At 72.0% G+C, this 172450-nt stretch carries 156 protein-coding genes, 3 tRNA genes and 1 pseudogene (1 of these 160 only partly in view); 65 read left to right on the forward strand and 95 right to left on the reverse strand.

The features are described from left to right. The 6 genes from pknB to Bequi_RS03670 all read left to right on the forward strand — a co-directional run. On the forward strand, positions 1 to 1452 hold the 3' portion of the coding sequence (gene pknB / locus Bequi_RS03645; RefSeq protein WP_249736584.1) for a Stk1 family PASTA domain-containing Ser/Thr kinase. Its footprint begins 627 nt before the window's first position; 1452 of the gene's 2079 nt are visible here — the last part of the coding sequence; its start codon lies off the left edge, out of view; the stop codon is at positions 1450 to 1452. After that, positions 1439 to 2143, forward strand: a complete 705-nt coding sequence (locus Bequi_RS03650) for an anthranilate synthase component II (RefSeq protein ID WP_249736585.1) — start codon at positions 1439 to 1441, stop codon at positions 2141 to 2143. Before pknB ends, Bequi_RS03650 begins: the two co-directional genes overlap by 14 nt. 44 nt (positions 2144 to 2187) lie before the next feature. Beyond that, the gene (locus Bequi_RS03655; RefSeq protein WP_249736586.1) at positions 2188 to 2526 is read left to right on the forward strand and encodes a cell division protein CrgA; all 339 of its coding nucleotides are present in this window, start codon (positions 2188 to 2190) and stop codon (positions 2524 to 2526) included. 7 nt (positions 2527 to 2533) lie between these two features. After that, positions 2534 to 3382 carry an SGNH/GDSL hydrolase family protein gene (locus Bequi_RS03660; protein ID WP_249736587.1) on the forward strand — a complete coding sequence of 283 codons (849 nt, stop codon included), beginning with the start codon at positions 2534 to 2536 and terminating at the stop codon, positions 3380 to 3382. Between the two features lie 134 nt (positions 3383 to 3516). Next, positions 3517 to 3589 (forward strand) — tRNA-Arg (locus Bequi_RS03665). A 137-nt stretch (positions 3590 to 3726) separates the two neighbouring features. Further along, positions 3727 to 4191, forward strand: a complete 465-nt coding sequence (locus Bequi_RS03670; RefSeq protein ID WP_249736588.1) for a hypothetical protein — start codon at positions 3727 to 3729, stop codon at positions 4189 to 4191. Here Bequi_RS03670 and Bequi_RS03675 read toward each other — a convergent pair. The 6 genes from Bequi_RS03675 to Bequi_RS03700 all read right to left on the reverse strand — a co-directional run bounded on the left by Bequi_RS03675 (position 4188) and on the right by Bequi_RS03700 (position 9903). Next, the gene (locus Bequi_RS03675; RefSeq protein ID WP_249736589.1) at positions 4188 to 5231 is read right to left on the reverse strand and encodes an alpha/beta hydrolase; all 1044 of its coding nucleotides are present in this window, start codon (positions 5229 to 5231) and stop codon (positions 4188 to 4190) included. The two genes, Bequi_RS03670 and Bequi_RS03675, sit on opposite strands and share 4 nt — an antisense overlap. 137 nt (positions 5232 to 5368) lie before the next feature. Next, complete coding sequence (locus Bequi_RS03680) at positions 5369 to 6001, reverse strand: GNAT family N-acetyltransferase (RefSeq protein WP_249736590.1); 633 nt, start codon at positions 5999 to 6001, stop codon at positions 5369 to 5371. After that, the gene (locus tag Bequi_RS03685; protein ID WP_249736591.1) at positions 5998 to 6402 is read right to left on the reverse strand and encodes a cytochrome c biogenesis protein ResB; all 405 of its coding nucleotides are present in this window, start codon (positions 6400 to 6402) and stop codon (positions 5998 to 6000) included. Before Bequi_RS03685 ends, Bequi_RS03680 begins: the two co-directional genes overlap by 4 nt. A gap of 46 nt (positions 6403 to 6448) precedes the next feature. Beyond that, positions 6449 to 8158: an FAD-binding oxidoreductase gene (locus Bequi_RS03690; protein ID WP_249736592.1), complete on the reverse strand. Its 1710-nt coding sequence runs from the start codon at positions 8156 to 8158 to the stop codon at positions 6449 to 6451. Then, complete coding sequence (locus Bequi_RS03695; protein WP_249736593.1) at positions 8155 to 9123, reverse strand: lysophospholipid acyltransferase family protein; 969 nt, start codon at positions 9121 to 9123, stop codon at positions 8155 to 8157. Before Bequi_RS03695 ends, Bequi_RS03690 begins: the two co-directional genes overlap by 4 nt. Positions 9124 to 9126: 3 nt before the next feature. Continuing rightward, positions 9127 to 9903, reverse strand: coding sequence for an SDR family NAD(P)-dependent oxidoreductase (locus tag Bequi_RS03700; RefSeq protein ID WP_249736594.1), 777 nt, complete (start codon positions 9901 to 9903; stop codon positions 9127 to 9129). A 138-nt stretch (positions 9904 to 10041) separates the two neighbouring features. On the opposite strand from Bequi_RS03700, the gene Bequi_RS03705 reads away from it, so the two are divergent. Both Bequi_RS03705 and Bequi_RS03710 read left to right on the forward strand, forming a co-directional pair. Next, positions 10042 to 12288 (forward strand): HAD-IB family hydrolase, encoded by a 2247-nt coding sequence (locus Bequi_RS03705; protein WP_249736595.1) that lies wholly within the window; start codon positions 10042 to 10044, stop codon positions 12286 to 12288. A gap of 966 nt (positions 12289 to 13254) precedes the next feature. Continuing rightward, positions 13255 to 13863 carry a hypothetical protein gene (locus Bequi_RS03710; protein WP_249736596.1) on the forward strand — a complete coding sequence of 203 codons (609 nt, stop codon included), beginning with the start codon at positions 13255 to 13257 and terminating at the stop codon, positions 13861 to 13863. A gap of 357 nt (positions 13864 to 14220) precedes the next feature. On the opposite strand, the gene ppc is transcribed toward Bequi_RS03710, so the two are convergent. The 9 genes from ppc to Bequi_RS03755 all read right to left on the reverse strand — a co-directional run bounded on the left by ppc (position 14221) and on the right by Bequi_RS03755 (position 24658). Next, positions 14221 to 17046 carry a phosphoenolpyruvate carboxylase gene (gene ppc, locus Bequi_RS03715; protein ID WP_249736597.1) on the reverse strand — a complete coding sequence of 942 codons (2826 nt, stop codon included), beginning with the start codon at positions 17044 to 17046 and terminating at the stop codon, positions 14221 to 14223. Positions 17047 to 17284: 238 nt separating this feature from the next. Further along, positions 17285 to 19351: a hypothetical protein gene (locus Bequi_RS03720; RefSeq protein WP_249736598.1), complete on the reverse strand. Its 2067-nt coding sequence runs from the start codon at positions 19349 to 19351 to the stop codon at positions 17285 to 17287. Beyond that, entirely contained in the window at positions 19348 to 21198 is a 1851-nt protein-coding gene (locus tag Bequi_RS03725; RefSeq protein ID WP_249736599.1) for an HSP90 family protein, read from the reverse strand. Before Bequi_RS03725 ends, Bequi_RS03720 begins: the two co-directional genes overlap by 4 nt. Continuing rightward, positions 21195 to 21668, reverse strand: a complete 474-nt coding sequence (locus tag Bequi_RS03730; RefSeq protein ID WP_249736600.1) for a type III secretion system chaperone family protein — start codon at positions 21666 to 21668, stop codon at positions 21195 to 21197. Before Bequi_RS03730 ends, Bequi_RS03725 begins: the two co-directional genes overlap by 4 nt. Before the next feature lie 71 nt (positions 21669 to 21739). Next, positions 21740 to 22219 (reverse strand): aminoacyl-tRNA deacylase, encoded by a 480-nt coding sequence (locus Bequi_RS03735; RefSeq protein ID WP_249736601.1) that lies wholly within the window; start codon positions 22217 to 22219, stop codon positions 21740 to 21742. A gap of 17 nt (positions 22220 to 22236) precedes the next feature. After that, positions 22237 to 23001 carry a class I SAM-dependent methyltransferase gene (locus Bequi_RS03740; RefSeq protein WP_249736602.1) on the reverse strand — a complete coding sequence of 255 codons (765 nt, stop codon included), beginning with the start codon at positions 22999 to 23001 and terminating at the stop codon, positions 22237 to 22239. Between the two features lie 89 nt (positions 23002 to 23090). After that, positions 23091 to 23179: transfer RNA gene (locus Bequi_RS03745), tRNA-Ser, on the reverse strand. A 215-nt stretch (positions 23180 to 23394) separates the two neighbouring features. Continuing rightward, the gene (locus Bequi_RS03750; protein ID WP_249736603.1) at positions 23395 to 23895 is read right to left on the reverse strand and encodes a peroxiredoxin; all 501 of its coding nucleotides are present in this window, start codon (positions 23893 to 23895) and stop codon (positions 23395 to 23397) included. Between the two features lie 37 nt (positions 23896 to 23932). Next, positions 23933 to 24658 (reverse strand): M50 family metallopeptidase, encoded by a 726-nt coding sequence (locus Bequi_RS03755; RefSeq protein ID WP_249736604.1) that lies wholly within the window; start codon positions 24656 to 24658, stop codon positions 23933 to 23935. Positions 24659 to 24768: 110 nt separating this feature from the next. Here Bequi_RS03755 and Bequi_RS03760 point away from each other — a divergent pair, with 110 nt between their 5' ends. Together Bequi_RS03760 and Bequi_RS03765 are read left to right on the forward strand one after the other, a co-directional pair. Next, entirely contained in the window at positions 24769 to 27414 is a 2646-nt protein-coding gene (locus Bequi_RS03760) for a glycoside hydrolase family 31 protein (protein ID WP_249736605.1), read from the forward strand. Between the two features lie 196 nt (positions 27415 to 27610). Beyond that, entirely contained in the window at positions 27611 to 29194 is a 1584-nt protein-coding gene (locus Bequi_RS03765) for a SulP family inorganic anion transporter (RefSeq protein WP_430623085.1), read from the forward strand. 15 nt (positions 29195 to 29209) lie between these two features. On the opposite strand, the gene Bequi_RS03770 is transcribed toward Bequi_RS03765, so the two are convergent. Next, positions 29210 to 30052 (reverse strand): Cof-type HAD-IIB family hydrolase, encoded by an 843-nt coding sequence (locus tag Bequi_RS03770; RefSeq protein WP_249736606.1) that lies wholly within the window; start codon positions 30050 to 30052, stop codon positions 29210 to 29212. 180 nt (positions 30053 to 30232) lie between these two features. Here Bequi_RS03770 and Bequi_RS03775 point away from each other — a divergent pair, with 180 nt between their 5' ends. Then, positions 30233 to 31120, forward strand: a complete 888-nt coding sequence (locus Bequi_RS03775; protein ID WP_249736607.1) for a phytoene/squalene synthase family protein — start codon at positions 30233 to 30235, stop codon at positions 31118 to 31120. Beyond that, on the forward strand, positions 31117 to 32727 hold the full coding sequence (crtI, locus tag Bequi_RS03780; protein WP_249736608.1) for a phytoene desaturase family protein: 1611 nt from the start codon (positions 31117 to 31119) through the stop codon (positions 32725 to 32727). The genes Bequi_RS03775 and crtI overlap by 4 nt, the downstream gene beginning before the upstream one ends. A 10-nt stretch (positions 32728 to 32737) precedes the next feature. Here the strand turns inward: crtI and Bequi_RS03785 are convergent, their stop codons facing one another. From Bequi_RS03785 to Bequi_RS03795, 3 genes are read right to left on the reverse strand one after another with little or no spacing between them, the layout of a single operon-like run. Then, the gene (locus tag Bequi_RS03785; protein WP_249736609.1) at positions 32738 to 34291 is read right to left on the reverse strand and encodes an FAD-dependent oxidoreductase; all 1554 of its coding nucleotides are present in this window, start codon (positions 34289 to 34291) and stop codon (positions 32738 to 32740) included. Next, positions 34288 to 34614 carry a lycopene cyclase domain-containing protein gene (locus Bequi_RS03790; RefSeq protein ID WP_249736610.1) on the reverse strand — a complete coding sequence of 109 codons (327 nt, stop codon included), beginning with the start codon at positions 34612 to 34614 and terminating at the stop codon, positions 34288 to 34290. Before Bequi_RS03790 ends, Bequi_RS03785 begins: the two co-directional genes overlap by 4 nt. Then, positions 34607 to 35047: a lycopene cyclase domain-containing protein gene (locus tag Bequi_RS03795; RefSeq protein WP_249736611.1), complete on the reverse strand. Its 441-nt coding sequence runs from the start codon at positions 35045 to 35047 to the stop codon at positions 34607 to 34609. Before Bequi_RS03795 ends, Bequi_RS03790 begins: the two co-directional genes overlap by 8 nt. 162 nt (positions 35048 to 35209) lie before the next feature. Here Bequi_RS03795 and Bequi_RS03800 point away from each other — a divergent pair, with 162 nt between their 5' ends. Then, positions 35210 to 36358 carry a polyprenyl synthetase family protein gene (locus Bequi_RS03800; RefSeq protein ID WP_249736612.1) on the forward strand — a complete coding sequence of 383 codons (1149 nt, stop codon included), beginning with the start codon at positions 35210 to 35212 and terminating at the stop codon, positions 36356 to 36358. Continuing rightward, the gene (locus Bequi_RS03805) at positions 36355 to 37620 is read left to right on the forward strand and encodes a cytochrome P450 (protein ID WP_249736613.1); all 1266 of its coding nucleotides are present in this window, start codon (positions 36355 to 36357) and stop codon (positions 37618 to 37620) included. Before Bequi_RS03800 ends, Bequi_RS03805 begins: the two co-directional genes overlap by 4 nt. 9 nt (positions 37621 to 37629) lie before the next feature. Here the strand turns inward: Bequi_RS03805 and Bequi_RS03810 are convergent, their stop codons facing one another. Both Bequi_RS03810 and Bequi_RS03815 read right to left on the reverse strand, forming a co-directional pair. Further along, complete coding sequence (locus Bequi_RS03810) at positions 37630 to 39135, reverse strand: SDR family oxidoreductase (protein ID WP_249736614.1); 1506 nt, start codon at positions 39133 to 39135, stop codon at positions 37630 to 37632. Beyond that, complete coding sequence (locus Bequi_RS03815) at positions 39135 to 39617, reverse strand: pyridoxamine 5'-phosphate oxidase family protein (protein ID WP_249736615.1); 483 nt, start codon at positions 39615 to 39617, stop codon at positions 39135 to 39137. Before Bequi_RS03815 ends, Bequi_RS03810 begins: the two co-directional genes overlap by 1 nt. Before the next feature lie 132 nt (positions 39618 to 39749). Between Bequi_RS03815 and Bequi_RS03820 the strand changes: the two genes are divergently transcribed. Together Bequi_RS03820 and Bequi_RS03825 are read left to right on the forward strand one after the other, a co-directional pair. Then, complete coding sequence (locus Bequi_RS03820) at positions 39750 to 40547, forward strand: GNAT family N-acetyltransferase (RefSeq protein ID WP_249736616.1); 798 nt, start codon at positions 39750 to 39752, stop codon at positions 40545 to 40547. A gap of 49 nt (positions 40548 to 40596) precedes the next feature. Beyond that, positions 40597 to 41604, forward strand: coding sequence for an MDR family oxidoreductase (locus Bequi_RS03825; protein ID WP_249736617.1), 1008 nt, complete (start codon positions 40597 to 40599; stop codon positions 41602 to 41604). A gap of 20 nt (positions 41605 to 41624) precedes the next feature. Here Bequi_RS03825 and Bequi_RS03830 read toward each other — a convergent pair whose 3' ends face one another. The 3 genes from Bequi_RS03830 to Bequi_RS03840 form a co-directional block, all read right to left on the reverse strand. Then, a complete protein-coding gene (locus tag Bequi_RS03830) occupies positions 41625 to 42011 on the reverse strand; it encodes a hypothetical protein (protein ID WP_249736618.1) in 387 nt (128 codons plus the stop codon). A 231-nt stretch (positions 42012 to 42242) separates the two neighbouring features. Continuing rightward, positions 42243 to 42476 (reverse strand): hypothetical protein, encoded by a 234-nt coding sequence (locus Bequi_RS03835; protein WP_249736619.1) that lies wholly within the window; start codon positions 42474 to 42476, stop codon positions 42243 to 42245. Then, positions 42473 to 43033, reverse strand: a complete 561-nt coding sequence (locus Bequi_RS03840; protein WP_249736620.1) for a P-loop nucleotide/nucleoside kinase family protein — start codon at positions 43031 to 43033, stop codon at positions 42473 to 42475. Before Bequi_RS03840 ends, Bequi_RS03835 begins: the two co-directional genes overlap by 4 nt. A gap of 231 nt (positions 43034 to 43264) precedes the next feature. Between Bequi_RS03840 and Bequi_RS03845 the strand changes: the two genes are divergently transcribed. Then, positions 43265 to 44902 (forward strand): HNH endonuclease, encoded by a 1638-nt coding sequence (locus Bequi_RS03845; RefSeq protein WP_249736621.1) that lies wholly within the window; start codon positions 43265 to 43267, stop codon positions 44900 to 44902. Between the two features lie 85 nt (positions 44903 to 44987). On the opposite strand, the gene Bequi_RS03850 is transcribed toward Bequi_RS03845, so the two are convergent. The 4 genes from Bequi_RS03850 to Bequi_RS03865 all read right to left on the reverse strand — a co-directional run bounded on the left by Bequi_RS03850 (position 44988) and on the right by Bequi_RS03865 (position 47474). Continuing rightward, the gene (locus Bequi_RS03850) at positions 44988 to 45674 is read right to left on the reverse strand and encodes a VOC family protein (protein ID WP_249736622.1); all 687 of its coding nucleotides are present in this window, start codon (positions 45672 to 45674) and stop codon (positions 44988 to 44990) included. Continuing rightward, complete coding sequence (locus Bequi_RS03855) at positions 45671 to 45868, reverse strand: ribbon-helix-helix domain-containing protein (protein ID WP_249736623.1); 198 nt, start codon at positions 45866 to 45868, stop codon at positions 45671 to 45673. The genes Bequi_RS03850 and Bequi_RS03855 overlap by 4 nt, the downstream gene beginning before the upstream one ends. 144 nt (positions 45869 to 46012) lie before the next feature. Beyond that, positions 46013 to 46999: an IS481 family transposase gene (locus tag Bequi_RS03860; RefSeq protein ID WP_249736624.1), complete on the reverse strand. Its 987-nt coding sequence runs from the start codon at positions 46997 to 46999 to the stop codon at positions 46013 to 46015. 79 nt (positions 47000 to 47078) lie between these two features. After that, positions 47079 to 47474, reverse strand: coding sequence for a RidA family protein (locus Bequi_RS03865; protein WP_249736625.1), 396 nt, complete (start codon positions 47472 to 47474; stop codon positions 47079 to 47081). A gap of 124 nt (positions 47475 to 47598) precedes the next feature. Here Bequi_RS03865 and Bequi_RS03870 point away from each other — a divergent pair, with 124 nt between their 5' ends. Further along, a complete protein-coding gene (locus tag Bequi_RS03870; protein ID WP_249736626.1) occupies positions 47599 to 48603 on the forward strand; it encodes a helix-turn-helix transcriptional regulator in 1005 nt (334 codons plus the stop codon). Between the two features lie 3 nt (positions 48604 to 48606). Here Bequi_RS03870 and Bequi_RS03875 read toward each other — a convergent pair whose 3' ends face one another. The 7 genes from Bequi_RS03875 to Bequi_RS03905 all read right to left on the reverse strand — a co-directional run bounded on the left by Bequi_RS03875 (position 48607) and on the right by Bequi_RS03905 (position 55404). Continuing rightward, entirely contained in the window at positions 48607 to 49941 is a 1335-nt protein-coding gene (locus Bequi_RS03875; protein WP_249736627.1) for a GHMP family kinase ATP-binding protein, read from the reverse strand. Continuing rightward, complete coding sequence (locus Bequi_RS03880) at positions 49938 to 50771, reverse strand: sugar phosphate nucleotidyltransferase (protein WP_249736628.1); 834 nt, start codon at positions 50769 to 50771, stop codon at positions 49938 to 49940. Before Bequi_RS03880 ends, Bequi_RS03875 begins: the two co-directional genes overlap by 4 nt. 79 nt (positions 50772 to 50850) lie before the next feature. Continuing rightward, positions 50851 to 52587 carry a DUF2075 domain-containing protein gene (locus Bequi_RS03885; protein WP_249736629.1) on the reverse strand — a complete coding sequence of 579 codons (1737 nt, stop codon included), beginning with the start codon at positions 52585 to 52587 and terminating at the stop codon, positions 50851 to 50853. Then, a complete protein-coding gene (locus Bequi_RS03890) occupies positions 52574 to 52897 on the reverse strand; it encodes a nucleotide pyrophosphohydrolase (RefSeq protein WP_249736630.1) in 324 nt (107 codons plus the stop codon). Before Bequi_RS03890 ends, Bequi_RS03885 begins: the two co-directional genes overlap by 14 nt. A 22-nt stretch (positions 52898 to 52919) precedes the next feature. Further along, entirely contained in the window at positions 52920 to 53807 is an 888-nt protein-coding gene (locus tag Bequi_RS03895) for a hypothetical protein (RefSeq protein WP_249736631.1), read from the reverse strand. 133 nt (positions 53808 to 53940) lie between these two features. After that, positions 53941 to 54028 (reverse strand) — tRNA-Ser (locus Bequi_RS03900). A gap of 47 nt (positions 54029 to 54075) precedes the next feature. Further along, a complete protein-coding gene (locus Bequi_RS03905) occupies positions 54076 to 55404 on the reverse strand; it encodes an ABC transporter permease (RefSeq protein ID WP_249736632.1) in 1329 nt (442 codons plus the stop codon). 120 nt (positions 55405 to 55524) lie between these two features. On the opposite strand from Bequi_RS03905, the gene Bequi_RS03910 reads away from it, so the two are divergent. Further along, entirely contained in the window at positions 55525 to 56139 is a 615-nt protein-coding gene (locus tag Bequi_RS03910; RefSeq protein WP_249736633.1) for a TetR/AcrR family transcriptional regulator, read from the forward strand. Here the strand turns inward: Bequi_RS03910 and Bequi_RS03915 are convergent. From Bequi_RS03915 to Bequi_RS03925, 3 genes are all read right to left on the reverse strand, one after another. Next, on the reverse strand, positions 56096 to 58864 hold the full coding sequence (locus Bequi_RS03915; protein WP_249736634.1) for an HAD-IC family P-type ATPase: 2769 nt from the start codon (positions 58862 to 58864) through the stop codon (positions 56096 to 56098). The two genes, Bequi_RS03910 and Bequi_RS03915, sit on opposite strands and share 44 nt — an antisense overlap. A gap of 140 nt (positions 58865 to 59004) precedes the next feature. Further along, positions 59005 to 59658 carry a nucleoside/nucleotide kinase family protein gene (locus Bequi_RS03920; protein WP_249736635.1) on the reverse strand — a complete coding sequence of 218 codons (654 nt, stop codon included), beginning with the start codon at positions 59656 to 59658 and terminating at the stop codon, positions 59005 to 59007. Continuing rightward, a complete protein-coding gene (locus tag Bequi_RS03925) occupies positions 59652 to 60623 on the reverse strand; it encodes a PfkB family carbohydrate kinase (RefSeq protein ID WP_249736636.1) in 972 nt (323 codons plus the stop codon). Before Bequi_RS03925 ends, Bequi_RS03920 begins: the two co-directional genes overlap by 7 nt. 30 nt (positions 60624 to 60653) lie before the next feature. Here Bequi_RS03925 and Bequi_RS03930 point away from each other — a divergent pair, with 30 nt between their 5' ends. Then, positions 60654 to 61643, forward strand: coding sequence for an NAD(P)H-quinone oxidoreductase (locus Bequi_RS03930; RefSeq protein ID WP_249736637.1), 990 nt, complete (start codon positions 60654 to 60656; stop codon positions 61641 to 61643). A gap of 4 nt (positions 61644 to 61647) precedes the next feature. On the opposite strand, the gene Bequi_RS03935 is transcribed toward Bequi_RS03930, so the two are convergent. Together Bequi_RS03935 and serS are read right to left on the reverse strand one after the other, a co-directional pair. After that, a complete protein-coding gene (locus Bequi_RS03935; protein ID WP_249736638.1) occupies positions 61648 to 62556 on the reverse strand; it encodes an HAD family hydrolase in 909 nt (302 codons plus the stop codon). A 112-nt stretch (positions 62557 to 62668) separates the two neighbouring features. After that, positions 62669 to 63931 carry a serine--tRNA ligase gene (gene serS, locus Bequi_RS03940; protein WP_249736639.1) on the reverse strand — a complete coding sequence of 421 codons (1263 nt, stop codon included), beginning with the start codon at positions 63929 to 63931 and terminating at the stop codon, positions 62669 to 62671. A gap of 121 nt (positions 63932 to 64052) precedes the next feature. Between serS and Bequi_RS03945 the strand changes: the two genes are divergently transcribed. Then, positions 64053 to 65276, forward strand: a complete 1224-nt coding sequence (locus Bequi_RS03945) for a diacylglycerol/lipid kinase family protein (RefSeq protein WP_249736640.1) — start codon at positions 64053 to 64055, stop codon at positions 65274 to 65276. 71 nt (positions 65277 to 65347) lie between these two features. Here the strand turns inward: Bequi_RS03945 and pheA are convergent, their stop codons facing one another. Next, positions 65348 to 66304: a prephenate dehydratase gene (gene pheA, locus Bequi_RS03950; protein ID WP_249736641.1), complete on the reverse strand. Its 957-nt coding sequence runs from the start codon at positions 66302 to 66304 to the stop codon at positions 65348 to 65350. A 184-nt stretch (positions 66305 to 66488) separates the two neighbouring features. On the opposite strand from pheA, the gene Bequi_RS03955 reads away from it, so the two are divergent. Both Bequi_RS03955 and Bequi_RS03960 read left to right on the forward strand, forming a co-directional pair. Continuing rightward, complete coding sequence (locus tag Bequi_RS03955) at positions 66489 to 67109, forward strand: DUF6318 family protein (protein ID WP_249736642.1); 621 nt, start codon at positions 66489 to 66491, stop codon at positions 67107 to 67109. Between the two features lie 431 nt (positions 67110 to 67540). After that, positions 67541 to 68146 (forward strand): PKD domain-containing protein, encoded by a 606-nt coding sequence (locus tag Bequi_RS03960; RefSeq protein ID WP_249736643.1) that lies wholly within the window; start codon positions 67541 to 67543, stop codon positions 68144 to 68146. Positions 68147 to 68184: 38 nt separating this feature from the next. Here the strand turns inward: Bequi_RS03960 and Bequi_RS03965 are convergent, their stop codons facing one another. From Bequi_RS03965 to Bequi_RS03975, 3 genes are read right to left on the reverse strand one after another with little or no spacing between them, the layout of a single operon-like run. Next, a complete protein-coding gene (locus Bequi_RS03965; protein WP_249736644.1) occupies positions 68185 to 68712 on the reverse strand; it encodes a GNAT family N-acetyltransferase in 528 nt (175 codons plus the stop codon). Next, on the reverse strand, positions 68709 to 69113 hold the full coding sequence (locus Bequi_RS03970) for a GntR family transcriptional regulator (protein WP_249736645.1): 405 nt from the start codon (positions 69111 to 69113) through the stop codon (positions 68709 to 68711). The genes Bequi_RS03965 and Bequi_RS03970 overlap by 4 nt, the downstream gene beginning before the upstream one ends. Next, the gene (locus tag Bequi_RS03975; protein ID WP_249736646.1) at positions 69110 to 70075 is read right to left on the reverse strand and encodes a hypothetical protein; all 966 of its coding nucleotides are present in this window, start codon (positions 70073 to 70075) and stop codon (positions 69110 to 69112) included. The genes Bequi_RS03970 and Bequi_RS03975 overlap by 4 nt, the downstream gene beginning before the upstream one ends. 141 nt (positions 70076 to 70216) lie before the next feature. On the opposite strand from Bequi_RS03975, the gene Bequi_RS03980 reads away from it, so the two are divergent. Then, positions 70217 to 72313, forward strand: a complete 2097-nt coding sequence (locus Bequi_RS03980) for a hypothetical protein (RefSeq protein ID WP_249736647.1) — start codon at positions 70217 to 70219, stop codon at positions 72311 to 72313. A 21-nt stretch (positions 72314 to 72334) separates the two neighbouring features. On the opposite strand, the gene Bequi_RS03985 is transcribed toward Bequi_RS03980, so the two are convergent. Both Bequi_RS03985 and Bequi_RS03990 read right to left on the reverse strand, forming a co-directional pair. After that, a complete protein-coding gene (locus Bequi_RS03985; RefSeq protein ID WP_249736648.1) occupies positions 72335 to 73648 on the reverse strand; it encodes a glycosyltransferase family 2 protein in 1314 nt (437 codons plus the stop codon). Further along, positions 73645 to 74475, reverse strand: coding sequence for a DUF5926 family protein (locus tag Bequi_RS03990; protein WP_249736649.1), 831 nt, complete (start codon positions 74473 to 74475; stop codon positions 73645 to 73647). The genes Bequi_RS03985 and Bequi_RS03990 overlap by 4 nt, the downstream gene beginning before the upstream one ends. Before the next feature lie 76 nt (positions 74476 to 74551). Between Bequi_RS03990 and Bequi_RS03995 the strand changes: the two genes are divergently transcribed. Further along, positions 74552 to 75256, forward strand: a complete 705-nt coding sequence (locus Bequi_RS03995) for a GAP family protein (RefSeq protein ID WP_249736650.1) — start codon at positions 74552 to 74554, stop codon at positions 75254 to 75256. Between the two features lie 206 nt (positions 75257 to 75462). On the opposite strand, the gene Bequi_RS04000 is transcribed toward Bequi_RS03995, so the two are convergent. Continuing rightward, on the reverse strand, positions 75463 to 76164 hold the full coding sequence (locus Bequi_RS04000; RefSeq protein ID WP_249736651.1) for a PepSY domain-containing protein: 702 nt from the start codon (positions 76162 to 76164) through the stop codon (positions 75463 to 75465). Positions 76165 to 76427: 263 nt separating this feature from the next. Here Bequi_RS04000 and Bequi_RS04005 point away from each other — a divergent pair, with 263 nt between their 5' ends. Continuing rightward, on the forward strand, positions 76428 to 78332 hold the full coding sequence (locus Bequi_RS04005) for an FAD-binding and (Fe-S)-binding domain-containing protein (protein ID WP_249736652.1): 1905 nt from the start codon (positions 76428 to 76430) through the stop codon (positions 78330 to 78332). A gap of 7 nt (positions 78333 to 78339) precedes the next feature. Here Bequi_RS04005 and Bequi_RS04010 read toward each other — a convergent pair whose 3' ends face one another. Then, complete coding sequence (locus Bequi_RS04010) at positions 78340 to 78960, reverse strand: DinB family protein (protein WP_249736653.1); 621 nt, start codon at positions 78958 to 78960, stop codon at positions 78340 to 78342. A gap of 79 nt (positions 78961 to 79039) precedes the next feature. Here Bequi_RS04010 and Bequi_RS04015 point away from each other — a divergent pair, with 79 nt between their 5' ends. Continuing rightward, positions 79040 to 79630, forward strand: coding sequence for a GNAT family N-acetyltransferase (locus Bequi_RS04015; protein WP_249736654.1), 591 nt, complete (start codon positions 79040 to 79042; stop codon positions 79628 to 79630). A 40-nt stretch (positions 79631 to 79670) separates the two neighbouring features. On the opposite strand, the gene Bequi_RS04020 is transcribed toward Bequi_RS04015, so the two are convergent. The 7 genes from Bequi_RS04020 to Bequi_RS04050 all read right to left on the reverse strand — a co-directional run bounded on the left by Bequi_RS04020 (position 79671) and on the right by Bequi_RS04050 (position 84218). Then, on the reverse strand, positions 79671 to 80387 hold the full coding sequence (locus tag Bequi_RS04020; protein ID WP_249736655.1) for a GNAT family N-acetyltransferase: 717 nt from the start codon (positions 80385 to 80387) through the stop codon (positions 79671 to 79673). 178 nt (positions 80388 to 80565) lie between these two features. Then, complete coding sequence (locus tag Bequi_RS04025; protein ID WP_249736656.1) at positions 80566 to 81849, reverse strand: uracil-xanthine permease family protein; 1284 nt, start codon at positions 81847 to 81849, stop codon at positions 80566 to 80568. Positions 81850 to 81988: 139 nt separating this feature from the next. Continuing rightward, a complete protein-coding gene (locus Bequi_RS04030; protein ID WP_249736657.1) occupies positions 81989 to 82777 on the reverse strand; it encodes a phosphotransferase in 789 nt (262 codons plus the stop codon). Continuing rightward, positions 82774 to 83214: a class I SAM-dependent methyltransferase gene (locus Bequi_RS04035; RefSeq protein WP_249736658.1), complete on the reverse strand. Its 441-nt coding sequence runs from the start codon at positions 83212 to 83214 to the stop codon at positions 82774 to 82776. The genes Bequi_RS04030 and Bequi_RS04035 overlap by 4 nt, the downstream gene beginning before the upstream one ends. Positions 83215 to 83216: 2 nt before the next feature. Beyond that, a complete protein-coding gene (locus Bequi_RS04040; RefSeq protein ID WP_249736659.1) occupies positions 83217 to 83540 on the reverse strand; it encodes a class I SAM-dependent methyltransferase in 324 nt (107 codons plus the stop codon). A gap of 49 nt (positions 83541 to 83589) precedes the next feature. Then, positions 83590 to 83970 (reverse strand): type II toxin-antitoxin system VapC family toxin, encoded by a 381-nt coding sequence (locus tag Bequi_RS04045; protein ID WP_249736766.1) that lies wholly within the window; start codon positions 83968 to 83970, stop codon positions 83590 to 83592. Between the two features lie 5 nt (positions 83971 to 83975). Further along, the gene (locus Bequi_RS04050) at positions 83976 to 84218 is read right to left on the reverse strand and encodes a type II toxin-antitoxin system VapB family antitoxin (protein WP_249736660.1); all 243 of its coding nucleotides are present in this window, start codon (positions 84216 to 84218) and stop codon (positions 83976 to 83978) included. 146 nt (positions 84219 to 84364) lie between these two features. Between Bequi_RS04050 and Bequi_RS04055 the strand changes: the two genes are divergently transcribed. Beyond that, complete coding sequence (locus Bequi_RS04055) at positions 84365 to 85891, forward strand: MFS transporter (protein WP_249736661.1); 1527 nt, start codon at positions 84365 to 84367, stop codon at positions 85889 to 85891. Here the strand turns inward: Bequi_RS04055 and Bequi_RS04060 are convergent, their stop codons facing one another. The 3 genes from Bequi_RS04060 to Bequi_RS04070 all read right to left on the reverse strand — a co-directional run bounded on the left by Bequi_RS04060 (position 85892) and on the right by Bequi_RS04070 (position 90729). Then, positions 85892 to 87769: a DUF7937 domain-containing protein gene (locus Bequi_RS04060; RefSeq protein WP_249736662.1), complete on the reverse strand. Its 1878-nt coding sequence runs from the start codon at positions 87767 to 87769 to the stop codon at positions 85892 to 85894. 76 nt (positions 87770 to 87845) lie between these two features. Continuing rightward, positions 87846 to 88745 (reverse strand): FadR/GntR family transcriptional regulator, encoded by a 900-nt coding sequence (locus tag Bequi_RS04065; RefSeq protein WP_249736663.1) that lies wholly within the window; start codon positions 88743 to 88745, stop codon positions 87846 to 87848. Positions 88746 to 88839: 94 nt separating this feature from the next. Next, a complete protein-coding gene (locus Bequi_RS04070; protein ID WP_249736664.1) occupies positions 88840 to 90729 on the reverse strand; it encodes a sialidase family protein in 1890 nt (629 codons plus the stop codon). Positions 90730 to 90913: 184 nt separating this feature from the next. Here Bequi_RS04070 and Bequi_RS04075 point away from each other — a divergent pair, with 184 nt between their 5' ends. The 9 genes from Bequi_RS04075 (at position 90914) to Bequi_RS04115 (ending at position 101912) form a co-directional block, all read left to right on the forward strand. Next, complete coding sequence (locus Bequi_RS04075) at positions 90914 to 92539, forward strand: ABC transporter substrate-binding protein (protein WP_249736665.1); 1626 nt, start codon at positions 90914 to 90916, stop codon at positions 92537 to 92539. Between the two features lie 93 nt (positions 92540 to 92632). After that, entirely contained in the window at positions 92633 to 93598 is a 966-nt protein-coding gene (locus Bequi_RS04080; RefSeq protein WP_249736666.1) for an ABC transporter permease, read from the forward strand. 1 nt (position 93599) lies between these two features. After that, a complete protein-coding gene (locus Bequi_RS04085; RefSeq protein WP_249736667.1) occupies positions 93600 to 95747 on the forward strand; it encodes a dipeptide/oligopeptide/nickel ABC transporter permease/ATP-binding protein in 2148 nt (715 codons plus the stop codon). Then, positions 95744 to 96553 (forward strand): ABC transporter ATP-binding protein, encoded by an 810-nt coding sequence (locus tag Bequi_RS04090; protein ID WP_249736668.1) that lies wholly within the window; start codon positions 95744 to 95746, stop codon positions 96551 to 96553. The genes Bequi_RS04085 and Bequi_RS04090 overlap by 4 nt, the downstream gene beginning before the upstream one ends. A gap of 20 nt (positions 96554 to 96573) precedes the next feature. Beyond that, entirely contained in the window at positions 96574 to 97509 is a 936-nt protein-coding gene (locus Bequi_RS04095; protein ID WP_249736669.1) for a dihydrodipicolinate synthase family protein, read from the forward strand. A 25-nt stretch (positions 97510 to 97534) separates the two neighbouring features. After that, on the forward strand, positions 97535 to 98494 hold the full coding sequence (locus tag Bequi_RS04100; RefSeq protein WP_249736670.1) for an ROK family protein: 960 nt from the start codon (positions 97535 to 97537) through the stop codon (positions 98492 to 98494). A gap of 75 nt (positions 98495 to 98569) precedes the next feature. Next, positions 98570 to 99259, forward strand: a complete 690-nt coding sequence (locus Bequi_RS04105; protein ID WP_249736671.1) for an N-acetylmannosamine-6-phosphate 2-epimerase — start codon at positions 98570 to 98572, stop codon at positions 99257 to 99259. Positions 99260 to 99324: 65 nt separating this feature from the next. Then, a complete protein-coding gene (gene argS / locus Bequi_RS04110; protein ID WP_249736672.1) occupies positions 99325 to 101085 on the forward strand; it encodes an arginine--tRNA ligase in 1761 nt (586 codons plus the stop codon). A 95-nt stretch (positions 101086 to 101180) separates the two neighbouring features. Continuing rightward, positions 101181 to 101912, forward strand: a complete 732-nt coding sequence (locus Bequi_RS04115) for a lysoplasmalogenase family protein (protein WP_249736673.1) — start codon at positions 101181 to 101183, stop codon at positions 101910 to 101912. 65 nt (positions 101913 to 101977) lie between these two features. On the opposite strand, the gene Bequi_RS04120 is transcribed toward Bequi_RS04115, so the two are convergent. Then, positions 101978 to 102886: an alpha/beta hydrolase fold domain-containing protein gene (locus Bequi_RS04120; RefSeq protein ID WP_249736674.1), complete on the reverse strand. Its 909-nt coding sequence runs from the start codon at positions 102884 to 102886 to the stop codon at positions 101978 to 101980. A gap of 95 nt (positions 102887 to 102981) precedes the next feature. Between Bequi_RS04120 and mtnN the strand changes: the two genes are divergently transcribed. Further along, the gene (mtnN, locus tag Bequi_RS04125; RefSeq protein ID WP_249736675.1) at positions 102982 to 103716 is read left to right on the forward strand and encodes a 5'-methylthioadenosine/S-adenosylhomocysteine nucleosidase; all 735 of its coding nucleotides are present in this window, start codon (positions 102982 to 102984) and stop codon (positions 103714 to 103716) included. A 167-nt stretch (positions 103717 to 103883) separates the two neighbouring features. Further along, the gene (locus tag Bequi_RS04130; RefSeq protein WP_249736676.1) at positions 103884 to 105611 is read left to right on the forward strand and encodes a BCCT family transporter; all 1728 of its coding nucleotides are present in this window, start codon (positions 103884 to 103886) and stop codon (positions 105609 to 105611) included. Between the two features lie 231 nt (positions 105612 to 105842). Here the strand turns inward: Bequi_RS04130 and Bequi_RS04135 are convergent, their stop codons facing one another. Continuing rightward, on the reverse strand, positions 105843 to 106781 hold the full coding sequence (locus tag Bequi_RS04135; protein WP_249736677.1) for a phosphoglycerate dehydrogenase: 939 nt from the start codon (positions 106779 to 106781) through the stop codon (positions 105843 to 105845). A 145-nt stretch (positions 106782 to 106926) separates the two neighbouring features. Between Bequi_RS04135 and Bequi_RS04140 the strand changes: the two genes are divergently transcribed. After that, on the forward strand, positions 106927 to 108693 hold the full coding sequence (locus Bequi_RS04140) for an alpha/beta-hydrolase family protein (protein ID WP_249736678.1): 1767 nt from the start codon (positions 106927 to 106929) through the stop codon (positions 108691 to 108693). 36 nt (positions 108694 to 108729) lie between these two features. On the opposite strand, the gene Bequi_RS04145 is transcribed toward Bequi_RS04140, so the two are convergent. The 7 genes and pseudogenes from Bequi_RS04145 to Bequi_RS04175 form a co-directional block, all read right to left on the reverse strand. Further along, on the reverse strand, positions 108730 to 109638 hold the full coding sequence (locus Bequi_RS04145) for a sulfurtransferase (protein WP_249736679.1): 909 nt from the start codon (positions 109636 to 109638) through the stop codon (positions 108730 to 108732). 77 nt (positions 109639 to 109715) lie between these two features. After that, positions 109716 to 111406, reverse strand: a pseudogene (locus Bequi_RS04150) (FAD-binding dehydrogenase). Further along, complete coding sequence (locus Bequi_RS04155; protein ID WP_249736680.1) at positions 111403 to 111705, reverse strand: hypothetical protein; 303 nt, start codon at positions 111703 to 111705, stop codon at positions 111403 to 111405. Before Bequi_RS04155 ends, Bequi_RS04150 begins: the two are co-directional and overlap by 4 nt. A 30-nt stretch (positions 111706 to 111735) precedes the next feature. Then, a complete protein-coding gene (locus Bequi_RS04160) occupies positions 111736 to 113031 on the reverse strand; it encodes a TFIIB-type zinc ribbon-containing protein (RefSeq protein WP_249736681.1) in 1296 nt (431 codons plus the stop codon). Between the two features lie 293 nt (positions 113032 to 113324). Next, a complete protein-coding gene (locus tag Bequi_RS04165; protein ID WP_249736682.1) occupies positions 113325 to 114551 on the reverse strand; it encodes an SPFH domain-containing protein in 1227 nt (408 codons plus the stop codon). Between the two features lie 144 nt (positions 114552 to 114695). Continuing rightward, positions 114696 to 115262 (reverse strand): cysteine hydrolase family protein, encoded by a 567-nt coding sequence (locus Bequi_RS04170; RefSeq protein WP_249736683.1) that lies wholly within the window; start codon positions 115260 to 115262, stop codon positions 114696 to 114698. Positions 115263 to 115329: 67 nt separating this feature from the next. Continuing rightward, on the reverse strand, positions 115330 to 116205 hold the full coding sequence (locus tag Bequi_RS04175) for an SDR family NAD(P)-dependent oxidoreductase (RefSeq protein ID WP_347271964.1): 876 nt from the start codon (positions 116203 to 116205) through the stop codon (positions 115330 to 115332). Between Bequi_RS04175 and Bequi_RS04180 the strand changes: the two genes are divergently transcribed. Continuing rightward, complete coding sequence (locus Bequi_RS04180; RefSeq protein WP_249736685.1) at positions 116143 to 116760, forward strand: TetR/AcrR family transcriptional regulator; 618 nt, start codon at positions 116143 to 116145, stop codon at positions 116758 to 116760. The genes Bequi_RS04175 and Bequi_RS04180 overlap by 63 nt on opposite strands. 66 nt (positions 116761 to 116826) lie before the next feature. On the opposite strand, the gene Bequi_RS04185 is transcribed toward Bequi_RS04180, so the two are convergent. From Bequi_RS04185 to Bequi_RS04210, 6 genes are all read right to left on the reverse strand, one after another. Continuing rightward, the gene (locus tag Bequi_RS04185; RefSeq protein WP_249736686.1) at positions 116827 to 118152 is read right to left on the reverse strand and encodes an ISL3-like element ISPfr2 family transposase; all 1326 of its coding nucleotides are present in this window, start codon (positions 118150 to 118152) and stop codon (positions 116827 to 116829) included. A 169-nt stretch (positions 118153 to 118321) separates the two neighbouring features. Continuing rightward, positions 118322 to 118765, reverse strand: a complete 444-nt coding sequence (locus Bequi_RS04190) for an SMI1/KNR4 family protein (protein WP_249736687.1) — start codon at positions 118763 to 118765, stop codon at positions 118322 to 118324. A gap of 127 nt (positions 118766 to 118892) precedes the next feature. Further along, a complete protein-coding gene (locus tag Bequi_RS04195; protein WP_249736688.1) occupies positions 118893 to 119333 on the reverse strand; it encodes a hypothetical protein in 441 nt (146 codons plus the stop codon). A 145-nt stretch (positions 119334 to 119478) separates the two neighbouring features. Next, the gene (locus Bequi_RS04200; RefSeq protein WP_249736689.1) at positions 119479 to 119655 is read right to left on the reverse strand and encodes a hypothetical protein; all 177 of its coding nucleotides are present in this window, start codon (positions 119653 to 119655) and stop codon (positions 119479 to 119481) included. Then, a complete protein-coding gene (locus tag Bequi_RS04205) occupies positions 119655 to 120092 on the reverse strand; it encodes a hypothetical protein (RefSeq protein ID WP_249736690.1) in 438 nt (145 codons plus the stop codon). The genes Bequi_RS04200 and Bequi_RS04205 overlap by 1 nt, the downstream gene beginning before the upstream one ends. A gap of 29 nt (positions 120093 to 120121) precedes the next feature. Continuing rightward, positions 120122 to 122020, reverse strand: a complete 1899-nt coding sequence (locus Bequi_RS04210; RefSeq protein ID WP_249736691.1) for an ABC transporter ATP-binding protein — start codon at positions 122018 to 122020, stop codon at positions 120122 to 120124. Positions 122021 to 122152: 132 nt separating this feature from the next. Here Bequi_RS04210 and Bequi_RS04215 point away from each other — a divergent pair, with 132 nt between their 5' ends. Continuing rightward, on the forward strand, positions 122153 to 122356 hold the full coding sequence (locus Bequi_RS04215; protein WP_249736692.1) for a CopG family transcriptional regulator: 204 nt from the start codon (positions 122153 to 122155) through the stop codon (positions 122354 to 122356). A 25-nt stretch (positions 122357 to 122381) separates the two neighbouring features. Continuing rightward, entirely contained in the window at positions 122382 to 122801 is a 420-nt protein-coding gene (locus Bequi_RS04220) for a hypothetical protein (RefSeq protein WP_249736693.1), read from the forward strand. Between the two features lie 29 nt (positions 122802 to 122830). Here the strand turns inward: Bequi_RS04220 and Bequi_RS04225 are convergent, their stop codons facing one another. The 3 genes from Bequi_RS04225 to Bequi_RS04235 form a co-directional block, all read right to left on the reverse strand. Then, positions 122831 to 123394: a hypothetical protein gene (locus Bequi_RS04225; RefSeq protein ID WP_249736694.1), complete on the reverse strand. Its 564-nt coding sequence runs from the start codon at positions 123392 to 123394 to the stop codon at positions 122831 to 122833. A gap of 12 nt (positions 123395 to 123406) precedes the next feature. Next, entirely contained in the window at positions 123407 to 123931 is a 525-nt protein-coding gene (locus tag Bequi_RS04230; protein ID WP_249736695.1) for a GNAT family N-acetyltransferase, read from the reverse strand. A gap of 127 nt (positions 123932 to 124058) precedes the next feature. After that, on the reverse strand, positions 124059 to 124688 hold the full coding sequence (locus tag Bequi_RS04235; protein ID WP_249736696.1) for a DUF2268 domain-containing putative Zn-dependent protease: 630 nt from the start codon (positions 124686 to 124688) through the stop codon (positions 124059 to 124061). 179 nt (positions 124689 to 124867) lie between these two features. Here Bequi_RS04235 and Bequi_RS04240 point away from each other — a divergent pair, with 179 nt between their 5' ends. Next, positions 124868 to 125650 carry a hypothetical protein gene (locus tag Bequi_RS04240; protein WP_249736697.1) on the forward strand — a complete coding sequence of 261 codons (783 nt, stop codon included), beginning with the start codon at positions 124868 to 124870 and terminating at the stop codon, positions 125648 to 125650. Here Bequi_RS04240 and Bequi_RS04245 read toward each other — a convergent pair. Both Bequi_RS04245 and Bequi_RS04250 read right to left on the reverse strand, forming a co-directional pair. Then, positions 125625 to 126986: an acyltransferase family protein gene (locus Bequi_RS04245; RefSeq protein ID WP_249736698.1), complete on the reverse strand. Its 1362-nt coding sequence runs from the start codon at positions 126984 to 126986 to the stop codon at positions 125625 to 125627. The two genes, Bequi_RS04240 and Bequi_RS04245, sit on opposite strands and share 26 nt — an antisense overlap. Then, positions 126983 to 127480, reverse strand: a complete 498-nt coding sequence (locus tag Bequi_RS04250; RefSeq protein ID WP_249736699.1) for an SRPBCC family protein — start codon at positions 127478 to 127480, stop codon at positions 126983 to 126985. The genes Bequi_RS04245 and Bequi_RS04250 overlap by 4 nt, the downstream gene beginning before the upstream one ends. Before the next feature lie 115 nt (positions 127481 to 127595). On the opposite strand from Bequi_RS04250, the gene Bequi_RS04255 reads away from it, so the two are divergent. Next, positions 127596 to 129116, forward strand: a complete 1521-nt coding sequence (locus Bequi_RS04255) for an amidohydrolase (RefSeq protein WP_249736700.1) — start codon at positions 127596 to 127598, stop codon at positions 129114 to 129116. 96 nt (positions 129117 to 129212) lie between these two features. On the opposite strand, the gene Bequi_RS04260 is transcribed toward Bequi_RS04255, so the two are convergent. The 9 genes from Bequi_RS04260 to Bequi_RS04300 all read right to left on the reverse strand — a co-directional run bounded on the left by Bequi_RS04260 (position 129213) and on the right by Bequi_RS04300 (position 137444). Beyond that, positions 129213 to 129914: an SIMPL domain-containing protein gene (locus tag Bequi_RS04260; protein ID WP_249736701.1), complete on the reverse strand. Its 702-nt coding sequence runs from the start codon at positions 129912 to 129914 to the stop codon at positions 129213 to 129215. A 53-nt stretch (positions 129915 to 129967) separates the two neighbouring features. After that, positions 129968 to 130324, reverse strand: coding sequence for a DoxX family protein (locus Bequi_RS04265; protein WP_249736702.1), 357 nt, complete (start codon positions 130322 to 130324; stop codon positions 129968 to 129970). Between the two features lie 298 nt (positions 130325 to 130622). Beyond that, positions 130623 to 131141, reverse strand: coding sequence for a DnaJ family domain-containing protein (locus Bequi_RS04270; protein WP_249736703.1), 519 nt, complete (start codon positions 131139 to 131141; stop codon positions 130623 to 130625). Between the two features lie 47 nt (positions 131142 to 131188). Then, positions 131189 to 131908 (reverse strand): YdcF family protein, encoded by a 720-nt coding sequence (locus Bequi_RS04275; protein ID WP_249736704.1) that lies wholly within the window; start codon positions 131906 to 131908, stop codon positions 131189 to 131191. A 21-nt stretch (positions 131909 to 131929) separates the two neighbouring features. Further along, entirely contained in the window at positions 131930 to 133435 is a 1506-nt protein-coding gene (locus tag Bequi_RS04280; protein WP_249736705.1) for a tripartite tricarboxylate transporter permease, read from the reverse strand. Position 133436: 1 nt separating this feature from the next. Continuing rightward, positions 133437 to 134009 (reverse strand): tripartite tricarboxylate transporter TctB family protein, encoded by a 573-nt coding sequence (locus Bequi_RS04285; RefSeq protein ID WP_249736706.1) that lies wholly within the window; start codon positions 134007 to 134009, stop codon positions 133437 to 133439. Then, positions 134006 to 135055: a tripartite tricarboxylate transporter substrate binding protein gene (locus Bequi_RS04290; RefSeq protein WP_347271965.1), complete on the reverse strand. Its 1050-nt coding sequence runs from the start codon at positions 135053 to 135055 to the stop codon at positions 134006 to 134008. The genes Bequi_RS04285 and Bequi_RS04290 overlap by 4 nt, the downstream gene beginning before the upstream one ends. 171 nt (positions 135056 to 135226) lie before the next feature. Then, positions 135227 to 136024 (reverse strand): GNAT family N-acetyltransferase, encoded by a 798-nt coding sequence (locus Bequi_RS04295; protein ID WP_249736707.1) that lies wholly within the window; start codon positions 136022 to 136024, stop codon positions 135227 to 135229. Between the two features lie 52 nt (positions 136025 to 136076). Further along, entirely contained in the window at positions 136077 to 137444 is a 1368-nt protein-coding gene (locus Bequi_RS04300) for an ISL3 family transposase (protein WP_430623086.1), read from the reverse strand. A 392-nt stretch (positions 137445 to 137836) separates the two neighbouring features. On the opposite strand from Bequi_RS04300, the gene dld reads away from it, so the two are divergent. Further along, positions 137837 to 139552: a D-lactate dehydrogenase gene (gene dld, locus Bequi_RS04305; RefSeq protein WP_249736709.1), complete on the forward strand. Its 1716-nt coding sequence runs from the start codon at positions 137837 to 137839 to the stop codon at positions 139550 to 139552. 222 nt (positions 139553 to 139774) lie between these two features. On the opposite strand, the gene Bequi_RS04310 is transcribed toward dld, so the two are convergent. Then, positions 139775 to 140785, reverse strand: coding sequence for an NADP-dependent oxidoreductase (locus tag Bequi_RS04310; RefSeq protein ID WP_249736710.1), 1011 nt, complete (start codon positions 140783 to 140785; stop codon positions 139775 to 139777). A 71-nt stretch (positions 140786 to 140856) separates the two neighbouring features. On the opposite strand from Bequi_RS04310, the gene Bequi_RS04315 reads away from it, so the two are divergent. Next, a complete protein-coding gene (locus Bequi_RS04315) occupies positions 140857 to 141615 on the forward strand; it encodes a phosphatase PAP2 family protein (protein WP_249736711.1) in 759 nt (252 codons plus the stop codon). Positions 141616 to 141638: 23 nt separating this feature from the next. On the opposite strand, the gene Bequi_RS04320 is transcribed toward Bequi_RS04315, so the two are convergent. Continuing rightward, a complete protein-coding gene (locus tag Bequi_RS04320) occupies positions 141639 to 142178 on the reverse strand; it encodes a hypothetical protein (protein ID WP_249736712.1) in 540 nt (179 codons plus the stop codon). A gap of 42 nt (positions 142179 to 142220) precedes the next feature. Between Bequi_RS04320 and Bequi_RS04325 the strand changes: the two genes are divergently transcribed. Continuing rightward, positions 142221 to 142469, forward strand: coding sequence for a hypothetical protein (locus tag Bequi_RS04325; RefSeq protein ID WP_249736713.1), 249 nt, complete (start codon positions 142221 to 142223; stop codon positions 142467 to 142469). Between the two features lie 121 nt (positions 142470 to 142590). Here the strand turns inward: Bequi_RS04325 and Bequi_RS04330 are convergent, their stop codons facing one another. After that, a complete protein-coding gene (locus Bequi_RS04330; protein ID WP_249736714.1) occupies positions 142591 to 143163 on the reverse strand; it encodes a GNAT family N-acetyltransferase in 573 nt (190 codons plus the stop codon). Between the two features lie 72 nt (positions 143164 to 143235). Here Bequi_RS04330 and Bequi_RS04335 point away from each other — a divergent pair, with 72 nt between their 5' ends. The 5 genes from Bequi_RS04335 (at position 143236) to Bequi_RS04355 (ending at position 147256) form a co-directional block, all read left to right on the forward strand. Next, on the forward strand, positions 143236 to 143769 hold the full coding sequence (locus Bequi_RS04335; RefSeq protein ID WP_249736715.1) for a DUF1697 domain-containing protein: 534 nt from the start codon (positions 143236 to 143238) through the stop codon (positions 143767 to 143769). A 21-nt stretch (positions 143770 to 143790) separates the two neighbouring features. Further along, the gene (locus tag Bequi_RS04340) at positions 143791 to 144879 is read left to right on the forward strand and encodes a squalene cyclase (RefSeq protein ID WP_249736716.1); all 1089 of its coding nucleotides are present in this window, start codon (positions 143791 to 143793) and stop codon (positions 144877 to 144879) included. Positions 144880 to 144951: 72 nt separating this feature from the next. After that, entirely contained in the window at positions 144952 to 145326 is a 375-nt protein-coding gene (locus Bequi_RS04345) for a DUF1304 domain-containing protein (RefSeq protein ID WP_347271969.1), read from the forward strand. 67 nt (positions 145327 to 145393) lie between these two features. Beyond that, positions 145394 to 146809, forward strand: coding sequence for an ATP-binding protein (locus tag Bequi_RS04350; protein ID WP_249736717.1), 1416 nt, complete (start codon positions 145394 to 145396; stop codon positions 146807 to 146809). Positions 146810 to 146836: 27 nt separating this feature from the next. Continuing rightward, the gene (locus tag Bequi_RS04355; RefSeq protein ID WP_249736718.1) at positions 146837 to 147256 is read left to right on the forward strand and encodes a VOC family protein; all 420 of its coding nucleotides are present in this window, start codon (positions 146837 to 146839) and stop codon (positions 147254 to 147256) included. Here the strand turns inward: Bequi_RS04355 and Bequi_RS04360 are convergent. The 4 genes from Bequi_RS04360 to Bequi_RS04375 form a co-directional block, all read right to left on the reverse strand. Beyond that, positions 147220 to 148071, reverse strand: coding sequence for an HAD family hydrolase (locus tag Bequi_RS04360; RefSeq protein WP_249736719.1), 852 nt, complete (start codon positions 148069 to 148071; stop codon positions 147220 to 147222). The genes Bequi_RS04355 and Bequi_RS04360 overlap by 37 nt on opposite strands. Before the next feature lie 110 nt (positions 148072 to 148181). Further along, complete coding sequence (locus Bequi_RS04365) at positions 148182 to 150095, reverse strand: PTS transporter subunit EIIC (protein WP_249736720.1); 1914 nt, start codon at positions 150093 to 150095, stop codon at positions 148182 to 148184. Between the two features lie 49 nt (positions 150096 to 150144). Continuing rightward, complete coding sequence (gene ptsP / locus Bequi_RS04370; protein ID WP_249736721.1) at positions 150145 to 152886, reverse strand: phosphoenolpyruvate--protein phosphotransferase; 2742 nt, start codon at positions 152884 to 152886, stop codon at positions 150145 to 150147. Between the two features lie 102 nt (positions 152887 to 152988). Next, positions 152989 to 154059 carry a GNAT family N-acetyltransferase gene (locus Bequi_RS04375; RefSeq protein ID WP_249736722.1) on the reverse strand — a complete coding sequence of 357 codons (1071 nt, stop codon included), beginning with the start codon at positions 154057 to 154059 and terminating at the stop codon, positions 152989 to 152991. A gap of 77 nt (positions 154060 to 154136) precedes the next feature. Here Bequi_RS04375 and Bequi_RS04380 point away from each other — a divergent pair, with 77 nt between their 5' ends. From Bequi_RS04380 to Bequi_RS04435, 12 genes are all read left to right on the forward strand, one after another. Beyond that, a complete protein-coding gene (locus Bequi_RS04380; protein WP_249736723.1) occupies positions 154137 to 156152 on the forward strand; it encodes an NADPH-dependent 2,4-dienoyl-CoA reductase in 2016 nt (671 codons plus the stop codon). Positions 156153 to 156238: 86 nt separating this feature from the next. Then, positions 156239 to 157039: a hypothetical protein gene (locus Bequi_RS04385; RefSeq protein ID WP_249736724.1), complete on the forward strand. Its 801-nt coding sequence runs from the start codon at positions 156239 to 156241 to the stop codon at positions 157037 to 157039. A gap of 14 nt (positions 157040 to 157053) precedes the next feature. Continuing rightward, the gene (locus Bequi_RS04390; RefSeq protein WP_249736725.1) at positions 157054 to 157872 is read left to right on the forward strand and encodes an HAD hydrolase family protein; all 819 of its coding nucleotides are present in this window, start codon (positions 157054 to 157056) and stop codon (positions 157870 to 157872) included. A gap of 31 nt (positions 157873 to 157903) precedes the next feature. Beyond that, the gene (locus Bequi_RS04395; RefSeq protein ID WP_249736726.1) at positions 157904 to 158713 is read left to right on the forward strand and encodes an SDR family NAD(P)-dependent oxidoreductase; all 810 of its coding nucleotides are present in this window, start codon (positions 157904 to 157906) and stop codon (positions 158711 to 158713) included. An 89-nt stretch (positions 158714 to 158802) separates the two neighbouring features. Next, positions 158803 to 159738, forward strand: coding sequence for a PfkB family carbohydrate kinase (locus tag Bequi_RS04400; RefSeq protein WP_249736727.1), 936 nt, complete (start codon positions 158803 to 158805; stop codon positions 159736 to 159738). Beyond that, positions 159735 to 161108: a glycoside hydrolase family 32 protein gene (locus Bequi_RS04405; RefSeq protein ID WP_249736728.1), complete on the forward strand. Its 1374-nt coding sequence runs from the start codon at positions 159735 to 159737 to the stop codon at positions 161106 to 161108. The genes Bequi_RS04400 and Bequi_RS04405 overlap by 4 nt, the downstream gene beginning before the upstream one ends. 59 nt (positions 161109 to 161167) lie before the next feature. Continuing rightward, positions 161168 to 161758 carry a glutathione peroxidase gene (locus tag Bequi_RS04410; RefSeq protein ID WP_249736729.1) on the forward strand — a complete coding sequence of 197 codons (591 nt, stop codon included), beginning with the start codon at positions 161168 to 161170 and terminating at the stop codon, positions 161756 to 161758. Positions 161759 to 161778: 20 nt separating this feature from the next. Further along, positions 161779 to 162783, forward strand: coding sequence for an SPFH domain-containing protein (locus Bequi_RS04415; protein WP_249736730.1), 1005 nt, complete (start codon positions 161779 to 161781; stop codon positions 162781 to 162783). Positions 162784 to 162790: 7 nt separating this feature from the next. Next, the gene (locus Bequi_RS04420) at positions 162791 to 163336 is read left to right on the forward strand and encodes a hypothetical protein (protein ID WP_249736731.1); all 546 of its coding nucleotides are present in this window, start codon (positions 162791 to 162793) and stop codon (positions 163334 to 163336) included. Further along, positions 163333 to 163887, forward strand: a complete 555-nt coding sequence (locus Bequi_RS04425) for a hypothetical protein (protein ID WP_249736732.1) — start codon at positions 163333 to 163335, stop codon at positions 163885 to 163887. Before Bequi_RS04420 ends, Bequi_RS04425 begins: the two co-directional genes overlap by 4 nt. A 67-nt stretch (positions 163888 to 163954) precedes the next feature. Then, complete coding sequence (locus tag Bequi_RS04430; protein ID WP_249736733.1) at positions 163955 to 166768, forward strand: PD-(D/E)XK nuclease family protein; 2814 nt, start codon at positions 163955 to 163957, stop codon at positions 166766 to 166768. Further along, positions 166765 to 170136, forward strand: coding sequence for a UvrD-helicase domain-containing protein (locus tag Bequi_RS04435; protein ID WP_249736734.1), 3372 nt, complete (start codon positions 166765 to 166767; stop codon positions 170134 to 170136). Before Bequi_RS04430 ends, Bequi_RS04435 begins: the two co-directional genes overlap by 4 nt. Positions 170137 to 170496: 360 nt before the next feature. Here Bequi_RS04435 and Bequi_RS04440 read toward each other — a convergent pair whose 3' ends face one another. Continuing rightward, positions 170497 to 172308: an HNH endonuclease gene (locus Bequi_RS04440; RefSeq protein WP_249736735.1), complete on the reverse strand. Its 1812-nt coding sequence runs from the start codon at positions 172306 to 172308 to the stop codon at positions 170497 to 170499. Between the last annotated feature and the right edge of the window lie 142 nt (positions 172309 to 172450).

Here is a 172450-nt window from a genome sequence, read left to right on the forward strand (position 1 = left end):
GTCTACTACGAGATGCTCACGGGCCGACCGCCCTTCACCGGGGACAGCCCCGTCTCGATCGCCTACCAGCATGTGCGCGAGACGCCCGTGGCGCCCTCGACGTTCAACGCTCGCATCAACGAGGACCTCGACGCCGTCATCCTCACCGGTCTCGCGAAGGACCGCGAGGCCCGCTACGCCTCCGCGGCCGCGTTCGCGCGGGACATCGCCGCGGTGATGAGCGGTCGCTCCCCGGAGCTCGGCGAGGGAGACCCCCAGCCGCGCGACGACGCCGAGGCGACCACCGTGCTCGGCGCAGTCGACGCCGACCGCACGGAGTTCCTGCCCGCGACGGCCGCCGCAGCCGGCGCCGCCTCCGCGGGCCGCCACGCCGCGCGGCCGACAGGCACCCTGGGGACGGCTCCCGCCGCTCCCGTCGTCCCCGCGCCCGCCGAGGAGGAGGAGCCCAAGAAGCCGGTCTGGCTGTACATCCTGCTGGGGATCGCGGCGCTCGCCGTGCTCGGCGCCGCCCTGTTCTTCCTCTGGCCGCGCGACAGCGCGCCGGCCACCGTCGCGGTTCCGGACGTCGTGAACATGACCCAGGAGCAGGCGCGCACGACACTCGAGGGCGAGGGGCTGACGCCCCAGTTCACCCCGGCTCCCAGCACCGATGTCGAGGCCGACCACGTCATCTCGACCGATCCCGGTGCGGGGTCGCAGGTGGCGCAGGGCAGCACGGTCGCCGTGTCCGTCTCCTCGGGCCCGGCCGACTCCCAGATCCCCGATCTCACGGGCATGCAGCGCAGCGCCGCCGAGGCGGCTCTGGCCGAGCACGGGCTGACGCTCGCGGTCGGGGAGACGGTGGACTCCAAGGAGGCCGCCGGCACCGTCATCAGCCAGAACCCCGCCCCCGGCGGCACCGGCAAGGCCGGGGACACGATCACTGTGACCCTCGCCAGCGGCTCCAACGAGATCCCCGATCTCTCCGGCCTCAGCCGCGAGGAGGCCCAGAAGGCCCTGGACGACGCCGGGTTCAAGGCGACGTTCCGCGAGCAGGAGGACCCTGCCGCGACCGCGGGCACCGTCATCGGCCAGGATCCGGCGGGCGGCTCCGGCAAGGTCGGCGGCAGCGTCACGGTCACGCTCGCGAAGTCCCCCGGGCAGGTCGCCCTGGACAACGTCGTCGGCATGACCGAGGCGGAGGCGAACGCGACGCTCACGGGCGCCGGTTTCGGAGCGAACCCCACGCGCGAGGCCTCCGACACCGTCGCGGCCGGTCGCGTGATCCGCACCGATCCGGAGGGCGGCAGCCTCGTGGATCCGAAGATCACGGTCACGATCGTGGTCTCCTCGGGCCCCGCGACGCCCACCCCCGCGTCGACGACCCCCGCCCCCAGCACCACGGCGCCCGCGCCGACGACCACCCCCGCACCGAGCGACCCCGCAGGAGGCGACGGCGATGACCAGGGATGAGACGAGCTCCGCGCACGCTCCCGCGACCGCGGACGCAGGTTCGGGCGCGGGCGCGCGGATCCTCGTGATCGACAACTACGACAGCTTCGTCTTCACGATCGTCGGGTACCTCGAGCAGATGGGCGCGCAGTGCACGGTCGTGCGCAACGATGCCGTGCCGAGCACCGATGAGGGGCTGGTGGACCTCGAGGGCTTCGACGGCGTGCTCGTCTCCCCCGGCCCCGGCAACCCCGGCACGGCCGGACGCTCCCTCGAGGTGATCGGGCGCTGCGCTGAGCTCGGCGTGCCGATGCTCGGGGTGTGCCTCGGCCACCAGGCTCTCGGCGAGCACTTCGGCGCCACGGTCGCGCACGCGCCCCAGCTCATGCACGGGCGCACGAGCGTCCTCACCCATGACGGCGCGAGCGTCTTCACCGGCGTGCCGAGCCCGCTCACCGCGACCCGGTACCACTCGCTCGCGGTGGTCCCCGAGACGGTGCCCGCCGAGCTCGTGGTCACTGCACGCACGGAGGACGGCGCGATCATGGGCCTCGCCCACCGGGAGCTGCCCCTGCACGGGGTGCAGTTCCACCCGGAGTCGGTGCTGACCGAGCACGGGCACCTGATGTTCGCGCGCTTCCTCGAGCTGTGCGACGGCATCGACGGAGCCGATCGCGCGCGCGGACTCGCGCCGCTGCTCAGCGCGAGCTGAACCCCCACCTACGACGACCCCCGGCCCGAACGGAGCACACAGCCATGGCGGCGAAGAAGCAGACCACCCGCGCGGCGGCGAGCCGCAGCACCGCGACGGATCCCGCGCGCGAGAAGGCCAAGGACGCCGACGTCGCCCGCCGCGCCGCAGAGGCCGAGCGGGAGAGCGCGCGCACTCCGGGTCGGCGCCGCTCGGCCGCGAGCACGGAGAGCCCCTCGTGGCTCGCCCCGCTCGCGGTCACGCTGCTGATCATCGGCCTGATCTACCTGATGGTCTACTACCTCTCGACCGGCCAGCTGCCCGTGCCGATCGGGAACTGGAACCTGCTCGTGGGCTTCGGGATCATGGCGATCGGCGGCATCACCCTGATGTTCTGGAAGTAGGCCCCGCATGTCGCACCCTGTCATGGACGGCCCGTCGGCCGACGCCCCGCAGCCGTGGCGGCGCTTCGTCGCCATCGGCGACTCCTTCACCGAGGGCATCGGCGATCCCGATCCCGACTCCCCCGGCGGGAACCGCGGCTGGGCCGATCTGGTCGCGCAGGAGCTGGGCCGCGGCGTGGACGGCTTCGAGTACGCGAATCTCGCGATCCGCGGCCGGCTGCACCGCCAGATCCTCGATGAGCAGCTGGAGCCTGCGCTCGCCCTGCGCCCCGATCTGCTGAGCATCTGCGCGGGCGGCAACGACGTGATCCGCGGGCGCGATCCCGACGAGATCGCCGCGGCGCTGGACGAGGCCGTCGGCTCGATCGCCGACGCCGGGGCGACGGTCCTGCTGTGGACCGGTCCCGATCCCGGTCATGCGGCGATGGCCCACCTGATCCGCGGGCGCGTGGCGATCTTCAACGAGAACCTGCGCGTCGTCGCCCAGCGCCACGATGCGGCGCTCGTGGACCTGTGGGCGCTGCGGTCCCTCACGAACCCGGCGATGTGGGCCGAGGACCGTCTGCACTTCTCTCCCGAGGGGCACCTCGCGATCGCCGCCCACGTGCTCGACACCCTCGGCGTGGAGAGCACCCTGGAGCCCCATCCCCTGGAGGACCCGGAGTCGCGGCCCTGGCGCGAAGCCCGGCAGCAGGACCTGCACTGGGCGCGCGTGCACTTCGGCCCGTGGGTGCTGCGGCGCCTGCGCGGGCAGTCCTCCGGCGACGGCCTCGCTCCGAAGCGGCCGCTCGCCGCTCCCGTCTTCGGCAAGCCCATGCCCCTGGGCGTCTCCGCGACGGAGCCCGAGGACAGCTGAGGCGCGCGGGTGCCAGAGCGTCCGGGTGCGCGAGTGCCGGAGCGTCCGCCCAGCGTGTGAGCCGGTTCATGCCTCCAGGATTGGCGCCCCGGCCGCGGCATCGCTAGTATTGTTCAGGTCGGCATGGCCGATGGGCGCCCGTAGCTTAACGGATAGAGCATCTGACTACGGATCAGAAGGTTGGGGGTTCGAATCCCTCCGGGCGCACCGAGTGACCTGAGCCGCGGCATCGTCGAGAGACGTGCCGCGGCTCAGGTCTTCTCTGCGTGCAGGCGCGGTGAAGGCTCTGCGCAGGAGCTGCGAAGCGCCTCCCGGGCCCGGCCCCCGTCGACGATGCTCAGGGCATGAACCGCACTCACCTCCTCGCGCTGCGCGCAGTCCTCCTCGCGGCCCTGCTCGGCTGCATCGTCCTGCAGCTCCGCCTGCCGCAGCTCTCCGAGACGATCGGGGGCGGCTACGAGGAGACCCGTGCTCTCGTCGGGCCCTACGCCGTCGCGGGGATCCTCGCCCTGCTGCTCCTCGAGGCGGCGATCGTCCTCGCGTGGTGCGGGATCGAGGCGCGCGAGCGCGGGTCGCTGACCCGGCGCGCCGCCTCCCGCGTCGGCACCGCCTCCCGCCTCCTCCTCGGCTGCGCCGGGCTCGTCGCGCTCATCCCCCCGGCGCATCTGCTCGTCGGCGTCGGCGTCGGAGGGCCGGGGATCCTGCTCGCGGCGGGGGCACTGGCCCTGATGACGCTCATCGTCCTCGCCTCCGCGGTGCCGCGGGATCCCTGGGCGGGCACGGCTCCCCCCCAGCCGTCCCGCTGCTAGCCGTTCAGCGTCTCGAGCATCCCCGGGAGGTCCTCGACGAGGCATCGCTGCCAGAACGGCCACTCATGGCTGACACCCGGATCCACCCGGTAGTCGTGCGCGATGCCCTTGCGGGTGAGCGTCCCGCTGAGGGCGTCGAGGGTGTCCCGCACCACCAGCTCGATCGTGTTCCCGTACAGCTTCGTGAGGTCGGGGAGGATGCCGTCGCCCGTGCGCAGGAAGAGGCGCTTGCCGCGGTAGCGCTCGGCCTGCCGAATGGGATCGGCGTCGAAGCGCCGCGCGCTGTAGGGCCAGTTCCCCCAGATCGCCCCGGGAAGGTTCGTGCGCGCCCCGGGGACGAACTTCCAGTCCAGCGAGGGGCAGGCCCACATCGCGAGCTCCACGCCGGGGTTGTCGACGCGCCCGGGTCCGGAGTAGCTCGAGATGGAGCGGAACAGCTCCGCGTGCTTCTGGCCGAGGGTGAGCGCGCCGAAGCCGCCCATGGAGAGCCCCGCGATCGCCATGCGCGAGGGGTCCGTGCGGAAGTTCGCGTGCACGAACGGGAGGATCTGCCCGATCACGTAGTCGTCCCAGCGGTAGCGCGAGACGCGGTCGTACTGGGCGTTGACGTAGAAGCTGCTGCCGCCGTCGGGCATCACGACGATGACGTCCTTGCCTGCGGTCGCGGCCTGCACTCCGCCGGCATCCGTCCAGTCCTTGAAGTTGCCGCCGAAGCCGTGCAGGAGCACGAGCACCGGGTAGGTGCGGGTGGAGGTCGCGTAGCCCTCGGGCACCATCACCCGCAGGGACGGAGGGTAGGTGCCGACGGCGGTGCTGGTGAAGCGGAAGTCGAAGCTGCGCAGCTCCGGCAGCTCCACGATGAGCCGGCCCGTCGGATCCTTGACGAACGCGAGGCCCTCGACCATCGTCCAGCGCGCGGGGTCCGCCGCGAGAGCGGCCGGGGCCCCCGCGACGGCGCCGGCGCCGATCGCGAGCGCAGGTGCAGCGGCCGCCGCGGTGAGCAGAGAGCGGCGGGAGACCGCGAGGTCGGGAGCGGGCATGGCGCACATCCTTGTGTCGGGTCGGCCTGCCGGAGGGCAGCGCCTCATCATGCACCATGCAGGCCTCAGCGAGGGTCGAATCGGACGCGTCGGACACCGGGCCGACGGCGCACCGCGCGGCTCGTCCCCTCGCCGGCTCAGCGGCGGATCATCGCGCAGCGCAGGGCGGCATCGAGCCCCGGCGACGTGGCCTCGTGGTCCATCGTCCGGGTGAGCTCGGGGCCGATCTCCTCTGGGCCCATCACCTCGAAGCCGAGGCGCGCGTAGTACGGGGCGTTCCACGGCACCGAGCGGAAGGTGGTGAGAGTCGTCGCTCGGCAGCCGTGCACCCTCCCCCACTGCTCCACGTGCGCGATCAGCGCAGCGCCGTATCCGTGGCCGGCGTGAACCGGATCCACCGTCACCTGCGCGATGTGGGCGCACCCGTCGAGGATCTCGGCGGCCGCGTACCCGGCCGTCTCCCAGCGGGTCCCCTCCCCGCCCTGCCCTCGGCCCTCCTGCGCGGCCGGCGTCCACGCCTCCAGAACCCAGAGCCGCCCTTCCTCGGCCGTGCGGATCAGCCCGCTCTCATCAGGGACGTCGGCGGCGACCTCCACCATGCCGATCTCCGCGAACGCGCGCCCGCCCGCGATCTCGATCTCCGCGGCGCGCGGGGCATCGGCCGCGCGGGCGGGCCGGATGCGCACCGCTCCGGCCGAACCGCTCATGCCCACGCCCAGAGCGGGCGCCGGCCCTCCGCTGCCGTCTGCGCCGACCGGTCGCGCGCTCATCGCGCCCCGGCGAGCACGCCCCGCTGCGAGAACTCGCGCTCCAGGGCGGCGACGGCCTCATGGGCGGCAACCCGCGCATGCTGGATGCCCAGCATTCCGCCCAGGGCCCAGCCGACGTGCTCCCCGACACGGAGCTCGACCACGCTGCCGGCGCCGGCCGCCCTGTTCTTCACGGACAGCGCGTGCACCACGAGCCGCACGTGGAACCGCTTCCCGGCGAGCGCCCCGAGCAGCAGCGTGCGCCGCAGCGAGCCGCGCTCATAGACCACGGCGCCGTCGGCCCGGCGCTTCCCGCGCCAGCCCTGCTCCCGCAGGCACGCGTCCGTCAGAGCACGGGCCGTCGGGCCGTCGCAGGTCAGCAGGAGGCGCACCGCACCGAACTGCGCGCCGACCCCCACCATCACTGCGCCTCGATCATCAGTGCGCCTCGTTACTCAGCGCGATCGCTCAGGGCGAGACGATCTTGCCGGGGTTGAGGTTCCGGCCCGGGTCGCTGCCCTCGAAGAGGCCCTGGATCAGCGCGACGCCGCCCTCGCCGATGTCCTCGGTGATCCACGGCTGATGCTCGGTGCCGACGGCGTGGTGGTGCGAGACGGTCGAGCCGAGGTCCACGAAGGCCTGCTGCACGGCGTCCTTGCAGGCCTGGTACTCCTCGAGCGCCTTCTCGGTGGCCGAGTAGGGCACGGCGAAGGTGAAGTAGAGGCAGGCGCCCGAGTGGTAGCTGTGCGACATGTGGCAGAACATGAAGCCGTCCAGCCCCAGCTCCTCGAGCTTCGCGTAGTACGCCTCGTACACGCGGGCGTGGACCTCGTTGATCTTCGACCAGGTCGCGCCCGTATCGCACACGTCCCCGAAGACGTCGTAGCTCATCAGGAAGTCGCGCAGGTACGGGGTGTCGAACTTCTTCTGGTCGTAGATCGCGCCCGGGCCCGCGCCGAGGGTGATGCCGCCGTTCGCCTTCACGATCTTCTTCACGATCGTTTTCTGCGCGTCGACCGCCTCCTTCGAGCCCTCGAAGCAGACGTACGAGATCGACATCTCGCCGCTGGTGTCCCAGCCCTGCGAGCGCAGGTACGCGAACAGCCCGTCCTGCACCTTCGCGGCGACCTTGCCCTTCGTGGAGGTCGGCTCCTTCACCATCGTCAGGCTGAACTCGGTCTCGGGACCGTCGGAGAGGCGCGTGAACGTCGGCGAGACGTCGGTGGAGCGGGCGATCGCGTGCATGCCGCGGATGCCGTGCTCCCAGTCCGGGTACATGTACGCGATGACCTGGCGCACGGGCGCGATGCGGTGCACCTGCACGGTGCACTCCGTGATCACGCCGAGGCGGCCCTCGGATCCGAGGATCATCTCGTGCACGCTCGGGCCCGAGTCGCGGCCCGGGATGGGCTTGGTGACGACGGTGCCGCGGGGGTGCACGACCCGCATGCCGCGCACGATGTCCTCGATGTCGCCGTACTTGTCGGACTGCATTCCCGAGGAGCGCGTCGCCGCCCAGCCGCCGAGGGTCGAGTACGTGAAGGAGTCGGGGAAGTGGCCGAGCGTCCAGCCGCGCGCGGTGAGCTGCTCCTCGAGGTCCGGGCCGTAGGCGCCGGCCTCGATGCGGGCGAGGCCCGCGGTCTCGTCGATGTCGAGCACCTCGCGCATGCGACCGATGTTCACGGTGAGGATCGGGCGCTCCTCGGAGACGTCGGGCGTGACGGAGCCGGAGATGCAGGAGCCGCCGCCGTAGGGGATCAGCACGAGGTCCTTCTCGAGGACCAGGCGCAGCACCGCCGCGACCTCCTCCTCGCTGCCCGGGTAGACGACCGCGTCGACCAGACGGGCGAAGTCGCCGCTGCGCACGCGGAAGAGGTCGGCCAGCGAGCGGCCGAAGGAGTGGACGACCCGGTACTCGTCGTCGACGCGCAGGTTCTCCTGGCCGACGATCCCTGCGAGCGCCTCGCGCACATCCTCGGGGAGGCGGCTCGCGGGCACGTCGAAGTCGGTCAGCTCCGGGTCCGGGCCCGGATCCTTCGCGGTGAGGTCCACGCCCACGCGGTTCTTCGCGAAGGGCGCGAAGGCGGGCTTGTTGTCCCAGCGGAACCGGCTGTCGTCCAGACCCCAGCCCCACCACTTGTGGCGCTTGACGTCCGCGGCGGTGAGGGTCGAGGTCATGGAGTGCTCCTTCGTGCGGGGGATGCGGAGAGGATCTGCGGGCGGTGCGTCTCGAGCAGCGCGAGGACCGCGTCGTGGACGCGATCCATGTACTCCGTGACGGTCTCGCCCTCGCGGGCCATCATCGGATCGCCGAAGACGACGCCGACGGGCGGCTTGCCGGGCACCGGCCAGTTCCGGCCCTTGGGCATCGCCTCGTGGGCGCCGATGATCGCCGCCGGGATGATCGGCACGCCGATGCTGGAGGCGAGCGCGGCGGCGCCGGGCTTGAACGCGGCGGTCACGCCCGACTGCTGGCGGCCGCCCTCGGGGAAGACGATGATCGGCACGCCGCTGCGCAGCAGGCGCTTGGAGAAGCCTGCGTTCTGGCGCGACCCGTCGCGATCGATCGGGAACGCGTTGAACAGCGCGCGCACGAAGATGCGGCGGTACCAGACGTCGAAGAAGTAGTCGCGGGCCACGCCCGTGGAGATGAAGCGCGCCTGCGCCCACGGCAGGCTCTGCGCGAGCAGCGGGGCGTCGAGGTGGCTGGTGTGGTTGGAGACCAGCACGTACGGCCCGCGCACGCTCTTCACGCGCCGCGGCACGTGGACGGTCTGGGTGACCAGGGAGCGCACGAGGCCCTTGAAGAGCACGCGCTGGAGCACGAAGCGGAGGTTCGCGCGCCACTGCGAGCGGTACTTCTTCAGGTCCGGGCCCGGCTCCTCCCAGCCCTCGGCGCGCATCCGCGAGGAGAGGGACTGCAGGCGGCGCGGGATGGGCCCGTCGGACAGGCGCTTGCTCGCCGCGGAGGCGGCCGAGGACGCCGCTGCCGAGGCGGCGGAGGCGGCAGCCGAGGCGCGAGCGCCCATGCTCAGTGGCGTCTCGCTCTGGGGCGGCTCGGAAGGCTGAGCGCCCCGATGCTGCGGGTCGGCCTGCGCCTCCGGCTGCAGGTCGTCCTGAGGCCCCTGGGGCGTTCTCGTCACCGCTCAGCGCTCCTTCGCGCGGCGGGAGGTGAGGATCTGGCTGAGGCGGTGGATGACCGGCCGCGGCGTCGTGCGCAGCACCGCCGTGATCAGCCGCCAGCGGCCGCCGGGGATGCTGACGGGCTTGCCGCGCGCGACGTCGCGCAGGCATTCCTCCACCAGCTCCTCCGCGTCCAGCCACAGGAAATCGGGGATCGAGGAGCCCTTGATGCCGGCGCGCGAGTGGAACTCGGTGCGCACCCACCCCGGATAGAGCGTGGTGACCAGGACTCCCGAGGAGCCGAGCTGCACGTTCAGCGACTCCGAGTAGTTCGAGACCCACGCCTTGATCGCCGAGTAGTTGTTCTGCGTGACGAAGGCGCTGACGGAGGCGATGTTGATGATCCAGCCTTCCCGCCGCTGCGCCATCGCACGACCGGCCGCTCCGCCGAGCTTCAGCACGGCGCGCTGCATCACCTCGAAACCGCGATCGTGCTCCGACAGATCGGGATCCAGCAGGGAGGCGCGCACGGAGAACCCGGCGTTGTTCACGAGGATGTCGACCGCCGGCTCCTCGTGCTCGAGGCGGTCGGCGATGCGCTGCTGGTCCTCGCGATCGGCGAGATCCGCGCGGATCGTCTCGACGCGCACGCCGTACTCCTCGCGCATCTGCGCGGAGAACTCAGCCAGGCGCGCGTCGTCACGGGCCACGAGCACCAGATCCACGCCCCGCCGGGCGAACGCCCTGGCGAATGCGGCTCCGATGCCAGCGGTCCCACCAGTGATCAGGGCCGTATGCATGCGGGCCAGCCTATATCAGCGCACGTCGCCCTCCTGGGCACGGCGCCTGCCCCGCAGGGGCCTCATGCGCTACCGTCAGGGGTTGACCCCGACCCGTCCTGGCGTCGGCCCCGAACCGTCACGCAAGGGATGCAGCGCATGTCGAACCCCACCCCGTCAGCCCCCCGCGGCGGCGCCACCCGCGAGATCCTGCTGACCGGCGTCACCGGCTTCCTCGGGCAGGCCGTGCTGCAGAGCCTCCTGGAGACGACCGACGACGTCCGCGTCACCGCGATCGTGCGCCCGAAGGGATCCGTCGGCGGGAAGAAGCGCCTCGAGGGCCTCCTGCGCAAGCCCGTGTTCACCTCCTGGGCCGACCGCATCGGCAAGGACGCGGTGAAGGAGGCGTTCGATCGCCGCGTCGAGGTGCTCGAGGGTGACCTCACCGACATGCCCGCGATGGACAAGACGTACGACGTCGTCATCCACTCCGCCTCCTCCGTCTCCTTCGATCCGCCGATCGACGAGGCCTTCCGCACGAACGTCGGCGGCGCCGCGAACCTGTACGAGGCGCTGCGCGCCTCCGGGCAGGATCCGCACGTCATCCACGTCTCCACCGCCTACGTCGGCGGCATCTCCAAGGGTCTGCGCCAGGAGGGGAGCCTCGTCCACGACGTGCAGTGGCGCACCGAGTTCGATGCCGCCCTCGCCGCGCGCATCGAGGTCGAAGCCGAGAGCCGCACCCCCGAGAAGCTGCGCGAGCGCATGCGCGCCGCCCGCCTGCGCGATGGCCGCATCGGCCCCAAGGCCGTCGCCGCCGCCGCCGAGGAGGCGCGCGTGGCCTGGGTGAACGAGCGCCTGGTGGACTTCGGGCGCACGCGCGCGCAGTCCGTCGGCTGGACCGACATCTACACGTTCACCAAGGCGATGGCCGAGCGCGTGGCCGAGGAGATGTGGGCCGGCAGCGGCCACCGCGTCTCCTTCGTGCGCCCCTCGATCATCGAGTCGGCGCTGCAGCGCCCCTACCCGGGCTGGATCGACGGCTACAAGGTCGCCGATCCCCTGATCATGGCCTACGGCCGCGGCGTGCTGCAGGAGTTCCCCGGAGTCGCCGATTCGATCCTCGACGTCATCCCCGTGGACTTCGTGGTGAACGTGATCGTCGCGCTCGCCACCCAGGACGTCTCCCGCCGCGGCGACGACGCCTACTACCAGGTCGTCTCGGGCGCCTCGAACCCGCTGGCCCTGCACGCGATGTTCCAGGCGGTGCGCGAGTACTTCCTCGAGCACCCCCTGCAGGACGACAAGGGCAAGGACATCGTCGTCCCGAACTGGACCTTCCCCGCCTTCGAGATGGTCGAGCCCAAGTTCCGGGCGAAGGAGATCGCCACGAAGGTCGGCCAGGGCGTCGTGTCCGTGCTGCCCGCGACGCGCCGCACCCGCGAGTGGACCACCACCCTGCACCGCAACGCCTCCGGGCTCACGACCCTGCGCAAGTACATCGAGCTGTACCGCATGTACACGCGCACCGAGATGGTCTTCGACGACGCGAACACCCGCGCCCTGCGCGGCGAGCTGCCGGCGCAGTTCCTCGAGGGGCATGACTTCGACGTCACCGCGATCGACTGGAAGGACTACTTCCAGCAGCTGCACCTGCCCGCGGTCACCGAGCTCACCAAGGCCTACTCGCGCGGGCGCGCCGCCCAGCAGAAGCGCGCGAACCGCCCGCCGGCCCCCCTCGCCGCCGCTGAGGGCGCGATCGCGGTCTTCGACCTCGACGGCACCGTGGTCTCCGCCAACATCGTCCAGCAGTACTTCAGCGTCGTGCGCGCCACGAAGCCGCGCCGCACCTGGCCGCGCGAGATCGCCTCGCTGCTGCAGTCGGTGCCGATGTACCTGCGCGCCGACCAGCGCAACCGCTCCGAGCTGATCCGCCTCGTGGACCGCCGTTACGCCGGCTACTCCCGCGCCGAGCTCGAGAAGCTCATGGCCGGCCCGCTCGGGAAGAGCGTGCGCGCCTCGATCCGCCCCGAGGCGCTCGAGGTCATCGAGCGCCATCGCGCCGCCGGGCACCGCACCGTGCTGGTCACGGGCGCACTCGACGTGCTGGTCGCGCCGCTCGCGGACCTCTTCGACGACATCGTCGCCACCCGCATGCACGAGTCCGAGGACGGCGTGCTCACCGGCTACCTCGCCACTCCCCCGCTCGTGGACGAGGCCCGTGCGAACTGGCTGCGCAAGTTCGCGGTCGAGAACGGCTCGGACCTCTCGAAGTCCTACGGCTACGGCGACTCCATGGCCGACGCCGCCTGGCTCGACCTCGTCGGCACCCCGACGGCGGTTTCGCCCGATCTGGGCCTGTACTCGGTCGCGAAGAAGAAGCGCTGGGCCATCGTCGAGTGGTGATGGGCGGGGGCTGGGGCGGGCTGGGCTGAGCGGGCCCCGCGGGCCCCGGCCCGTCGGCCCCGGCCCACCCGTCCCTTCGGCCCCCGTCGGCCCCGGCCCGGCGGCCCCGGCCCGCTGAGGTACCTTTCGCGCGCCGGAAGGGTACGTGAGCGGGTCGTGAGCGCCGGGGTACAGCTGGCCCCTCCTGCATCTGCCCCCGCCCCCGTCTCCCTGCTCCCCCCTCTGCCTGCTCCCCCTGCTCCCCGTGCCCGCGGGCGTACCATTCGCGCGCCAGAAAGGTACGTGAGCGGGCCGCGGGCACTGCTCGGGTGCGCATCCCCCTCACGCTGCGCCTCCGCCCCGTCCCCGCCCCGCCCCGCCCCGCCGAGTCCTCCCCACTTCGCATCTCTCCACAGTCTCCACGCGCCATCGGCCACCGGGTCGGAACGTCCCTAGCCTCCACACATGCCCCGACGTTCCGTTCCCCTCCCTCCCGGTGCCCTGTTGACCCGAGCGCAATGGCTCGGTCTCGGGATGTCGGCCCGTCGTCTCGCGGGACCCGAACTGGTGCGCGTGCTTCCGGGCTACTGGACGCCCGCCGCCGCACCCGCAAGCTTGGATGCGCTGTGCTACCGCTTGCAGCGGACGGTGCTCCCTGGCGCTGTCATCAGCGATGCGACGGCGGCGGCACTCATGGGATGGCCGCTTCCGTGGTGGTGGGAACGGGGCATCGGACTCCTCGCCGAGCAGGAGATCATGACACCGTTCGGGCCGATCACACCCAGCGCGGCGCCGGTTCCGCTGCGCCCCCTCGGAGCAAGCGCAGGTCCCGCAGCATTCGCGGAGCGCAGAACGCGCGAGATCCCGATCTGGCTCCCGCCGCCTCTGCACTGCACCCTCCCGCGCGAGGGACCGCATCGGGCTGGGCCGAACGTCACGGTCCACCGGCGCCTGCATCCCGGGGAGGCCTTCCTGTGGAGGGGCATCATGCTCTCCCACCCGGTCGAGGTCCTCTGCCAGATCGCAGGCTCGCTCCCGCACGACGACCTGGTCGTCGTGCTCGATCATCTGCTCGGCCCGAACTGTCGGCACAAAGGCCTCACCTGCGATGAGATCCTCGCGGCTCTCGATGCTCGAGCCGGTCACCGGGGCACCAGCGCGGTGAAAGCCGCCCTGACCGATGCGAGGAGCGGCGTGGAGTCTGCCGGCGAGACCCGCCTGCGGCTCCTGCTCGGGCGGGCGGGATTCCCTGAGCCGGTGGTGAACCTCGCCGTTCCAGATCCCGACCGCCCCGGCTCATCTCGTCGCATCGACCTCGGGTATCCGGAGGAGAAGATCGGGGCCGAGAACCAGGGCGACTACCACCGCACTCGGCGCGACCAGTGGCGGGCCGACGAGGGGCGCCGGGACTCGCTCGCATCAGTCGGCTGGCAACTTCGCGAAGCGACCGCCGACGACATCACCGCTCCCGCGCGCTTCCTGAACGGGATGCGGCGGGCGTTCCTAGCCGCGGGGGCCGAGGCCCCGCCTGCCTCGAACTGGCTCGGCGATGCAAGGGCGAGCCTCGCCCGACGGTCTGCTCCGCCTCGACGCTGAGCATTCGGCCCGTTCTCGTACCTTTCGGGCGCGCGAACGGTACGTGGCCGGGTCCCCGTTGCCTGATCAGCCGGGCCCCGTAGCAGCACGCCTCCACCACGAGATTCGGCCCGCCTGGGTACCTTTCGCTGACGGGAAAGGTACCCAGGCGGTCCGAAACTGGGGCGGTCACCGCTCGGCCAGCGGCACGCCGCTCACCGACCCGGCCAGCGCCGAGCCGGCTGTCGCCCCGCCAGCGTCGGACCGGCTGTCGCCCGGCCGCAGCACGGGGGCCGACCTGGGTGCCGGGGCGCCGGGGTGCCGGGAACACCCCCGCGCCGCGCCCCGGGCCCGCCCCCCGCCCGGGCCCGCCCCGCCTCAGCCGGTGTTCTTGAGGCCGGCTGCGACGCCGTTGATCGTGGTCAGGAGCGCGCGCTGGAGGTTCACGCTCGGCTGCTCGCCGCTCGCGGTGACCGCGCGGAAGCGCTGCAGCATCGCGACCTGCATGTACGAGATCGGGTCGAGGTACCGGTCGCGCACGGCGAGGGTGCGCTTGAGGATCGGCTGGCCGTCGAGGAGGTCCAGCACGCCCGTGAGGCGCTCCACCTCGGCGACGGACAGCTCGTACTCGGCCTTGATGACGTCGAACAGGTGCCACAGGTGCTCCGGCACGAGCGAGTGCACGTAGTGAGCGGCGATGTCCATGTCGGTCTTCGCGAGCGTCATCTCGACGTTGCTGATGACCGTGCGGAAGAAGTGCCAGTTCTGCAGCATCTCGTGCAGGTCGTCCTCGAGGCCGGCCTCGCGGGCGGCCTTCAGGCCGGAGCCCACGCCGAACCAGCCCGGCACGATCTGGCGGGACTGGGTCCAGCCGAACACCCACGGGATGGCGCGCAGTCCGTCCAGTCCCTTCTCCGAGGTGGTGCGCTTCGCCGGGCGCGAGCCGATGTTCAGGTCGCCGAGCTGCTCGACCGGGGTCGAGGTCACGAAGTACTCGGGCAGATCGGGATCGTCGGCGAGCGTCCGGTAGCGCGAGAATGCGGCGTCCGAGACGGTCCCCATCACGTCGCCGAAGCGCTCGAGCTGCTCCGGAGTGACGCGGGGACCGGTGTGCAGGGCGGTCGCCTCGAGCACCGCGGCGAGGGTGAGATCGAGGTTCTCCCGGGCGAGCACGGGGAGCGTGTACTTGTCAGAGATGACCTCGCCCTGCTCGGTGAACTTGATCGCGCCCTCGAGCACGCCGTAGGGCTGCGCGAGGATCGCGTCGTACGTCGGGCCTCCACCGCGGCCGACCGACCCGCCGCGGCCGTGGAACAGGTTCAGCCGCACGCCGTGTCGGGCGGCCACGTCGCGCAGTCGGCGCTGCGCCTGGTGGATCTCCCACTGCGAGGTGATCACGCCGGACTCCTTGTTGGAGTCGGAGTAGCCCAGCATGATCTCCTGCCGGTCGCCGCGCAGGCGCACGATCTCGCGGTAGGCGGGGTCCGACAGGAGCCCATCGAGGATCTCGCCGGCGGCGCGCAGCTCCCCGACCTCTTCGAGCAGGGGCGCGAAGTCGAGGTCGGCGCGCTTCTCGCTGCCGGCCAGGTCGATGATCCCGGCCTCGCGGGCGAGCAGCGCGACGGCGAGGATGTCGTCGACCCCGTGGGTCATCGAGACGATGTACGTGGAGATGACGTCGGTGCCGTAGCGCTTGTGCGCGCGGCGGATCTCGGTGAACACCGAGTACGTGGTGCGGGTGCCCTCGTCCAGCAGCGACTCGTCCTCCGCGAGGGAGGCGCCGAACATCGGCCGACGGCTCGCGAGCTCGCGCGCCAGGACGGGCGTGCGCTCCTCCCGGCTGAGCTCCGCGTACGGGCGATCGAGCTCCCCGAGCCGGTCGAACAGGCGCGCGAGGACCTCGTGGTGCTTCTCGGAATGCTCGCGCACATCGAGCGTCGCGAGCGAGAAGCGGATCCCGGCGAGCTGGTGCATCGCGAGCGCCACGGAGCCGTCGGCCACGCGATTGCCCTGCTGGCGGCGCAGGGCGTCCTGCACGACGGCGAGATCCGCGAGGAGCTCGTCCACCGCGAGGTAGTCATAGCCGTGTCGGTGCGCGTCGCCGGTGCGCATCCGCTCCCGGGTGTGCTCGAGCTTCGAGCGGATCGCCCCGAGCTTCAGGCGGAACGGTTCGGTGGCGTACAGCTCGCGCTGGCGCTCGGAGACGGAGTCCGGCTGCGCGAAGTCCTCCTCGAGAGAGGCCCGCAGCTGCGCATCCTCGCCCATGAGGGCGCTGGACTCGGACATGTCCTGGATCAGGCCGGTGATGACGCCGATGGCGAGGTCCATCGCGGCTTCGGCCTGCAGGGCGAGCACCTCGCGGGTGACCTCGGCGGTGACGTACGGGTTGCCGTCGCGATCCCCTCCCATCCAGGAGCCGAACCGGAGGGGCACGGCTCCCGGGCGCAGATCCGCGCCGTGAGCCCGCAGCTCCTCGCGCAGGTCGTCGACCAGGTGCAGCATCGTGTGCTGGTAGATCCCGCGCAGGTAGTACAGGGCGTTGCGCGCCTCGTCCTGCGGGGTGGGGCGGGTGCCGCGCAGCTCGTCGGTCTGCCACAGCGCCTCGATGACCTCGGCGAGGTGGCGGTCCTGGCGGCGGCGCTCGGGAGTGCCCTCCGCGGTCTCCTGGGCCAGGAGGTCCGAGAGGCGGCGCAGCTTCGTGAGGACCGCGCGGCGCGAGGCCTCGGTGGGGTGGGCGGTGAAGACGAGCTCGATGTCGAGGGCGTCGACGGCATCCTGCAGCCCCTCGGGGCCGACGGCCTCGGCGACCTGCGCGACCGTGCGGGGGATCCACGACTCGGCCGAGGGGTTCTCCTCGATGGCGCGCACGCGGTAGACCTGCTCGGCGGCGTTGGCCAGCAGGAAGTACTCGGTGAACGCGCGGGTCAGCGCGGTGGCCTGCGCGTTCGGGAGCTCCGCGAGGCGGTTCTGGATCGCGCGCGCCTTCTCGGCGTCCCCGGAGGCCTTGGCCTCCTTCGCCTGGCGGCGGACGTCCTCCACCAGCTCCAGCAGCTCGGGCCCGTGCTGGTCGGCCAGGGTGCGGCCGAGGAGTGTGGACAGGCGCCGCACGGTCGCGCGCAGCGGGGCATCGATGTGCGGGTCATCGCTCACGACGGGGAACTCGCTGGTGAGCGTGGGAATGCGGATGGCTCCGGCGTCAGTCACGTGGCCTCCTCGGGTAGTCCTCGGCGGGCGGCCGCCGAGAAGGATCGAGGCCGCGTCGACTCTGATCGGGTGCGCTCAGCGTACAGGGACGCCCGGATCGTCCCGACGGCGTCTCAGCCCGCGCGCCGTCGGCCGGGTCGACGGGGTCGGCCCGACGGGGGCCGGGTCGACGGGGTCGGCCCGACGGGGGCCGGGTCGCGCGCCCGGCCCTGGGCGCTGCGGCGGGCCGACGGGCGCCTCAGCGCAGGCGCTCGCCGAGGCTCCTGGCGACCTCGTCCGCCGCGAGGCTCTCGCCGAGGTCGCGCAGGTGGGCGATCAGCTCCCCCGCAGCTTCCGCACGGTTCTCCCGCTCCCGCAGGGAGCCGAACGCGGCGAGGACGGTCCGATAGCTCGCGGTCGCCTCGGCAGCGAGACCCTCGTCCCTTTGTAGCCGCGCGAGCAGCCAGCCGGCGTGGGCGGCGAGGTCGAGCGAGCCTGCCGTCTCGAACGCGCCGGCGGCTTCCTCTGCGAGCGCGATCGCGGTGGAGCGGTCCAGGCCCTGCTGCGCGGTGGCCTCGGGGGCCGAGGCGATCAGCCGCGCGAGGGCGTCGGCGAGCCGGGCACGCTCGAGCGGGTCCTCGGCCTGGCCCATGCGCTCCTGGAGGATCTCGAGGATCGCGGAGAGGCTGCCCTCGAGCACCGCGATCGGCGCCCAGGCGCTGATGACCTGCGCGACCATTCCGCTCGGGGCGTCGCCGGCGATGAGCAGCCGCACCCCGCGCTCGAAGGCACGGTGGGCGCGCGCTTCCTGCTCGGCGAACACGGCGGCCTGCGCATGCTCCGCGTAGGCGAGGCCCGCATCATCCAGCAGGCCGGCGCTCTCGGCGGCGCGAGCGGCCGCGAGGTAGGCGGCGGGGCGCTCGGGATCATCGATGCGCAGCGATTCTGCGTACTGCCAGAGGGCCTGGGGATCGTCCTGGTCCGCGACGGCGGCCGATGGGCCCGCTGCACTGGCGACCGAGGGGGCCTCGGCCCCCGGGGCCGACGGGCTCGCTTCCGCCGCGGACGCCGCTGGCGCGGCCCGGGCGTCCAGGGGCGCGTCCGCCGCATCCCCCGCGGCCGACGTCCCGATGCTCCCGCCCGCTTCAGCAGGCCCCGCGTCGGCGCCAGCGCCAGCGCCGTCGGCCCAGGCGCCCCCGGCCCCGTCGGCCACGCCGCTCTCGCCGGCGCCCTCACGCAGCTCCGCCGGCGATGCCCCTGCGATCGCCGTCGCGGCGAGCGCCTCGGCCAGTCGCTCGGACTGGTGCGCGGTGCCGTTGCGGCGATCGAACTGCGCGGCGAGATCGGCGGCGCGCCGCCGCACCAGCTCCAGCAGGTCCCCCAGCGTCGCCGCGCCCTCGGCGCCGGGCAGGGACGGCGCGGGATCGCCGAGCCGCTCCGGGTTCGCGGCGAGGCCTGCGCACAGGCCGCGCAGGAACCCCAGGGTGTCCAGCGGGTCCTCGCCCGCGAGATCCGCGGCCGAGAGGCCCGCGGCGAGCCGCCGCAGCCCCAGGTCGAGATCACCGGTGCGGGCGAGCACCTCGAACTCCAGGCCGCGCCATGCTCCGCAGCTGTCGACGTCCTCCCGCTTCACCTCGCGGCGCGCCTGCTGCACAGCCTCGCGCGCTGCACGGGCATCGCCGCGCTGCAGCTCGATCTCGGCGAGCGCGAAGAACGTCCCGGCGGGCTCGCGATTGCAGCGGCCGATCTGAGTGTGCGCGAGCTGCGCCCCCTCCTCGAGCTCCCCGAGAGTGAGGTGTGCGCGCACGCGGGTGGAGAGGTCGCAGGCAGCGCAGTCGGTCGAGCCGTCCCTCGCGGCCGTCAGCCAGTGCTGCAGCGCCTCGCGGGGGTCCTCGCCGGTGTGCAGGCGCCAGCCGAGCCGGATCTTCTCCACGGCCGCGAGGGAGTATCCGGCGAGCCGGTAGCGGCGCTCCATGTCATCCAGGAGCGCGTCGGCCTGCGCGCGGTAGATCTGCGGGAAGGAGCGGGTCGCGTCGGCCACCCATTTGAAGGCCCAGAACAGCGTGAGGGCGTCCTGCTCGTCGAACAGCTCGGGTGCCTCGTCCCACAGCCGCAGGGCGCGGGAGAACGGAGCGAAGGCGAGGTCCTCGCCGCCGGAGAAGGTGTGCGCGGCGACGAGGCTGAGCAGCGCCTCGAACAGGATCTCCCGCGGCCCGTGCTCCTCGACCTCGCGGACGATCAGCTCGGTGGCCGCCGCGCGAGCGGGACCGTAGGGCAGGGAGTCGATGCGGCGCAGGCGCTCGAGCGCGGAGGCGGAACTGCTCATGGGGCTTCCTTCGGCGGGGCGGCGGGAGGGGCCTCGGTCGAGCCGAGGCCGTGGGAGAGGAGCACGGTGAGAGCGCTGTTGAGCGCAGTGCTCTCGGAGCGCCGCAGGGGCTCCCCGGAGCTGAGGATCGCGGTCGCGTAGACCGCGCTGACTCCGGCGGTGAACACCTCGGGGTCCCCGCCGGAGGCGCCGGCGAGGAGCGCCTGGATCACGGGAGAGGTGTCGTTCAGGGCGAGGGTGCGCGTGCGGGCGCTGCCGCCGTCGGCCAGGGAATCGAGCAGTCCGCCCCAGAGGTCGGGGGCGGCCTCGCGCTCTCGATCGAGATCGCGGCGCCGCTCCCCGTCGGCGTCGCGCAGCAGCACGGCGGGGCAGGACGCGGGGGTGAATCGGCGCAGGATGACGTCGCAGTCCGCCGGCTCCAGGATGCTGCGCGCGCGGGCGATGGCGGGTGCCGTGCGGAGCTCGCGCTCCGCGTCGGGCAGGTCCATGGTCTCGCTGAGGGAGGAGACGTCGAAGGGGCGCGTGCTGATACCGTCCACGCCGTCGAGGGCGGCCAGGAGCTCCGCGTCGTATGCGTAGCCCGCGTTCACGACGGCGATCCCCTGCGCCCGGGCGACGGCCTCGACGCTGCGGTACGCCTCGGTCGTGGCGGTATAGGCGAGCGGGCCGTCCTGCGCGAGCTCCGCGAGCGTGAGGTGCCCGGCGGTGGTCTCGAAGGGGAGGCTGCGCGCCACCAGGCGCAGGATGTCCCTGTTCTCCACGGCGATCGCACGCAGAGCCAAGTGGTGGGTCAGCAGGAAGCGCCTCCCCACGGGGGATTCCGCGCCGACCTGCGCGAGGATCCACGCGAGGAGCTGCTCGCCGAGCACGTCCCGGGCGGCGGCGAGGAGCTCGTCCTCGCGCAGCTGCTCGCGGGAGGCCGACGGGGCGAGGCCGTCGGCATCGAGCACCGCGCGCACGAAGAACGCCCAGGGCGGGAGCACGGAGGGCACCTGCGTGCCGAGCAGCATCCGCTTGAGGGAGACGCGGCTCTGGCCGACGCCGGGGGCGACCGCCGCCGGCAGGATGTAGGCGACGCCGGTGAGGCCGACGGCGGGCGCGGAGAGGTCGATCGCGGCGAGCGGCTCGAAGCCGAGCAGGTCGCGGCAGTGCTCCTCCAGCGCCGCTGTGCGCGCGGCGGCGCTCGGGAATGCTCGCTGCCACACGGGCGCGGGCTCTATGAGGCGCCGACGGCGCGGGCCGACGCCCGGGACCTCGACCTCCATGGAGATGTCCACCGGGAGCAGGCTCCCGTACTCGCGCACTAGCGCGAGCACGGTCTCGTGCTCGAGCCAGTGCCCGCTGCCCGGGCGGGCGACGAGCCGGAGACGGGTGCCGATCTCGGGCAGCGCGCCCTCGGGCAGCTCCTCGACGGTGAACGTGCCGTCGGCGCGACCGACCCAGCGCACGGGAGTCGCGCCCGGGGCGGCTGCGAGCGAGAGGATCTCGACCTCTTCGGCCACCATGAACGCGGAGAGCAGGCCGATGCCGAACTGCCCCATGAACTCGGCGCGCCCGCCGCCCAGCAGCGCGTCGCGCTTGGAGGAGGAGGCGATGGTGGACAGGAGTTCCTTCGCCTCGTTCGCTCCGAGGCCGACGCCGGTGTCGGTGATGGTCAGCGCGGTGCCGTCGGCCTCGAGACGCACCTGGGCAGGCGCGGCGGGGTCGAGGAGGCGGCGCGCGGCGATCGCGTCGACCGCGTTCTGCAGCAGCTCGCGCACATAGACCGACGGGCCCGAGTAGAGATGCGTGGAGAGCAGATCTACGAGGCCGCCCAGGTCGACCTGGAAGCGCTCCGGAGAGCTCACTCCTCCTCGTACTCTGCGGCGGCCTCGGGGAAGCGCTCCTTGAGCGCCTCGAAGAAGCCCTCACTGGTGCCGATGGCGCAGCGGATGTGCTGCTCGATCTGGTCGTCGCTCACACCCGGCTGGTAGTCGACGGTGTAGCCCGTGACCAGGAAGACGTCCTGCAGGTCGGTGAGGTCGGCGAAGGTCTTCGGCCAGATGCGCTCGCGGTTCCACTCGTGCGCCGCCTGCATCGCCTCGGCGTGCATGCTTCCCGGAAGAATGCTGCGCCACTGACCGCGCACGGAGAGGATCCCTTCCTCCTCGTCGACGAAGATCCAGTACACGCCATCCTCGAAGCCGGTGGCGATGTCACCGTCCTCGTCGACGTCGTACTCGAAGTCGAGGCTCTTGAGCACAGCCTCCACGCGGTCGCGAGTGAGGGGCTGCAGGCCGGGGGGCTGTGCGGACGGTGTGTTCGTGAAGAATCCCACGGCCAGATGCTACGACTGGGCGCGGACATTCGGGGGCGGAGTTCAGATCGCGCAGGCCGGGACCGCTCGTCTCAGCTCCCGACCAGCTCCGTGACGCCGGCGATCTGCGCGTCGAGCCGCTCCAGCGCCAGCTCCGCAGGGACCACCGCCCCCGCCCCGTGCACGCCGGCGCCGAAGGACACTCGCCTCTGCGGGTCCCCGACGAGGGAGGCGTCGGCGATGACCGGCCACGCGGTGCTCGAGCCGAACGGCGTGATCGTGCCGCGCTCGTAGCCGGTCGCCTCCCGGGCGACGTCCTTGTCGGGCATCGAGAGGCGGCTGACCCCGAGCAGCGCGCGCAGCTTCGGCCAGGAGATCTCGCGGTCCCCGGGCACCAGCACGAGGAGGAAGTCGCCCTCCCCGCGGCGCACGACGAGGGTCTTCACGATGTCGCGGGGCTCGACGCCGAGGGCCGACGCCGCCTCGGCCAGGGAGCCGACGCGTCCGTAGCGGACGATCTCATGCGGGAGGCCGAGGGCCTGCAGGGCTGCGGTGACGCGCTGCTCGCTCATGGGTCGAGGGTAGGCGTTCAACGCTGCGCGACCGCCAGCACCGCCACCGCGGAGAAGCGGAGATTGCCGTCCTGCACGTCTCGTTCTGCGCGGCGCCAGAACTGCTGCTCGACCCGGGCCTGCACCTCGGGGGTCTGGGCGACGAAGGTCTGTCCCGGGGTGGCCACTCCCCCCGCGATACCGGTCCAGAGATCCTCGGGGCGCACGCTCCAGGTCCAGCGGATCTCACGAGATTCCAGCACGTCCAACCCGGCGGCTGTCAGCAAGCCGGCGAACCCGTCGACCGAGCGCGGAAAGTCCTTCTCCGGCGGGAGAGCGCCGCCCTGAAGAGGCACCACTTCGCTCGCCTTGAACACAGGGCCGATGAACGCGGCCCAGCCTCCTCCGCCCGACGGCCGGATCGTCCCTGCGAATCGGCCTCCCGGGACCAGGATCCGCCGGATTTCCTCGGCTGACGCCGACGGTTCCGGAACGTGATTCAGGACGAAGTTCGCCGAGGCCGATTCGATGCTCGCCGATGGCAGATCGAGCGACGGCAGCTCGCCCGCACACACCGCGCCTCGCACACGTTCGCGAGCGAACGCGACCATGTCGGGGTCGCTGTCGACTCCATAGGCATGCTTTCCTGAAGCCTCTGCGCGCGCCATGAGGGTGCCGTCACCGCATCCGATATCCATGAGCTCACCCGCCGGGAGCCCCTCCAGCACCGCATCGACTGTCCCTGCACACAGAGTCGCGAACGATCGGGCGTACGCATCGGCGACGTTCTTCCATCGGTCCATGGCCCGAGGCTATACAGCAGGGCGGCCAGCGCACACGAAAAGGGCCGCCTCCCCAGTGAAACACTAGGTCAGCGGCCCTTTTCCTTCGGCGGAGACGAGAGGATTTGAACCTCCGAGACGATTTTGGTCGTCTACTCCCTTAGCAGGGGAGCGCATTCGGCCGCTCTGCCACGTCTCCTCGCGTCAGGCGCGGTGCCGAGGCACTCGCGCAGGGCGCGTCGGTGCCGGAGCACCGCTGAGAGCGTACCGGAGCCGAGCGCCGACCTCCAAGCCGGGGCCGACGCGAGGGTCGGAGGTCACGCCGCGCGGTGCCCCGTTGCAGCAGGCCCCACCGAAGGCCGCACTCGCCGGCGACAGGCACCGCACGGCCCGAGGGCGACCAAGCCCCCTCCCCTACAGCCCCAGCTTCGCCTGCAGCTGCGCGATCTGCTTCGGGGTGCCGACGCGGTACTTCACGTAGGTGAGGACGCCGCCCTCATCGATGGCGAACGTCGAGCGGATGACGCCCTGCACGATCTTCCCGTACATGTTCTTCTCGCCGAACGCCCCGTAGGCCCGCATCGTCTCGCGGCTCTCGTCGGAGGCGAGGTCGTAGGGCAGGGACTGCTCGGCGATGAAGCGCTCGAGCTCAGGCAGCGGATCGGGCGAGATGCCGAGGATCCGGTACCCCTGGGCCTCGAATATCGAAGCGTTGTCGCGCAGGTCGCAGGCCTCGCGCGTGCACAGGGTCGTGTTCGCCTGCGGGTAGAACCAGATCAGCGCGGGCGCGCCGCGCAGGCTCTCCAGGCTCACGCGACCGCCGCCCGCGAGGGGCAGGTCGAAGTCCGGGGCGGCGTCTCCGACCTGGAGCGGGGCGGGGGCGGAGGCCGGCTGGGCGGAATCGTCAGCAGTCATCCCGCGAGTCTCCCACTCCCGCCCCCGCATCTCGCCCTCACCAGAGCCACTCGAGCAGTCCTCCATCCGCGATCGCCCGCCACGCCCGCCAGCTCGCCCCCGCGATGACCACGGCGAACGTCAGGTTCCAGAGCCACGCGGGCAGCCCCGTCAGCTCCGCGAGCTGCTGCGGATCATCCTTCCGGCGCCCGCCCCGCGTCACGGCCCCGAGGTGCCGCCACGCACCCAGCAGGAGCAGCACCCCAGCGCCGAGGCACAGCGTCGCCGCGCCCGTCGGCCCGGCGAACCACCACACCGCGCCGAGCACGGCGAGGGCGCCCGCGACGACCGCGAGCGTGTGCCCGGAGCGGACGAACGGCAGGCTGAGGGCCAGCACCACCAGCCCTGCCGCGAGCGCGGTCCCCGCCCAGCCCGAGGAGGAGACCTGCACCAGCGCTGCCCCCAGCACCGCAGGTGCCGGATACCCGGCCCAGGCGGAGACGGCCCGGCCGAAGCCCCGCCGCTTCCCGACGGTGACCGCGTGGCCCGACATGTCGCCGTTCACGACGAACCCGGTGAAGCGCCTCCCGACGAGGATGCCGATGACTGCGTGGCCGAGCTCGTGCACGACCGTGATCGCGAGGCGCGCGACCCTCCACAGGGGCGGCACCGCGACGAGCATCGCTCCGCCGAGGAGGATCAGCAGCGCCCAGGCGCCGAGGTCGGGCGGCGCGGCGGGCCAGCTCCGCTCGCGCACGGCCTGCCAGATGCTCTCGAGGTCCATCCGCGGCATGGTGCCAGAGGGTCCTGACGTTCCGCGCGCCTCCGCCCGCGCAGTGGTGCCCCATCCCACCCTCACCTGCGCGACCGCCCGGGGCCTGGGACAATGGGCCGATGCGCGAGAACACTCCTGACAGCCCTGTCGATACCACCGCAGATCTCGCGGCCGCGAGCCCCGAGCACCCCGAAGCGCTGGCCGAGCAGGCCCCGTCGGCCGCGGAAGCCGTTCCCAGCCAGGATCCGCGCCTCGTCGGCGAGAACTGGCGGATCACGCCGCTGACCAGCCGCGTCGTGCGCCTGGAGTGGTCCCCGGAGGGACGCTTCGAGGACCGCCCCTCGACCTTCGCCCTGCACCGCGACCTGCCGCGCCCCGACTACGAGGTCGGCGAGAGCGGCGATCGCCTGACCGTCACCACCGAGCACTTCCACCTCGAGTACGACCGCGGGCCCTTCTCCACGAACGGCCTGCGACTGGACGTGCGCGGCGGCGTCTCGAACTGGCACTCCGTGTGGCGCTTCGAGCAGGACCTCGACGTGCCCGCGAACGTGCAGGCGCGCCGCCGCGGCGAGCCGCTCGGCTGGGACAGCGACAACCTCGGCGGCTCCGCCCGCACCCTCGACGTCGCGGACGGCGCGATCCCGCTGGAGGACGGCGTCAACGGCCGCACCGGCTACGCGATGATCGACGATTCCGGGTCGATGGTCGTGGACCCCGAGACCGGGCGTCTCACCGCCCGCGGCGCGGTCGAGGGCAGCCATGATCTGTACGTGGTCGCCGGGGGCCTCGACCATGTGGCGACGATCCGCGACTTCTTCGCGATCTCCGGCCCGCAGCCGATCATCCCGCGCTGGGCGCTCGGGAACTGGTGGTCCCGCTACCACGCCTATTCGGCCGACGAGTACCTCCAGCTCATGGACCGCTTCGCCGCCGAGGACCTCCCCTTCTCGGTCTCCGTGATCGACATGGACTGGCACGTGACGGAGGTGGATCCGAAGTACGGATCGGGCTGGACGGGCTACACCTGGAACCGCGACCTGTTCCCCGATCCCGAGGCGTTCCAGCAGGCGCTGCATGATCGCGGGCTGCACGTGACGCTGAACCTGCACCCCTTCGACGGTGTGCGCGCCTTCGAGGAGCCCTACGCGAGGATGGCGAAGGCTCTGGGGCGCGAGGCCGACGGCTCCCCGCTCGAGTTCGACGTCACCGATCCGCAGTACATGGACGCCTACTTCGCCATGCTCCACGATCTCGAGGATGAGGGCACGGACTTCTGGTGGGTGGACTGGCAGCAGGGGCCGTACTCGCGCGTGCCCGGCATGGATCCGCTGTGGGTGCAGAACCACGAGCACTTCCTCGACTCCGAGCGGCGCCGCGGCGAGGGCCAGGGCCTCACCTTCTCCCGGTACGCGGGCCCCGGCTCGCACCGTTACCCCGTGGGCTTCAGCGGCGACACGATGATCTCGTGGGCCTCCCTCGCCTTCCAGCCGCGATTCACCGCGGCGGGCGCGAACATCGGCTACGGCTGGTGGAGCCACGACATCGGCGGCCACATGCTGGGCCGCCGCGATGACGAGCTCGCCGCCCGCTGGGTGCAGTTCGGGGTGCTCTCGCCGATCATGCGCCTGCACTCCTCGAACTCCCCGTTCGCGGGCAAGGAGCCGTGGCGCTTCGGCGAACGGGCCGAGACGGTGATGGGCGCGCATCTGCGCCTGCGTCACCGCCTCGTGCCGTACCTGCACGCCATGAACCGCCGCGCGCACACCGAGGGACGCAGCCTGGTGGAGCCCCTGTACTTCGCCGAGCAGACTCCGGACGCCTACCGCTTCCTCGACGCCTATCTCTTCGGCTCCGAGCTGCTGGTCGCCCCCGTGATCCGCCCCGCCGCGCCCGACACGCTGCGCGGTGCGGCCGACGTCTACCTGCCCGCGGGGACCTGGATCGACCTGTTCACCGGGCAGGTCTACGAGGGCGGGCGCGCCCTGCAGCTGCACCGCGATCTCGGAACCGTGCCTGTGCTCGTGCGCGCGGGCGGCGTCGTGCCGCTCGTCGCCGAGGGCGAGGATCTCGACGCCGCGCTGACGCCGGAGCACCTGGAGGTCGTGGTCGCGGCCGGTGCGAGCGGCGCGTTCGACCTGTGGGAGGAGGCGAACGCCGATGCGCCGGGAAGCGGGGCCGACCGGGCCGACGGCTGGACCTGCACCCGCTTCGCCCTCGACGCCGGGGCGGGCGAGCTGACGATCGCGCTGCCCGGCGCCGCGCCCGTCGCCGGCGAGCGCACGTTCACCCTCTCGCTGCTCGGCTTCGACGCTGCCGCGTTCTCGGATCTCGAGGCCGACGGCGCCGACGCCGCAGTCATCGCTCCCCCGGTGCGCACGGCGGCCGACGGGCCCCGTCGGCCGAGCGCCGACGCCCCCGCGCCCGATGCCCTGCGCATCGAGCTGACGGCTGTCACAGGCACCAGCACCGGCACCGGCACCGCGATCCGACTGCGCTCCCGCGGCTTCACGACCCTGGTGACCCGGACGGATTCCCACGCGGCCACTCGCCTGCAGCGCATCGAGGACCTGCTGAACGACGCCCAGATCGGCAACGACGCGAAGGACACGATCTTCCGCCTCGTCTCCGAGCAGGGCGAGGGCGCGCTGGCCGCGCTGTCGGGCGTCGGCGTCGCGCCCCTGGCGTTCGAGGGGATCGCGCACGAGTTCAACCGCCCCTCCCCCGCGCTCATCGCCGCGATGACGGAGATCCTGCAGAGCTGAGGGGAGAGCGCCTCGCTCCCGGCCTGCAGGGCCCGGCCAGGCCCTGCGCGCCCCGCCCGGCCCGCCCCGAGTTGGCGCACTCACGTTCCACCCGTGGAACGTGAGTGCGCCAGGTCCAGGCTCTACGGACCGACAGGCCGCCCGCCCCGCCTGCTCCTCCTCCACACCCCTACCCAGACCCGAGGTCTCCTCCCCCATGAGCACCACTGCCTCCTCCCCCACCTCCGGGGAGTCCCGCGACCTTGCGGCGGTCCCCGGCCCGCCCCTCCTGCACTCCCAGGGCTGCCCGATGCGGGTGCGCGATGCCCTGCGCAGCCCCCGCCGCCTCACCACCGAGGTCCTCGCGGGGCTCGTCGTGGCCCTCGCCCTGATCCCGGAGGCGATCAGCTTCTCGATCCTCGCGGGCGTGGATCCGCGGGTGGGCCTGTGGGCTTCGGTGACGATGGCGATCACGATCGCGATCGTCGGCGGGCGCCCGGCGATGATCAGCGCGGCGACCGGCGCCGTGGCACTGGTGATCGCGCCTGTCATGCGGAACTACGGGATGGACTACTTCATCGCGACGGTGCTGCTCGCGGGCGTGCTGCAGATCGTGCTCGCCCTGCTGGGCGTGGCGCGGCTGATGCGGTTCATCCCGCGCAGCGTGATGACGGGCTTCGTGAACGCGCTCGCGATCCTGATCTTCCTCGCGCAGCTGCCGCACCTCGTCGGGCCGGGCATTCCCTGGCTCGTCTACCCGCTGGTGGCCCTCTCCCTCGCGATCCTCGTCGGCCTGCCGCGGCTGACGACGGCCGTCCCCGCCCCCCTCGCGACGATCATCGTGCTCACCGCTCTCGTGCTCGCGACCGGCTGGCAGGTGCCGAACGTGCGCGACCAGGGCGAGCTGCCCTCGACCCTGCCGAGCCTGCTCCTGCCGGACGTCCCCCTCACGCTGGAGACCCTGCGGATCATCGGCCCGTACGCCCTCGGGATGGCGCTCGTCGGCCTCATGGAGTCGCTGATGACCGCGAAGCTCGTGGACGACATCACCGACACCCGCTCGAGCAAGACCCGCGAGAGCTGGGGGCAGGGGGTCGCGAACATCGTGACGGGCCTGTTCGGCGGGATGGGCGGCTGCGCGATGATCGGTCAGACGATGATCAACGTGAAGCAGTCCGGCGCCCGCACCCGGATCTCGACGTTCCTGGCCGGGGCGTTCCTGATGGTGCTCATGCTGGCCCTCGGCGACGTGGTCGGCCTGATCCCGATGGCGGCGCTGGTCGCGATCATGGTGATGGTGTGCGTGGGCACGTTCGACTGGCGCAGCATCGCCCCCTCGACCCTGCGCCGCATGCCGCGCTCGGAGACTCTGGTGATGCTGGTGACCGTCATCGCCACCGTCGCGACCGGCAATCTCGCGATCGGCGTGGTGCTCGGAGTGCTCGCGGCCTCCGTGCTGTTCGCGCGCCGCGTCGCGCACCTGGTCGAGTTAGAGCCCGTGTGGGAGAGCGATCTGGATGGCGACGGCGCCGTGGACGTGCGCCGCTACCGCGTGCGCGGCCAGCTCTTCTTCGCGTCCTCGAACGACCTCGTCTACCGCTTCGACTACGCGGGGGACCCCGAGCTCGTGATCATCGACCTCTCGGCGGCCGACGTCTGGGACGCCTCGAGCGTCGCAGCGCTCGACGCCGTGGTCGCGAAGTACGCCCAGCGCGGCAAGGAGGCGCGAGTCGTCGGCCTCGAGGGCGCGAGCGCGCAGCGGATGTCGGCGCTCTCCGGGAGCCTCGGCGACGTGGCGTGAGGGAGGCGTGTCGGGTCAGTCCCGCTCCCCCAGGAGGCGCTCGAGCACCTGCACGACGCCGTGCTCGGTGTTGCTCGGGGCGAGGTAGGCGGCGGCGTCCTTGATGTCCTCGTGGGCGTTCTCCATGGCGAAGGAGAGCTCCGAATGCTCGTACATCTGCAGGTCGTTGAGGTAGTCGCCGAAGACGACCGTCTGCGCGGGGCTCGCCCCGGCCGCCTGCTGCAGCGCCCGCACGCCGAGGCCCTTGCCGGCGTCCTTCGGCATGAGGTCGATCCAGTGCTGCCCCGAGATGACCACCTGCAGGTCGTCCTCGAATCCGGCGAACACCTCGGGTGCGGTCGCCTCGGCGTCATCGAAGTCGTACACCGCGACCTTGAGGACGTCATCCTCTACCGCCGTCAGATCCTTGACGGTCTCGAGCCGGTGGTAGTACTTCCGGGCCTCGGCGAGGAACGCGTCATCGGTGCGCTCGATGTAGGCGCTCTGGACCCCGCACAGCACCGCGCCGAGGTTCCGCTCGGGCATCGCGCCGCGCACCGCGCGCACCGCGTCGTCGGCGCGCTCGCGATCGAGCGTGGTCGTCGAGACGATCTCGCCGTCGAGCACCACCATGGTGCCGTTCTCGGCGATGAAGCTCGTGACGCCGCCCTGTTCGCTGAACTCGTCGAAGAGAGTCTGGTACTGCCGCCCGCTCGCCGGGACGAACGTGGCTCCGCTCTCGCGGATCCTCTCCAGCAGCGGCCAGAAGCCCTCCGGCACCGAGCCGTCGCCGTCCAGGAGGGTGCCGTCCATGTCCGTGATGACGAGGCGGACGTCCACCTCGCCGGGATCGATGTCGGTCCAGGCCTGTGGGGTCATGGGGTCTCCTCGGAGGGTGCAGGCAAGGGAGGGCGAGGCATGTGCGCAGGGCGGATCGCCGACGAGCTCCACGGGGCGTCTTCGCTCAGCACGTCACCCGTCCCCCACCCTACGCACCCGCATCCGCGCATCCCAGGTCGCGGGTCTAAGGTGATGATTCCCCGGCTGCGAGGAGGAGCGATGGCATCACCCCTCGATCACCGTAACGCGCGCGACTACGACCTGGCGGCGTCCGCCGCCTCGTCCGTCGTCATCTCGCGGTATTCGACCTCGTTCGCCCTGTCCACCCGCCTGCTCCGGGGCGTCGTGCGTCCCCGCGTGCGCAGCATCTATGCGCTGGTGCGTGTGGCCGACGAAGTCGTCGACGGTGCCGCCCGAGGCCACGGGCTGACGGACGAGCAGACCCGCGCGGCGCTGGTGGACCTGGAACGGCGGACGGAGCTCGCCATGGGCACGGGCTTCAGCAGCGATCTGGTCGTGCACGCCTTCGCCCGCGCAGCCCGCGCCACGGGCATCACGCCGGAGATGACGCGCCCGTTCTTCGCCTCCATGCGCACGGATCTCGAGCTGAGCACCCACGATGAGGCCTCTTTCGCCGAGTACGTCGACGGCTCCGCGGAAGCGGTCGGGCTGATGTGCCTGCAGGTGTTCGCCACGGACGCCGCCCCCCACCCCGTCGCGCCCGATCCGAGCCTCGTGCACGGCGCCCGCCGGCTCGGGGCGGCATTCCAGAAGGTCAACTTCCTGCGCGACCTGCAGGCCGACGCGGATTCTCGCGGCCGCGCCTACTTCCCGGAGATCGATCCGCACGCGCTGACGGAGCGCCAGAAGCACAGCCTCCTGGATGACATCGACGCGGATCTGGCCGTCTCCCGGGCCGCGATCGGCCGTCTCCCCGCCTCCAGCCGCACCGCGGTCCTGCTCGCCCATGACCTGTTCGCCGAGCTGGCGCGAGGGCTGCGAGCAGCTCCGGCCGAGACGCTGCGCACCTCGCGGATCCGCGTCGCCGACCACCGCAAGGCCGCACTGCTGGCCCGCGCCCTGACCCCTCTGCGGGGCCGGGGGTGACGGCCGGGCAGTCCCTGCGCATCGGCATCATCGGAGCGGGTGTGGCAGGACTGGCGAGCGCCGCGCTCCTCGCGCGCGAGGGCCACCGCGTCACCGTCCTCGAACGCGCGGATGCGGTGGGCGGCCGTGCCGGGACCTGGCGCGAAGGCGGCTTCACCTTCGACACCGGTCCGTCCTGGTGGCTCATGCCGGAATGCTTCGAGCACTTCTTCGCACTGCTCGGCGAACGCCTGGAGGACCACCTCGAGCTCGTGCCGCTGGATCCCGCGTACAGAGTCTTCGGCGAAGGCGCCGACGAGCCGCTCGACGTGCGCAGCGGGCGCGAGCGCGCGATCGCCCTGTTCGATTCCGTGGAGCCCGGCGCCGGGGCGCGACTGGCCGACTACCTGGACTCCGCCGCCCAAACCTACGACATGGCGACCCGACGCTTCCTCTACACGACCTTCTCGCGCATCCCTCCGGCGGCCCTCGTGGAGCTCCTGCCGCAGGTGCCGCGCCTGGCGCGCCTCCTGCTGGAATCTCTCCACGGGAAGGCCGCGCGCACGGTGCAGGACCGGCGCCTGCAGCAGATCCTCGGTTATCCGGCGGTCTTCCTCGCCGCGACCCCGCGCACCGCCCCCAGCCTCTACCACCTCATGAGCGCGATGGATCTCGCCGATGCGGTCCGCTACCCCCTGGGAGGTTTCACGCGGTTCGTCGAGGTGCTCGCCCGCCTGGCGCAGGAGCAGGGAGCGCGGCTCCGCACCGGCGTCGAGGTCACGCGCATCCGCACGGCTTCTCGCGGGCCGCTGCGCCGCCCCCTGGTCACCGGTCTGGAGCTGCGGCGGGCCGACGGCACCGAGGAGCAGCTGGACCTGGATCTGGTCGTCTCCGCAGCCGATCTCCACCATACGGAGACCGTCCTGCTCCCGCCGGAGCTTCGCGGCGGGGCCGAGAGGCGATGGGCGGCCACGACCTCCGGCCCGGGGGCCGTGCTCGCGCTCCTCGGCGTCGAAAGTCCCCTCCCCCAGCTCGCGCACCACTCGCTCTTCTTCACGGAGGACTGGGACCGCACGTTCTCCGAGATCTTCGACGGGGCGCCGGCCGTCCCCGATCCCGCGAGCCTCTACGTCTGCCGTCCCTCCGCCACCGATCCCGGCACCGCTCCCCGGGGCATGGAGAACCTCTTCATCCTGATCCCCGTCTCGCCGGACGCTCCCGCGCAGGTGGGCGCACCTCCCGAGGAGCAGGCGAGCATCGGGGCGGGGGGCGTCGACGGCGCCGGGGACGCACGGGTCGAAGCGGCGGTGGATCGCGCGATCGCGCAGATCTCCGACTGGGCTCAGATCCCCGACCTCTCCTCGCGCATCCGCGTGCGCCGCACGATCGGGCCGGCCGATTTCGCGCGGGACTTCCACGCCTGGCGCGGCAATGCTCTGGGCCCGGCGCACACCCGGGGCCAGTCCGCGTTCCTGCGGGGCAGCAACCGCAGCCGGAGGGCTGACGGGCTGCTGTTCGCCGGCGCGACGAGCGTGCCGGGGGTCGGCGTGCCGATGTGCCTGATCAGCGCCGAGAACGTGCTGAAGCGCGTGCGCGGCGACCGCAGCGACGGGCCCCTGCCCGCCTAGGCGATCGCGCTCAGCCCGCGGTGCGCGTCCACGGGCTTGTGAGGACTCCTCGCATCGGGACGGTCCAGGTGTCCTCGCCGCTCGAGCCCCATCCGTCCAGCAGCGCGTTCGCCGCACGCACACCCGTGAGTGCGGCGCGCTCCATGAGCGCGACGGGCTCGTCGGTCCGCAGCCAGTCGCCGGCCAGGACGAGCCGGGGGTCGGGGGTCGGCACCGTCGGGCGCTCGGCCCACGGCGCGAGCCCGATCAGGGGGCAGTCATCGTGCACCAGCCATTCCTCGTGCAGGGCGCGCGCACCGCGCAGCTCCGGGTGCAGGCGGTGGAGCTGGCGCACCAGCTCGGCCTTCAGCGCCGCCGGATCGCCTGCGGGGTCGATCGCGTAGGCGTGGAGCTCCACGACGCTGCCGCCGTGCTGCGCGCTCCAGTCGCGGGCGGTCTGCTCGAAGCGTTCCACGAAGGAGACGTTGTCCAGCGGCCCGAATCCGCTGGTGCCGAGGAACGCGGGCGCGGCGGCGCTGGCGTGGCGATCGAGCCACAGCCGCAGCACCGCGAACGGCGGGGCGTTGCGCTGGGCCGCGACGCGACCGCGGAAAGCCTCCCACTGCGCTCCTTCCGGGTGCACGGCGCCGGCGACCAGCCGGCGGGCGGAGCGCGGGTCGGCCGCGAGGACCACGGCGTCCACTCTGACGGCATCGCCGCCACGGCGTGCGCCAGTACCTGCACCGGCGCCCAGATCCACGGCGACCTCGCCGTCGGAGCCGTCGAACCGCAGCTCTTCGACATCTGCTCCCGTCGTGACGACCCCGCCGAGCCGCGCGATGCGTGCGGCCAGGGGGTCCCAGAGCGCAGGAGAGTAGGAGTCGGCGGGGACGTCGAAGATCAGGCCCTCCGCGGAGCCCATGAAGTAGGCGTGGAACATCGCCACCAGCTCACCGGCCGAGAACTCCCGGGGGTCGGCGAAGAACGAGCGGGCGAAGACCTCGAGCGCGAGGTGCCGGGCGTCGTCGGGGAAGCGCAGGGAATCCAGGAGCTCCTGCGCGCTGCGCCCGTCGAGCGCGGAGAAGGTGCCCGGGAAGCGCGTCTGCAGGAGGCCCAGGGCTGCGGGGATGTCCACGCGCGCGAGCTGGCGCAGCGGGAAGCTGCGGCTGCGCAGCGCGAAGGCCGCGACGCTGAAGGGAGGGGTGCGCGGGATCCCGGTGAAGGTGTCCCGCGGCCCGTCGGCCAGCTGCAGCGGGTAGTCGCCGATGCTGCGCAGTCCGCTCAGCGAGGGATCGGCGCGGCGCAGCAGGCCGCGCAGCGTGTAGTACTGGCGGAAGAACGCGTGGAAGCCGCGGCTCATCGACCGTCCGCCCGGCAGCTCCCACGAGCGGGCGCGGCCGCCCCAGGTCTCCTCGCGCTCGAGGACGCGCACGTGCGCGCCGTGCTCGGCGAGCACCGTCGCCGCGGAGAGCCCGGCGATGCCCCCTCCGATCACCGCGACGCTCCGGCCCGTCGCGGTCCCCTCGCCGACCGGCCCGCGGTGGAGCACGGCCCGCCGATCGCGGGGCCTCAGACCCGCGCTCATGCGGCGCCCCGAGGTGCTCGCTCCGGGCGCGTGACCTTCAGCCAGAGCGCCATCGTCATCGTCACCATCGCGGCGCCGAAGCCGAAGTCCTCGATGGGGATGTCGAAGGGGAAGCGGATGCCGAGCGTCTGGGACTCTTCGTACAGGACGATGGGCGCGTGCAGCTTGGTCAGCCACCCGTCGACCAGGACCTGGAACCCCATGATGATCGCCATCGAGAGCCAGTAGGCGAGCGAGCGGAAGATGCCGGTGCGCAGCACGAGGAGCTCGAGCAGGACCACGAGGACCAGGCCGAGCACGGTCAGCAGGGTGTACTCAGGCATCGCCGGTCCGCTCGGACGGCAGCCGCACCGCGCCCGCGTCGGTGGGCCGACTGCCCTGGAAGACTCCGGACACCGCCCCCGGCTCCCTCCATTCGCGGGCCAGCTCCCCGGCGCGCCATGCGCGCAGCAGGCCCAGCACGCGCGAGACCCCTTCGAGCGTGAGCAGCGCGCAGATCGGGATGACCAGGAAGAACAGGACCTCCTCCAGGGGTATCGACCCGGGGAGGTGAACTCCGGATATCCGGGATGCCTCGTACCACCAGTGGCCCCGATGGATGCCCAGCAGGTCCCACGCTCCGAACACGAGGAGCACGGGCAGGAGGGCGAGAAGGAGTGCCCGCGGGCGCCGATGCACCCGCGCTCCGAGGATGAACTCGAGCGGCAGGGTGATGACGAGACAGGCGGCGAGCAGGAGCAAGTATTCACCGTGCATCCGCTCACGCTAGTGCGCCGCCCTGTCTTTCCCCTGGGCTGCAGCGCTCAGGGCACCCGGGCTTCTGTGATCCAGCTCCCCTACCCTGACCCGGTAGGCGCCCGCGCACGCACTCCTCCAGGGGTCGCACTCGCGCCGCGGGCGACGACTGAGGAGCCTCCTATGCGTCCCGAACCGATGCCGCCGCCGCTGTTCCCCGATCCCAGCGGCCTTCCCGCCCTGGTGACGGAGCGGATCTCCGAGGTTCTCGGCGCCCGCGACGGCGCCTTCGCCCGGCAGGGGCCGGATGCTGCACTCCTGTGGCAGGCCACGTCGGAATCCCTGCAGGGAGGCAAGCTGCTGCGCCCGATCCTCCTCCTGCAGATGGTCGAGGCGCTGCACACGGGCCCCGAGGCAGCGGAGTCCGAGCGGGCGGCGCTGCGCAGCGCGGCGCTGGACTGCGCGGCTGCGGTCGAGATGCTCCATGCCGCCTTCCTCCTCCACGATGACGTCATCGACCACGACACCACGCGCCGCGGACGCACCAACCTCATCGGCGTACTCGCCGAGGCCGCGGGATCCGATGCCGCAGCCGCCGCACCCGATGGCCACGAGGACCGGGACCCAGGTGCGGCTCTCCACTGGGCTCGCAGCGCCGCGATCCTCGCCGGCGATCTGCTGATCGCTCAGGCCCACGGGATGATCGCTCGCATCGATCTGTCGCGGCAGGTGCGCCTGGATCTGCTCGCTCATCTCGAGGACGCCATCGAGGAGACGGCGATCGGCGAGCACCTCGATGTCGGACTGGGAGCCGGAGTGCTCGCGCCGACGACGCAGACCATCGCGCGCATGACGCGCCTGAAGACCGCTGCCTACACGCTCGAGCTCCCCCTGCGCCTGGCGGCCGCCCTGACCGCTGCGTCCCCGGAGGCGCAGGCCGTCCTCCGCGGCGCCGGGGGGAGGCTGGGCTTCGCCTTCCAGCTCCAGGACGACGCGCTCTCCCTGTTCGGGGACGTGCAGGAGCACGGCAAGGATCCCGATTCGGATCTGCGCGGAGGGAAGCAGACGGCTCTCATCGCGCACGCCCGCTCTACGAGCGCGTGGGAGCTGATCGCCCCGCGATTCGGGGCGGCAGACCTCACTCCTGCCGAGGGCGAGGAGCTGCGCGGCCTGCTGCAGGCCAGCGGGGCGCTGGATCGGGTGCAGGAGCTCATCGCCGACGAGATCGCAGCGGTGCGCGCCCTCCTGGCCTCGGGGCCCGAGGGTCTCCCGCCGGCCGCCGTGCAGGTCCTGCTCGACCTCATCTCGCGCCTCGACGGCAGAACCCGATGAGCATGCATCGCTCCGGTCCGTCAGCGGATCGCAGGGCCGAGCGTCCCGGAGAGCCGTCAGGTCCTCCGCTCGAGCACGGCGACGGCTTCTGGCGCATCCGCTCGGACGGCGCCGCCAGAGCGGTGCTGCATCGGCGCTCTCCGACTGCGCAGGCGGGGTTCGCGGCGGAGATGATCCCCTCGCGCTTCCTGCGCAGCCATCCGATCCTGCTGTCCGACGGGGAGCGCCACGACGCGCAGCGCAGGGCCGTCGGCAGCCTACTGGCCCCCGGCACGATCGACGCAGGGCACCAGGACATGCTGGAGCGGACCGTCGAGCGCCAGCTGCAGGAAGCGCTCGACCAGACCGGCGGCATCGATCCGCTGCGAGCGGAGATCGCTCTGGACGAGGTCGCCCTTCTCATCAGCGTCGAGGTGACACGTCGGATCGTCGGCCTCACCCACGCTCCCCTCCCCGAGATGGCGGCCCGGCTGGAGCGGTTCATGGACCAGCCGCCGATGGATCTGACCCGGCCGCGGTGGGGTCGCACCCGCCGTCAGTGGGCCCAGGCCGCAGTGAACGGCCTCGGCCCTCTCGCCGCTTTCTGGCACCACGACGTCCGACCGGCCCTGCGCGCCCGCCGCGCCGAGCGCCGCGATGACCTCATCAGCCAGCTCCTGGACCAGGGGTGCAGCGCCGCGGACGTGCTCGTCGAGTGCGTGACGTATGCGACCGCCGGCATGATCACCACCCGGGAGTTCATGGTGGTGAGCGCATGGCACGTCCTGGAGCGCCCCGCCCTCGCCGCGCGCATGCGCCTCGGCTCGCGGGAGGAGCGCTTCGCGATCCTGCGGGAGATCATCCGGCTGGAGCCCGTCGTCGGCCACCTGCTGCGACGGGCGAGGGCCGAGGTCGCGCTGCCCGCCTCCGGGGACTCCGCAGACGCCGCACAGGCGGGATGCCCCGCGGCCACCGCGCAGGCCGGGGAGCTCCTGGACCTGTGCATCCGCGACACCAACACCGACCCCGCGGTCTACGGCCAGGACGCCGACTGCCTGCGCCCTTCCCGGGACCTGCCCCGCGGGATCAGCCCTGCCGGCCTGAGCTTCGGCGCGGGCCCGCACCGCTGCCCCGGCGAGCACCTGGCGCTGGCGGAGACCGATGCCCTGCTGCGCGCTCTCCTGCGCCGGTCCCCCGTGCTCGTCTCCCCGCCCGATGTCGACTGGGAGGACCTGGCCGCCGGGTACGTGCTGAGGGGAATGCGGGTGGAGCTCTCCCGCTGAGGGCTCCGCTCAGCCGCGGCGGTCCTCGCCGCGCCGACGCGCCTCGGCCATGATGTTCCGCGCCATCGCGGGGAACACGAGGGCATGGAACGGCAGGATCGCCGTCCAGTAGAGACGCCCCAGCAGGCCGTCGGGGAAGTACACGGCGCGCTGCCGGTAGCGGGCGCCGCCGCCATCGGCCGCCTCGACGCCGAGCTGGAGCCAGGCCCGGCCCGACATCCGCATCTCGGCGCGCAGCGTGAGGCGCTGCCCCGGGACGATCGACTCGACCCGCCACCAGTCCACGGCGTCCCCGATCCGCAGGCGATCGGGGTGCCGCCGGCCCCGCGCGAGCCCGTATCCGCCGAGCGCCCGGTCCATCCAGCCGCGGATCCGCCAGAGGGTCGGCGTCGAGTACCAGCCGCTGCGCCCGCCGATCCCCTCGATGACGCTCCACACAGCCGCGGGGTCGACGTCCTCCTCGGTGCGCTCGCGCACGTCTGTGTACACGGTGTGGCCCGCCCAGTCAGCGTCCTCGGGGATCGACTCCTGGGGGCGTTCGAGCAGGCTCGCGTCGCTGTCCCACGTGCTCTCGAGATCCCCATTCTTCTGGCGCTCCAGGGCGTCGGCGACGGCGGCGCGGTAGCGGGTCGGCCCGCCGGACGGCGGCGGCAGGATCTCCTGGATGAGCGCTCCGTGGGTGACGGCGTCGGCCTGCATCGACTGCGCCAGCGGCACCGTGATGCTGAGCGGGAGCGGTGTGATCAGAGCGATCCATGCCCCCGAGAGCAGCGGCGCGGGAACGGGCAGGGCGAGCACACGGCGGCGCGGCAGGCCCGCGACCTCCGCATACCCGGTGAGCAGGTCGGCGAACCGCAGATCGCTCTCTCCGCTGCCCACCTGATAGGCCCCGCTCAGCTCGCCCGCGGCGAGGGAGGCCTCCACGAGGTAGTGGAGGACGTCGGCGATGGCGACCGGCTCGATGCGGTTGCGCACCCACCGCGGCGCCGGCATGACGGGCAGGCGCTCGGCGAGGTGGCGGATGATCTCGAAGCTCGCCGAGCCGGCGCCGATCACGGTCGCCGCCTCGATGATCAGCACCGGCACCGCACCCTCGGCCAGGATCTCGCCGACGGCCTGTCGGGAGGCCATGTGCTCGCTGAGCTCGACATCCTCGGGATGGATGCCGGAGAGGTACACGATGCGGCGCACGCCCGCGCGCTCGGCCTCCTCGGCCATGATCCGGGCCATCCGCGCCTCGCGGCGCGCATAACCGCGGCCGCCGCCCATCGCGTGCACGAGGAAGACCACGACCTCCATGCCCTCGACGGCGCGCCGCACGGCCATGCGGTCGGCGAGATCCGCCTCCGCGATGTCGACATCCTGCCCCCACGGCCACGCCGCGAGCCGTTCCGCACTGCGACCGGTGACGCGCACCTGGGCGCCCCGGTCTAGGAGCGCAGGCACCAGCCGCGCTCCGACGTATCCGGATGCCCCAGTGACGAGGATGCGGCGAGGGCCTGCGCCGGGCGCCATCAGAGCTCGACGGTGCCGGCGACGCCGGGCGCCTCGGTGCCTGCGACCTTGGACCACATGATCTTCGCCCCGGCGACGGCCTTGTTCCCGGGGATGCCCCAGTACTCGGCGGAATCGGCGGTGAACTTCACCAGGCCCAGGTTCGGATCCTCGAGGCCGCCGGGGAAGTAGGCCTCCACCTGGCCGTCCCAGAGCTCCTCCGTCTTCGCCCGGTCCTCGACGTACTGGACGGTGCCGGCGACGGACAGCCAGCTGCCGGTCTCGGCGAACGCGAGGTTGACGTGCGGATTCGCGGCCAGGGCGTCGGCCTGCCCGCCCTGCTTTCCGAGGAAGAACCAGACCGAGGCGTCGTCCTCGACCTGCTGCGGGGTCATGGGGTGGGAGACGATCTTCCCGTCGGCTGTGACGCTGGAGAGCATGACGAAGCGCTGCTCGCGCATGATCTCGACGGTCTTCTCGCGGGTGAGGTCCTGATCAGCCATGATGTGCTCCTTCGCTCGTTCGGTGCTCCGCACGCTACGCCCGCATCGTGGACGGCAGATGGGAGGCGGGTGGGCGATCCCTGGTCTCCCTGGCGTCTCGATCGACGGACCCGGGGCCGTAGCATCCCCTTCATGCACCTGAACGAGTTCGCCGACCGCGTCGAGAAGCTCTCCGAGCGGTACGCCGACGTCTACGGAGTGGACCGCTCGCCCGAGTGGGCGCTGCTGAAGCTCACCGAGGAGATCGGCGAGCTCGCGCAGGCCCACCTCACCGCCTCGGGCCAGAGCCGCGATCGCGGCCTGGACGAACAGGCGCGGCAGCGGCGCGTGGCTGCGGAGCTCGGTGACGTGCTCGGCATGTGTCTGGTCTACGCGCGCTTGGCCGGAATCGATCCGGAAGCCGCGATCGCCCGCAAGTGGTTCCCCCACGAGATCGAGGTCCGCCCCTTCGAGGACCCCGAGCTCCAGCAGCTCACGGACAGCTGGCCCGTGCCCGGAGGCGTGCACGAGGCGCATGCGGGGGCGCAGCTGGAGGGACGCTCCGAATACCTCGTGGCCTGGCACGATGACGTCGCCGTCGGCTCCGCAGTGCTGCGCACCCACGGCTATGAGGGCGCGCAGGGCCGCGCCGCGCACCCGGGAGCGATGGAGATCTGCCACCTGCAGGTCCGGCCCGAGCGCCGGGAGCAGGGGGTGGGCACCTCGCTCCTCCAGGCCGCGGAGCGCCGCGCGGCCGCGCTCGGTGCACGCGAGATCGCCGTCGGCGTCGCGGACGACAACCCCGGTGCGCGCAGGCTCTACGAGCGGCTCGGCTACCGCGCGAGCGGCATCGTCGATGTCAGCGAACACGACTGGACAGCCGATGACGGCACTGTCCACCACGAGCGCGAGTCGGACGAGATGATGCTCAAAGCCCTCGGCACCCGCTGACCGCCGAGCCTGCGCAGGCTCGCGGCACACCCCACGAAGGAGGCGCATTATGCGCGCGATCATCATCGAGGCGAAGGATTCCGGCCCCCGCTTCACGCAGAGCGCCGACGAGGCCGCGCTGCTGGGCCCGGCCGATGTCCCTGCCGACGGCGAGGGGCAGGTCGACCTCGACGTCCTCTTCTCCTCGCTGAACTACAAGGACGCGATGGCCCTCGCCGGCCGCGGGATCGCCCGCACGTTCCCCCTGGTCCCCGGCATCGACATCGTCGGCCGGGTCACCGCCTCTCGGGCTCAGTCGTGGCGCGAGGGCGATCTGGTGGTGCTGAACGGCGACGGCATCGGGGAGAGCCGCCACGGCGGCTTCGCGACCCGTGCCCGAGTCCGACCGGATGCGCTCGTGCGCCTCCCGGAGACGATCTCCCCCGCCCGCGCCGCCGCGATCGGCACGGCAGGCTTCACCGCCATGCTCGCGGTGCTGCGACTGGAGGATGCCGGGCTCCTGCCCGGAGACGGAGACGTGCTGGTCACCGGCGCCTCCGGCGGCGCCGGGTCCCTCGCGATCGCCCTGCTCGCCGGCCGCGGCTTCCGGGTCATCGCCTCCACCGGCCGCCCCGAGGAGAATGCCGGTTACCTGCGCGGGCTCGGCGCCGCCGAGATCATCGACCGCGAGGTGCTGGGGTCGGAGGTCGGTCGGCCGCTGCAGTCGGCGCGCTTCGCCGGGGCGATCGACGGCGTCGGCTCCACGACCCTCGCGAACGTCCTCGCGCAGACCCGCTGGGGCGGGACCGTCGCCGCATACGGCCTCGCCCAGGGCCACGACCTGCCCACCAGCGTCATGCCGTTCATCCTGCGGGGCGTGACCCTCGCCGGCGTGAACTCCGTGGACGCTCCGCTCCCCCTGCGCCAGCGCGCCTGGGACGCGCTGGCGGAGGAGCTGGATCTCGACCTGCTCGACTCCCTCACCTGCACGATCGGACTGTCGGAGACGATCGAGGCTGGGGAGCGGCTGCTCGCCGGGCGCTCGCGCGGGCGAGTGGTGGTGGACGTCGCGGGGTGAAGGCGCGGATCAGCCCCACCTCACATCGGCGGCTCGATCGAGATGTCCGCGGCGTTGAAGTCGGAGCGGGTGCGGACCATGGTCATCTCCTGATCGCCGACGTTGAGGGAGACCTCCGTGCGGACGGTGCGCATCTCATCGTCGTGCCACACGGGCACGGTCATCTCCTGATCGCCGAGCTTCATCGCGAGCGTGAACTTGTGACCGGTCTCGTCCTCGCCGTCGTAGGTGACCGACTGGACTGCGTCCTTGTAGGCGCTGAGCATGTCGCTCGTGTCCTGCTGGGTCATGGCGAGGCCCTGCTGCTCCTCCCACGGACCGTCGCCGGTCTTCGACCAGGTCTTGTCGCCGATGACGATCATCTCGGAGGTGCCGAGGCCGCCGCCGAGATCCTGCACGTAGTGCATCCGTGCCGTGCCGTCGGGATCCTTGAGGAACTCGCCCTTCGTGGTCGAGGTGCCCTGCGGGGATGTGGTCTCGCCGTCCTCCCGGTACGAGGTCAGCGACTCCTCGGCCTTCGTGGCGGCGTCGGCATAGGCCTTCGGATCGATCTCGCCCTTCTCGAAGGCGAATCCGGCGCTGGGCTTCTCCGCCGCTGCGGAGGATTCCGCGGGGGCCGACGATCCCGCGCCTTCGCCTCACGAGCCCGAGGCTCCTCCCTCGGTCGCGCCTCCGCCGCCGCAGGCGCTCAGCGCCAGGATTCCCGACCCCACCAGGGCCGTCAGCATGGTCCGTCGCTTCATCACGATCTCCTCGGTCGCGTCCCCCGCCGCCGGGGCGGAATGTGATTGGCGGCACATGATGTCCAGAATGTAGCACTTCCACGCGGCGGCGGGGATGACCGTGAGCCCGGCGAGTTCGGCACCCCTCACGCTGACGTGCGGATCGATGGGAGCGTCGGCCAGTGCCGAGCCGCCCACTCCCCCCAGTCGCGAAATCCGCTCGGGGCAGGCGGAAGCTCCCGCGCCCGCCGCTCCTCGAGCGTCGGCAGGCGGATGGCGTCGCGGTAGCTGTCGTGCTCCGCCTCGGAGATCTGGAAGGTCGTCTCCGGTGCGGCGAGCCATCGCAGATGCGCGCGCCGGCGCCTCTCCCCTTCGTCGATGTCGGCGACGATCATCTGGAACCTGGCCCCGCACGCCTCCGCGATCGCGCGGATCGCCCACCTCCCCTCCGGCGACCAGCAGCCGAAGTCGAGGATCGCCCCCGACCCGCTGAGGAGCACCTGGCGGGCGACGTCGATCATGCGGCCCTCGAGGATGCTGCGCCGGCCGTCCGGATCGTGGTGGTGGAACAGCGGCGCCATCCACTCGTCGGGCGTCAATCGCAGGATCCCTTCGCGCGCCGCGATCTCGAGCGCCGCCGTCGTCTTCCCGGCGCCCGGCAGGCCGACGGTCAGATAGAGGGTGGGGCGGGCGGGATGGGCTGACATGGCGGAATACTCTGCCACAGCCTGCACGCCGGATCCCCCACCTCGAGGTCGCCATCGCGGCAAGCCCACAGGCCTCTAGTCCTCGTCGGGCGGTCTGGCAGATGGGGAGGATTCGCGGGGTCGCCACCGCAGCCGAGGGCGCACTTCTCCCCATTCCGTGCGACGCCCGTTCGAATGTCGGTGCGCCCTCGTACGGTGAGTGCACTGGATCATTCGGAAGGAGATGGGGGCATGACGGAGCTGCTGACCAGGCCGTTCACCCCGGCGCGCGAATCGGAGCCCACCGGCTTCCCGTTCTCGAGCGTCGAGGACAGGGCTCTCTCCGCCGCCTCCCGAGCTGCCCTGCTGCTGCTCTCCGCACGCGCCCAGATAGAGGAGGCGTCTCAGCTTCTGGCCGAGCTTGCTCCCACTGCGGCCGCTGCCGTTCCAGGCCAGGACGGTGCCGTGTCGTGGACGACCACTGTGCTGGAGTCGGTCGAGAGCGCAGAGGTGATGCGCAATGCGCTGGGGGCTGCGCAGATGCAGGCCTCCGTGCTCTACCGCACGCTCCGGATCGCCGAGCAGCGCGCCGCAGGGATGCCGCGCCACGACCTCGGCAAGGGCGTGACCGACGAGCTCGCCCCCGCCCGCCGCCTCTCCCCTGCGCGTGCGGCGAATGCGATCGCGCTGGAGCGCGTGATCGTCGAGTCGATGCCGCGCACGCTCGCTCTCCTGGCCCGCGGCGAGATCACCCAGCATGCCGCCGATGAGGTCGCGAAGGCCGTCATCGTCCTCGACGACGGCGACCGCGCCCGCGTCGATGAGGACATCGCTCACCGCCTGCCCGCCGTCTCGCCTCGCCGCGCCGGGGGTCTGGCCCGGGCGCGGGCCGACGAGCTCGACCAGCAGGCGGCTCTGGCGCGGCACGATCGCGATGTGGCCTCGCGCCACGTGTCGATCCGGCCCGTCTCGCCGTCGCTCGTCTGCGTGAGCGCCACCCTGCCGACGGCCGAGGGAGTCGCGGTCTTCGCCGCCCTCGATGCGGCGGCGAGCACCGCCCGGGCGCAGGGCGCGGCGGGGACGCGCGGCCAGCACATGGCTGATGCGCTCTTCTCGCGCGTCACCGGCCTGCACGGGATCGAGGCCGCCAGCATCGAGCTCCAGCTGATGATGACTGACGAGGCCCTGCTGGGCGACGGCTCGGAGACGGCGTGGATCGACGGGCGCGCAGTGCCTGCAGCGATCGCGCGGCGCCTCGCGCTGGGCGGCGCGAGGGTGGGCGCTGGCACTGGCACTGGCACTGGCACTGGCACTGGCACTGGCACTGGCACTGGCACTGAGCATGATGCGCAGCGGTTCATCCGCCGCCTCTACACCGACCCCGTGACCGGCTCTCTGCGCGACCTCGATGCCCGGCGGCGGCGATTCACGGGCCGGGATCGTCGCTTCGTGGAGCTCGCCGACCGCACCTGCCGCACCCCGTGGTGCGAGGCCCGGATCCGCCACATCGACCACGTCGAGCGCTTCGCCGATGGCGGCGCCACCGCTTCCAGCAACGGGGTGGGACTGTGCGAGCACTGCAACTACGTGCGGGAGCTGCCGGGCTGGACAACGCGGATGGTGGCGGAGGAGCCGGAAGGGCCGAAGGTGTCGGCCGACCATGGCAGCGGCCCCCGTCGGCGGCGGGAAGTCACCACCCCGACGGGGCGCACCTACATGAGCGATCCACCGCCCCTGCGAAGGGTCCGACGCCCGCGGCAGACCTCGCGCACCTCGGATACCGCGAACGGCCCGGGAGCCGGGTGCGGCCCAGAAGCCGGAGACAACGCTGACGGCTCCGGGGCGAGCGGAGCCTGCCCGGATCCAGCGCCCGGTTCCGATGCCGCCTGAGGCCAGGCCGGGCTGGGCCAGGCCGGTGGAGGCCAGGCCGGGCCAGACCGGTCGAGGCCAGGCCGGGCCGGACGAGGTGCCTCCCTCAGCCCCGCGCCGCCTCGCTCCGGTAGCCGTAGAGGTCCGTCTGCGTCTCGTTGATCCAGATCGCCTCCCCGCCATCGGGATCATCGAACTGGAGGGTGCGGCCGTAGGACTCGTCGATGATCCGAGGGTGCGCACCGGCGGCCTCGAGCGGCGCGACCAGCGGATCCAGATCGCCCGCCTCGAAGCCAGGGATCGCGCCGAGTTCGCTGCCGCGGTGCACGCCGAGGATCCCGTCGCCGGTCAGATCCGCCCAGCCGCCGCCCTCGGACGTGAGGCGCCGACGGAGCCCGAGTCCCGCGAGCACGTCGGCCGCGCGCGCCACGTCCGGCGTGAGGGCGAGCGGCGCGACCTGCACGGCGCCGCTCGGGGTGCGGGCCCCGTCGGTGATCTCGATGCCGAACGGGGGAAGGCTCGGCCCCTCGACCCGGAGCGTGGGCCCGTCCGGGCCGTCCTCGTACCGGAGGCTCTCTCGCCCGGGGACCTCCTCGAACGACTCGACCTCGAAGCCGAGGCGGCAGGTGCCTGCCGGCCGCCCCTCGTCGGCCCCGTGGAGGGCGACGCGCCCGCCGGCGAGGTCGACGACGGTCCAGCCGGGAGCGCCCACCCGCACCGCTCCGCCGAGGGCTTCCAGGATGGCGAGCCACCGGTCGCGGGCGGCGGTGAACACGATGGGGCGGATGATCATGGCTTCTCCTCTGTGGATGCGGGAGCGGATGGGGATGCTGCGGAGCCAGTCGGGGCCAGTGGTTCTCGCACATAGGCGCCGAGGACGTTCTCGACGAGCTGCGAGAGGGACAGGCCCTCATCGATCGCGCGGTGCTTCACCTCCCGGACGAGCTCCGCGGGGAGGTAGACGTTGAACTGGGACTTGGGGGGCATGCGCACTCCGTTCGCTAACTTGCTAGCACTCTAGGCTCTAAGTCGGATGTCCGCAAGGGGTTCGGGGCCCAGCGGCCCAGGCGTGTCGCCCACGGCCCCGAGGCAGGCCTAGGTCCACAGGCCCGTGGCCCCCAGGCTCAGCGCCTAGGTGTACTGACCGGACACGTTGATCAATCGTGAGAAGGGCGGCTGGTTGCCGCAGGCCGTGTGCGGACGATGTTGGTTGTACTGGTGCAGCCAGGACTGCAGGGCGTCGCGGCGATCCTGCTCGCTGCGGTAGCAGCGGGCGTAGGCCCACCCGTCGGCCATGGTGCGGTGGAACCTCTCGACTTTTCCGTTGGTCTGCGGGCGGTATGGCCGCGTGCGCTTCGGTGTGATCGAAAGTTCCTCGCAGGTGTCGCGCCACAGGAGGGAGCGGTACGCGCCGCCGTTGTCCGACAGGACGCGTTCGATGGTGACGCCGCGGTCGGCGAACCAGTTGACCGCCCGGTGCAGGACGGCGACGGCGGTGATGGCTGTCTCGTCGTCGTGAACTTCGGTGTACGCGACGCGGGAGTGGTCGTCGATGACGGTGTGCACGAACGCGTACCCCAGCTTGGGGTTGTGCCACTCGCTGCGGGGCTTGCCTGGGGTGGCGGAGCGGTTCTTGTCGCCTTGGCGGCGGCCGACATAGCGCCAGCCGCCTCCGTCGGGGATGTTCCCGAGCTTCTTCACATCCACGTGCACGAGCGACCCGGGGTAGTCATGCTCGTAACGGCGGACAGGTTCGCCTGTGGCGCGGTCTACGTATGCGAGCCGGTTCAGCCGGGCGGTCGTGAGGATTCGATGCACGGTGGACGGCGCGATTCCGAGCCTGCTCGCGAGTTGGACCGGCCCTTCGCGAAGTCGCAGGCGCAGGCTCACGCACCGCCTCGTCGTCGCCTTGCGCGTCTTGTGCGGCGAGGTCTTCGGTCGCGAGGACCGGTCGTGCATCGATTCGCCATTTGCGTAGCGGTCTACCCACCGCTTCACTGTCGGCCAGGACACCTGGAAGCGAGCGGCGACCTCGCTGATCGGCCAGCCGTCATCTACGACCAGGCAAGCGACTTTGAGGCGGTGGCGGGGAGTCAGAGCGGCATTTGCGTGGGACATGGGACTCCTTAGGACTGTCGGACGGTCAGCAGGGTTACCCTGCTGACCGTCCGAGATGAGGTTCAAAAAGGGGGAAACGTTATGCGACAGCGGTTCCTTCGAGCTCGACCATCTGGCCGGGGATCGCCAGGCGGGTGACGCCGAGCATCGTGGTAGTCGGGGCGACTCCTGCCGCCCCGAGCTTCCCGGCGAGCACGCCGTAGTGCGGGAAGATCGCGTCCACGTCGGTGGTGTAGACGTTGAGGCGGACCAGGTTCTCCATCGACATACCGGCCTCGGCGAGCACGGCCTCGAGGTTCGCCACGGCCAGCGCGAGCTGGGCCTCGACGTCCCCGTCATGCTCGGGCCGACCATCCTTGCTCATCGCTGTCTGTCCCGAGATGTACAGCGTCCGTGTCTCCCCTGAGATGACTTCGCCCTGGTTGAAGCCCATCTCCTGCGACCACGTCACCGGATTTACTGCCGTGCGTTCCATTGCTGCTCCGTTCATTCGTTCCGCAGCGCCCGGCCGCCCTATGGCCGCCGTCCTCGACGCTGCGCTACTAGCCTCCCAACGAATCACGACACCTTGTGTCGTGTTTTCTGGTAAAGATGGATGCATGCGAGCAGACCGACTGGTCTCGCTGGTGCTCCTGCTGCGCCAGCGAGGCCGAATAACCGCCGACCAGCTGGCCAGTGAGCTCGAAGTGTCCACGCGCACCGTGCTGCGCGACATCGACGCCCTCTCGACTGCGGGCGTCCCCGTTTACGCCGACCGTGGTCGACACGGCGGCTATTCACTCCTTCCCGGCTTCCGCACCGAACTGACCGGGCTGAACCATGACGAGGCACTCGCGCTGCTCACCGCCGGATCAGACCGCGGCGAGAAGGTCTTCGGCCTCAGCGCACCGCTAGCCTCGGCGATGCGCAAGGTCGTCGACGCGCTGCCCGAGGGGCACCAGGTGAGTCTCGGCGATGCGGCCAAACGGTTCCTCGTGGAGCCGGAGACCGACCTGCTCTCTCGCCGTGCCCCCACCGAAGACCTGGCCGACGGCGTCATGAGCGAGGTCCGAGCCGCGGTGCTCACCGGCCGCCGGCTGCGATTCAACTACGCGGCACCTGGTAAAGCACCGAGTCGTCGAACCGTCGATCCGATTGGACTGGTCACCGTCCGCGGGCGCACCTACCTGCTGGCGACGAGGTCCGGAGACGATCGGACGTACCGTCTGTCTCGGATGCTCAGCGCCGAAGAGCTCCCCGAACCAGCGCAACGCCCCGCGCAGGTCGATCTCGACCGCATCTGGGCCGAGCGCACCGCACAGTTCCTCTCCGAGAACCACATCCCCGTCGTCGTCCGCATCAAGACCTCACGTCGTGAGGAACTGCTGGAGAATGCCAGATCTGTCCGGGCCGAGGAACCGGAGCCGGATGATTGGATCCGCCTCGACGTTACCTTCGAAGACCTGCGCCACGCGGTGTGGGCAGTGTGGCGGCTTGATACGGACGCCGAAGTACTAGCGCCAGAATCCGTCCGCGATGCGATGTACGTGCGTGCCGAAGCATTGACGGCACGTTATCGATCCCGACGATCCGTACCGACTAACGTGTCCGGTCAGTACACCTAGGCCTCACGCCCGCTCGACCCGCCAACCCGCCGCCCCCGGGCGGGTCACCAGCGCCTTCGCACCCTCGGGCGCCCCGACGGCGCTGCGATAGCGGCGCATCCACTCCTGCGCGAAGCCGTCGGCGTCCGCCGTCGGGACCAGGGCCCAGACGCTGCCGCCGAACCCGGCGCCGAAGCTGGAGGCCGCGCGCGCGCCGAGGGCGACTGCGCTCCGCACCAGCTCCACGGTCTGGGGAACCTGGTTCCCCAGGTGGGTCTCGGCGAGGCGCTGGGAGATCGCCACGGCCGCGGCGAAGGAGTCGAGATCTCCCGCGCGCAAAGCCGCCTCCGCTCGCGGCACCAGCACGGCGGATTCGAGGAGGAACTGGTCGAGCCGTCGTCGCTCGGGCCCCGCAGCGGCCAGGCGCCGCAGGGGCGCGAGCCGCTCCTCCCGGTCAAGGGCGGCGGTCATCCGATCGGCAGCGCCCGACGACGTCGGCGCCGCGCCCGTCGCACCGTCGACTGCGACATCTTCGCCAAGCGCCACCAGGGACTCCAGGTCATCGCCGAGCAGACCGCCCAGCGCGCTCTGAACGGTCGCGTCGGCTCGCCCCTGCTCCCGGTTCCAGCGCTCGAGGATCTGGCCGAGCAGCGCCGGTCCCCGGTTGTAGAGTTCCTGGGCGGCCCCGGTCTTCTCGGCGAGCACGCCGCTGACCCCGATCACGAAGGACCACTCGGGCGCCAGCGGAACCCGGTCGATGATCCGCATCGGGTCGAACTCCGCAGCGGAGATCATGCCCTCCTCGCTGGTGAGCATCCCCGTGTGGTCGAGGGAGCCTCCGCTGGTGCCCACCCCTGGGCGGCCGCTCAGCCCCCCGAAGCTCTTCCCGTTCTCGATCGCGGCCGCGTATCCGGCCAGCGCCACCCGATCCGGCAGCTGCGCGCTCCACGCCTCAGTGGCGGGCAGATCATCGAGGTCCGCGAGCGCCATCGCGACGCCGGTGATCAGCGCCGAGGAGCTGGACATCCCGGAGGCCGGCGGAAGGTCCGAGCTGACGGTCAGCCGGGCCGGGCCCAGCGGGCCGAAGTTCTCCGTGAGGCGCGCGAGCACCGTGTGGACATAGCGCCCCCAGTGCCCCCCGGGCAGGAGCGGGGCGACGTCGGCGTCCAGCGGAAGGATGCCGGGATAGGCGTCCGAGGAGACCTCGAGCCTGCCGGGTCGCCCGGCGATCCTCTCCGCGCGGACGGTGATCCGCTGCTGGGCCGCGCAGACCAGCACCCGCCCGCCGCCGTAGTCGGTGTGCTTGCCGAGCACCTCGATCCTGCCGGGCATCGACCAGTCGGCGGACTTCGGGGTCACAGGGCGACCTCGACGCCCGACAGTCGGCGCTGCACGTCGGCGATGTCCTCACGGCGCGAGAGGTCCAGGACGCCTCCCGCGAAGGGCAGCACCTGCACCTCCTCCAGTGCCCGCACCGCATCGACGATCTCGAGCTCACCGCGAGACGAGGGCGCGATCCGCGCGCAGGCCTCGAAGATCTCCGGGGTGAAGGCGAAGCAGTTCATGCTCACCAGGGCATCGGGGCCGACGCTCGCAAGGGTCGCGGCGTCGGGCTTCTCCACGATCCGCTCGAGCCGTCCGCCCCGGTGCGCGATGAGCGCGAAGGCGGCGATGCGCTCCGCCGGGATGTTGCTGCGCTCCAGGAGAGCGGCGCGCTCGAAGCCCAGCATCGCGTTCCCCTCCGCCCGCAGCAGCCGCGCGACCCCCTCCACCGGGTACAGGTTGTCGCCGTTGACCATGATGAACGGCTGCTCCCCCACGACCTCGCGCGCCGAGGCGACCGCATCGGCCGTTCCCCGGGGCTCCTCCTGCACGGCGAGAGCGACCTCCAGCCGGGTGGGGGTCACCTCAGCGAGATGGCGGCTGAACTCCTCGTGCTCGGGAGCGACGACGAGCACCGCCCGGCGGATCCCCGCGTCGGCGAGAGCGCTCAGCGAGTAGTCGATCAGCCGGTGCTCGCCGATGGGCATCAGCGCTTTATGGCCGGAGGCCGCGGCTGCCGCCTGCGCGGCGGTGAGCGCGGCCCCGCCCTTCGCGCGCATGCGGCTGCCCAGCCCGCGCGCGAGGACGACGGCAGTGGTGATCGACGGGGTGGCCCGGGCGGCGACGGAGTCTGAGGTGGAGGTCACGGGGCCGATCATGCCATCGGGAGCGCGGGCCGCGCTTCCGTGCGAGGAGCGCCGCGGGGGCCGACGGGGCCCGCACGCCTCAGCCAGCCGCCCCCAGCGCCCGCGCGAACCGCTCCCGCAGCCCCGGATCGACCACATGCACGAGGGTCCCCCGCATCCCGCGGGTCATCAGCACCGCGTAGATGTTCCGGATGTAGCGCAGCAGGTCCTCGTCGGTCGTGGGGATCCCGCGCATCTTGATTCCGCTCTTGCCCGCCCTGTCCCGATAGTCCGCCCGGGAGACGACGAGCTTCCCGCTGGAGGGGTCGATCCGCAGGTCAGGGCCGATGATGACTCCCGCGTAGTTCAGGTCGTAGCCCTGGACGGTGTGGATCGATCCGGCCTCGTGCACCGAGGCGGGCGAGCTGATCCAGTCCACCGCCTTCGAGTTCCAGCGAAGGCGCGCCTCCCCGAGCTCGATGTCGTACGCGGCGGGGTCCTTGCGGCTCTTCCAGTCCCAGGCGTACCCCGCGAGCACCCGCGAGAGGCCGTGCTCGGCGTCCTTCGCGGCGATCTGGGCGATCATCTCGGCAGCCGAGTCGACCAGACGCAGCTCGTAGTCGCCCCCGAAGTCGGGCGCCTGCGCCGGAGGCTCGTCCGACAGCAGCGCCCGCACGAAGGCGATGTAGTCGTTCCCGCCGGCCACCCGCATCTGCGAGACGAGCGGGTAGTGGCGCCCGTCGGCCCGGGCGGCGGCGATGACCCCCGCGAACGCCGCGGGGCCGATGTCGGCAGGCCGCACGCTCTGCGCGGTGTCGAGCAGCAGGATCACGTGGCGGGACTTCGCGCGGATCCAGTCGAGCTGCGTGATCGCGGGGTCCAGCGTGCCGAACAGCGACGCGGTGATCTCTTTGAAGCGCTTGGTCAGCGTGCCGTGCGCCTGGGCCGCGAGCTGGTTCAGGCGATGCGCCTCGTCCACGATCAGCACGTCCCACTCGCCGGGGTCGCCGCCGACGTCGAAGGGGCTGAGCACCTGCACCCTGTCCAGGCCCGGCGTGCGTGCGAAGACCTTCTCGATGGACTTGCGCAGCGACTGCTGCGGCACGACGAGCCCGACGCGTAGCCCGACGAACAGCTCCTGGGTGCCGACGAGGAAGTAGTCGGAGAACAGCGAATCCGGATCCGAGTCCTCGAGGTCGCGGCGCCCGGCGATGTCGGCCAGCAGCTTCATCAGGTAGATGCCGACGATCGTCTTGCCCGTGCCGGGGTCGCCCTGGACGATCGAGAGGCTGCGGTGCCGAGGGCCCGCGCGCAGATCCTCCACGAGGCCGTCCATGATCGCCTCGACGGCGACGGCCTGGTCCCGGTTCAGCGCCTTGAACGGCGAGAGCTTGAACAGGTCGCTGTTCTCGATCTGCGGGATGGTCCGCTGGAACAGCCCCTCGGCCTTCAGCGAGGCGAAGATGTCCTCGAACGTCTCCCGGTACTCCTCGCGCCGGTAGTAGTCGGCGTTGGTGATGCCGTCGTTGCGGTTCAGCACCGCGAGGCGCTCATCCCCCTGGAACCAGCGGATCAGGGTGGATTCGAGATCGAGGCACACCGACTTGTTGAAGGTCTCGTCGACGATCACCCGCAGGGCGCGCAGCGGGCGCTTGTCGGGATTCGCGCGGTGCTGGCGCATGCGGTTCGCCGCGCTCTGCGACTCCCCGACGTACACGCTGCGACCGTCGTCGAGGGTGTAGACCACGGGCCAGTCCTCGAACCGCTCATGCAGGGCGGGCATGCTCGCGACCGACGCATCGTCGAAGCTCAGGCGCTGGATCTCAAAGCCGGTCATGCTTCGTGCTCACCCCTCGCGCCTTCTCGACGGGGTACTTCCGGCGGGTCGTCTCGAGCTTGTCCAGCACGATCGCCTCGGGGTCGAGGCCGAGACGATCGGCGAGCAGCAGAGAGTAGGTGAGCACGTCGGCGAGCTCCTCGGCCACGCCGCTCGGGTCTCTCGCCTCGTCGCTCCACTGGAAGTGCTCGAGCAGCTCAGCGGCCTCGATGGAGATCGACTTCGCGAGGTTCGCCGGGGTGTGGAACTGCCCCCAGTCCCGCTCGGCGACGAGGGCGCGCAGGGCTGCGGTGACGTCGGCAGTGGTCATGAGGGCAATCTACTGGGCAGGATCACCACGCCTCGATCCAGTCCCCGAACTCCTCGACCAGCACGCGCTGGCCGGACGCATAGGCGATCTCCTCCATGACGACGAGGATGTCTTCGCGCTCTTCCGTCTCGATCACCTCGCCCGCCTCGGCGTCGAGAACGGTGAGTCGAGCGACCAGGTCCTTCAGCGCGGACCGCACCGCAGGTCGGCGCGGCTTGGGGCCGAGGACGATGATCTGTGCGCAGGTCTCGTGGACGGCGTCGGTCGCGGCCTTCCGGAACGCAGCATCGGGGAACGGGGGCGATTCCGCCCAGCGAGCGAACGGGTCCTCGGTCAGGAGGGTCTGGAGGGTGAGGCCCTTCAGGCGCTGCTCGAAGCGCTGTCTCGCCGCCTTCCCGGCGGCATCACGGACCGCCTGCTCGCGCTCGCGCTCGGCGAGAAGGGCCTCGCGATCGTGCTCCCAGCGCCACTCCCGCTCGACATCACCACAGACGTAGTTCAAGGGGGCCCAGGTCGTGCCGGAGGTCGACTCCGTGCGGAGATACCACCAGGTCTCCTTGGTCTCCTCCTCCGTCAGCTCGCGGCTGCCGAGGAGGGTGAGCTGGGGAATCTCCTCCGGACGAAGATCGATCGCATCCCAGCCGAACACTACCCGGCTGTTCGCATTGCGTGGCCAGGTCGCGTGACGCAGGAGCGGCTGCTCGCGCACGTCCTCCCACGTCGGCGGGGCGTTCCACACTCCGCACAGCACCCCGACGACCACCGCCTTGCGCTCCCGCGGGCGGGCGAGCACGACCAGCGCGCCCCACCGCCCCGTCGGGTTCGGGGACTCGGCCGACGGCTTGCCAGTGGCGAAGGAGAGGATCGCGCCGGGATCAGCATCGACCGCGGACTCCCGGGAGCGGGGCATGACGGGGAGCGTACTGCCTCGCCCCATGCAGCGAGACCGACGTCCTGTTCCATCTTCTGGAACAGGACGTCGGTCTCGCTGTCGGCCAGAGCGGGCGGGTCGCACTCGACCGGCTCACCCTCGCCAACACGGGCGGAGAGGACGGGATTTGAACCCGTGGTGCAGGGTCACTGCACAGTGGTTTTCAAGACCACCGCATTCGGCCGCTCTGCCACCTCTCCAGCGCCCGATCGGGATCGGGCAGGGGCCAGCCTACCGGGGGCGCAGCTCAGGCGGTGGCATCCGCCGTCGTCACGGGCATCGCCGCCTCGTGATGGTGCAGTCTCCGCGCTCCGGCCTCCGCCGCAGCGTTCCGCGCCGCGCGGCCGCCGCCGGAGTGGCCATGACCGCCGGTGCGGTGATGGCCGAGGACCATCAGCACGAGGCCCAGCGCCACCCAGCCCGCGAGCACGAGCCACGGGTGCAGGGTGCTGGCCTCCGGGAAGTAGCTGAGGTCGCGCACGAGCGTGCCCGTCGCGCCCGGCACGAACCACTGGCCGATCTCGCCGAAGGGCCCCGGCAGGAACTCGCGCGGCGTCTGTGCAGCGGCGATGGGGTTGCCGATGAGCATCGTGATGATCGCGCCGATGCCGAGGCCGGGAGCCCCGAGCACGCTGTGCAGCCCCACGATCAGCCCGACCGTCGCCGCGAGGCTCAGCGAGATCGCGGCCCACAGCTGGAGGGTCGGCGCCGGAGCGAAACCGAACCAGGTGTCGAGCACGAGCACCATCACGAGCCCGCCCGCGGCGGCGTACACGAGCACGCCGACGACGCGGCGCCAGGTGCCGCGCAGGGCGTTGGCGAGCACCATGCCGCCCACGATCCCGCCCATGGTCAGAGGGAGGGATGCGACGGCGAGGCCCGCGCCCTGGGGATCCTCTTCATCGAGGGGGACGACGTCGGTGACCGTCGGCCCCTCGAGGGCCGAGTCGAGCTGGGCGAGCATCTGCTGCTGCATCTGCGCGGCCTGCTGCGGGTTCGCGGCAGCGGGGGCCTGCCCGGAGGCGGCGGCCTGCTGGGCCTGCGCGATGCCTGCGCGGGCGCCGCCGGTGACCATCGAATCGCCGATGCGGGTCAGCATGGTCGCGACGCTCGCGTTCGCGGCGCTCGCGGTCAGGACCTCGAGCTTCTCGCCGGCGGCGGCGGGGAGCACGTACGCGCCGTAGGCCTCGCGCTCCTTGATCGCCTGGATCGCGTCGTCGCGGGAGTCGACCCGGGTGAACTCGAAGGGCAGGTCGGCGCCCTGCTCCGCGGCGGCCGCGTCGGTCCTCTCGATGAACTGGTCGTCGGCCTCCTGCGAGGCGACGACCTGCACGGGGAGGTTCTTCGCCTCCGAGGTCGCGGTGGGCCAGAGGAACGCGAGCAGCACCAGGGTCACGATCCCCACGGCGACCAGGCCCATGATCACGGACTTGCCCCAGGGCGAGGGGGTCGGCTCGTCGAGGGCGACGGACCCCTCCGCACCGTTCGGGACTGCGGGGGCGCCGGGGGCAGGGGCGAGGTCAGCGCGATGCGTATGCGCGTCGGTCTCACCGAGCGACGGGGAGTCAGAGGTCATTGCCGTCTCCAGTCTGCGAGGGCCCGCACGATCGCGTGAGCCCAAAACGAATGAACGTTCTGAGTATGCGCACCCCGGTTCCTCCCACAAACAGAACGGACGTTCCCTATGATGGAGATCATGCCCCGCATCTCCGAGTCCCGCCGCGCTCAGCAGCGCGAGCGCATCGTCGGCGCCATGCGCGCGTGCATCATGCGCCAGGGCCTCACCGCCACGACCATGGCCGACGTCATCGCCGCCTCGGGCCTGTCGGCGGGGGCGATCTACGGGTACTTCGACTCGAAGGACGACATCCTCCTCGCGGTCGCCCAGGGCATCGCCGACGACCGCCGGGAGATCGTGGAGGGGCTCCTGGCGCAGGATCCCCTGCCGACCCCGGGCGAGATGATCTCCGCCCTGCTCACGACCCTCCCCCTCGGCGTCCCGCACAGCAGCCTGATCGTGCAGGTCTGGGGCGAGGCCGCCCACCGCCCGGAGATCCGCCGCGTGTTCACCGACATCCTCGGCTCCCTCCACGCGACGATGGCGCTCTACCTCGAGGCCTGGTTCGCGCAGGCGGGCCGCGCCGAGCCCGCCGCCGAGGCGCGCACCGCGGCGCGCGTCGTCGTCGCGCTGCTCCAAGGCTGGTTGGTGCAGTCCGCGCTGACGGGAACCGCCGACATCGAGGGCTTCGCCGCGGGGGTCGATGCGCTCATCGGCCTGGATGGGCCGACGGCGCCGCCGGCCGACGGCTGAGGACCCGCCGGACCGCCTTGTCGATCTCCACGACCGCGAACACCGCCGCGCCTGCCGCGAGCGGGATCAGCCAGCCGCTCCAGCCCACGCCCGCGCTGCCGAAGGCGACCTGGAGGAAGGGCACGTAGACGAACGCGAGCTGCAGCAGGAGCATCAGGCCGATCGCGCCCCAGGAGACGGGGTTCGTGGTCAGCAGGGCCGGTCGCAGGCTGGTGGTGCGGGAGAAGCGCGCGGCGAGCAGGTAGAAGATCTGCCCGACGACCAGCGTGTTCACGGCGGTCGTCTGGGCGACGGCGAGCGGGACTCCGGCCGACTGGCCCCACCAGAACACGCCGAGGGTGATCCCGCCGATCAGCAGGGACACGTAGATGATCCGCACCAGGCCCTCCGCGCCGATGATGCCCTCCTTGGGCGAGCGCGGCGGGCGGCGCATGATGTCGGGCTCCGCGGGCTCGAAGGCGAGCGCGAGCGAGAGGGTCACCGCCGTGATCGTGTTGACCCACAGCACCTGCACGGGGCTCATCGGCAGCGTCATCCCCAGCACCATGGCGACCAGGATGACCAGGCCCTGCGCGCCGTTGGTGGGCAGGATGAAGACGATGGCCTTGCGCAGGTTGTCGTAGATCGTGCGGCCCATCTCGACCGCGCTCTCGATGGTCGCGAAGTTGTCGTCGGCCAGCACCACGTCGGCCGCCTCCTTCGTGGCCTCGGTGCCCTTGATGCCCATGGCGACGCCGACGTCGGCGCGCTTGAGCGAGGGGGCGTCGTTGACGCCGTCGCCGGTCATCGAGACGACCTCGCCGGCATCCTGCAGCGCGGAGACGAGTCGCAGCTTGTGCTCGGGGCTGGTGCGGGCGAACACGTTGTGCGTGCGGGCGAGCTCGCCGAGCTCCGCGTCGCTCGCCTGCTCGAGCTCGGCGCCGGTGACGGCGCCCTGCTCGGTCTCGATGCCGATCTCGCGGCCGATCGCGGTCGCGGTGCCGGCGTGGTCGCCGGTGATCATGACGACGCGGATCCCGGCGTCGTGGCAGGCGCGGATCGCCGCGACCGCCTCCTCGCGGGGCGGGTCGATGATCCCGTAGAGCCCCAGCAGCACGAAGCCGCCGGCGTCGACGTCCTCGCGCGTCACGTCGCTGCGGCCCTCGCCCGCCCGACGGGTGGCGGCGGCGAGGACGCGCAGGCCCTGGGCGGAGAGCGCGTCGATCTCCTGCTCCCAGCGCGCGGCGTCCAGCGGCGCGGTCGCGCCGGGCCCGCTCCCCTGCCGGTCGCAGCGCTCGAGCAGGCGGTCGGGGGCGCCCTTGAGGTTCACGACGGGGCCGACGCCCTCGATCACGTCGAGAGTCGCCATGTACTTGACCTCGGAGTCGAAGGGCAGCACGGACTCGCGCTGCTCGTCGGCCGACTCCACGCCCGCCTTCAGCGCGAAGGTGCGCAGGGCGCCGTCGGTCGGCTCGCCGGCGAGGGCCCACTCCGTCTCGCCGTCCTCGCGCGTGCGCAGGGACACGGTCGAGTCGTTGGTGCGGGCGGCGACGGCGGCGAGCAGGCGGAGATCCTCGGCTTCGGCGGCGCTGACCGGGGAGCCGTCGCGCGCGATCGCGCCCTCCGGGGCGTAGCCGGTGCCGCTGACCTCGTAGGTCGCCTCGGGGGTGACGACCGTGCGCACGGTCATCTCGTTGCGGGTGAGGGTGCCGGTCTTGTCGGAGCAGATGACGGTCACGGAGCCGAGCGTCTCGACGGAGTTCATGCGGCGGGTGATCGAACGGCGCTTCGCCATCGCCTGCACGCCGAGGGCGAGAGTGATCGTGAGGACCGCGGGCAGGCCCTCGGGGATCGCGGCGACGGCGAAGCCGATGGTCGCCATCAGCAGCTCCACCCACCCGTAGTCGTGCACGAGGCCGACGCCCACCAGCAGCACCGCCGAGAGGATCACGACGGCGATCGCGAGCTTCTTCGAGAACGCGCCCATCTGCCGGGTCAGCGGCGTCTCCATCGACTCGACGTCCTCGAGCATCCGGGTGATGCGGCCGATCTCGGTGCCGCCGCCGGTCGCGGCGACGATGCCGCGGCCGCTGCCGGAGGCGACGACGGTGCCGGAGAAGGCCATGGAGGTGCGGTCCCCGATCCCGGCGTCCGGGTCCACGGGCTCGGGGCTCTTGCCGACGGCGAGGGATTCGCCGGTCAGCGCCGACTCCTCGATGGTGAGGTTCGAGGCGGCGGTCAGGCGCAGATCCGCGGGGACCTTGTCTCCCGCCGCCAGGCGCACGACGTCACCGGGCACGAGCTCCTCGGCCGGAATGCGGGTCCAGGTGCCCGCGCGGCGCACCTGCGCATCGAGCGACAGCATCCCGCGGATGCCCTCCAGGGCGTTCGCCGCGCGGCCCTCCTGGACGTAGCCGATGAGGGTGTTCGCCACGACGATCGCGGCGATCACGATCGCGTCGACGTACTCGCCGAGCACGAGCGTGAGGAGCGCGGCGCCGAGGAGCACGAAGATCATCGGGTCGTTCAGCTGGCGCAGCAGGCGCGCCAGTCGCGACTCCTGCTCACCCTCGGGCAGGGCGTTCGGCCCGTGCTGGTCGAGGCGGCGCTGCGCCTCCTGCGCGCCGAGGCCCTCCGGCCGCGCATCGAGGTGCCCGGCGACATCCTCGATCCTGGCCGCGTGCGGGGCGGGGAGGAGCGTCTCCGCGGTCGGAGCGGACATGGCGGGGGCGGCTGGAGGTGTCATCTCTTCGAACCTCGCCGCGGAGCCTGAGCTCTCCCTGGGACTCGTCTGGGCTTTGCGCGAGGATCGGGGTCCTGGCCTCCCAGACTGCCGGTCCCGGGGCGGCCGACGGGACGTTCGTCCTGGTCGCAGGCCCGAAATGCTCAGTTCGCGAGGGTCACGATCCGGTCCGCCCGCGCTCGCCGCAGGGCGATCGCGCGCGCGTTCGCCTCGTCGGATCCGAGGGCGTGCGCGCGCGCCTGCTCCGGGGTGCGGCCGAAGCGCTCATGGCGGGCGATGAGACGCCGCTGGCGCTCCTCCTGCTCGAGCTCGAGGAACCAGACCGCATCCAGCGCCGCGCGGGCACGAGGCCAGCGGCCGCCGGCCGCCAGCAGGTAGTTCCCCTCGGTCACCAGCAGCGGCACCTCGGGCCGGATCGGAAGGGCCGAGCCCACGGGCTCCTCGATCTCCCGGTCGAAGCGCGGCGCGAAGACGACCTCTCCCGGATCCCGCGCGCGCAGGCGCTCCAGGAGCGCCGCGAAACCGGCGTCGTCGAACGTGTCGATCGCGCCCTTGCGCGCGCTCGACCCGTGCGCCGCGAGGACGCTGCCGGCCAGGTGGAATCCGTCCATCGGCACGAGGGCCGCGAGATCCGGGCCGAGGGCGTCGACGATGGCGGCGGCGAGCGTGGACTTGCCGGCGCCCGGTGCGCCGGTGATGCCGAGGATCGTGCGGGCGCCGGTCTCAGCGGCGCGCTCGGCGAGGGCGCGGGCCTCGGCGATGAGAGCGGGCAGCATCATCGACTCGGGGGTCACCATGCGCGCTCCTCCTGCCACGGCTCGATCCACGCGCGCGTGCCCTCGAATCCGCAGCTGAACGTGGCCACGCGAGCGGCCCGCTCCCCCGCCTCCTGCGCGCTGCTGCCCTGCGCGCGGGCCAGGCAGTAGGCGCCGTGGAAGATGTCGCCCGCGCCGTTGGTATCCACCACGCGCGCCATCGCGGGCGGGTCGATGGTGAAGGGGCGGCCGTCGTCGAGCCCGCGGATCGCTCCCGCGCCCTGCGTCTGCAGCACCGCGCCGGCCCCGAAGGCGGCGATCGCCTCCAGGGCGTCGCGCGACGGCGCTCCGATCGTCGGCCCGTCGGCGGGCCTCTCGAGCGGATCCGCTTCCCGGGGCACGATGAAGTCCGCCGAGCAGACCACGTCATCGGCGGCGAGCAGGAGGCGGCTGAACGCCTTGCGCCAGCGCCCGGCATCGAGCACCACCCGCGCGCTGCCGAGAGCGGCGATGCGGTTGCCCGCCTCGAGGGCGACCTGGCCGCCGTGGCCGTCGAGCAGCGCGACGTCGCAGCGCTGGGCCGCCCAGTCCAGCGCATCCCAGGTCTCGTCCTCGAGGCGCAGCGGGAACCCGGCGCCGTCGGCCGAGACCACGTCGCGGGAGCCGTCGGCCGTGCAGACGGTGATCGCGGAGACGGGCGGGGTGAAGTCGAGGTCCGCGAGATCCACGAGGGCGACGCCGTGCTCCGCGAGGTCCTCCCGGATCGCCATCGACAGCGCGGTGCGGCCGACGGGGGCGAACAGCGTCGCCGATCCCCCGAGCGCCGCGAAGGCGACGGCCGCGTTCAGCGCCGGCCCGCCGCCCCGCAGGCTCTGCGAGATAGCGGTGACCTTGGTGTTCGGGGCCGGGCGCTCCTCGACCGCGCTCGTCAGGTCGGCGGTCGCGAGGCCGAGGAAGAGTCCGCGCGGGCGGCGGGGCGGCGAGGGCGGGCTGGCGGCATTCGGCATGCTCCGAACCTAGCGCCCTAGCGTGGTCGCATGCGCGCCATCGAGATCCACGACCGCACCCTCCGCCTCGCAGACGTCCCCGAGCCCGTGCCGAGGCCCGGCGAGGTCCTCGTCGACGTCGTCGCCGCCGGGGTGAACCGGGCCGACGTCGCCCAGGCCGCCGGGAAGTACCCGCCGCCGCCGGGGGCCTCCCCGCTGCCCGGCCTCGAGGTCTCCGGGCGCCGACGCGACACCGGGGAGGAGGTCGTGGCGCTGCTGACCGGCGGCGGGTACGCCCAGACCGTCGCCGTTCCCGAGGAGCAGATCCTCGCCGCCCCCGAGGGCATCGACCTGCGGGACGCCGCGGGGCTCGTGGAGGTCGCGGCGACCGTGGTCTCGAACCTCGTGATCGAGGGCGGCCTCACCGGCAGCGGCCGGCGCCTCTCTCCCTGGCCCGCCTCGCGCTCCGCGGAGCCGCAGCGGGTGCTGATCCACGGGGGCACCGGCGGCATCGGCTCCTTCGCGATCCAGCTCGCCCGTGCGCTCGGGGCGCACGTGATGACGACCGTCGGATCCGACGAGGCCGTCCGCGCCGCGCGGGAGCTCGGGGCCGACGAGGCCTGGAACCGGCGCACGACCGACGTCGCGGCGGCTGTCGGCGATGGGAGCGCGGACGGCACGGGGGCGGACATCATCCTGGACGTCGTCGGCGGATCGGCCCTCGAGGAGAACGTGGCGATGCTGCGCGAGCACGGGCGCCTGGTCATCATCGGCACCCTCGGCGGTGCGAGGGGGACGCTCGACGTCGGCGCGCTGATGAGCAAGCGCGCCCGCGTGGTCGGCACGACTCTGCGCTTGCGCGCCGTGGCCGACAAGGGCCGGATCCTGCAGGTCACGCAGGATCTCGTGTGGCCGATGATCGCGAGCGGCGCGATCCGCGTGCCGGTCCAGGCGCGCTTCCCGCTCGCCGAGGCCTCCGCCGCCCACCGCGTGCTCACCGACGGCGGGCACCTCGGGAAGGTGATCCTTGAGGTGGAGTGAGAGGTCAGCCCGCCAGCACCCGCAGCACCTCGGCGGTGCCGTCGTTCCAGATGTCGAGGGTCTGCAGGTCAGCGGCGTCCTTGACGCCGTCGAGCGCCTGGCCCATGGCGATCCCGGTGCCGGCCCAGCGCAGCATCTCGACGTCGTTGAAGCCGTCGCCCACGGCGATCGTCGCCTCGGGCGCGATCTCCAGGCGCTCGCGGACCATCTCCAGGGCGCTCGCCTTGGAGATCCCGGGAGCGGCGATGTCGAGCCAGGCCGTCCAGCCGATCGCGTACTGCACGCCGTTCACGCCGGAGTCCTTGATCAGCGCGCGGAACTCCTCGGCCGACAGGTCCGGGACATGCACGACCACGCGCACGGCCTCCATCACGACCAGCGCGTCGAGGTCGGTGGCGATCGTCTCCACGCCGAAGCTCTGGTCCTGGAAGCCGGGGGTCGCGTAGACCTCGCCGCTGGCGACCTCTACCGCGTAATGGGCGTGCGGGGCGACGCGGCGCAGCGCCTCGAGCGCCTCCTGCGGGTGGAAGGTGCGGGTGTCGATGACCCGCCAGCCCCCGTCGGCAGCGGGATCGAGCTCCACGGTGACCGCGCCGTTCGAGCACACCGCGAAGCCGCGCTCGATCCCCGCGGCGCGCACGATCGGCAGCGTCGCGCCGAGGGAGCGGCCTGTCGCGATCACGACGTGCTGCTGGGTCGCGGCCTGCTGCAGCGCCCGGTGCATGCCCGGGGACATCCGCCCGTCGTGGTCCACGAGCGTGCCGTCCACGTCCAGTCCGAACAGGACCTCGCGCCCCAGCAGGGGCGCCAGGCGCTCCTGCAGCGCCGACAGGATCGCGTCATGCTCGCCGACGGGGGTCGGGAACGCGTCGGCCGGGAAGGACGGGGACATGCTCTTGGAGGTGATGCTCATGCCTCCCAGCATCCCAGGTGCCCCTGAAGCCGCGGTGAACCGCAGGCGACCCCGGAGGGTCGCGCGGCGCAGGAGCGACGCGCAGCGCTGGGGCCGCTGACGCCGCGCGACCTCAGGCGATCGGCTCGAAGACCTCGCGGCCGCCGAGGAACGGGCGCAGGCCCTCGGGCACGACCACGGAGCCGTCGCTCTGCTGGTGGTTCTCGAGGATCGCGGCGATGAAGCGGGTCGTGCCGAGCGTGCCGTTGAGCGTGGCGACCGGGCGCAGGCCGTCCTCCGTGCGCTCGCGGATGTTCAGCCGGCGCGCCTGGAACTGCGTGCAGTTCGAGGTGGAGGTGAGCTCGCGGTACGTGTTCTGGCTCGGCATCCAGGCCTCGCAGTCGAACTTGCGGGCTGCGCTGGTGCCGAGGTCGCCCGCGGCGGTGTCGATGATGCGGTAGGGGACGTCGATCCGCGCCAGCATCTCGCGCTCCCAGCCCAGCAGGCGCTCGTGCTCCTCGTAGGAGTCCTCGATGCGGCAGCAGCTGAACATCTCGACCTTCTGGAACTGGTGCACGCGGATGATGCCCCGCGTGTCCTTGCCGTAGCTGCCGGCCTCGCGCCGGTAGCAGGTCGACCAGCCGGCGTAGCGCAGGGGGCCGTCCGAGAGGTCGAGCACCTCGTCCTTGTGGTAGCCGGCCAGCGGCACCTCGCTCGTGCCGACGAGGTAGAGGTCGTCGTCCTTGTCGAGGTGGTAGACCTCGTCGGCGTGCTCGCCGAGGAAGCCGGTGCCCTCCATCGTCTCGGGGAGCACGAGGGTGGGGGTGATCATCGGGGTGAAGCCGGCGCTCGTGGCCAGCTCCATCGCCGAGTTCAGGATCGCGAGCTCGAGCTGCGCGCCGACGCCGCGCAGGAAGTAGAAGCGAGCGCCCGAGACCTTCGCGCCGCGCGCCATGTCGATCGCGCGCAGACCCTCGGCGATCTCCAGGTGGTCCTTCACGGGGAAGTCGAACGTCGGGTTCTCGCCGATCGTCTCGCGCACCTCGAAGTCCTCCTCGAGGCCCTCGGGGGCGCCCTCGGCGATGTTCGGGATGCGGCGCAGGGCGGCGTCGCGCTGAGCGATGAGCTCGGAGGTCTGCGCCTCGAGCTCCTTCACGCGCGCGGCGAGCTCCTTGGCGCGGGCCAGCACGGCCTGCTTCTCCTCGCCCTTGGCCTGGGCGACCTGCTTGCCGAGGGCCTTCTGCTCCGCGCGCGCCGACTCCGACGCCCCGGTCGCCTCGCGCCAGGCGACGTCGGACTCCAGCACGGCGTCCACCGTCGCAGGGTCGCGCCGACGGGCCTTCTGGGCCTCGCGGACGACGTCGGGGTTCTCGCGCAGCAGTCGCAGATCGATCATGGGGCCAGGATACCGGGGGCGGGGGACGCACGAGGGCGGGCGCCCGGGCGGGCCGACGGCTGTGCGGAGCCGGGCCGGCGGCCGCGCGAGGGGGGCCGAGCACACCCGATAGGCTTCGGCCATGAGCACGGAACACATTCTCGCCATCGTCTCGATCGCCCTCAGCGCCATCGTGGTGATCCTGCTGATCGCGGTGCTCATGCTGCTGCGCGCCCACCGCCGCGACATCTCCCGACTGGCCGCGCAGCAGAGCGAGGCCGCGCGCGCGGCGAGCGTGGAGCGGCGCGAGATGGTCGCCGCGGGCCAGGGCGGGCAGCTCCTCGCCGGGCACCGGCAGCACGGGATCGCGCAGGCCGCAGGCGGGGCAGCCCTCGACGTGCCGCCGGTCGCCTTCGCGCGCATCGCCGTGGTGATGAACCCCTCCAAGCACGACGATCCCGAGCAGTTCCGCGAGCGCGCACGCCGCGCCGCCGAGCGCATCGACGCGCGCCTGGATCTGCACTTCTACGACACCACTGTGGAGGACCCCGGCTACGGCCAGGCGCTCGAGGCCATCGAGGACGGCTCCGACCTCGTCATCGCCGCCGGCGGAGACGGCACGGTGCGCATGGTCGCCTCCGCGCTCGCGCACGCCGAGGCGCGCATGGGCATCATCCCCGCGGGCACCGGCAATCTCCTCGCCCGGAACCTCGAGATCCCGCTGGACAACGTCGAGAAGGCGCTGCGCACCGCGGTCGAGGGTGTCGACAAGCCCATCGACGTCGGCTGGATGCGCACCGGCCTCACCGCGCGCGACCTCGAGGTCAGCGACCCGCAGATCTTCCTCGTGATCGCGGGCGTCGGGGCCGACGCCGAAGTGATCGGCGCGACCGACTCCGGGATGAAGAAGCGGATCGGCTGGATCGCCTACGTGCTCGCGGGCCTCAACAAGATCGCCGGGCACGCGTTCCAGGCGCGGCTCACGCTCCCGGGGCAGGCGCCGAAGACCGTCGCCGCGCGCACCGTGCTCATCGGGAACGTCGGCAAGCTCCCCGCCGGCATCGTGCTCATGCCCGACGCCGCGATCGACAACGCGCAGCTCGAGCTGATGGTGCTGTCCTGGCGCGGTCCCGCAGGCCTCGGCCAGATCCTCACCAAGATCGTGAACCCGCGGGCCCGCACCCACCCGAAGCTCTCCACCATGGAGCGCGGTCTCACCACCGCCGTCGAGGTGATCACCTCGAAGCCCCAGCCCATCCAGCTCGACGGCGACACCGCCGAGAAGGCCACGCACATCCGCGCCGAGGTCGACCCCGGCGCGATCACGATGCGCGTCGGGGCGCAGCGCGCGGAGAAGCAGAAGTAGCCTCCGCGCCGAAGACTCCCGCGGGAGGCTCAGCGCGGCGGCCTCAGGACTGCGACGTCAGGACTGCGGCCTCAGGACTGCGGGGCGATCATCCGGCTGAGGCTCTGGACCCACTCGTTCCCGGCGTCGTAGGCGCCGTCGGCCATGACGGGATCGATCTGCGTGCGCTGCCCGTCGGCCCGCGGGTAGGAGCCGAGGTACGTGACCGCGCAGGAGCGGTGCAGTCCGCGCAGGGCCGACGCCACCCGTCGGTCCTCGAGATGCCCCTCGATGTCGATCGAGAAGGAGTAGCGGCCGAGCGCGTCTCCGAGCGGGCGGGATTCGATGCGCGAGAGGTTCACGCCGTTGACCTTGAAGGTCTCCAGCATCTCCAGCAGGGATCCGGGACGGTCGGCCGGGAGCTGGACCACGAGAGTGGTCTTGTCGGCCCCCGTGCGCGCGGGGATGCGGTCGTTGCGGGTGACCAGCACGAAGCGGGTCTGCGCGCCGACGTTGTCCTCGATGCCGCGCGCGAGCACTGCGAGGCCGAAGTGCTCTGCGGCCAGCGGCGAGCAGATCGCCGCGCGGCCCCGGGCCTCCTCCGGCTCGGCCTCGGCGAGCGCCTGAGCCGCCCCTGCCGTGGAGGAGGCCGGAAGGATCGCGGCCGACGGGAGGTTCTCCCGCAGCCACCGCTGCACCTGGGCCTGCGCGTGGGTGTGCGAGGCGACCTCGCGGATCGCGCTGAGGGCGCTGGGCTCCTTCGCGGCGAGGACGAAGGTGATGGGCACGATCTGCTCGGCGACGATCGTGATGCGCTTGTGCGCGGCCAGGACGTCGAGCGTGCCGGAGACGCCGCCCTCGACCGAGTTCTCGATCGGCGCCATGATCGCGTCGATCTCACCGTCGACCAGGGCATTCGTGGCGGTGGCGACCGAGGTGAAGGGGACGAGCTCGGCCTCGGCGGAGCGCTCGGCGGGAAGCTCCACCAGGGCCTGCAGCAGGGCCTGGTGGGTGAACGTGGTCTCGGGGCCGAGGAATCCGTAGCGCATGAGGGTCAGGGTATCGGCGGGGAGGGTGCGGGCGGGGAGCGGATCAGCGCAAGGGCAGGTGCGCGAAGGCGAGGCGCATTGGGGAGGCACGATGGCGAGGCGCGTTATCCACATACGGGCATATCTCTGTTCAGGCGACCGCCAGCGCATTACTGTGCGAGCAGACGAACCCCCGGAGGCACCGATGCAGCTGCACCGCCGATTTCTCGCACTCGCCGCGACCGCGACCCTCCTCGCGGGCGCTTCCGCGTGCGGCGATGGCGAGAAGGCCGAGCCTGCGCCCAGCGCGGCGGCCACCACGACTGCGCCCGCGACGAGCGAGCCCGCGCCCTCCACCACAGCGCCGCCCGCGCGCCCGGATGTGCCCGCGCCTGATCCGGCCGACTTCCCCGGCAAGGACGAGCGGACCGAGGAGGGGGCGCAGCAGGCGTTCCGGTATTTCTGGGCGGTAAACATCTGGTCTCTGGAGACTGGGGACGACTCCCTCTATGAGCCACTCTTCGGGCCTGAGTGCAAGCCGTGCAAGGACAGCCTTGAGCAAATTCGGGAAGTAGACGCTGACGGCCGATATTGGTCCAAGACCGAGCTCCTCGACGACGGAACTTTTGCCCAAGAGACCAGTCTGCATGAACTTGAAATCGGCTACCGTTTCACGATTGCCGCGCACACCGAACGCATCCCCGGCGGCGAGCCGCAACACTTTGAAGACGTGAAAGTAGTCTCGGTGGGTGGAATGAGCTGGCAGCCGGGCGGCTGGCGCGTCGATGCTTACACGATCCAACCCGCAGAAGACGTCCAGCCGTGATCACGATTCTCCCGAGGAAGTCCGCGTCGACACTCATACTCGTCCTCGTCGCGAGCGCGTGGACCCTCCTCACCCCTTCCGCTCTCGCTGAAATAGCGTTCACGAATGACGACCATTCTGACGCGGTGGAAATTTCCGGGGCTACTGCGAATGCCATTCTTGACACCGCTCTCGAAATGAGTCCCCGCCAGGGTGGTTCTCATCGAGCGTCACCGATCTTCGATAGGTGGAAGAACGTCAATAAGCCGCAGAGACAAGGATGCGCACGGGCGGAGGAGGGAGTCGCATGGTCGTGCACGGTGGATGCGAATACATGCGAAGCATCCAGTACTGCCCCGCTTCGCGGATACGGCGTTGACACTTTCGTCCCCTATATGGATCGACAAGGGGCCTCTAACGGGCAGACCCAGCGCGGCAGCCTCATTAACACGGTGGATGACACCGTCACTGACCTCGGTTATCGCTGCGTTCTCCCCAGCGGCGGGGCAGCGTCCGCGGGTTCTGCTCCGGTCCCCATAGTCCTCACCCAGTCGGACTTCGCCGCCCTCCCCGTCGCTCCGCTCACCGCGCACGTCGGCCCGCCGGGCGGCTGGCTCCCGGTGAACATGGATCTGGTCCTCTACGCGGAGTCGTCGACCCAGGAGCTGGACACCACGCTCCTCGGCACACCCGTCGCCGTGCGCGCGATCCCCACGTCCTACACCTGGGACCTCGGAGACGGCAGCACCATCACCACCACGAAGCCCGGAGCGCCCTTCCCCTCGACCGACGTGGCTCACCGCTACCGCTACGAGGGCTGGTACGACGTCACGCTCACCACCACCTTCGCCGGTCAGTACTCCGTGGCAGGCGGTCCCTGGCAGTCGATCGACGGCACGATCGACGTCACCTCCGCACCGGTCGCGATCTTCTCGAAGTCCCTCGAGTCCCGGCTCGTGAACCCTGACGTTCCTGCCGACGAGGACGCGGACCCCTGGCTCCCGCCCCGCACGCCCCTCACCGAAGGGCCCGTCGACCCCGACGCGTCGCACTCCTAAGACTGCGCAGGACACGCGCGGTGCGCGCGGCAGCTCGATCAGTCGCCCGCTTCGAGCACCCACCGCTGCGCGCGGTGTCCACCGCCGGCCGAGTGGGGTTCGGTCAGACCGGCCGGCAGGGCGCCGAGGCGGCGAGCGACGGCCTGGGAAGCCAGATTCGCCGGATCAATGCGCAGGATCGCTTCCCTGACGCCGTCGAGCGCGTGGGCACGCTGGACCAGGTCCGCGGCGAGGGCATGGCCGAGCCCTCGACCCCTGTGGGCAGGCAGCAGCCAGTAGGAGATGTCTGCCTGGTGGCGCTCGAGTCCAGGGCCGAGACGGTGGATTCCGCCCCCGCCGACCATGACACCGCGCGACACGGCACCACCGTCGCCGTCGGGGCCGATAGCGGCGAACTCCTGGATCGGACCGCCCGGACGCCAGCGCTCGGCTCGGGCGAGGAACACTGCGAGCGCCTCTGGCGTCCAGAGAGCCCCGAAGGCCTCGCGAGCCAGGAGATCGTCCTGGCCCGCGAGGATCGCGTACGCGTGGTGAGAACCGAGAGGTTCGAGGCGCACGGCGTTCATGCAGGCTGGTCTCGGCGCAGGGCCACCCGCACGGCTTCCGTGATCGCGGCGTCCTCGTGGCCGTCGCTGCGGGACGCAGCGATGAAGTCCTGGGCGAGGCGGAGCAGGTCCTCGTCGATCGCGTCCGCGGGCGCTGAGGGCTGAGGGAGCAGCGACGCTGCACTGGCAGCCACCGTCGTCCCTCCCCCGCGGCGGGTCTCCAGCACACCCGCTTCCTCGAGCTCTTTGAACGCCCGGCCGACGGTGCCCGGGGCGACCCCGAGGTCGCGGGCCAGAGCGCGGATCGTCGGCAGGCGGTCCCCGGCCTTCAGCGCGCCGAGCGCGAGCTGCTCGAGGATGCCGCGACGGATCTGCTCGTAGGGCGGGGTGGGATCGGCGAGGTCGATGAGGATGCGGCTCATGCGGGCGTCCCGGCGATCACCGCGGGTGCAGTCGCGGCAGCCGCTCGCGTGCGGGTCCCGCGGGCGAGGACGGAGGGGATGCAGACCATGAGCATCCCGGCGAGGCTGCCGACGAAGGCCAGGACCACCGCGGCACCTGCTGCCGCGACGGCGGCGTCAGGGAGTCCGAGCAGCCTAGGACCAGCCTCGGGAGCGAGATCGGCAGCGTTCAGCAGAGCGCCGCGATACGCATGCTGAGCGAAGGAGGCGAACGCCGCCGTCACGAGCGAGAGCCCGAGCACCACGGCCCCGAGGACGGAGACCAGGGACCGCGAGCGCAGGAGAGCATCGGCCGCATCCAGGCTCGGCCGCCGGCGATGGATGACGAGGATCGCGATCACGGCGAGGACCAGCAGGAGCAGCGCCGCTGCGCCCGCGGGCACCGTGTACCAGGTCCCCGGGAACGGGCCGATGCTACCGGTGACCTGCGTGCCGTCGGCGAGCACTCTCCCGTAGCTGAACGAACGGCCGGGGTTGCCGAGATCGTCCGCAGAGCCCTGGCGCGAGGTGATGGCGCTGAGACCGATGAAGAGGAGCACGGTGCCGGCGGTGATCGCGGCAGCAGTGCGCGGGACGATGCTCCCCAGGCTCCGGGGCACGAGAGATCCTGCGCGCTCGGCGCCGTGGGCGGGGATCGTGAGCTCCCCGATCAGGATCGCGAGGATCAGGACACCGGCACCCACGATCGGAGCCGTGCCCGTCAAGGCGCCGAGCCCGAGCCGTCCGCCCGGCCAGGTCCCGCTCACGGACAGCGCGAGCATGGCGATCATCACCGCCCCGCCTGCGAGCAGGCCGATCCAGCGGGCGGCGAGCGCGCCCCGGTGCAGGCCCGTGCGCTCGGTGCCGAGCCATGCGGCAAGGCCGAGCAGGAGCACCGCCGCCAGAGGGACGAGCATGATCAGGAATGCAAGGGAAGCGCTCATCGGGGAGCCTTTCAGGTGCCGACGCGGAGTCAGGAGGGAGCATCTTGTCCCAGATGCTTGGCACAAGTGTGGGTTCGTCGACCACTTGTGTCAAGGCCCCGACACAAGCATCCCTGCAGACGCTCCCCGTACGATCAGACGATGCCGCGCTCCCTCCCGCTCTCGACCGCGCGCGGTCGCCTGCTCGGGCTCCTCCTGCTCGCTCTCGCCGCTGCGGCGGCGCTGCTCGCACCGCTGGCTGCGGCCGACGGCTCCCCTGGCGAGGACGGCGGCGCGGGCTCCTCTCGGCCCGTCCGGCTCGTCCTGCTGACGGCCGGGCTGACCTGGGAGGACGTCTCCCCCAGCGCCACGCCGCACCTCGCCTGCCTGGCGGATCGCTCGAGCGCGGGAGCGATGAGCACCACGAGCACGACTCCCCGCTCGACGCAGGCCCAGGGAATGGAGAGCGTGCGCACCGGGTACAGGGGTCTCGCGGCTGAGGCCGCGCCGAGCGCCGGGATCCCCTCGCCTGCCGTCGACCAGCTGGAGCAGCTCCCCGTCCCCGTCGTCGAGATCGGTGCGGGCGCGGCGCTGCCGGATGCCCTTCCCGCCGACGCGCTCGTGCTCGCAGACCTCGGAGCCCTCTCCCCCGCAGGCAGCTCTCCCGCCGGCACCGATCGCGCACAGCAGCTCGCCGCCCTCGACGCGCGCGCCGGGGCCGTCCTGGACCTCGCGGGAGGCTGCGAGGCCGTCGGCGATCCCGCCTCCGGCGCCCCGCGCACCCTGCTGCTCTCGGTCGCGGAGCTGCCGGATGACTCCGCTCCGGACGGCCCGGGCTCAGCCCCCGATGGCCCCGCGGACCCGGTGCTCCCCGGCCGCGCCGCCGCGAGCCTCCAGGTCGCCGCCGACAGCGCCGACCCCGGCGGCCTGCTGACCAGCGGCTCCACCCACCAGAGCGGAGTCGTCGTCCTGACCGACGTGGCGCCGACGATCCTCGCGAGCTACGGCATCACCCCCGTCGGCCCCCTCCCGGGCCAGCCCTTCCTCGCTGAGAAGGTCTCCACGAGCCCTCTGGTCATCGCCACCGATCGCACCCAGGCTGCGCGCCTCGTCGACGCCGCGACGGTCCCCGCCCTCGGGAGCTGGCTCGCGCTGGGCCTCATCGGACTGGTGCTGCGTCTCGTCCCCGCCGCCGCTCGGCGACCGCGCCTCCTGCGCCTCTCGCGGGCCCTGATGGCGATCGCGCCGCTCGCCCTGCCCGTCGGCCTGTATGCGGGTCTGGTGCCGTGGTGGCGGGCCGGGCATCCCGCGCTCGCCCTCACCGGGTGGGTCTGGGCGGGCAGCATCGTGCTCAGCGCGATCGTGCTGCTGGGGCCCTGGCGCCGCAGCCGCTTCGGTCCGCTCGGGGTGTCATCCGCCCTGGTCGCGGGCCTGATCCTGCTGGAATGCGCCGCCGGTTCGCCCTGGCAGCTCGGCTCGCCGCTCGGTGCGCAGGCGATCTCCGGCGGCCGCTACTACGGGATGTCGAACCACCTGTTCGGCCTCGTGCTCGCGGCCTCGCTCGCGGCCCTGCTGTGCCTGTTCACCCGGGTGCTCCGGCCCCGTTCCCGGGCGCTCTGGACCATCGGCACCTGGCTCGTGATCGCCGGCATCTGCGTGGCGCCGACGATGGGCGCGGACTTCGGCTCGATGCTCGTCACCGTGCCGACGTTCGGCCTGCTCGCACTGCTGGTCGCCGGGATCCGCCTGCGGCTCTGGCACGTGCTCGCGCTCGGGGTCGGGGGCGGTGCAGCCGTCATGGGCGTCTCGCTGCTGGACTGGCTGCGGCCCCCGGCCGCGCGCACGCACCTCGGGCGCTTCATCGACCAAATCCTCTCGGGAGAGCTCGCTGGCGTCATCGTGCGCAAGTTCGCGCAGAATCTCGGGATGCTGCTGGGCATCCCGGTGCTGGCCCTCATCGTGGCGCTCGCGCTCGCGGGGTCGATCGCCGCGCTCATGCCGCGGCGACTGCGCTGGCGGAGCCTCGCGGCGCTCGATGCGGCCCTGCCGATTGCCTATCCGGTGCGGATCGCACTGGTGGCGGGTGGATGGCTCGGCTACCTCGTGAACGATACGGGGCCCGTGCTGATCGCCGCGATGCTCGGCCTGTGGGTGCTGGCGCTCGGGCAGCTGCTGCCGACGGGCGGCGAGGATGCTGCGGGAGCGGCCGGGCCGCCACAGGCGCCGGTCGCGGCGCACCAGGGGCCGGGCTCGGTCTGAGCGGGTGCCCGGCTCGGTGCGCTATTCCGTGTGCGCGTCGCCCTCGGCGTCGGCCGCATCGACCGCCGCCTGCACTACGAACGAGGCGTACTCGTCGGACGTCATCGGGGTGGCCACGCCCTCCGGCACCTCCGGGGCGGGGCGGCCGAGGTGCGCGCCGATGATCACCGCGTCCTCGGGCGAGAAGCCGCCCTCCACCGGCGCACGGTCCAGTCGGTCCGCGAGCTCCCGCAGATCCACCGACGCGAGGAACGCGATCTCGTCGGGGTCGAAGAGACCGTCCACCGGCAGGGCGCGCAGCTCGCGGTCCAGCACCTCGAGATCTGCATCGCCGAGCTGGGCGAGGTCCTCCTGCGAGAACTCGCTGGTCACGGGCAGGGAAGCGAGGAGATCCGGGGACTCGCGGGAGGAGGGGTCGGTGCGAGGCTCGGCCCCCTCGGGCGCGCTCACCGAGCTCGACTCCGCTGTCGCCTCCACACCGACCGCGTCCTCGTCGGCCACGTAGGGCGGGCGCACGGCGCGTCGGCGGCGCAGCGCCCGCAGCACGTCCCGCAGCTGGGCGGCGCGGTGGAGCTGGCCGCGCAGGTCCTTCCCGGTCGCGCGATGGTGCAGCTCGCAGGGGATCTCCTTGACCCAGAACCCCCCGGCGAGCGCATCGATCGACAGGGAGGTCTCCACGCCCCAGCCGGGGGCGAGGGGCTGGCACTCGTCCCAGGCCTCGCGGGTGATGCAGCGCGTGCCCGAGAGCGGCTGCTCGGGCTCCCAGCCGGTCGCGCGGGCGATGCCGCTGCGGGCGGTGCGCACCACGATGCCCATCCCGGCGGCGCCGACCTGCGGCGGCAGCAGCGCGATCGCCATGTCCACGCCGTCATCGAGCACCGCGTCGATCAGCGGCGCAGCGCCCGCGGCGCTCGCACCCATGTCGGCATCGAGGAACAGCAGGGCGCGCGGCGCGCCCCCGGCGGGGTCGATCACCGGCAGGGGGCCCGTGTGCCCGGGAACCCGCGGCTCGGCGTGGAGCTCCTCGCGGAAGTCCTCGCCGCCGCTCGCGCGGTCGGCCTCCTCGCGCATCGCCACCACGCGCGCGCCGGTCGCCATCGCGGCGGCCTTGCCCTGGTTCGAGGGGTGGCGCACCACGATCGCCCCGGCCCCGCGGGCCACGGCGGAGGTCGCATCGCTGGAGCCGTCGTCGACCACGACCACGAGGTCCACGCGATCCAGAGTCTGCACGGAGCGGATCGTCTCCTCGATCCGGGCCGCCTCATCCTTGGCGGGGATCACCACGGCGACCCACTGGGGCCTGCCGGCGGCGAGCGCACCCGCCGCGGTGCTCATCGCAGGGTCACCTGACGGGCCACGATGCCGCCGCGTGCGCGGCGCTCGAGCGCGGTCAGCGGCTCGGTGCTCTCCAGGGCCGCTTCGAAGCGGGCGCGGAACTCGTCGGCCCCCTTCGAGACGCCGTCGGCGCCGAAGCCCTTGGGCAGGTCCCACACGGGGATCGTCAGGCCCTCGGCGCGGAACGAGCCGACGTACTTCGTGCCCTCGCCGATGCCGGAGTCGCGCTTCGCGTGGAGACGGGCGACGGCGTCGATGACGCGGTCCTCGTCGGCATCCAGCACCCAGCGCACATGCTCCTTCGTGCCCGCATCCACCCAGTAGGCGTGCTCGAGGCCCTCGACCGGAGCGGTCGGCATGATCGACTCGTTCGCCTGGGCGATGGTCGCCTCGAGCTCCTGCGTGCGCTCGGCCGACGGATCCACCCAGAAGTCGAAGGTGTCGTGGACGGTGATCGGGAAGTCGCCCGTGAGGTCGAGGACGTCCTGCAGGCGCGGCGACTCGGCGGTCACCTCGAGCGCGGGCACCGGGCTGCCGGGCTCGAGCGCGAGAGCCTGCACGATCGCCTGGCCGAAGGCCCGCGAGAGGTCGTTGCCCGGGGCGGTCGCCTGCAGTCCGATCACCACGGAGCCGTCGGACCGGCGCACGGCAGGCCAGGCCATCGGGAGGATCGTCGCGATCAGCACGGGCACCGCGCCGTGCTCGGCGGTGGTGCGCGCCTTCATGGTGGCGGCAGGGATCAGCTGGCGCATCGCCACCAGGTCCTGCTCGTTCGGGATGCCCTCGAAGGGGCGGCGGACCAGGGCGTCTGCAGAGCTCGTCGACATGGCCGTCAGTGTACCGAGGCGGTACGGGGGTTATCCCGGTGTGCCGCGCCCCCGGTCATCGCGTATTTTCGGGGCCATGACCGTGCTGGGGCTGCTGACCTTCCTCGCGCTGGCCGCCGTCTCCGTGGACGTCCTCGGCGGGATCCTCGCCGCGACCTTCCTGCACCGCGGCATCCCGCCGCGGCACCTGCTGCTGTTCGTCGGCGGATACACGGGCGTGATCATCGCGGCGACCCTCGTGATCCACCCGCTGATCCAGATCGTCGGCGGCTGGCTGCACCCCCTGCTGGCCTCGAACAACGCCCTCGGGGTGGTGGAGATCGTCGTCGGCACGATCCTCATCGTGGTCGCGTGGTTCCAGCGCCGCACCGCCCTGCACCCGAAGCCGCCGAAGAAGAAGCGGGAGGTCTCCGATCGGACGGCCTCCCTGCTGCTCGGGGGCGCCGCTTTCGCGTTCACCGCGGTCGCCGATCCCGCGTTCGTGATCGCGATCGGCATGGCCGCGGCCGAGCCGCACCTCCCCCTCCGGGCCGGGCTGCTGGTGCTGTGGAACCTGATCTACCAGGCGCCGCTCGCGGCCGTGACGCTCGCCGCGCTGCTGGGGAAGCACGAGGCGCTGCTGGCCCGGGTGCGGCGCTTCATCGAGCCGCGGCGCCGCCGGCTGTTCCTGATCCTCGCCGCGGTGCTGTTCGTGATCGGCGCCGTCATCGCGGCCGACGGCATCGTCTCCCTGTGCTCGGGGCATCTGCCCTGGCTGCGGGAGCTGCTGCTCCTGCGCTGAGCGGCCTGGACGGGCCGACGGCATGCCCGCCGACTCGCCTCGGCCCCGTGTCCCCTGCCCTCCGGCGCTCCTGCCCTCCTGCCCCCTGAACAGAGTTGGCGCACTCACGTTCCACTGGTGGAACGTGAGTGCGCCAACTCGCGGGCGTGCGGCCACGCTGTGCGACCGCGCGGTGCGGGCGTGCGGCCGGGCGCTGTGGCCGAGGATCAGTCGGGGATGACCTCGCCGGTCTCCACGAGCACGGTGACCTCGTCCTCGTCGCCGTCCACGGCGATGTCGAACTGGTACTCGCGACGCTCGTCGTCCCACTCGAGCTTCCAGCCGCGCACCTCGCCGTCGCGCACGGTCAGCGCGCGGTCCATGGCCTCGTCGAAGGTCATCGGGGAGGCCAGGTCGATGGCCTCCTCGTGGTCGTCCGTGGAGTCCTGCTCGTGGTCGATGACCTCTCCGGTCATCGCGTCGATCTCGACCTCGTGGTCCACGCCGTCGATCAGGATATTCACCTCGTAGTACCAGAGGTTCCGATCCGAGGAATGGTCCAGCTCGATGCCGTGCACGGCGCCCGTGCCGGCCGTGTCGGTCCCGGTCTGGATGGCCTGCTCCGGGGTCACGGGGAACGCCTGGGTGCGCAGGTCGATGTCCTCGCCGGGCATCTGCGCGAAGACCTCGCGGTCCCCGGCTGCCGTGCCTGCAGCCGGTGCGCCGCCGGCATCGCTCGCGCCGGACGACGCCCCACCGTCACCGGTGGAGGCCGGGGCCGACGCCGTCACGGCCGAGCCCTGGGTCGCGGCGCCCTGCTCGGCCTGGTCGGTGCTGCAGGCGCTCAGCGCGCCGAGGGCCAGGATGCCGGCGGCGGCGCCGACGACGCCGCGACGGAGCGGGGTGATGCGGGAGAGATGAACAGTCATGGGGACCTCCTCGGGTCGTCATCAGCACCGGCCGCAGCTCGGCTCAGCGCCTGCGCTCCGAACTCTGAACTCCGAACTCCGAACTCTGCGTTCTGCGTTCTGCGTTCTGCGCGGCGAGGCCTCTCACTGGGGCGTCGGTGCGTGCGGGAAGAGTTGTATTCCGACACCATCCCTCCCATCTGTCACGAAGCGTCGCGGGAGCTGGAAACCCGCTGGGAGGAGAGCGGACCCGCACCGGGAATGCGCGAGGGTCCGGCGATAGCGTGGGCCCATGCCCCCATCCGACCGCCCCGCACTCGACACCGACGTCGCGCACCGCCGCGCTGTGGACCGCGCGCAAGGGCCTGTATGCGGCGGTCGCGGGGGCACGGCCGACGGGATCCACCGCGCTCCTCGAGGACATCGCCGTGCCCGTCGGCCATCTTGCGGCGACCTGCGCGGGCCTGGAGACGCTGTTCGAGCGCCACGGCTACGACGAGTCCGTGATCTTCGGGCACGCGAAGGACGGCAACATCCACTTCCTGCTGAACGAGCACCTTGATCAGGGCTCGGACCGGCTCGAGGCGTTCACCGAGCAGATGGTCGAGCTGGTGCTGGACCAGGGCGGGAACCTCAAGGCCGAGCACGGCACCGGGCGGGTGATGGCACCCTTCGTCGAGCGCCAGTACGGCACGGCGCTCTACGAGGTGATGCGCGAGATCAAGCGCCTGGTGGATCCGCTCGGGATCCTGAACCCGGGGGTCGTGCTGACCGACGATCCGCAGGCGCACATGCGCGATCTGAAGCCCGTCGTCCCGATCGAGGAGGAGGCCGATCGCTGCGTGGAGTGCGGGTACTGCGAGCCGGTCTGCCCGAGCCGCGACCTGACGCTCACGCCGCGCCAGCGGATCGTCCTGCGGCGCGAGGAGAAGCTCGCCGCGCAGCGCGGGGACACCGCGACCGTGCGCGCGATCCAGGAGTCGTACGACTACGAGGGTCTCGCGACCTGCGCGGTCGACGGCATGTGCGTGACCGCCTGTCCCGTCGGCATCAACACCGGTGATCTCGTGCGGCGCCTGAGGGCGGAGCAGGCGGGGCCGGCGGAGTCGGCGGCGTGGTCGGCCGCGGCGGGACGCTGGGGTGCGGTGACGCGCGGGGCCTCGGCCGCCGTGGGGGTAGCGGGGGCGATCGGCACGGCGGGGCCGACGGTCGCAGGCAGGCCCGCGGCAGCGGCGCTGCCGCGGCTCGCGACCGCCGCTGGCCGCGCCCTGCTCGGGGCGGACACCGTGCCCGACTACCGGCCGGAGCTGCCGCGGAGCGGTGGAGCGGTGCGCCGCTCCGGCGGCAGGGGCCGGGCGAGCGCGGAGACGGTCGCGGTGCTCATGCCGTCGTGCACCGGGACGATGTTCGGGCCGGCCGAGGGGTCAGGGCCGAATGGCGGGGGTTGCTCGGGCGCGTGCGCGTGCAGCGGGGGTGCGGCTCGGTCGGGCGCCGCCGCAGCCGGGGCGGGCGCCTCCGCTGCCGGCCTCGGGGTGACTCGCGCGCTGGACCGCCTGCTGGAGCGGGCGCGCGTGCGCGCCGTGGTGCCGGAGGGGATCGAGGGGCTCTGCTGCGGGACGCCGTTCTCCTCCAAGGGCATGACGGACGCGAAGGAGCGCATGCGCGCGCGGCTGCGGGAGGCTCTGGTCGCGACGGCGCGGCGGGAGGGAGCGAGCCACGAGCCGGGCGCAGCGGCGCTGCCGGTCGTCGTCGATGCGGCCTCCTGCACCGAGGGCGTGCTGGCCGCGCTCGAGGGCACGGGCATCGAGGTCATCGACGCGACGACATTCGTGCGCCGCGAGCTGCTGGGGCGGCTGTCGGTGAGCGCGCGGGCGCAGTCCGTGACCGTGCACCCCACCTGCTCAACCACGCACCTCGGCGCGACGGATGATCTGGTGGCTCTGGCCGGCGCGTGCGCCGAGGAGGTCGTGTTGCCCGTGGCGTGGGGCTGCTGCGCCTACGCGGGCGACCGAGGGATGCTGCACCCCGAGCTCACCGCCTCGGCCACCCGGGCCGAGGCCGCGGAGATCGCGCAGCACCCGACCGACTGGTACGTGAGCGCGAACCGCACCTGCGAGCTCGGCATGAGCGCCGCGACCGGGCAGACCTATCGCCACGTCCTGGAGCTGGTGGAGGCGGCGACGCGGTGAGCGGGGGTCAGTACCCCGTCACCCCGTCAATCGCCTCGCGCAGCAGGTCCATGTGCCCGAGATGCCGGGCGTACTCCTCGATGAGGTGCGTGAGGATCCACCGCAGGTTCAGCTGCTCGCCGTGGCGCAGCCCCGCGACGGGGCCGTCGAGATCGGTCCAGGTCGCGGCTGCCTCGGCGGCGCGGGCGGTCTCGCGACGGAAGGTCTCGACGTCGGCGGCGGCGGTCTGGGCGCTCGCGTTCTCGAAGTCGCCGTCGGGCTGCTCCCGGGTCGAGTAGAGGTCCGGGGTCTCCTCGCCGTGGAGGACTTCGCGCAGCCAGTACGTATCCACCTCGGTGAGGTGGCGGATGATGCCCAGCAGGCTCAGGTTCGAGGGCGGGATCGGGCACGCGGCGAGCTGCTCGGCCGTCAGGCCATCAATCTTCAGCAGCACGTTCAGGCGGTACTCCTCGAGCCAGGCGTCGAGGACGGCGCGCTCGGAACCGAGCATGGGCCCGCCGTTGCGAGTGTCGGCGATGCCCTGGAGGATGGGGGCGCTCGCGGCCGCTGCGGGATCGTGCGCGGCGGGATCGTGCGCGGCGGCGCCGTTCGAGGTCACGTCGTTCGAGGCAGTGTCGTTCGAGGTCATGGGCCGATCCTGCCCGATCGGGCACCTCGCGCGCGAGGGATTTTCCTCGAGCGTCGGCGGCCTGTGCTGGACTGCTGCCATGACCGCCGACGCCGCCGCGCTCTTTGAGCCCGGATCCGCTCCCCTCGCCCACCGCCGCACCGAGCGCCTCGCCCTCGACATCCCCGTGCCGGCGGACCTCGAGGAGCTGCACGCGCTGAACAGCGACCCCCGCGTGTGGACGCACTTCCCGTCTCTGCGCCCCACCCGCCTCGCGCAGTCGCAGGAGATCCTGGATGTGTGGCGGGAGTGCTGGGCGGCCGACGGGCTCGGCTCGTGGATCGTGCGGGATCGCGCCACGGGCGAGTTCCTCGGCTATGCAGGATGCCGAGTGGTGCGGGGGGTCTTCTGGAATCTCGGCTACCGCTTCCGGCCTGAGGCTCAGGGGCGGGGATTCGCCACCGAGGCGGCTCGGGCGGCGCTCGATGCAGCGCACGAGGTGCACCCGGAGCTGCCGGTGGTCGCATACCTCGTCGAGCACAACGCCGCCTCGGCCCGGGTGGCGGAGCGCTTGGGCTTCACGCTCCAGCACCGCGCCCCGGATGCGGGGAATCCGGATCCTGACGTGATGCGGCTGGTCTACGCGGACCGGGATCTCACCGAGGCGGAGCTGGCCGCGGCGCTGGGGTGACATTGCCGGCCGCCGGACATGGGGCGGGGCGGGGCGTCGCTCACGCAGAGCCCGAGCTGCGGCGCTCCGACTCGGCGAGCGCAGAGTGGAGGATCGCCCGGTCCTCCGTGCGCAGCGCACGCGCATGCTCCGGTTTCGGAGACGAGTGGCGACGTGAGATGTGCACTGGAACCTCCGTCAAGCCCACTCTGATCGCTGCAGCGAGACGGTGATTGCCGTCGAGCGTGGCGAACTCTTCTGCCACCGCCAGGTCCAGGGGCTGGCGGATCCCCTGCACCCGGATACTCGCCGCCAGGGCGTCAAGGTGGGCGGCCGAATCCAGGTGGGAAGAGCCGATCTCTTCCCTGTCGACTGCGCGATAGCGGGCCACGAGCGCCGTCGGCAGATCGACTGCGTGCCTCCGGCTCGGGCCAGCCCCGCGCTCCATCACGAGGTCATCACCGTCTGGCTTCCCCGAGGCGATGTGCCCGAAGCCGAGCCTCTCGTACAAGCGCTGCGCTACGTGATTCTCAGGACGCACGTCGAGGCGCAGCCGTGTGCCGGGCGCGAGCTCGTGCAGGCGGTCGATGCAGGCCTCCACGAGCATCCGCCCGGCTCCCCTGCCGCGCACGGCCGGGTCGACCCAGACGGAGAACAGCCCCGCGGGTGCTCCCGGCGTCTCAGGTAGGACGATGCGGGCGACTCCGACGACAGCTCCACGAGGCTCTGAAGTGCCCGGAGACTCCAAGTCGGGTCCGCCATCCACCAGCAGGATCATCGCGCTGGACGGAGGGAAGGACCCCCGCCATTAGGCCTCCCCGTCCTGCGCATCCCGCTCCAGAGCGCCTGCGAGCGTAGTGGTGAACGCTTCGGGCGAGGTTTCCAGGGCACGGAGCCGGACCTGCCGGTAGGTCCGCCAGTCCTCCGGGCCGATCTCGATAGTCCGCAGGTGCATCTCAGCCGCCCTGGATCGGGCTCGGGCGGTCGTCAGTGCCGGTGAAGCGGCCGATCCACGTCATGCCGTGGTAGATCAGCAGCGCCGCCACGGTGCCGAGCGCGATGCCGGTGAAGGAGAATCCGCCGAGGTTCCACTCGAGGTTCGCGATCGCGATGGCGAGGCCCACGCCCGCGGTGATCTGGTTCTTCGGGCGGGAGAAGTCGACCTTGCCGTCGACCCACATGCGGAAGCCGACGATCGCGATCAGCCCGTAGAGCACGAACGTCACGCCGCCGAGCACGCCCGGCGGGATCGTGAAGATCGCCGCCCCGACCTTCGGGGACATCGACAGCAGGATCGCGACGATGCCGGCGACCCAGTAGGCCGCGGTCGAGTAGACCCGGGTCGCGCTCATGACGCCGATGTTCTCGCCGTAGGTGGTCGTCGGCGAGCCGCCGAAGGTCGCCGAGAGCGCGGTGGCGAGCCCGTCGGCCGTGAGGGTGCGGCCGACCATGTGGTCGAGGTTCTTGCCGGTCATGAGGCCCACGCTCGTCACGTGACCGACGTTCTCGGCGAGCAGCACCAGGATCACCGGCAGGAAGATCGGCAGCAGACCGAGGTTCAGCGTGGGGTGGTGGAACTCGGGCAGGCCGATCCACGGGGCGGCGGCGACGGCGTCGAAGACGACCTCTCCGCGGGCGACGGCGAACAGATACCCGACGATCACGCCGACGAGCACCGAGACGCGCCCGAGCAGCCCCTTGAACAGCGCAGTGCACAGGATGACCGCGAGCAGGGTGACGACGGCGGTCACCGGGGCCTTGGAGAAGTTGTCCTCGTACGTCGTCGGCACGAGATTCAGACCGATCAGAGCGACGATCGTGCCCATCACCACCGGCGGCATCAGAGCGCTGATCCAGGCGGTGCCCACGCGCGTCACCAGCAGGCCGAGCAGCGCGAGCAGCAGGCCCGTGACGAGCACTCCGCCGAGCGCGGCGCCCATCGAGTCGGCCTGCGTGGAGGCGGTGATGGGGGCGATGAACGCGAACGAGGAGCCGAGGTAGCTGGGCATCCGGTTCTTCGTGATGACCAGGAACAGCAGGGTGCCGATGCCGCTGAACAGCAGCGTGGTGGTGGGCGGGAAGCCGGTGATCAGGGGGACGAGGAAGGTCGCGCCGAACATCGCGATCACGTGCTGGGCGCCGATGCCGATGGTCACCGGCCAGGCGAGCCGCTCCTCCGGGCGGACGATCTCGCCGGGGGCGACGGAATAGCCGTTGCCGTGCAGGGTCCAGAGCGACATGGGGCTCCTCGAGGAGAGTGGGGCGGGGAGGGACGGGGCCCTCGTGACCGCGCGCGAGGCCGGGGTGCGGTGTCGCGTGCGGGTGGGGAGGAGGGCCTGGGCGATTATACCGAGCAGGGGCTTGCGGCCCGCGAGCGGTTCATGCCCGGACGGCGCGCTCCCAATGGATCCCGTAGGTCTCGATGTACTCCGCCCGCATCCGCCAGTGCTCCCCGTGCCCTTCGACGAACATCGTCGCCCATGGCTCCTCGCCGGACTCGTGCGCGGCTCGGAGGTGCTCGTACATGGCCCGTGCGCGAAGGGCCAGGGCCGGCGCCAGCGCCTCCCGCAGATCCGTCATGGATCGGTCCGGGTCGTAGCCGTCCACGAACGCTCGAAGTCGCGCAGCGGCGAGGGACGGTTCCTGGCCCGCGTCGAGCAGCGGGAAGGAGATCGCCGGGTACGCGAGATCCCAGAGCCGGGTGCTCGGGCCTGCGCCGTCGGCATCGATGAGGACGATGCGCTCGGCCCCCCGCTCGCCGCTGAGCACGAGGTTCCAGCTGGCGGCGTCGTTGTGGCAGATCAGGTCAGGGGCTGCAGCGGGCAGGAGCACGGGCCACTGCTCGGGCGGCTCCGGCACGGGGAAGTCCTCGGCCGCGTCGTGGATGCTGCGGAGGTACGCCCCGATCCGGCGCAGGAGGTCGTGCTCGAGGACCCCGCGGTGCATCGCGATGTCGCCGGGGATGTATTCGATGATCTGGCGTCCCTGCGCATCGCGGCCGAGGTGGGCCGGGACGTCGACCCCGCGCTCGCGCAGGTGCTGCAGGAACGCGGCGACCTGCGGCGTCGTGGGCTGCCAGGGTTTGCGGACGGTGCCCCCGACTCGGACGACGGCGCCGACGGTGGCATTCCCGCCCGAGAGCAGCTCCTCGTCGGCCGGAGTTCTCACGCCCGCTTCACCGCCTCGAACACCATCAGCCGCTCCCCCGTCGAACCGCTGAACGGCGTGCCCACCCAGTCGCTCGAGATCCGCTCGACGACGAGCCCCACATCAGTGAGCTGCGCCGTCAGAAGCTCGGCGCTGCGGAACTGCAGGGGCTGGGAGAAGTCGAAGGGCTCGGGATCCCCCGCGTCCAGGAACGCGCTGCGGACGTGCATGCCCAGCGCGCCGTCGGCGTCCGGCGGCGTGATCTCGAGGCTCTCGCGCACGCGCCCGATGGCGGTCACCCGCTCCCGCTCCGGGTGGGCCCACTCGCGCCACAGCTCGGCTGCGGGATTCCGGCTCTCGAAGGCGAGACGCCCGCCCGGGCGCAGGGCGCGGGCGATGTCGGCGAGCACCGTCGGCCACGCGTCGCCGATGATATGCATCGCGACGTTCGCGCTCATGATCACGAGGTCGGCGCTGGCGGTCTCCTTGAGCGCCGAGGTGCCGTGGTGCCACCTACGCGCTCCGCCCCGAACTTCCGGCGGGCTTGCTCGAGCATCGCCGCAGCCGGATCGATGCCCACCACCCGGCGGCCCTCGCGGCCGAGCGTCGCGGTCAGCAGTCCCGTCCCGCAGCCCAGGTCGATGATGCTGCTCGCGCCGGTCTCGTCGGCCAGGCGGCGGAAGAAGTCGTGGTCGGGACCGGTGGGGTTGTCGTCGTCGTAGATCGCGGCGAGGCGGGGATCGTCGAAGGGCTCGGTGTTGGCGGGCTGGGGTGGGTGGGTCATGAAGGCATTGTCCGACCGTCACCGCAGCTGCGCGAGCAGTTTTCGCACGTCAGACAGGCATGGCGGACCGCACATCCGTGTGCGGGAAATCCTCGCCCTTGTAGAGCAGCGCATGCCCAGTCGCCATCGCCGCGCCATATGCCAAGCAGTCTCCGAAGTTCAGCCGCGCGGGGCTGTCGGAGCCCCGCCCGAATCGCGAGCGGGCCACCCGCGCCCAGCGCAGGTGCTCTTCATCCACCGCAAGAATCCGGATGCGCATAGCCTCCAGGAAGGCGTCCACCAGCTCGGGGCCAGAGGCCGCTGTGACGATGGCGAGCTCCATGACCGAAGCCGCTGACATGCCGATCCCGTCCGCCTGATCGATCACCGCGCGGAATGCCTCCGACTCCGCTTCGCCGCGCAGGATCGCGACGGCGGCCGACGTATCCATGACGATCACCGCGGCAGCCCCGCCTCGTCATACAGGTCCGCGTCGTCGAGCCAGTCCGCTGACGTCGCAGAAGCGCGCTCCTGGAGCACCCGGACCCCGTCCCAGTCGATGGCCCTCGCACCCCGGATCCGATCCAGCTCCCGTTCGAGAGCACCCCGCACCGCGGCGGTGGCGCTGGAGCCCTGGAGCCGTCCCAGCTCCGTGGCCATCTCGTGCACTCGCGGGTCCTTGATGTTCATCGTCGCCATCCGCGAATTCTACCTCTGGTGTAGACATTGCGGAAGCCTCTCCGGTCAGGTTCCTCACCTTCCCCTGTAGGAGTCCAGGAGCCGATCCGTAGGGTCGGCAAGGCCGCCCAGCAGGGGTGGTCCCTGATGTTGCACTGGAGGTACCCGTGTCCACCCCCGTGAGCCCGCTCCCGAGCTCCGCCCCCCGCACCCGCTGGCTCGCGCTCGCGGTGCTGATGCTGCCGGTGCTGCTGGTCTCGGTGGACAACACGGTGCTCGCCTTCGCGATCCCCGCGATCTCCACGGCGCTGCGCCCGAGCGGCACGGACCTGCTGTGGATCGTGGACATCTACCCGCTGCTCCTCGCCGGGCTGCTGGTCCCGATGGGCAGCATCGGCGATCGCATCGGCCGCCGCAGGATCCTCCTGATCGGCGCGGCGGGCTTCACCGTGGTCTCCGCCATCGCGGCCTTCGTGCCGAGCGCGGGTGCCCTCATCGCCGCGCGCGCCGCGATGGGCTTCTTCGGCGCGATGATCATGCCGGCGACGCTCTCCCTGATCCGCAACATCTTCACCGACCCCACCGAGCGCCGCACCGCGATCGCCATCTGGGCCGCCGGGTTCTCGGGCGGCGCCGCGCTCGGCCCGATCGTCGGCGGATTCCTGCTGGAGCACTACTGGTGGGGCTCGGTGTTCCTGATGGCCGTCCCCGTGCTGGTGCCCTTGCTCGCGCTCGGGCCGTGGCTGATCCCCGAGTCGCGGGACCCGCATCCCGGCCCCGTCGATCCGCTGAGCATTGCGCTCGTGATGGCCGCGATGGTGCCGCTGGTCTGGGCGGTGAAGAACTTCGCGCACGAAGGTCCCAGCGTGCTCGTCCTGCTCGCCGCGCTCGTCTCCCTCCTCGTCGGCGCCTGGTTCGTGCGCCGGCAGCTCCGCCGCCCCGAGCCGATGCTGGATGTGCGACTGTTCGCGGTGCCCGCCTTCAGCGCCTCCATCGCCGCGAACCTGCTGAGTGTGTTCTCGATGGTGGGGTTCCTGTACTTCGTCTCCCAGCACCTGCAGCTCGTCAGCGGCCGCACGCCGATGGAGGCGGGGCTGCTGCTCCTGCCCGGCCTCGCCGTCACGATCATCGCGGGCCTCGCGGTCGTGAAGCTCGTGGAGCTCGTGCGGCCCGCGCACGCGGTCGTCGCGGGGCTGCTGCTGAACGCCGTCGGCTACGGGATCATCCTGCTGACGGGATCCGCCGGGACCGACGCGGGCCTGATCGCCGCGTTCGCGGTGCTCGGCGCGGGCGTCGGCATGGCCGAGACGATCTCGAACGACCTCATCCTCTCGGCCGTCCCCGCCTCGAAGGCCGGCGCCGCCTCAGCCATCTCGGAGACGGCCTACGAGCTGGGCGCGGTGCTCGGCACGGCTGTGCTCGGGAGCATCCTGAATGCCGCGTACCGCAGCGGGGTCGTGCTGCCGGAGGGGCTCGATGCGCAGCAGGCGCAGGCCGCCTCGGAGACCCTGGGCGGCGCGACGGAGGTCGCCGGATCCCTGCCCGCCGATGCGGCGGGCGCGCTCCTGCATTCGGCGCGGGAGGCCTTCGACTCGGGCGTCGTGTGGACCTCGGTCGTGGGCGTCGTGTTCATGCTGATCGCGGCGGCCGTGGTGGCTGTCGCGATGCGGCCGCAACGGACTTCCGCGCGCTGATCAGCGCTCCGGGAACCCCTTCTTCCGCGCCCGCTCCGCGGAGATGTCGGGCAGGTCGGCCGAGGCGATCGCGCGCGCGTTGCGGCGGCGGAAGTCCTCGAACATGAGCACCAGGTCGGGGGCGCCGTACTCGTCGCGCACCGGGGCGGGCACGGTGAGCATGAGCGCGGCGGCGACGCCGACGGCGAGTGCGACGCCGCCCGTCATCAGTCCCGCTCCCGCGCCCGTGGCCAGCGAGTTCACGACCACATCGAGGAAGCCGAGCACGAGCATGACCACCGAGGCGATGACCGCGCTCGAGCGGGCGATGTTCGCCGGGCGCTCCAGCAGCGAGCGGCGTGCGAACAGGGAGAGCACCACGTAGCAGGCGCTCACGAGCGCATCGACGATGTGGAGCACGGGGCCGCCGTGGCCCGCGCCGCCCGTGGCGGCGATCGCCGCGGCGACCTGCCAGAGGACGGCGGCGGTGTGCATGACGGCGCTGAACTCGAAGGCCCGCATCGCATAGACGATCCAGTCGACCTGCTGGAAGGCGAGCGGCATCGAGCGCACGAAGGAGCGCGAGATCATCACGCCCCACGCCGCGAACAGGAACGGCAGGTACACGAAGTGCGTCGCGAACGACGCGGGCGCGGCGAACTGGAGCCGCAGCGAGTTGTCGGCGATCGCCAGCAGCACGAGGCCGGAGGCGGCCGCGGCGGAGAACACGTACCAGTAGCGGTCCCGGCGCAGCGCCGAGCCGATCACGATGGCGAGCAGCAGCAGCGAGACGAGCGCCGAGGCGAAGGTCAGCAGCGAGTACGCCCAGCCCGTCACCCAGATCCGCCCCACGAGCATCACGAGCGCGAGGAGGAATGCGACCGCGGCGCCGATGCCGATGCCCCGCAGGGCGGCGGTCGCGCGGGCCCGGGCGGCCTCGCCCGGCACCCAGCCCTCGTGGGCGCGCGGCTCGATGCCGACGAGGGCTCCGGCGAGCAGCAGGGAGACGGCCACGCCGATGCCGACGGGCGGCTCCGGGAGCGAGGCGAACAGCACCGGGATCGAGAGCACCAGGTCCGTGGCGAGCGTGCCGGCGGCAACCGCGAGCGCGGGGAGGAGCCCGATCACCCGGACCCGGCGGATCAGCGCGAGCGGGGGCTTCTGCGGGATCCAGCGCAGCAGGTGCACGGCGACCAGCGCCGCCAGGGCGATGCCCACGCCCACGCGGCCGGCGATCTCCAGTGCGGCGACACCGCTGACGGTGAAGGTGGTCGACAGCGCCGCGATCAGGCACACCAGCGCGGTGATGTCGCGGATGGCGTCGAACATGCCGAGCCCCGCGAAGCGCGCCGGGAGGGCCGACCCGGGAGGGGCGTCCTCCGCGTTCGGCGTGGTGCCCGAGCGCGAGTAGGAGGGCGGGGGCAGCGCAGGCGCCGAGGGGGCGGCGGGAGCAGCGGCGTCCTCCGCCTCGGGCTCTGCAGCGGTCGCGATCGCGGCCTCTGCGTCGGCCCGGGGCGGGCGCTGGGCGCGCAGGCGGTCCGCGGCCTCGCGATGCGCGGCGGCCTTCTCCTCGGCCTCCTGCGCGATGGCCCGGCTGACGGCGGCCCGGCGCTCGGCGGCCGCCTCGCGCTCGAGGGCCTCCTCCTCCGCGCGACGCTGCTCGGCGATCGCGCGCGGTCCGGAGCCGACGGGCCGACCGGCGCGCGCGGGCCGGATGACGCGCCGCTCGAGCGCTGCCGCTGCGGCCTCGGCCTCCTCCTGCGCAGCCGCGGCGCGCGCGGCGGCCAGAGCCTCCAGCTCCTCGGCGCCCGGCAGCTTCTCCGTGGCGTGGGTGCCCGGATCGGCCTCGAAGATCCAGTCCTCGCTCTCGCCTCGCGCCTGATGGCTGCGATCGGCCATTCCTGAGTCCCCTTCTGCTCCACCGGCTGTCTGCGCCGGCTGCGTGCCCTGAGGGCGCGCCGGCGCGCCCCCGAGTCTATGAGCGCAGGTCGCGCGGCTCCGGGAAGCGCGCCGACGGGGTCGCCGTGCGCCGCCCCGCCGCATCCGCCAGCAGCCTCTGCAGCGGGCGGTAGTGGGCGAGCACAGCGGCCCGATAGGCCTGGGTGTCGCCGTGCTCGAGGGCGTCGAGCATCTGCTCGTGCGCCTCGATGGTCTCGCGGATGTCCTCGGCCTGCGGCAGTCCGAGCACCGGGAGCGTGCGCGTGTGGACCTCCCAGAACCCGAGCACGAGCCCGACGAGAGTGCTGTTGCCCGTGACGGTGGTGAGCTCGCGGTGGAAGGCCTCGTCGTGCGCGGCGAAGGACTCCCCCGCCTCGAAGGCCCGGCGCATCGCCTCGACGTGCTGGCGCAGCTGCGACTGCGAGGTCCCCTCGTACAGCTCCGCGAGGCGCTCGGCGCTGCCGAGGTCCAGCTGCAGGCGGATGTCCACGACCTCGCGCAGCACGGAGAGGTCATCGTCCGCGTCCAGGCCCGCCCGGAAGGTGACCGCCTCGACCATCGGCCGCAGCGACAGGCTCCCCACCGTCATCCCCCGCCCGTGCTGGATGTCGACGATGTCCAGGGACTGCAGGGTGCGCAGGGCCTCGCGGACGCTCGAGCGGGAGACGCCGAGCGCGTCGACCAGCTCGTTCTCCGTCGGCATCGGGTCCCCGGGGCGCAGGCGGCTGCCGACGATGAGGTCCTTGATCGCCTGCACGGCGTTCGCGCCGCGGCTGACGGGCCGGGGCCTGGGATCGAGCGCTCCGGCGCGCGGGGTCGCGCGCGGCTCCGCCCCAGCGGACGGCTCTCGGGCCGACGGGTGGCGGGTCGGTGATCCGGGGGCCGACGATTCGGGGGCCGATGATTCGGGGGCCGATGATTCAGGGGTCGTGTTCACCAGACATCTCCTCGCAGCGCGTGCCGCGGATGCGACCCTGTTGAGCTGTAGCCATCCTGCCCGACGCGCCCTGCTTCCGGGTGCGTGGCGCTGGTCACCGGCCCTCCCCGGCCAGATCCAGGCGCAGGGGGACGTCCCCGCGCGCGGTGAAGTCCCCCGCCTGCAGGCGGATGGCCGTGGGGCCGATCCGGATCTCGGCGGCGTCGGCGCTCCAGCGCGCGGCGATGCGCCCGTGCCCCTCGCCGACGACCAGCCGCACCTCGGCCCCCGCTCCGATGCCCCCGCCGCCGCGTCCGTCTCCGCATCCGCCTCCGCCGCCGCGTCCGGCTCCGTCTCCGTCTCCGTCTCCGTCTCCGCCAGGCAGGATCGCGCGGCCGTCGACGCAGAGCTCATCTCCCGCGCGGAGGTCCGAGCGGTCCGGGCCGAGCATCTCCTCGAGGTGCTCCCGTGCGACGAGGATCTGCTCCTGGCCGGCGACGATCTTGAACTCCGCCGGCGACCACGCGCCCGCGTCGCTCGCGATGCGGAGCCCTTCTCGGCGCTCGCCCAGCGGCGCGAGAGCGACATGGCGCAGCACCAGGGTGCCGCGGGGGACGACGGTCCCGGCCTGGGTGCCGACGCGGGAGTGGACAGGGGCGCCGAGGGACGGCCCCGGTTCCGGTTCCGGTTCCGATCCCGCCTCGGCAGGCGGGCGCAGCTGCGAGGTCTCCACGCGCCGGAAGCGCACCACCCGGTGCCCGTCGGCCTCCCAGAGGGCGCCCACCGCTCCGCCGCCGGCGTCCGCCAGCGCCGAGTAGGACGCCCCCTCCCCCTCGAGCACCAGGCGGCGATCCCAGTGCGCGCCGCCGTCCGCGCTCGCGATGAGCATGAGGCGGCGGCGGATCTCGGGATCGGCGCAGTGGGAGACGAGGAGCATCTCCGGCTCCGACGTGCCCGTGCTCGCCCCCGCCCGATCGCCGGGGGCCGGCATCGCCAGCAGATCGCCGTTGGTGCCCGGATCGGGGAGCGCGGGGACCTCCCGCCAGGGAGTGAACGTCGCGCCGCCATCGCCGCTGCGCGACTCGATCCGGCAGCCGGGCCGCCGGGCATGGAGCACGAGCGTGCCGTCCTCCAGCTCCGCGAGGACCGCCTCGTTGCCGCCGGGCGGGAGGACGGCGAGCGCCTGCCAGCTGCGCGAGCGGTCATCGGAGGCGATGACCACCACCCGCAGGGCGTCGCCGATGCGGGCGAGCGCCGCGGCCAGCAGCCTCCCGGCCCGGGGCTCGCGCCCGAGCCGGATGCCGTGCCCGGAGGCGACGAACAGCCCGGCCGCACCCTCGGACGCCTCGTCCGCGCCCTCATCCTCCCCGTGCTCCCGCAGCAGCGTGCGCACGCTCGAGCGCAGGGAAGCGGTGTGACGACGGATCGTGCGCGCGCCGTCGGGACCGATGCTCAGGGAGTCGATGTGCTGGATCTCCTCGGATCTCTCGTCCCATCCCGGCGCCGACTCGAAGAATCCCGCTCGCGTGCCCGCGCAGTGCAGCACGTGCACCTGCTCCCCGTCCACGATCGCGCAGGGGTCCCCGAACCCCTCGATCCCGCGGCCTTCGCGCAGGATCCGCCGCGGGCCCCAGGTCCGGCCGCCGTCGCGGCTGCCGCGGGCGACGAGGTCCACCGGGCCGGGAAGGTCGTCGAGGTCCGGGCGGGCGTCGAAGACGGCCAGCAGGGGGCGCTCCTGGGCGTGCCCCTGGGTGCGCGCGCCCGGTTCAGGCTCTGGCTCTGGCGCAGGCGCAGGCGCATCGAGCCATGCGGGCAGTCCCGCCGGGGCTACGAGGGCGGGGATCCGGAAGACCCGATGCCAGGGCCTTGACTCGTCGCCCGGCTGCGGCTCGCCGGCGCGCGCGAGGTCGATGACCCCCGCGGACGCCTCGGGGAGGGCAGGACGGGCGGTGACGCACAAGCGGGCGCCCGGAAGCACGACGGGTGCATGGTCCTGGCTGCTCATCCGCTGCGTCCTTCCGCCGGAATCCGCTGGTCCGCAGCTCTTGACGACTGCGTCACACTCTCGATATCCTAGCAGCAGACATCATTCATCAGACATCTTATGTGTCGCCCTCCAATGCGCTTCCGCGGCCCTCCCGGCCGTCGGCAGTCGCCCGGAACCCCACGCACCCATGCGAAGGAGCATCATGCGTACCACTGCCGCCTTCTCCCGCCGCGCCCTCCTCCGCGCCGGCGGCGCCACCGCCGCCGCAGCCGGGATCGTCGCCGCCATCGGCGCCTGCGCCCCCGCCGACCGCTCGGCGGGCGGTGCGAGCGATCAGCCGTCGGCCGATGCCGGCGCCGAGAACGCCGACGGCACGATCCGGGCCGGCATCAGCTACGAGCTGGGCACCAACGGCTTCGACCCGATGCTCACCTCCTCGGCCCTCACCGTCGCCGCGAACTGGCACACCATGGAGGGCCTGACCGAGATCGACCCCGCCACGCGCGAGGTCTACGCGGCGCTCGCCTCCGAGCTCCCCTCGGCCGACGGCACCCAGGTCGAGGTCGCCCTGCGCGACGGCGCGGTCTTCCACGACGGCTCCCCCGTCACGGCCGACGACGTCGTCTTCTCGTTCCAGCGCGTCATGGACCCCGAGAACCACTCGCTGTACTCCCAGTTCATCCCGTTCATCCAGTCGGTCGAGAAAAAGGACGACACCACCGTCGCCTTCACCCTCGCCTACCCGACCGCACTGCTCGCCCAGCGCCTGGCCGTCGTCAAGATCGTCCCGAAGGCCGCCGTCGAGGCCGGGGCCGACGCGTTCGATGCGAACCCCGTGGGCACCGGCCCGTGGAAGATGACCGACAACAGCGCCGCCTCCAAGGTCATCGTGTTCGAGCGCAACGACGCGTACACGGGCTCCCGCCCCGCCCGCGCGGCGAAAATGGAGTGGAGCGTCATCCCCGATGCCGCGACCCGCACCAACGCGATGCAGACCCAGGACGTCCAGGCCATCGACTCGGTGCCCTACCTCTCGATCGACCAGCTCAAGGGCTCCTCGACCGTGGACTCCGTGCAGGGCTTCGGCCTCCTGTTCGCGATGTTCAACCACGCCGAGGGCAACCCCTTCGCGGACGTCCGCAACCGCCAGGCGTTCCTGTACGCGGTCGACATCGACAAGATCATCGAGACCGGGATGTCCGGCCAGGCCGAGGCGGCCACCTGCTTCGTGCAGTCCGACCACCCCGCCTACAAGAAGGCCTCGACCGTCTACGCGCTGGACCTCGAGAAGGCCAAGGGCCTGTTCGCCGAGACCGGCCTGACGAGCTTCCGCATGCTGTGCACCGACCACGACTGGGTGCAGAACGTGACCCCCGTGCTCCAGGAGTCGCTCCAGGCCGCCGGCGTCACCGTCGCCTTCGAGCAGAAGCAGTCGGCGGAGCTCTACACGACCATCGACGCCTCGGCCGACGCCTACGACGTCGTGATCGCCCCCGGAGATCCCTCCGTGTTCGGCAATGACGCGGACCTGCTGATGCGCTGGTGGTTCGCGGGCGAGGTCTGGACCGAGCAGCGCATGCACTGGAAGGGGTCCGAGACCTACACCCAGATGCATTCGCTCCTGGATCAGGGCTTGCAAACCCCCGAGGAGTCCGCGCAGCTGGACGCCTGGCACCAGGCCTTCGACCTGCTGTCCGACGACGTCCCGCTCTACCCGCTCTTCCACCGGAAGACCCCCACGGCCTACGACGCCGCGACGCTCCTGGACTTCGCGCCGATCGCGCTGACGGGACTGAGCTTCCTGGACGTCGGCACCACCGGCGAGTGACCTCGCGGGGACCGGAGCGCCGCCGAGCGGCGGCGCTCCGGTCCCCGTGCACGACCGCCCCCGCCACCGCTCGGAGAACAAGGAAGTCCCGCTTTGGCCAACCTCGTCCGACTCATCGGCAGACGCCTGATCTCGCTGCCCTTCATGGTCCTCGGCGTCACGCTGCTCGTCTTCATCGTCATGTCGTTCTCGAAGGTGGACCAGGCGCGGCTCGCGCTCGGCGAATCCGCCTCCCCCGCGGCGCTCGAGGCGTACCGCGAGGCGAACGGGCTCAACGCCCCCCTGCCGCTGCGCTACCTCCAGTTCCTCGGCGGCATGGTGCAGGGAGATCTGGGCACCTCCTCGGGCGGGGTTCCGGTCACGCAGCTCGTGGCCGACGCGTTCCCCCGCACCCTCCAGCTCACGTTCCTGGGCCTGATCATCGCGGCCGTCGCTGCCACGATCCTCGGCGTCCTCGCCGCCCTGTACCGGGACCGCTGGGTGGACCAGGTGATCCGCGTGCTCTCCATCGCGTCCCTCGCCACCCCCTCCTTCTGGCTCGCGCTGCTGCTGATCCAGTGGCTCGGGAACGTGCCCGGCGGCTGGGGCTTCTTCCCGGCGCTCGTCGGCCGCTGGGTCGGGTTCTTCGACGATCCCGCGCGCTACGCCAACAACATCTTCCTGCCCGCTCTCGCCCTCGCAGTCCCCGTCGCGGGGTCGCTCACCCGCGTGGTGCGCACCTCGATGGTGGAGGAGCTGGACCGCGACTACGTGCGCACGGCCATCGGCGCGGGCATCCCCTACCCGGTGGTCGTCGGCCGGAACGTGCTGCGCAACGCGCTGATCAACCCGATCACCGTGCTGGGCCTGCGCGTCGGCTACCTCATGGGCGGCGCCGTCATCATCGAGATCATCTTCAACATCCAGGCGATGGGAAAGCTCATCCTCGACGGCATCCAGCGCAACGACGTGTTCCTCGTGCAGGGCGTGACCCTGACCGTCGCGATCGCGTTCATCCTGGTCAACCTGATCGTCGACATCCTCTACGTGCTGGTCAACCCGCGGATCAGGAGCATCTGACATGCGACCGAACCTCGAGCAGAAGCTCCGCCGCGCCTCCGGCGGCACCCTGGCCTCCCTGCGCGGGATGCGCTGGCCGAACCTGGTGGCGATCGCGTTCCTCGCGCTGCTGGCGATCCTCGCGATCTTCGCACCGCTCATCGCGCAGCACTCGCCGCTCACCACCGGCACCCCGCTGCAGGCGCCGAGCGCCGAGCACTGGTTCGGCACGGACCGGATCGGCCGCGACGTCTTCTCGCGCGTGGCCCACGGCGCGCGCTACTCGCTGCTGATCGGCTTCGCCGCCACGGGCCTCGCGCTCCTGGCCGCAGCGATCATCGGCTCCTTCGCAGCCACCGCCCACAAGTGGGCCTCCGAGATCGTCATGCGCCTCCTGGACGTCGTGATGGCCTTCCCCGGCATCGCGCTCGCCGCCGTGTTCGTGGCCGTCTTCGGCACCTCGATCACCGTGCTGATCCTCGCGATCGGCTTCCTGTACGTCCCGCAGCTCGCCCGCGTGGTCCGCGCCAACGTTCTCTCCCAGTACGGCGAGGACTACGTGAGCGCCTCGAAGGTCATGGGGGCCTCGACCCCGTGGATCCTCGTCACGCACGTCGCGCGCAACTGCCTCGCCCCGATCATGGTCTTCGCGACCGTCCTCGTGGCCGACGCGATCGTGCTGGAGGCCTCGCTCTCCTTCATCAACGCCGGCGTGCAGCCGCCCGCCCCCTCGTGGGGCAACATCCTCTCCGAGGGCAAGCAGGCGCTGCTGAGCGGCGCGTGGTGGCCCACGTTCTTCCCGGGCCTGTTCATCCTCATCACGGTGCTGGGCCTGAACATCCTGTCCGAGGGCATCACCGACGCCTTCGCGGCCCCGCGCATCAAGCACCGGGCCGACGTCGACGCCGACGAGCGCCGCGAGCAGGAGAGCGCGCAGGAGATGGCCGCGCACGGCGGGCCGGTCCCGGAGGCGGAGCCCGAGATCGCTCTCGAGCGGGCGGAGCAGGACCGCGAGGCCGCCGACGCCCGCATCGCCGCCGACGAGGCCGCCGCGCAGGCGCCGGCGAGCGCCGCGGCGGACGACGGGCTCGTCCTCGGCCTCACCGACGAGCAGACGCGACGGACGCTGCTGCTGGAGTCCCTCGGCGCGCTGCGCACGGCCGAGTCGCGGCGCACGGACCGTCTGGTCCTGCCCGCCGAGACGCCGCTGGAGCCCCTGCTGAGCGTGCGCGATCTGCGCGTCGCCTTCCCCGGGGCGCACGGGGACGTCGACATCGTCGACGGCGTCAGCTTCGACATCCGGCCCGGCGAGACCATGGGACTGGTGGGCGAGTCCGGCTCCGGCAAGTCGGTCACCTCGATGGCGCTCATGGGGCTCCTCCCCCGCACGGCCCGCATCTCCGGGCAGGCCCTGCTGGGCGGGCGCGACCTGCTCGGCATGTCGCAGAAGGAGCTGAACGGCGTGCGCGGCAGGGAGATCGCGATGATCTACCAGGACGCCCTGTCCTCGCTGAACCCCTCGATGCTCATCCGCTCGCAGATGGCGCAGCTGACGAAGCGCGGCGGCACCCGCAGCGCCGAGGATCTGCTGGAGCTGGTGGGCCTCGATCCCGCGCGCACGCTGAGCTCCTACCCCCACGAGCTCTCCGGCGGCCAGCGCCAGCGCGTCCTGATCGCGATGGCGCTCACCCGGGACCCTCGGATCCTCATCGCCGACGAGCCCACCACCGCGCTCGACGTCACCGTCCAGAAGCAGGTCGTGGACCTCCTGAACAGCCTGCGCGAGGAGCTCGGGTTCGCGATGCTGTTCGTCTCCCACGACCTGGCCCTGGTCGCGCAGCTCGCGCACCGGATCACGGTCATGTACGCGGGCCAGGTCGTCGAGCAGGCGGACACCGCCCAGCTGCTGACCGATCCCCGGCACGAGTACACGCAGGGGCTGCTCGGATCGGTGCTCTCGATCGAGGCCGGTGCCGCGCGGCTCCACCAGGTCCAGGGCACCGTGCCCTCGCCGCGGGAGTTCGTCGCGGGCGATCGCTTCGCACCGCGCTCCAGCCGCCCGGGCGTCGGCCTCGATGTGAAGCCCAGCCTCCTGCAGATCCCCGGCACCACGCATCGCGTGGGCACCACCGAGGACATCCCCGAGTCCCTGATCGGAGCAGCGCGATGAGCCATGCGAGCACCGCATCTCCCCTGGAGGAGATCCTCGACCTGCGCGACATCACCGTCGTGCACACCCTGCGCAGCGGATCCCTGCTGAAGCCGGACACCATCCGGGCTGTCGACGGCATCTCGGTGACCGTCCGCAAGGGCGAGGTGATCGGGATCGTCGGCGAGTCGGGCTCCGGCAAGTCGACCCTCGCGAACGTCATGCTGGGCCTGCAGAGCGTGACCTCCGGGGAGGTCCTCTACCGGGGGCGCCCCGTGGACCGCGACCGCGCGGCCCGGCGCGAGCGGGGCCGGGCGATCTCCGTGGTCTTCCAGGACCCGGCGACCGCGCTGAACCCCCGCATGGCGGTCAAGGACACGCTCATCGACCCGCTGCGCGTGCACGGCATCGGGGACGAGCGCTCCCGCCGCTCCCGCGTGCGCGAGCTGCTGCACATGGTGGGCCTGCCGGCCTCCGCCTCGGACGTGCTCCCGCGGCAGATCTCCGGCGGCCAGCGCCAGCGCGTCGCGATCGCCCGTGCTCTCGCCCTCGAGCCCGACATCATCATCGCCGACGAGCCGACCTCGGCCCTGGACGTGTCGGTCCGCGCGCAGGTCCTGAACCTGCTGATGGATCTGAAGTCCGAGCTCGGGCTCGGGCTCGTGTTCATCTCCCACGACATGAACACCGTCCGCTTCGTCTCCGACCGCCTCCTCGTGATGAACAGCGGGAAGGTCGTGGAGCAGGGCCCCTCCGCCGACATCTTCGCCGACCCCCAGGACGACTACACCCGCACGCTGCTCGCCGCGACGCCCGCGCTGCTGTGAGCTCCAGGAAGGAACCCCCCATGTCCCCCCGCACCCCCACCGCCGACCGGCTCGCCGGCGTCGTCCCCCCGCTCGTCACCCCGCTCACCGCCGACGGAGAGCTCGATCTGCCCTCGCTCGAGCGGCTCATCGCTCACCAGATCGACGGAGGAGTCGACGGGATCTTCGCCCTGGGCTCCTCGAGCGAGGTCGCCTACTTCGAGGACGCCATGCGCGAGCGCATCCTCGAGGCCGTCACGGGAATCGTCGCCGGCCAGGTGCCGGTCCTCGTCGGGGTCATCGACATGCAGACCCGGCGGGTGCAGGCGCACATGCGCGCGGCCGAGCGCTTCTCCCCCGCCGGCTACGTCGCGACCGCCCCGTTCTACTCGATCACCGGCCCCGAGGAGATCGAGCGCCACTTCCGCCTGCTCGCCGAGGCCGCCTCGGCGCCCGTGTGGGCGTACGACCTGCCGGTGTGCGTGCACACCAAGCTCGGGGCCGACATGCTCGTGCGCCTGGGATCCGACGGTTGCCTTGCGGGCGTGAAGGACTCCTCGGGCGATGACGTCGGCTTCCGGCGCCTCGCCGCCCTGAACCGCGCGGCGGGCTCGCCGCTGAGCCTGCTCACGGGCCACGAGGTGGTCGTCGACGGCGCCTATCTCGCGGGGGCCGACGGCGTGGTGCCCGGGCTCGGGAACGTGGACCCGGCGGGCTACGCGCGGCTGCACCGCGCGGCGGTCAGCGAGGACTGGGCGGCGATGAAGGCCGAGCAGGAGCGGCTCTCCCGCCTGTTCGAGATCGTCTTCCAGCCGGTCGGGAAGGTCGGCCCGGCCGCGGGCGTCGGCGCGTTCAAGACCGCCCTGCGCGCGCTCGGCGTGATCTCCACGAACACGATGAGCGAGCCGATGTCGCCCATCGAGGGCGAGGCCGTCGAGCGGATCCGGACGCTGCTGGTGGAGACTGAGCTGCTGTGAGGCGCCCCGGATCCGGGACCGCGCGATGAGCACGCACCTCGCCCTGGACATCGGGGGGACGAAGATCAGCGCCGCCCTCGTCGAGCTCCCCGGGGACGGCGCCCCGCCCGTGGTCCGCGGTCTCACCACGGGGCCGACCCCCGCAGCCGACGGCGCGGACGCGGTGCTCGCGGCGGCGGTGCGCCTCGCGAGGAGCGCGCTGACGGCGAGCGCGGCGGAGCGGGGCGCCGCCGCTGACAGCCCCCGGCCGATCGACTCGATCGGCGTCGCCTCCGCCGGGGTGATCGACCTCGAGCACGGCACCGTGCTCGCCGCCACCGATTCCCTGCCCGGCTGGACCGGCACGGACATCGCCGGCCGGCTCCGTGCGGACCTCGGCGCTCCCGCGCATGTGCTCAACGACGTCCACGCGCACGGCCTCGGCGAGGCGCTCTTCGGCGCCGGCGCAGCGCACCCCTCCCTGCTGCTGCTCGCCGTGGGCACCGGGATCGGCGGCGCGCTCGTCGAGGACGGCGAGATCCGCACCGGCGCGCGCGGGGTCGCCGGTCACGTCGGCCACATCCCCTGCCCCGGGGCCGACGGGGTGCTGTGCCCGTGCGGCCGCAGCGGCCATCTCGAGGGGTGGGCCTCGGGGCCGGGCATCTTCGCGCGCTACCGGCGCGAGGGCGGCAGCGCCCTCAGCACCGCCGAGATCGCGCAGCAGGCCGAGCACGGCAGCGCCCTCGCGCGCACCGTGCTGGAGGACGCGGGCCTCGCGACGGGCCGCGCCCTCGGCGGGCTCCTCAACGTGCTGGATCCCGCGGTCGTGGCCGTCACCGGCGGGGTCAGCGGCGCCGGATCGCTGTGGTGGGACGCGCTGCTGGACGGCGTCGGCCGCGATGCGATGGATGCCGTCGCCGCCACGCCCGTGGTCCTCGCCCAGGCGGGCACCTCGGCGGCGCTGCTCGGCGCCGCCGCCCATGCCGCGCGCCGCACGCAGGCCTGATCAGCAGGCCTGATCATCCGCCGCCCGCGTCGCGTCCTGCAATCCTGAACGCCCCGCTCTTCGAGGAGAAGCCCCATGCCCGCACTGCATCCCGCCATCCGCGCCCTCGAGGGCACGCTGATCGTCTCCTGCCAGGCCTACCCCGGCGAACCCATGCGCGATCCGCGCACCATGGCGCAGGTCGCCGCCGCGGTCGAGGAGGGCGGGGCGTCGGCCGTGCGCGCCCAGGGCCTCGAGGACATCGCCCAGGTGAAGACCGCCGTCACGGTCCCCGTGATCGGGATCTGGAAGGACGGCAGCGAGGGCGTGTTCATCACGCCCACCCTCGCGCACTGCCGCGCGGTGATCGAGGCCGGCGCCGACATCCTCGCGCTCGACGGCACCCTGCGGGAGCGGCCCGACGGCCTCACCTTCGCCGAGACCCTGCGCCGCATCCGCGATCTCACGGACATCCCCGTGATGGCCGACTGCGACAGCGAGGAGTCCGCCCTGGCCGCCGCCGAGGCGGGGGCCGACATCATCGGCACCACTCTCGCCGGCTACACCGGGGCTCGACCGAGCACGGAGGGGCCCGACCTCGAGCTCCTCTCCTCCCTCGTCGCGCAGCTGCCGGGGCGCGCCGTGGTCGCCGAGGGGCGCGTCCACACCACCGCCCAGGCGGCCGCGTGCCGCGAGGCGGGGGCGTTCGCCGTCGTCGTCGGCACGGCGATCACCCATCCGACCTCGATCACCCGCTGGTTCGGCGCTGCCGTGCAAGGCGCGTGAGACCCCTGCCCCACCCGCCTGGTCGGGAGCGCCGGCCAGGCACGCCACCTACTACCCTGGACCCCATGGCAGCCCCCGAGACCGCGCTCACCGAGCGCTTCCAGACCGCATTCGCCTCCGCCTTCGGCGAGGAGCACCGCGACGCGAATCCGATCATCCGCCCCTCGCAGTTCGCCGACTTCCAGTGCAACGCCGCCATGGGGCTCGCCAAGCGACTGGGCATGAAGCCCCGCGACATCGCCCAGAAGATCGTGGATGCCGTCGACCTCGAGGGCATCGCGGAGCCGCTGGAGATCGCCGGGCCGGGCTTCCTGAACATCCGCCTGCGCACCGACTGGATTGCCGCGCAGGCCGCCGCTCTGACCGGCAGCGATCTCGGGGTCCCCGCCGCGCAGTCCCCGCAGACGGTCGTGCTGGACTACTCCGCGCCGAACGTCGCCAAGGAGATGCACGTCGGCCACCTGCGCACGACGGTCGTCGGCGACGCCCTCGCGCGCACCCTGGAGAAGCTCGGGCACACGGTCGTGCGCCAGAACCACCTCGGCGACTGGGGCACCCCCTTCGGCATGCTCATCGAGCACCTCCTGGAGGTCGGTGAGGACAGCGCCGAGGCGGAGCTCCTCGCGACAGATCCGAACACCTTCTACCAGGCCGCGCGCGCGAAGTTCGACGCCGCCGAGACCGAGGGTCCGTCGGCCGACGGAAGCGACTTCGCGACCCGCGCGCGGCGCCGCGTCGCGACCCTCCAGGGCGGGGATGCCGAGTCCCTGCGGATCTGGGAGCACCTGGTGGGGCTGTCCAAGGGCTACTTCCACCGCATCTACGACATGCTCGACGTCACCCTGCGCGACGAGCACCTCGCGGGCGAGTCGACCTACAACGACGAGCTCGCGCAGACCTGCGCGGACCTCGAGGCCGCCGGCATCGCGCGGATGTCCGACGGCGCGCTATGCGTCTTCCCCGCGGGGTTCATCGGCCGCGACGAGCAGCCGCTGCCGCTGATCATCCGCAAGTCCGACGGCGGCTACGGCTACGCGACCACCGACCTCACCGCGATCCGCCATCGCGTGCGCGATCTGCACGCCGACCGCATCGCCTACGTCGTCGGCACCGCGCAGGAGCTCCACTTCCAGATGGTCTTCTCGATCGCGCGCGAGGCCGGCTGGCTGCCGGAGAGCGTCGAGGCCACGCACGTGAAGATCGGCTCGGTGCTCGGCGAGGACGGCAAGATCCTGCGCACCCGCTCGGGCTCCTCGCTGCGCCTGATGGCGCTGCTGGAGGAGGCCGTGGCGAAGGCCCGCACCGTGATCGACGAGCTGCGCCCCGACCTCTCCGAGGACGAGCGCGCCTCGATCGCCCACGACATCGGCATCGGCGGGGTGAAGTACGCGGATCTGTCCACCGCGCACGACTCCGACTACGTGTTCGATCTCGACCGCATGCTCGCGCTGACCGGCAACACCGCCCCGTACCTGCAGTACGCCGTGGCGCGCATCCGCTCGATCTCGCGCCGCGCAGCAGCGCAGGGCATCGCGCCGGCGAGCGCGCCGCTGGTCGAGAACGCCGCCGAGCGCGCGCTCGCGCTGGAGCTGCTGCAGTTCGGCCCGACTCTCGTGCAGGCGGGGCTGCAATACGAGCCGCACCGCCTGTGCGCGTACCTGTTCTCGCTGGCCCAGGCGTTCACCGGCTTCTACGAGGCCTCCCCCATCCTCAAGGAGACGGACCCCGAAGTGCGCGCCGGCAGGCTCGCCCTCGCCCAGCTCACCGAGCAGGTGCTCGTCGAGGGTCTCGCCGCGCTCGGGGTGAACGCGCCGCAGCAGATGTGAGCGTGACCCGATCGTGTCCTTCCGTGACCGAACCGTGTCCCAGGAAAGGCACAGGATCCCTGGTCAGGGGCGCCATCGCCTTCTAGCCTGAGGGGGTGGAGCGGAGCCGGGCAGCGCATCGAGGAGCATGGCTCCTCTATGCCCTCGTGGCGCTCGCCCATCTCGGCTCGATGCTGGTCGACGCGCCCCTGCTGCAGCAGGTCACGCAGTCCCTCACGCTGCCGCTGCTGCTGGCGGCGGTGATCGCCGCCGTGCCTCTCGCCACCCGCACCGCGCGCCTGCTGGTCGCGGCTCTCGCGCTGTGCGCGCTGGGGGATCTGCTGCCCGTCTTCACCCCGTGGCCGAGGCCCGCCGCGACCACCCTGTTCCTGCTGGCGCTGCTGGTCTACGCGTGCGCGCTGGCACCCCTGTGGTCGCGAGGCCCTGACGGTCTGCGGCTGCTGCTGGCGATCCCCTACGGCGCGGTCGTGGTGGGACTGCTGATCGCGTGCCTCGACGGCGCCGGCGGCCTGCTGCCGCTGCTGATGGCCTATGCGCTCGCGCTCGCGCTGGTCGCGTTCCTCGCGGCGGGGGTCAACCCGCTCACGTGGGTGGGCGGCACGCTGCTGCTCTTCTCCAGCTCGGTGCTGGGGATGGCGTGGTTCCTGCCGGGGGCATGGCTGCCGCTCGCGGACATCTGGGTGATGCTGAGCTACTTCCTGGGCGAGGCGCTCATGGTCGCAGGCCTGCTGCGCACGATCCCACGGCGCCGCTGGGACGCGCCCGCGTCGGACTCCGCCGGCGCGCGCCTGATCATCACCGACTCGCAGGAGCTCATCGGGCTCTGAGGGGGCGGGAGGCCGAGGGCCCGGGCGGGCGCGCCGTCCAGTCCCGGGCGTTCAGTCCCAGGCGTTCAGTCGCGGGCGAGCGCGTCGGCGATGGCGGCCGACTGCTCCCGCAGCAGGCGCCCCATCGACTCCCCGCGCCGCATGCCCGGCATCATCGTGAGCCGCCCCGGGATCTCCCGGTAGGTGATCGGCAGCCCCGCCTCCTCGAGCTGGAGCCGGGCGACGCGGGCATCGCTGAGGAAGATGTCCTTCTCGCCGACGCTGAGGTGCACCGGGGGCAGCCCCGCGAGCGGAGCGTTCACCGGGGAGAGGTCGGGGTCGCTGAGCGGGGTGCGGCCCGCGTAGGCGCGCGCGGCGTGCAGCAGCAGCCGGCGCTCGTGGGGGAAGTCGCGCTGACCGGTCTCGGAGATCCCCGTCGTGCCGAGCTCGAGGTCCAGCCACGGCGACATCGCGACGATCAGATCCGGGGCGGGCACCCCGGCGAGCGCGCCCTCCCCGTCCCGCAGGCGGCGGGCGATCGCGAGCGCCATCCCCGCCCCCGCGTTGTGGCCGGCGAGGATCCAGCCGCCCGCGAGCACGCCCTGCTCGGCGAGCTGCGCGAGGACCGCCTCGGTGTCATCGAGCGCGACGGGGTGCTGGTGGTCGGGGGCGACGCGGTAGTCGATCATGAGGCCCGCGCAGCCGCGGGCGTCGGCCTGCGCGGAGAGCCAGGCCCAGTCCCCCGAGAAGGGGCCGGAGACGTAGGCGCCGGAGTGGAGGTGCACGATGACGCCCTCGTCCGCGCGATGGCGGTCCAGCCACAGGCACCGCGTGCGGCCCACCATCTCGGTGTCGATCGCGTGGCGCTTCTGCACGGCCCCGGGCGGCAGGGGGCGGCGCGCCTCGCGCACGGTGTGGGTGTAGAGCGGCCGCGGCAGGGGCATCCGCCTGACAGTGCGCGCTCCGACCACGACGGCGTCCTGGATCCGACCCATTCTCGATCTCCCTCCGGGGCTCGCCCGCTGCGCGTCCGCTGCGCACGGGGCGTGGATCCACAGTAGCGAACGGCCATCCGGATACCCTGCACACCATGACCTCCGAGCCCCTCGCCCCCGCCCAGCCCGCTCCCGTCCTCGTGCTCGCCGCGATGGCCGAGGAGTCCTCCCCGCTCGTCGCCCGCCTCACGGAGGTCCAGGAGGTCGCGGTGCCGTTCACCGGCAGCCAGCGCGCCTGGCGCGGCAGCCTCGCGGGCGTGGACACCGTCGTGATGACCACGGGGATCGGGATCGCCGCTGCCGCCGCCGCAGCGACCTGGGCGATCCTCACCCTCGCCCCCCGCGCCGTGATCTCCGCGGGCTCCGCCGGGGGCCTCGCCGCCGACGTCGAGGTCGGCACGCTGATCATCGGCGCGCAGTTCTCCTACTCCCTGGCCGACGCCACCGCCTTCGGCTACGCGCCGGGGCAGGTGCCCGGCGGCCCGGTGCAGTTCGAGGCCGACGCCGACCTGCGCGAGCGCGCCGAGGCCGCCGCCCGCGCCGCCGTCGGCACGCACCCCGTGCGCACCGGGCTCATGCTCTCCGGGGACGCCTTCGTGACCGCTCCGCTCGCGGATCCCATGCGCGAGCGCTTCCCCGGCGCCCTCAGCGCCGACATGGAGACCACGGGCATCGCGCAGGCCTGCGCGGCGCTCGGCACGCCCTTCGTCGCCGTGCGGGCCGTCTCGGATCTGTGCGGCCCCGCCGCCGATCAGCAGTTCCACCTCGAGCTCGACCTCGTGGCGGAGCTGTCGGCCCGCGCCGTCAGCGAGCTGGTTCTCACCCTCTGAGGGGCTGGGCTCGGCTTTCGCCGCCGAGGGCCCCTACGGTGGAGGACGGCCCCAGGCCACCTCCTCCCATCGCCGGGACGCGCACGCGCCCCGCAGCGCGCTGCGCCGTCAGCCGGCACCTGCCCCGCTCCCCCGCGCGGCAGGCCCCCACGACGAGAAGAGCACGCATGTCCTCGACCCCCAGTCCGCCCAGCACCCTGTCCAAGCCCGTCTTCTTCATCTCCGGCGGGATCGTCGCCGTGGCGGTGCTGCTGGCCCTCCTCCTGCCGGGCCCCTTCAGCACGGTGATCGGCGCGGTCAACACCGCGGTGGTCGACGCCGTCGGCTGGTACTACGTCCTGGTCGTCGCGGTGTTCGTCGCGTTCTCGATCATCGTGGCCGTCTCCCGACTGGGGAAGATCCGCCTCGGCAAGGACGACGAGAAGCCCGAGTACGGGCTGCTCTCCTGGTTCTCGATGCTGTTCGCCGCCGGAATGGGCATCGGCCTCGTGTTCTGGGGCGCCGCTGAGCCCCTCACGTTCTTCGCCGGCGGCGACCAGGTCCCGCCGAACGCCCAGAACCTCGCCACCGAGGCGCGCGCGAACCGCGCGATGGGGCAGACCTTCCTGCACTGGGGCCTGCATGCCTGGTCGATCTACGTGGTCGTCGGCCTCGCGATCGCCTACGCCGTGCACCGCAGGGGCCGCCCGATCTCGATCCGCTGGGCGCTCGAGCCGATCCTCGGCAAGCGCACCGACACCTGGATCGGCGACGCCATCGACATCATCGCGATCGTCGGCACGCTCTTCGGCATCGCGACCTCGCTCGGCTTCGGCGTGAACCAGATCTTCGCGGGCCTCGAGCACCTCGGGATCTTCTCGGCCGACCAGGAATGGATCAAGGTCCCCCTGATCCTCCTGATCACCGCGGTCGCGACGCTGTCGGCGGCATCGGGCGTCGACAAGGGCATCCGCTACCTCTCGAACACGAACCTCGCCCTGGCGGCGGTGCTGCTCGTGACGATCCTGATCCTCGGGCCGACGCTCTTCCTGCTGCGCGACTTCGTCTCCGGGATCGGCTACTACCTGCAGAACTTCATCCAGCTGTCCTTCCAGACCATGCCGTTCTTCGGCGACAAGGGCGCGGCCTGGGTCAACGGCTGGACCGTCAACTACTGGGGCTGGTGGATGAGCTGGTCGCCGTTCGTGGGCGTGTTCATCGCCCGCATCTCGCGCGGCCGCACCGTGCGCGAGTTCATCATCGGCGTGCTCCTCGTGCCGACCCTCGTCACGATGCTCTGGTTCACGATCATGGGCGGCACCGCCATCTCGCAGATGGTGCTGCGCGGGCTCGACCTGCGCCAGGCCGACGGCTCCATCAATGCCGACACCGCGCTGTTCGACATGTTCGCGAACCTGCCGGGCGGGGCGATCCTCTCGGGGATCGCGATCGTGCTGGTCTCGATCTTCTTCATCACCAGCGCCGACTCCGGCGCGTTCGTGGTGGACATGATCGCCCACCGCGGCGACACGAGCCCGCCGCGCATCACGCGCATCTTCTGGGCCGTGGCCTCGGGCGTCATCGCCGCCGCCCTCATCGGGATGGGGCTGTGGCACGGCGGGGACACCGCGGGGATGAGCGCGCTGCAGGCGCTCGCGCTGCTGTCGGCCGCTCCGTTCTCCGTGGTCATGATCGGCATGATGATCTCGGTGTGGAAGGAGCTGAGCCGGGAGGTCGAGGTGATCGAGGAGCTCGAGCTGGAGATCCGCCAGCGCGAGTACACCCAGCGCTACGACCACCGCATCACCGAGCACGTCGAGTCGACGGTCCAGGCGCAGGTCGCCGACAAGCTCGGCCCGGCCGTCGCCGCCGAGGTCGAGCAGCGCCTCCAGGCGGACGGCGCGGACCGGGCCTGACGGCAGGGCCAGGCGGACAGCGGGGCCGGGCTGACAGCCCGCGCCCAGCCCCCTGAGTCGCCCCGTCCCCTGACGCGCCCCGTCCCCTGAGGCGCCGAGATGCACGTGAGGACCCGAGATCGATCGATCTCGGGTCCTCACGTGCATCTCGGGCGTGCGCAGCAGCGGCCGCGCCTCACGCGCCACGCCGCCCCGCGCCTCGGCCCAGGCGCGCGCGTCCCTCCCCGCGCCTCAGCCGGCCTCGTGCAGCAGCTCCTCGCCCGCGTCCAGCCTGCGCAGGTTCTCGGCGATGCGCTCGGACGCGCCGACGGGCCGGCCCCCGGCGCCGTGCGGGGTGATGAGCAGCCGCGGGGCGTCCCACAGGGGGCTGTCCGAGGGGAGCGGCTCGGGGTCGGTGACGTCGATCGCCGCGGAGCCGATCCGACCGTCCTCCAGGGCGGCGAGCAGGGCGTCCTGGTCGAGCGTCGTGCCGCGGCCGACGTTCACGACAATCGCGTGCTCGGGCAGGGCGTCGAACACCTCGGCCCCGATGGCGCGCTCGGTCGCGTCGGTGGCGGGAAGGACGCAGATCAGCACGTCCGTCTCGGAAAGCGCGCCGAGGACGTCCTCCTCGGCGATGACCGGGAAGCCTGCGCGCTCGCCTGCGGAGCGGGCCGCGCCCGTGACCTCCGCGCCGAGCGCCTTCAGCACCGGGGCGAGGTGCTGGCCGATCTCTCCGAAGCCCCAGATGAGCACGCGCGCCTCGAGCAGCGTGGTGATCCGGCCCTCCGGGTGCAGCTCCTGGATGCCGCCGAGCTCTCGGGACCACTCGTGCTGCTCCTGCGCGAGGCGCGCCTCGGGCAGGCGCCGCACCAGCGACAGCAGCAGGGCGAGGGTGTGCTCGGTGACGGTCGCGGAATGCAGGCCTGAGCCGCTGGCGATCTGGACGCCGTCGCCGAAGCCGGCCTTCATGATGTGGTCCACGCCCGCCATCAGCGACTGCACGAGCCGCAGGTCAGGGAGGTTCTGGGCCGCGCTGGCCAGGTTCTTCCTCGAGCTGCCCCAGACGACCATGGCGGCGGCGTCCCAGTGCTCCTCGGGGATCTCGGCGCGGGCGTCGATGGTCGCCGACTCCCAGCCCTCCGGCAGCGCGGGATCCAGGTCGATGGTGTCAGGAAGCAGAATCTTCATGCCTCCCAGGCTAGCGGTGCCCCCTCCTCATCCGCGGGGAGACTGCTTCGCGCTCCCTGCGTGCGTCCCGGATGCGTGCGTCCCGGCTGCATGGATCCCGCCCGCGTGCATCTCGCCTGGATGCGCCGTGCCCTACCGTGGTGCCATGCGCGCAGGCGACGCCCTCCGACCGCTCCGGCCCCTCGCCCGTGCGGCGCGGCGCGCGGCGACCCGGGTGCCGCTGAGCGCCGCGGGATCCCTCGGTGCCGCCGGCGCCCTGTGGATCGCGACCTCCCCGAGCCTCCTGCCCCGCACGTGGTGGATGTGGGCGATCAACGGCGCCGCCTCCACGAGCTGCGGGTACGCCGTCGGCGCTGTCGGCTCCCGCGCCCTGCGCACGGCCCTGCGCACGGGCCTGCGTGCCCTCCCCTCTCCCTCTCCCCTGCGGGCTCGCAGGCTGCCTCGCGCCTCCGGGCACCTGCTGCGCTGGGGCGGAGGGACTGCCCTGATCGCGATCAGCACGGTGAGCTGGCTGCGCGGCGCCTCGCGACAGGGCGAGATCAGCCGGCTCGTCGGCCAGGAGCCGAAGAGCCTCGCGACCCCCGTGGTCGGCACCGCCGCGGGGCTCGGGATCTCCGGAGCGCTCCTGCTGGGGGTGCGCGCGCTGACCGCGACCGGGCGCCTCTACCGCGCGGCTCTGCGCCCGCACCTGCCGCCGCCGGCCGTCGGCGCCGGCTCCGCGCTGCTCACCGCCGCGACCGGCGCCATCGCGGTGGACCTGCTGTGGAGGGGCCAGGTGCTCGCGCGGGCCATGGAGCGCGCCGAGCGCGCGAACATGCTGCTCTCCCCCGGACTGCGGCCGCCCAGCTCGCCCCTGCGCTCGGGCGGCCCGGGCTCCACCCAGCTGTGGGAGACGCTCGGCGCCGCCGGTCGGCGGATCGTCGCCGCCGGCGCGTCGGCCGACGCGATCGCCCGCGCGACCGGGGCGCCCGCTCTCGAGCCGATCCGCGTCTACGCCGGACGGCGCACCGGCAGCAGCCTCGAGCAGACCGTCGCGGCGATGCTCGCCGAGCTCGATCGCACCGGCGCCTGGGAGCGCGAGGTGATCGTCCTCTTCACAGGCACGGGCACGGGCTGGCTGCAGCAGTGGTCCCTCAGCGCGATCGAGATGCTCACCGGCGGCAACTGCGCGACCGCCTCCCTGCAGTACTCGGCCTGGTCGAGCGCCCTGAACTACCTGCTGGACCGTCGCACGCCGCAGCAGGCCGGGCGCCTCGCCTTCGAGGCCGTGCGCGCGCGCATCGACGCCCTGCCCGCGAGCAGGCGCCCGCGACTGCTGGTGGCCGGAGAGTCGCTCGGGTCCTTCGGCGGCCAGGCCGCGTTCGCCGATGCCGAGGACATGCTCGAGCGGACCGACGGTGCCGTCTGGACGGGCACGCCGGGCTTCACCCCCATCGCCGGAGAGCTCACCCGCACCCGGGAGCGCGGATCCCTCCAGATCGCGCCCGTGGTCGGCGGCGGTCGGCACATCCGCTTCGCCACCGCACCCGCGGATCTGCTGCGCCCCCTGCGGCCGATCGGGGCCCCTGAGGCCGCGCCCTTCGGTCCGTGGGAGGCGCCGCGGATCGCCTACGTCCAGCACGCCTCGGATCCGGTCGTGTGGTGGAGCCCCCGACTGCTGTGGGAGAAGCCGGACTGGCTGCGCGAGCGGGCCGGGCGCGACGTGGCCCCGGCGGTGCGCTGGTTCCCGTGGATCACGTTCTGGCAGCTCGCGGCCGACATGCCGCTGTCCGGGGAGGTCGGCGGGGGCCACGGCCACAGCTATCACGAGGAGCTCGTGGCGGTGTGGGCCGGGGTGCTGGGGCTGGATCCCGCGATCGATCGCCGCGCGATGATCGCGGCGATCCGGCGCGAGGGGCTGCCGCGCGGGTGAGGGTCGGCGCTCAGGGGCCGCGGTCAGGGTCGGCGGTCAGGCCTCGGGGCCGGTGGCGACCTCTCGCGACTCGTCGGCGCTCCACTGCGACCACGATCCCGGGAACAGCCGCGCCCCGTGCACACCCGCGCGCTCGAGCGCCAGCAGGTCGTGGGCGGCGGTGACCCCGGAGCCGCAGTACACGATGACGTCTGCGCCCTCGTGCACGCCGACCGCCGCGAACCGCTCCCGCAGGGCCGCGGGCGGGAGGAAGCGGCCGTCCTGGCCGAGGTTCCCGGTGAACGGGGCGTTCACCGCGCCCGGCACGTGCCCGGCGCGGGCGTCCATCGGCTCCATCTCCCCGCGGTAGCGCTCCCCCGCGCGGGCGTCGATCACGACGGCTCCGGCGGAGCGGCCCGCCGCCTCTGTCTCGTCGATCGTGGCGATCGCCTCGGGCCCCCAGGGCGTGGGGGCGAAGCGCGCACGGGGCGGGGCGACGTCGTCCTGGGTGACGCGCACGCTGCGACCGGCGCTGCCCGGGGAACCGTCCTCCCCGCCGTCCTCGAGCCAGGCGCCGAGCCCGCCGTCGAGCAGTCCCGCCGGGGTGCCGACGGCCCGCAGCATCCAGACCAGTCGCGCGGCCTGGGAGCCGTCGGTGTCGTCGTAGGCGAGGACGACGGTGCCGTTCGCGATGCCCAGCCTGGACATCGCCGCGGCGAAGTCCTCCGGGGACGGAAGGGGGTGGCGCCCTGCCTCCCGGGATGCAGGCGCGGCGAGGTCGGAGCCGAGATCCGCGTACACGGCGCCCGGGATGTGCCCGGCCAGGTAGGTGTGGCGGCCCTTGCTGCCGTCCAGCGCCCAGCGCACATCGATCACGCGGGCATCGGGGCGCCGGGCGAGCTCCCGGAACTGCTGCGCATCCAGGATCGGGGGGACCTCTGCGGGTGCGGGATCGGTGGGCGTCATGCGCTCAAGCGTAGGCTCCCGCCCTCCGCCGGGCCGGGGACCCGCCTGGGAGACGGCTCCACGGCTGCCCGCCCCGACTACCGCAGATCCGCCGCGATCCCGCGGCCGGCCTGCCGGCCCGAGAAGAGGCAGCCGCCGAGGAAGGTGCCCTCGAGCGCCTTGTACCCGTGGTACCCGCCGCCGCCGAAGCCGCTGGCCTCCCCTGCCGCGTACAGGCCCTCGAACCAGCCGCCTCCGGCGCCGGGGGTGCGCTGCACCCGCCCGGCGAGATCGGTCTCGAGCCCGCCGAGAGTCTTGCGCAGCAGGGTGTGCAGACGCACGGCGATGAGGGGCCGGAATCGGGATCGAGGAAGCGGTGCGGTGCGGCCGTGCGGATCAGGCGATCGCCGATGTACTCGCGGGCCGCCCGGATCTGCTGGAGCTGCTGGTCCTTGCCGAAGGGGTTCTCGAGCTGCGCGTCGCGCGCGCGGATCAGGTCCTCGAGCTGCCCGACATCGACGAGGTCCTCGCCGATGAGGGCGTTCATCTTCCCGACCAGCTCGGCGACAGTCTGCGCCTGCACGAAGTCCTCCCCGTGGTCCAGGAACGCCTGGACCGGAGCGGGAGCGCCGGGCACCATGCGACCCAGCACGCCCTTCAGGTCGCGACCGGTGAGGTCGGGGTTCTGCTCGCTCCCGGAGAGCACGAACTCCTTCTCGATGATCTTCCGGGTGAGCACGAACCAGGAGTGCTCGAAGCCGCGCTCGCGCAGGACCTCGAGGGTCCCCATGGTGTCGGAGCCCGGGAAAGCGGGGGCGGGCAGGCGCTGGCCGCGGGCGTCGAGCCACAGCGAGGACGGCCCGGGCAGGATGCGGATGCCGTGCCCCTCCCACACCGGGTCCCAGTTGCGCAGGCCCTCGGTGTAGTGCCACATGCGGTCGGTGTTGATCCAGTGGGCACCGGCCTCGCGTGCCATCACCATCCCGGCCCCGTCGACGCTCGCGGGGACGCCGCGCACGATGTCGCGGGGCATGGTGCCGAGACGCTCGGGCCACATCTCGCGCACGAGATCCGGGTTGCCGCCGACTCCGCCGGTGGCCAGCAGCACCGCCGCGGCGCGCTCCTCGAACTCGCCGATGGCCTCGCGGGTGGAGGCGACGCCGCGCGGAGTCGGATGCGGGGCGAGGATCTCCCCGCGCACGCCGACCACCCTGCCCTGCTCGAGGATCAGCCCGCTCACCGCATGGCGCAGCGCCAGGCGGATCCGCCCGGTCTCGAGGTGGGCGTGCAGGCGCCGCATGAACGGCTCCAGGATGCCGGGGCCCGTCCCCCAGGTGACGTGGAAACGCGGGACCGAGTTGCCGAAGCCCTCGGCCCGCCCGTCTCCGCGCTCGGCCCACCCGACGACCGGGAAGAACCGATGGCCCATGGAATGCAGCCACGCGCGCTTCTCCCCCGCGGCGAACTCGAGATAGGCCTCCGCCCACCGGCGGGGCCAGTGGTCCTCGGCGCGGTCGAAGCCTGCCGATCCGAACCAGTCGCGGCGGGCGAGCTCAAGGGAGTCCCGCACGCCGAGGCGGCGCTGCTCCGGAGAGTCGACGAGGAACAGCCCGCCGAAGCTCCAGAAGGCCTGCCCGCCGACGTCGGCCCAGCCCTCCCGTTCGAGCAGGAGGACCCTTCGCCCCGCATCCGCGATCTCGCAGGCGGCGACCAGTCCCGCCAGTCCCGCGCCGACGACGATCGCCTCGGCGGCTCCGGATCGATCTGCTGTGCTCGTGGGCTCTCTCATCTCACGTCGATCCGGCGCACGCGCTCCAGCGGGCTGTCGTCGTTCGCCCCGTCCATGCGGGGCGAGCGCTGCCGGTTCTTCGAACCGACCCTGCGGTCATGGGCGCGCAGATTCCCCACCTTGATGTCGGTCTCGCGCTCGAACACGTGCCTCTTGTCGCGGTTGCGGTAGTAGCGGTAGATCCCCATGTAGATCATCCCGAACACCGCCGGGCCGACGAGGAACGGCAGCAGCAGCATCATCGTCTGCGTGTCGCCGCTGCCCTCGGCCAGCAGGATCCCCTGCGTCAGCTCATGCATCGTGCACCCTCCCTCGGGCAGGATCGATGATCACAGGAACAACGACCCCCAGCCGACGACGGCGGCGAGCGCCGCAGCGACCGTCGCCCCGGCGCAGGCCACGGAGAAGATCCGCGGATGGGAGACGGGGACCGATCCCATGGTGCGGCCGGTGCGGCCGTTGACGGCGATGTAGTGCACGTACGCCTCGCCCGAGCCCCGGCGCTGGTAGTAGCTGTAGAGCCACACGGGCACGTACATCGTCACCCAGCGGGTGCCGCGCACCGCGACGCCCTCGCCCTCCCAGCGCACGCCGCGCGTGTACTGCTGGATCGTGGGGCGCACCTTCTCGCGGCCGATCGACAGGAACTTCTCCTCGACGTCCGAGTCGAGATCGGAGATGTTCTGATCGCGCCGCTCCGAGGTGAAGCCCGAGAGGTAGTTCGAGTTGTAGGCGAACGCGGCGGCGGTGTCGTACGGCTGGATCGCATCGAGCACGTAGTTCGTCGCCACGACCTCCTGGCCGCGCGAGTAGCGGCTGGAGGACTCGGTGGCGAGGTCGTTGACGAGGATGTCGAAGCTGCGCCCCACCTCGTGCACGCTCGCGTCCCAGAACGTCTCGGTGACGGTCGTGTCCTTGCCGATGCGGCGCTGCTCGGTGTAGCGCCGCGTGGTGATCTCGCCGGTTCCCCGCAGCTCCGCGTGGAGGTTGCCGTCCACCACCATGTACGGCATGTAGACGCCCTTGACGTTCTCGGGCACGAACTCGCGCAGGAACGCGCGGTTCGCGAATCCGCGGCGAGAGGCGACGAACTCCTGGATCTTGGCGATGCCCTGCTCGCGGGTGAGCGTGAACGGGAGGACCGCATCGGGCACGGCGCCGTTGGGGATCTGGTGGTTCACGGAGAGCACCTGGCGGCACCAGTGGCATCGGGCCTGCAGGGACTCGTCGGTCTTCAGGACGATCTCCGCGCCGCAGCCCTGGCACTTGATGGTCATGGTCGTGGCGTCGTCGGCGATGTCGCGCGAGGCGGACGCCAGCACGCTGCCCTGGAGCTCCTCGATCGGAGTGCCGAGGTTGAACGCCTCCTCGGCGACGGGCTCGTTCCAGGTGTTGCGGCAGTAGCCGCACACCAGCGCGCGATCGGGGATCGAGTACGCGACGTCGGAGGAGCCGCAGCGCGGGCACTTGTCGAGTCCGTGGTCGAGACCGCGGTCGGTGCTGATGATGCGCTCGCCCGGAGGCCCGGGGATGAACCCGGGCTGCGCCGGCTGGGCCGACCGGGCCGTCTCGTCCGGCTGGGCCGACGGCGCAGGCGGCACGGGCTGGGAGGGCGTCTCGGGCACGAGCGGCTGCGCGGGCTCGTCCTGCTGCGGTGGCGCCGGGGCCGACGGGCCCGGCTGCGCGCCGGGCGCGCCCGTCGGCCCCCCGGGAGCTCCGGGGCCGGGCTGCTGCGCAGCAGCATCAGACTGTTGCGCAGGGGCATCAGGCTGCTGGGGCGCGCGCGGCCCCCACGGCAGCTGCCCGCCTTCGGCACCCGGGCGCGCCCCCGCGCCCGACGGCCACCCGCCCTGCGAGAGGGGGAGGCCGTCGGGGCGCGAGGGATGCTGCGACCGGGCGCCGAAGGGATCGGACATGCTCAGAGACCGAGAGCCTTCTTCTTCGCAGCCTCGTAGTCGTCCTCGGAGATGAGGCCCTGCTCGAGCATCTGCTTGTACTGGGCGAGCTGCGCGACCGGGTCGGCGCCCTGCGCGGGAGCGCCGTCGGCGGGAGCCGCCTGCTGGGGGGCGCCCTGCTGGGGAGCCTGCTGGCCCTGGAACTGGGTGCCGGGAGGGTTCCCGCCCTGGACGGGCTGGACCATGCCGCCGACGCCGCCCATGCCCATTCCCATCATCGCGAGGTTCCCGCCGCCGCCGTTCTCGCCGGCCGCCTGCACGCCGCGCGCGACGGCCTGATTGATGAAGGACTGCGAGCGGTTGCCGGAGAGGGCATCGGCCTTCTGCACATCCGCCAGCAGCGCACGGGTGTTCTGGTCGTACTCGATCGAGGCGATCGCGACCTTGACGATCGCGAGGCCGCGATCGGTGGACCACTTGTAGTCCTCCTCGACGACCGCGCCGAGGGACTGCGCGAAGCCGACGGAGTCCGACTGGATGCGGGTGATGCGGTTGCCCTTGTCAGGGTCGTTCACGTAGCGCGAGAACGCGGCGGCGAGCGAGGAGACGACCTCGGTGAACAGCTGGTTCCCGGCGGGGTTCTTCTGGTCGGCGAAATCGAAGATCGCGCCTTCCTCGGTGATGTAGTTCGCCGGCACGTAGTTGTGCACGAACAGCAGGGGATCCACGATGCGCAGCGTGTAGGAGCCGCGGGCCACGGCGCCGACCTGGGCGTTCAGGTAGGCGTCATCCCAGTAGATCTCCGACTGGGTGCCGAAGCGGTTGTCGGGGATCTCCTTGAGGTTCACGAAGAATGCGAGCTGCTGCGAGGTGGGGCGGCCGCCGAACTTGAAGCGCTCCCAGCTCATCGAGATGGTCGAGGAGAGCGGGGTGTCTCCGGCGAAGATCGACTGCGAGTCGATCGCATCGCCGCGGAACTCGTAGCCGCCGGCCTCGGTGATGAAGCCGGTCGCGCGGCCGTCGATGACGGTGATGAGGCCGTAGCCCTGGGGCACGAGGATCTTCGAGCCGTTGGTGATGACGCCGTCGGAGCCGCGCACGTTCGAGCCGCGGCCCGCGTTCGTGCCGCGGGCGACCGCGGGGAAGAGGGCGGCCGTCGGCGGGAGGCCCTCCGGGATGGTGAGGAAGTCCTTCCACTGATCGGCGAGCATGCCGCCGATCGCGCCCTTGAATGCCTGGATGAAGCCCATGTCGCTCTCCTTCTGGTCCGGGGACCGCGTGCCGTGCTCCCGGCACAGGAGGGCCGGCGCGCGTCGCGTGTGACGCGGCCCATGCTAGAGGGATCTGCCATGGAGTGTCTGAGGATTCGATGGGCAGGACTGGCGCCCGGTTGCTCAATCCACCGTCTGCGCGATGAGCGCGCGAGTGAGGGCGACGGTGGCGAACTCTCCGTGAAGATTCGCCGCTGTCATCGCCGCGACCGTCGCGGCCGGGATGACAGCGCCGCCCGGGGCGCTCAGGTCGAAGGTGTGCGTCGCGTCGATCGCGAAGTACGTGTCATACCCGAGATTCCCAGCTAGCCGCGCGCTCGTCTCGCAGCAGTGGTTCGTCGTGATGCCGCAGATGACAACCTGGTCGATCCCTTTCCCTCGGAGCCACGCGTCGAGGTCCGGGGAGCCGTGGAAGCAGGAGTTCACGGACTTGGTCACCAGCAGATCCGGCTCGCCTGTGATCACGTCCTTGAACCGGTTCCCGGGCGCGCCCGGCGCGAGCACCGAGCCAGGGTCAGTGGAGTCATGACGGACGAACACGATCGGCCAGGAGCGCTCGCGCCAGTGCGCGAGCAGAGCCGCGATATTGGACTCGCACTCGGGGTTGTAGCGAGGTCCCCAGTAGGCGACGTCGTCGAAGCCGCGCTGGACATCGACGACGATCAGGGCAGGGCTCGTGAAGCGGCGCATCTTCGTGTTCCTTCGCCTCGTTGGGGACAGAGGGGTGTTGCTGGAGAGCCGTGCGTCCGCTCCAAACTTAGAGCCTCACTCCTCCGGTGGCGTCGAGCGACTGCCCTGTGATCCATCGACTGGACTCGCCCGCCAGGAAGGCGACGATATCCGCCACGTCGCGCGGCTGACCGACTCGTCCCAGTGCCGATTCGGCCGCAACCGCCTCACGGGCACCGGGCTCGTCAATCCACTCCGCATTGATGTCTGTGTCGATGACGCCGGGACGCACAGTGTTAACGGTGATGCTCCGCTTCCCCAGCTCGACCGCCACGGCCGTGAAGGCCGCCTCGAGCCCGGCCTTCGCGGCACTGTAGGCCACGTGCGTCGGGGCCGCGATCCGCGCGTATCCGGACGACACACCGATCACCCGTGCACCTTCGCTGAGATGCGGGGACAGGTGATGCAGCAGCATCAGCGGGACCGCGAGATTCACAGTGAGAACCCGACCCACAACGTCCCCCGTCAGCTCATCCAGAGCTTGCGCTCCGTTGATCCCCGCATTGCTCACCAGCACATCCGTACCGCCGAGTCCGTGGCGCTGCACCTCCTTGCGCCACGCATCCGCGAGGCTGGCAGCAGCCGCAGCGCCTTCGGAGAAATCAGCCTGGAGCACGACAGGTGCTGCACCGTGGCGCTCCACCTCTCGTGCCACCGCCTGGGCGGCAGCTGCGTCTGCGGCGTAGTGGATACCCACAACGCCGACGCCCTGTCGCGCCAGAGCAACAGCGATGGCGGCACCGATGCCCCGTGAAGCCCCGGTGACCAGGGCAGTCCGTCTCCGCATCTCAACTCCGTAGTGATCGTTACGTAATTGTAGAGAGGTACCGTAGCACGCACTATGGAACAGATGACCCGCGCGCCAGGCAGGCCGCGTTCGTTCGACCTCGCCCAAGCACTCCATGACGCCTTGCTGACCTTCTGGAAGCACGGATACGAGGGCACGAGCGTGGCACGTCTGCAAGCGGCTACCGGCCTCACCGCCCCCGCTCTGTATCGGGCGTTCGGATCGAAGGAAGAGCTCTTCCGAAGTGCTGTCGACCGCTATCAGGAGCAGTATGGTTTCGGCCTCGCCGCCGGTGTCCCGTTCCGCAGCGCGGTCGCCGCCTATCTCCGGAGAGCCGCCCACGAGTTCACGACTGAACCCGGCCTCGGGTGCCTGATCTCCACGGGACTGCTCGCGAGCGGTCCCGATTCGCGCGTCTCGGCGGAGGTGGTGCGAGCCGAGCGGAAAAAGGCGCTTGCAGACATTCGCTCTCGCTGCCAGGCGGCCGTGGACAGCGGGGAGCTGCCGGAGTCGACCGATATCGCTGGACTCTCTCGAGCAATCGCGGCTGTCATTCAGGGCATGTCGGTCCAAGCGCGCGACGGCGCTACTGAGATCGACCTTCTGGGGCTCGGGGAGTCCGCGATCCGTCTGATCCCAGACCACGCTTGTCCGGGTATTGATCGCGAGTGAACAGGATGGGCGGCCGCCGCCGAGCGCGACGAGACGGAGCGAATCCAGCCAGAGCAGATTGACGGCTCATCCCAATCGGGGGTGTAGGAGTTGGGGTCTGAAGCCGCCGGTCTCGAGCAGGCTTCGGGCGATGTAGTTGGTCAGGTTGCGGAACCCGAGTGCGGAGCCGCGCAGGTGTTCGAGCCGTCCGTTGAGCGCCTCGGTCGGCCCGTTGCTGGTGCCGGGTCGTTCGAAGTAGGCGAGCACGTCAGCGGCTCGCTTCTTCAGGGTCCGGCCCAGGGTGGTGAGCTCGGTGAGCACCTTGGGGACCCCGGCGCTGAGGTCGGTGATCAGCTTCTCCATGAGCTCGCGGCCACGTTGCCGGTCCTCGTGGCGATAGGCGGCGATCATGCGCTGGTAGACACCCCAGGTCGCCTCGACCTCGACGTGAACGTCATCAACGAACAGCGCGCGCAGCCTGTCGCTCTGCTTGTCGGTGAGCAGGTCCGCGCCGGTGTGCAGCGTGCGCCGCGACTTGTAGAGCGGGTCGTCCCTGAACCCACGGTGCCCGTGGATCGCGAGTTGGACCCGGCGCCGGCACCTGTCGAGGGCGTCACCGGCCAGGCGCACGACGTGGAAGGGATCCATCACCGTGACCGCGTCCGGGATCTCCTCTGCAGCGGCGGTCTTGAACCCGGTGAAGCCGTCCATCGCGACCACCTCGACCGCGTCACGGAAGGCGTCGTCGCGGTCGGCGAGCCAGGTCTTGAACGCCGCCTTCGACCGGCCCTCGACCATGTCCAGCAGCCTTGCTGGGCCAGCGCCATCGCGGACCGGGGTGAGGTCGATGATCACGGTGACGTACTTGTCGCCACGCCTGGTGTGGCGCCAGACGTGCTCATCGACGCCAATGACCTTCACGCCCTCAAACCGCGTGGGGTCGTTGATCAGCAGCCGCTTGCCTTCAGCCAGGACCGCGTTGTTGGCGGTGTCCCACGCGACCCCGAGTCCCTCGGCGACACGGGCGACGGTGAGGTGTGCGACCACGATCCCTTCCAGCGCCCACCGCAACCCGGTGCGCGAGAGCTTCGCGCGTGGCTCCGCCGCGGCGCTGGTGTCTTGGCGCCACACGTATCCGCAGTCGGCACAGCGGTAGCGGCGCACTACAACTTCCAGCACGGTCGGTCGCCAGCCCAGGGGCTCGTGGGCCAACCGCCGGATCGCGGTGTCACGAGCAGCGCCTTCGCTGCCGCACCGTCGGCACCACTGATCTGGTTCCACCACGCGGCACGCGAGGACCGCACGATCCGGTTCAAGTCGTTGTCCGGTCACGCTCAGACCGAGGCCGTCGAGTCGAGCGAAAGCGGTCAGGTCAGGGCGGCCGAAGCCGGCCGGCGGGGTAGCGTCGGTCACGTCGAGGTCTTTCGGATGGATGGCGTAGGAACCTCCATCGTCGGGAGACCTCGACGTCTACCTGCGGACCGACGCGCCCGGCCGACCTACACCCTCATCTGGGAAGAGCCAGATTGACGGATACCCAACCCATTCTTGCCCGGATGTCCATGGAACCGGACCGGAGGGGTCAGGCGAGGCCGTCCTCGATCGCGTAGCGGCGGGCGTCCTCGATGTTCTCGAGGTTGTCGGCGATCATCGCGGTGAAGAACTCCTCGAAGGTCGCGTACCGCTCGCCCACACCGTCGTAGAACCAGGCCACGTGGGGCTGCGCTGAGCCGTCGCGATGCTGCATGACGAACAGGCAGTCGATCTCCAGATCGGCGGCGATCGGGAACAGGGCGCCTCTGTGCAGCCCAGCCTCTTCGAGCATCTCGTCGGGCCACACGCTGACCATCAGCTCCAGCGCCGCCTGCGCAGCAGTGTCGCCGAGCTCGTCCGAGCTGAACAGGTCGGCACCGGTGAGGAATCCTCGCCAGCCGTCGGCGTGCGCGAGGAACGCCCGGTGCGCGGGGTCGAGCGCGAAGCCCAGCCGCGCCTCGGTCGCCGCGAGCTTCTCCTCAGTCGCGGCCACCGCGGGAAGAAGCCCGAGGCATCCGCGGCGTGGAGCTCCTGCTTGGTCAGGACCATCAGGCCGATGTGCGCGGGCCAGTTGAAGGGACTGTCAGGGGCAGGCGACTCGCTCATGGCTCGGTCCTCCTTCACGCCGATTCGACCATCGGCAGGATCGTGGTGACTGCACCATCGTCGTCGTAGTCGACGGCGATGTCGTAGCCCGCATGGAAGTAGTCGAAGGCCGGCAGCTCTTCGATGGGAGGGCCGAAGAACGCGCGGACGGTCTCGCGGTTCGCCGCACCGAGATCGAGGCCGTTCACCAGCGCCTCGGGCCTCGCGTACGGCGTGAAGCCCTTCTGCGGCGTGAGGTAGATGAACGCGCGCAGCACGACGCCGTCGCGCAGCATGATCGACACGCCGCTCGGCAGCGAGCGCACCGCGCTGTAGAGCGCACCTGCGTTCCGCACCGGCGGGGTCTCCTCGACCTCGCCCAGCAGGGCGAGCGCCGGCTCGAGCCGCGGGTCGCCGATCCGGACGCCGAACGCATCCATGAACGTCCGCAGCTCTCCGGTGATCTCTGTGGGCATCGCTTCTCTCCGCTCGAGGGTCCGGGTGCGCCGTGATGTCACCGGACAGGGTCGTCGCTGGACTCATCTCTCGGCACCATCGCCGCTCGAGGCTCGCTGGGGGCCGACGCTACCGGACGCCGCGGCCCGGCGGAAGATGCGCTTTTCAGGCGGAATCGCTGCTCGGCACTACGAGCGCTGCGAGCATGGTCCGCCCGTCGGCGCGGGAGCGGAGCTCCTCGGTGGCCGGGCCCGCGAACCGCAGGGCCTCCTGCGACTCCTCGTCCTCGAGGCGGTGACCGAGGGCCAGGCGGAACGCCTCGAGCTCACCCAGCACCCGCATCACAGGCTCTGCGGATCGGTGATCGGCCGCAGGGAGGCGTTCTCGATCTGGAAGCTCTCCAGCAGACGCAGCGCCTGCTCGCTGAGCGCCAGGGTCGTACTCCGGCGCACGGCGGCGATGTCGTCGCCGGCGGTCAGCGATCCTGTCGGCACCAGCCGGCGCCACACGGGCAGAGGTGGGTAGTCGAACTCGTCCCACGTCGGCCCGGTCGTCACGACGACGTCCGCGAGCTCGAAGCCCGTCAGCGCGGAGGACTGCAGCGCTGCGGCGAGCGCTTCGGTGACGAGCCAGAACCCGGAGGTCTCGACGATGTCATCGCCGAGCCACCCCTCGAACTCGGCGTGGAGCGTGCCCACCAGGCGCGGCTCGCGGTCATGGCGAAAGTCGCTGCCGGCGCCGAGGGAGATCGTGACCTCGGCTTCGAAGAGGGTGTGCATGCGGTCAGGCTAGCCCGCATCGCGATCCCTCACCCCGTGATCCCGTACTTCGCCAGCGCCTTCTTCTGACCGGAGTCCTGCAGGCTCAGCAGCTCCGCGTAGATGCCGCCCGAGGCCGCGAGCTCGGCGGGGGTGCCGATCTCGTCGACGTTCCCGTCGCGCAGCGTGACGATGCGATCCACCGCCGCGATGGTCGAGAGGCGGTGGGCGATGATCAGCGAGGTGCGGTCGGCCATCAGCTCGTCCAGCCCCGCCTGCACCTGCCGCTCGGCCTTCGTGTCCAGCGCCGAGGTCGCCTCGTCCAGCACCAGGATCGGGGCGTCCTTCAGCATCGCGCGGGCCACGGCGATGCGCTGGCGCTGGCCGCCGGAGAGCCGCAGCCCGCGCTCGCCGATGACGGTGTCGTAGCCGTCGGTGAAGCGCTCGATGAAGCGGTCGGCGTTCGCGCGCCGGGCGGCATCGATGATCTCCTCCTCGGTCGCGTCGGGACGGCCATAGGCGATGTTCTCGCGGATCGTGCCGGAGAACAGCGACGCGTCCTGGAAGACGACGCCGACGTTCCGCCGCAGCGTCTCGAGGTCCACCGTCTCCACATCATGCCCGGCGATTTCGATCGATCCCTCGCGCGGCGAGTACAGGCCCAGCAGCAGGTTCACGATCGTGGATTTCCCGCCGCCGGACTCGCCGACCAGGGCGACCTTCTCCCCGCGCTCGACGTCGAAGCTGATGCCGTGCAGGACATCCTCGCCGTTCTCGTAGGCGAAGCGGACGGCGTCGATGTCGATCATCGGACCATCCGTCGGCGCGGGCTGCGCGGCCCCGTCGGCCGACGGGGCGGCGGCCGCGGCGGGGGTCCCGTCGGCCGACGGGGCGCCAGCGGGGCGGGCCGGCGCCTGCTCCTCCCCCGCGGCCCCAGCGGTCGCGGCGGCGACGACGTGCGGGGCGCGCCCGTCGACCGGGGTCTCCATGACGCGGAAGTAGTCGCGCGAGCCCGCGATCGCGCGCTGGGAGGCGTCGATGACCCAGCTCATGTTCTGCACGGGGTTGCGGGCCATGTTCATCAGCTGGATCAGCAGCACCATCTCGCCGAGGGTGAAGCGGCCGCGCACGGTCATCACGAAGATGATCGCGAAGATCGCGAAGAAGATGACGTTCAGGGCGCCGCGGCGCAGCACGTCCATCCAGTGCCAGTGGCGGGACTGCGCACGGGTGAGGGAGTCGGTGGATTCGAAGCGGTCGCTGAACAGGTCCAGCTCCGAGCGCTCGCGCACGAAGGACTTCACCACGCGGATCTGGCCGATGACCTCGGCGAAGCGTCCGCCGGCGAGGTCCACCTGCTCGTTCTTCTCCCCTTCGAGCACCTGCCACTTCTTGGAGGTGAGCGCGGTCAGCCAGATGTAGATCGGGAAGATGATGAGCAGCAGCACCGCGAGGGGCCAGTAGAACCAGGCGCTGATGCCGAGCACCGCGAAGGTGGTGATGAGCATCGTGGCGAAGGAGTTCGAGAAGGTCTTCGCGAACTGGGAGACCTCGTTGATCGAGCGGTTCAGGCGCGAGACGATCGTGCCGGTCAGCTCGTCGTCGAACCAGCGCTGCGGCAGGGCGAGCAGCTTGTCGAAGTAGCGCACCGAGAGGATCGTGCGCAGGCGGTTGCTCATGACGTCGCCGTAGTACCCGCCCACATTCGACAGGATCGTGTTCGCGAGCTCCGCGAGCAGCAGCGCCGCCGCCAGCCACAGCACCGTGCGGGTCGCGTCTCCCACCTCGATCCGCCCGCCGACGGCCCCGGTGACGGTGTCCGTCGCGGCGCCGATGATGAACGGCACCGCGAGGCTCGCCACGGCGGTCAGCACAGAGCACGCGATGATCGCGAGATAGAGGGGGGTCAGCTGGCGGGTGAAGCGCACGATGCGCAGGAGGGACGACACCCCTCCAGGGTATGGGGCCGCAGAGGCGAGTCGGGTCCCGGATCGGGGTCGCGGTGGTGCCCCTCTCGCCCCTCGTCGTCCGAGGCGGCGCAGAGGCGAGACGGCCGGCCAGTCGCTCGGTACCATCCCTGCATGGCGAAGACCGTGCGACTCACTGACGAGGACTGGCGTGCCCCAGCGTCTCTCGCAGAAGCCGGCGGCGCCACCACTGAGGAGACTGCCGTCCGCGCGAGCCGCCAGGTCGCCGAGCCGCGCACCCACAGCCGGGCCGTGAGCGAGGCCTCTGCTCGCGTCCGCGCGCGCTATGCCGACGTGCTGGATCGGCTCGGTCGGTGATCGCAGGTCTCGGCCTGGCGGGGCAATGGCTGCGAAGCGCTCGGCACGTGGGGGCAAGGTGAGCCTGGCGGCCCGCCGCAGCGAAGCGCGCCTCCGTCGACGCCCCGAGGATCCCGGTGCGCGCCACTGTCCGTGGCTGATCCTCCTCGGCGTCGTGCTCCTGTTCCAGTACGGAAGCCTCGTCGCCGAGGGCGGCTGGAGGGCGGTCACCGGCTACTGGCGCGCTCAGGTCGCTGCGATCGGGTGGGACGATCTGGCCTCGAGCGGCGTCGGAGCGCTGCTGCTGAGCGCGTTCCTGGCAGCAATGGGGGTCCCGCCCATCGAGGCTTCCGGGACGAGGGCTCGTCGCGCGTGCGCGCTCATGGTCCGGGGGCTTCGCACAGCGGTGCTGCTGGTCATCGGCGTCTTTGGCTTCTCCGTCGTCCTCGGCTCCGACGGCCGCTGAACTGCGGGCCAGGACCGGCTCGGGCCAGCTCAGCCCCGCAACGGCGGCCCGATGCGGAAGGCGATCTCCCGGTCCCGGCTGGAGTCGAGCTCTCCGGAGACCGTGGTCGTCGACAGCGGCTTGGGATGCAGGAGGATCACGTCGGCGGGCATCGTCGTCCCGTCGTCGGCGAAGGACCGCAGCGTCGGCCCCCAGGTGAAGCCGCCCGTGATCACGAGGACGAACTCGCCGTCCTCGCTCTCATAGAGGAAGCATTCGATCGGATCGGCCTCTTCGATCGGGACCAGAGTGCTCTTCGCGAGCGGCAGCGCGGTCTCGTTCTCGATCCAGAACGACATCTCATGGGGCCAGCAGGTCGGGCCCCAGGGAACGTTCCAACCGGCGGGATTCACGAAGACGTCAGCCCCGCCCTTCACGCAGGCCCGCGCATCCTCCGCCGCCAGGCCCTGCTCCTTGAGCACGCAGACGCTGCCCGAGAGGTGGCGCAGGCGCGCTCGCGTGTCATCGAAGGATCCGGGCTGGGAGGGAAGTCCGTCATCGCCTACGGCCCGCTTCGGCGCAGCTCTGGCCCGGATCGGATCGGACGTGGTCATGACCAGGCTCGCTCAGCGCCCGCGCCGCGCATCGATCCAGTACCGGCGCTTGCCGACCTTGCCGCCGCCCGGCTCGTAGAGGTCCTCCAGCACCCCGCCGCAGCGCTCGATCGTCGCGGCCGACGCCGCGTTCGTGTCATCGCAGGTCACGAGGACGCGCTCGACGCCCAGCTCGGCGAGGCGGGCGACGGACTGCCGCAGGATCTCCGTCGCGTACCCGCGGCGGCGGTGCTCGGGGCCGACGGCGTAGCCGACGTGCCCGCCGATGGTGCGCAGGAAGTCGTTGAGCTCGTGGCGGATCGAGACGCGCCCGACGATCTCCCCGTCGACCTCGGCCACGAGGAACTCCGCGGGGACCCGCCCCGGCGCGAGATCCTCCCCGCACGCCTCGCGGCGCTGGCCCTCCAGATAGGCGGCGAAGGGCTGGCCGTCATCGAGCAGGAAGTCGAAGTCGTCGGCCAGGAGCTGCTCCTGCAGGCGCCGCACCTCCGCTTCGTCCTCGAGGCGGAGCGGGCGCAGGGTCAGGTTCGCAGTCACTCGGCGATCCTAAGGCGAGCAGACGCGGAGGTCACGGGCATTCTTCGCGGTCCCCGCCTCCCAGCGGAGCCCGCCTCCCAGTGGGCCCGGCCCCACACAGGACCGGTACCTCAGCACAGCCGTCCCTTCACCACGCCTTCGCGACCTCGCCGGCCGGGGCATCGACCGCCTCTGCCGCGCTCACGCCGTGCTCGCGGCAGTACCTCCGGGCGAGCTCCGTGCCGAGCGCATAGCCGAGCCAGCGCGGCAGGTCAGCGCCTCCGAAGAAGAACCGTGCGTGCTGATCCTCGCGCTCGAGCAGCGGGAGGGCATCCTGCCAGTGCCGATCGAGATCCTCGCCGGGCACGGCCCGGGCGTAGAGGGGTTCCTCGCCTGTGCGCTCGGCTTCGAAGAGGGTCGCCATGCCCTCGCTGACCAGGGAGTCCGCGAGCCGCGGGCCATAGCCGGGCCCCTGCCAGCGCCGCACATGGTGCAGTTCGTGGGCGATGCTCGCAGGAAGCGCCTGGCGCCAATGCTGCGCGAAGTGCTCGCCCCAGGGCTCGAGCGCGATGAAGGCGAGCGCGGCGCTCGGGGCGTACCCGCCCACCCCGAGCTCGGGGATCGCGAGCCCTCGGTAGTCGCACAGCACGAGATCCGCGCCGTCGATGCCGACCTGGGCGTCGACCGCGACGGCAGCGGTCTCGGCGAGCGCGCGCACCTCGCCCGCGAGACCGGGCGCGAGATGCCCGGCGGCGTCGAGGAGATAAACGCGGATCATGCGCGCACCGACCGGCAGCAGACGTGCGGGAAAAGCACCATCGGACCATCGTGCCTGCTCCCGGCGCCGCCCGGGCCAGGTTCACGAAAGCCCCAGCGGGATCCCACCTGCGTGCGGTTCACTGAAGGATGCACTGCTGCCGCAGTGCGCACCTGTCACCCCGAGGAGAGGCGGCTGCCATGCCCGGTTCGAGCATCAGGCCCGGTTCGAGCATCGCCCCGCGCCGGGCGCGCCGTCGCGCTCGCTGGCTGACCCGCGGCGTGCCGATCGTGCTCGGCGGCGGCGCCGGCATCTCCGCGTTCATGGTGCTGGGCGTGGCGAGCCTGATCGGCGGAGCGGGCATCCTGTCCCCGCTGCTCGGCGGTCTGGCCGTCGGCCTCGCGGTGGGCGGCGGCCTCGCCGTGCTCCTGCGCGATCGCGCCCCGCGGCACGTGCGCCCGTCGGACCTCCCCGAGCTCACGGAGACCACGCGCACGATGCTCGTGGCCATTGCGAAGTCCTCCGCGCGCGGGCAGAAGCATGCGGCCATGCTCCGCCGGCGCCTGCGCCAGAAGCCTCTGCGCCCCGCCCTCGATCGCGCCGACGGGATGCTGCAGCGCGTGAGCACCCTGCTGGGCTCCCCCGGTCTCGCCTCGCGCCATGCGGCCGACGACGCGGTGATGACCCTCGAAGGGATGACCTCCCGGTACATCCCGGAGCTGCTCGGGGCAATCGAGGCGAACGCCCCGGCCCTCGCCTCGAGCGATGAGGCGACCCGCCGCGCCGGGCACGCGAACCTCCTCAGCATCGAGCGCCAGCTCGGCGTGCTGGAGGGCCAGCTCGATCAGCTCGACGCGCAGCTCGTGCGGGGGGTGACCCGCTCGCTCGACGTGCACGAGGAGTTCCTCTCCCAGCGCTTCTACGACCCGCGGACCGCGACCGTCGGGGCGGCTCCGCTCAGCGAGGTCCTCCAGGAGCGCTGACCGGCTCCTGCTCGGCGGACCGCCTCAGCGGCACCATCCCGAGGCCGAGCAGACCGATCAGCGGCAGCATCGGCCACAGGAAGCCGAGCCCGCCGGCGCCGACCATCCCTGAGCCCGCCATCACGGCGAGCCCTCCGCACACGAGCGCGGCGGCGAGCAGCGCCCGCCACAGCGGCGGGGCCGGGCGGGGATCAGGTCGGGGCGTCTCGAACCGGCCCATCACCAGCACGATCACCCCGGTGATCGCCAGCAGCGCCGCGCACCACAGGGGCCGGCTCGCCCACCAGATCCCCGTCAGCGGCTCTGGCAGCAGGGCGCGCGCATCGAGGGCGAGCAGCAGGTGCGCGAGGCCCACCAGAGCGGTGAGGTGCCACAGGAACCACGTCATGATCCGCTGGTTGACCATCACGGTGACGAGCCACAGGCGCGGCCGGGCGAGCAGCCTGGTCAGCGCGCCCTCTGCGAGCAGCACGATCCCGGCCTGCAGCAGGCCGAGGAAGGCCATGGTCACGCGGGTGGGGCTCGAGTTGCTGATCGCGTCGGCCGAGGCGGTGATCATCGAGACCGGGTAGGGCCCGAGGCCGACGAGCACCGCGAGTCCCGCCGCGCCGATCCCGGCGAGCGCGAGCCGCCGCCCGGTACCGGCGAGGCGCCCGTCGAGCCAGGCGTAGCCGACCTGGTGGAAGGCCGCCCAGACGATCACGTAGTTCGGGTACCCCAGCAGCGGGGAGGAGGCGGTGATGCTGATGGCGTCCACGATGCCCGCGAGCGCCAGGCCCCCGGCCACCGAGAGCCAGCCGAAGCGCTCCCAGAGCACCAGGCACGGCGGGGCGAGCACGATGACGAGCAGGTAGGAGGCGAGGAACCAGGTGGGGATCAGCGCCATCTGCGAGGCGAGGCGCACCGTCTCCGCGGGGGCGCCCGCGAGCAGTGCGATCGCGCAGATCACGATCCAGGCCACCAGCAGCGGGATCAGCGGCACTCCGAGGCGGCGCAGGCGCGTGCGCAGCCACTCGGCGTACGTCGTGCCGCGCTTTCGCGCCGAGCGCCAGGAGAGCCCGTTGGAGTAGCCGCCCACCAGGAAGAAGATCGGCATGACCTGGAAGATCCAGGTCAGCGGATGGGTCCAGCGGGCGGAGTCCAGCACGCCGTGCGGGTCGATGCCGTGCGTGGGGCTGACGGCCATGATGGTCCAGTGCCCGAGCACGACCACCGCGATGGCGGCGGCGCGAAGGAAGTCGACCACGCGATTGCGGCTCGCGGGGGTCGCGGCGTCGACCTGCTGGGCCCGGGTCAGCCGGGCGGCGGGGTCGGCCGTCTGCGCGCGAGTGCTCACTGCGCGGGTGTGCCGGGGCCCTCGGCGAGAGCGGCGAGGCGATCGAGAGAGGCCTGGAGGTTCTGCGCGGTGGTCGCACGCGCCTTCTCCTCGCGCGCCGGGTCGTGCAGGTCGGACCAGTCGTAGATGTGGGTGACGCGAGTGGACTGCGCGCCGAGGGGCTCGAGCTTCCAGCCCCACTGGTGGCCGGGCTCGGAGGCGCCCTGCGGGGCGGGCCGCCAGGCGATGCGCCGGCCCTCCTCGAAGTCGACCACCCGGTTCTCCCGCACGGAGCCCTTGGTGAGCGTCATCGTGAAGACGTCCCCGGCCGCGCGCACGCGCTGGCCGTGATCGGCGGCGCCGAGGTTGTCGTTGCCGTCCCACTCGACCTGCCGGGCCGGATCGGCGATCAGCTCGAAGATCTCTGCGGCCGGGGCCGCGATCTCCCGGGATGCGGTGACGATGCGCGGGGCAGCGCCCTCGGAGGCAAGCTGCGGTGCGTCGGAAGTGCTCATAGAGGCATTGTGCCCCGGCGGGGGCGGCCCGCAGGGCGGGTGTGGAGAAACTGCGGCATGCACGGGCAGGGGCACGGGCGCAGCCGCTGCCCCGGCCAGCCGGTACCCTCGCCTGGTGCTCCTGCGACAGTTCCGCCGCCCCGGCTCCCCCGCGCTGCACGATGCGCGCCTGAGAGCAGGCCGCATCGCCGAGGTCGCCCCGCACCTCGCCGCGCACGCGGGCGAGGAGATCCTCGACGCCGGCGGCGCCGTCGCGATCCCGGGACTCTGGGACCAGCACGTGCACGTCGGCCAGGCCGCCCAGGGCGCCTCCCGCCTCGACACCAGCGCGATGACCAGCGTCGATGCCCTGCTCGCAGCAGTGCGCGCGGAGCTCGCCGCCCGGCCCGCCGCCGCCGAAGGCGAGACGCTCGTCGGCTTCGGGCACCGGCTCGTCGACCTCGAGGGAGCGCCGACGGTCGCAGCCCTCGATGCGGCCTCCCGCGCGCCGGGCGGCGCTGCGGTGCCGGTGGTGCTGATCGGCGGGGACGCCCATCACGCCTGGATGAGCTCGGCCGCCCTCGCCGCCCTCGGCCTGCCCGCGCGCACAGGGATCGTCGCGGAGGACGAGTGGTTCGATGCCGCCTTCCACCTCGAGGACCTGCCGGGCGTCGCCGCCCGCCTCGAATCCGGGGTGGTGCGCCTGCAGGAGGACGCGCTCTCGCGCGGCATCGTGGGCCTGACGGACATGGAGTGGTCCGAGAACTGGCGCCTCTGGGAGCGCCGCCTCCCCCGGCTGCGGGTTCGCACCGCGACCTACCTCTCGCACCTGGAGACCGCCCCCGGGCCGACGGGCACCCCCATCGGCACCTCGGGGCTCGTGACGATGGGCCCGCTGAAGATCATCGCCGACGGCTCCCTCGGATCGCGCTCCGCGTTCTGCCGCCACGCCTACGCCGGCGCCGCCGCGAGCAGCATCAGCGCAGGCCACGGCATTCTCAGCATCGACCCTGACGCCCTGCGCACCGCCATCGCGCGCGCCGAGGAGCGGGGGCTCGAAGCGGCGGTCCACGCGATCGGCGACGCCGCGGCCCGCATCGTGCTCGACGCCTTCGCCGCCCTCCCGCCGCGCGCGGGCCGGCGCATCGAGCACGCGCAGCTGCTCACCGATGAGGACATCGCCGGGATGGCCCGTCTCGGCATCGCCGCCTCCGTGCAGCCCGCGCACCTGCTGGATGACCGCGACGCCTCCGTCGAGCTGTGGCCGGGCACGTTCGAGGAGTCGTTCCGCTTCCGCGACCTGCTGCGCGCCGGGGTGCCGCTGCTGATGGGGTCCGACGCGCCCGTCGCGCCCATCGACCCGTGGCTCGCGATGGCGGCCGCCGTGCACCGCAGCGCCGACGCCCGCCAGGCCTGGCTGCCCGCTCAGCAGCTCCAGCCGCTCGAGGCGCTCATGGCCTCCGTCGACGGGGCGCCGCTGCTCGAGGCGGGCGCGACCTCGGACGTCGTCCTGCTCTCCGATGACCCGTTCGCAGCGGTGCCGACGACGCCGGACGGACTGATGGACGAGCACGCCGCCCGCGAGTCCGCCGCCCGGCTGCGGGAGGTGCGACCGCTCGCGACGATCCTCGCCGGGCAGGTCGCGTTCTCGCGGTAGGAGGCCCGTCGGCCCTCAGCTCGCGAGCCCGCCGGGCGGCCCTCAGCTCGCGAGCCCGCCGGGCGGCCCTCAGCTCGCGAGCCCGCGGGGCGGCCCTCAGCTCGCCTCGAACCTCGCGTGGATCCGCACCGCGACCTCGATGTCCTCCGGGGTGACGTCGACGCCCTGGCCGGAGTCAGCCGCGCTGAACATCTTCGCGCGGCCGGCTGCGCCCGCCTCAGCGCCCCACGAGCCGGCGCCCCACGACCCGGCCGGGGCCCCCGCATCGCCGAGCAGTCCGGCGTCGGCCGCTTCCGTCATCGTGAGGTGCGCGAAGCCCGCCGCCTCGGCGATCACGCGGGCCCGAGCGGTCGCATCCTGCACCGCCCCGGCCAGCACCTCCGCCTCGGCCTCCCGCTGGTGGGACGGGGCGAGGGACCAGGTGACGCTCTGGGCCTCGATACCCTCGCGGCCGCCCCAGCGGGCGATGAGATCGGTGAGGGCACGGTGCTCGCGGAACGTCAGGCGCAGCGTCGCGCTGGCGGCGCAGCGGGGCTGCTCCGCCTCCCCTTCCGGGGTCCAGGGCCGCCAGGAGCGGGTGGCGATAGGGAGGATCGCGTGCGCGGCGAGCGGGGATCGGGAGCCGTCGGCCCCGGGAGCGGCGAGCTGCTCGATATCTGCCTGCAGCTCGTGCAGGAGGGTGCTCGTGCGCTCCAGCGACTCGGCGGCCGAGCCGCTCTCGGTGCTGACGAGGAGGGTGAGATCCGCGAGCTCGGGCGGTAGGTGCCGCGAGGCGTCTCCGGTGACAGTGATGCGCATGGCGGCAGGGTAGCCCCGCCAGATGGGCCAGCCCGCCAGGCGGCGGAGCTCCCTCAGCCGCGTGCGACGTGGAGCGCCTGGGCGATCAGCACGGCCTGCAGAGGCAGGCGGCCGTACGCGATCGACCGGTGCAGGGCGCTGCGGTCCGACCAATCGGCCGCCATCTGCAGGTTCGCCGGGAACACCGCGACGAAGAGCGCCGCTGCCGCCGCTCCCCCGAGGCGGCGGGTCGCAGGAACAGCCAGCAGACCGGCGATGCCCAGCTCCGCCGCGCCCGAGGCGAGCGTGTAGACGCGCGCATCGCCCGGCAGCGCGCGCGGGACGATCGAGTCGAAGGGCGCGGGCCGAGCGAAGTGAAGCGCTCCGGCGCCTGCGAGCAGAGCGCTGAGGGCAATTGCGGTGCGAGACATCCCGCCACGCTACGCGGCGGCCCTGGGCACCGGGCCGCGGGCCGCAGGCCGCAGGCCGCAGGCGCGCCCTACCCCGCCCGTCCCGCCCCGCCTGTCCCGCCTCGCCTGTCCCGCCTCGCCTGTCCCGCCTCGCCCGGCCCCGCCCGGCCCCGCCCCGTCCCGCGTGGATTGCGACCCACGTGGGTACCTTTCGCGCGTCGCAAAGGTACCTGAGCGGGCCGCAGCGGCATCCAACCGCCGCAAAGGTACCTGAGCGGGCCCAAAGGCGTCGGCCCCTCTGGAAAGGTGCCTCGGCGGTTCACCGCGGCGCGGCGCCGCCGTTCCTGGACCCCAGGATCCGACGTAGCCGGGCCAGCAGCCCGCGCCGCTCGTCGTGCGGTCCTGGCTCGTCGCGCGGTCCTGCGCCCGGATCCGCCGCGCCTCCTGCCGCCGCCCCCTCCTCCGCCTGGATCTCCCGCCATCGCGCGACCGCGTCCTCCGGATCGAGGACGGGAGCGAGGAGGCGGGCGAAGGGGGTCGCGGCGCGGTCCTCGAGCACGCGGGCAGTGAAGTCCTCGGCGTACTCCCGCACCGCGCTCTCGTCGCGCAGCACGCGCAGGGTCTCCTCGAGGCCCTCCCGCTCCCGGCGCAGCAGGATCACGGGCGGCAGCAGCGCGTCGCGGTCGACGTCCTCCCCCTCGAGGCGGCCCTTGATCCACCAGTCGGGGTCGTGGTGATCGGGGAGGTCCAGCGGCTTGCCTGCACCCGGGAGGTCCTCGAAGTCGCCGCGGGCGATGGCCTCGTCCACCGCGCTCTCGACCCAGCGCCTGTCCCTCATCGGCCCTCCCTCATCGGCTATCCCTCATCGTCTCTCCCCTCATCGGCTCACCCTCTGCGCGCCGGCCCGGCCCGACCCAGCCCGGCCCGGCCCGCGCGCCGCGAGGGGATCTGACCGTCCCTGCGCGCGCGGCGCAGCCCTTCGAGGCCGACGACCGCCTCGGCCGGCTTCCACAGCATCCGCTCCCCGAAGCGATGGTTCGCGGCAGGGGCGAGGCGCGCGGCGAGATCCGGTCGCTGCGCCTGCAGGAACGCGCGGGCGCGCTCGGCGTGCAGGGGGCTCGAGGCGATGACGATCCGCTGGGCGTCCTCCACCAGCGGGATGATCTGTTCGATGTTCTCCCAGGTGGTGCGGCTGCGGCCCTCGATGAGCAGCGGTCCCTCCCATCCGAGGACCGCGCGGGCGTGGCGGGCGAGGAGCTGGGCCTCCGCGCTCGCGCCGCTGACCGCGCCGCCGCTCGCGATGAGGGTGGTCTGCGCGCCCGGCGTCATCGAGCGCAGAGCGATCCGCAGCCGCCAGCGGTTCACACCGTTCAGCACCTCGCCGCGGTTGCCGTACCCGAGCACTACGACGCTCTCGCGCAGGGGCGGCGCTCCCGGCCCCGCATCCCGGGCCGCGCCGTCGGCCCTGGCGGAGTCCTCGCGCCGGGCCCGGCGAGCCGCCCGCCAGGAGATCGCCTCGGCTCCCGCGATGACCGCAGCGAGCGCCGCAGCGAGCGCCGCCGCCAGGACCGGCGCCGCAGAGAGGGAGAGCCGTCGTCCTGCCACGCAGCGAGCCTAGCGCCGACCTCAGGCCCGTGCGCCCGCCCTCCCGGCGAGCTTCGCGCGGATGGTGAGGCCGAGCACGAGCAGCAGCACCACGTACAGGCCGATCGCGATCGGGCTGGAGACGAGCACGCTCGCGTCGCCGTCGGCGCTCTGCATCGCGTCGCGCAGGCTGTACTCCGCGAGCGGGCCGAGCACCATGCCGATGATCAGCGGTGCCAGCGGGTAGTCGAAGGTGCGCATGAGGAAGGCGAGCACGCCGATCACGAGCAGCACGATCAGATCCGCGATCGAGGAGCTGGAGGCGTAGATGCCGAGCCCGCAGAACATCGTGATGCCCGCGTACAGGTAGGGCTTCGGGATCAGCAGCAGCTTCGCCCAGAGCATCGCGAAGGGCAGGTTGATCGCCAGCAGCACGATCATCGCGACGAAGAAGCTCGCCATCAGCGCCCACACCAGATCGGGGCGGTTCACGAACAGCAGGGGCCCTGGCTGGAGACCGAACATGCGGAACGCCGCGAGGATCACCGCGGCCGTCGCGGAGATCGGCAGGCCCAGCGCCAGCAGGGCGCCCATCGCCATGCCGGTGGTGGAGTTGCCGGCGGCCTCCGGCGCGGCGAGGCCGCGGATCGCGCCGGTGCCGAACTGGGGGTCGGGGCGGCGGGAGTCCAGCTTCTTCTCCGCGCCGTAGGCGAGGAACGTCGGGATCTCGGAGCCGCCGGCGGGGATCACGCCGAACGGGAGGCCGATGGCGGTGCCGCGCAGCCACGCGGGCAGCGCCTCGCGGAACTCCTTCCCGGAGAGCCAGGGCCGGCCCTTCGGGCGCAGCATCTCGCCCTCGTCGGTCTTCCGGGCGATCACGCCCATGTAGATGACCTCGCCGAGGGCCAGCATGCCCACGGTCACGGTGACGATGGAGATGCCGTCGAACAGCAGCGGGCTGCCGAGAGTGAAGCGCGGTGCGCCCGAGACGCCGTCGATGCCGATCACCGCGATGGCGAGGCCGAGCACGAGGGCCAGCAGGCCCTTGATCGCGCTGTCGGTCACCACCGAGCTGGTGGCGACGAAGGCGAACAGGGCGAGCGCGAAGAACTCCGCGGGGCCGAACTGCGAGGAGAACTCCGCGAGCCATGGGGCGAGGAAGGTGACGACCACCGAGGCGATCATGCCGCCGATGAACGCGCCGATCGCGGCGGTCGCGAGCGCCTGGGGCGCCCTGCCGTTCTGCGCCATCTTGTAGCCCTCGAAGGTCGAGGCGATGGAGGAGGCCTGCCCGGGGGTGTTCAGCAGGATCGCCATCGTGGAGTCGCCGAAGAGGCCTCCGAAGTAGATGCCGGAGAACATGATGAGCGCGGCGGTCGGCTCGAGAGCGAAGGTGACGGGCAGCAGCAGGGCCACCGCCATCGAGGACCCGAGGCCCGGCATGACGCCGACGGCGGTGCCGAGGAAGCAGCCGATGACCACCCACAGCAGGTTCTGGATGCTGAGGACGTGCCCGAAGCCGTCGATCAGAGAGGCGAGCGAATCCATGTCAGAACCCCCATCCGAGAATGCCCGAGGGGAGGCTCAGGCCGAGCAGCATGTCGAAGCCGATGTAGGCGATCGAGGAGACCGTCAGCCCGATCACGAGGTCCTTCAGCGGGGTGCGCGAGCCGAATCCGCGGGCGACGCCCCAGAACAGGAGCGCTGCGGCGATGATCCAGCCGAGGATCTCGAGGGTGACCGCGAAGGCGAGGAAGGATCCGATGATCCACAGAAGGGAGGGCACGTCCATCCGGCTGCTGGTCCCGGCCTCGACGACGAGTCCGGACTGACGGCGCTGGTCCTCGTCCTCCCCGAGCTCGACGAGGTCCCCGCTGCGCCAGTCGCGCACTGCGGTGATGGTCTGCAGGATCACCAGGATCGTCATGGCGATGACGATGATCAGCGGGAAGAAGCGGGGACCGGGGAACGCGGCATTGCCGGGGACGGTCATCGTGACCAGCCCGTAGACCAGGTAGATGATGACGGCGACGAGCACGATCGGCATCGTCAGCTCGCGCAGGAGGTGGATCGGGGCCCGACGGTCCTCGACCTTCCCCAGAGGGGCGAAGCTGCTGCTCATGCGTTCATCTCCTCGTAGAGCGCGCGGATGCGGGTCTCCTGATCGGCGAGGAACGCGGTGAGCTCATCGCCGGTGATGACGTTCTCGGTCCATGCGTACTTCTCCATCGCGTCGGCCCACTCGGGGGTCGCCACGGTCTCGAGCACGATCTCGACGAGCTCGTCGACGGTCTCGGGCTCGAGGCCCGCGGGGGCGGAGACCGAGCGCCAGTTCGAGAGGGTGACGTCGTAGCCCTGCTCGATCGCGGTCGGCACGTCGAGGCCCTCGATCGGCTCCTTCGCGATCAGGGCGAGGGCGCGCAGGCGGCCCGCCTCGATCTGGTCGCGGGTGTCGGGCAGTCCGCTCGCGGCGGCCTTGGCGGTGCCGTTCAGCAGCGCGGCGAGCGCTTCGCCGCCGCCGTCGGAGGAGATGTAGTTGACGTCGGCGCCGGTGAGCCCCGCCTTCACGGCGAGATCGGTGACGACGAGCTGGTCGAAGGAGCCGCCGCCGGTCCACGGCACCGCCCCCGGGTTCGCGGTCCAGTCGGCCACCAGCGCGGCGAGGTCCTGGTACGGCGAGTTCGCCGGGACGACGATCGCGTCGTACTCCTCCACGAGCACCGCGAGCGGGGTGATGTCGGTGAACTTCGTCTTCGAGTCGAACTGGATGGTGCCGGCCATCAGCCCGGTGCCGCCGATCAGCAGCATGTCGGACTGGCCGGAGAGGGTCGCGAAGTTGTTCAGGGCGATCGTGCCGCCGGCGCCGGGCATGTTCAGCACCTGCGTGTTGTTCACGATCGAGTTCTCGCGCTGCGCCTGCTGCATCTGCCGTGCGACGGCGTCCCATCCGCCGCCCGCGGCCGCCGGGGCGACGAGCGAAAGGGAGGAGCGCACATCGCTGCCGGAGGAGGCGGAGAGGATGGAGCCCGCGGTCGCAGTGCCGATGGCGCCTGCGGCGACGAGGGCGCCGAGGACGGTCATCGCCGTGCGGCGGGTGGGCGCGGCGGGCGGATTCGCCGGGGAATCCGGTGAGGGATCCGGCGGGACCGCGGAGGAGGCATGGGACATGGTCGTCTCCGGGGGCGAGGAGGAGAGAGACGACAGCGGGGGGATGCAGCGCTGAGGCGCGACTGCGATGTCGCTCCGACCTGCGAGGGGCGGGAAGTGGCCTAGGTTACACCACAGACTGCTCCCAGCAAGCCATGTCTCAACTCAGACGTCGACGAGACGGGCGGGCCCTCAGCGTCGCCAGACCGCAGGAGTGGTGGTGGTGATCGGCACCAGGCCGGCCCGCTCGAGGATCGGCCGCGACATCGGGGAGCAGTCCGACTGCAGGAAGCGGACTCCCCGCTCTCGCGCGCTGCGGGCCCGAGCGGCCGTGAGCGCCCGGTACAGGCCCAGCCCGCGGTGCTCGGGTGCGCACGCGCCGCCCCAGAGCCCTGCGAAGTCCGATCCGGGGACCGGATCCACCCGGCCGGAGCAGACGATCTCGCCTCTCGCATCGCGCACGCACCACATCTCGAAGGATCCGGGCCACCGCCGGTCGCGCTCGACCAGCTCGTCGGCCCGGCGGGCGGAGTCCTCGGGAGAATCTCCGAACACGCGGCCCGCGAGCGCCTCCGCTTCGCGGATCAGCGCGGGGGTGTCTGCCCGATGCAGCGAGTAGTGGACGGGGATGGGGCTCTCGGCGGCGATCACGGCGTCGATGTCCCCGGCCATGATTGTCTCGACCTCTTCGAGCCTGAAGCCGTGGCGGGCGAGGGCGTCGAGAAGGCCCAGGGTCCCGTCATGCCCGCGGGTCTTCCACTCGGCGTTCGAGACCCGCGGATCCGACTGGAAGTGCGCGGCGACCTCGGCGACGAGCGCCTCGACATCCGTGCCGGCGGGGATGGGGCGGGCCGTCGCAAAGCCCCTCCCGCGTGCGGGGAAGATCGCGGCGAGCACCGGGCCGATGGCCGTGACCTCGTCGGCGTCGGCCACCTCGGCCTCGGCGCGCAGCTGCTGGTCGTACAGGCGGAGGAGCTCTTCGGGCGTCATCGGGCCAGTATGCGAGGCCGGATCAGATCTCGACAAGGACTTTTCCGGCTCTTCAGAGTTGAGTGTGGGGTGAGGCGTCGAGACCGCCGGTGATGAGGAGCATGCGGAGTCGGTAGTGCTCGAAGTTGCGGAACCCTCTGGCGATGCGGCGGCCGAGTTCGATGATCCCGTTGACGGCCTCTGTCCCGCCGTTGCTCGCGCCGTCGGTGTCGAAGTAGGCCAGGAACGCTGTCCGCCAGCGGCGCAGGGTCGTCCCGAGCCGCGCGATCTCGGGGATCGGGCACGATGGCAGCTTCTCGATCAGCTGCTCGGCCAGTCGACGACCCCGGGCGGGTGTGGGCTGGTGGAACACGTCTCGGAGGTCCTGGACGCAGTGGTAGGCGACCTCGACCTCGATGTGAGCGGGATGGGCGTCGAAAGCGCTGGCCAGACGCACCTGTTGCCTGCTCGTCAAGCGTTCTCGGCCGGCGCGAAGGACGTTGCGGATCCCGTAGAGAGGATCACCCTTGCGGCCGCGGTGGCCGAGGGTCTCCTGCTGGATCCGGCGGCGGACGTCGTCGATCGCAGCCCCGCCGAGCTTCACGATGTGGAACGCATCCAGTACGCAGGTGGCATCCTCGAGGCGGTCATCGATCGCGTTCTTGTATCCCTGGAACGGATCCAGCGTCGCGATGTCGATACTTTGCCGGAACTCCTCGCCCCGCTCGTCGAGCCAGTTGCGATAGACCGTCCCGGATCGGCCCGGGACGAGATCGAGAAGCCTCGCGGTCGGGTGGGGGCCGCGCGTCAGATCGACCATCCCGGTGAGTTCCTTCGGACCACGCCGGCGAGGATCACGGTGATGCCAGACATGCTCGTCCACGCCCAGGACATGCACTCCTTCGAACCTGGACGGGTCCTCGGCGGCCAGGGTCAGGACGGGCTGAACCTGGGACCAGAGCGTGTTCCAGGTGGTGCCGAGCTGCCGCGCCAGGCCCTGGATCGTCGCTCCTTCACGGCGGAGCTGGCTGATCGCCCACCGAACCGTACGGATGCTCAACAGTCCCCGCGGTGCGCAAACCTCGGGATCCTGTTCGAGGAACGTCGCCACGGGACAGATGTCCTCAAGGCAGATCCAGCGGCGCTTCCGCCACCGGATCCGCACCGGCCTGCCGGCCCAGGGCGCATCGATCATCTCGACCATCACACGGCCGTGACCAGTCGCGATGACTCCACAGCCAGGGCAGCCCGTGACCGGATCGCAGGACTCCACCTCGAGCATCAGGCCTGATGGAGCCTGCGAGACCGCGATCAGGTGAAGGCCGGGGAAGTCCAGGAGAAGATCGCATCTCCCATAGCGATCGAGCGCGTCAGGGCATACGCAACTATGGTTGTGTATCGTCGAGGTCCTTGGTGCGAGCAGAGGTAGAAGTCCGCTCATCATCCGGGACCTCGACGCTTACCACCAGCTACCCCGCACCACCAGCGCACCCACACTCAACTCTGAAGAGCCATCTATGGGGTGAGGGCAGTGGCCGACATCGTGGTCCGAACTATCGCGGTCCGAACCTACCGGAGTCCGAAAGTACCGCGGTCCGAAACTATCTGATGCGCATCTTCTACAATGAGGATGTGCGTATGCACATGCATACGCACACGCACACTCCTTGGACGCCGTAGCGAGCTTCCGGGCAGACGGTCGCAGACGTCGTCCCCCTGGCTCGTTTCCCCGCCCATCAAAAAATGAACGACCGCGGACTAGCTCGGATCAAGGCGACATCCCCTCAGCATCATGACGCGCTTGTGATGCAACTGAATATAGGAAGCTTAGAGATGACGCAACCAGGACAGACCACCACGACTTCGCACGAAGCGATCGATGCGTTCAAGAGAATCGTCGGCGACGAACATGTACTGACCTCTGAGCGTGCCACGATGCCATTCAGCAAAGGCTATCGATTCGGCGGAGGACCAGTCTTCGCCGTGGTGCGCCCCGGCACGCTGGTCGAGATGTGGCGGGCGCTGCAGGTATCCGTCGACAACAACCTCATCGTCATCCCGCAGGCATCGAACACGGGCCTGACTGGTGGATCCGGCCCCGGCTTCCAAGACTACGATCGCCCCATTGTGATCATCTCGACTCACCGCATCGATGAGGTGCACCTCATCAACGACGCGCGCGAGGCGATCTCGCTCGCGGGCACCCCGCTGACACACCTGACCGACGCGCTCGCCAAGCACCAGCGCGAGCCGCACTCGGTGATCGGGTCGACATCAATCGGCGCCTCGGTCATCGGCGGCATCGCGAACAACTCGGGCGGCAGCCAGATTCGCAAGGGTCCGGCATTCACGCGCGAAGCGATCTTCGCCCGCGTCAACGACCACGGCAAGGTCGAGCTGGTCAATCACCTGGGCATCTCGCTCGGAGACGACCCTGAGGTCGCACTCGACCGTCTACAGTGCGGCGAGTGGTCTCCCGAGGATGTCACCCCAGCTCCCGAAGACTCGAACGAGACCGAGTACGCCGAGCACTTGCGCAAGATCGTGCCTTCGCCTGCTCGCTACAATGCGAACCCCGAGTACCTGTTCGAGGCTTCCGGCTCGGCCGGCAAGCTGATGGTGTTCGCGGTGCGCACCCGCACCTTCCCTCGCGAAGTGCACCCGACCGTGTTTTACATCGGCACGAACAACACGCACGAGCTCGAAGAGATCCGTCGGTTGTTCCTCGAAGCCGACATGCCGCTGCCTATCTCTGGTGAGTACATGGGCCGCAGTGCCTTCGACTTGGCCGAGAAGTACGGCAAAGACACCTTCGTCTTCCTGAAGTTCATGAGTCCAGCGCTGCAGACGCGCATGTTCTCGTTCAAGACGTGGGCCAACGGCTTGTTCTCGAAGATTCCCGGCATTGGTCCGACCTTCGCCGACACGGTATCGCAAGCCATGTTCAGCGTGCTGCCCAACCAGCTGCCCAAGCGCATGATGGAGTACCGCAACCGTTTCGAGCATCACCTGCTGCTCACCGTCAGCGAGTCGCAGAAGGCCGCGAGCGAGAAGATGCTCAAGGAGTTCTTCGCAGAGCCCGAGCACACTGGTGAGTTCTTCATCTGCACGTCTGATGAAGAAAAGAGCGCGTCGCTCAACCGGTTCGGCGCGGCCAGTGCCGCCACTCGCTACGCCGCGTTGAAGCGCCGGCACATCGCAGGGCTCATCCCCATCGATGTGGCCCTGCGTCGCGACGATTGGAACTGGCTCGAGGTGCTGCCGGAGGAGATCGACGACCAGCTTGAGGTCAAGGCGTATTACGGGCACTTCTTCTGCCATGTGATGCACCAGGACTATGTCGCCAAGCAGGGCGTGGATCCCGAGGCGCTGCACGACCGCATCCAGCACCTGCTGGAGGAGCGCGGCGCGAAGCTGCCCGCCGAGCACAACTACGGTCGCATCTACAAGCTGCCGGAGTCCATGGAAGAGCACTTCAAGGAGCTCGATCCGACGAATACGTTCAACGCCGGTATCGGCGGCACGTCGCCGCACAAGGACTGGGCCTAAGTCCCCAAGGTAGCGCGACGCTGTGAGAGCCTGAGCGATGTCTTATCCATCTCGGGTGGACCTAGGGCTCGACTCCCTAGGTCCACCGGGACGGATGAGTCGAGACATCGGTCAGAGGCTGGGCAGGCCATAGAATCGCGTGGCGGCGAGGGCCGCGCCCGGTCCGAGAACGGGTCATCGCCTCACGCCGTCAGCTACCCCGCACCACCAGCGCACCCACACTCAACTCTGAAGAGCCACTTTTCCCTTGGAGCGGCGGGACTCGAGGCGCTCGAACGCGGCCCGGTACTCCTCGAGCGGGAAACGGCTGTCGATCGGGACGCTCAAACGGCCCGCATCGACTTCGCGCACGAGCGCGGCGAGGCCGGCGCCGTCGGGGTGCATGAGGAAGAACTCGTAGGAGACGCCGAGGGCGCGCGCGGTCCGACGGATGCGCCGGCTCGCGGCGCGCTCGACGATCGCGGCGACCCAGCGGCGCGAGGGCGCGGCGATCACGGTGAGGCTGCCCGGGGAGGGAGGGCCGGAGATCGTCACGAGGGCCCCGCCGGGCTCGAGCGCGTGGAGAGCGTCGGAGACCGTGTCGCCGCCGACGAGGTCCAGCACCTTGTCGAAGCGCTCGGGGCCCTCGGAGACGGTGCGCTCGCGGTAGTCGATGACGTGCGCGGCGCCGAGGCCGCGAAGGATCTCGGCGCCCTCCGGAGACGCGGTGACGGTGACCTCGGCCCCGAGAGCCACGGCGAGCTGCACGGCGATCTGGCCAACGCCGCCTGCGGCGCCCGTGATCAGCAGCCGCTCGCCCGCGCGCACGTCGAGATGGTCGGGGCCGAGGGCCTGCTGGGCGGTGAGACCGGCGAGGGGGAGCCCTGCGGCGTCGGCCAGCGGGATCGAGGTGGGCGCTGCGGCGACGTGCGCGGCGCTCGTGGTCGCGAGCTGCGCGATGGCGCCGAGCTCGGACTTCCCGACGCGCGCGATGACGCTCTGCCCGACCTCGAAGCCGGTGACGCCCGCGCCGAGGGCCTCGATGACGCCGCTGAGCTCGTTGCCGGCGACCTTCGGGAAGCGGTAGGGGTCGATGGCCTTGAAGGTGCCCTCGCGCTGCAGGGCGTCGACGGGGTTCAGCCCGGCCGCGGTGACGCGGATCAGCACCTCTCCCGGAGCGGGCACGGGAGCAGGGACCTCGGTGAGGGACATGACGGAGGGGTCGCCGTAGGCGGTGAAGACGAGAGCACGCATGGCGCCGATAGTAGGCGCGCGGGGCGCGGACTCCGGCCCCGGCTGGCCCTCTTCGCGGGCATACTCACCTGATGCCCGATTCCCCCTCGCCCCTGACCGCCCTGCCGGCTGCGCCGCGCGCCGCCATCGCACGCGCCGCGACCCATCCCCTCGCACCGGCGGGGCTGCTGCTCCTGGCTCTGGGCCTCGTCGGCGCCCTCACGGTGGCGACCCACGAGGTCTACGAGGGGGTGACGGACGGCGACGGCATCGCGGTGCTCGACCATCCCGTCCTGCAGTTCATGATCGACCACCGCACGCACTCCCTCACGCTGCTCGCCCAGGCGCTCGCGCACGCCGGCGATGTGATGGGCGCTGCGATCGTGACGCTCCTGCTCATGGCAGGGCTTTGCGCGCTGCGCCGGGATCCGGCGCCGGCGCTGGTGATCGCGCCGGCGATGACGGGCGCGCTCGCGATCACCGCGCTCGGCAAGGCGATCGTCGGCCGGGTGCGCCCGCCGCACACGCTGGCTCTGCCGCCCCACGAGACCTCCCCGTCCTTCCCGAGCGGGCACACGCTGAACGCGACGGTGCTGATGGCGATCGTCGCCTACCTCGCCTGGATCTCGCTGCGCAGGGCCTGGCTGCGCTGGAGCGTGGTCGCAACGTGCGCCGGGTACGCGCTCGCGATGGGCATGAGCCGCGTCTACCTCGGCGCCCACTGGCTGACGGACGTGATCGCCGGGTGGCTGATCGGACTGGCGTGGTCGCTCGCGGTGATCACCGCGCACCAGCTGTGGCTGCGGCGCCGACGGGCCGAGCGCAGCGCAGAGCCCTCCCGCTCATGCTGACGGCGCGGGTCAGAGCCGGCGGGTCAGAGGACCGCGAGCACCGTCCCGAGGAGGGTGCCGAGCGCCGAGGCCGGGATGCCGGGGAAGCACGTGCCGAGGCGGTGGCGCAAGGTGCCCAGCAGCAGCGACGAGACGAGCTGCGCCAGCAGCAGCGGCCAGGCCGTCGCGGCCGCCCCGAGGGCGAGAGCGAGCAGGAGCGTCGGCAGCAGGGAGATGACCGCCTGGAGCGCGTTGCCGGCGGGGAAGCCGAGACGGCGCATCAGCACCCCGCCGATCAGACCGCGGAACAGGATCTCCTGCCCGGCGGCGAGCGCGAGCGCCTGCATGATCGCGAGCGGGTTCACGACGGTCTCGAGGCTGCCGCCGCTGAGCCCCAGCGGACGCGCCGCCAGCCAGGTCAGAGCCGCGATCGCGAGCCCCACGAGGAGCCCGAGCCCGTAGCCGGACAGCGTCCCGAGGGCCGCGCCCGCGTCGCGGATCGCCTCGGCCCGGTCGTCACCGCGTCGCGAGCGCACCATGACGTACACGATCGTGGGCAGGCAGTAGAGCAGCAGGGTCAGCATGGGCGAACGCTACCGGGCTCCGGGCTCCCCTACGATGCCGCCATGGCCACCAGCGCGAAGACCGTCGCCGCGAAGCTCCTCGTGAAGCCCGGCAGCACGGTGCACCTGCCCGCGGATCCGGACGCGATCCGCGAGCGCGTGGAGCAGCCGGACGTCGGCTGGACGACGGTCGCGATCGCCGCGGTCGATGCGGCGTGGTCGGCGCTGCGGGTGAAGCCGTCCGACGCCGACTCCTTCCGCGAGACGCGCGACGTCCTCGCGAGCGCTGCGGAGATGGACGGGATCCGGTAGAGCCAGCGGGACTTCGCAGAAGGCCGGTACTTCGCGGCTGAGGAGGTCCGCTCCGAGCTGATCGCCACGGGCAGGCTTCGTCAGGATCCCTGAGCCCATCCCCGCTGAAGCACCCCAGTGCTCAGATGCTCCGCGCGAACCTCCGGCACACGTGCACCCGTTCGAAGCGCTCGCGCATGGCCGCTTCGTCCTCGATGCTCCCGTGGGCGAAAGCGAGCACGGGAGCGGAGAGCCCCTCGGGAGCCGACCAGCCCTCGTCGGGAGTGTCGGATGTCTTGTAAACGTGCAGGTAGTGGTCCGATTCCTCGAAGCCGCGCGAGCGGTACCAGGCGAGGGCCGGTTCGTCATCGCGGGTCCAGGCGTCGAGCGTCGTGACGGCCTGGGGCAGGCACCGCAGCGCTTCTTCGAGCAGAGCGCTGGCGATCCCGAGCCCCTGGTGATCGGGGTGGACGGCGAGGGTGTCGATGGTGGCGAGGTCGCCGTCGATCTCCACGTCGAGGATGCCGACGACGTCGTCAGCCCCCGCAGAGGCTGCTCGCAGCACGGCGACCAGTTCGATCTGGTTCTCCCGCGTGCGGCGCGGCTTCACGTCGTCGAAGTAGGCGGAACCGAGGAAGGAGAGGGCGCGGCAGCGCAGCCACGACGGCTCGTCGGCGGGCTGGTAGTCGCGGACGGTCACGGAAGGGGTCGGCATGCCGGGAGCGTATGCCGGGAGCAATGCGAAGGCCGAGCGATTATCCGCGCCAGAAAGCCCTACCCTGGCCCCATGCGCTACGCCCTCTTCCTCCGCGGGATCAACGTCGGCCGGATCCGCGTGCCGATGGCGGATCTGCGGGCGCTGCTGACGGGCCTCGGCCTGGGCGACGTCACCACCTGGCTGAACACCGGGAACGCCGCTTTCACCTCGGACGAGTCGGCCGGCACCCTGCGCCCCCGCATCGAGGCGGCGCTCGCCGAGCGCTTCGGCTATGCGGCGTTCGCGCAGGTCATCCCCCACGAGCGCCTGGCGGCGATCGTCGCGGACTGCCCCTTCCCGGTGCGCGAGGGATGGCACCGATACGTCATCTTCTGCGACGAGACCGCCGTGCGCGACGAGCTGGCCGCCGCCGCGAACCAGCTCGGGACCGGGAAGAGGGCCGACGGCGCCTTCGAGCAGGTCGCCCCCGGCGAGGGCGTCCTCTACTGGTCCTGCCCGAAGGGCTCCACCGTCGGCACGCCGTTCGCCGCGGTGCTCGCGAAGACGCGCTTCAAGGCCTCCACCACGAACCGGAACATCCAGACGCTCGCGAAGATGGTCTGACCCCTCCCCTACGATCGCCCCATGACCGAGACCCCGCTGATCACCTGGCTGCTGGATACCGATCCCGCCCTGCGCTGGCAGGTGCAGCGCGATCTGCTGGGGGCCGACGAAACCACCTGGCAGGCGACCCGCGCCCGCGTCGCGACCGAGGGGCTCGGCGCCGACCTCCTCTCCCATCAGGACGATGACGGGCGCTGGGCCGCCGGCGCATACTTCCCCGGCGGCACCGACTGGTTCGACGGGCCGGACGCCGAGGAGCACGCGGCCCTGCCCGGCCAGCCGTGGACGGCGACGACCTGGTCCCTCACGATGCTGCGGGAATGGGGCGCGGACCCGTCGGCCCTGCGCGTCGCGGACACCGTCGCCGCCCTCGAGCGCAGCGCCCGCTGGGAGTACGACGATCTGCCCTACTGGGAGGGCGAGGTCGACTGCTGCATCAACGCGATGACGCTCGAGAACGGGCTGTGGCTGGGCCGGGACATGCGCCACCTCGCGCGCTGGTTCGTGGCACATCAGCTGGCCGACGGCGGCTGGAACTGCGAATGGGTCGAGGGCGCGGAGGTCAGCAGCGTGCACTCCACCCTGAACGCGCTGAAGGGCCTGATCGCCTACGAGAGCGCAGTGCGCAGCGGCGCCGCCCCGGCCGACGACACCCTGCCGCAGATCCGCGCCGCCCGCCGCCGCGGCGAGGAGTACCTGCTTCAGCGGCGTCTGATGCGGCGCCTGCGGGACGGCGCGCTGATCGGTCCCTTCATCACCAACCTCGCCTATCCCCTGCGCCACGTCGCGAGCATCCTGAACTCCCTGACCTACTTCCGCGCCGCCCACCTCGCCGAGACGCGCTGGGCTGGTGCCGACTCTGGCACCGGTGCCGACGACAGCCCCGCACGCCCCGATCCGCGGCTCGCCGATGCGATCGAGGCGCTCCGGGCTCAGCAGGGACCGGACGGCCGCTTCCTCCAGGGCCGCGTGCTGCCCGGGGCGGTATGGTCGCCGATCGATGTGCTCGAAGGCGAGCCCTCCCCCTGGGTCACGTTCCTGGGGCTGCGGATCCTGCAGTGGTGGGATGCGGAGCCCGAAGCCGCCCTGCGCCTCCAGCTGGAGATCTGACACCGACCCGCACGCCGTGTTCACCCACCGCCCCGCACTCCCCAGGAGCCTCCCCTGCTGATCCTCGCCCTGATCCTCGCGGCCTTCGCCGCTGCCCTGCACGTGCTCATCTTCTGGATGGAGTCGATCGCCTGGCGGGGGCCGCTCGCTCGCCGCACCTTCGGCCCCGCGACCGACGCCGAGGTCGAGGCGACCGCGGAGCTCGCCTACAACCAGGGGTTCTACAACCTCTTCCTCGCGATCCTCACGGCGCTCGGAATCGCGCTGTGCGCGAGCGGCCACGTGGCCGTCGGCGCGACCCTCGTGCTCGCCGGCTGCGGGTGCATGCTCGCCGCGGCGAGCGTGCTGCTCCTCTCCTCGCCGCACCGGCGCGGCGCCGCGATCCGCCAGGGCGCCCTGCCGCTGCTCGCGGTCGGGGCGATGGGGGTCGCGCGGCTGCTCGGCTGAACGGGGCCACCCGACGAAGCTCATGCGAACTCACTCGCAATTACTCTAAACCGTTTAGAGTAGGTGCATGTCCGTCTCTGCCATCGCGCTCGCTCAGAGCGCACCTCCCGGCGACCGCCTGGCCGCTCTGCTCGCCGTTCCCGAGGACCAATGGTTCGATCGGAAGTCCGGCCGCATCGCCCCGAAGGATCTTGCACGCGCGCTCGCCGCCTTCGCGAACGCCGAGGGCGGGACGGTCATCGTGGGTCTCCACGGGGGCCGATATGACGGTGCCGAGCTCACCGTCGACAAGGAGAACGCTCTGCGTCAGGCGAGCATCGACTTCACTCATCCGCCGGTGCGTGTCCACACCGAGCGCCTCGACCTGGGAGACGGTCGATCGGTGCTGCGCTTCGACATCCCTGTCAGCGAGCACGTCCACGAGACGAGCACCGGAGAGGTGTATCTCCGCGTCGGCGACGAATCGAAGCGGCTCTCCTACGCCCAACGGCGCGAACTCGACTTCGATCGCGGCTCCGCGCATTTCGAAGGCGAAGCCGCTCCCGGCGCCGATGCCCAGGATCTCGATCTGGACCTCCTTGCGGAGTACCGCTCATCCGTGGGCAGCACGGGCTCCGATGAGACTGCTCTACGGGCACGGTCTCTCCTGACTCGAGACGGCAGCCTCACGCATGCCGCCGCCCTCCTCCTCGCGAAGGACCCGCAGCAATGGCTGCCCCAGGCGTCCGTACGGGTGCTCCGCTTCACGAGCGATCAGGCTGGCACGGGTCGGCGCCTGACCTTGGAGGCCGGGCGGGACGAGCGATTCGACGGTCCCATTCCCAGCGTGATCGCCTCGGCCTCCCGCAGGATCGCCGAGTGGATGCCGCAGCACAGGGCGCTCGGGAACCGAGGTCGTTTCGAGAACATCGACATCATCCCCGCAGACGCGTGGCTCGAGGGTCTCGTCAACGCGGTCGTGCACCGCAGCTACTCCATGGCCGGAGATCACATCCGAGTGAACATCCACCCGGGGAGGATCGAGATCGAGAGCCCCGGGAGGTTCCCCGGACTTGCAGACCCGCATCACCCTCTGGAGATCGCCCGATACGCAAGGAACCCGAGGATCGCTCGCGTGTGCTCGGACCTCGGGATCACGCAGGAGAGGGGTGAGGGCATCCGACGCATGTTCGAGGAGATGCGCGTGGCCGGCCTCCAGGATCCGACGTACGAGCAGACGAGCGGCAGCGTGCGTCTGCTCCTGCGCGCAGAGCCCAGCCTCAGCCCTCAGCTGCTCGCCTCCCTGCCCTCGGGAGGAGAAGAGATCCTGCGCATCCTTCGCGAGCACGACGCTCCGATGGGCACGGGAGACATCATCGACGCCTCCGGGCGCTCTCGACCGTACGTTCGCACTGCGCTGGCGGGCCTGAGAGAAGCGGGACTCATCTCGTGGCGCGGCACTTCCGCACGCGACCCTCGGGCGACATGGGAGATCGTGCGCTGATCTTCCCGCTCTGCGAAGATTGCCCGCATGAGCTTCTTCCTCTCCTGCCCCGTGGCCGACGTCGAGCGCGCGACCGCCTTCTACCTCGCCCTCGGGTGGACCCTGAACCCCGAGATGTCCCGCGAGGACGTCTCATGCATCGAGATGGCTCCCGGCCAGTTCCTCATGCTCGCGAGCCGCGAGATGTACGCGAGCGTCGGCGGCACCGAGGACGTCATCGGCGGGCCGGACACCCCCTCCAAGGTGAACGTCTCCTTCGACCTGCCGAGCCGCGAGGCGGTCGACGAGCTGCTCGCGCGCGCGGAGGCCGCCGGCGCCCGCATCGGCGACACCGACGAGTACCCGTTCATGTACCAGCGCCAGTTCGACGACCTCGACGGCTACCACTACTCGCCGTTCTGGATGGCACCTCAGGAGGGCGCGGGCTCCGGGGACGCCGCGGCCTGACCCCCTGAGAGCAGGGCCTCGAGCGCCTGGGCGACACCGTCCTCGGTGTTCGCGGGGCACGTCCGATCCGCGATCGCGAGGACGTCCTCGTGGGCGCCGGCCACGGCCCAACCGGTCCCGGCCCAGGTGAGCATCGGGATGTCGTTGGGCATGTCCCCGAACGCCCAGACCTCCTCGCGGGTGATCCCGAGGCTCTCGCACCAGCGGGCGAGCGCGGCGGCCTTGGTGACGCCGACGGGGCCGATCTCCGCGAGACCGTCGGCCCCCGAGCTCGACAGCAGCGCGCGATCGCCGACGATCTCCCTCACGCGCTCCAGGAACTCCGACTGCCCGAGCGCATCGCTGCGCGCCAGGAGCTTTCCGACGGATGCCCCCTCCCCGGCGAGCTCCTCGGCGGTGAGGTCGGCGACGACCCTCCCGCGGCCGATGTCGGGGGTGCCTGCGAGGGTGGCCCAGAAGCCGTCCTCCTGCAGGAATCCGCTCTCCGTCTCCACGGCCAGCGCCACGCCCTCGATGCCGCGCAGATCGCGGATGAGGGCGCGCAGGAGCTCCGGCGCGAGGACGGTGCGCTCGCGCATCCGCTGGTTCGCCGCGTCGTAGACGAAGGCGCCGTTCGCGCAGATCACGACGCCGTGGGCTCCGGTGATGCCGGCGAGGTGGTCGACCCAGCGCGGGGGCCGCGCGGTGACGAGGACGGTCTCGATGCCGTGGTCCCACAGGGCCCGCCAGGCGCGCGCGGTGCGCTCCGTGACGACACCCTGGTCATCGAGCAGGGTCCCGTCGAGGTCGGAGGCCACCAGCCGCACGCGTTGCATGGGGCGAGTCTACGGAGCGTCCCCTGCGCCTCCGCCCCCCGCACCCCCGCGCATGACGCCGCCGCGCCCGCAGCTCCTTCGAGCGCGGACGCGACGGCGTCAGCGGTGAGTCAGCTCAGGCGCGAGCGCAGCGCTCCCGCGTACTGCTCAGCGTCGAGGCCCGGCACCAGGTGCCAGACGCCCTCGCCGACCTGTGCGGCGGCGACGCCGTCACCGGCCAGGGCGTCGGCCCGCACGAGGCTCGAGTCCTTCACGGCCACGCGCACGCGGGTCGCCGCGATCGCGGAGACGTCCTGCACGTTGCCCGCTCCGCCGAGGGCCTCGATCCAGCGCCCGGCGCTCTCGCGCTGCGCATCGGTGGAGTCGTCGGCACCCCCTGCGACGGGAGCGGCGGCCGCAGCCGGAGCCGCGGCAGCGACCGGGGCCGCCACCGGGCGGGCCTGGCTGGCGTCGGCCGCGACGCGCGCGTCGTCGACCGGCTGGGCCGGATCCACAGCGGCGTCGCCGCGCTCGGCAGCGGTCTTGGCGGCGAGCGCCTCGGCCTTCTGCTCCTTGGTGCGGTAGTCGAAGAAGATGACCATGAGCATCGAGACGACGAACGCGGAGAGCACGCCCGCCGCGTACAGCGGGATGTTGTCGAAGGCGGGGATCGTCAGCAGCGAGGTGAACACGAACGCGGAGGTGTTCACGCCGCCGCCGATGCCGATGATCAGACCGCCCACGAGGCAGCCCACCAGCATGAGCGGGTAGATCCGCTTGAAGCGCAGGTGGATGCCGTAGAGCGAGGGCTCCGAGATGCCGCCCAGCAGACCGGCGGCGAGGGCGCCTGTGGCCGTCTGGCGCATCTGCTTCTCGCGGTCGCGGATCGACAGGAACAGCACGCCGGCGGTGGCGCCGAAGCAGGCGAAGTTCCAGGCGCCCATCGGGCCCTGGATGTAGTCCGAGCCGTTCTGGGCGATGTTCAGCAGCATCACGGCGTTGATCGGCCAGTGCAGGCCGAGCGGCACCATGAAGGGGTAGGCGAGCGGCACCACGATCGCGAACACGAGCGGCGAGAAGTCGTTGATCGAGCCGAGGACGTTCGCGACGAACGCGCCGAGGTACACGCCGATGGGGCCGATGAGGAAGGCCGTCAGCGGCAGCATGATGACCAGCGCGATGAACGGCACGAAGATCAGCTGCAGGTCGGTGGGGATGATGCGCCGCAGCAGCTTGTAGAGCGGGCCGAGCAGGGCGGCCATCAGCAGCGGCGGGAACACCTGGGAGGCGTAGCCGAAGATCGTCAGCGGCAGTCCGAAGATCTCCACGATCGTGACCTCGGAGCCGAAGACGGTCTGCTGGGTCGCGACATCGGACTGCCCGAGGGCGGTGAAGCCCGGGAGCATCACCATCGCCATGATCGCGAAGCCGACCCACGGATCGGCGCCGAGCTTCTTCGAGGCGTTGTAGGCGACCATCAGCGGCAGGAACACGAACACGCTCTGCCACATCAGGTTCACGAACTGCCAGGACTCCGGCAGCGCCGTGCGCGGATCAGCCCAGTTGCCGATCACGCCGAGAGTCGACATGAGCGACATGAACGTGATGATCAGCGAGGCGCCGAGCAGCGCGCCGATGATCGGGCGGAAGGAGTCCGAGAGGAACTCGAAGAACTTGTCGACGCCCGAGAAGCGACCGCGGACGCCGCCCGCGCGGGCCTGCGCCTTGATCTCCTCGTCCGACAGCTCGCCGCCCTTCGCGGCCGCCGGAGCCGCCCCGGCGCTCGCCATCGCGGGCAGTGCGTTGATGTCGTTGTACACGTTCTGCACGGCGCCGCCGATGATGACCTGCATGCCCGTCGAGCCCTGGGGGACGACGCCCATCACGCCGGGGATCGAGTCCAGGCGCTTCTGGTCGGCTGCAGACTGGTCGTTGAGCTGGAAGCGCAGGCGGGTCGCGCAGTGGCTGAGGCTCGCGACGTTCTGCGGGCCGCCGATCGCATCGATGATCTCCGATGCGGTCGTCTGGGTGGATGTGGTGGCCATGAGGATTCCTGTTCCGTTGCAGGGAAGGAGGGGAAAGGGATGGGTGAGGTCAGACGGCTTCGAGGGGCACGAGCGCGCGCACCTCGGCCGGGGTGGCGCAGGTGACCGCCTGGCGGGCGAGCTCCTGGCACTCGGCCGCCGAGACGCGGCGCACCGCGGCCTTGACGGAGGGGATCGCGGGGATCGAGCAGGAGAGCTCGTCCACGCCGAGGCCGATCAGGATCGGCACGGCCTGCGGGTCCGAGGCGACGCCGCCGCACACGCCCAGCCACTTGCCGCGCGCGTGCAGCGCCTCGGCGGCCGCGCCGATCTGCGCGAGCACGGAGGGGTTGCACGGGTCGACCTGAGGCGCGAGGCGCGGATGGCCGCGGTCCATGGCCAGGGTGTAGCTCGTGAGGTCGTTGGTGCCGACGGAGAAGAAGTCCAGCCCCTCCTCGGCGGCGAACTGGCGGGCCATGATCGCGACGCTCGGCACCTCCATCATCACGCCGACGGACACGTTCGCGGCCGCCTCGTGCAGGCCGCTGGCCGCGACGGTCTCGTCGTAGATGCGCTTGGCCTCGCGCCAGTCCTCGATGGTGGCGATCATCGGGAACATGACGTAGAGCTTCGCGCCCGCATCGGCAGCGGTGAGGATCGCGCGCACCTGGGTGGCGAGCACCTCGGGCTGCTCGAAGCCGACGCGCACGCCGCGGATGCCCAGGAACGGGTTCTCCTCGGGCGGTATCGGCAGGTACGGCAGGGGCTTGTCGCCGCCGACGTCGAGGGTGCGGATCACGAGCGGCTGCCCGGGCTTGAGGGCCCGCGAGCACTCGGCGTAGACCTCGGCCTGCTCCTGCTCGGTGGGCGCGCTCGCCCGGTCCATGAACACGAACTCGCTGCGCAGCAGGCCGACGCCCTCGGCGCCGTACTCCATGGAGTTGCGGGCGTCCTTCGCGTTGCCGATGTTCGCGACCACGGCGACCTGGTGGCCGTCCAGCGTGATGGCGGGCTCGTCCTTGTGGGAGTCCTCCTCCGCCTTGATGGCGGCGAGGCGCTCCTGGCGGCCGCGGATCTCGGTCACCTCGTCCTCGGTGAGGTTCAGGCGCAGGATGCCCGCGGCGCCGTCGATCATGGCGCGGGTGCCGTCGGCGATGTCCATCGCGCGCGCCTCGACGCCCGCGATCGCGGGGATGCCGAGGGAGCGGGCGATGATCGCGACGTGCGAGGAGGCGCCGCCGCCGATGGTCGCGAAGCCGGCGACCTTCTCGGCGTCGAACTGCGCGGTGTCCGAAGGGGTGAGGTCCTCGGCGATGAGGATGGCGTCCTGCGGGAGCTCCATGGCCCCGCCGCCCTGGCCCGTGAGCTGGGCGAGCACGCGCTGGCCGACGTCGCGCAGGTCGGTCGCGCGGCCGGCGAGGACCTCGTTGTCGAGGGCTGCGAGCTGGTCGGCGAACGCGGTGTAGGCCTGCTTCCACGCGTAGCCGGCGCTGCGGCCCTCGGAGATGAACCCGCCGGCGACCTCCACCAGCTCGGGATCGCCGAGGATCTCGCGGTGCGCGGCGAAGATCGCCGAGCGGTCCTTGTCGCCCTCCTCCGTGAGGCGGCGCTGCAGCTCGTCGAGCTCGAGGCCCGAGCGGTCGATCGCGGCGTCGAGCGCGCGGCGCTCGGCCACGGGATCGGCGGCGTTCTCGGCGACCTCGATCTCCTCGTGCGTGATGCGGTGCACCGTGCCGAAGCCGAGGCCCGGGGAGGCGGAGACGCCCTCGAGGAGGTTCGGATCCTTCGCGGGAGCAGGCTCGGCGGCGGCCACCGCGGCGTTCGCCTGGGCGATCGCGGCGTCGGCGGACGCGGCGACCTCGGGGTTCTCCGAGGGCGCGACGGCGGCGACGGCGACGGTGTCCAGGGTGCTCGGGGTGCCGGCGGGGATCTCCTCGCCGAGTCCCTCGCGGATCGCGTCGGCCACGGCGGCGACGGCCTCGGAGGCGTCATCGCCGGTCGCGGTGACGGTCACCCGGGCGCCGCTCGCGAGGCCGAGCGCCATGATGCCCATGATGCTCTTCGCGCTGCCGGAGCGCTCGCCCGAGTGGAGCTTGATGTCGGAGGTGAAGCGCTTGGCGATGTCGACCAGCGTCGCGGCCGGTCGCGCGTGCAGGCCCGTCGGGTTCGGGATCGCGATCGGATCGGACGTGACCGTGCCGTCGGCGGAGGCCGGAACGGCAGCAGCGGCGACAGGCGCTGCGGCGACAGGCGCTGCGGCGGCTGCGACGTTCTCGCCGTGGTGGGCGTCGGCCGACGGCGACTGCTCGGGGGTCGCCTCCTGCTCGGCGCCGGCCGGCAGCTCGACTGTCAGCGCCACGGACTTCCCGGCGGTGACCTGGCCGGTCGCCGGGGTGAGCGCGGTGTACGCATCGCCGTTGAGGATGAGGATCTGGGTGAGCAGGCTCTTGGCCTTCGCGCCGACGGTGTCGAGGTCGAAGCTGACCAGCAGGTCGCCGGGCTTCACCTCATCGCCCGCCTTCACCCGCGCCGTGAAGCCCTCGCCGTTCAGGGCGACGGTGTCGATGCCGATGTGCATGAGGATCTCGAGGCCCTCGTCGGTCACCATGCTGACGGCGTGCGAGGTCGCCTGGACGTCGGCGATGGTGCCGGAGGCGGGAGCGAGGAGCTCGCCGACCAGCGGGTCGATCGAGATGCCGTCGCCCACGATCTTCTGCGCGAAGACCGGGTCGGGGACCTGATCGAGGGGCATCATCACCCCGGTGAGCGGAGCGAGGAGCTCGAGGCGGGCGGGATGTGCGGGCGCGGTCATTGCGTCCTCCAAGTCATGGGTCCACAGGGCAGTCGGCTCAATGTACGCCCGATCACCCTCGAATGGGAGGACGTGGGTCCTGTGTGGACGAGCCGATCTGCCTCAGCGCGCGGCTCCTCCAGCGTCCGCGCGCCCCTGCAGCGCGAGCTCGCGGCCGATCACCCGGTACCCGAGCTGCTCGTTGACCGCGATCATCCAGGGGTTCACGTGCGAGTTGTACGTGATGAGGCTGCGCAGATGCGGCGCGAGCGCGCTGATGCGCCGATGGGTCGCGACCTTCAGCGCGAGGCCGAGGCGGTGGCCGCGGTGGTCCGGCATGACCAGGGTGTTCTCCTGCCAGCCGATGGTCGTGCCCTCGGCCTCCTGCCACTGCACCACGGAGTTGCCGGCGAACGCGCCGTCCGGAGCGATGGCGACGGCGGTGAGCGTGCGGGTGCCCGCATCGCGCTCGCGCTGCTCCATCTCGCGGATCCGGGCGGGTGTGTAGTCGGCCGCCTCGTACTCGACGTCCTCGTCGGGGTCGTCGAGGTCGAGCTGGCGCAGCAGCAGCCCGTAGGCCTCGAGGTGCTGCGCGGGCACTTCGCTCTCCCAGAGCTCGATCCGGTAGTCGCCGAGCTTCTCGTCGGCCCTCTCCTGCAGGGAGTCCAGGAGGCCCTGTGCGACGGGGAGCTCGACGGCGCGGACGACAGCCATGCCCTTGCGGCTGATGCCGAGCCGGCGCGCCAGTCGGTGCACGGGGAGGTCCGGGTCGTCGGCGTCGCCGTCTGCCGGCACGTCGCCCCAGGCGGAGCGCAGGGGCCGCCCGGTCTCCTCGATCGCGGGCAGGAGGATCTCCTCGACCATGCGGGTCGCGATGCCGAGCCCCCGGAACGCGGGGTGCACGGACACGCCGACGAAGACCGTCTCGAGGTTCTCCTCCAGCGGGATGGACACCGATGCGCGGCCGACGAGCGTCTGCCCGCCCTCCATCGTCTCCGCGAGCGCGACCCAGCGCCGGGTGCGGGAGTAGGAGGAGTCGACGAGCTGGGCCCGATGCTGGGCGAGAGTCCGCACCTCATGGCCGCCGAACGCATGATCGTCCAGCGCCTCATCGAGCGCGGCGTACTGCGCAAGCTCCGTGTCGGAGCCGGCGTCGAGAGGGCGGATGGTCAGGGAGAGGTCGTCGTGGAGCACGGGGGAAGTGAAGCACGGCCCCGTGGGCGGGCCAAGCGGTTTTCTGAGCCCTCCTCGCCCCCTGGGACAATGCCTCCATGCCGACGATGACGCCGCACCTCCTCTCCCCGCTCGATCTGGGCCCGTTCACGGTGCGCAACCGCATCGTGATGGGCTCGATGCACGTCGGCCTCGAGGATCGCGCGGCCGACGCACCCGCGCTCGCGGCCTTCCTCGGCGAGCGCGCCCGCGGTGGCCCCGGGCTGATCGTCACCGGCGGCTTCTCCCCGAACCGCACCGGGCGCCTCACTCCGCACGGCGCGCAGTTCACGCGAGCCGTCGCCGCCGCGCACCGCGGGATCACGGATGCCGTCCACGAGGCCGAGGGGCGCGTCGTCCTGCAGCTGCTCCACGCGGGCCGCTACGCGTTCCACCCGCTGGCCGCCTCGGCCGATGCCGGCCGCTCCCCCATCACGCCGTTCCGCGCCCGGCGTCTCACGCGCCTCGGCGCGCAGCGGACGATCGGGGATTTCGCGCGCGCCGCCCGCCGCGCCCGCGAGGCCGGCTACGACGGCGTCGAGATCATGGGCTCCGAGGGCTACCTCCTGAACCAGTTCCTCGCCCCCGTCACCAACCACCGCCGCGACCGCTTCGGCGGCTCCGCGGCGGCCCGGCAGGCGCTGCCGCTCGCTGTCGCGCGCGCGGTGCGCGAAGCCGTCGGCCCGAAGGCCCTGCTGTCCTACCGGATCTCGCTCGCGGATCTGGTGCCCGGCGGGCAGGAGCAGGAGGAGACCCTGGCGCTCGGCCGCGCGCTCGAGCGCGCCGGGGTGGACGTGCTCTCCACCGGCATCGGCTGGCACGAGGCGCGCGTGCCCACGATCGTCGCCTCCGTGCCCGAAGGCGTGTTCGTACCGCTCACCGCAGCCCTGCGCGCGGAGGTCGGCATCCCCGTGGTCGCCTCGAACCGCCTGCACGATCCGCAGCTCGCGGAGGGGATCCTCGAGCGCGGCGAGGCCGATCTGATCTCGATGGCCCGCCCGCTGCTCGCGGATCCGCAGCTTCCCGCGAAGCTCGCCGCGGGCCGCGCCCGCGAGACCGTCGCCTGCATCTCCTGCAACCAGGCGTGCCTGGACCGGGTGTTCGACGGGAAGCGCGCCAGCTGCCTGGTGAACCCGCGCGCCGGTCGCGAGACCGAGCTGGTGCTGCGCCCGGTTCCGCCGCAGCGCCGCCGCGCGGTGGCCGTCGTCGGCGCCGGGCCTGCGGGCTGCGAGGCCGCGATCACCGCCGCCGAGCGCGGCCACCGGGTGACGCTGTTCGAGCAGGCCGAGGCGATCGGCGGGCAGTTCCTCTTCGCCTCCCGCATCCCCGGCAAGGAGGTCTACGCGAGGGCGCTGGACTCCTGGAGCGCGCGCCTGGAGGCGAGCGGCGTGGACCTGCGTCTCGGCGCGAAGCCCTCGGCCGAGGAGCTGTCGGCCTTCGCCGACGTCATCCTCGCCACCGGTGTGCGGCCGCGCGAGCTGGATCTCCCCGTCAGCGCCGAGGTCTCCCCGCGAGTCCTCTCCTATGCGCAGCTGCTGTCCCTGCCGCGCGAGCGCGCGATCGCGGAGGTCGGCGAGCGCGTCGCGATCATCGGCGCCGGCGGGATCGGGGTCGACGTCGCGGAGTTCCTCACCGCGCCTGACCCCTCCCTCACCCTGGATCCGCCCGCCTGGCGGGCGCGCTGGGGGCTCGCTCCCGGTGCCGACGGCGCTCCGACGACGCCGGGCCCGCGCGAGGTGCACCTCCTGCAGCGCAAGCCCGGGAAGATCGGGGCCGGGCTCGGCCGCACCACCGGCTGGGTGCATCGCGCGGAGCTGCGCCATGCCGGGGTGATCGAGCACCGCGGGGTCGCCTACCTCGGCCTCGAGCCGGGCGGCCTGCGCATCCGCGAGGACGGGGCGGAGCGTCTCCTCGCCGTCGACACGGTGATCGTGTGCGCGGGGCAGGAGTCGGTGCGGGACCTCGCCGGTCTCGAGGGCGCGCGCGTGCACGTGATCGGCGGGGCCGACGTCGCCGCCGAGCTCGATGCCGTCCGGGCGATCAGCCAGGCCGTGGAGGTCGCAGCGGCTCTCTGACCTGCCCGGATCCTCCCTGCTACGGTAAAGGTGTAACCGGCGCCACGTCGCGCCGTCTCCCTCGTCGACTCCGGGAGTCCACCATCATGAGCGTTCCCCCTCCGCAGGATCCGCAGCAGGGCCCGTACAGCTCCGACGCCTACGGCCAGAACCCGCAGCCCCAGTCCTCCTCGCAGGCGCCGTATTCTTCGGCGCCGTACGGCGGGCCGGTCGATCCGTCGGCCGCCCCTGCGACCCCGCCGAACCGCACCGGCCGCACGGTCGGCATCGTCTGCGGCGCGCTCGCGCTGATCGCGGTGCTCCTGATCGGCGGCGGCATCGCCCTGTGGGCGCTGAACCGCGGCGGCGACGATCCCGCCCCGACCCCTGACCCCGCGACGACTCCGGTGGCCAGCACCGAGCCCGCCGAGTCGCCCACCCCGGCGGAGACGACGCCCGCGGCGACGACCCCCGCGCCCAGCGACTCGCCGAGCGCGAGCGATCCCGCCTCGAGCGAGCCCGCCGCGGGCGGCCTCGAGGGCGACGCCGGCGGCGTGAAGTACACGCTGGCCTCCGCGCGCGTTGGCTCCGTCTCCTCTGCTCCCCTGGGCGACGGCGATGCCCGCGTCGAGCCGACGGGCCGCTTCCTCAGCACGCAGGTCCAGGTCACGAACACCACCTCCGAGGCCGTGCAGCCCGATCCCGCCGTGCTCAGCCTGGTGCTGGCCGACGGCACCGTCGTCCCGGCCGCGGGGTACGACGCTCTCGCCTCCGATGACGAGCAGTCGGTCGCCGCCGGCGAGAAGTCGCGCACCTACAACGTCTACTGGGACGTCCCCGCGGACGCCGAGGTCGTCGCGATCCGCATGGGTCTCGGCTCCGCGTCGCACGACATCCCGCTCAGCTGAGGAGCCTCGCGCCCGTGCTCTCCCCCGATGCCCGCATCGTCCTGACGGATTTCGACGGCACCTTCGCCGACTACAGCGTGATCCCTGATGCGCACGTCGAGGCGGTGCGGGCGGCCCGGGAGAACGGGCACGTGGTGCTGCTGTGCACCGGGCGCTCGCTCGCCATCATCCCCGCGGAGGCAGCGGCCCTGTTCGACGGGGTCGTCTCCTCCGCGGGGGCGCGCGTGGACCTCGACGGCGAGACCCTCGTGGACGAGGTCTACCCCGAAGAGCTCGGGCGGCGCACCGTGTCCCTGCTGCTCGAGCACGGCGTGCAGTTCGCGCTCGAGGCGGCCGACGCCCTCTACGCCCCGGCGAGCGCCATCGCGCTGATGCGCAAGCGCCTCGCTCCCGCCGATGGGAGCAGCCGCAACGCCGACTCGATCCTCTCGGCGATGCGCGAGAGCGAGGACCTCACCCGGGTGCCGTTCGCGAAGATCTCGATCTGGGCGAGCCCCGTGCCCGTCGAGGAGCTCGCCGCCGCGCTCGGCCCGGAGGTGAGGGCGCTGCCGAACTCGGTGGCCACGGGCGATGCGTTCATGGGCGAGCTGCAGCTGACCGCGATCGACAAGGCCGACGGCCTGCGGCTCGTCGCCGAGCACCTCGGCGCCGACCTCTCGCGCACGATCGCGGTGGGCGACGGGATGAACGATGTGGGGATGCTCGCGATCGCGGGCACGGGCGTGGCCGTCGAGGGCGGTCCCGCGGAGCTGATGGAGCATGCTGATCTGGTCATCCCGCCTCCCTCGGGCGACGGCTTCGCGGTCGCGCTGGATCGTCTCGGACTGATCTGAGCGCCCCCGACTGATCTGGAAGGTCTCCTCCATGCGTCCCCTCACCTACACCGGCTCGCGGATCCTCATCACGGGCGCGAGCTCCGGGCTCGGCGTCGAGTTCGCCCGTCGTCTCGCCGCGCGCGGCGCGGATCTCGTGCTCGTCGCCCGCCGCGAGGAGCGCCTGCGCGCTCTGGCGGACGACATCGAAGCGGAGCACGGGGTCAGCGCCGCCGTGGTCGCGATGGATCTGGCAGAGCCCGGGGCGGGCGCTGCCCTGCGCGAGCGGCTCGAGGCCGAGGGGCTGCGGATCACGGGACTGGTCAACAACGCCGGGTTCGGGTACTCCGGAGCCCTGCACCACGCCGATGCCGACCGCACCCGCGCCATGGTGCAGCTGAACGTCGACACCCTGGTGGACCTGACCTGCACGTTCCTCGATGACCTGCGCTCCGCGCGGAGCGGCGCGATCCTCGTGAACATCGCGAGCCTCGCCGCCTTCCAGCCGAACCCCGGCCTCGCGGTCTACGGCGCGACCAAGGCCTTCGTGCTGAACTTCTCCGAGGCCCTCTGGGAGGAGTCCCGGGCGGCGGGACTGCGCGTGCTCGCCCTGTGCCCCGGGCCGACGAGCACCGAGTTCTTCGAGGTCGCCGGGGAGGCGGCCGGTGCGGGCCTGCCGCGCATGGAGGCCGGGGAGGTCGTCGAGAGCGCCCTGCGCGCTCTGGACCGCCGCCATCCTCCGGCCTCGGTGGTGCCGGGGGCGCTGAACACGGCCGCGTCCATCGCGACGAAGCGCCTGCTCCCCACGGCGCTCGTCGCCCGCACCGTCGGCGCGATGATGCGGCGCGGCCAGGGCGCCTGACCCCGAGCACCTCGGACCCCCAGCACCTCGGACCCCCAGCGCCCCCGAACCCCAGCGCCCCCGAACCCCAGCGCCCCTAGACTTCCCCCATGCCCCGCGTGCTGCACACCGCCCAGGCCCTGGTGGACCTCGTCATCGAGGTCCCGGCTCTTCCGGAGCGGGGCGGCAACGTCAACGCCGCTTGCCAGGAGCGCTACGCAGGCGGGGCGGTGAACATCCTCGTCGCTGCGGCGCGCGCCGGAGCCGAGGCCGTCCACGGGGGCGCCCACGGCACCGGTCCGAACGGCGATCTGATCCGCGAGACCCTCGCGCGCGAGGGCGTCGGCCTCGCGGCGCCTCCGATCCCGGATGACGACACCGCCGAGTGCATCGTGCTGGTCGAGCCGACGGCCGAGCGCACCTTCGTCACGGCCTACGGCGCCGAGCGCCGCATCACTGCCGAGTCCCTCGCACTGCTCGAGCCCGCGCCCGGAGACCTCGTGTGCATCTCCGGGTACAGCTTCTTCGAGCCCACGCGGGAACCGCTCCTGGAATGGCTGGGCACCCTCCCGGACGGCGTCGAGGTCGTGCTCGATCCGGGCGCTCCCTTCGGCGCCTTCGACACCGCGCTGCAGGACCGGGTGCTCGCGCACGTGAGCGTCTGGACCTCCAACGCCGACGAGGCGCGCGCCCTGACCGGCCGCGACGCGCTGGAGGACACCCCCGCGGCGATCCGTCGGCGCGTCGGCCCCGGCTGCGTGGTGATCGTGCGCGACGGCGAGCGCGGCTGCACGGTCTTCCACCACGGACGGGGAACGGACATCCCGAGCTTCCCGATGGTCCCCGTGGACACGAACGGCGCGGGCGACACCCACACCGGCGTGCTCCTCGCGGAGCGGACCCTCGGCGCGGACTGGGAGGTCGCGGCGCTGCGCGCGAACGCCGCCGCCGCGATCAAGGTGACCCGCCGCGGCCCTGCGACGGCTCCCACCCGCGCAGAGGTCGACGCGTTCCTCGCCGGCGCAGCCCAGGAGAGCCCCGCATGAGCGCCGCCATGCCCCGCCCCTCCGTGCATCTCACGGCCCGCTCCACCTGGATGAACGACCCCAACGGCCTCGTGCACCACGGCGGGCTGTGGCACGCGTTCTTCCAGAACAACCCCTTCGGCTCCGACTGGGGCCACATGTCCTGGGGGCACGCGACCAGCACGGACCTCCTGCACTGGGAGGAGCAGCCGGTCGCGATCCCCGAAGGGGAGCAGATCGCGATCTTCTCCGGGAGCGTCGTGCACGACGCGGCGAACACCTCGGGCTTGGATCCTTCGGGCCCGCTGGTCGCGATCTACACCGGCGCCTCGCGGGAGGACCACCCCGAGCACCCCTCCATCCAGGGGCAGCGGCTCGCGTTCTCGACGGACGGCGGAGCCGTGTGGACGAAAGTGCCGGGATGGGTGCTCGACCGCAGCTCCCGCAATTTCCGCGATCCCAAGGTCTTCTGGCATGCGCCGAGCGCGCGGTGGGTGATGGTCGCCGTCGAGGCCGAGCATCGCGAGCTGCTCCTCCACACCTCCCGTGACCTGCGCGTCTGGGAGCACGTCTCGACGTTCCGGGACGACCGGATCGACGGGATCTGGGAGTGCCCGGACCTCGTGCCGATGGACCCCGCGGATCCGGACGGCGAGTGGCTGCTGATCCTCTCCACGAACCCCGCCGGGCCCGCAGGGGGCTCCGGGAACCACGGATTCCTCGGCTCCTTCGACGGGCGCACCTTCACCCCGGACCCCGCGGTCGCCGGCGGCGGCGCCTTCCCGCTGGACTTCGGGCCCGACTTCTACGCCGCGGTGTCGTTCCACGGCGCGCCCGCAGTCGAGGATGCGGAGCACCCGCTCGTGCTGGGCTGGGCGAGCAACTGGGAGTACGCGCACCGCTCCCCGAGCGCGCCGTGGCGCGGGGCGATGAGCCTGCCCCGGCGACTGCTGCGCTCCGCCGACCCCGCAGCGCCCGTGCACTCGCAGCCCGTGCTCCCGTCGGCCCCCAGCGTCCCGGGCACCCCCAGCCTTCCGTCATCAGAGGCGGCGCTGGATCCCCTGGCCGTCCACGTGCTGCGCCTCCCCATGCCGCGCGAGGGGGAGCCGATCGTGCTGCGCTCGCCCGGTCGGGAGGAGCTGCGCATCGAGGCTGCGAGCGGCGGCATCCGCGCGGTGCGACCCGACTCCGTGTTCGCCCCTCTGCTCTCCACGGCCGTCCTGCCCGCGTCGGCCGAGAGCGATGAGCTGGCGCTGATCCTCGACGGCAGCATCGCGGAGCTGGTCGCGGTCCCGCGCGGCGCCGCGCGGATCGCCGGGCCGATGGCGACCCTCCTGCTCGCCCCGGAGCCCGGCCCCTGGACCCTTGGGTTCCCAGCCGCTCTCCGCTAGCCTGTAGCGGAGATCACTCTGCGCAGCAGGGACCGCGCTGACCGGGAAGGAGGATGAGGATGAACTCCGCCCCCGAGCTCGTCCCGGCCTCGCCGCGGGTCACGAGCTTCTTCGACTTCTCCGCCCCGTCGATGACGGGAGGGGAGGTCCCCCTGGAGCAGTACCGCGGGAAGGTGGTGCTGGCCGTGAACACGGCCTCCCGCTGCCTGTTCACCCGGCAGTTCGAGGAGCTGCAGGCGCTGCAGTCGGCATACGAGGATCACGGCTTCACGGTCCTCGGGTTCCCCTCGGGCCAGTTCCGCCAGGAGCTCGAGACCGACGCGGAGGTCGAGGAGTTCTGCACCTCCGCCTACGACGTCACCTTCCCGCTGTTCTCGACGATCGACGTCAACGGCCGCACGGCCCACCCCCTGTTCTCCTGGCTGCAGACCCAGAAGGGCGGGATCGTCGGCGGGCGCATCGCCTGGAACTTCACGAAGTTCCTCATCTCGGCCGACGGCCAGGTGCTGCGCCGCTACGCCCCGCCCGTGCCTCCGCGCCGCATCGCCCGACGCATCGAGGAGGAGCTCGCAGAGAGCTCCGCGCAGGAAGCGCCGCGCCCCGCGCAAGAGCCACCGCGCCCCGCGCAGGATCTCGACTCGACCATCTGACCCCCACCCCAGGAGCCCTCATGGACCCCATCGCCCTGCTCATCATCGCCATCGTGCTGCTGGTGATCCTCGTGATCGGCGCCGCGCTGCTGTTCGGCGGCCTGCGCACGAGCATGATGTTCACCGTCCGCACGCAGGAGAACGTGATCGTCGAGCGGTTCGGCAAGTTCAAGCGCGTGGCGAAGCCCGGCCTGAACTTCAAGACCCCGTTCATCGACTCCCTCACCCGTCCCATCTCGCTGCGCATCCAGCAGCTCGAGGTGAACATCGAGTCGAAGACGAAGGACAACGTCTTCGTGACGGTGCCCGTCGCGGTGCAGTACGTGATCCAGGAAAGCCAGGTCGTCGACGCCTACTACCGGCTGTCGAACCCCGAGGCGCAGATCCGCTCGTACGTGTTCGACACGGTCCGCTCGGCCCTGTCGGGACTGGGCCTCGATGAGGCTTTCGAGTCCAAGGACGACATCGCCCGCTCCGTCGAGTCGACGCTGTCGGCGCGGATGCAGGAGTTCGGGTTCAACATCGTCAACACCCTCGTGCAGGACATCTCCCCGGATCAGCGCGTGCGCGACTCGATGAACTCGATCAACGCCGCCCAGCGCGACCGCGTGGCCGCGCAGTCCCTCGCCGAGGCCGACAAGATCAAGCGCGTCACCCAGGCCGAGGCGGAGGCCGAGTCCAAGCGCCTGCAGGGCGTGGGCGTGGCCGCCCAGCGCAAAGCGATCGCCGAGGGCATCGCCGAGCAGTACGAGATGCTGCGTCGCGTGGGCATCGAGAACTCCGCCGAGCAGCTGCTGCTGATGACCCAGTACTTCGACACCATGCAGGACGTGGCCCGCAACGGCCGCTCGAACGTCCTGTTCCTCCCCTCGAACCCCGGCACGGTCGGCTCGATGGGCGAGGAGATCCGCACCGCGATGCTGCAGGCCGCCGCCTCGCAGGAGGCCAGCCAGGAGGCCGACCGCCAGGACCAGGCCGGCCGCGCGAGCGCCGCCGCCCGCCGGGCAGCGCAGCAGCAGGGCTGAGCAGCCGGTGACCGCGCAGCCGGTGCCGGCCGCCCCGCCGCAGCCTGTCGTCCCGGCGACCGGGCGGCGCGGCCGGTTCCTCGGCTTCTCCCTGCTGATCGGGGGTCTCGCCCTGCCCATCGGCGCGCTCCTCGCGGTCATCGCGCCCGTCGGGCTCTTCATCCTCGCCATGGTCGTGATGGGCGAGAACACGGACGGAGGGATCGGCGACGAGAAGATCTCCCCAACCATCGGGGGGATCGTGATCGTCGCAGCGGTGCTGGCCATCGCGCTGGTGCTGCTGGGTCTCGTGATGGATCTGGTCTCTCTGGTGCTCGCGACCTCCGAGGCCTTCACCCGGCCGGACGCTCGGACCTTCCCGATCCTTGCGCTGCTCGCGACCGCGGGTGCGCTGGCGCCGCCCCTGCTGCTGGTCGTCTCCGCGTTCATGAGCGAGAGTGCGCCGGAGCTGGGCGGACTGGTCGGCACGGGCGGCATCGTCGGGGCCATCGCGCTGCGCATCGCCCAGGTCGTCCTCGGGGTGATCCGCCTGATCGCCGGAAGGCGACGGTGAGCGCGCCCAGCACGCCGGCCTCGTCGGCCCCGTCGGCGCCGCCAGTGCGTGACGGCCGGCTCCTCGGCGTCACCCTGATCGTCGGAGCCGTCGCGTGGCCGGTGGCGATCCTCTCCGGCGGCGTGCTCCTGGGGCTGGGGTTCGTCACGCTCATGCTGTGGTCCGGGGCCGGAGCGGACATGGGCGAGACGACCGACAACCTGCCCGTTCTGATCGCGATGACGATCGCGTGCGCGGCGGTCGCGATCGGAGCCCTGCTGGCTGGCATCGCCATGGACATCACGAGCCTGATCCTCGCGAGCACCCGGGCGCTCTCCTCGCCCGGCGACCGCGTTCTCCCCGTCCTCGCGATCGTCGTGACCGTGGGCGCGCTGGTCTGCGGTGCGGTCGCGTGCGTGACGACCGTGACGGGCGCCGGCGAATCCTCGGATCTCGCCGGCCAGCTGCAGGTCGGCGCGCTGCGGGTGAGCACGCTCCTCGCGATCGGGCTGCGCTTCGCCCAGATCATCCTCGGCATCGTGCGCCTGGCCATCGGCGGGCCGAGGGGCTGAGGGCAGGACTGAGGGCTTCGTTCGTCGGCCCCCTCCCCTACTGTGGCCTGAGGCGGAAGGGGCGATCATGGAGATCGAGTTCGGATGGACGGCCGACGGCGCGAGCTGGGTCGATGCGGGCGCCGTCACGGGCGCGGCCCGGGTGGGCCCCCGCAGCCTCGTGCAGCTTCTGCAGAACCGGCTGGGCCTGACCCGCCCGGCGATCTCCCCGTCCGTCCGGATCGCGCAGCAGCTCGCCCGGATCCAGTCGCTGCTGGCCGCGGAGCCCCAGGATTCGGAGCCCGGGAATTTCTGGCCTGCCGCTTCCTTCGCCGTCGACCCCTGGGCGACCGCATCCCAGCTCCTGCGCTGGCGCGACGCGGCCGTCGAGGCGGGCTGGCGGATGCCGGATTCCGCTCAGCCCCTCCCCCCGCGCCTCGCCGCCCTGCGCGACCTCGAGCTGCATGCCGCCGACGATGCTCCCCGCCTCGCCCCTTCCCTGGCCGACGACCTCCGCGAGCTGATCGCCGAGCTCGCCGCCCTCATCAGTGCCGGGGAGAGCTGGCCGCTCGGCATCACCCGGATCATCGCTGCGGAGAACCCCGCCTCCCTCCCGGGCCTGTGGCCTGAGCTGTTCGCGCTCCTGGGGCGCGCCGGTGTCGAGCTGAGCCTGCAGGCGGAGGCCCCCGCATCGCCCCCGCAGCTGCACGTCATCGCCTGCCAGGACGAGTGGACCGCGGCCGACGCCGCCGCCCGTGCCCTGCGCGCCATCACCGAGGGCTCGCCGGAGGCCGCCCCCTCCGCTCTGACGGTCCTCGCCACGGGCGACACCGCAGTGCTCGACCAGGCTCTGCACCGCCGCTGTCTGCCGGCGATCGGCCAGGTCGCGTCCTCCACTGCCCGCGCCCACCACCAGGTGCTCCCCCTGTTCCTGGACGTGGCGACCGCCCCGCTCGACGTCCACCAGCTGGCCGCGCTCCTGGATCTCCGCCTCCTGCCGCCTGCGAGCGGGGACGATGACGCCTCCGCGGGCGGGGCGCCCGTCGGCCTCTTCCCCGCAGCCGTGCGGGGGCAGCTGCTGCGTGCGCTGTCCCGCGAGCCCGGCGTCGGCGGCGAGGCCTGGCAGTCCGCCCTGGCGGTCCTCGCGGAGGATCCTCGCGATCCCGTGCGCGCGGCCGCAGCCGAGATCGACCGCCTCGTGCGGGAGCCGCTTCAGTCGTCGGCACTGACCCCGCCCGCGATCCTCGAGCGCCTCGACTGGCTCTCCCGGCGCCTGCGCCAGATCGCTCGCGGAGAGGGCGACCTCCTCGGCGCTCTCACGCAGATCGCCACGCTGCGCGAGGTGCTCGGGCTGCTGCCCGCCCGGGCGCCGATCGCCCCGCGGCTCCTCGCCCAGGCCGTCGAGGCCGCCGGCGGCTCCGGCCGCTCCCCGCTCGCAGCCCCAGAAGCCTCCTCCCGCTGGCGCTCCACCACCAAGCCAGAGCACCTCAGCCCTGCTCCCACGGGCACGGTCCTGTGGTGGGCTCCGTCCGACGGCCCCACCGAGCCGCCTGCGCGCTGGGACCCGCTCGAGGTGCAGCACCTCGAGCACGGGGGCGCCCGCCTGCTGGCACCGCAGGCCCTGGCGCAGCTGCACGTCGATGCGGCTCTGCGCGGGCTGCACCGCGCCCAGCGCATCATCGCCGTGCTCCCCGGCCGCGCGGCCGAGACCGCTCTGCCGCCGAGCGGGCTGCTCGCTCTGCTGGAGGCTGAGGCCGGGCTGTCGGAGGCCGCGCGCCTCGCCCCCGAGGCTCTGATCGACGAGCACCTGCGCACCTGGACCGTCGGCGGCCACGCGCTCCCGCTCGCCCCCGCGCGCGCCGACAGCGCGGAGATCGCGCCGTCCCCCGCCGTCCACCAGGTCCCGCCCGCCGCGCATCTCCTGCCGCGGCGCCTCTCGTTCTCGCAGATCAGCGGCCTGCTGGCCTGCCCGCACCACTGGCTGCTGGAGTATCCGCTGGCCCTGCGGCCCGCCGCGAGCGCGGCCCTGCCCACCGGCATCTCGATGGTCGGCACCCTCGTGCACGCCGTCGTCGAGAACCTGGTCGCCGCGCACACCGAAGAACCCGGCCTCGGCATGCGGATGGAGGTCCCGAGCGCCCAGGAGATCGGCACGATGTTCGATGCGCTCGTGCCGCGACTGGCCGCCGAGCTCGCGCTGCCCGAGCGGGAGGCGGAGCGCTCGACCCTGCGCGAGCAGGCGACCCACGCGCTCACCGAGCTGTTCACCCGGCTGCGCGACGCAGGGCTGCGCATCACCGGCACCGAGTCGCGCTTCGAGCTGCCGCTGCTGCTGGAGGTCGCGGGCCGGGAGCATGCGGTGCAGTTCGTCGGCAGCCGCGACCTCGACGCCGTCTCCGAGGACGGGCAGCGGATCGTCATCGACCTCAAGTGGTCCCATGCCCAGCGCCGCTACACCGAGCTGTACGAGGCAGGCGACGCGATCCAGCTCGCCTCCTACGCGTGGTCCGTGGCGCATGCGGACGCAGCCGATGCGCAGCCCCTCCCGAGCGTCGCGTATGGCCTGCTGCGCAGCGGCAGCTTCATCGGCGGCCCGTCGGCTCTCGACCCCCGCGGTCTCGCGCCGCTGGACTCGGACCGGTCGTGGAATCGCATGATCGCGACCCTCCAGGAGACCCTCGCCGAGATCGCGCAGGGGCGGATCCGCTGCGGCTGCGTCACGCATCTCGAAGCCGCGGGCATCGCTCCGGGGACCGGCGAGGCAGCCGCCCGTCGGGCCCTCGACAAGGCCCTGGAGGCCCAGAAGGCGAGCGCCCGCGCGCAGGAGCGCATCGCCCTGACCCACTACTGCGCCTCGAGCGACTACGCCCAGCTCTGCGGGCTGATGGGAGAGCTCCGATGAGCTACACGCTGATCAACGCCTCGGCAGGCTCCGGGAAGACGTACACGCTGACCACGCGCATCGCCGAGCTCACCGCCACGACCGATCTCCGGCCCGAGGAGATCATCGCGACGACGTTCACGCGCCGCGCCGCCGCCGATCTCTCGGACCGGCTGCGCCGCGCGATGCTCGACCGGGGTCTCGTGCGCGAGGCCCGGGGCGTCGAGGCCGCGCTCATCGGCACCGTGAACTCGGTGGCGGGGCGGCTCCTGACCGAATTCGCGCTCGACGCCGGGATCTCGCCCGACGTCCGCATCCTCGACGAGGTCACCCAGAAGAGCGCGTTCTCCGCCGCGATCTCCCGCACCGCTGCGGTCAACGGCGCGGCGGCCGGGGACATGCTCGCCCGCACGGAGAACGACGGCGAGGAGGATCCTTCGTTCTTCGGCGAGCACGCCTCGTGGCGCCGCGCCGTGCGCGACCTCGCGGCATCGGCCCGCACGAACCTCATCAGCGCCGACGCGCTGCGCGCGGCCGCGGAGGAGACGTGGCAGGAGTACCGGGCGACGGCCCTTCCGGAGCCCGGCGAGGACCGTCGGCGCGCCTGGGCGGGGCAGCTGCGCCTCGCGCTCGACGGCCTCGCCGTGGAGCCGAGCGCGGCGGTCGCCAAGCAGCTCGACGGCCTCAACGCCCTGCATCGGCGCCTCGTGCACCCGCGCCACGGCACGGATCGCACCGCCTGGTCGGACTGGACCCGGATCGCGAAGGTCGCCTCCGGCAAGCTCGGCGATCCCGCCGCGAAGGGCTACGCCTTCGTGAAGGACGTGGATGCGGCCCTGATCGGCCTCGCGCTGGAGATCCAGGAGGACCTGCTGGCGAACCCCGCGCTCCAGGCCGATATCCGCGCGCTCATCGCGCTGGTGATGCGCACCGCCGCCGATTCGCTCGACGCCTACGCGGAGCACAAGCGCGCCGCCGGCCTCATCGACTACATCGACCAGGAGGTCCAGCTCCTGGACCTCCTGCGCACGAGCGACCGGGCGCGCCTGGCGATCGCGCGCCGCTTCCGCCTGCTCGCGGTCGACGAGTTCCAGGACACCTCGCCCGTCCAGCTCGCGCTGTTCCTCGAGCTCGGTCGGCTCGTGGACGAGGTCATCTGGGTGGGTGACCCGAAGCAGGCGATCTACGGCTTCCGCGAGGCCGATCCCGCCCTCATGCTCGGCATCCTCGAGCAGATCGGATCGGGGACGGGCATCGGCCAGGGCGGGAGCGTCGAGACCCTCTCGCTCTCGTGGCGCTCGCAGCGCGAGGTCCTCGAGCTCTCCAATCGGGTCTTCACCGGCGTGTTCCCCGATCTGCCGCGCGAGCGCGTGGTGCTCGCTCCCGCGGAGCAGGCCGACGCCTCCCGCGCCGCCGCCGGTCGCCCCCCGGGCCGCCTGGAGGCGTGGACTCCGACGGACTGGACGCGGTCCCTCTCCGCCGAGAAGCATGCGCGCGCTATCGCCGCGGGCGTCGTGGAGCTGATCTCGGAAGGCCGGGCGGATCCTCAGGATCTCGCCGTGCTCACCCGCTCCAACGGCGAGGCCGAGGAAGTCGTGCGGGCGTTGGCGCGGCGCGGAGTGCCCGTGTCAGGACAGGGCTCTGCGGTCCTCTCCACCCGCGAGGGCCGACTGCTGCGCGCTGGCCTCGCCCGCACCCTCGATGCCGACGTCACCCTCGCCCTCACCGAGCTCATCGATCTCCTGCCCGAGCATCCCGCCCACGGCGACTGGCTGGCTCAGCTCGTCGGCGCCACGGACCTCGATGATCCGGCTCCGCGGAAGGAGCTCCTCGCGGACTGGTGGGCCGACGAATCCTTCGCAGGCCTGCGGGAGCTGCGCGGGCGCTGCATGTCCCTCACGCCGGAGGAGATGGTGCTCGAGCTCGTCGCGGCACTGGATCTGACCGAGCGGATCCGCAGCTGGGGCGATCCGGAGTCGCGGCTGCGCACTCTGGATGCGATCCGGGCGCTCGCCCGGGAGCATGCGGAGCAGTCTCGCGCGGCCAGCTCCCCCGTGACGCTGATGGGGCTGCGGGACGCGCTGAACAGCCTGGACCGCGGGCCTGACCTCAGCGGGATCCCCGGCACCGTGTGGGTCGGAACGATCCACGCGGCGAAGGGCCTCGAATGGGGCACCGTCGTGGTGATGCTGGAGCCGAAGGCGAAGGACCGCCAGCAGACCACGGGCGTGTTCGTGGTCCCGGCTGAGCGGCTCGACGTGGCGGCGCCTCTGGCGGGTCGCGCTCTGCGCTACTGGCCGCGAGTGCTCGAGACCTTCGCTCCGCTGCGCGATGGGCTCGCCGGCTCCGTGCATGCCCGGCGTCGCGCCGACGCGGAGCGGGAGGAGACGGGGCGCCTGCAATACGTCGCGCTCACCCGCTCGCGCGATGCGACCGTGCTGAGCGGTCCGGGCGGAGCGCCCGTGCTGGAGGACCTGCAGGGAGCGCCTGTGATCACCTGGGAGCCGGGAGGCGGTGCGATCGAGCTCGGCCCCGGGGCGGGCGTGCCCCTCGCCGGGGAGGCTCTGAATGGGGAGGCTCTGAACGGGGAGCGCAGCGTGCTGCCTGCGATCTCGCGGGAGCTGAGCTGCGAGATCGGAGAGGACGATCCGGTGCTCGCACTCGGCGCGAGCGCGCTGGCTGCTACGGATCTGCTGGCCGGGACTGACCAGATCGTCGGGGCGGGCGCGCCGGTGCCCGGCGGCGGGCGCAGCTTCGTGCCCGCTCGGCATCGGGCGTCGGCCGCGGCGGCTGAGGCGGCAGCTGAGGCGGAGGCTGGGCCTGCGGCTGAGGGGCAAGCGCAGGAAGCATCCGCGACCTGGCGAGTCGGCCTCCCGCGCCCGATCGGCCCGGCTCTCGTCGAGAGGGGCGGCCAGCACTGGGAGCGGGTGGGCGAGGCGATCCACGCCTATCTGGCCCTGCCGCTCGCGCAGCTCTCCGCGACCCAGCGGGAGCGCACTGCGGAGCGGCTCGTGCAGCGGTGGCTCGTGGAGCGAGCCGTCGGCGCCGATGCGCTGCTCGGTGCGGGGGCGGCCTGGATGGCATTCCTGGAGAGCGAGTTCCCGGGGGCCGACGTGCTCACAGAGCAGCCGATCGCCTGGTGGAACGAGGACGAGCAGGCGATGGAGGGCTGGATCGACACGCTGCTGCGCCTGCCGAGCGGCGATCTCGTCCTGGTCGACCACAAGACCTATCCGGGTGCAGACCCTGTCACGCATGTGCGCGAGCACTACGTGGGTCAGATGCAGGCCTACGCACGGGCCCTGGAAGCGGCGGGCACGGCGCCCGCCAGGATCCTCATCCACCTGCCTCTGCGCGGCGAGGTGCTGGAAGTCTTGCAGCCGGAGTGAACCGGGAGGGGAAACCCCACACGGGCGCCCCCGGCACGCATCCGCCACCCCCGAAATATTTTCGCAAGGAGGGGCTTGCGAAACCCGGGAGCGGCGCGCTACTGTCGTCCACGTAGCCAGGCCGGAGCGTTTCGCAGTCGCTCCGCCGGCGCCACGGATGTCGCTGACGCGGTGGAACTCCGCCAGCAGTCGCGACCTTCACGCGCCGCCGATCGGATCATGGGGCGAACAGGATCCGATCGGCGGCGCGTCTCCGTTCTCAGGGCCCACGGCGAGGCAGCCCCGGCCCCGGGGGTCCCGACGGTCCCCGGCTCACGAGGAGCCGGCCGCCCCTGGCCGCAGAGTCTCGATCGCTCCCGCTCACGACGTCTCCCCGATGCTCCGCGCACAGGGCCGCGGTTCCATGCGCGGCGTGGGCGATGTTCCCACCGCGCCGTTCGGACTCTGCCAGTGCTGCACTGTCCTCTCCCCGCCACCGGCTGCGTCACCGCAACCCGGATCCGTTTCCACGGGAGCGATGGCCACTTCCCAGGCGCCGATCTCTTTCTGCAGATTGCATCGCTCGCACAGGCCGCTGGCGTTCGCGAAACTCGTCGGCCCGCCGCGGGCATGGGCCTGCGCATGGTCGAGGTGGCGCACCGCCGCGTTGCACCACGGCGTGCGGCAGGTCCGATCCCGCCATCGCACCATCCGCTGGATCCCGACGGGGAACGCGCGCGCTGTCGCTTCCATCGCCACGAGCTCCCCGCTGCGGGGGTGGGTGTAGAGCCGCCGGTAGACGGCGGAGACGCAGGCATCAGGGTCTTCGGCCCCGAGTCCGCTCTCCTCACGAGCACCTTGCCCCGGCATTTCACGAGCATCCCGGCTCGCAGCCCCTATGCGGTCCGCACCGCCGCCTCGTCGCACCCCGGGCGGACGTCCCCTGAGCGTCTCGGTGATGATGTGCGCCGGGATCGCTCCGTAGCCCACCAGGTAGGCGCTCTCGGCATCGTCCTCGCGACCGAGCAGGGCCCGGTCCGTGATCACCACCCCGACGTCCAGCCTCTGGAGCCGGCGCCGCTGCGCGAGGGACAGCAGGCGAGAAGTCGGCAGAGATGCGAAGTCGCGGGCGGCAAGGTGTGCGGCGAGGGCCTCATCCGCCTGGGCAAACGACTCCTCGTCGAGATCGAGCACCCCCGCAGACTGCTCGCCCGTATCGTCGGAAAAGACAGTGGCCGCCTCGAGCACCGCGCTGACCAGCAGGTCCGCTTCGATCGTGCGGGGATGATCCTCGTGGCCCCGGGCGCGGAGCGACTCCGCGCCTGCACGCAGCGCCGACATCACCGAGACCGCGTCGATCGCCGGGAGCACCGCGCTGACTCGCGCCATGCCGTCGGCCAAGGGCGTCAGCGAGACGTGCCTGCGCTGAGCCGCCCGCTGGGCGCGAGCGCGAGAGTCGGACGGATCGAGGGCGTGCACCATCTCGGCGATCACCTCGGCGGCCCGCCGAGGGCCGAGGCCCTCCAGGACTGTCGGCTCTGCGGCGAGCTGGGCGTCGAGGGCAGCGCAGATCTGCGGCTCGGCGCCGTCGGTGCGCTGACCGATGACATGCAGCTGCCTCTCCGTCAGCCGCCCCTCGAACAGATTCCCGAGGGTGGCCGGCATCGACTCGACGACCCGACGGGCCGCTCCGAGCGAGAGAGCGGAGGCCGACGGGGAGATGCGACGCGCCAGAGCGATCTCCTGAGCGACACCGCGGCCCCGCATCCCGGGGGAGATTCCGGACGCGGCATCGGCCGCGCGGATCCGCGATTCCGCCTCCACCTGCCAGGTCGCCTCGAGCGCTGCGAGCGCGCTGCGCAGCTGGTCGAAGGCGCCCAGCGTGGCCAGAGCCTCCTGCGCCGACCCCGGTGCCGACTCGACAACGGGGGCGGCGGTCGATCGCGACTGGGTGAAGGCCCGCTCTACCGCGCCGAGGAGCAGAGCGAGGGCTTCACGGCCCGCCTCGCTCGGCATGTGCGCGAGCAGCGCCGCGAGGGCCCCCACGTCCGTGGCGTCCGTGGCGTCGGCATGGAATGCGCCGGCAGCCTGCGCAGGCGCTCCGGCGACACGCCCTGATCCCGGTGCGCGCGCCGCGGGAGGCGCCGGTGGGCCGGGCACCTCGGGCACGAATGCGGGATCGATGAATTCCATATCTGCATCCTGCAGCACCGGCGGTGTCGTAGCGTCGTAGCAACACTCCCGGCCGGCGGGGGCCTGGAGGGGTGAGGCGGGCGTGATGGCGCGTGCAGGGTTGACGTTTAACGACAGGTCGGAGATCTCCACCGCCACGAAG

The sequence above is a fragment of the Brachybacterium equifaecis genome (assembly GCF_023509525.1).
GTDB classification, from domain to species: domain Bacteria; phylum Actinomycetota; class Actinomycetes; order Actinomycetales; family Dermabacteraceae; genus Brachybacterium; species Brachybacterium equifaecis.

Coding starts and splice junctions, on each gene's coding strand:
- Bequi_RS03650 (WP_249736585.1), top strand. CDS start 1,439: ATGACCAGGGATGAGACGAGCTCCGCGCACGCTCCCGCGACCGCGGAC.
- Bequi_RS03655 (WP_249736586.1), top strand. CDS start 2,188: ATGGCGGCGAAGAAGCAGACCACCCGCGCGGCGGCGAGCCGCAGCACC.
- Bequi_RS03660 (WP_249736587.1), top strand. CDS start 2,534: ATGTCGCACCCTGTCATGGACGGCCCGTCGGCCGACGCCCCGCAGCCG.
- Bequi_RS03670 (WP_249736588.1), top strand. CDS start 3,727: ATGAACCGCACTCACCTCCTCGCGCTGCGCGCAGTCCTCCTCGCGGCC.
- Bequi_RS03675 (WP_249736589.1), bottom strand. CDS start 5,231: ATGCCCGCTCCCGACCTCGCGGTCTCCCGCCGCTCTCTGCTCACCGCG.
- Bequi_RS03680 (WP_249736590.1), bottom strand. CDS start 6,001: ATGAGCGCGCGACCGGTCGGCGCAGACGGCAGCGGAGGGCCGGCGCCC.
- Bequi_RS03685 (WP_249736591.1), bottom strand. CDS start 6,402: ATGGTGGGGGTCGGCGCGCAGTTCGGTGCGGTGCGCCTCCTGCTGACC.
- Bequi_RS03690 (WP_249736592.1), bottom strand. CDS start 8,158: ATGACCTCGACCCTCACCGCCGCGGACGTCAAGCGCCACAAGTGGTGG.
- Bequi_RS03700 (WP_249736594.1), bottom strand. CDS start 9,903: ATGCATACGGCCCTGATCACTGGTGGGACCGCTGGCATCGGAGCCGCA.
- Bequi_RS03705 (WP_249736595.1), top strand. CDS start 10,042: ATGTCGAACCCCACCCCGTCAGCCCCCCGCGGCGGCGCCACCCGCGAG.
- Bequi_RS03710 (WP_249736596.1), top strand. CDS start 13,255: ATGCTCTCCCACCCGGTCGAGGTCCTCTGCCAGATCGCAGGCTCGCTC.
- Bequi_RS03720 (WP_249736598.1), bottom strand. CDS start 19,351: ATGAGCAGTTCCGCCTCCGCGCTCGAGCGCCTGCGCCGCATCGACTCC.
- Bequi_RS03735 (WP_249736601.1), bottom strand. CDS start 22,219: ATGAGCGAGCAGCGCGTCACCGCAGCCCTGCAGGCCCTCGGCCTCCCG.
- Bequi_RS03740 (WP_249736602.1), bottom strand. CDS start 23,001: ATGGACCGATGGAAGAACGTCGCCGATGCGTACGCCCGATCGTTCGCG.
- Bequi_RS03750 (WP_249736603.1), bottom strand. CDS start 23,895: ATGACTGCTGACGATTCCGCCCAGCCGGCCTCCGCCCCCGCCCCGCTC.
- Bequi_RS03755 (WP_249736604.1), bottom strand. CDS start 24,658: ATGGACCTCGAGAGCATCTGGCAGGCCGTGCGCGAGCGGAGCTGGCCC.
- Bequi_RS03760 (WP_249736605.1), top strand. CDS start 24,769: ATGCGCGAGAACACTCCTGACAGCCCTGTCGATACCACCGCAGATCTC.
- Bequi_RS03765 (WP_430623085.1), top strand. CDS start 27,611: ATGAGCACCACTGCCTCCTCCCCCACCTCCGGGGAGTCCCGCGACCTT.
- Bequi_RS03770 (WP_249736606.1), bottom strand. CDS start 30,052: ATGACCCCACAGGCCTGGACCGACATCGATCCCGGCGAGGTGGACGTC.
- Bequi_RS03775 (WP_249736607.1), top strand. CDS start 30,233: ATGGCATCACCCCTCGATCACCGTAACGCGCGCGACTACGACCTGGCG.
- Bequi_RS03785 (WP_249736609.1), bottom strand. CDS start 34,291: ATGAGCGCGGGTCTGAGGCCCCGCGATCGGCGGGCCGTGCTCCACCGC.
- Bequi_RS03790 (WP_249736610.1), bottom strand. CDS start 34,614: ATGCCTGAGTACACCCTGCTGACCGTGCTCGGCCTGGTCCTCGTGGTC.
- Bequi_RS03795 (WP_249736611.1), bottom strand. CDS start 35,047: ATGCACGGTGAATACTTGCTCCTGCTCGCCGCCTGTCTCGTCATCACC.
- Bequi_RS03800 (WP_249736612.1), top strand. CDS start 35,210: ATGCGTCCCGAACCGATGCCGCCGCCGCTGTTCCCCGATCCCAGCGGC.
- Bequi_RS03805 (WP_249736613.1), top strand. CDS start 36,355: ATGAGCATGCATCGCTCCGGTCCGTCAGCGGATCGCAGGGCCGAGCGT.
- Bequi_RS03810 (WP_249736614.1), bottom strand. CDS start 39,135: ATGGCGCCCGGCGCAGGCCCTCGCCGCATCCTCGTCACTGGGGCATCC.
- Bequi_RS03815 (WP_249736615.1), bottom strand. CDS start 39,617: ATGGCTGATCAGGACCTCACCCGCGAGAAGACCGTCGAGATCATGCGC.
- Bequi_RS03820 (WP_249736616.1), top strand. CDS start 39,750: ATGCACCTGAACGAGTTCGCCGACCGCGTCGAGAAGCTCTCCGAGCGG.
- Bequi_RS03825 (WP_249736617.1), top strand. CDS start 40,597: ATGCGCGCGATCATCATCGAGGCGAAGGATTCCGGCCCCCGCTTCACG.
- Bequi_RS03830 (WP_249736618.1), bottom strand. CDS start 42,011: ATGCACTACGTGCAGGATCTCGGCGGCGGCCTCGGCACCTCCGAGATG.
- Bequi_RS03840 (WP_249736620.1), bottom strand. CDS start 43,033: ATGTCAGCCCATCCCGCCCGCCCCACCCTCTATCTGACCGTCGGCCTG.
- Bequi_RS03845 (WP_249736621.1), top strand. CDS start 43,265: ATGACGGAGCTGCTGACCAGGCCGTTCACCCCGGCGCGCGAATCGGAG.
- Bequi_RS03850 (WP_249736622.1), bottom strand. CDS start 45,674: ATGATCATCCGCCCCATCGTGTTCACCGCCGCCCGCGACCGGTGGCTC.
- Bequi_RS03855 (WP_249736623.1), bottom strand. CDS start 45,868: ATGCCCCCCAAGTCCCAGTTCAACGTCTACCTCCCCGCGGAGCTCGTC.
- Bequi_RS03860 (WP_249736624.1), bottom strand. CDS start 46,999: ATGTCCCACGCAAATGCCGCTCTGACTCCCCGCCACCGCCTCAAAGTC.
- Bequi_RS03865 (WP_249736625.1), bottom strand. CDS start 47,474: ATGGAACGCACGGCAGTAAATCCGGTGACGTGGTCGCAGGAGATGGGC.
- Bequi_RS03870 (WP_249736626.1), top strand. CDS start 47,599: ATGCGAGCAGACCGACTGGTCTCGCTGGTGCTCCTGCTGCGCCAGCGA.
- Bequi_RS03885 (WP_249736629.1), bottom strand. CDS start 52,587: ATGACCGGCTTTGAGATCCAGCGCCTGAGCTTCGACGATGCGTCGGTC.
- Bequi_RS03890 (WP_249736630.1), bottom strand. CDS start 52,897: ATGACCACTGCCGACGTCACCGCAGCCCTGCGCGCCCTCGTCGCCGAG.
- Bequi_RS03895 (WP_249736631.1), bottom strand. CDS start 53,807: ATGCCCCGCTCCCGGGAGTCCGCGGTCGATGCTGATCCCGGCGCGATC.
- Bequi_RS03905 (WP_249736632.1), bottom strand. CDS start 55,404: ATGACCTCTGACTCCCCGTCGCTCGGTGAGACCGACGCGCATACGCAT.
- Bequi_RS03910 (WP_249736633.1), top strand. CDS start 55,525: ATGCCCCGCATCTCCGAGTCCCGCCGCGCTCAGCAGCGCGAGCGCATC.
- Bequi_RS03915 (WP_249736634.1), bottom strand. CDS start 58,864: ATGACACCTCCAGCCGCCCCCGCCATGTCCGCTCCGACCGCGGAGACG.
- Bequi_RS03920 (WP_249736635.1), bottom strand. CDS start 59,658: ATGGTGACCCCCGAGTCGATGATGCTGCCCGCTCTCATCGCCGAGGCC.
- Bequi_RS03925 (WP_249736636.1), bottom strand. CDS start 60,623: ATGCCGAATGCCGCCAGCCCGCCCTCGCCGCCCCGCCGCCCGCGCGGA.
- Bequi_RS03930 (WP_249736637.1), top strand. CDS start 60,654: ATGCGCGCCATCGAGATCCACGACCGCACCCTCCGCCTCGCAGACGTC.
- Bequi_RS03935 (WP_249736638.1), bottom strand. CDS start 62,556: ATGAGCATCACCTCCAAGAGCATGTCCCCGTCCTTCCCGGCCGACGCG.
- serS (WP_249736639.1), bottom strand. CDS start 63,931: ATGATCGATCTGCGACTGCTGCGCGAGAACCCCGACGTCGTCCGCGAG.
- Bequi_RS03945 (WP_249736640.1), top strand. CDS start 64,053: ATGAGCACGGAACACATTCTCGCCATCGTCTCGATCGCCCTCAGCGCC.
- pheA (WP_249736641.1), bottom strand. CDS start 66,304: ATGCGCTACGGATTCCTCGGCCCCGAGACCACGTTCACCCACCAGGCC.
- Bequi_RS03955 (WP_249736642.1), top strand. CDS start 66,489: ATGCAGCTGCACCGCCGATTTCTCGCACTCGCCGCGACCGCGACCCTC.
- Bequi_RS03965 (WP_249736644.1), bottom strand. CDS start 68,712: ATGAACGCCGTGCGCCTCGAACCTCTCGGTTCTCACCACGCGTACGCG.
- Bequi_RS03970 (WP_249736645.1), bottom strand. CDS start 69,113: ATGAGCCGCATCCTCATCGACCTCGCCGATCCCACCCCGCCCTACGAG.
- Bequi_RS03975 (WP_249736646.1), bottom strand. CDS start 70,075: ATGAGCGCTTCCCTTGCATTCCTGATCATGCTCGTCCCTCTGGCGGCG.
- Bequi_RS03980 (WP_249736647.1), top strand. CDS start 70,217: ATGCCGCGCTCCCTCCCGCTCTCGACCGCGCGCGGTCGCCTGCTCGGG.
- Bequi_RS03985 (WP_249736648.1), bottom strand. CDS start 73,648: ATGAGCACCGCGGCGGGTGCGCTCGCCGCCGGCAGGCCCCAGTGGGTC.
- Bequi_RS03990 (WP_249736649.1), bottom strand. CDS start 74,475: ATGTCGACGAGCTCTGCAGACGCCCTGGTCCGCCGCCCCTTCGAGGGC.
- Bequi_RS03995 (WP_249736650.1), top strand. CDS start 74,552: ATGACCGTGCTGGGGCTGCTGACCTTCCTCGCGCTGGCCGCCGTCTCC.
- Bequi_RS04000 (WP_249736651.1), bottom strand. CDS start 76,164: ATGACTGTTCATCTCTCCCGCATCACCCCGCTCCGTCGCGGCGTCGTC.
- Bequi_RS04010 (WP_249736653.1), bottom strand. CDS start 78,960: ATGACCTCGAACGACACTGCCTCGAACGACGTGACCTCGAACGGCGCC.
- Bequi_RS04015 (WP_249736654.1), top strand. CDS start 79,040: ATGACCGCCGACGCCGCCGCGCTCTTTGAGCCCGGATCCGCTCCCCTC.
- Bequi_RS04020 (WP_249736655.1), bottom strand. CDS start 80,387: ATGATCCTGCTGGTGGATGGCGGACCCGACTTGGAGTCTCCGGGCACT.
- Bequi_RS04025 (WP_249736656.1), bottom strand. CDS start 81,849: ATGTCGCTCTGGACCCTGCACGGCAACGGCTATTCCGTCGCCCCCGGC.
- Bequi_RS04035 (WP_249736658.1), bottom strand. CDS start 83,214: ATGAGCGCGAACGTCGCGATGCATATCATCGGCGACGCGTGGCCGACG.
- Bequi_RS04040 (WP_249736659.1), bottom strand. CDS start 83,540: ATGACCCACCCACCCCAGCCCGCCAACACCGAGCCCTTCGACGATCCC.
- Bequi_RS04045 (WP_249736766.1), bottom strand. CDS start 83,970: ATGGATACGTCGGCCGCCGTCGCGATCCTGCGCGGCGAAGCGGAGTCG.
- Bequi_RS04050 (WP_249736660.1), bottom strand. CDS start 84,218: ATGGCGACGATGAACATCAAGGACCCGCGAGTGCACGAGATGGCCACG.
- Bequi_RS04060 (WP_249736662.1), bottom strand. CDS start 87,769: ATGGCCGATCGCAGCCATCAGGCGCGAGGCGAGAGCGAGGACTGGATC.
- Bequi_RS04070 (WP_249736664.1), bottom strand. CDS start 90,729: ATGAGCAGCCAGGACCATGCACCCGTCGTGCTTCCGGGCGCCCGCTTG.
- Bequi_RS04075 (WP_249736665.1), top strand. CDS start 90,914: ATGCGTACCACTGCCGCCTTCTCCCGCCGCGCCCTCCTCCGCGCCGGC.
- Bequi_RS04085 (WP_249736667.1), top strand. CDS start 93,600: ATGCGACCGAACCTCGAGCAGAAGCTCCGCCGCGCCTCCGGCGGCACC.
- Bequi_RS04090 (WP_249736668.1), top strand. CDS start 95,744: ATGAGCCATGCGAGCACCGCATCTCCCCTGGAGGAGATCCTCGACCTG.
- Bequi_RS04095 (WP_249736669.1), top strand. CDS start 96,574: ATGTCCCCCCGCACCCCCACCGCCGACCGGCTCGCCGGCGTCGTCCCC.
- Bequi_RS04100 (WP_249736670.1), top strand. CDS start 97,535: ATGAGCACGCACCTCGCCCTGGACATCGGGGGGACGAAGATCAGCGCC.
- Bequi_RS04105 (WP_249736671.1), top strand. CDS start 98,570: ATGCCCGCACTGCATCCCGCCATCCGCGCCCTCGAGGGCACGCTGATC.
- argS (WP_249736672.1), top strand. CDS start 99,325: ATGGCAGCCCCCGAGACCGCGCTCACCGAGCGCTTCCAGACCGCATTC.
- Bequi_RS04120 (WP_249736674.1), bottom strand. CDS start 102,886: ATGGGTCGGATCCAGGACGCCGTCGTGGTCGGAGCGCGCACTGTCAGG.
- mtnN (WP_249736675.1), top strand. CDS start 102,982: ATGACCTCCGAGCCCCTCGCCCCCGCCCAGCCCGCTCCCGTCCTCGTG.
- Bequi_RS04130 (WP_249736676.1), top strand. CDS start 103,884: ATGTCCTCGACCCCCAGTCCGCCCAGCACCCTGTCCAAGCCCGTCTTC.
- Bequi_RS04135 (WP_249736677.1), bottom strand. CDS start 106,781: ATGAAGATTCTGCTTCCTGACACCATCGACCTGGATCCCGCGCTGCCG.
- Bequi_RS04140 (WP_249736678.1), top strand. CDS start 106,927: ATGCGCGCAGGCGACGCCCTCCGACCGCTCCGGCCCCTCGCCCGTGCG.
- Bequi_RS04145 (WP_249736679.1), bottom strand. CDS start 109,638: ATGACGCCCACCGATCCCGCACCCGCAGAGGTCCCCCCGATCCTGGAT.
- Bequi_RS04155 (WP_249736680.1), bottom strand. CDS start 111,705: ATGCATGAGCTGACGCAGGGGATCCTGCTGGCCGAGGGCAGCGGCGAC.
- Bequi_RS04165 (WP_249736682.1), bottom strand. CDS start 114,551: ATGGGCTTCATCCAGGCATTCAAGGGCGCGATCGGCGGCATGCTCGCC.
- Bequi_RS04170 (WP_249736683.1), bottom strand. CDS start 115,262: ATGCGCCGCTTCACGAGCCCTGCCCTGATCGTCGTCGATGTCCAGCGC.
- Bequi_RS04180 (WP_249736685.1), top strand. CDS start 116,143: ATGGAACAGATGACCCGCGCGCCAGGCAGGCCGCGTTCGTTCGACCTC.
- Bequi_RS04175 (WP_347271964.1), bottom strand. CDS start 116,205: ATGGAGTGCTTGGGCGAGGTCGAACGAACGCGGCCTGCCTGGCGCGCG.
- Bequi_RS04195 (WP_249736688.1), bottom strand. CDS start 119,333: ATGCCCACAGAGATCACCGGAGAGCTGCGGACGTTCATGGATGCGTTC.
- Bequi_RS04200 (WP_249736689.1), bottom strand. CDS start 119,655: ATGCGGGTGCTGGGTGAGCTCGAGGCGTTCCGCCTGGCCCTCGGTCAC.
- Bequi_RS04205 (WP_249736690.1), bottom strand. CDS start 120,092: ATGCACACCCTCTTCGAAGCCGAGGTCACGATCTCCCTCGGCGCCGGC.
- Bequi_RS04215 (WP_249736692.1), top strand. CDS start 122,153: ATGGCGAAGACCGTGCGACTCACTGACGAGGACTGGCGTGCCCCAGCG.
- Bequi_RS04220 (WP_249736693.1), top strand. CDS start 122,382: ATGGCTGCGAAGCGCTCGGCACGTGGGGGCAAGGTGAGCCTGGCGGCC.
- Bequi_RS04225 (WP_249736694.1), bottom strand. CDS start 123,394: ATGACCACGTCCGATCCGATCCGGGCCAGAGCTGCGCCGAAGCGGGCC.
- Bequi_RS04235 (WP_249736696.1), bottom strand. CDS start 124,688: ATGATCCGCGTTTATCTCCTCGACGCCGCCGGGCATCTCGCGCCCGGT.
- Bequi_RS04240 (WP_249736697.1), top strand. CDS start 124,868: ATGCCCGGTTCGAGCATCAGGCCCGGTTCGAGCATCGCCCCGCGCCGG.
- Bequi_RS04250 (WP_249736699.1), bottom strand. CDS start 127,480: ATGAGCACTTCCGACGCACCGCAGCTTGCCTCCGAGGGCGCTGCCCCG.
- Bequi_RS04260 (WP_249736701.1), bottom strand. CDS start 129,914: ATGCGCATCACTGTCACCGGAGACGCCTCGCGGCACCTACCGCCCGAG.
- Bequi_RS04265 (WP_249736702.1), bottom strand. CDS start 130,324: ATGTCTCGCACCGCAATTGCCCTCAGCGCTCTGCTCGCAGGCGCCGGA.
- Bequi_RS04270 (WP_249736703.1), bottom strand. CDS start 131,141: ATGAGGGACAGGCGCTGGGTCGAGAGCGCGGTGGACGAGGCCATCGCC.
- Bequi_RS04280 (WP_249736705.1), bottom strand. CDS start 133,435: ATGGATTCGCTCGCCTCTCTGATCGACGGCTTCGGGCACGTCCTCAGC.
- Bequi_RS04285 (WP_249736706.1), bottom strand. CDS start 134,009: ATGAGCAGCAGCTTCGCCCCTCTGGGGAAGGTCGAGGACCGTCGGGCC.
- Bequi_RS04290 (WP_347271965.1), bottom strand. CDS start 135,055: ATGTCCCATGCCTCCTCCGCGGTCCCGCCGGATCCCTCACCGGATTCC.
- Bequi_RS04295 (WP_249736707.1), bottom strand. CDS start 136,024: ATGACGCCCGAAGAGCTCCTCCGCCTGTACGACCAGCAGCTGCGCGCC.
- Bequi_RS04300 (WP_430623086.1), bottom strand. CDS start 137,444: ATGAGCGGACTTCTACCTCTGCTCGCACCAAGGACCTCGACGATACAC.
- dld (WP_249736709.1), top strand. CDS start 137,837: ATGACGCAACCAGGACAGACCACCACGACTTCGCACGAAGCGATCGAT.
- Bequi_RS04310 (WP_249736710.1), bottom strand. CDS start 140,785: ATGCGTGCTCTCGTCTTCACCGCCTACGGCGACCCCTCCGTCATGTCC.
- Bequi_RS04315 (WP_249736711.1), top strand. CDS start 140,857: ATGCCCGATTCCCCCTCGCCCCTGACCGCCCTGCCGGCTGCGCCGCGC.
- Bequi_RS04320 (WP_249736712.1), bottom strand. CDS start 142,178: ATGCTGACCCTGCTGCTCTACTGCCTGCCCACGATCGTGTACGTCATG.
- Bequi_RS04325 (WP_249736713.1), top strand. CDS start 142,221: ATGGCCACCAGCGCGAAGACCGTCGCCGCGAAGCTCCTCGTGAAGCCC.
- Bequi_RS04330 (WP_249736714.1), bottom strand. CDS start 143,163: ATGCCGACCCCTTCCGTGACCGTCCGCGACTACCAGCCCGCCGACGAG.
- Bequi_RS04335 (WP_249736715.1), top strand. CDS start 143,236: ATGCGCTACGCCCTCTTCCTCCGCGGGATCAACGTCGGCCGGATCCGC.
- Bequi_RS04340 (WP_249736716.1), top strand. CDS start 143,791: ATGACCGAGACCCCGCTGATCACCTGGCTGCTGGATACCGATCCCGCC.
- Bequi_RS04350 (WP_249736717.1), top strand. CDS start 145,394: ATGTCCGTCTCTGCCATCGCGCTCGCTCAGAGCGCACCTCCCGGCGAC.
- Bequi_RS04355 (WP_249736718.1), top strand. CDS start 146,837: ATGAGCTTCTTCCTCTCCTGCCCCGTGGCCGACGTCGAGCGCGCGACC.
- Bequi_RS04360 (WP_249736719.1), bottom strand. CDS start 148,071: ATGCAACGCGTGCGGCTGGTGGCCTCCGACCTCGACGGGACCCTGCTC.
- Bequi_RS04365 (WP_249736720.1), bottom strand. CDS start 150,095: ATGGCCACCACATCCACCCAGACGACCGCATCGGAGATCATCGATGCG.
- ptsP (WP_249736721.1), bottom strand. CDS start 152,886: ATGACCGCGCCCGCACATCCCGCCCGCCTCGAGCTCCTCGCTCCGCTC.
- Bequi_RS04380 (WP_249736723.1), top strand. CDS start 154,137: ATGCCGACGATGACGCCGCACCTCCTCTCCCCGCTCGATCTGGGCCCG.
- Bequi_RS04385 (WP_249736724.1), top strand. CDS start 156,239: ATGAGCGTTCCCCCTCCGCAGGATCCGCAGCAGGGCCCGTACAGCTCC.
- Bequi_RS04395 (WP_249736726.1), top strand. CDS start 157,904: ATGCGTCCCCTCACCTACACCGGCTCGCGGATCCTCATCACGGGCGCG.
- Bequi_RS04400 (WP_249736727.1), top strand. CDS start 158,803: ATGCCCCGCGTGCTGCACACCGCCCAGGCCCTGGTGGACCTCGTCATC.
- Bequi_RS04405 (WP_249736728.1), top strand. CDS start 159,735: ATGAGCGCCGCCATGCCCCGCCCCTCCGTGCATCTCACGGCCCGCTCC.
- Bequi_RS04410 (WP_249736729.1), top strand. CDS start 161,168: ATGAACTCCGCCCCCGAGCTCGTCCCGGCCTCGCCGCGGGTCACGAGC.
- Bequi_RS04415 (WP_249736730.1), top strand. CDS start 161,779: ATGGACCCCATCGCCCTGCTCATCATCGCCATCGTGCTGCTGGTGATC.
- Bequi_RS04430 (WP_249736733.1), top strand. CDS start 163,955: ATGGAGATCGAGTTCGGATGGACGGCCGACGGCGCGAGCTGGGTCGAT.
- Bequi_RS04435 (WP_249736734.1), top strand. CDS start 166,765: ATGAGCTACACGCTGATCAACGCCTCGGCAGGCTCCGGGAAGACGTAC.
- Bequi_RS04440 (WP_249736735.1), bottom strand. CDS start 172,308: ATGGAATTCATCGATCCCGCATTCGTGCCCGAGGTGCCCGGCCCACCG.